Source organism: Haloarcula laminariae (assembly GCF_025457605.1).
GTDB lineage: Archaea > Halobacteriota > Halobacteria > Halobacteriales > Haloarculaceae > Haloarcula > Haloarcula laminariae.
On the sequence record NZ_JAMZFY010000001.1, the window covers coordinates 775,659 to 991,853 of the forward strand.

Annotated in this window: 238 protein-coding genes, 1 tRNA gene and 1 pseudogene (2 of these 240 running past the window's edge); 126 read left to right on the forward strand and 114 right to left on the reverse strand. The window is 67.9% G+C overall.

The features are described 5' to 3' along the window. Both NJQ98_RS04015 and NJQ98_RS04020 read left to right on the forward strand, forming a co-directional pair. On the forward strand, window positions 1–617 hold the 3' portion of the coding sequence (locus NJQ98_RS04015; RefSeq protein ID WP_262175922.1) for a diphthine--ammonia ligase. Its footprint begins 97 nt before the window's first position; only the last 617 of its 714 coding nucleotides appear in the window; the start codon falls outside the window, past its left edge; the stop codon is at window positions 615–617. 44 nt (window positions 618–661) lie between these two features. Then, on the forward strand, window positions 662–808 hold the full coding sequence (locus NJQ98_RS04020; RefSeq protein WP_262175925.1) for a hypothetical protein: 147 nt from the start codon (window positions 662–664) through the stop codon (window positions 806–808). 183 nt (window positions 809–991) lie between these two features. Here the strand turns inward: NJQ98_RS04020 and NJQ98_RS04025 are convergent, their stop codons facing one another. The 3 genes from NJQ98_RS04025 to NJQ98_RS04035 form a co-directional block, all read right to left on the reverse strand. Then, on the reverse strand, window positions 992–1,951 hold the full coding sequence (locus NJQ98_RS04025; RefSeq protein WP_262175926.1) for a nucleotidyltransferase family protein: 960 nt from the start codon (window positions 1,949–1,951) through the stop codon (window positions 992–994). Between the two features lie 207 nt (window positions 1,952–2,158). Further along, a complete protein-coding gene (mce, locus tag NJQ98_RS04030) occupies window positions 2,159–2,548 on the reverse strand; it encodes a methylmalonyl-CoA epimerase (RefSeq protein ID WP_262175928.1) in 390 nt (129 codons plus the stop codon). A 29-nt stretch (window positions 2,549–2,577) separates the two neighbouring features. Continuing rightward, window positions 2,578–4,260: an acyl-CoA mutase large subunit family protein gene (locus NJQ98_RS04035; RefSeq protein ID WP_262175931.1), complete on the reverse strand. Its 1,683-nt coding sequence runs from the start codon at window positions 4,258–4,260 to the stop codon at window positions 2,578–2,580. A gap of 156 nt (window positions 4,261–4,416) precedes the next feature. On the opposite strand from NJQ98_RS04035, the gene NJQ98_RS04040 reads away from it, so the two are divergent. Beyond that, entirely contained in the window at window positions 4,417–4,890 is a 474-nt protein-coding gene (locus NJQ98_RS04040) for an FKBP-type peptidyl-prolyl cis-trans isomerase (protein WP_262175933.1), read from the forward strand. Window positions 4,891–4,993: 103 nt separating this feature from the next. On the opposite strand, the gene NJQ98_RS04045 is transcribed toward NJQ98_RS04040, so the two are convergent. From NJQ98_RS04045 to NJQ98_RS04060, 4 genes are all read right to left on the reverse strand, one after another. Next, window positions 4,994–5,578 carry a GNAT family N-acetyltransferase gene (locus NJQ98_RS04045; protein ID WP_262175935.1) on the reverse strand — a complete coding sequence of 195 codons (585 nt, stop codon included), beginning with the start codon at window positions 5,576–5,578 and terminating at the stop codon, window positions 4,994–4,996. A gap of 153 nt (window positions 5,579–5,731) precedes the next feature. Continuing rightward, window positions 5,732–6,325, reverse strand: a complete 594-nt coding sequence (locus NJQ98_RS04050; RefSeq protein WP_262175937.1) for a PH domain-containing protein — start codon at window positions 6,323–6,325, stop codon at window positions 5,732–5,734. Continuing rightward, the gene (locus tag NJQ98_RS04055) at window positions 6,322–6,891 is read right to left on the reverse strand and encodes a PH domain-containing protein (RefSeq protein WP_262175942.1); all 570 of its coding nucleotides are present in this window, start codon (window positions 6,889–6,891) and stop codon (window positions 6,322–6,324) included. Before NJQ98_RS04055 ends, NJQ98_RS04050 begins: the two co-directional genes overlap by 4 nt. A gap of 89 nt (window positions 6,892–6,980) precedes the next feature. After that, window positions 6,981–8,171: an MFS transporter gene (locus NJQ98_RS04060; RefSeq protein ID WP_262175945.1), complete on the reverse strand. Its 1,191-nt coding sequence runs from the start codon at window positions 8,169–8,171 to the stop codon at window positions 6,981–6,983. Window positions 8,172–8,253: 82 nt separating this feature from the next. Here NJQ98_RS04060 and NJQ98_RS04065 point away from each other — a divergent pair, with 82 nt between their 5' ends. Together NJQ98_RS04065 and NJQ98_RS04070 are read left to right on the forward strand one after the other, a co-directional pair. After that, window positions 8,254–8,454, forward strand: coding sequence for a hypothetical protein (locus NJQ98_RS04065; protein WP_262175946.1), 201 nt, complete (start codon window positions 8,254–8,256; stop codon window positions 8,452–8,454). A gap of 61 nt (window positions 8,455–8,515) precedes the next feature. Next, complete coding sequence (locus NJQ98_RS04070) at window positions 8,516–8,908, forward strand: pyridoxamine 5'-phosphate oxidase family protein (protein ID WP_262175949.1); 393 nt, start codon at window positions 8,516–8,518, stop codon at window positions 8,906–8,908. 64 nt (window positions 8,909–8,972) lie between these two features. Here the strand turns inward: NJQ98_RS04070 and NJQ98_RS04075 are convergent, their stop codons facing one another. After that, entirely contained in the window at window positions 8,973–9,950 is a 978-nt protein-coding gene (locus NJQ98_RS04075; RefSeq protein ID WP_262175951.1) for a phosphoadenosine phosphosulfate reductase family protein, read from the reverse strand. A gap of 124 nt (window positions 9,951–10,074) precedes the next feature. Here NJQ98_RS04075 and NJQ98_RS04080 point away from each other — a divergent pair, with 124 nt between their 5' ends. After that, a complete protein-coding gene (locus tag NJQ98_RS04080; RefSeq protein ID WP_262175953.1) occupies window positions 10,075–10,677 on the forward strand; it encodes a stage II sporulation protein M in 603 nt (200 codons plus the stop codon). A 14-nt stretch (window positions 10,678–10,691) separates the two neighbouring features. Here NJQ98_RS04080 and NJQ98_RS04085 read toward each other — a convergent pair whose 3' ends face one another. Both NJQ98_RS04085 and NJQ98_RS04090 read right to left on the reverse strand, forming a co-directional pair. Continuing rightward, on the reverse strand, window positions 10,692–11,294 hold the full coding sequence (locus NJQ98_RS04085; RefSeq protein WP_262175956.1) for a DUF7110 family protein: 603 nt from the start codon (window positions 11,292–11,294) through the stop codon (window positions 10,692–10,694). A gap of 160 nt (window positions 11,295–11,454) precedes the next feature. Continuing rightward, entirely contained in the window at window positions 11,455–11,778 is a 324-nt protein-coding gene (locus NJQ98_RS04090) for a 2Fe-2S iron-sulfur cluster-binding protein (protein ID WP_262175960.1), read from the reverse strand. Between the two features lie 103 nt (window positions 11,779–11,881). Here NJQ98_RS04090 and NJQ98_RS04095 point away from each other — a divergent pair, with 103 nt between their 5' ends. Continuing rightward, window positions 11,882–13,255, forward strand: coding sequence for a geranylgeranyl reductase family protein (locus NJQ98_RS04095; RefSeq protein ID WP_262175963.1), 1,374 nt, complete (start codon window positions 11,882–11,884; stop codon window positions 13,253–13,255). 17 nt (window positions 13,256–13,272) lie between these two features. Here the strand turns inward: NJQ98_RS04095 and NJQ98_RS04100 are convergent, their stop codons facing one another. Together NJQ98_RS04100 and NJQ98_RS04105 are read right to left on the reverse strand one after the other, a co-directional pair. After that, window positions 13,273–14,532, reverse strand: a complete 1,260-nt coding sequence (locus NJQ98_RS04100; RefSeq protein WP_262175966.1) for an amidohydrolase — start codon at window positions 14,530–14,532, stop codon at window positions 13,273–13,275. A 27-nt stretch (window positions 14,533–14,559) separates the two neighbouring features. Next, window positions 14,560–14,889, reverse strand: a complete 330-nt coding sequence (locus NJQ98_RS04105) for an uS10/mL48 family ribosomal protein (RefSeq protein ID WP_262175968.1) — start codon at window positions 14,887–14,889, stop codon at window positions 14,560–14,562. 97 nt (window positions 14,890–14,986) lie between these two features. On the opposite strand from NJQ98_RS04105, the gene NJQ98_RS04110 reads away from it, so the two are divergent. Next, window positions 14,987–15,427, forward strand: a complete 441-nt coding sequence (locus NJQ98_RS04110; RefSeq protein WP_262175972.1) for a bis(5'-nucleosyl)-tetraphosphatase — start codon at window positions 14,987–14,989, stop codon at window positions 15,425–15,427. Window positions 15,428–15,539: 112 nt separating this feature from the next. Here NJQ98_RS04110 and NJQ98_RS04115 read toward each other — a convergent pair whose 3' ends face one another. Next, window positions 15,540–15,959, reverse strand: a complete 420-nt coding sequence (locus tag NJQ98_RS04115) for a DUF5684 domain-containing protein (RefSeq protein WP_262175975.1) — start codon at window positions 15,957–15,959, stop codon at window positions 15,540–15,542. A 143-nt stretch (window positions 15,960–16,102) separates the two neighbouring features. Here NJQ98_RS04115 and NJQ98_RS04120 point away from each other — a divergent pair, with 143 nt between their 5' ends. Further along, window positions 16,103–17,131, forward strand: coding sequence for a DUF5787 family protein (locus NJQ98_RS04120; RefSeq protein WP_262175978.1), 1,029 nt, complete (start codon window positions 16,103–16,105; stop codon window positions 17,129–17,131). Here NJQ98_RS04120 and NJQ98_RS04125 read toward each other — a convergent pair whose 3' ends face one another. The 6 genes from NJQ98_RS04125 to NJQ98_RS04150 all read right to left on the reverse strand — a co-directional run bounded on the left by NJQ98_RS04125 (window position 17,132) and on the right by NJQ98_RS04150 (window position 21,322). Continuing rightward, window positions 17,132–17,611 (reverse strand): DUF5797 family protein, encoded by a 480-nt coding sequence (locus NJQ98_RS04125; protein WP_262175981.1) that lies wholly within the window; start codon window positions 17,609–17,611, stop codon window positions 17,132–17,134. It lies immediately after the preceding gene. A gap of 179 nt (window positions 17,612–17,790) precedes the next feature. Beyond that, window positions 17,791–18,276, reverse strand: a complete 486-nt coding sequence (locus tag NJQ98_RS04130; RefSeq protein WP_262175984.1) for an acyltransferase — start codon at window positions 18,274–18,276, stop codon at window positions 17,791–17,793. A gap of 97 nt (window positions 18,277–18,373) precedes the next feature. Next, complete coding sequence (locus tag NJQ98_RS04135; RefSeq protein WP_262175986.1) at window positions 18,374–18,619, reverse strand: DUF8593 domain-containing protein; 246 nt, start codon at window positions 18,617–18,619, stop codon at window positions 18,374–18,376. A gap of 52 nt (window positions 18,620–18,671) precedes the next feature. Then, window positions 18,672–19,133 carry a Mut7-C RNAse domain-containing protein gene (locus NJQ98_RS04140; protein ID WP_262175988.1) on the reverse strand — a complete coding sequence of 154 codons (462 nt, stop codon included), beginning with the start codon at window positions 19,131–19,133 and terminating at the stop codon, window positions 18,672–18,674. Beyond that, window positions 19,126–20,868 carry a DNA polymerase/3'-5' exonuclease PolX gene (gene polX, locus NJQ98_RS04145; protein ID WP_262175989.1) on the reverse strand — a complete coding sequence of 581 codons (1,743 nt, stop codon included), beginning with the start codon at window positions 20,866–20,868 and terminating at the stop codon, window positions 19,126–19,128. Before polX ends, NJQ98_RS04140 begins: the two co-directional genes overlap by 8 nt. 1 nt (window position 20,869) lies before the next feature. After that, window positions 20,870–21,322, reverse strand: coding sequence for a DUF5788 family protein (locus tag NJQ98_RS04150; RefSeq protein ID WP_262175991.1), 453 nt, complete (start codon window positions 21,320–21,322; stop codon window positions 20,870–20,872). 130 nt (window positions 21,323–21,452) lie between these two features. Between NJQ98_RS04150 and NJQ98_RS04155 the strand changes: the two genes are divergently transcribed. The 3 genes from NJQ98_RS04155 to NJQ98_RS04165 are packed head-to-tail and all read left to right on the forward strand — an operon-like array spanning window position 21,453 to window position 24,085. After that, window positions 21,453–22,397 carry a rhomboid family intramembrane serine protease gene (locus tag NJQ98_RS04155; protein ID WP_262175993.1) on the forward strand — a complete coding sequence of 315 codons (945 nt, stop codon included), beginning with the start codon at window positions 21,453–21,455 and terminating at the stop codon, window positions 22,395–22,397. Continuing rightward, window positions 22,397–23,200: an endonuclease V gene (locus tag NJQ98_RS04160; RefSeq protein ID WP_262175996.1), complete on the forward strand. Its 804-nt coding sequence runs from the start codon at window positions 22,397–22,399 to the stop codon at window positions 23,198–23,200. The genes NJQ98_RS04155 and NJQ98_RS04160 overlap by 1 nt, the downstream gene beginning before the upstream one ends. A gap of 60 nt (window positions 23,201–23,260) precedes the next feature. After that, window positions 23,261–24,085: an SDR family oxidoreductase gene (locus tag NJQ98_RS04165; protein ID WP_262175999.1), complete on the forward strand. Its 825-nt coding sequence runs from the start codon at window positions 23,261–23,263 to the stop codon at window positions 24,083–24,085. Window positions 24,086–24,089: 4 nt separating this feature from the next. Here the strand turns inward: NJQ98_RS04165 and NJQ98_RS04170 are convergent, their stop codons facing one another. From NJQ98_RS04170 to mct, 6 genes are all read right to left on the reverse strand, one after another. After that, a complete protein-coding gene (locus NJQ98_RS04170; protein WP_262176002.1) occupies window positions 24,090–25,151 on the reverse strand; it encodes an ArsA family ATPase in 1,062 nt (353 codons plus the stop codon). A 96-nt stretch (window positions 25,152–25,247) separates the two neighbouring features. After that, entirely contained in the window at window positions 25,248–25,409 is a 162-nt protein-coding gene (locus tag NJQ98_RS04175; RefSeq protein WP_262176004.1) for a DUF7563 family protein, read from the reverse strand. A gap of 94 nt (window positions 25,410–25,503) precedes the next feature. After that, the gene (locus tag NJQ98_RS04180; protein WP_262176006.1) at window positions 25,504–27,942 is read right to left on the reverse strand and encodes an ATP-dependent DNA helicase; all 2,439 of its coding nucleotides are present in this window, start codon (window positions 27,940–27,942) and stop codon (window positions 25,504–25,506) included. A gap of 208 nt (window positions 27,943–28,150) precedes the next feature. Beyond that, window positions 28,151–29,482: a hemolysin family protein gene (locus NJQ98_RS04185; protein WP_262176009.1), complete on the reverse strand. Its 1,332-nt coding sequence runs from the start codon at window positions 29,480–29,482 to the stop codon at window positions 28,151–28,153. 154 nt (window positions 29,483–29,636) lie between these two features. Beyond that, window positions 29,637–31,040 (reverse strand): ATP-binding protein, encoded by a 1,404-nt coding sequence (locus tag NJQ98_RS04190; RefSeq protein WP_262176011.1) that lies wholly within the window; start codon window positions 31,038–31,040, stop codon window positions 29,637–29,639. A gap of 232 nt (window positions 31,041–31,272) precedes the next feature. Then, window positions 31,273–32,463 carry a succinyl-CoA:mesaconate CoA-transferase gene (gene mct / locus NJQ98_RS04195; RefSeq protein ID WP_262176014.1) on the reverse strand — a complete coding sequence of 397 codons (1,191 nt, stop codon included), beginning with the start codon at window positions 32,461–32,463 and terminating at the stop codon, window positions 31,273–31,275. Window positions 32,464–32,584: 121 nt separating this feature from the next. Between mct and glmS the strand changes: the two genes are divergently transcribed. The 6 genes from glmS to NJQ98_RS04225 all read left to right on the forward strand — a co-directional run bounded on the left by glmS (window position 32,585) and on the right by NJQ98_RS04225 (window position 38,753). Then, on the forward strand, window positions 32,585–33,025 hold the full coding sequence (glmS, locus tag NJQ98_RS04200) for a methylaspartate mutase subunit S (RefSeq protein ID WP_262176017.1): 441 nt from the start codon (window positions 32,585–32,587) through the stop codon (window positions 33,023–33,025). A 2-nt stretch (window positions 33,026–33,027) separates the two neighbouring features. Continuing rightward, complete coding sequence (locus tag NJQ98_RS04205; RefSeq protein ID WP_262176019.1) at window positions 33,028–34,482, forward strand: methylaspartate mutase subunit E; 1,455 nt, start codon at window positions 33,028–33,030, stop codon at window positions 34,480–34,482. After that, window positions 34,472–35,785: a methylaspartate ammonia-lyase gene (locus NJQ98_RS04210; RefSeq protein ID WP_262176023.1), complete on the forward strand. Its 1,314-nt coding sequence runs from the start codon at window positions 34,472–34,474 to the stop codon at window positions 35,783–35,785. Before NJQ98_RS04205 ends, NJQ98_RS04210 begins: the two co-directional genes overlap by 11 nt. After that, window positions 35,778–36,860: a 2-methylfumaryl-CoA hydratase gene (gene mch, locus NJQ98_RS04215; protein ID WP_262176026.1), complete on the forward strand. Its 1,083-nt coding sequence runs from the start codon at window positions 35,778–35,780 to the stop codon at window positions 36,858–36,860. Before NJQ98_RS04210 ends, mch begins: the two co-directional genes overlap by 8 nt. Beyond that, window positions 36,857–37,897, forward strand: a complete 1,041-nt coding sequence (gene citE / locus NJQ98_RS04220; protein WP_277540575.1) for an L-malyl-CoA/beta-methylmalyl-CoA lyase — start codon at window positions 36,857–36,859, stop codon at window positions 37,895–37,897. Before mch ends, citE begins: the two co-directional genes overlap by 4 nt. 406 nt (window positions 37,898–38,303) lie before the next feature. Then, window positions 38,304–38,753 carry a hypothetical protein gene (locus tag NJQ98_RS04225; RefSeq protein WP_262176031.1) on the forward strand — a complete coding sequence of 150 codons (450 nt, stop codon included), beginning with the start codon at window positions 38,304–38,306 and terminating at the stop codon, window positions 38,751–38,753. 20 nt (window positions 38,754–38,773) lie between these two features. Here NJQ98_RS04225 and NJQ98_RS04230 read toward each other — a convergent pair whose 3' ends face one another. The 3 genes from NJQ98_RS04230 to NJQ98_RS04240 form a co-directional block, all read right to left on the reverse strand. Further along, the gene (locus NJQ98_RS04230; protein WP_262176033.1) at window positions 38,774–39,892 is read right to left on the reverse strand and encodes a pyridoxal phosphate-dependent aminotransferase; all 1,119 of its coding nucleotides are present in this window, start codon (window positions 39,890–39,892) and stop codon (window positions 38,774–38,776) included. Window positions 39,893–39,929: 37 nt separating this feature from the next. Further along, window positions 39,930–40,073 (reverse strand): hypothetical protein, encoded by a 144-nt coding sequence (locus tag NJQ98_RS04235; RefSeq protein ID WP_262176034.1) that lies wholly within the window; start codon window positions 40,071–40,073, stop codon window positions 39,930–39,932. A gap of 159 nt (window positions 40,074–40,232) precedes the next feature. Then, window positions 40,233–41,105, reverse strand: coding sequence for a mechanosensitive ion channel family protein (locus tag NJQ98_RS04240; protein ID WP_262176037.1), 873 nt, complete (start codon window positions 41,103–41,105; stop codon window positions 40,233–40,235). Window positions 41,106–41,258: 153 nt separating this feature from the next. Here NJQ98_RS04240 and NJQ98_RS04245 point away from each other — a divergent pair, with 153 nt between their 5' ends. Together NJQ98_RS04245 and NJQ98_RS04250 are read left to right on the forward strand one after the other, a co-directional pair. Continuing rightward, entirely contained in the window at window positions 41,259–41,765 is a 507-nt protein-coding gene (locus NJQ98_RS04245) for a CinA family protein (RefSeq protein WP_262176039.1), read from the forward strand. A 37-nt stretch (window positions 41,766–41,802) separates the two neighbouring features. Beyond that, complete coding sequence (locus tag NJQ98_RS04250; protein WP_262176043.1) at window positions 41,803–42,309, forward strand: metal-dependent hydrolase; 507 nt, start codon at window positions 41,803–41,805, stop codon at window positions 42,307–42,309. Here the strand turns inward: NJQ98_RS04250 and NJQ98_RS04255 are convergent. Continuing rightward, window positions 42,306–43,067, reverse strand: a complete 762-nt coding sequence (locus NJQ98_RS04255) for a PHP domain-containing protein (RefSeq protein WP_262176045.1) — start codon at window positions 43,065–43,067, stop codon at window positions 42,306–42,308. The two genes, NJQ98_RS04250 and NJQ98_RS04255, sit on opposite strands and share 4 nt — an antisense overlap. A gap of 101 nt (window positions 43,068–43,168) precedes the next feature. Here NJQ98_RS04255 and NJQ98_RS04260 point away from each other — a divergent pair, with 101 nt between their 5' ends. After that, window positions 43,169–43,459, forward strand: a complete 291-nt coding sequence (locus NJQ98_RS04260; protein WP_262176048.1) for a DUF7565 family protein — start codon at window positions 43,169–43,171, stop codon at window positions 43,457–43,459. Between the two features lie 29 nt (window positions 43,460–43,488). On the opposite strand, the gene NJQ98_RS04265 is transcribed toward NJQ98_RS04260, so the two are convergent. From NJQ98_RS04265 to NJQ98_RS04310, 10 genes are all read right to left on the reverse strand, one after another. Then, window positions 43,489–44,157: a hypothetical protein gene (locus NJQ98_RS04265; RefSeq protein ID WP_262176049.1), complete on the reverse strand. Its 669-nt coding sequence runs from the start codon at window positions 44,155–44,157 to the stop codon at window positions 43,489–43,491. After that, window positions 44,157–45,005 carry an ABC transporter permease gene (locus tag NJQ98_RS04270; RefSeq protein ID WP_262176051.1) on the reverse strand — a complete coding sequence of 283 codons (849 nt, stop codon included), beginning with the start codon at window positions 45,003–45,005 and terminating at the stop codon, window positions 44,157–44,159. The genes NJQ98_RS04265 and NJQ98_RS04270 overlap by 1 nt, the downstream gene beginning before the upstream one ends. Next, on the reverse strand, window positions 45,002–45,937 hold the full coding sequence (locus NJQ98_RS04275) for an ABC transporter ATP-binding protein (protein ID WP_262176053.1): 936 nt from the start codon (window positions 45,935–45,937) through the stop codon (window positions 45,002–45,004). Before NJQ98_RS04275 ends, NJQ98_RS04270 begins: the two co-directional genes overlap by 4 nt. 402 nt (window positions 45,938–46,339) lie before the next feature. Next, window positions 46,340–46,777: a transcription elongation factor Spt5 gene (locus NJQ98_RS04280; RefSeq protein ID WP_262176054.1), complete on the reverse strand. Its 438-nt coding sequence runs from the start codon at window positions 46,775–46,777 to the stop codon at window positions 46,340–46,342. 4 nt (window positions 46,778–46,781) lie between these two features. Then, entirely contained in the window at window positions 46,782–46,961 is a 180-nt protein-coding gene (locus NJQ98_RS04285) for a protein translocase SEC61 complex subunit gamma (RefSeq protein WP_262176056.1), read from the reverse strand. A 64-nt stretch (window positions 46,962–47,025) separates the two neighbouring features. Next, window positions 47,026–47,292 (reverse strand): hypothetical protein, encoded by a 267-nt coding sequence (locus NJQ98_RS04290; RefSeq protein WP_262176058.1) that lies wholly within the window; start codon window positions 47,290–47,292, stop codon window positions 47,026–47,028. Window positions 47,293–47,344: 52 nt separating this feature from the next. Further along, entirely contained in the window at window positions 47,345–48,877 is a 1,533-nt protein-coding gene (locus tag NJQ98_RS04295; RefSeq protein WP_262176060.1) for a methyl-accepting chemotaxis protein, read from the reverse strand. 175 nt (window positions 48,878–49,052) lie between these two features. Continuing rightward, window positions 49,053–50,219: a cell division protein FtsZ gene (gene ftsZ / locus NJQ98_RS04300; protein ID WP_262176062.1), complete on the reverse strand. Its 1,167-nt coding sequence runs from the start codon at window positions 50,217–50,219 to the stop codon at window positions 49,053–49,055. A gap of 93 nt (window positions 50,220–50,312) precedes the next feature. Next, window positions 50,313–51,695: a D-aminoacyl-tRNA deacylase gene (locus tag NJQ98_RS04305; protein WP_262176065.1), complete on the reverse strand. Its 1,383-nt coding sequence runs from the start codon at window positions 51,693–51,695 to the stop codon at window positions 50,313–50,315. Continuing rightward, a complete protein-coding gene (locus NJQ98_RS04310) occupies window positions 51,695–53,056 on the reverse strand; it encodes a sodium:calcium antiporter (RefSeq protein WP_262178731.1) in 1,362 nt (453 codons plus the stop codon). The genes NJQ98_RS04305 and NJQ98_RS04310 overlap by 1 nt, the downstream gene beginning before the upstream one ends. Window positions 53,057–53,245: 189 nt before the next feature. Between NJQ98_RS04310 and NJQ98_RS04315 the strand changes: the two genes are divergently transcribed. The 7 genes from NJQ98_RS04315 to NJQ98_RS04345 all read left to right on the forward strand — a co-directional run bounded on the left by NJQ98_RS04315 (window position 53,246) and on the right by NJQ98_RS04345 (window position 58,688). Next, complete coding sequence (locus NJQ98_RS04315) at window positions 53,246–54,043, forward strand: shikimate dehydrogenase (RefSeq protein ID WP_262176067.1); 798 nt, start codon at window positions 53,246–53,248, stop codon at window positions 54,041–54,043. A gap of 117 nt (window positions 54,044–54,160) precedes the next feature. Beyond that, the gene (locus NJQ98_RS04320; protein WP_262176069.1) at window positions 54,161–54,817 is read left to right on the forward strand and encodes a helix-hairpin-helix domain-containing protein; all 657 of its coding nucleotides are present in this window, start codon (window positions 54,161–54,163) and stop codon (window positions 54,815–54,817) included. Between the two features lie 91 nt (window positions 54,818–54,908). After that, window positions 54,909–56,381 carry an aminodeoxychorismate synthase, component I gene (gene pabB / locus NJQ98_RS04325; protein WP_262176072.1) on the forward strand — a complete coding sequence of 491 codons (1,473 nt, stop codon included), beginning with the start codon at window positions 54,909–54,911 and terminating at the stop codon, window positions 56,379–56,381. Beyond that, window positions 56,378–57,001: an anthranilate synthase component II gene (locus NJQ98_RS04330; RefSeq protein ID WP_262176075.1), complete on the forward strand. Its 624-nt coding sequence runs from the start codon at window positions 56,378–56,380 to the stop codon at window positions 56,999–57,001. The genes pabB and NJQ98_RS04330 overlap by 4 nt, the downstream gene beginning before the upstream one ends. Then, window positions 56,986–57,858 carry an aminotransferase class IV gene (locus tag NJQ98_RS04335; protein ID WP_262176077.1) on the forward strand — a complete coding sequence of 291 codons (873 nt, stop codon included), beginning with the start codon at window positions 56,986–56,988 and terminating at the stop codon, window positions 57,856–57,858. Before NJQ98_RS04330 ends, NJQ98_RS04335 begins: the two co-directional genes overlap by 16 nt. A 196-nt stretch (window positions 57,859–58,054) precedes the next feature. Further along, entirely contained in the window at window positions 58,055–58,471 is a 417-nt protein-coding gene (locus NJQ98_RS04340) for a Rieske (2Fe-2S) protein (protein WP_262176079.1), read from the forward strand. 73 nt (window positions 58,472–58,544) lie between these two features. Continuing rightward, the gene (locus NJQ98_RS04345) at window positions 58,545–58,688 is read left to right on the forward strand and encodes a DpnI domain-containing protein (protein ID WP_262176082.1); all 144 of its coding nucleotides are present in this window, start codon (window positions 58,545–58,547) and stop codon (window positions 58,686–58,688) included. Window positions 58,689–58,743: 55 nt separating this feature from the next. Here NJQ98_RS04345 and NJQ98_RS04350 read toward each other — a convergent pair whose 3' ends face one another. The 3 genes from NJQ98_RS04350 to NJQ98_RS04360 form a co-directional block, all read right to left on the reverse strand. Continuing rightward, on the reverse strand, window positions 58,744–59,034 hold the full coding sequence (locus NJQ98_RS04350) for a transcriptional regulator (RefSeq protein WP_262176086.1): 291 nt from the start codon (window positions 59,032–59,034) through the stop codon (window positions 58,744–58,746). Window positions 59,035–59,164: 130 nt separating this feature from the next. After that, window positions 59,165–61,108 carry a methyl-accepting chemotaxis protein gene (locus NJQ98_RS04355; RefSeq protein WP_262176088.1) on the reverse strand — a complete coding sequence of 648 codons (1,944 nt, stop codon included), beginning with the start codon at window positions 61,106–61,108 and terminating at the stop codon, window positions 59,165–59,167. Window positions 61,109–61,206: 98 nt separating this feature from the next. Further along, a complete protein-coding gene (locus NJQ98_RS04360) occupies window positions 61,207–61,401 on the reverse strand; it encodes a hypothetical protein (RefSeq protein WP_262176090.1) in 195 nt (64 codons plus the stop codon). A 29-nt stretch (window positions 61,402–61,430) separates the two neighbouring features. Here NJQ98_RS04360 and NJQ98_RS04365 point away from each other — a divergent pair, with 29 nt between their 5' ends. Further along, on the forward strand, window positions 61,431–62,450 hold the full coding sequence (locus tag NJQ98_RS04365) for a DUF7972 family membrane protein (protein WP_262176092.1): 1,020 nt from the start codon (window positions 61,431–61,433) through the stop codon (window positions 62,448–62,450). A 12-nt stretch (window positions 62,451–62,462) separates the two neighbouring features. On the opposite strand, the gene NJQ98_RS04370 is transcribed toward NJQ98_RS04365, so the two are convergent. Beyond that, the gene (locus NJQ98_RS04370; RefSeq protein WP_262176093.1) at window positions 62,463–63,536 is read right to left on the reverse strand and encodes an NAD(P)/FAD-dependent oxidoreductase; all 1,074 of its coding nucleotides are present in this window, start codon (window positions 63,534–63,536) and stop codon (window positions 62,463–62,465) included. Between the two features lie 180 nt (window positions 63,537–63,716). Here NJQ98_RS04370 and NJQ98_RS04375 point away from each other — a divergent pair, with 180 nt between their 5' ends. Together NJQ98_RS04375 and NJQ98_RS04380 are read left to right on the forward strand one after the other, a co-directional pair. Next, the gene (locus tag NJQ98_RS04375) at window positions 63,717–65,036 is read left to right on the forward strand and encodes a hemolysin family protein (RefSeq protein WP_262176095.1); all 1,320 of its coding nucleotides are present in this window, start codon (window positions 63,717–63,719) and stop codon (window positions 65,034–65,036) included. A 77-nt stretch (window positions 65,037–65,113) separates the two neighbouring features. Continuing rightward, window positions 65,114–66,922, forward strand: coding sequence for a formate/nitrite transporter family protein (locus NJQ98_RS04380; protein ID WP_262176096.1), 1,809 nt, complete (start codon window positions 65,114–65,116; stop codon window positions 66,920–66,922). 58 nt (window positions 66,923–66,980) lie between these two features. On the opposite strand, the gene NJQ98_RS04385 is transcribed toward NJQ98_RS04380, so the two are convergent. After that, window positions 66,981–67,616, reverse strand: coding sequence for an FAD-dependent oxidoreductase (locus NJQ98_RS04385; RefSeq protein ID WP_262176097.1), 636 nt, complete (start codon window positions 67,614–67,616; stop codon window positions 66,981–66,983). Between the two features lie 119 nt (window positions 67,617–67,735). Between NJQ98_RS04385 and NJQ98_RS04390 the strand changes: the two genes are divergently transcribed. The 6 genes from NJQ98_RS04390 (at window position 67,736) to NJQ98_RS04415 (ending at window position 74,886) form a co-directional block, all read left to right on the forward strand. Beyond that, entirely contained in the window at window positions 67,736–69,508 is a 1,773-nt protein-coding gene (locus NJQ98_RS04390) for a 2-oxoacid:acceptor oxidoreductase subunit alpha (RefSeq protein ID WP_262176099.1), read from the forward strand. Then, a complete protein-coding gene (locus tag NJQ98_RS04395) occupies window positions 69,505–70,368 on the forward strand; it encodes a 2-oxoacid:ferredoxin oxidoreductase subunit beta (RefSeq protein WP_262176101.1) in 864 nt (287 codons plus the stop codon). The genes NJQ98_RS04390 and NJQ98_RS04395 overlap by 4 nt, the downstream gene beginning before the upstream one ends. A 277-nt stretch (window positions 70,369–70,645) precedes the next feature. Beyond that, window positions 70,646–70,795, forward strand: a complete 150-nt coding sequence (locus NJQ98_RS04400; protein WP_262176104.1) for a hypothetical protein — start codon at window positions 70,646–70,648, stop codon at window positions 70,793–70,795. Between the two features lie 149 nt (window positions 70,796–70,944). Continuing rightward, window positions 70,945–72,315, forward strand: a complete 1,371-nt coding sequence (locus NJQ98_RS04405) for a cryptochrome/photolyase family protein (RefSeq protein ID WP_262176106.1) — start codon at window positions 70,945–70,947, stop codon at window positions 72,313–72,315. 108 nt (window positions 72,316–72,423) lie between these two features. Continuing rightward, window positions 72,424–73,770 carry a metallophosphoesterase gene (locus NJQ98_RS04410; protein WP_262176108.1) on the forward strand — a complete coding sequence of 449 codons (1,347 nt, stop codon included), beginning with the start codon at window positions 72,424–72,426 and terminating at the stop codon, window positions 73,768–73,770. 81 nt (window positions 73,771–73,851) lie between these two features. After that, window positions 73,852–74,886: a DUF4352 domain-containing protein gene (locus NJQ98_RS04415; protein WP_262176110.1), complete on the forward strand. Its 1,035-nt coding sequence runs from the start codon at window positions 73,852–73,854 to the stop codon at window positions 74,884–74,886. Between the two features lie 33 nt (window positions 74,887–74,919). On the opposite strand, the gene NJQ98_RS04420 is transcribed toward NJQ98_RS04415, so the two are convergent. Next, the gene (locus NJQ98_RS04420; RefSeq protein ID WP_262176113.1) at window positions 74,920–76,083 is read right to left on the reverse strand and encodes a hypothetical protein; all 1,164 of its coding nucleotides are present in this window, start codon (window positions 76,081–76,083) and stop codon (window positions 74,920–74,922) included. Window positions 76,084–76,198: 115 nt separating this feature from the next. Here NJQ98_RS04420 and NJQ98_RS04425 point away from each other — a divergent pair, with 115 nt between their 5' ends. The 3 genes from NJQ98_RS04425 (at window position 76,199) to NJQ98_RS04435 (ending at window position 78,857) form a co-directional block, all read left to right on the forward strand. Further along, window positions 76,199–77,434, forward strand: coding sequence for a digeranylgeranylglycerophospholipid reductase (locus tag NJQ98_RS04425; protein WP_262176115.1), 1,236 nt, complete (start codon window positions 76,199–76,201; stop codon window positions 77,432–77,434). A gap of 192 nt (window positions 77,435–77,626) precedes the next feature. After that, on the forward strand, window positions 77,627–78,346 hold the full coding sequence (locus NJQ98_RS04430; RefSeq protein WP_262176116.1) for a diacylglycerol kinase catalytic domain-containing protein: 720 nt from the start codon (window positions 77,627–77,629) through the stop codon (window positions 78,344–78,346). Between the two features lie 49 nt (window positions 78,347–78,395). Beyond that, the gene (locus tag NJQ98_RS04435) at window positions 78,396–78,857 is read left to right on the forward strand and encodes a DUF7313 family protein (protein WP_262176119.1); all 462 of its coding nucleotides are present in this window, start codon (window positions 78,396–78,398) and stop codon (window positions 78,855–78,857) included. A gap of 258 nt (window positions 78,858–79,115) precedes the next feature. Here NJQ98_RS04435 and NJQ98_RS04440 read toward each other — a convergent pair whose 3' ends face one another. From NJQ98_RS04440 to NJQ98_RS04480, 9 genes are all read right to left on the reverse strand, one after another. Further along, window positions 79,116–79,388: a DUF7314 family protein gene (locus NJQ98_RS04440; RefSeq protein WP_262176120.1), complete on the reverse strand. Its 273-nt coding sequence runs from the start codon at window positions 79,386–79,388 to the stop codon at window positions 79,116–79,118. After that, window positions 79,381–79,719, reverse strand: a complete 339-nt coding sequence (locus NJQ98_RS04445) for a DUF7315 family membrane protein (RefSeq protein WP_262176123.1) — start codon at window positions 79,717–79,719, stop codon at window positions 79,381–79,383. Before NJQ98_RS04445 ends, NJQ98_RS04440 begins: the two co-directional genes overlap by 8 nt. 240 nt (window positions 79,720–79,959) lie before the next feature. Continuing rightward, window positions 79,960–80,730 (reverse strand): cytochrome b family protein, encoded by a 771-nt coding sequence (locus tag NJQ98_RS04450; RefSeq protein ID WP_262176124.1) that lies wholly within the window; start codon window positions 80,728–80,730, stop codon window positions 79,960–79,962. Window positions 80,731–80,734: 4 nt separating this feature from the next. Next, a complete protein-coding gene (locus NJQ98_RS04455) occupies window positions 80,735–81,538 on the reverse strand; it encodes a cytochrome b (protein ID WP_262176125.1) in 804 nt (267 codons plus the stop codon). 6 nt (window positions 81,539–81,544) lie between these two features. Then, window positions 81,545–82,408, reverse strand: a complete 864-nt coding sequence (locus tag NJQ98_RS04460; protein ID WP_262176128.1) for a Rieske 2Fe-2S domain-containing protein — start codon at window positions 82,406–82,408, stop codon at window positions 81,545–81,547. A gap of 1 nt (window position 82,409) precedes the next feature. Beyond that, window positions 82,410–82,829 (reverse strand): DUF7318 family protein, encoded by a 420-nt coding sequence (locus NJQ98_RS04465; RefSeq protein WP_262176130.1) that lies wholly within the window; start codon window positions 82,827–82,829, stop codon window positions 82,410–82,412. Next, window positions 82,829–83,497 (reverse strand): halocyanin domain-containing protein, encoded by a 669-nt coding sequence (locus tag NJQ98_RS04470; RefSeq protein WP_262176132.1) that lies wholly within the window; start codon window positions 83,495–83,497, stop codon window positions 82,829–82,831. The genes NJQ98_RS04465 and NJQ98_RS04470 overlap by 1 nt, the downstream gene beginning before the upstream one ends. Before the next feature lie 152 nt (window positions 83,498–83,649). After that, complete coding sequence (locus tag NJQ98_RS04475) at window positions 83,650–84,453, reverse strand: DUF7319 domain-containing protein (RefSeq protein ID WP_262176133.1); 804 nt, start codon at window positions 84,451–84,453, stop codon at window positions 83,650–83,652. A gap of 61 nt (window positions 84,454–84,514) precedes the next feature. Continuing rightward, window positions 84,515–84,721: a hypothetical protein gene (locus tag NJQ98_RS04480; RefSeq protein ID WP_262176134.1), complete on the reverse strand. Its 207-nt coding sequence runs from the start codon at window positions 84,719–84,721 to the stop codon at window positions 84,515–84,517. Between the two features lie 209 nt (window positions 84,722–84,930). Here NJQ98_RS04480 and NJQ98_RS04485 point away from each other — a divergent pair, with 209 nt between their 5' ends. After that, entirely contained in the window at window positions 84,931–85,413 is a 483-nt protein-coding gene (locus NJQ98_RS04485; protein ID WP_262176137.1) for a DUF7321 family protein, read from the forward strand. Between the two features lie 4 nt (window positions 85,414–85,417). Here the strand turns inward: NJQ98_RS04485 and nth are convergent, their stop codons facing one another. From nth to NJQ98_RS04500, 3 genes are all read right to left on the reverse strand, one after another. After that, complete coding sequence (gene nth / locus NJQ98_RS04490) at window positions 85,418–86,101, reverse strand: endonuclease III (protein WP_262176140.1); 684 nt, start codon at window positions 86,099–86,101, stop codon at window positions 85,418–85,420. Window positions 86,102–86,151: 50 nt separating this feature from the next. Further along, entirely contained in the window at window positions 86,152–87,831 is a 1,680-nt protein-coding gene (locus NJQ98_RS04495) for a sensor histidine kinase (RefSeq protein ID WP_262176143.1), read from the reverse strand. Window positions 87,832–88,093: 262 nt separating this feature from the next. Beyond that, entirely contained in the window at window positions 88,094–89,134 is a 1,041-nt protein-coding gene (locus NJQ98_RS04500) for a tyrosine--tRNA ligase (protein WP_262176146.1), read from the reverse strand. A gap of 82 nt (window positions 89,135–89,216) precedes the next feature. Between NJQ98_RS04500 and NJQ98_RS04505 the strand changes: the two genes are divergently transcribed. Continuing rightward, complete coding sequence (locus NJQ98_RS04505) at window positions 89,217–89,654, forward strand: DUF7960 family protein (RefSeq protein ID WP_262176148.1); 438 nt, start codon at window positions 89,217–89,219, stop codon at window positions 89,652–89,654. Between the two features lie 48 nt (window positions 89,655–89,702). Here the strand turns inward: NJQ98_RS04505 and NJQ98_RS04510 are convergent, their stop codons facing one another. After that, the gene (locus NJQ98_RS04510; protein ID WP_262176151.1) at window positions 89,703–91,127 is read right to left on the reverse strand and encodes a PAS domain-containing sensor histidine kinase; all 1,425 of its coding nucleotides are present in this window, start codon (window positions 91,125–91,127) and stop codon (window positions 89,703–89,705) included. Between the two features lie 145 nt (window positions 91,128–91,272). Here NJQ98_RS04510 and asd point away from each other — a divergent pair, with 145 nt between their 5' ends. After that, window positions 91,273–92,310 carry an aspartate-semialdehyde dehydrogenase gene (gene asd / locus NJQ98_RS04515; protein ID WP_262176154.1) on the forward strand — a complete coding sequence of 346 codons (1,038 nt, stop codon included), beginning with the start codon at window positions 91,273–91,275 and terminating at the stop codon, window positions 92,308–92,310. 39 nt (window positions 92,311–92,349) lie between these two features. Next, complete coding sequence (locus NJQ98_RS04520) at window positions 92,350–92,733, forward strand: hypothetical protein (RefSeq protein WP_262176156.1); 384 nt, start codon at window positions 92,350–92,352, stop codon at window positions 92,731–92,733. Here the strand turns inward: NJQ98_RS04520 and NJQ98_RS04525 are convergent, their stop codons facing one another. After that, a complete protein-coding gene (locus NJQ98_RS04525) occupies window positions 92,734–93,687 on the reverse strand; it encodes a D-2-hydroxyacid dehydrogenase (protein ID WP_262176157.1) in 954 nt (317 codons plus the stop codon). 152 nt (window positions 93,688–93,839) lie between these two features. On the opposite strand from NJQ98_RS04525, the gene NJQ98_RS04530 reads away from it, so the two are divergent. The 3 genes from NJQ98_RS04530 (at window position 93,840) to ddfA (ending at window position 96,701) form a co-directional block, all read left to right on the forward strand. Continuing rightward, the gene (locus tag NJQ98_RS04530) at window positions 93,840–94,427 is read left to right on the forward strand and encodes a response regulator transcription factor (RefSeq protein WP_262176159.1); all 588 of its coding nucleotides are present in this window, start codon (window positions 93,840–93,842) and stop codon (window positions 94,425–94,427) included. A 48-nt stretch (window positions 94,428–94,475) separates the two neighbouring features. After that, a complete protein-coding gene (locus NJQ98_RS04535; RefSeq protein WP_262176161.1) occupies window positions 94,476–95,831 on the forward strand; it encodes an NAD(P)/FAD-dependent oxidoreductase in 1,356 nt (451 codons plus the stop codon). A gap of 543 nt (window positions 95,832–96,374) precedes the next feature. Then, window positions 96,375–96,701: a DdfA family disk-determining factor gene (gene ddfA / locus NJQ98_RS04540; protein ID WP_262176163.1), complete on the forward strand. Its 327-nt coding sequence runs from the start codon at window positions 96,375–96,377 to the stop codon at window positions 96,699–96,701. A gap of 10 nt (window positions 96,702–96,711) precedes the next feature. Here ddfA and NJQ98_RS04545 read toward each other — a convergent pair whose 3' ends face one another. From NJQ98_RS04545 to NJQ98_RS04555, 3 genes are all read right to left on the reverse strand, one after another. Beyond that, window positions 96,712–97,425 carry a helix-turn-helix domain-containing protein gene (locus tag NJQ98_RS04545; RefSeq protein ID WP_262176165.1) on the reverse strand — a complete coding sequence of 238 codons (714 nt, stop codon included), beginning with the start codon at window positions 97,423–97,425 and terminating at the stop codon, window positions 96,712–96,714. A gap of 198 nt (window positions 97,426–97,623) precedes the next feature. Then, window positions 97,624–98,793, reverse strand: coding sequence for a zinc-dependent alcohol dehydrogenase (locus tag NJQ98_RS04550; RefSeq protein WP_262176166.1), 1,170 nt, complete (start codon window positions 98,791–98,793; stop codon window positions 97,624–97,626). Then, on the reverse strand, window positions 98,790–99,554 hold the full coding sequence (locus tag NJQ98_RS04555) for an SRPBCC family protein (protein WP_262176168.1): 765 nt from the start codon (window positions 99,552–99,554) through the stop codon (window positions 98,790–98,792). The genes NJQ98_RS04550 and NJQ98_RS04555 overlap by 4 nt, the downstream gene beginning before the upstream one ends. Window positions 99,555–99,744: 190 nt before the next feature. Between NJQ98_RS04555 and NJQ98_RS04560 the strand changes: the two genes are divergently transcribed. Continuing rightward, window positions 99,745–100,035, forward strand: coding sequence for a hypothetical protein (locus NJQ98_RS04560; RefSeq protein ID WP_262176171.1), 291 nt, complete (start codon window positions 99,745–99,747; stop codon window positions 100,033–100,035). Between the two features lie 6 nt (window positions 100,036–100,041). On the opposite strand, the gene NJQ98_RS04565 is transcribed toward NJQ98_RS04560, so the two are convergent. From NJQ98_RS04565 to NJQ98_RS04580, 4 genes are all read right to left on the reverse strand, one after another. Continuing rightward, entirely contained in the window at window positions 100,042–100,896 is an 855-nt protein-coding gene (locus NJQ98_RS04565; RefSeq protein ID WP_262176173.1) for a CPBP family intramembrane glutamic endopeptidase, read from the reverse strand. Between the two features lie 52 nt (window positions 100,897–100,948). Beyond that, window positions 100,949–101,488: a DUF1684 domain-containing protein gene (locus tag NJQ98_RS04570; RefSeq protein ID WP_262176175.1), complete on the reverse strand. Its 540-nt coding sequence runs from the start codon at window positions 101,486–101,488 to the stop codon at window positions 100,949–100,951. A gap of 103 nt (window positions 101,489–101,591) precedes the next feature. After that, the gene (locus NJQ98_RS04575) at window positions 101,592–103,550 is read right to left on the reverse strand and encodes an AMP-dependent synthetase/ligase (RefSeq protein WP_262176176.1); all 1,959 of its coding nucleotides are present in this window, start codon (window positions 103,548–103,550) and stop codon (window positions 101,592–101,594) included. 113 nt (window positions 103,551–103,663) lie between these two features. Beyond that, complete coding sequence (locus NJQ98_RS04580; RefSeq protein WP_262176178.1) at window positions 103,664–104,113, reverse strand: Hsp20/alpha crystallin family protein; 450 nt, start codon at window positions 104,111–104,113, stop codon at window positions 103,664–103,666. Between the two features lie 130 nt (window positions 104,114–104,243). Here NJQ98_RS04580 and NJQ98_RS04585 point away from each other — a divergent pair, with 130 nt between their 5' ends. The 5 genes from NJQ98_RS04585 (at window position 104,244) to NJQ98_RS04605 (ending at window position 108,531) form a co-directional block, all read left to right on the forward strand. Then, window positions 104,244–105,089: an NOP5/NOP56 family protein gene (locus NJQ98_RS04585; RefSeq protein WP_262176181.1), complete on the forward strand. Its 846-nt coding sequence runs from the start codon at window positions 104,244–104,246 to the stop codon at window positions 105,087–105,089. Continuing rightward, window positions 105,086–105,721 (forward strand): fibrillarin-like rRNA/tRNA 2'-O-methyltransferase, encoded by a 636-nt coding sequence (locus tag NJQ98_RS04590; RefSeq protein WP_262176183.1) that lies wholly within the window; start codon window positions 105,086–105,088, stop codon window positions 105,719–105,721. Before NJQ98_RS04585 ends, NJQ98_RS04590 begins: the two co-directional genes overlap by 4 nt. 195 nt (window positions 105,722–105,916) lie before the next feature. Further along, window positions 105,917–106,999: a glutamate--cysteine ligase gene (locus NJQ98_RS04595; protein WP_262176184.1), complete on the forward strand. Its 1,083-nt coding sequence runs from the start codon at window positions 105,917–105,919 to the stop codon at window positions 106,997–106,999. A gap of 385 nt (window positions 107,000–107,384) precedes the next feature. Then, window positions 107,385–107,879, forward strand: a complete 495-nt coding sequence (locus NJQ98_RS04600) for a winged helix-turn-helix domain-containing protein (protein WP_262176185.1) — start codon at window positions 107,385–107,387, stop codon at window positions 107,877–107,879. A 163-nt stretch (window positions 107,880–108,042) separates the two neighbouring features. Beyond that, entirely contained in the window at window positions 108,043–108,531 is a 489-nt protein-coding gene (locus NJQ98_RS04605) for a phosphopantetheine adenylyltransferase (protein WP_262176187.1), read from the forward strand. Here NJQ98_RS04605 and NJQ98_RS04610 read toward each other — a convergent pair whose 3' ends face one another. Then, window positions 108,532–108,840: a transcription initiation factor IIB family protein gene (locus NJQ98_RS04610; protein WP_262176190.1), complete on the reverse strand. Its 309-nt coding sequence runs from the start codon at window positions 108,838–108,840 to the stop codon at window positions 108,532–108,534. An 82-nt stretch (window positions 108,841–108,922) separates the two neighbouring features. Here NJQ98_RS04610 and NJQ98_RS04615 point away from each other — a divergent pair. Then, window positions 108,923–109,007: transfer RNA gene (locus tag NJQ98_RS04615), tRNA-Leu, on the forward strand. 216 nt (window positions 109,008–109,223) lie between these two features. Here the strand turns inward: NJQ98_RS04615 and NJQ98_RS04620 are convergent. Beyond that, window positions 109,224–109,448 (reverse strand): DUF7385 family protein, encoded by a 225-nt coding sequence (locus tag NJQ98_RS04620; protein ID WP_262176191.1) that lies wholly within the window; start codon window positions 109,446–109,448, stop codon window positions 109,224–109,226. Between the two features lie 119 nt (window positions 109,449–109,567). Here NJQ98_RS04620 and NJQ98_RS04625 point away from each other — a divergent pair, with 119 nt between their 5' ends. The 4 genes from NJQ98_RS04625 to NJQ98_RS04640 all read left to right on the forward strand — a co-directional run bounded on the left by NJQ98_RS04625 (window position 109,568) and on the right by NJQ98_RS04640 (window position 113,595). Further along, window positions 109,568–110,623 (forward strand): nicotinate-nucleotide--dimethylbenzimidazole phosphoribosyltransferase, encoded by a 1,056-nt coding sequence (locus tag NJQ98_RS04625; RefSeq protein ID WP_262176193.1) that lies wholly within the window; start codon window positions 109,568–109,570, stop codon window positions 110,621–110,623. Beyond that, window positions 110,620–111,906 (forward strand): cobyrinic acid a,c-diamide synthase, encoded by a 1,287-nt coding sequence (locus NJQ98_RS04630; RefSeq protein WP_262176194.1) that lies wholly within the window; start codon window positions 110,620–110,622, stop codon window positions 111,904–111,906. Before NJQ98_RS04625 ends, NJQ98_RS04630 begins: the two co-directional genes overlap by 4 nt. A gap of 82 nt (window positions 111,907–111,988) precedes the next feature. Continuing rightward, window positions 111,989–112,798 (forward strand): diadenylate cyclase DacZ, encoded by an 810-nt coding sequence (gene dacZ / locus NJQ98_RS04635; protein ID WP_262176197.1) that lies wholly within the window; start codon window positions 111,989–111,991, stop codon window positions 112,796–112,798. Between the two features lie 2 nt (window positions 112,799–112,800). Next, window positions 112,801–113,595, forward strand: coding sequence for a mechanosensitive ion channel family protein (locus tag NJQ98_RS04640; RefSeq protein WP_262176198.1), 795 nt, complete (start codon window positions 112,801–112,803; stop codon window positions 113,593–113,595). Here NJQ98_RS04640 and NJQ98_RS04645 read toward each other — a convergent pair. Then, window positions 113,592–114,134, reverse strand: a complete 543-nt coding sequence (locus NJQ98_RS04645) for an acyltransferase (RefSeq protein ID WP_262176200.1) — start codon at window positions 114,132–114,134, stop codon at window positions 113,592–113,594. The genes NJQ98_RS04640 and NJQ98_RS04645 overlap by 4 nt on opposite strands. Window positions 114,135–114,241: 107 nt before the next feature. Between NJQ98_RS04645 and NJQ98_RS04650 the strand changes: the two genes are divergently transcribed. After that, a complete protein-coding gene (locus NJQ98_RS04650; protein WP_262176202.1) occupies window positions 114,242–114,598 on the forward strand; it encodes a four-helix bundle copper-binding protein in 357 nt (118 codons plus the stop codon). Between the two features lie 32 nt (window positions 114,599–114,630). Here NJQ98_RS04650 and purD read toward each other — a convergent pair whose 3' ends face one another. Next, window positions 114,631–115,923, reverse strand: coding sequence for a phosphoribosylamine--glycine ligase (gene purD, locus NJQ98_RS04655; protein ID WP_262176204.1), 1,293 nt, complete (start codon window positions 115,921–115,923; stop codon window positions 114,631–114,633). Between the two features lie 68 nt (window positions 115,924–115,991). Then, the gene (locus NJQ98_RS04660; RefSeq protein ID WP_262176206.1) at window positions 115,992–117,125 is read right to left on the reverse strand and encodes a serine hydrolase domain-containing protein; all 1,134 of its coding nucleotides are present in this window, start codon (window positions 117,123–117,125) and stop codon (window positions 115,992–115,994) included. Between the two features lie 175 nt (window positions 117,126–117,300). On the opposite strand from NJQ98_RS04660, the gene NJQ98_RS04665 reads away from it, so the two are divergent. Further along, window positions 117,301–119,442: a thioredoxin domain-containing protein gene (locus NJQ98_RS04665; protein WP_262176208.1), complete on the forward strand. Its 2,142-nt coding sequence runs from the start codon at window positions 117,301–117,303 to the stop codon at window positions 119,440–119,442. Between the two features lie 59 nt (window positions 119,443–119,501). On the opposite strand, the gene NJQ98_RS04670 is transcribed toward NJQ98_RS04665, so the two are convergent. The 4 genes from NJQ98_RS04670 to NJQ98_RS04685 all read right to left on the reverse strand — a co-directional run bounded on the left by NJQ98_RS04670 (window position 119,502) and on the right by NJQ98_RS04685 (window position 123,146). Further along, complete coding sequence (locus tag NJQ98_RS04670; protein ID WP_262176211.1) at window positions 119,502–120,230, reverse strand: hypothetical protein; 729 nt, start codon at window positions 120,228–120,230, stop codon at window positions 119,502–119,504. Window positions 120,231–120,319: 89 nt separating this feature from the next. After that, complete coding sequence (locus NJQ98_RS04675; protein WP_262176213.1) at window positions 120,320–122,152, reverse strand: response regulator; 1,833 nt, start codon at window positions 122,150–122,152, stop codon at window positions 120,320–120,322. 126 nt (window positions 122,153–122,278) lie between these two features. Continuing rightward, the gene (locus tag NJQ98_RS04680) at window positions 122,279–122,671 is read right to left on the reverse strand and encodes a thioredoxin family protein (protein ID WP_262176215.1); all 393 of its coding nucleotides are present in this window, start codon (window positions 122,669–122,671) and stop codon (window positions 122,279–122,281) included. Window positions 122,672–122,711: 40 nt separating this feature from the next. Further along, window positions 122,712–123,146, reverse strand: coding sequence for a DUF488 domain-containing protein (locus tag NJQ98_RS04685; RefSeq protein ID WP_262176218.1), 435 nt, complete (start codon window positions 123,144–123,146; stop codon window positions 122,712–122,714). Window positions 123,147–123,254: 108 nt separating this feature from the next. Here NJQ98_RS04685 and NJQ98_RS04690 point away from each other — a divergent pair, with 108 nt between their 5' ends. Next, entirely contained in the window at window positions 123,255–124,178 is a 924-nt protein-coding gene (locus tag NJQ98_RS04690; RefSeq protein WP_262176220.1) for a PLP-dependent cysteine synthase family protein, read from the forward strand. On the opposite strand, the gene NJQ98_RS04695 is transcribed toward NJQ98_RS04690, so the two are convergent. From NJQ98_RS04695 to cyaB, 5 genes are all read right to left on the reverse strand, one after another. Further along, on the reverse strand, window positions 124,175–124,936 hold the full coding sequence (locus tag NJQ98_RS04695; RefSeq protein ID WP_262176223.1) for a helix-turn-helix transcriptional regulator: 762 nt from the start codon (window positions 124,934–124,936) through the stop codon (window positions 124,175–124,177). The genes NJQ98_RS04690 and NJQ98_RS04695 overlap by 4 nt on opposite strands. A gap of 290 nt (window positions 124,937–125,226) precedes the next feature. Beyond that, window positions 125,227–125,724 carry a DUF5804 family protein gene (locus tag NJQ98_RS04700; protein WP_262176234.1) on the reverse strand — a complete coding sequence of 166 codons (498 nt, stop codon included), beginning with the start codon at window positions 125,722–125,724 and terminating at the stop codon, window positions 125,227–125,229. A gap of 27 nt (window positions 125,725–125,751) precedes the next feature. Continuing rightward, window positions 125,752–126,939 (reverse strand): tRNA sulfurtransferase, encoded by a 1,188-nt coding sequence (locus tag NJQ98_RS04705; RefSeq protein WP_262176237.1) that lies wholly within the window; start codon window positions 126,937–126,939, stop codon window positions 125,752–125,754. A 103-nt stretch (window positions 126,940–127,042) separates the two neighbouring features. Beyond that, window positions 127,043–128,245: a methionine adenosyltransferase gene (locus NJQ98_RS04710; RefSeq protein ID WP_262176241.1), complete on the reverse strand. Its 1,203-nt coding sequence runs from the start codon at window positions 128,243–128,245 to the stop codon at window positions 127,043–127,045. 59 nt (window positions 128,246–128,304) lie between these two features. After that, on the reverse strand, window positions 128,305–128,850 hold the full coding sequence (cyaB, locus tag NJQ98_RS04715) for a class IV adenylate cyclase (RefSeq protein ID WP_262176244.1): 546 nt from the start codon (window positions 128,848–128,850) through the stop codon (window positions 128,305–128,307). A gap of 268 nt (window positions 128,851–129,118) precedes the next feature. Here cyaB and NJQ98_RS04720 point away from each other — a divergent pair, with 268 nt between their 5' ends. Continuing rightward, the gene (locus tag NJQ98_RS04720; protein WP_262176247.1) at window positions 129,119–130,150 is read left to right on the forward strand and encodes a threonine ammonia-lyase; all 1,032 of its coding nucleotides are present in this window, start codon (window positions 129,119–129,121) and stop codon (window positions 130,148–130,150) included. A 59-nt stretch (window positions 130,151–130,209) separates the two neighbouring features. Beyond that, window positions 130,210–131,145 (forward strand): FKBP-type peptidyl-prolyl cis-trans isomerase, encoded by a 936-nt coding sequence (locus NJQ98_RS04725; RefSeq protein WP_262176250.1) that lies wholly within the window; start codon window positions 130,210–130,212, stop codon window positions 131,143–131,145. 245 nt (window positions 131,146–131,390) lie between these two features. On the opposite strand, the gene NJQ98_RS04730 is transcribed toward NJQ98_RS04725, so the two are convergent. Further along, window positions 131,391–132,020 (reverse strand): RAD55 family ATPase, encoded by a 630-nt coding sequence (locus NJQ98_RS04730; RefSeq protein ID WP_262176252.1) that lies wholly within the window; start codon window positions 132,018–132,020, stop codon window positions 131,391–131,393. 29 nt (window positions 132,021–132,049) lie between these two features. Continuing rightward, on the reverse strand, window positions 132,050–132,682 hold the full coding sequence (locus NJQ98_RS04735; RefSeq protein WP_262176255.1) for a MinD/ParA family ATP-binding protein: 633 nt from the start codon (window positions 132,680–132,682) through the stop codon (window positions 132,050–132,052). Between the two features lie 350 nt (window positions 132,683–133,032). Between NJQ98_RS04735 and pyrB the strand changes: the two genes are divergently transcribed. From pyrB to moaC, 4 genes are all read left to right on the forward strand, one after another. Next, entirely contained in the window at window positions 133,033–133,947 is a 915-nt protein-coding gene (gene pyrB / locus NJQ98_RS04740; protein WP_262176258.1) for an aspartate carbamoyltransferase, read from the forward strand. After that, window positions 133,944–134,411, forward strand: a complete 468-nt coding sequence (gene pyrI, locus NJQ98_RS04745; RefSeq protein ID WP_262176261.1) for an aspartate carbamoyltransferase regulatory subunit — start codon at window positions 133,944–133,946, stop codon at window positions 134,409–134,411. The genes pyrB and pyrI overlap by 4 nt, the downstream gene beginning before the upstream one ends. 69 nt (window positions 134,412–134,480) lie before the next feature. After that, complete coding sequence (locus tag NJQ98_RS04750) at window positions 134,481–134,987, forward strand: MogA/MoaB family molybdenum cofactor biosynthesis protein (protein WP_262176264.1); 507 nt, start codon at window positions 134,481–134,483, stop codon at window positions 134,985–134,987. Between the two features lie 41 nt (window positions 134,988–135,028). Continuing rightward, window positions 135,029–135,511, forward strand: a complete 483-nt coding sequence (gene moaC / locus NJQ98_RS04755; RefSeq protein WP_262176268.1) for a cyclic pyranopterin monophosphate synthase MoaC — start codon at window positions 135,029–135,031, stop codon at window positions 135,509–135,511. Window positions 135,512–135,532: 21 nt separating this feature from the next. On the opposite strand, the gene NJQ98_RS04760 is transcribed toward moaC, so the two are convergent. Next, window positions 135,533–136,240, reverse strand: a complete 708-nt coding sequence (locus tag NJQ98_RS04760; protein ID WP_262176270.1) for a DUF4382 domain-containing protein — start codon at window positions 136,238–136,240, stop codon at window positions 135,533–135,535. A gap of 86 nt (window positions 136,241–136,326) precedes the next feature. On the opposite strand from NJQ98_RS04760, the gene NJQ98_RS04765 reads away from it, so the two are divergent. From NJQ98_RS04765 to NJQ98_RS04775, 3 genes are all read left to right on the forward strand, one after another. Beyond that, window positions 136,327–137,160 carry a molybdopterin synthase gene (locus NJQ98_RS04765; protein ID WP_262176272.1) on the forward strand — a complete coding sequence of 278 codons (834 nt, stop codon included), beginning with the start codon at window positions 136,327–136,329 and terminating at the stop codon, window positions 137,158–137,160. Between the two features lie 241 nt (window positions 137,161–137,401). Then, window positions 137,402–138,226 (forward strand): glycoside hydrolase family protein, encoded by an 825-nt coding sequence (locus NJQ98_RS04770; protein ID WP_262176274.1) that lies wholly within the window; start codon window positions 137,402–137,404, stop codon window positions 138,224–138,226. A 52-nt stretch (window positions 138,227–138,278) separates the two neighbouring features. Next, a complete protein-coding gene (locus NJQ98_RS04775; protein WP_262176278.1) occupies window positions 138,279–138,515 on the forward strand; it encodes a glycine zipper 2TM domain-containing protein in 237 nt (78 codons plus the stop codon). Window positions 138,516–138,523: 8 nt separating this feature from the next. On the opposite strand, the gene NJQ98_RS04780 is transcribed toward NJQ98_RS04775, so the two are convergent. Further along, entirely contained in the window at window positions 138,524–139,090 is a 567-nt protein-coding gene (locus NJQ98_RS04780; RefSeq protein ID WP_262176280.1) for an NUDIX hydrolase, read from the reverse strand. 206 nt (window positions 139,091–139,296) lie between these two features. Here NJQ98_RS04780 and NJQ98_RS04785 point away from each other — a divergent pair, with 206 nt between their 5' ends. The 7 genes from NJQ98_RS04785 to NJQ98_RS04815 all read left to right on the forward strand — a co-directional run bounded on the left by NJQ98_RS04785 (window position 139,297) and on the right by NJQ98_RS04815 (window position 142,864). Continuing rightward, window positions 139,297–139,476: a DUF1918 domain-containing protein gene (locus NJQ98_RS04785; RefSeq protein ID WP_262176282.1), complete on the forward strand. Its 180-nt coding sequence runs from the start codon at window positions 139,297–139,299 to the stop codon at window positions 139,474–139,476. 3 nt (window positions 139,477–139,479) lie between these two features. After that, window positions 139,480–139,905 carry an RNA-binding protein gene (locus NJQ98_RS04790; RefSeq protein WP_262176284.1) on the forward strand — a complete coding sequence of 142 codons (426 nt, stop codon included), beginning with the start codon at window positions 139,480–139,482 and terminating at the stop codon, window positions 139,903–139,905. After that, entirely contained in the window at window positions 139,905–140,597 is a 693-nt protein-coding gene (locus NJQ98_RS04795) for an RNase P subunit p30 family protein (protein WP_262176286.1), read from the forward strand. The genes NJQ98_RS04790 and NJQ98_RS04795 overlap by 1 nt, the downstream gene beginning before the upstream one ends. Before the next feature lie 54 nt (window positions 140,598–140,651). Continuing rightward, window positions 140,652–141,071: a hypothetical protein gene (locus tag NJQ98_RS04800; protein WP_262176289.1), complete on the forward strand. Its 420-nt coding sequence runs from the start codon at window positions 140,652–140,654 to the stop codon at window positions 141,069–141,071. A gap of 76 nt (window positions 141,072–141,147) precedes the next feature. Then, window positions 141,148–141,624 carry an Rpp14/Pop5 family protein gene (locus tag NJQ98_RS04805; RefSeq protein WP_262176291.1) on the forward strand — a complete coding sequence of 159 codons (477 nt, stop codon included), beginning with the start codon at window positions 141,148–141,150 and terminating at the stop codon, window positions 141,622–141,624. A gap of 4 nt (window positions 141,625–141,628) precedes the next feature. Further along, entirely contained in the window at window positions 141,629–142,408 is a 780-nt protein-coding gene (gene psmA, locus NJQ98_RS04810; protein WP_262176294.1) for an archaeal proteasome endopeptidase complex subunit alpha, read from the forward strand. Between the two features lie 60 nt (window positions 142,409–142,468). Beyond that, on the forward strand, window positions 142,469–142,864 hold the full coding sequence (locus NJQ98_RS04815; protein WP_262176296.1) for a hypothetical protein: 396 nt from the start codon (window positions 142,469–142,471) through the stop codon (window positions 142,862–142,864). 31 nt (window positions 142,865–142,895) lie between these two features. Here the strand turns inward: NJQ98_RS04815 and NJQ98_RS04820 are convergent, their stop codons facing one another. Together NJQ98_RS04820 and NJQ98_RS04825 are read right to left on the reverse strand one after the other, a co-directional pair. Continuing rightward, window positions 142,896–143,924 (reverse strand): disk-shape morphogenesis protein volactin, encoded by a 1,029-nt coding sequence (locus NJQ98_RS04820; protein WP_262176299.1) that lies wholly within the window; start codon window positions 143,922–143,924, stop codon window positions 142,896–142,898. A gap of 157 nt (window positions 143,925–144,081) precedes the next feature. Beyond that, complete coding sequence (locus tag NJQ98_RS04825) at window positions 144,082–144,987, reverse strand: cell division protein CdpA domain-containing protein (RefSeq protein WP_262176301.1); 906 nt, start codon at window positions 144,985–144,987, stop codon at window positions 144,082–144,084. A gap of 105 nt (window positions 144,988–145,092) precedes the next feature. On the opposite strand from NJQ98_RS04825, the gene NJQ98_RS04830 reads away from it, so the two are divergent. Then, on the forward strand, window positions 145,093–145,818 hold the full coding sequence (locus NJQ98_RS04830) for a ribosome assembly factor SBDS (RefSeq protein WP_262176303.1): 726 nt from the start codon (window positions 145,093–145,095) through the stop codon (window positions 145,816–145,818). Here the strand turns inward: NJQ98_RS04830 and NJQ98_RS04835 are convergent, their stop codons facing one another. Continuing rightward, on the reverse strand, window positions 145,819–146,160 hold the full coding sequence (locus NJQ98_RS04835; RefSeq protein ID WP_262176304.1) for an FUN14 domain-containing protein: 342 nt from the start codon (window positions 146,158–146,160) through the stop codon (window positions 145,819–145,821). Between the two features lie 107 nt (window positions 146,161–146,267). On the opposite strand from NJQ98_RS04835, the gene hflX reads away from it, so the two are divergent. After that, window positions 146,268–147,578, forward strand: coding sequence for a GTPase HflX (gene hflX / locus NJQ98_RS04840; protein ID WP_262176307.1), 1,311 nt, complete (start codon window positions 146,268–146,270; stop codon window positions 147,576–147,578). 135 nt (window positions 147,579–147,713) lie between these two features. Here hflX and NJQ98_RS04845 read toward each other — a convergent pair whose 3' ends face one another. Further along, window positions 147,714–148,478, reverse strand: a complete 765-nt coding sequence (locus NJQ98_RS04845; RefSeq protein ID WP_262176310.1) for an IclR family transcriptional regulator — start codon at window positions 148,476–148,478, stop codon at window positions 147,714–147,716. A 277-nt stretch (window positions 148,479–148,755) separates the two neighbouring features. Between NJQ98_RS04845 and NJQ98_RS04850 the strand changes: the two genes are divergently transcribed. The 6 genes from NJQ98_RS04850 (at window position 148,756) to dgoD (ending at window position 155,530) form a co-directional block, all read left to right on the forward strand. Next, window positions 148,756–149,781, forward strand: a complete 1,026-nt coding sequence (locus NJQ98_RS04850) for a zinc-dependent alcohol dehydrogenase family protein (RefSeq protein ID WP_262176312.1) — start codon at window positions 148,756–148,758, stop codon at window positions 149,779–149,781. Window positions 149,782–149,817: 36 nt separating this feature from the next. Continuing rightward, window positions 149,818–151,206 carry an extracellular solute-binding protein gene (locus NJQ98_RS04855; protein ID WP_262176315.1) on the forward strand — a complete coding sequence of 463 codons (1,389 nt, stop codon included), beginning with the start codon at window positions 149,818–149,820 and terminating at the stop codon, window positions 151,204–151,206. A 31-nt stretch (window positions 151,207–151,237) separates the two neighbouring features. Next, window positions 151,238–152,173, forward strand: a complete 936-nt coding sequence (locus tag NJQ98_RS04860; RefSeq protein WP_262176317.1) for a carbohydrate ABC transporter permease — start codon at window positions 151,238–151,240, stop codon at window positions 152,171–152,173. Next, entirely contained in the window at window positions 152,173–153,048 is an 876-nt protein-coding gene (locus NJQ98_RS04865) for a carbohydrate ABC transporter permease (RefSeq protein WP_262176320.1), read from the forward strand. Before NJQ98_RS04860 ends, NJQ98_RS04865 begins: the two co-directional genes overlap by 1 nt. Before the next feature lie 85 nt (window positions 153,049–153,133). Beyond that, window positions 153,134–154,306: an ABC transporter ATP-binding protein gene (locus NJQ98_RS04870; protein ID WP_262176323.1), complete on the forward strand. Its 1,173-nt coding sequence runs from the start codon at window positions 153,134–153,136 to the stop codon at window positions 154,304–154,306. A 72-nt stretch (window positions 154,307–154,378) separates the two neighbouring features. Further along, complete coding sequence (gene dgoD / locus NJQ98_RS04875) at window positions 154,379–155,530, forward strand: galactonate dehydratase (protein WP_262176326.1); 1,152 nt, start codon at window positions 154,379–154,381, stop codon at window positions 155,528–155,530. 70 nt (window positions 155,531–155,600) lie between these two features. Here the strand turns inward: dgoD and NJQ98_RS04880 are convergent, their stop codons facing one another. From NJQ98_RS04880 to NJQ98_RS04910, 7 genes are all read right to left on the reverse strand, one after another. Continuing rightward, entirely contained in the window at window positions 155,601–157,031 is a 1,431-nt protein-coding gene (locus NJQ98_RS04880; protein ID WP_262176328.1) for an NAD(P)H-hydrate dehydratase, read from the reverse strand. Window positions 157,032–157,084: 53 nt separating this feature from the next. Then, complete coding sequence (locus NJQ98_RS04885; protein WP_262176331.1) at window positions 157,085–157,360, reverse strand: acylphosphatase; 276 nt, start codon at window positions 157,358–157,360, stop codon at window positions 157,085–157,087. Between the two features lie 92 nt (window positions 157,361–157,452). Next, window positions 157,453–158,361, reverse strand: a complete 909-nt coding sequence (locus NJQ98_RS04890; protein WP_262176334.1) for a DNA-3-methyladenine glycosylase family protein — start codon at window positions 158,359–158,361, stop codon at window positions 157,453–157,455. A 46-nt stretch (window positions 158,362–158,407) separates the two neighbouring features. Continuing rightward, window positions 158,408–159,805 carry a sodium-dependent transporter gene (locus NJQ98_RS04895; RefSeq protein ID WP_262176336.1) on the reverse strand — a complete coding sequence of 466 codons (1,398 nt, stop codon included), beginning with the start codon at window positions 159,803–159,805 and terminating at the stop codon, window positions 158,408–158,410. A 47-nt stretch (window positions 159,806–159,852) separates the two neighbouring features. Next, the gene (locus NJQ98_RS04900) at window positions 159,853–161,196 is read right to left on the reverse strand and encodes a sodium-dependent transporter (RefSeq protein WP_262176339.1); all 1,344 of its coding nucleotides are present in this window, start codon (window positions 161,194–161,196) and stop codon (window positions 159,853–159,855) included. A 76-nt stretch (window positions 161,197–161,272) separates the two neighbouring features. Beyond that, window positions 161,273–161,998 carry a hypothetical protein gene (locus tag NJQ98_RS04905; protein WP_262176341.1) on the reverse strand — a complete coding sequence of 242 codons (726 nt, stop codon included), beginning with the start codon at window positions 161,996–161,998 and terminating at the stop codon, window positions 161,273–161,275. Next, complete coding sequence (locus NJQ98_RS04910) at window positions 161,991–163,340, reverse strand: protein kinase domain-containing protein (RefSeq protein ID WP_262176344.1); 1,350 nt, start codon at window positions 163,338–163,340, stop codon at window positions 161,991–161,993. The genes NJQ98_RS04905 and NJQ98_RS04910 overlap by 8 nt, the downstream gene beginning before the upstream one ends. 134 nt (window positions 163,341–163,474) lie before the next feature. Between NJQ98_RS04910 and NJQ98_RS04915 the strand changes: the two genes are divergently transcribed. Together NJQ98_RS04915 and NJQ98_RS04920 are read left to right on the forward strand one after the other, a co-directional pair. Then, window positions 163,475–165,796 carry a methyl-accepting chemotaxis protein gene (locus tag NJQ98_RS04915; RefSeq protein WP_262176346.1) on the forward strand — a complete coding sequence of 774 codons (2,322 nt, stop codon included), beginning with the start codon at window positions 163,475–163,477 and terminating at the stop codon, window positions 165,794–165,796. Window position 165,797: 1 nt separating this feature from the next. After that, a complete protein-coding gene (locus tag NJQ98_RS04920; protein WP_262176349.1) occupies window positions 165,798–166,502 on the forward strand; it encodes a bacteriorhodopsin in 705 nt (234 codons plus the stop codon). Window positions 166,503–166,593: 91 nt separating this feature from the next. On the opposite strand, the gene NJQ98_RS04925 is transcribed toward NJQ98_RS04920, so the two are convergent. Beyond that, window positions 166,594–167,553 (reverse strand): transcription initiation factor IIB, encoded by a 960-nt coding sequence (locus NJQ98_RS04925; protein WP_220586998.1) that lies wholly within the window; start codon window positions 167,551–167,553, stop codon window positions 166,594–166,596. A gap of 141 nt (window positions 167,554–167,694) precedes the next feature. Between NJQ98_RS04925 and NJQ98_RS04930 the strand changes: the two genes are divergently transcribed. From NJQ98_RS04930 to NJQ98_RS04985, 12 genes are all read left to right on the forward strand, one after another. Beyond that, window positions 167,695–167,844: a hypothetical protein gene (locus NJQ98_RS04930; protein ID WP_262176352.1), complete on the forward strand. Its 150-nt coding sequence runs from the start codon at window positions 167,695–167,697 to the stop codon at window positions 167,842–167,844. Further along, a complete protein-coding gene (locus NJQ98_RS04935; RefSeq protein WP_262176354.1) occupies window positions 167,841–168,422 on the forward strand; it encodes a DUF2391 domain-containing protein in 582 nt (193 codons plus the stop codon). Before NJQ98_RS04930 ends, NJQ98_RS04935 begins: the two co-directional genes overlap by 4 nt. 77 nt (window positions 168,423–168,499) lie before the next feature. Continuing rightward, window positions 168,500–168,679 carry an HVO_2753 family zinc finger protein gene (locus NJQ98_RS04940; RefSeq protein ID WP_220587000.1) on the forward strand — a complete coding sequence of 60 codons (180 nt, stop codon included), beginning with the start codon at window positions 168,500–168,502 and terminating at the stop codon, window positions 168,677–168,679. Between the two features lie 2 nt (window positions 168,680–168,681). Continuing rightward, a complete protein-coding gene (locus tag NJQ98_RS04945) occupies window positions 168,682–168,948 on the forward strand; it encodes an elongation factor 1-beta (protein ID WP_262176357.1) in 267 nt (88 codons plus the stop codon). A gap of 117 nt (window positions 168,949–169,065) precedes the next feature. Next, a complete protein-coding gene (locus NJQ98_RS04950; protein ID WP_262176360.1) occupies window positions 169,066–169,356 on the forward strand; it encodes a 50S ribosomal protein L21e in 291 nt (96 codons plus the stop codon). Further along, window positions 169,353–169,709 (forward strand): RNA polymerase Rpb4 family protein, encoded by a 357-nt coding sequence (locus NJQ98_RS04955; protein ID WP_262176363.1) that lies wholly within the window; start codon window positions 169,353–169,355, stop codon window positions 169,707–169,709. Before NJQ98_RS04950 ends, NJQ98_RS04955 begins: the two co-directional genes overlap by 4 nt. Before the next feature lie 212 nt (window positions 169,710–169,921). Beyond that, on the forward strand, window positions 169,922–170,497 hold the full coding sequence (locus NJQ98_RS04960; protein WP_262176367.1) for a DUF655 domain-containing protein: 576 nt from the start codon (window positions 169,922–169,924) through the stop codon (window positions 170,495–170,497). Window positions 170,498–170,588: 91 nt separating this feature from the next. Beyond that, window positions 170,589–171,443, forward strand: a complete 855-nt coding sequence (locus NJQ98_RS04965) for a 16S ribosomal RNA methyltransferase A (protein ID WP_262176372.1) — start codon at window positions 170,589–170,591, stop codon at window positions 171,441–171,443. Beyond that, window positions 171,436–172,044 (forward strand): HemK2/MTQ2 family protein methyltransferase, encoded by a 609-nt coding sequence (locus NJQ98_RS04970; RefSeq protein WP_262176376.1) that lies wholly within the window; start codon window positions 171,436–171,438, stop codon window positions 172,042–172,044. Before NJQ98_RS04965 ends, NJQ98_RS04970 begins: the two co-directional genes overlap by 8 nt. Before the next feature lie 62 nt (window positions 172,045–172,106). Next, entirely contained in the window at window positions 172,107–173,108 is a 1,002-nt protein-coding gene (locus NJQ98_RS04975) for a 5-methyltetrahydropteroyltriglutamate--homocysteine methyltransferase (protein WP_262176378.1), read from the forward strand. Then, window positions 173,105–174,181, forward strand: coding sequence for a methionine synthase (locus tag NJQ98_RS04980; RefSeq protein ID WP_262176382.1), 1,077 nt, complete (start codon window positions 173,105–173,107; stop codon window positions 174,179–174,181). The genes NJQ98_RS04975 and NJQ98_RS04980 overlap by 4 nt, the downstream gene beginning before the upstream one ends. Window positions 174,182–174,645: 464 nt before the next feature. After that, window positions 174,646–175,158, forward strand: a complete 513-nt coding sequence (locus NJQ98_RS04985) for an HTH domain-containing protein (RefSeq protein WP_262176385.1) — start codon at window positions 174,646–174,648, stop codon at window positions 175,156–175,158. A gap of 39 nt (window positions 175,159–175,197) precedes the next feature. On the opposite strand, the gene NJQ98_RS04990 is transcribed toward NJQ98_RS04985, so the two are convergent. The 5 genes from NJQ98_RS04990 to NJQ98_RS05010 all read right to left on the reverse strand — a co-directional run bounded on the left by NJQ98_RS04990 (window position 175,198) and on the right by NJQ98_RS05010 (window position 181,463). After that, window positions 175,198–176,343 (reverse strand): ABC transporter permease, encoded by a 1,146-nt coding sequence (locus NJQ98_RS04990; RefSeq protein WP_262176389.1) that lies wholly within the window; start codon window positions 176,341–176,343, stop codon window positions 175,198–175,200. Then, window positions 176,336–177,016 (reverse strand): ABC transporter ATP-binding protein, encoded by a 681-nt coding sequence (locus tag NJQ98_RS04995; RefSeq protein WP_262176392.1) that lies wholly within the window; start codon window positions 177,014–177,016, stop codon window positions 176,336–176,338. The genes NJQ98_RS04990 and NJQ98_RS04995 overlap by 8 nt, the downstream gene beginning before the upstream one ends. After that, window positions 177,013–178,491: a COG1361 family protein gene (locus NJQ98_RS05000; protein ID WP_262176396.1), complete on the reverse strand. Its 1,479-nt coding sequence runs from the start codon at window positions 178,489–178,491 to the stop codon at window positions 177,013–177,015. The genes NJQ98_RS04995 and NJQ98_RS05000 overlap by 4 nt, the downstream gene beginning before the upstream one ends. A 199-nt stretch (window positions 178,492–178,690) precedes the next feature. Next, window positions 178,691–179,704: a phosphotransferase family protein gene (locus tag NJQ98_RS05005; protein WP_262176399.1), complete on the reverse strand. Its 1,014-nt coding sequence runs from the start codon at window positions 179,702–179,704 to the stop codon at window positions 178,691–178,693. A gap of 64 nt (window positions 179,705–179,768) precedes the next feature. Continuing rightward, a complete protein-coding gene (locus tag NJQ98_RS05010; RefSeq protein ID WP_262176404.1) occupies window positions 179,769–181,463 on the reverse strand; it encodes a sensor histidine kinase in 1,695 nt (564 codons plus the stop codon). Between the two features lie 195 nt (window positions 181,464–181,658). On the opposite strand from NJQ98_RS05010, the gene NJQ98_RS05015 reads away from it, so the two are divergent. The 4 genes and pseudogenes from NJQ98_RS05015 to NJQ98_RS05030 all read left to right on the forward strand — a co-directional run bounded on the left by NJQ98_RS05015 (window position 181,659) and on the right by NJQ98_RS05030 (window position 185,696). Then, window positions 181,659–182,156 carry a dihydrofolate reductase gene (locus NJQ98_RS05015; RefSeq protein ID WP_262176407.1) on the forward strand — a complete coding sequence of 166 codons (498 nt, stop codon included), beginning with the start codon at window positions 181,659–181,661 and terminating at the stop codon, window positions 182,154–182,156. 82 nt (window positions 182,157–182,238) lie between these two features. Then, window positions 182,239–183,420, forward strand: coding sequence for a dihydropteroate synthase (gene folP, locus NJQ98_RS05020; RefSeq protein WP_262176410.1), 1,182 nt, complete (start codon window positions 182,239–182,241; stop codon window positions 183,418–183,420). A gap of 3 nt (window positions 183,421–183,423) precedes the next feature. Next, complete coding sequence (locus tag NJQ98_RS05025) at window positions 183,424–184,533, forward strand: glycosyltransferase family protein (protein ID WP_262176414.1); 1,110 nt, start codon at window positions 183,424–183,426, stop codon at window positions 184,531–184,533. Between the two features lie 164 nt (window positions 184,534–184,697). After that, window positions 184,698–185,696, forward strand: a pseudogene (locus NJQ98_RS05030) (TIGR04024 family LLM class F420-dependent oxidoreductase). On the opposite strand, the gene NJQ98_RS05035 reads toward NJQ98_RS05030, so the two are convergent. Beyond that, window positions 185,693–186,388 carry a 6-hydroxymethylpterin diphosphokinase MptE-like protein gene (locus NJQ98_RS05035; RefSeq protein WP_262176418.1) on the reverse strand — a complete coding sequence of 232 codons (696 nt, stop codon included), beginning with the start codon at window positions 186,386–186,388 and terminating at the stop codon, window positions 185,693–185,695. The pseudogene NJQ98_RS05030 and the gene NJQ98_RS05035 sit on opposite strands and share 4 nt — an antisense overlap. Window positions 186,389–186,608: 220 nt before the next feature. Between NJQ98_RS05035 and NJQ98_RS05040 the strand changes: the two genes are divergently transcribed. Together NJQ98_RS05040 and NJQ98_RS05045 are read left to right on the forward strand one after the other, a co-directional pair. Then, window positions 186,609–187,133, forward strand: a complete 525-nt coding sequence (locus NJQ98_RS05040) for a DUF8114 family protein (RefSeq protein ID WP_262176421.1) — start codon at window positions 186,609–186,611, stop codon at window positions 187,131–187,133. Then, a complete protein-coding gene (locus NJQ98_RS05045; RefSeq protein ID WP_262176425.1) occupies window positions 187,130–187,852 on the forward strand; it encodes an RNA methyltransferase in 723 nt (240 codons plus the stop codon). Before NJQ98_RS05040 ends, NJQ98_RS05045 begins: the two co-directional genes overlap by 4 nt. Window positions 187,853–187,921: 69 nt before the next feature. Here NJQ98_RS05045 and gatE read toward each other — a convergent pair whose 3' ends face one another. The 3 genes from gatE to NJQ98_RS05060 all read right to left on the reverse strand — a co-directional run bounded on the left by gatE (window position 187,922) and on the right by NJQ98_RS05060 (window position 191,858). Continuing rightward, window positions 187,922–189,796 carry a Glu-tRNA(Gln) amidotransferase subunit GatE gene (gene gatE, locus NJQ98_RS05050; protein ID WP_262176429.1) on the reverse strand — a complete coding sequence of 625 codons (1,875 nt, stop codon included), beginning with the start codon at window positions 189,794–189,796 and terminating at the stop codon, window positions 187,922–187,924. 187 nt (window positions 189,797–189,983) lie between these two features. After that, window positions 189,984–190,286, reverse strand: a complete 303-nt coding sequence (locus tag NJQ98_RS05055; RefSeq protein ID WP_262176432.1) for a HalOD1 output domain-containing protein — start codon at window positions 190,284–190,286, stop codon at window positions 189,984–189,986. A gap of 165 nt (window positions 190,287–190,451) precedes the next feature. Next, window positions 190,452–191,858, reverse strand: coding sequence for a class II fumarate hydratase (locus NJQ98_RS05060; RefSeq protein ID WP_262176435.1), 1,407 nt, complete (start codon window positions 191,856–191,858; stop codon window positions 190,452–190,454). 185 nt (window positions 191,859–192,043) lie between these two features. On the opposite strand from NJQ98_RS05060, the gene NJQ98_RS05065 reads away from it, so the two are divergent. After that, on the forward strand, window positions 192,044–193,009 hold the full coding sequence (locus NJQ98_RS05065) for a twin-arginine translocation signal domain-containing protein (protein ID WP_262176438.1): 966 nt from the start codon (window positions 192,044–192,046) through the stop codon (window positions 193,007–193,009). Here NJQ98_RS05065 and fen read toward each other — a convergent pair. Continuing rightward, window positions 193,006–193,986 carry a flap endonuclease-1 gene (fen, locus tag NJQ98_RS05070; RefSeq protein ID WP_262176442.1) on the reverse strand — a complete coding sequence of 327 codons (981 nt, stop codon included), beginning with the start codon at window positions 193,984–193,986 and terminating at the stop codon, window positions 193,006–193,008. The two genes, NJQ98_RS05065 and fen, sit on opposite strands and share 4 nt — an antisense overlap. 45 nt (window positions 193,987–194,031) lie before the next feature. Continuing rightward, complete coding sequence (locus tag NJQ98_RS05075) at window positions 194,032–194,556, reverse strand: GNAT family N-acetyltransferase (RefSeq protein ID WP_262178733.1); 525 nt, start codon at window positions 194,554–194,556, stop codon at window positions 194,032–194,034. A 113-nt stretch (window positions 194,557–194,669) separates the two neighbouring features. Between NJQ98_RS05075 and NJQ98_RS05080 the strand changes: the two genes are divergently transcribed. Further along, window positions 194,670–195,089: a DUF3054 domain-containing protein gene (locus tag NJQ98_RS05080; RefSeq protein WP_262176446.1), complete on the forward strand. Its 420-nt coding sequence runs from the start codon at window positions 194,670–194,672 to the stop codon at window positions 195,087–195,089. 48 nt (window positions 195,090–195,137) lie between these two features. On the opposite strand, the gene NJQ98_RS05085 is transcribed toward NJQ98_RS05080, so the two are convergent. Further along, the gene (locus NJQ98_RS05085; RefSeq protein ID WP_262176449.1) at window positions 195,138–195,305 is read right to left on the reverse strand and encodes a DUF7331 family protein; all 168 of its coding nucleotides are present in this window, start codon (window positions 195,303–195,305) and stop codon (window positions 195,138–195,140) included. A 430-nt stretch (window positions 195,306–195,735) separates the two neighbouring features. Between NJQ98_RS05085 and NJQ98_RS05090 the strand changes: the two genes are divergently transcribed. Together NJQ98_RS05090 and NJQ98_RS05095 are read left to right on the forward strand one after the other, a co-directional pair. Continuing rightward, window positions 195,736–195,954 (forward strand): DUF8015 family protein, encoded by a 219-nt coding sequence (locus NJQ98_RS05090; protein ID WP_262176452.1) that lies wholly within the window; start codon window positions 195,736–195,738, stop codon window positions 195,952–195,954. A 77-nt stretch (window positions 195,955–196,031) separates the two neighbouring features. Further along, window positions 196,032–197,027 carry an ornithine cyclodeaminase family protein gene (locus NJQ98_RS05095; protein WP_262176454.1) on the forward strand — a complete coding sequence of 332 codons (996 nt, stop codon included), beginning with the start codon at window positions 196,032–196,034 and terminating at the stop codon, window positions 197,025–197,027. Here NJQ98_RS05095 and NJQ98_RS05100 read toward each other — a convergent pair. From NJQ98_RS05100 to srp19, 3 genes are read right to left on the reverse strand one after another with little or no spacing between them, the layout of a single operon-like run. Continuing rightward, window positions 197,024–198,049 carry a presenilin family intramembrane aspartyl protease PSH gene (locus NJQ98_RS05100; RefSeq protein WP_262176457.1) on the reverse strand — a complete coding sequence of 342 codons (1,026 nt, stop codon included), beginning with the start codon at window positions 198,047–198,049 and terminating at the stop codon, window positions 197,024–197,026. The genes NJQ98_RS05095 and NJQ98_RS05100 overlap by 4 nt on opposite strands. A gap of 51 nt (window positions 198,050–198,100) precedes the next feature. Further along, entirely contained in the window at window positions 198,101–198,328 is a 228-nt protein-coding gene (locus NJQ98_RS05105) for an H/ACA ribonucleoprotein complex subunit GAR1 (RefSeq protein WP_262176461.1), read from the reverse strand. Next, window positions 198,325–198,603: a signal recognition particle subunit SRP19 gene (srp19, locus tag NJQ98_RS05110; RefSeq protein WP_262176464.1), complete on the reverse strand. Its 279-nt coding sequence runs from the start codon at window positions 198,601–198,603 to the stop codon at window positions 198,325–198,327. The genes NJQ98_RS05105 and srp19 overlap by 4 nt, the downstream gene beginning before the upstream one ends. Window positions 198,604–198,695: 92 nt before the next feature. Between srp19 and NJQ98_RS05115 the strand changes: the two genes are divergently transcribed. Then, the gene (locus NJQ98_RS05115) at window positions 198,696–199,424 is read left to right on the forward strand and encodes a CAP domain-containing protein (RefSeq protein WP_262176466.1); all 729 of its coding nucleotides are present in this window, start codon (window positions 198,696–198,698) and stop codon (window positions 199,422–199,424) included. A 472-nt stretch (window positions 199,425–199,896) separates the two neighbouring features. Here the strand turns inward: NJQ98_RS05115 and coxB are convergent, their stop codons facing one another. After that, window positions 199,897–200,739: a cytochrome c oxidase subunit II gene (coxB, locus tag NJQ98_RS05120; protein WP_262176470.1), complete on the reverse strand. Its 843-nt coding sequence runs from the start codon at window positions 200,737–200,739 to the stop codon at window positions 199,897–199,899. A 152-nt stretch (window positions 200,740–200,891) separates the two neighbouring features. Here coxB and NJQ98_RS05125 point away from each other — a divergent pair, with 152 nt between their 5' ends. From NJQ98_RS05125 to NJQ98_RS05145, 5 genes are all read left to right on the forward strand, one after another. Then, on the forward strand, window positions 200,892–202,295 hold the full coding sequence (locus NJQ98_RS05125; protein WP_262176473.1) for a heme o synthase: 1,404 nt from the start codon (window positions 200,892–200,894) through the stop codon (window positions 202,293–202,295). After that, entirely contained in the window at window positions 202,292–202,990 is a 699-nt protein-coding gene (locus NJQ98_RS05130) for a DUF7546 family protein (protein WP_262176477.1), read from the forward strand. Before NJQ98_RS05125 ends, NJQ98_RS05130 begins: the two co-directional genes overlap by 4 nt. A gap of 118 nt (window positions 202,991–203,108) precedes the next feature. Then, window positions 203,109–203,339, forward strand: coding sequence for an Rdx family protein (locus NJQ98_RS05135; RefSeq protein WP_262176480.1), 231 nt, complete (start codon window positions 203,109–203,111; stop codon window positions 203,337–203,339). A gap of 49 nt (window positions 203,340–203,388) precedes the next feature. Further along, window positions 203,389–204,327, forward strand: coding sequence for an ABC transporter ATP-binding protein (locus NJQ98_RS05140; RefSeq protein ID WP_262176483.1), 939 nt, complete (start codon window positions 203,389–203,391; stop codon window positions 204,325–204,327). After that, entirely contained in the window at window positions 204,324–205,064 is a 741-nt protein-coding gene (locus tag NJQ98_RS05145) for an ABC transporter permease (protein WP_262176488.1), read from the forward strand. The genes NJQ98_RS05140 and NJQ98_RS05145 overlap by 4 nt, the downstream gene beginning before the upstream one ends. An 8-nt stretch (window positions 205,065–205,072) precedes the next feature. Here NJQ98_RS05145 and NJQ98_RS05150 read toward each other — a convergent pair whose 3' ends face one another. Both NJQ98_RS05150 and pan1 read right to left on the reverse strand, forming a co-directional pair. After that, a complete protein-coding gene (locus NJQ98_RS05150) occupies window positions 205,073–205,702 on the reverse strand; it encodes a DUF420 domain-containing protein (protein ID WP_262176491.1) in 630 nt (209 codons plus the stop codon). A gap of 57 nt (window positions 205,703–205,759) precedes the next feature. Beyond that, complete coding sequence (pan1, locus tag NJQ98_RS05155; protein WP_262176495.1) at window positions 205,760–206,974, reverse strand: proteasome-activating nucleotidase Pan1; 1,215 nt, start codon at window positions 206,972–206,974, stop codon at window positions 205,760–205,762. 154 nt (window positions 206,975–207,128) lie between these two features. Here pan1 and NJQ98_RS05160 point away from each other — a divergent pair, with 154 nt between their 5' ends. The 11 genes from NJQ98_RS05160 to NJQ98_RS05210 form a co-directional block, all read left to right on the forward strand. Then, window positions 207,129–207,860 (forward strand): NAD(P)/FAD-dependent oxidoreductase, encoded by a 732-nt coding sequence (locus NJQ98_RS05160; protein WP_262176499.1) that lies wholly within the window; start codon window positions 207,129–207,131, stop codon window positions 207,858–207,860. A gap of 228 nt (window positions 207,861–208,088) precedes the next feature. Continuing rightward, on the forward strand, window positions 208,089–209,267 hold the full coding sequence (gene coaBC / locus NJQ98_RS05165) for a bifunctional phosphopantothenoylcysteine decarboxylase/phosphopantothenate--cysteine ligase CoaBC (RefSeq protein ID WP_262176502.1): 1,179 nt from the start codon (window positions 208,089–208,091) through the stop codon (window positions 209,265–209,267). Window positions 209,268–209,407: 140 nt separating this feature from the next. Continuing rightward, window positions 209,408–210,406, forward strand: coding sequence for a monovalent cation/H+ antiporter subunit E (locus NJQ98_RS05170; protein WP_407045720.1), 999 nt, complete (start codon window positions 209,408–209,410; stop codon window positions 210,404–210,406). Next, window positions 210,399–210,674, forward strand: a complete 276-nt coding sequence (locus NJQ98_RS05175) for a cation:proton antiporter (protein WP_262176509.1) — start codon at window positions 210,399–210,401, stop codon at window positions 210,672–210,674. Before NJQ98_RS05170 ends, NJQ98_RS05175 begins: the two co-directional genes overlap by 8 nt. Next, the gene (mnhG, locus tag NJQ98_RS05180) at window positions 210,671–210,988 is read left to right on the forward strand and encodes a monovalent cation/H(+) antiporter subunit G (RefSeq protein WP_262176513.1); all 318 of its coding nucleotides are present in this window, start codon (window positions 210,671–210,673) and stop codon (window positions 210,986–210,988) included. Before NJQ98_RS05175 ends, mnhG begins: the two co-directional genes overlap by 4 nt. Continuing rightward, a complete protein-coding gene (locus NJQ98_RS05185) occupies window positions 210,985–211,524 on the forward strand; it encodes a DUF4040 domain-containing protein (RefSeq protein ID WP_262176516.1) in 540 nt (179 codons plus the stop codon). Before mnhG ends, NJQ98_RS05185 begins: the two co-directional genes overlap by 4 nt. Beyond that, entirely contained in the window at window positions 211,521–211,991 is a 471-nt protein-coding gene (locus tag NJQ98_RS05190) for a Na(+)/H(+) antiporter subunit B (RefSeq protein WP_262176519.1), read from the forward strand. The genes NJQ98_RS05185 and NJQ98_RS05190 overlap by 4 nt, the downstream gene beginning before the upstream one ends. Continuing rightward, on the forward strand, window positions 211,988–212,362 hold the full coding sequence (locus NJQ98_RS05195; RefSeq protein ID WP_262176522.1) for a cation:proton antiporter subunit C: 375 nt from the start codon (window positions 211,988–211,990) through the stop codon (window positions 212,360–212,362). The genes NJQ98_RS05190 and NJQ98_RS05195 overlap by 4 nt, the downstream gene beginning before the upstream one ends. Beyond that, window positions 212,355–213,860 carry a monovalent cation/H+ antiporter subunit D family protein gene (locus NJQ98_RS05200; RefSeq protein WP_262176524.1) on the forward strand — a complete coding sequence of 502 codons (1,506 nt, stop codon included), beginning with the start codon at window positions 212,355–212,357 and terminating at the stop codon, window positions 213,858–213,860. The genes NJQ98_RS05195 and NJQ98_RS05200 overlap by 8 nt, the downstream gene beginning before the upstream one ends. Further along, window positions 213,857–215,566: a cation:proton antiporter gene (locus NJQ98_RS05205; protein ID WP_262176527.1), complete on the forward strand. Its 1,710-nt coding sequence runs from the start codon at window positions 213,857–213,859 to the stop codon at window positions 215,564–215,566. The genes NJQ98_RS05200 and NJQ98_RS05205 overlap by 4 nt, the downstream gene beginning before the upstream one ends. Beyond that, window positions 215,566–216,195, forward strand: partial view of a Na(+)/H(+) antiporter subunit D gene (locus NJQ98_RS05210; protein ID WP_262176530.1) — the 5' portion only. It continues 1,152 nt past the right edge of the window; the window shows 630 of its 1,782 coding nt (coding positions 1–630); it begins with the start codon at window positions 215,566–215,568; its stop codon lies off the right edge, out of view. Before NJQ98_RS05205 ends, NJQ98_RS05210 begins: the two co-directional genes overlap by 1 nt.

Here is a 216,195-nt window from a genome sequence, read left to right on the forward strand (position 1 = left end):
TGGTGACGGTCCACCCGGAGGGCGACTCGTACATGTACCACGTCCCGGCGACGCGGCTCGCGTCGCTGGCCGCCGAGAGCATCGGCATCGACCTCGTGGAGGTCGAGCCCGACGACTTCGGCGCCGACGACGTCCCCGACTCGGGCCAGCAGGGCGACGAAGAACTCGAACCGCTGGAGGCCGCGCTGCGCGAGATAGACGCCGAAGTCGGCGTCGCCGGCGTCACCGCCGGCGCCGTCGAGAGCGAGTACCAGACCAGCCGCATCGAGGCGATGGCCGAGCGCCTCGAAGCGAACCTCTTCGCCCCGCTGTGGCAGGAGAACCCGCGGGACCTCGCCGACGCGATGCTCGACGCCGGCTTCGAGATTCGAATCATCCGCGTGGCCGCCTACGGCCTCGACGAGTCCTGGCTCGGGCGCACGCTCGATTCCGATGCGCTGGACGAACTTGAGGCCCTCAACGAGGAGTACGGCGTCCACATCCTCGGGGAGGGCGGGGAGTTCGAGACGCTGGTGACCGACGGCCCCCACATGGACCGGCGCATCGAACTGGAGTACTCGACGGAGTGGGATGGAACGCGGGGGACCATCGTGGTCGAGGACGCCTGGCTGGAGTAGCTCGACCGTCGCTCCTGTACCGCCATCGGGGCCCACGAGCAGGTGTGTCCCACAGCCACGTCTTCGAGGACGGAGCGGAGTACGAATCGCCGGCGGCGACCACCGACGTGGCGACGACGAGCGTCCCCGTCGGGACCGGCGTCGCACTCGCCGGTACACTCGCTGAGAGTCTGTTCGGCCCGGCCAGCTAACGGGCCGAGCGCGGCCTCCGGGCCGCGCTGACGGGGAAGGGCAGGCCGTCGCGGTGAAACATACCGCTCGCCAGCGGCGAGCGGTTTCCCCGGAACCGAACACAGTGAGATTCCAGCCTTTTTAGCGTAGATCTTTGCTGCGAGAGGTTCGCGCGGAGCGCGAACCCGAGCGGGAAAAAGGTACTACTGCACGCGGGTGTGCTGGCCCAGCAGCGCGCCGTCGAGGTCCTTGTCGTCGACGCTGGCTTTCACGTCGATGACCGAGTCGCTCACGTCGGCGTCGGTGACGGATGCGTCCTGGAAGACGACGGTGTTGTCGATGGCGGCGTTCTTTATCGTCGCGCCGGGGAGCACGTGGACGTTCTCCCCGAGCTTGGAGTTCTCGATGGTGGCGTCGTCGGCGACCAGTTGGCCCCCTTCGAGGGCGAACTCGACGGCGTCGAGGTAGCTGTCGGCGGTGCCGATGTCGTACCAGACGTCGTCGAAGCTGAAGGGTCGCACGGAGCCCTGGTCGACGAGCCACTGGATGAACCAGCCGGGCTCGTCGGGGTTGTTGTCGCCGGCGAGGTACTCCTCGAAGCGGATGGCGTCGGCCGGGAAGGCGTAGCAGGCGATGGAGACGAGCGTGCTCTTGGGGTTGTCGGGCTTCTCCTGGAAGTCGACGATTTCGTCGCCCTCGACCTGGATGAGGCCGTAGGACTTGGCCTTCTCCAGGTCGCCGACGTCGTAGGCGGCCAGCGTCGGGTCGTCGTACTCCTGGAAGTGGTCGATGAACTCGCTGATGTCGAACCCGAAGAGGTTGTCGCCGGCGATGACCAGCAGGTCCTCGTCGCCCAGCCCCTCGCGTTCGACGAGCTGTGCCAGCGCGCCGACGACGCCGAACTTCTCGTCCTCGTCGCTGGTGTCCTCGACGGACATGGATATCTTGTCGGTGCCACGCTCCTCGAAGTGCGTCTCGAACTCACCGGCGAAGGCCTCGTTCGTAGAGATAAATATCTCGCTGACGCGCTCGTCGCTCTCCAGTTCGTCGACGATACCGTCTATCACCGTCGACTCGCCGACCGGCAGCAGCATCTTGGGCCGGTGTCGCGTAATCGGCCACATTCGGGTCGCATATCCCCCAGCCAGGACAATTGCCTTCATACGTCGATTCACAGTTGCATCTGACAAGTTCTTTTCCCTCCGCTGGCAGACCCGATTGTTCGGGCGTTCGTGTCGCTCAGCCCGGCGCTTTCCGACCCGAGAGTGGAGCGGCCGCGGGACGTGCGGGCGGGGCGGCCGCAGGACACAAACCGCGGGAGGAGTCCGGCGGGGGTCGGCGATCTCGGTGGCGAACTACACCGTCTCCTCTCAGTGTTCGACGAACTCCACGAGGACTCCGCCGGTCGATTTCGGGTGGCAGAAGGCCACGTCGTGGCCCCAGGCGCCGGTGCGTGGCGTCTCGTCGATGAGGTCGACGCCAGCGGCTCGGGCGTCTTCGAGCGCCCCCGCGATGTCGTCGGTCGCCAGCGCCACGTGGTGGAGCCCCGGGCCCTGTCGGTCGAGATAGCTCGGGATGGCCCCGTCGGCGTCGGGCAGCGGTTCGAGGAGTTCGAAGTAGCCGTTGCCAAGGTCCAGAAACCGGACGCGGAGCCCGTCGAACGTCTCCTCGTGGGCGACCGGCGCGTCGAAGACCGTCCCGTACAGTTCCGCGAGCCCGTCGGCGTCGTCTGTCGCGACGCCGGCGTGGTCGAAGTGCACAGCCGGCCTTGACCCGCAGGGGACTTAGTTCACATCGACGAGCCGGGCTGGTACTCCCCGAAGATGTCCCGGAGCACGTCACACACCTCGCCGGTGGTGGCGTAGGCTTTCACCGCGTCGACGATGTAGGGCATCAGGTTGTCCTCGCCCTCGGCGGCGTCGCGCAACGCCGCCAGCGCCTCCTCGACGGCCGCGTCGTCGCGCTCCTCGCGCACCTCGGCGACGTTCGCCTGCTGAGCGGCCTCGACGGCCTCGTCGACCTCCTCTATGTCCTGTTCGCCCTCCTCCTCGACCTCGAACTCGTTGACGCCGACGATAATGCGCTCGCCGTCCTCCTGCTCGCGCTGGCGCTCGAAGGCCACGTCCTGAATCTGGCGTTGGACCCACTGGTTCTCGATGGCGCGGGCCATGCCGCCGCGCTCGTCGACCTCCTCGATGAGCTCGCGGGCCTCCTGTTCCAGTTCGTCGGTCAGGGACTCGACGTAGTAACTGCCCGCCAGCGGGTCGATAGTGTCGGCCGCGCCCGACTCGTGAGCGAGAATCTGCTGGGTCCGCAGGGCGGTCCTGACCGACTCCTCGGTCGGCAGACCGATGGCCTCGTCCTTCCCGTTGGTGTGGAGGCTCTGGGTCCCGCCCAGGACCGCCGCGAGGGCCTGGTAGGCCACTCTGACGACGTTGTTCTCTATCTGCTGGGCGGTCAGCGTCGAGCCGGCGGTCTGGGTGTGGAACTTGAGCTGCTTTGATTTCGGGTCGTCGGCGTCGAACCGTTCGTCCATGAGCTTCGCCCACAGCCTGCGGGCGGCCCGGAACTTCGCGACCTCTTCGAGGATGTTGTTGTACGACGCGAAGAAGAAGGAGAGCTGCGGGGCGAAGTCGTCGACGTCCAGCCCGGCGTCGATTGCGGCCTCGACGTACTCCAGGCCGTCACCGAGCGTGAACGCGATCTCCTGGGCGGCGGTCGAGCCGGCCTCGCGGATGTGGTACCCCGAGATGGAGATGGTGTTGAAGCTCGGCGTCTCCGCGGCACAGAACTCGAAGATGTCCGTGATGAGGCGCATCGACGGCTCGGGCGGGTAGATGAACGTGTTGCGGGCGATGTACTCCTTGAGCACGTCGTTCTGGATGGTGCCCCGGAGCTCCTCGCGGTCGACGCCCTGCTGGTCGCCGACCGCGATGTACATCGCCAGCAACACCGCAGCGGGAGCGTTGATGGTCATCGAGGTCGAGACCTCGTCCAGCGGGATGCCCTCGAAGACGGTCTCCATGTCCGCAAGCGAGTCGATGGCGACGCCGGTCTTGCCGACCTCGCCGGCGGCCATGGCGTCGTCCGAGTCGTACCCCATCTGGGTCGGCAGGTCGAAGGCCATCGAGAGGCCGGTCTGGCCCTCGTCGAGCAGGTAGTGGAACCGTTCGTTGGTCTCCCTGGCGGTCCCCATTCCGGCGTACTGGCGCATCGTCCAGAGCCGGCCGCGGTACCCCGTCGAGTAGACGCCGCGGGTGTACGGTTCCCGGCCCGGGAAGCCGAGGTCCTCCTCGTAGTCGAGGTCGGCCACGTCCTCTGGCGTGTACAGCCGCTTTACCTCCTGCCCCTCCGTGTCCGTCGTGAATCGCTCCTCGCGCTCGCCGAACCGGTCGACGGTCGGCTGGACGTCCTCCGTCTCCCACTCGGCTTTCGCCTCGCGGATCTCGTCCAGTTCCTCGGGGTCGAACATGACAAACCCGTGGACCGGCGCCGGCTTAATAGTTCCCGACACGGCCGCCGTAGCACGGTCCGCTGGTGGCGCTCGTCGTCGGGCGCGGCGCTCGGGGAACCGGGAGCCCAGCCGGCAAAAGCTGGGTTTAAATCGCTCCTGTCCCGAACACGCCGTATGCCAATCGAACGCGGGGACGGCGTAACCATCCACTACGTCGGACGGTTCGAGGACGGGAGCCTCTTCGACACGTCGCGCCAGGAGGTCGCCAGACACGAGGACCTCATCACAGCTCAGGGGAACCAGCCGGCGGATTACGCGCCGCTTTCGTTCACTGTCGGCCGCGGGGACATCATCGAGGGCATCGAGGAGGCCCTCGTCGGCATGGAGGAGGGCGAGGAGCGGACCATCGAAGTGCCACCCGAGAAGGCCTACGGCGAGTTCGAGGCCGAAAAAGTCCGCGAGTACGACCCCGAGGCCTTCGAGGAGATGGTCGGGCAGGAGCCCGAAGTCGGCGTCCACGTCGAGGCGAAAAACGAGCTCCACGGCGACGTGACCGCCGTCCGCGACGACGTCGTCGAGGTCGACTTCAACCACGAACTCGCCGGCCGGACCCTCGTCTTCGACATCGAAGTCATCGACGTCCGCTGAGCGAACAGCCTGTTTTTCCCTCGGAAGAAGCTCTTTTTTCGCCAGCCACAGGACTCAGCCACGGGGACAGATGCTGTCCCGAACCCACCGAGGCGGGAGATACCTACTGCCCGGTGTCGTACTTGTAGGTCGCTTCGTCGGGGTCGATACCGAAGTCCTCGGCGGTGTCTTCGGGCTCGGGCTCGGCCTCCTGGGCCGAGGCGTTCTTGAACCGCTCGCGGAAGCGCGGCGGGACCGAGAAGTCGCTCCGGTCCAGGCGCATCGGCACCGCGTCGGGCTGGATGTTCTCGCGTTTCTCTTCGAGCCGTTCCTGCAGGCGCGGGGGCAGCTTCTCGGCGGCGATGCGCTCGAAGCCGAACTGCGTGAGATAGCGGTCGGCGCCGGTCAGCGAGTACACCGCGTCGAACCCCTCGTCGGAGGCGTACTCGACGAGGCGCTCGACGACGTGGGCGCCGACGCCCTGGCCGCGCCACTCCGGGAGGACGCCGATGCTCGTGAGCTCACAGATGGGCTCGCCGTCGTCGGGCTTGTGGATTCGGATGCGTCCGAAGCCGGCCTTGTGACCGCCGTCTTCGTCGATTGCGATGACGTAGTCGCGGGAACGGAAGTTCGTCTCGTCCAGCCCCATCTCCTCGATGTGGTCCAGCAGCCAGACCTCCTCTCGGTTTTTCGCATCCCGGACGTACATGCCCCGACCTTGGCCGTCCCCGTGCAAAAGGGTTTCCGGGGGCCGATAGCTGTATGCTCGACCCGCCAAGCCGGGGAGCAGTGGACGACGCTTCCAGCGCGCTCGAACCGTCGGATGCCGCCGGTGTCGCCCCCAGTGGCCGGCGACGCGCCGCTAGCGGTCACCGGCGACCGCTGCCCGAATCTCCCGGAGCTCCGTGCGGACACCGCGCCACTGGTCGAGCGAGCCGGGGATGTCGTCGTCCCGGTCGCCGGACGCTTGGCCGGCGCTCTCGGCGATGCGCTGGTGGACCGCCGCCGGGCCGTCGAGCTGGCGCAGGGTCAGCTCCGCGCCCTGGCTCCCGGCGGTGTCGACGGTGACCGTTCCGTGGCCGAAAGCGGCCCCGAAGACGCCCTGGTCGTAGCTGGTGTTCTGTATCTTGGCCAGCCGTAGCTCGGTCACCGTCAGTGAGAGCACGCCCGTCCGGTGGTAGAGCGCGGCATCGGTCAGGACATAGCGGGTCGACCACCGCCAGAGCCACGCCCCGCCCGCCGGCACCGCGAAGGCAAGCACCGCGAGCGCCACGCCGACGGCCGCCGCCAGCATCGCCGGGGCCCCGCTGGACACGGCCAGGGCGACCCCGCCGCCGACGACGAGTGCGGCGGCGATACCGGCCGCCACTCCCAGGTGGACGACTCGCCGGCGGGGCTGGCCCTGCCAGCGGACCGTCTCGCCGTCCCCGGCCGGCGCCCAGTCGGGGACGCTCATGGCTCCTCGGCGTCCCGGCGGGCGGCGTCCGTCCCGCCGGCGCCGTCGCGTTCGACCGCGGTTCGAATCGCCCGGAGCTCCGTCAGTATCTCGTCAAGCACGTCGGATTTCGTCTCGCCGTCGGTCGCGGTACTGCCCTGAATCTCCTTGACACGGCGGCTCAGTCGTTTCTGGACCTCCTGTGGCGACTTGACCCCGCGGAGGGTCATCTCGACGCCGGAGCCGCCGGCGGTGCTGATGTCGACGTTGCCGTAGTCGAAGTACCGGCCGACCACGCCGACCGAGAAGGAGGTGTTCTGGACCTTCTCGTACTCGACTTCGGAGACCGAGCGGCTGAGGATACCCGTCTTCTTGTAGACGCTCTTGTTCGTCACGACGTAGTCGGTGTTCTGCCGGTTCAGATACGCCCCGCCGATTATCACCAATCCGAGTCCGACGAGGAGGATGAGCGGGATACCTGTCAGATACGCCCCGTACATCGTCTCGGGGGCCGGTTTGCCCGACCAGAGAATCTCCTCGTCGGCGTCCAGCGTCAGCCAGTCGTACGTCATCTCGCCGTCGCTCATACGCTCCCGTCGCCCGGCGGTCTGTTGAGTGTTTTCCCGGTGCGTGCCCCGTTCACACGGCCGGCCGATGGCACCCTCTCGGGCGGACACTATCCGGCCGCCCGCTCCTGGGCGGGCGGCTCCAGCGCCAGCAGCCGCGGGAGCGCGAGCAGCGCCAGCGCCAACTCGCCGCCGCCGGCGACGAGGAAGGCCGCGAGGTAGCCGAACTCGCCCGCGACGAACCCGCCGACCAGGATGCCGGCTAAAAACCCGAGGCTCCCGGCGGCGTTGAACCCGGCCATCGCCGTCGCCCGGCCCCGCTCGCCGACGATGTCGGTGACCAGCGCCATCGTCGCCGGGGCCATCAGTGCGCCGATGACGCCCACGACGACCATGCCGGCGCCGGCCAGCTCGACCGTCGGCGCCAGCCCCACGCCGACGACTGCCAGCCCGTAGAGGGCCGACCCGGCGACGATTGGCGCGGTCCGCCCCACGGCATCGGAGAGGACGCCGAAGGGGTACTGAAGCACGGCGAAAGGTGCGAAAAAGAGCGCGAGGACGACCCCGGTCTCGCCCGGTGTCAGCCCGAAGGCCGCCCGGAAGTAGAGCGTCCCCACGAGCGCGAAAAAGCCCGCGGTCAGCCGGTCGATGAAGCCGAACGCGTAGGGAATGCCCAGTTCGGGCGTCTCGCCCAGCCGGCGGGCGGCCCGGCGCAGGCGGCCGCCGTCGCCCGCGGGGGCCCGGTCGGGCACCAGCGCCGCCAGGGGGGCCACCGCGAGGAGGAGCCCGGCCGCGACGTACAGCGGCAGCGTCGGCGAGATACCGTAGAGCTGGCCGCCCAGTGGCGCCCCCAGCGCCGTCCCCGAGCCGATGGCGATGCCGGCCGCGCCCATGTTCCTGCCGTGGCCCCCGGGGAGGTCCATCAGCATCGTCATCGACAGCGAGAACGCGGCGATGGTCGCCGCGCCCTGCAGCGCCCGTACCGCGAGGACCAGTTCGAAGGACAGCCCGGTCACGTTCGGGAGCCACGCCAGCGCCGCGTATAGCGCGCTGCCGGCGAGGGCGCCGCCGACGATGTACGGGACCCGTCGGCCTGTCCGGTCGCTTACGGCGCCCCACACCCCGGCGAAGGCGACGAAGGCCGCGAACTCCGCCGCGAGGAACCACATGCTCGCGTCGAGCGCCGTCCGCGCGCCCAGCGCCGCGACGAGCGTGTCGACGCCGGGGTAGAGCAACACCTGCGCAAGCAGGACGACGAAAATCACGGCCGCGAGGACGGCCCGCGCTCGGCGTTCGGTCACGTACGGAGGGTGGGCCGGCACGGGAAAATAGATGTCGCCGCCCCGCCCGGGGACCCAAGTGTTCGGCGCTCACAGTACCGGTATGCCGAGCGATATCGCCGACCGCGTCGTCGAGACGGTCCGGGACGCCGCCGGGGCAGACGGCTGGTGTTCGCGCGCCCAGGTCGACTCGCTGATGGGGGCGACGACCATCGACAAGCGTGAGGTCGACCGCGCGCTGACGGTCGCCGTCGCCAACGGCCGACTGGAGCGCGACGGGGAACAGTACCGGGCCGTCGAGTGAGCGACGCAGGGACCGGTCGCACAGGTGACATACTCTTGAGTCGGGGAGCCGTAGCGTCGGTATGCCGAACGCGATTCCCGAGGACGCCGTCGAAGCGCTCACCGGCGACGCCCGCGTCGGCCACCTGGCGACCAGCCACGAGGACCGGCCCCACGTCGCGCCCGTCTGGTACGACTACCGCGACGGCGCCGTCGAACTCGTCACCACCGGGAAGAAGTTGGAGAACATCCGCCGGAACCCCCGCGTCGCTCTGTCGGTCCAGGACACCGACGACGGCGACCCGAAGTGGGGCCTGACACTGCGCGGGACGGCGACTGTCGTCGAGGACGACGCCGAGGGCCGCGAGATACTGCGGCGCATCAACCGCCGCTACGGCGCCGACGAGGGCGACTGGGCGGAGAACACGGCGGTCCGCATCGAGGTGGGGTCGACGAACTACTGGACGTACGACTGACCGGTGGGGAACTGAACGGTCGAAAGAACGGAAAGTCGAGCTTCGGGTGGCTATCGGGCCGGCTCTACATGTAGCCGAGGTCGCGCAGGCGCTCCATCAGGTCCTCTTTGTCCTGGGCGCGGCCGGCGCGTTCGGTCGTGTTCGCCATGTCCTGGAGCCAGGCGGGCTCGTCGGCGGACTTGTCGGTGCTGACCTCGCTACCCAGCGAGCGGAAGCCGGCGAAGTACTTCGGCGAGACGGGGACGTCCTCCTTCTCGATGCCCTCGGGGAGGTCGTCCTGACCCTGCGGGACGTAGCCTTCCTCGGGGTAGCCCTCGACCGTGTCCGGCACGACGAAGTTCCAGAAGGCCTCCCAGACGTCGGGCTCGGCGAACTGGAGTATCGGCTGGATGCGGTCGTGGGGCGGGTAGATGTCGGGGTCGTGACGCGGCGAGAAGAACGTCTCGTCGGCGCGGGACTCCTGCTCGTCCCAGCGGATACCCGAGAGGATGCCGTCGACGTCGTGCTCCTCGATGGCGTCGTTCAGCGCCACCGTCTTCAGCAGGTGGTTGCCGACGTAGGTGTCCAGCAGGAACGGGAACGTGTCCTCCTCGTATTCGAGGATGTTCCGGACGTGGTGCTGGTTGTGCTCGGAGAGCTCCGAGATGGGGATGTCGTCGCCGGGGGTGAGCCCGTTCTCCTCGACGTAGTTACCGACGTCCTCGTTGCGGGCCCAGATGACGTCCAGGTCCCACTCCTCGGCCCAGTGCTCGACGTAGTCGATGAGCTCGTCGAAGTGCTGGTAGTGGTCGATGAAGACGACCGGCGGCACTTCGAGGTCGAAGCGGTCGGCGACCTCCTTGACGAAGTACAGCGTCAGCGTGGAGTCTTTCCCGCCGGTCCACATGACGACCGGGTTCTCGTACTGTTCGAGGCCCTGTTTCGTGACCTCGATCGCCTTCTCTATCTTGTGGTTGACCGTCGGGTATTCTTCGGGTTCCTCGCCCTCGCCGTCGGTGTAGTCGACGTCGAGATAGTCGGGGAACTCGGCTGTTTCGGACATCGTGTAATGACATATAATTACTGGCTGTAAGAACTTTTTGGATGCACAGACGGCGTGTGTCTCACTCTCACGCCCGTTGTGGACCGGTCCCACGGTTTTTCCCGACGACGCCCCTGGGTCCGGTATGAGCTCCCGCCTGGCTGCCACGCGGGCCATCTACCGCCGCTGGCTCCGCCGCTACGTGCCCGTCGCGGCGCTGATTCTGGGCGCGAGCACCGTCGCCGGCTTCCTGCTCGGGAGCGTGGTCCCGATAGGGGCGCTCCCGACGCCCGAGAGCGGGGCTCCCTCCCCGTTCCCCGCGTTGACGACAGTCGACCTCGCGGCCAATAACCTCCTCGCGATGCTCGCGCTGGCGCTTGGCGCCGTCTCGCTCGGTTTCGTCACCGCCGTCGGACTCGTCCTCAACGGGCTGGTCATCGGCGCCGTCGTCGGCATCGCCGTCCAGGGGACCGACCCGCTCGTCGTCGCGGCGCTCATCGTCCCCCACGGCGTCCTGGAGATTCCGGCCCTGCTCGTCGCCTCGGCCGTCGGCCTGCGGTTTGGCTGGCTCACGGTCCGATACATCCGCGGGCTGGAGGACCGGCTCGTCACACGGCGGGACCTGCGCGAGGCGGGGTGGCTCCTCGCGGTCTCGTCGCTGTTCATCGTCGTCGCTGCCTACATCGAAGCCAACGTCACAATAGCGCTGGCCGAAGCGGTCGCCGGCGGAGCGCTCGGAAACGTCTGAACCGCACCGGAGAACTAGCTGATGAACTCGTTGTCGCGCCAGTTGACGCCCTCTTCCTCGTCCTCGTCAGCGGGGTCCTCGACCACGTTAATCGACGCGGGATGTTCCTCGCCGTCAACGATGCGGATGGCTTCCAGTTCCCCGTCGACGGCGGCGATAGCGGTCAGTGTGCCCTTCTCCGCGACCTTCGCAACCTCACAGAGCACTTCGAACATCTCGTACTGCAGGGCCGTGTTCTGCAGGACGGTCTCGCGGTCGCCCTTGAAGCAGGCGTACTCGACGAGTTCCGACTCGATTTCCTCTTCCTCCTCTTCGAGCGCGCCCCACTGGGGGCCGCCGCCGGCCGACCCGGTCGAGGCGGCGCCGGTGGGCCCCATCTCGTCGGGGTCCTCCTCGTAGACGCGGTTCTCGGTAACGCTGGCTTTCAGCTGTGCCGTCGGCGTGTACTTGCTCATGCTGTCGTCCTTCGCGACGGCACTGACGATGAGCGTGTTGTTCCGACGGGTGATGTCTACGTCAGCGATCTCCGGCGGGAGGTCGGGCTCCTCGAAGAAATCGTACGCGTCTTCCAGTGGCAGTTCGAGCGTCGAATGGAGTCTGTATACACGGCTGGTCATGGTTGGGAGAGTGTGTCAAGTCGTCGACGGCCGTCCGCTGACGCTGGTGTCAACCTAATGTAGGACCCACGTGCTTATATGACCTGCCCTTCTATTCTATCAGTTGACTGTAGTGTGCGGGTTACTCACTCACAGGCGTGGCCTACGACATGGGGTCCCGTCAGTCGTCGTCGGCCGTCGCCGCGTCGGCCGCGTCGCCCTCGATGCTCGGGGGGTATTTCCCGCGGTCCAGTTCGAGGTCCGACGCGGGCCGGGCCATGCAGGTCAGCGCGTAGTTCTCCCGCTCCTCTTCGGTGAGCCCGCGCGCCGCCGGCTGGACGACCTCCCCGGAGAGAATCTCGGCCGAACAGGCCAGACACATCCCCACGCGACAGGAGTACTCCTGGGCGATGCCCTCCTCGATGCAGCGCGAGAGGATGGTCTCCTTCTCCGAGACCGTTATCTCCTCGCCGGTCCCGACGAAGGAGACGGTGTAGTCAGTCATACCCTCGGGTTTGCCGGCCCCCGTCTAAACTCTTTATTCCCGACGCTGTGCCGACAGACCCATAGTCGGAACGATTTTTGCGCTCCGGGGTGGACGGGAGTGCATGACCACACACCAGTACGACGTGGCCGTCGTCGGGGCGGGGACGTCGGGCTGTTACGCCGCCGCGACCATCGCCGACGCGGGCTACGACGTCGTCGTCGTCGAGCGCAAAGACGCCGAGGAGGCGGGCCACATCGCCTGCGGAGACGCGCTGAAGGGGGCCAGCGACTTCCCCGACGCCATCCCGAAGTCACAGCTCGAACCGGCCTTTACCAACACGGACGTCGACCACGGGCGCTTCGAGATTCCCCAGGAGGACACGGTGCTGGAGATTCCCGTCCCGGGCGAGCTGGCCGTCATCGACCGCTGGGAGTACGGCCGCTGTCTCATCGAGGGGGCCGACGAGTCCGGCGTCGAGTTCCACTACGACACCGTCGTCCAGGACGTTCGGCAGACCGACGGCGGGACCGTCACCGGGTTCGAAGCGATTCGCAAGGGCGACCCGGTCACCTACGACGCCGAGATAGTCATCGACGCCGCCGGCGCGCTCTCCCTGCTGCAGGACAAGGCCGACTTCGAGGACGCCACGTTCGACACGAACGTCCGCTACTCGCAGTTCTGCTCGGCCTACCGGGAGATCGTCGAGGTCGAGGAACCCGTCGAGTGGGACGACGCCCTCGTCTTCAAGCCCACCGAGCGGTCCGCGGGCTACCTCTGGTACTTCCCGCGCACGGACACCGAGATAAACGCCGGCCTCGGGTTCCAGATGAACGAGGAACCGATGGAACTGGTCGACGACCTCAAGCGCGACCTCCGGGGCCGCCCCGAGTTCGAGGGCGCCGAGGTCACGGACAAACTCGGCGCCGCCCTGCCGACGCGGCGGCCCTACGACTCGGCGGTCGCGCCGGGCTACATGGCCGTCGGCGACGCCGCGGGCCACGTCAACCCCACCACCGGCGGCGGCATCGCCGGCGCGGCCTACGCCGGCACGTACGCCGCCGAGCAGGCCATCGACGCCATCGCGGACGGCCGCACCGACGACGAGGACGCCCTCTGGGAGTACAACGTCAACGTGATGGACCACTTCGGGGCGCGCTACGCCGCCCTGGACGTGTACAACATCTTCACCACGGCCTACGACATCGACGACCTGATGGCCCTGCTCGCGGCCATCCCGGGCGAGAAGCTGGCGGAGGCCCTCTACGGCGGGTCGACCAGCCTCGGCCTCGGCCTCAAGCTCAAGATGGCCGTCAAGAGCGTCGGCCACTGGGGGACGATTCGGGACCTCTACCAGACGAAGAAGGCTGCCGACCGGCTGCTCGACCACTACGAGTCCTACCCGAGCGACCGGTCGGGCTTCGAGGCCTGGCAACAGGAACGGGACGCCATCATGGACGACATCTACGCCGTCACCGGCGCCGAGCCGAAGTACTGACCGGTCCCCGTCGCTCGCTACCCTAACTGTTCGATAGCGCCCGCCAGTACGTCCACGCCGATGGCCAGCGAGCGCTCGTCCACGTCGAAGGTCGGCGTGTGGTGGCCCCCGGGGTGGTCGGTGCCGACGCCGACGAAGCTCGCCCGGCCGCCCCGCTCTTGGACCCGCTCCATCAGATACGTCGCGTCCTCGCTGCCCCCCAGCGGCGCGCTGTGGACCACGCTGTCGACGCCCTCCACGCCCTCGGCTACCGCGTACACCACGTCGGCCAGGGCGGCGTCGCTCTCGGCGCTGGGGGCCTCCGCGAGCGTCGCCACCTCCGACTCACAGCCGTGCATCCCGGCGGCGTGTGTCACCACCGACTCGGCCCGGTCGCTCATGTACTCCATCAGCTCGGTCGTCTCACCCCGGACTTCGCCTTCGAGCGTCGCCGATTCGGGCACGATATTCGATGCGGTCCCGCCCGAGACCACGCCGGCGTTGACCCGTGTCGCGCCGTCCTCGTGGCGGCGGATGGCGTGGAGGTTCTGGACCGCCGTCGCGAGCGCCTGAACGGCGTCCCGACCGGCCGCCGGGTGGCCGCCGGCGTGGGCCGACTCGCCCCGGAAATTCGCCTCGAACTGCCGCACCGCCAGGAAGCCGTTCACGCCGGCGACCACCTCGCCCGTGGGGTGGTCCAGCCCGATGTGGAGCGCGAGCAGGTGGTCGACGTCGTCCAGCACACCGCTTTCCGCGACCGCGCGGCCGCCGCCGATGACCTCCTCAGCGGGCTGGAACAGCAGCTTGAACGTGCCAGCGAAGTCGCTCTCGACGACGGCTTCGAGGACGCCGATGCCGATGGCGGCGTGAGCGTCGTGGCCGCAGGCGTGCATGTACCCCTCGGTGCCGGAGCGAAAGCCCGCCCGGGCCGGCGCGTGTGTCCGGTCGTCCGCTTCGGTAATCGGCAGCGCGTCGATGTCCACCCGCAGCGCGACCGTCGGGCCGTCACCGCCGTCGACGGTCGCCAGCGCGCCGGTGAAGCCGCCGGCACACTGGTCGAGTACGTCCTCGCGGGCGCCCGCCTCGCGAGCCCGCTCGCGCCACTGCCCGAGCGTCTCCCCGTCGGGGACCGCCATCCGGGTGTCGCCGTCGAGTAGCTCCGGGCCGACACGCAACTCGTCGACGCCGATGCGCTCTACTTCCTCGACGATGCGACTCGTCGTCCGGTACTCACACCAGGCCGGTTCGGGGTGGCGGTGCAGGTCCCGTCGGAGGGCCGCCAACTGCTCGTGGTCCATACCGGGTCGAGGGGACGAGAGACCTTATCACCCGCTCCCGGGTGGGGTCTGTTGCTCGACGTCGACCTCGACGTGGACCGTCGCCGGGAAGGCCTCGGCGGTCACCTCGCGGGCGAACCCCTCGTAGCCGACGATGTCGATGGTCCGCTCGTAGACCGTGTAGCTCCACGGGTCGAAGCGGCCGCCGTCTGGGCCCAGCGTCTTCGACCGGGGGACGCGGAGCTTGCGGGGCTGTTTCGGACGCGGCCCTTTCAGCTCCACGCCCTTGCGCTCGGCGCGGGCCTTGATGTCCGCCACGACGTCGTCGAGGCGGTGGCGGTCCCCACTCGTGAGGGTCAGAGTCGTGACGTACGGCATTGACGGGGAGAAGACCGGCGACCACCAAAAGCCCAGCCTTTCGCACCTGCGCCCGTCTCCGATATTCTCTTAAGTACCCGTGATGTAAAATCAGGTAATGATAGAGGCCACGAGCGCGGGAGCCATCCTCTTTCGCGATACGCGTGGCCGGCGGGAGTACCTCCTGCTCAAGAGCCGACCCGGGGACTGGGAGTTTCCCAAGGGCGGCGTCGAGGGCGAGGAAGAGCTCCAGCAGACCGCCATACGCGAAGTGAAAGAGGAGGCCGGAATCGGTGATTTCCGGCTTTTAGACGGGTTCCGCGAGGACTACGACTACGTGTTCGAGGCGAACGGCAACACCATCCACAAGACGGTGCACCTGTTCGTCGCGAAATCGTTCGAAGCGTCGGCAGAGCTGTCGACCGAGCACCGAGACCTGCAGTGGCGCGACTACGAGCAGGCCATCAACACCGTCACGCAGGACGGCCCCCGCGAGATACTGGAACAGGCCCACGAGTTCCTCGACGAGCGAGAGGACGAGGACGAGACTGAGGAGTGAGCCAGTGGGGTTCCGGGACTACCGGTTCCAGCGGTAACTACGTCCGTTTGAGGCGTCGACGGCCGGTGTCCGCTCCCCGGCCACCAACCGAAACTGCCGACAGCGTGCCGCGTCAGAACCCGCCGGTACTACTGCCCTTGTAGGTGGCGTCGCCGAAGCCAAGCAGCGGGTAGAACAGGAACGGGAGGAAGGCGATGCCGATGCCGTAGCCGACGCCCTTGCCGAAGTTGTCGGCGATGTCGATGCTGACGAGAATGACGATGATGAAGTTGATAACCGGAATCAGATACAGCACGAGCCACCAACCCGGACGGCCGGCGATTTTGAGCAGTAGGTAGGTGTTGTATATCGGGATGAGTGCGCCCCAGCCCGGCTCTCCCGCTTTCGCGAACGTCTTCCACATCCCGCCGATGATGGCGACGATAACTAGCGCGTACAGCCCGAAGAAGATGAGCCCGAAGATGGCTCCGGCCATGTCGTTCTGGAGTGGAATCGCGCTCGCACTGAGCAATGATAACAGTCCTGTGACCATATTCCGACTGTACCGACTTTATATAAAATTCTTTCTGTCAAACAGCAATTCGAACGGTGGGTCACGTGCGATGTGACAGCGGCGGACCCGTCCCGCCGACCGTGACGGATAGATTCACAAGCGCAAACCGCGAACCATCGCTCGTGTCGTCCGACTCCGAGTTCGCGTTCGAACTGCGCGTCTGCCAGTGGGCCGAACGCGAGTGGGTACCCGCACGCGACGACGCGGCGGTTCTGGTCGCCCGCCAGCTCGGCACCCGCTACCGCCGCTGGGACACCCTGGTCCTGGAGTGTGACCCGGACGCGCTCGCCCAGCGGGGCGCGTTCGGGCCCGGCGCGTTCGACTCGGACCAGCTCCACGTCCTCCGACACGCGCCGGCCGACTGGACCTACTACCGGGACGCGCTCCCCGACCCCGGCTACCCGTGGCGTTACGTCCGGGAGTCGATTCACGAACTGGCCGACCGGGACGCCGTCGACACCCGGAAACGGGGCAACCGCATCGAGATTCGGCGCAAGCGCGCGTATCCCGACTGGGTTCGACGCGTCGTCGCCATCGAGAACAAACCCGACCTCACCGCCAGCGCGGCCCGCGACCTGGCGGGCCAGCTACAGCGGGACGTGGCGCTGGGGCTGGCCGACGAGGTGTGGGTCGCGACCGAGGCCACCGGCGAGCGCGTCGAGCCGATACTGCTCGCTGACTTCCCGCCCGAGGCCGGCGTGCTGACCGTCGACACGGACGCCGGCACCGCCGAGAGCGCCTGGGAGCCCCGCTCGCTGGACGCCGACGGGTACGGCACCCGCATCACCGAGCGGCCGGCCGACGACTACAGCGCCGCCCGTTTCGAGTACGTCGACCCCGCGTGGAAGGCCGAGAAGCGCCGGGCCATCGCGGAGCGGGCCTACGAGCGGGGGTGGCGAAGCTACGCCGACACGATGCGCCCGGACTGTCGACACTTCGAGCTCCGGGCCGACGTGACCGGCGTCGTCCCCTACTGTGGGGCGAAAGAACGGACGCCCACCCAGGGGGAGTGCCGGGGCGGCTGCGGGTCGTTCGAGCCCGAACCGCCGGCCTGGCGCTCGAAGGGGTGGCCGATAGAGGGCGGTCCCGGCGCGGCGACGAAGCGACTGCTGGCTCGGCGGCGACGCGAGCGCCGGCCCGGAACGGAGTGACTACTCGTCGCGGACCTCGACGTCCACGTCGCCGCGCGCGACGGCCAGCCGGAAGGTCGGCACCGTCTTCTGGACCGTCTCGACGATGCCCATGTCGGCGAGGCTCCGCAGCGCCGACCGCACGTCGTCGACCTCGGGGTCCTCGCCGGCCGCCCGCACCGCCTGCAGGGTCGCGACGACGCTCTGGGGCTCCTCGTCGGGCCCGGCGAGCACCTCGACGATGGTCCCCTGGAGCGGGGAGACGGTCATCGTCTGGACCCGGTCGGAGTCCTCGCCGTCTATGAGCGCCGTCGCCTCCGGGGTGGCACAGATGAGGCTGTTCTCGTTGCGGTAGTAGTACTCCTTGAGCTCCGATTCGAGGTACTGGTGGACCTCGCTCCCGCTGTCCATACCCCATAGCTCCTGTAACTCGCCGTTCTTTGTCGGCTGGTTGGCGACGATATCGGCGAGCCGCTCGTGGGCCTCCTCCGAGAGGGTCATCGGTCGCTCCTAGCAGTACGGGTGTAACAAGCGTTCTGGAGTCGGCCGGGGACGTCCCGCCCTTGGAGGCGATCGATTGAACTCACTGCCTGGGCTCGCGGGGTTGGAGCGCCGACAACCGTTGGCTGTCACCGCGATAGAGACGGCGGTCCAGGCGTCGGTGTTCCGGAGACCCCCGTTCAGCCATCCGATAGCGTCTCGACCGGGACCCCGCCGACCGTCTCACCGGGTTCGACATCGCGGTTGACAAACGAGTGGGCCGCGACCGTCGCCCCGTCCCCGATGGTCACGCCGGGACGCAGCGAGCAGCTGTGGCCCACGGTCACGTCGTCGCCGATGCGCACCGGGCCGACGCGCCACTCGTCCACGTCCGCCTCGTGGGTGAGTAGCTTCGTCCCCCAGCCGATGATACAGTCCTCGCCGATGCTGACCTTGCCGGGGAAGAACGGGTCCACGACCACGTGTGGCGCCACCGTCGTCCGGTCGCCGATGTCCGCCCCGAAAACGCGGTACAGCGGCGCCTTGACCCGCGGCGGTAGATACTTGAGCGCTTCGAACAGCAGAAACGTCACCGCGAACCGGACCGGATTCACCAGGCGGTACCACTCGTACGGCGGCAGGGCTACCGTTTCGACCGCCTCACTGCCAGGGGACTGTTCGTCCATCGTTCACAGTTACACAGCCACTAGCAAAAGGGGTTCGCCCCCGCGGGGCGGCGGGGCGACAATCAGGGCGTGATTCGGCTCCGACGCAACCGCCGCCCTAGAGGTCCTTCGCGACCCGAAGCTCGGTGTCGGTTATCGTCTCGACGGACTCGGCTGGGACCTCGATGTCGTCCTCGTCGGCGTCACCGAAGCCGAACCCCTGGATGACGGCTTCGCCGATTCCCGGGTCGGGTTCGACGTAGGCGACCTGCGCGTCGGTGTCGACTTCGGTGACGATACCGATCTGTTCGGCCTCGATGTCCATGAGGTACTTCCCCTCGTCTTCGGTGGATAGGACTGCCATACAAGTCGCCTCTCTCGGCGGTGAAATAAATACCCACGACATATCTACCGAGCTACAGCTCCGCGAGCGTCTCGGCCACGTCGTTCCAGTGGCTCCCCCGCCAGAAGTGCTGTCCGCAGTCACGGCAGCGCCAGATGTCGGTCTCGCTCGGGTCGGGCGCGTATTCGGGCGTCGGCTCGGTGCGGTCGACGAGTTCGACGGGGGCGTTACAGGTGCCACAGTGGACGGGTTCGGACGACAGCTCCAGGTCGAACCCGGCCGCCGCGAGCTCCCGGAGCTGGTCGGTCACGTCCCGCTTCGTGAGCAGGACGGCGTCGGGCACCTGCCGGGCCAGCCCCTCGTCGCGGGTCACCAGCCGCCGGTCCTCCGTTTCGACCAGCGCGAGTAGGTCCTCGTCGGCCTCAGCGTCGCGGTCCAGCGCGTACGCGGTGTCGTAGCCACACATCCGCAGATACGTCGCGAGCTTCCCCAGCATCGAGTCCAGGACGAGGGGGTCGCGCTCGCGCTCAGTCATCGAGGAACTCCCGGAGCTCCGCCGCCGAGCGGGCGTTGAGCACGTCGCCGGCCTCGGCCCACCCGCGCCGGGCGGTGTGGACCCCGTACGTGACCTGCGGGAAGCTCCCCGGACTGTGCGCGTCGGTGTTGATGGCGACGGTCGCGCCGGCCTCGATGGCCGCCTTGACCGCGTAGCCGTCCAGGTCTAGCCTGGCGGGGCTGGCGTTGATTTCAAGCGCCGTGCCGGCCTCGGCGGCCGCCGTCGCCAGCCGCTCGACGTCGACGTCGAGCCCGGGGCGGCGGTTCAGGTAACGTCCCGTCGGGTGGCCGATAATGTCGACCTCGGGGTGTTCGGCCGCGGCGACGAGACGGTCGGTGCCGTCGCCGTCCAGCGCCGCGTGGGGAGAGGCGACGACGACGTCGAGGTCGGCCAGCACGTCGTCGGCCACCGAAACCTCCCCGTCCGCGGCGATGTTGGCCTCGACGCCGCTGAACACGTCGATGTCGGCCTCCCCGGCGACCGCTTCCACCTCGGCAATCTGCTCGCGCAGGTCCGCGTCGTCGACGCCGACGCCGCCGACCATCCCCGGGCCGGTGGCGTGGTCCGTTATCGCGATGTAGTCGTGGCCGAAGTCGGCCGCGCCGGCCGCCATCTCGGCGACGGTGTTGCCGCCGTCGGACCACTCGCTGTGGGTGTGGAGGTCGCCCCGGACGTCGCCCTCGACGAGCAGGTCGGGCAGGTCGCCGTCGGCGGCCGCCTCGACTTCGCCGCGGTTCTCGCGCAGTTCCGGCGGGACCCACTCCATATCCAGCGCCTCGTAGACACCTTCCTCCGTCTCGCCGGCGACGCGCTCGCCGGCCCGCTGGTGGTCCTCGCTGTCCGCCACGTCCGAGACGTCGAACACGCCGTACTCGTTGACCTTCAGGTCCCGCTCGATGGCGCGGTTGCGGACGACGACGTTGTGGTCCTTGCTCCCCGTGAAATACTGCAGGGCGGCGCCGAACTCCTCGGGGACCACGACGCGCAGGTCGACCCGGAGGCCGCCGGCCCGAACGCTCGCCTTCGTCTCGCCGGCCTCGATGACGCCCTCCACCTCCGGCCAGTCGGTGAAGGCGTCGACGACGGCCTCGCCGTCCTCGCTCCCGACCAGCACGTCCACGTCGCCGATGGTGGGCCGCCAGCGCCGCAGCGAGCCGCCCAGCGCACACGTTTCGACGGCGTCGATGTCGGCGACGTAGCGCTTGGCCTGCTCGCCGTAGGGGTGGGCCGTCCCGAGCAGCGTGCGAGCGTTGGCCTCGCGGGCGAAGTCGATGTTCTCCAGGATGTTCTGCTCGGTCTTTGCGCCAAAGCCCTTTATCTCCTGAATCTCGCCGGCCTCGGCGGCCGCTTCGAGCTCGTCGAGCGTCGTGATACCGAGCGCCTCGTACAGCGAGCCCACGGTCTTCGGTCCGACCCCCTCGACGGCGGTCAGCGCGGCCATGTCGACGGGCAACTCCTCGCGTAGCTCGCCCAGCTCCGCTATCTCGCCGGTCTCGAAGTACTCGACGACCTTCGATGAGATGGCGTCGCCGACGCCGTCTATCTCGCCCACCGCGTCCTCGCCCTCGGCGGCCAGCCCCTCGACGTCGCCGGGGTAGTCGCGGACGTTCTCGGCGGCCCGGCGGTAGGCGCGGGGCTTGTACTCCACGCCTTTCGCCTCGAGCAGGTCGGCAAAGACCTCCAGCCGGTCCGCGATTTCGTCGTTCCGGGACACGCTAGCGCCCCCTGCTTGCACGCCCGGTGCCGGAGTCGGCGTCCTCGTGGCCCAGCGCCTTCCGAAGGAAGGACATCCAGCGCTTCTTGTCGGCGGCCTCCTGTGCCCGCTCCTCGGCTTCCAGGTTCGCCGGCCCCAGCTCTTCGAGGGCGTTCAGCGCCCGGTCGATACCGATGATGGCATCGACGAGCTCCTCGCCCTCGGCGTAGCTCACGTCGCCGTCCTCCAGCCGTTGCTTGCGCTGGAGCCGCTCCCGACGGAGGTTCTTCTTGGCACGGGTGACCCGCTCGCGCTCCCCTCGCGGCACCGTCTCCCTGCGCTTGATCTCGAAGACGAACGACTGCAAATCGATGCGCTCGTCCTGGACGGTGATTTCGTCGGGAATCTCGGCACCGACGGTCGCACCCTCCCGTTCGATGCGCTCCAGCAGTTGCTTGCGCTCGAACTCTTGCACTACCACGTTCTTTGGCCCGGGGGGCCTTATACTGTCGGCTGCGGGTGCCAAGCCCTGTCAGTCCCGCCGGCTCGGGCCGCTAGGCCGTACAAACACAACCCCTTTGCACCGCCCACCCCAAACTCCGCCAATGTCGGAGTGTGACGTCTGTGGGAAGCAAGAGAACATGCCCTACCAGTGCGGGCACTGCGGAGGGACCTACTGCGCCGAGCACCGGCTGCCCGAGGCCCACGACTGCCCGGGGCTGGACAACTGGAACGACCCCCAGGGGGTGTTCGACAGCGGCTTCGACGACTCCGTAGACGGCGGGTCGTCGGGCGGGTCGACCGGCTTCGGTGACCGGTTCGGCGTCAACACCGGTCCCGGCGGGTTCTTCGGCTACTTCCGCGGGAACATGACTTACGTGTTCCTCGCCGTCATGGCCATCGTCTTCGTCGCACAGCGCATCACCATCGCGCTCGTCGCCACCGGCTCGCTCCCGCCCGCCGCCTACCGGTCCCTCTTTGTCCTCCACCCGGACAACCTCTTCTTCGTCTGGACGTGGGTCACGTCTATCTTCTCACACGGCGGACTGTTCCACATCCTCGGGAACGCCATCGTCATCTACTTCTTCGGCCGGCTGGCCGAACAGCAGATGGGGTCGAAGAAGTTCACGCTCTTCTTCCTCGGCTCGGGGATGCTCGCCGGGCTCGGCCAGGTCGGCCTCCAGCTCGTCCAGGGCGGGCAGGCCTACGGCGTGCTGGGTGCAAGCGGCGCGGCCCTGGCCATCCTCGGTTTCGTCACCGTCCTGAACCCCGACCTCACCGTCTATCTGTACTTCCTGATTCCGGTGCCGATCTGGGCCATCACCGGCTTCTACGCCATCATCAGCATCGCCGGCACGCTGTCGCCCCAGGGCGCGGGGCTGCTGGGCGGGAACATCGCCCACACGGCCCACCTCGTCGGCCTCGTCGTCGGGCTCTGGTACGGCCGCCGGGTCAAGGACAGGGCGCGCATCCCCGGACAGATACAGTTCGGCGGCCGCCGCGGCGGTCCCGGCGGACCGGGCGGTCCGGGCGGTCGCGGCCCGTTCTGATGGAGGTCGTCCGCCCGGCGTTCGTCCCGGACCCCACGCTGTCGACCGCCGAGATGGAGGCCCTACAGCGTGACATCGCCGACGCGGCCGTTTTCACCGACGAGTTCGCGTTCGACCCCGCGACGATATCGCTCGACGGCCCGGCCGGACAGGCGACGCTCGGCGAGACAGCCGTCGAGGCCGGGGCGGACGCCGCGCCCCTCGTCGCCGGCGTCGACCAGGCCTTCGTCGGCGACCGGGCCGTCTCCGCTATCGTCGTCCTCCGCGGCCGCGAGGTCGTCGAGCGGGTCTGGGCCGTCGAGGAGGCCGAAATCCCGTACGTCCCCGGCCTGCTCTCCTTCCGCGAGGGCGGCGCCGTCCTCTCGGCCTTCGCCGAACTCGACTGCGAACCCGACGTCGTCTTCGTCGACGGCAGCGGTCGCATCCACTACCGCGAGGCCGGGCTGGCGACTCACGTCGGCGTCACGCTCGACGTACCGACAATCGGGGTGGCGAAGAACCTGCTCTGTGGCCGGCCCCGGGAGTCGCTGGACCGAAAACTCCCCGAGGGCGCCCGCGTCGCCATCGAGGCCGACGCCGAGGTCGAAACGGCCGCGGCCGGGACGGTCATCGGCTACGCCGTCCAGAGCCGGCAGTACGACTCCGACAGCCAGTACATCAACCCGCTGGTCGTCAGCCCCGGCCACCGGGTGAGCGCCGAGACGGCCGCCGACCTCGTGCTGGCGACGGCGGCTGGGTACAAACTGCCGGAGCCGACGCGGCTCGCGGATTCGTACGCGGACTCGGTGAAGCGCGAACTCTGAGCCGCTCGGTGCGCCCCCGAACGGGGCAATCTTAATTGTCCGGGGCGTGACGCCCTTCGTATGGCCAAGACGGTGCTGATAACCGGTGCCTCCTCGGGCATCGGCCGCGCGACAGCCGAGGTGTTTCTGGACGATGACTGGCAGGTCTGGGCGACGGCCCGCGACGAGGACGACGTCGCGGACCTCGCCGAGGCCGGCTGCGAGACGGCCGAACTCGACGTGACGAACGCCCGCGAGTGCGAGCGCGTCGTCGAGGACGTGGTCGAGTCGGCCGGGCGCATCGACTGCCTGGTGAACAACGCCGGCTACGCCCAGTTCGGCGCCGTCGAGGACGTCCCGACCGAGGACCTCGAACGGCAGTTGGACGTGAACCTCTACGGCCCCCACCGGCTCGTCCGGGAAGTCCTGCCCCACATGCGCGCCCGGGAATCGGGAACTGTCGTCAACGTCTCCAGCGTCGCGGGCCGGCTCGCCCTGCCCGGACAGGGCAGCTACGCGGCCTCGAAGTTCGCCCTGGAGGGGTTGAGCGACGCGCTCCGCGTGGAGGCCGGCGAGTACGACATCGACGTGGTGCTCGTCCAGCCAGGCCCCGTCGAGACCAACTTCTACGACCGCGCACAGGACGAGCACGACGACCTGGAGCCGACAGGGGCCTACGACTGGCTCGATATCGCCCGCGAGGACTCCCGTCTGGCCGGCGTCCAGGACGCCCTCTCGGTCACGCCCGGCACGGTCGCGCTGACGGTTCGGGACGCCGCGAACGCGAGCGACCCCGACCCGCGCTACCCCGTCGGCGAGGCCGCGAAGCTCATCCTCATGGCGCGGCACCTGCCGGCCCGGTGGCGGGACGCCGCCTTCGGCGTCCTCCGGAAGCTGACGAACTGACGCTTCAGTCCAGACAGGCCGCGACCACCGACAGCAGCGTCTCGCCGTGGACCTCGTCGGCAAAGAGCGGCACGCGCTTGACCTCGTGGCCCCGGAAGAGGTCCTGGGCGCTGGCGATGGCGTCCTGCTGGACCTCCCACCGCCGGGCGCAGAACTCACAGCCGTCGGTGTTCGGGCCGGGGATATCGACCTCGCGACCCAGCACCTCGCTGGGGTCCTGCATCACGCGGTTGACCACGATTGTGCTGACGGGAATCTCGAAGTCGGTGAGCTGGGCGAGCAGGCGCTCGGACTCCATCACCGACAGCGTCTCGGGCACCATCACGATGCGGAAGTCGGTGCGGGAGGGGTCCCGCAGGATGGCCCGCAGGCGCTCGATACGGGCCGACAGCTCCTCTAAGTCCTGGATACCGGCCTCGGCGTCCACGTCCTCGTCACCGCCGAACATCCCCTTGACCGAGTCCATCATCCCCGAGAACCGCTCGCGGAGCTTCAGTATCGTCCCGACCATCGAGTCCATCGTCTCCGGGAGCTCCAGCAGCCGGAGGGTGTGGCCGGTCGGCGCGGTGTCGATGACCACGCGGTCGAAGCGGTCGTCGTCGGTGTAGTCGAGCAACAGGCGCATCGCCGCGGCCTCGTCGGCGCCCGGCATCGACCCGCCGAGGATGCCGTCCTCGCCGCCGATGGGGTCCTCGCTCTCCCCGCCCATCGGCCCGCCGCCACCGAGCATCCCGCCGAGACCGCCCAGCGCGTCGTCCTCCATGCCCAGCGGCCCCTCGCCCATCGCGGCTTCGGGGTCGATTTCCGCCGCAAACAGCGGGACGTCCTCGCGGATGCGCGTCGGTTCAGCGGGGATATCCGTCTCCAGCGTGTCCGACAGCGAGTGAGCGGGGTCGGTCGAGACCACAAGCGTCGCGGTGTCGTCGCGGGCCGACGCCAGCGCGGTCGCGGCGGCACAGGTGGTCTTCCCCACGCCGCCTTTCCCCCCGTACAGCACGTACTCGGGCGCGTCGACGCCGGTCGGTGCGTCGATGTCGTCGACTGGTTCGACGTCTACGTTGCTCATACCTCAGGCTACGCTTCCGGCCTTGAGTAGTTCCCGGAAAAGGGCGCGACAGTGACCCGTCGCTGTCGCGACTCGCGGGGGACCGTTCGGGTGGGCCTACTGCCGCGAGGAGCGGGCCTCGCGGACCTCGGCGCCGTCACGGAGCTTGTCTTCGCAGTTCGGACAGACTCTCGGTCCGTGTGCTTCGGAGGCTTCCGGTGTGAACACCCGCACATACTGCTCAGTTACGAATTCGCCGCAGTTCTGGCACTCGGGCATCCCTTGTAACACTCTAATAATGATGTATATGCTTTTTGTTTACGTCAAAGGGGGAAGGGTTACAAACCCCGTTCAGGCGACCAACCGCCCGGTATCAGTGTTTTCGCCAGAACGCGTCGAGCTGACTCGACAGAAAGTCGGGGGTCATCCGGGTGAACTCTTCGCGCTCGTTTTCGGGGAGAAAGCCGTAGACGGAGTGGCGCCCGTCGGGGGTGTAGCGCCGGCCGACGAACGCCCGCACGCCAACCTCGTCTGCCCCGCGGATGACCCGGCCGATGGCCTGGCGCGCCCGCCGCACGGCGGGGACGGTCAGGGCGTACTCGAAGGCGTTCTCGTCGCCGAACGTATCGCCGTAGGCCCGCTGTACCGCCCTGATTCGCGGTGAGCCGATGTTGACGAGCGGGACGCCGACGACGGCACAGGTCGACAGCTTCGCGCCGTCGTAGTCGACGCCCTCCGTGAGCGTGCCCCGCGTCGACGTGACCAGCACCTTCCCCTCGCCGGCGAAGAACGACTGTTTGGTCCGGTCGGTCTCCTCGTTGCTGGAAGACTCGTCGACCAGCACGTCCTTCTCGACGGCCTCCTGGAGGTAGGCCCCCGCCCACCTCGCTTCGCGGTAGTTCGGCATGGCTATCATGACGTTGCCCGGCGAGCGGGCGAGCGCCCGCAACGCCTGGGCGTACTCGTCGCGGGTCGGGTTCCAGTTCTCGCCGAGCGGCTTCATCTCCCCGGGGTTCCCTCGGTTCCTGGCGGTAAAGGGCCGCGCGTCGACGAGATATGAGGCGCGGTTCTCCGGCGGGAACGGGAGGTCGTAGGTCACCGACCGGACGGGCCGGGTCGGCGCGTCGTCCGCGTCGCCGAGCGACTGCTCGGCCAGCCCGTCAAGCCCGGCGACCTCGGTGAACACGTCCAGCGGCTCAAGCGTCGCGCTCATCACGACCCCGCCGCCGAGCTCGTCGAAGGCATCCCGGAGCGCCATCGCCGGCATGCAGTTGTAACACAGCAGCCCGGGCGTGTAGACGGCCTCGTAGTCGGCGTCGGTCGCGCGGCGCTCGTCCGGCGAGTGTTCCAGCTCGATTTCCCGCAGGAACGTCGAGTGGTCCCGCTCCCACCACTGGCCCGCGACGGCGCCGACGGCGGCACAGACCGGCTGGCGGTTCAGCCCGAGCTGGTCGATGGCGTCCTCGACGGCGGCGCCGACTTTCGCGAGCGAGCGCCACAGCCCCCCGTCGTACCCCTTCTCCTCGGCCCACTCGGTGAGTTCGTCTTGTTCGACGGTGTCGGGGTCCCGTAGGGGTATCTCCCGGTCGTGTTCTGGCAACATCGCGGGGTCCGCGCGCCACCCCTCGTGTTCGCCGTCGAGAAAGGCCTCGACCCGGTCGTCGACCCAGCGTTCGAGGTCGGCGTAGAACTTGCGGGCGCGGTCGACCGCTTCGAGGGGGACCTCCCGGGCCGACAGCACCTCCCGGACCTGCGCCTTGTGGTCGGCGGTCTGCTGGGCGCGCTGGACCAGCAGGTCGCAGTCGTTTCGCGCCTGCGTGATGGTCTGTTTGCCCAGCCGGTCCGACAGCAGGTCCCGGACCCGCTCCTCCAGACGGTGGGCCTCGTCGACGACGACGAACGTCCGCTCGTCGAGAACCGAGTCGAGCAGCGGCCGGGAGTTCGGGTCGAAGAGGTGGTTGTAGTTGCCGACCACCACGTCGGCCTCCTCCAGCATGACGCTCATCACCCGATGGGGGCAGGTGCCCCGCTCGACGGCCGCCGGCAGGTAGTCGTCGATGGTGACGACGTTGTTCGGCCCCGCCGAGAAGTCCACGGGCGAGCCCTTGTTCCGGGCGTACCAGTCGGCCTCGAACGGGCAGTAAAGCGGCGGGTCGTCGCCCTCGGCCATCGACTCCGGCGCGGTGGGCTGGCTCGGGCGATAGGGCGAGGCCGCGCCCGCGGTGGCGAGGGTGTCCTCCCCCAGCGTCGTCTGCGAGACGGCGTCGGGGCGGGCGGCCGCGGCGAGGTCCTGTCCAAGCCGCGGGTCCCACCACTGCTCGTCGTCGTCGACCTCGTTCTCGATGGCGGTGTCCGCGACGGCCGCTCCGTCCCCGCGCCCGTCGTCCTCGACGAGCCGGGCGGTCGCCTCGCGCAGGTCCTCACACCGCTCGTGGGTGCTCGCGTCGTCGGGGAACTTCCCCTCCCGGCCGTACGGACAGAGGTCCCGCTTGCCCACGAGCGAGATACCGTCGAGGGGCTCCTCGACGCCGGCGTTGAGCGTCCGCAGGTCGTCGACGAACTGCTGGAGCTGTTGCTTGACCGGCGTCACGACGACGATGCGGTCGTAGAGCTCGGTGTCCCGGACGAGATGGGCGCCGGCGGTCAGGGCGGCCATCGTCTTCCCGGTGCCACAGGGCCCTTCCATCGCGAGAAAGCCCCGCGACTTCCCGGCCTCGATGACCCGCTCGATGGCGTCGGCCTGGTTATCGTATGGCGCCTCGAACCCGAAGTAGGTGCGCCACGCCTCGCTCTCTGGAGCCGGTTCCCGCATTGTGGCGGGGTTGGGCGTCACCGTATTTGAACCGCCGGGTTCGGGACGGCGCCGAGCCGACCGACGCCTTCCAGGGTTAGACTACCGACGGCGACCGCTGATTCACGGCGATGGTGAGCGCCGTCGCACGCGGCGAGAGCGTGACGGTCGTCTTTCCCCACAGCGTCCTGAACGTCGCGTGTCGCTCCGGTAGCCGCTGTTCTGTCCGTTACTCTCCGGACGGTCGCTCTACGGGTTCGGAGAGGTCGATGCGGACCTCCAGCACGCGGTTGTTCTCGGCGGTCTCGACGGTGAGGGTCGCGCCGTCGTGGGCGACGGTCTCGCCCTCGTCGACGAGGCGGCCGGTCCGGCTCATCAGGAAGCCGGCGACCGTCTCGAACTCCTCGGCTTCGGGGAACTCGGTGCCCAGCGCCTCGTTTGCCTCGTGGACGTTGAGTTCGCCGCGGACGATAGCCGAGTCGTCGTCGAGCCACCGAATCGGCGGGGCTTCCGTCGCGGTGAGCACCTCGCCGATTATCTCCTCGACGATGTCCTCGATGGTCACGACCCCCGACGTGGTGCCGAACTCGTCGACGACGACGGCCATCCGCCGGCGCTGTTCGCGTAGCTCCGTCAGCAGGTCGTCGACCTCCTTGGTCTCCGGGACGACGTAGGGCTCCCGCGTCACGGAGCGCAGTGAGTCGCCCCGGTGCTGGGCTTCGAGCAGGTCCCGGATGTGGACGACGCCGACGACGCTGTCGAGCACGTCCTCGTAGACGGGTAGCTGGCTGAACTCGCTGTCGAGACACGTCTCGATGGCCGTTTCGAGGTCCGCGTCGGCCTCGACGCCGACCACGTCGAGCCGGGGGACCATCGTCTCCTTGACGATGCGGTTCCGGAACCGGAGCAGCCGCTGGAGCATCCGGTGTTCCTCCTCGGTGAAGACGCCGGCGCGCTGGCCGGCCTCGATGACCTCCCGGACCTCCGCCCGCGTGACGTAGGCGTTCTCCAGGTCCCCCTCGCTCCCGGTGAGCCCGTTTATCAGACTGGTGAGCGCGTCGAACAGCGCCACGAGCGGATACAGGCCCCGCTGGACGAGGCGGAGCGGCCGGGCGATGCGCAGCGCCCACGGCTCGCTGTGCTCGACCGCGTACGACTTGGGCGCGGTCTCGCCGAACAGCAACACCAGCGACGTGACCCCGAAGGTGGCGACGAGGACCGACTCGCCCGGAGTGAAATAGAAGCCGAGCAGCCCCGTCGTGATGGCCGACATGCCGATGTTGGCGATGTTGTTCCCGACGAGTATCGTCACGAGCAGCCGTCGGGGGTCGTCTTTCAGCAGCGAGAGCGTCTCGGCGCCGGGCGTTCCCGCCTCGACGAGCGAGGCGATGCGGTGGTCCGCGAGCGAGAAGATGGCTATCTCGGCGGAGGCGAAGAAGGCCGAAAACAGGATGAGGGCCACCACCGCGACGACCCCCAGGGCCGTAATCGCTTCCTCGGAGACCGCAGGGAGCGCGCCGAACTGTCCGACGGGCACCGACGACGGGGTAGGCGAGTACACACGTAGTGACAGGCGGAACTGCGGGGTAAATTCACGGGTCTGCCGTCCCGCACGAATCGGACGGGCGGGCTGGTCGGCCCGTCGCGACGGGCCGAAGGCTGGCCGCTTCGGGACCCCTCGGCGGCGAACGCCCGCCGCGATACTGGCCCCGGACTCACAGCGAGTCCGTGTTGGCCTGTTCGCTCCCCTGGGCGTCGTCGAGGCCGGTGGCCAGGGGCAGCCTGAGCGTGATCGTCGTCCACCCGTCTTCGCGGCTGTAGGAGACCGCCCCGTCGGCCGACTCGACTATCCACCGGACGACCCACAGGCCGAGGCCGCTCCCGTGTTTGAGCTGGGTGATATTCGCCCCCTCGAAGATGACGGCCTGCTCGTGGTCGGGAATCCCGGGCCCGTCGTCCTCGACGGTGATAGTGACGTTCTGGCCGGTCTCTCTGGTGCTCGCGTGAATCGGCGTCTCGGCCCGGGCGGTCACCCGCACCGTCGGTGCGCCCGTGTTGTGCGTTATCGCGTTCTCCACGAGGTTCTCCAGCGCGTCCCTGATTTCGAGCCCGGTCGAGACGGGCAGCGGCGTTTCGATGTCCGTCTCTATCGACGCCTCCGGCCACCTCGCTCGCGCGTCAGCGACCACGTCAGTCGTCGCGCTTCCGACCTCGACTATCGTATCCGACGGCGGGTCCCCGAGTATGTCTTCCGCCATCCGCGCCTTCTCGCTGACGCTCGCGAGCCCCTCGGCGCTGTCGAGTATCCGGGCCGCGGCCTCCCGTATCTCCTCGGAGGCGCCGTCGTCGAGTATCCGCTCGGCCATCCCGAAGATGACGGTCAGCTCGTTGCGGACGTTGTGACGCAGGACGCGGTGGAGGACCTGGAGGTGCTGTCTGGCCTGCTGGTTCTCCGTCATATCGGCGTATATCGCCAGCCCGTAGCGGCGGCCGTCCTCGTGCTCTATCGGGAGTCCGCGGTAGGCGAACTGCTGGACGCCGTTTGCCGTCTTGCGCCTGACGAGTTCCGTCGTCACGTTCCCCTCGTCGACCCGTTCGTCGAACCGTGTCGCCTCCTCCGTGTGCGCCGCCGGGACGATGTAGTCGTTCAGCGATTGCCCGACGACGTAGCGGGCCTGAAACCCGAACGTCTCCTCGAAGGCCGCGTTGACGCTCCGGACGACCGGGTCGCCGTCGGAAAGCTCGTAGACGACCGCGGCGTCGTCCAACAGCTCGATGAAGTTACGCAACTGGACCAGCTGTGACGGCGGCCGGTCGCCCGCTACCGTCTCCCGGAAGACCGTCCCGACTATCGTCCCGAGCGACGCCTCCGACGCCACGGGCGAGAGCTCGATGTCCACCGGGAGCCGGTCCCCGGACACGACGAAGTGACTGGCTATCGTCTGGCTCGTCTGGCTCTCGGCGACCCGTGCGAGCGCGGTCCGCAGGGCGCCGACGTCCGACGGGGCGACGATGGTCGTCACCGGCTCCCCGACCAGCGTCTCCGGGTCGCGGTCCAGCCAGTCGGCCAGCGAGCCGGCGATTCGAGTGAACCGAAAGTCCTCATCCAGAAAGAACATACGTGCTATCTATCCCGTGGTCCGTGACGCCGCGCGTGGGCCCGGCCGGCACACTCGTCAGTCTCGGACGCTCGACTGCCCCAACGACCGGTCCCCGTAAACATATTCCGGCTGTTTCGAACGGTGTGCCAGCGACTAGCTGGTAGTGCCGTGCCGAGCGTACTGTGATAGTCAGCTGCTAGCATCCCACTAGACCGCCGGTCCACCGATGGGGCGGGGCGAGAACGCCCTCTCAGTCGTCGCTCTTGGCGACTCCCCGCCCGCTGTCAGCGCGTTCCTCGTCCAGCAGTTCCTCGCGGTGCTCGTCCAGCAGGGGCGCCCGCCCCCGCGGCCGGGGCATCGTCTCCGTCATCTTGATTGGGCTCCCAGCGACGGTCATCTCCCCGTCGGCGCCGGGCTGGGCCACGTCGGCGAGCATCTCCCGGTCGTGGACGTGCGAGTCGGCGAAGATATCCGCGGTGTCCTGCACCGGCGCGGACGGCACCCGGCCGCCGAGCAGGTCCAGAATCGTCTCGGACTCGTGTCTGCGCGTCCAGTCAGCGATTTCCCCGCGCAACTGCTCGCGATTCGCTAGCCGGCTCGGGGCGTCGGGGTAATCGGCCGCCAGGTCGGGCCGGTCCATCGCCTCACAGAGCTCCTCCCAGTGGCCGTCCGAGAAGGCGGCGATGACGACGTAGCCGTCGACGGCCTCGAAGGCGTCGTAGGGAAACAGCGTCGGGTGGGAGTTGCCCTGCCGCGTCGGCGAGTCCCCCTCACAGGAGTACTGGTAGACGGCGCGTTCGGTCAGCGAGACCATGCAGTCGTACATCGCGGTGTCGACGTACTGGCCCTCGCCGGTGCGCTCGCGATGGTGGACCGCCGCGAGGATGCCGACTGCGTTGAGCGCCGCGGTGAAGAGGTCGCCCACGCCCGGGCCGACTTTCGTCGGCGGCCCGTCTTCCTGCCCGGTTATCTCCATTACGCCGCCCAGCGCCTGCGCGATGAGGTCGAACGATGGCTGGCCCTGGCGCTCGGTCTCGCCCGTGCGCGGGTCGCCAAAGCCGCGGATGGAGGAGTAGACGAGCTCCGGATTACGCTCTTTCAGTGTCTCGTAGCCGCAGTCGTACTTCTCCATCGTCCCGGCCTTGAAGTTCTCCACGACCACGTCGGCCCGCTCGACCAGCGAGAGAAACGCCTCGCGGTCGGCGTCGGCACCGAGGTCGAGCTCCAGCGAGCGCTTGCCGCGGTTGACGCTCTGGAAGTAGCCGCCGTAGGCCTCCGCGTCGGCGTCGTCGACGTACGGGGGGTTCTCCCGGATGAGGTCGCCGCCCGGCCGCTCTATCTTTACCACGTCCGCGCCCATGTCGGCGAGCAACATCGTGCAGTACGGCCCGGCGAGGACCTGTGTGAGGTCGAGCACCCGCAGGTCGGCAAGCGCGCTCATAGCGAAACCGATAGCGGGCACCGGTATAAATCCTGGTGATAAATCATTATAAATTCCTTTAGGACGTATTATCATGAAAGACCATTAGGTTTATATCCGACCCGAAACCAGGACAGAGCACATGCCCCGTACCGTCATCCTCGGCGTGATCGGTTCCGACGCACACGTCGTCGGTATCACGATTCTCGAGCAGGCGCTGTCGGCCGCTGGCTTCGAGGTTGTCAACCTCGGCGTCCAGACCTCACAAGAGGAGTTCGTCAGCGCAGCCAAGTCCCACGACGCCGAGGCGGTATTGGTATCCTCCCTGTACGGGCACGCCCGTCAGGACTGCGAGGGGTTCCACGACCGGCTCGCCGAAGCCGGCATCGACGTGCCCACGTACGTCGGCGGGAACCTCGCCGTCGGGCAGGACGACTTCGAGGACACGCGCGAGCAGTTCACGGAGATGGGTTTCGACCGGGTCTTCGACGCGGAGACCGACCCGGAGGAGGCCATCGCCGCGCTGCGCCGCGACCTCAAGCTCACGACCACAGAGGGCGAGCCGGTCAGGGTCGACGGCTGACCATGCTCACGGACAGCAAGCTCCCCGCCGACGAGCTACAGCGCATCGCAAACGACCTGCGCGACGACTGGCACACCGGCCGGACCGTCGACTTCGAGGAGGCCGTCGCCTTCCACGAGTCCCTGCCCGAGGGCAAGCAGTTCGCCCCCGTGCTGGAGTCGGCCGACCGGCCGCTGTTGCAGCCGCGCGCCGGCGTCCCCTGTCTGGAGGACCAGATAGACCTGCTGCGGTATCTCCAGGACCAGGGCGGCGCGGACCTGCTGCCGACGACCATCGACTCGTACACGCGGGACAACCAGTACGAGAAAGCGGAGGAGGGGCTGGCCGCGTCCAGAAACGAAGACACGGACGAGCTCAACGGCTTCCCCGCCGTCAACCACGGCGTCGAGGACTGCCGGCGGCTCATCCGGGCGCTGGACGCCCCCATCGAGGTGCGCCACGGCACCCCCGACGCCCGCCTGCTGGCGATGGTCACCCTCGCCGGCGGCTTCCAGTCCTTCGAGGGCGGCCCCATCTCGTACAACATCCCCTACACCAAGCGCCACGACCTCGCGACGACCATCGAACACTGGCAGTTCGTCGACCGGCTCTGTGGCGCCTACACCGAGCGCGGCGTCACTATCAACCGCGAGCCGTTCGGCCCGCTGACCGGCACGCTGGTCCCGCCCTGCATCGCCATCGCGGTGATGCTCATCGAGGGGAAGCTCGCGGCCACGCAGGGCGTGCGCTCGGTGACGCTGGGCTACGGGCAGGTCGGCAACCTCGTCCAGGATGTGGCCGCCCTGCGTGCCCTGCGGAAACTGGGCGAGGAGTACCTCCCCGACGCGGTGACCGTCACGACCGTCTTCCACGAGTGGATGGGCGGGTTCCCGCCCGACGAGGCCCGCGCCAACGGCGTCATCAGCCTCGGCGGGGCGACGGCGGCGGTCGCGAGGCCGGACAAGGTCATCACCAAGTCCCCGGAGGAGTTCCAGGGGGTGCCCACGAAGGAAGCAAACGCCGCCGGCCTGCGCACCACGCGACAGCTAATCGATATGATGATAGAGCAAGACATCGACCTCGGCGGTATCGACGACGAACAGCGACTCATCGAGCGGGCCACGAAGGCCCTCATCGACGCCATCGAGCGGGCCGGCGACGGCGACGTGGCCCGGGGCGTCATCGCCGCCTTCGACAGCGGCGCGATGGACGTGCCCTTTGCCCCCTCGGACGCGGCGGCCGGGGCGGTGTTGCCCGCCCGCGACGACGACGGCCGCGTGCGCATCTTCGAGTTCGCCGACCTCGCCCTGCCCGCCGACATCAAGGAGACGCACAAGGCGAAACTCGGCGAGCGCGCCCGCACCGAGGGCCGGGACCAGTCGTTCCGGATGGTCGCCGACGACGTGGACGCCATCAGCGACGGGAAGCTCATCGGTCGCCCCGCCGGCCACCGGGGAGGTGCCAGCGATGCGGATTGAGTCGGTCCGGGCGATTCCGGGGGTCTCCGGCTTCTTCTTCGACGACCAGCGGGCCATCAAAGCGGGCGCCACCCAGCGGGGGTTCGCCTACGACGGCCCGCCGAAGACGGCGGGGTTCGAGCGGGTCCGCGAGGCCGGCGAGTCGCTCATCGTCGAACTCCAACTCGCCGACGGGACCGTCGTCACCGGCGACTGCGCCGCGGTGCAGTACTCGGGCGCCGGCGGCCGGGACCCCCTCTTCCGCGCGAGCGAGTACCGACCCGTCGTGGAGGGCACCGTCGCCGACGCGCTCCGGGGCCGTGACGCCACGCTGTTCCGGGACAACGCCGAGACGCTCGAAGCCATGGACGCCCAGCGCTCCGGCGGCGACCGCCTGCACACCGCCGTTCGCTACGGGGTCTCACAGGCCCTGCTGAACGCGGCAGCGAAGGCGCGGGGCGTGACGCCGACCGACGTGCTCGCCGCGGCCTATGACACCGAGCCCGCGACCGAGCCGGTGCCGGTGTTCGGTCAGTCCGGCGACGAGCGCTGGACCAACGCCGAGAAGATGCTGCTGAAGGGCGTCCCGGTGCTCCCCCACGGCCTGTTCAACAGCGTCGAGAAGGTGGGCCGGGAGGGCGAGACGCTGCGCGAGTACCTCTCCGGGCTCTCCGAGCTGGCCGACACGCTCGGCTCCGAGGGGTACGACCCGCGCTTCCACGTCGACGTCTACGGCATCCTCGGGGAGGTGTTCGGCCCGCCCTACGACCGCCCCGAGGTCACGGACTACTTCGAGTCCCTGCGGGCGGCCGCCGCGCCCTACCCGCTGCAGGTCGAGGGCCCGATGGACGCCGGCAGCCGCGAGGCCCAGATCGAACGGATGGCCGAACTCCGCGGGGCGCTCGACTCGGCGGGCGTCGATGTCGACATCGTCGCCGACGAGTGGTGCAACACCTTCGACGACGTGCGGGCGTTCGTCGACGAGGGCGCGGCCGACGTGGTCCAGATAAAGACGCCCGACCTGGGCGGCATCCAGCGCTCCGCGGAGGCGGTGCTGTACTGCGACGGCACCGACACCCGCGCGTATCTCGGCGGCACCTGCAACGAGACGGTCACCTCCGCGCGGGCCTGTGCCCACGTGGCGCTGGCGACCGATGCCGCACAGGTGCTGGCAAAGCCCGGGATGGGCTTCGACGAGGGGTTCATGGTCGTCACCAACGAGATGCGGCGGGCGACCCGCGTGACCGCCACAACCGGAGGGTGCGCGGTCGCCGGCGAGCCGAGTAGCGAGGCGCGACCGACGGGAGGTGGCGACGATGACTGACTGGACGGCCCCCGACGCCATCGACTGCTCGGACGAGCGGCTCTTCGGGACGCTGCTCGACCGCGCCGAGACGCGCGAGAAGGGCCACTACTTCGAGTTCTTCGACGAGGGCGACGAGATACACCACGACCCCGGACTGCGGCTCAGCCAGCACGGCAACGAGGAGTGGATGGGCCAGACGCTGAACCACGACCCGGCCTACTGGCGGCCCGACGACGCCCGGGAGCGGGGGTTCGACGAGCCGCCGGCCCACCCGGACTACCTGCTGGCCTGCGTGATGGGCGTCACCGTCGAGGACCTCTCGGAGAAGGGCGGCTACTTCCTCGGCCGGACGAACGTCGCGTTCCAGCGGACCGCGTATCCGGGGACCGAACTGGACGTGACCTCCACCGTCGTCGACACCCGGACCTCCTCGTCGCGTCCGAACTACGGCATCGTGACCTGGGAGTCCGTGGGCCGGGACCGCGAGACCGGCGAGGAGCTGGTCTCCTACGAGCGGACGAACATGATACCGCGGCGCGAGCCGATGGCGGCCGACGGGAGCGGCACGGTGGCGGACGACAGCTCCCCCGCCGACGGCCCCGAGCTGCCCCCGACACTCGTCACCCCGGATGGCGGCACCTTCGAGGCGTTCCGCACGGCGCTCGACCGCGCTCGGGACGCCGACGCCGCCGTCGCCTACCGCCACGAGCGGGGCCGGACGATGGACGAGCGCCTCGTCGCCGGCCTCCCGCTGGCGACGCTCAACACGGCCCGCCAGCACCACAACCGCGACGCGATGGCGGACTCGCCGTCCGGCGACATCGTCGCCTACGGCGACGTGACCCGCTCCATCGCGCTGGCACACGCCCGCTCGGACGAGGCGACCTACCGCGAGCGGCGCTTCGAGAACGAGCGGTTCCACGACTTCGTCACGCTGGGTGACACCATCTACGGCTTCACCCGCGTGCTGGACTGCGATAGCGAGGCCGGCCCCCCGACCGCGGGGGCCGTGACCTTCGAACACGTCGCGTTCAACCAGGAACACAGCCCGGTCTACAGCGGCCGGCGAACCGCACTCATCACCCGACAATGACACGACTCTGCCGAACTTTCCAGACCGCACCAGCCGCCGTGCCGAAAGACAACAGCGCGAAGTTCCTCGACTCGGGACTCACCAGCGAGGGGTTCTCGACGCCCGATTGGCTCGTCCCCGACATCGAGGACGGGACCGCTCCCTCGATGAAAGCCGAGGCCGTCGACAACATCGTCGACCGGTTGCCCGACCACGCCCCCGACTTCGCGGGCGAGATACTCCCCCGCGTGGAGTGGGCCTACGACGACCCACAGTTCCGCGAGCGCGGCACCGAGCAGGTCCGCCGGCTCGCGGACGAGGTCGGCGACCACCTCGACGGGTTCGTCTTCCCGAAGGTGGGCCGCGTCGACGACGTGCGCGAGGCGGCCGGGATGCTGGCCGAGGCCGAGCGCGAGGCGGGCCTCGACGACGGCGCGCTCGATATGGCTATCATCCTCGAGACCGCGCCCGCACGCTCGGACCTGCGGGAGATATGCCAGTTCGCGGCCGACTCGCGCCTCTCCGGGCTGGTCTTCGGCCCCGTCGATTACACCGCGGAACTGGGCGGGCGCGCGCTCGGCGGCGAGCGCCCGCGGTGGGACGGGCTGCTGGAGGCGCTCTCGAACGAGACCAGCGCCGCGGGCGTCGTCTCCATCGGCGGCCCCTTCGACCAGCTCTTTCACGAGCGGGCGGGCGTCACCTACTACAACGCCGAGGGGTACGCCGACCAGGTCGAACACGAGGCGACCATCGGTATCGACGGCTCCTGGTCCCTCCACCCCAAACAGACCGCCCAGGCCAACCGCATCCACATGCCGAGTCCCGAGGAGCTGGACCGGGACCTGACCAAGATTGAGGCGTTCAACGACGCCAAGCGCGAGGGGACCGGCGCCGTCGTCGTCGACGGCCAGATGGTCGACGAGGCCACGTACAAGAACTTCGCCAACACCGTCCTGCAGGTGCGGGCCATCGACGAGACCCACCCCGGACAGACCGGCGAGTTCTACGACGCCGGGCTGCTGGAGCGGACGCTGGACGTCGACCTGATATTCAACTGAGCGTCCCGGCTTCGCGGTGTCGTTACTGGCTTGGTCGTGTTTACTTTAGCAGAAACCGACTCAGAGAGCCAGAAAGCCCCCGCGTTCTCAGCTCCCGCGGCTCGCTGCGCCCTTCACTCGCTTCGCTCGTTCCAGTGCTTGCATCGCCGGGGTTCGCTGAGAACGCGGCCCCTTTCAGCCCCACCCATGACGGTTGGTCAACCGGCTTCGGGTGGGGCTGAAAGGGGCGGCTGGCTCCAGGAAGGCGGCCGACGCAAGGACCGCAACGCAGTGAGGACCACAGCGAGGCCCCTGACTGGAGCCAGCTGGGGCTTTCTGGCTGTTTGCCGACGGTACCGCTTAACTACACACTGCTCTGTGTTTCGACCGAGTATGTAAGTGTCAGTAGTGTCAATTAGACAACCGTATGGACGAAATCGAACTCGGACAGGCGACGATAGTCTACGAGGACCCGGAGGAGGGCGTCATCCAGGACACCGTCGACAACGAGGAGATAGTGTACGCCCGCGACCACTGGATGGTCCGGACCGGCACCGACGAGGACGGCAACGACCTGATGAAACAGATTCCCAAGGAGCGCGTCCACCGCGTCGACCGCACCGTCGAGAAGTTCGAGGACCAGGCCGGGACCGTCCGGCGGCGGGTCGAGTCGCTGGCCAGCGACCTCCGCGAGCGGATTCCGGTCGACGTCGGCGACGGCGGGCGCCGCGAGACGATGCAGTCCGAGCCCGAACAGCAGGAGGAGGCCCGGACGATACCGGTCGATGACAGCGGTGTTCACGAGCAAGGCGCCTCGGAGGCACAGTCGGAAAGCGAACCCGGCGGCGGCGTCGAAGACGACTCCGACGTCCGGTAGCGCGAGCCGCCGCGTTCGGCCTACCCGAAGTAGTCGACCAGCCGCTCGGCCGCCGTCTCGACCCGGGGTGTCGTCAGCGAGAAGCGCAGCGAGTCGGTACGGGCCTCGCCGAAGGCCGCGCCGGGCATCCCCGCGACGCCGGCCTCGTCGACCAGCCGCTCGGCGTTGTCGAACGTGCCCGGGAAGTCGGGGAACCGGGCCAGCACGTAGAAGCCGCCGTCGGGGTGGGTGTAGACCGCGCCCGCTTCGTCGAGCGCCGCACAAAATCGGTCGATGCGCCCTCGGAGCCGGTCGCGGGCGGCCTCGTAGTAGGCGGCGTCGGTCGTCTCCATCGCCCGCTGGACGGCGTACTGGGCCGGGCGGGAGCCGCTGACGTTGGTCAACATGTGCCGCGTCGTCGCCCGCTCGACGAGGCCGCCGGTCGGCCCGTCGGCCGGTGGGAAGACGGCATAGCCCACGCGGAAGCCGGTGATGGCCATCGACTTCGAGAAGGCGTTCGTCGCGACGACGTTGGGCGACGCGCAGTCGAGCGCGGAACTGAACCGCCCCGAGTAGTCGAAGTGGTCGTACACCTCGTCGGAGACGAGCAGGGCGTCACACTCCTCGGCGACGGCGGCGAAGGCGGCCATCGCGTCGGCGTCGTACACCGCGCCGGTCGGGTTGTTCGGCGAGTTGACGACGATGACCGCCGTCTCCGAACTCGCCGTCGCCCGCACCGCCTCGGGGTCGAGCCGACCGTCGGCGCCGACCGGGACAAACGTCGTCTCGGCGTCGAGGAAGTTCGCCCGCCCGGCGTAGTAGGGGTAGACCGGGTCCGCGAGCAGTATCTCGTCGCCGGAAAAGCGGTCGAGCCCGCCGGTCATCGCGAGGTGGTTGGCCTCCCCGGCGCCGTTCGTGACGACGACCCGGTCCTCGGTGACGCCGTGGCGGGCGGCGATTTGTTCCCGGAGCCCGCGGAGCCCCCTGCTCGGGGCGTACTGGAACGCCGCGGCGTCGCCGTCGGCGTACTCGCGCAGTCCGGCTCGGACGCCGGCCGGCGGGTCCCAGTCCGGGCTGCCCGAGACCATGTCGACCACGTCGCGGTCGGCGCGAGCGGCGTACTGCATGACCCGGTAGAACTGCGGGGTCTCGTAGTCCATACCGTCCCTGGACGGGCCGACGGACTTTGCTCTTCCGTCACTGCCTGACGTACAGCGTCACCCCTCCGACGACCACGAGGAGTATCCCCCAGAAGAGGTCCGTGCCCGGCAGAAAGCCGAGCAGGAGCGTCACGATGCCCGAAGAGAGGAGCGACCAGCCGACCGTTGTCCGATAGGCCATATGACACGTCCGGGGCCGGAACTGAAAGCTTCAGGGGCGGTTCGTCGGCGCGTCGCCGAAAAGAAGGCCACGGGCCGAACCGCGTCGAGCGGTCAGTTGGAGCCCGTCCCCGTGATTTGCCGGAGCCGTCCCGGCAAACCGCCGGTTCGACCGACCGTCTCAGTCGTCCGCGACGGCGCCGGCGTCGCGCTGGTTGACGTCCAGCTCGCCGACGACCTGGGTGTGGGGGTACGGGAACCCGATGTCCGCCTCGTCGAAGCGGTCCATCACCGACTCGGTCAGCTTGTGCTTGACGCCGCCGGCGCCGGTCTCCTGTGGGTTGATCCACATCCGGGCGTTGAACACGATGGCGGAGTCACCGAGGGTGGTGAGGGGGGCCGACGGCGCCGGGTCCGCCAGGACGCCGTCGATGGCCTCGATTTCTTCGATGATTATCTCCCGCGCCTCGTCCACGTCGGAGCCGTAGTCGACGCCGAAGTCGACCGTGACCCGACGGGTCTCGTGGGCCTGCGTGTTCTTCACGACGGCGTTTGCCAGCTCGCCGTTCGGAACCGTCAGCTGCTCGTTGTCCCACGTGTCGAGCTTCGAGACGCGGAGGTTTATCTCGCGGACGATGCCGCCGTTGCCGTCCCACTCGATGTAGTCGCCGACCTCGAAGGGCTTGTCCTTGAGGATGAAGATGCCGGCGACGAAGTTCTCGATGATATCGCCCGCGGCGAAGGCGACACCCAGCGCGAGCGCGCCGGTGATGGTCGCGAAGGCGGCCAGAATCGTCGGGAAGCCGGCGACGGTCGCGGCGACCGCCACGGCGCCAAACAGCGCGACGGCGCCGGCGATACTGGAGCCGAGACTCACAATCGCGGGCGAGAACTCGCGGGCGTTGAGCGTCCGTTTGGTCATCCTGACGAGGACGGACTTCCCCACCAGATACAGGACGACGAACGCGACGACGAACGTCACGACGGTCAGCAGGAACGATACCACCGCTGGCACGAGCCCGGCGGGCGCTTCCAACTGTAACAGTGTGGGCATCACACCCTTACCAGCACGTTTAGCAGTATATAACTAATTGTTATCACTAGCACGGCGGCCACAACATATTTATTCACCTTCGCTCGGCGGTTCAACTAACGGGCCCGCGCCACGGCTGAACGCTTATTCGGCCGCCGGCCGAACCACCGAGACATGACAGAGGACGACCCAATCGAACAGCGCGTCGGCGCGGCGCTACGCGAGCGCGACGAGAACGTCGCGGTCGCCGAGTCCTGCACCGGCGGGCTGGTCGGCTCGCTGGTGACCGACGTGTCCGGTTCTTCGGCCTACTTCGACCGCTCGCTGGTGACCTACTCCTACGAGGCCAAACAGGAGCTGCTCGCCGTCTCCCGGGAGGCCCTGGACGACCACGGCGCGGTCTCGGAGCCGGTCGCGGCCGAGATGGCCCGCGGCGTCAGGGACACCGCGGGGACCGACTGGGGCGTGGCGACGACGGGCGTGGCCGGGCCGACCGGCGGCAGCCCGGAGACCCCTGTCGGGACCGTCTACATCGCCGTCGCCTGCGCGGCCCCCTGGGAGACGGGCGAGTCGGGCTGTACGGTCTCACACTACGAGTTCGAGGGGTCCCGGACCGAGGTGAAAGCGAAGATCGCTCGTCGGGCGCTGGCGGAACTATTGGAAAAAGTACAGAATCAGTAGCAAGAGCTTTCGGTCGGGGTGTCGTCGAGCCGGCTGAATGAACAAACGTGGCCACGTTCTGAACGCGGTCCTGTTGAGTATCGGGTTAGGATACGTCCTCGACCCGTCCGGGGACGTTTCGACGTTCGCGACTATTGCCGAAGTGTTCCTTCCGGTGGTCCTGGGGGCCCTGTTCCCGGACGTCGACACCGCCTTCGGCAAGCACCGCAAGACCCTCCACAACCTGCCGGTGCTCCTGCTGTTTTTCGCCCACCCGGTGTACCACGGCGGGAACCTCCAGTGGGTGTGGCTCGGCGTCCTGACACACTACGTGCTCGACATGGTCGGGTCGCGGCGGGGCATCGCCCTCTTTTACCCCATCTCGGACACGGAGTACGGCTTCCCGACCGGCGTGACCACGTCGAGCGACCACGCCGAGGTCGTCACCGTCGCTATCACGATACTCGAACTGGCCGCCGTCGGCGCGCTGGTGTACGTCCTCCCGACGTATCTCCCGCCGGAAGCGACCGAGGTGCTGACCAACGCGCTCGGGTCGGTCGCCTAGTACACTTTCACGTCGTCGAACGCCCCGCCGTAGGCCACGTGGTCGGGGTGGGTCGGTGCCGTACCCTGCAGCATGACGCGGTCGAACTTCTCCCAGCTGTTCTCGTAGCCCAGATGCGCGAACTCGACGCCGCGGCGGAGCGTGTGAGAAACCCCCTTGCGGTGGCGGATGTCGCGGCTGACGCCCGCCCGTAGGGCGGCTGCGAAGGACGACTCGTCGGCGAAGGGCTCGTCGAAGGCGACCCACGCCTCCCCGATGGTCCCCGGGAGATGCGCGTACGACGACGTGAACGTCGGCAGCCCCGTCCGGTCGGCGAGGCGGCTGGCGCGCCGGCTGTGGTGGGGCAGGAACTTGGGGTTGTACACCTCGATGGCGTCGATGGTCTCCCGGTAGGTCTCAAGCTCCTCGGGGCCGAGACTCACCGAGAGGAAGCCGGGGTGGGGGACCAGCACCGCCGCCCCTTGTCGCTGCAGTTCGGCCATGGTCCCGTCGAGCGTCAGGAAGTCGGGCACCATCTCCTCCAGGCCCACGGCAAGTATGTGGCGCCGTCGCTGCCAGGTCCCGGTGAACAGCTCGCGGCCGGGGTAGACGGTGAGTTCCTCGTCGGAGAACGACCGCGCCTTGGCCCGGATGTCGGGCAGGCGGGTGAAGTGGGGTGCATACACCAGCGCGTCGAGCCCGCGCGCTTTCGCTCGTTCGACGACCTGGTCGTCGAGAACCTTCACGTGCAGGTCGACGGTGAACCCCTCGCTCGTCACGGGTCGGGTTACCCCGGTCGCCCCATTATGGGTTTCTATTTCGGGAAGTGTCGCTGTGCCGTGGCGAACGCTTTTACCATCGGGGTGCCTGCCTCACAGCAATGCCACGCTGGGAGTGTGCCATCGAGGGCGACGACAGCCAGTTCGACCGCGTCGAGGAGCTCATCGTCCACCAGTCGAAAGAGCACGACCGCATCACCTGCAAGGTCTGTGGGACCGTCGTCCCCGACGGCTACTTCGCCATCAAGCACGCCTTCGACGAACACTCCCGCGCCGAGTACGTCCGCGCCTACGACGCCTCCGCCGCGGAGGTCCGCCGGCGCGAGAACATCAAGGAGTCCATCGAGTCCGAGGCGGACATGAACGAAGTCATCGAGCGCCTGGAAGGGTGAGGCCGCCAGCCACCCCGAACTGACGGCGGTCAGGGCCGCGACCGGAGATAGCCCCCGACCCCGATGGCGACCGCCCCGAACAGCACCGACCCCAGCCGCAGGAGGGTCCCCCTGTGGGTCGCCGGCGGCGTCCCCTGCCGGACCGTCAGCATGTCGTACGTCGCAATCACCTGTCGCCGCTGTTCGACCCGCTGCTCTCTCGACTGCTCGGGCGACGTCTCCGTGGTCTCACCGCCCGACGCCGTCCGACCGTCCGCCGCTTCCTCGGAATTCGGCGACTCAACCCTGATACGGTCGACCGGCTCGTCGGGCGGCGGGAGGTCGGCGTTGTCGGGCCGCTCGATGACGACGCTGGTGCGTCGCTGGCGCTCCTCGTACTCCTCCGAGGTAGTCACCTCGCCGACGTTGTTCGCCTCGTCGTACGGGAACTCGGGTGCCCCCTCGCCGACCGGCACGGTGTACTCGTGGTTCGGGGAGCGCAGCGAGGACACGTATATCTCCTGACCCCGCTCGGAGAGGTTTTCGTACGCGATGACGGTGTAGCCCTCGGCTTCGAGTTGCGAGCGGTTCTCCATCGTCCCGTCGCCGGTGTCGTGGTAGAGCACCTGCTGGACCGGGAACAGGGCCGGAACGAGCAGCGCGGCGACACCGACCACGAGCAGGACCATCGCCGCGGTCCGGGCCGTGTCGTCGACCATCAGAGGTCCGCCCCCTGGAACCGCCAGTAGCCAAGCGCCAGTGGCACCGCCAGCCAGACGGCGAAGACCAGCAGCGACATCTCGTCACCGAGATACGCCGGCAGCGTATCGCCCTCCCCGGCCCGCTGGAGGACCTCCCGCTCGAACTCAGAGGGAACCACGAGGTTCATCGCCTTCCGGTAGGCGATAAGCGGGCTGGTGTAGAGGATGGCGTTGTAGAGGTCGACGTTCGCCTCGAACCCCAGCAGCGTCTGGTGGACGTACCGGACGAGCAAGGCGACGCTGACCCCCGGGATGACATACAGCAACACCAGCCCGAAGTACGACCCCACCGCGGCGGCGATGGCCCGGCTCCGCTCGGCGACGGCGGCCGACAGCGACACGGCGACGGCAACGAAGACGGCCGCGTAGAGCCACGAGACGACGAACATCCCGACGATGACGCCCAGCGGGAGGGCGCCGTTGCGGGCCACGGCCATCGCGGTGGCAGTGGCGAACATGAACGCGACCCCGGCCGTGACGACGCCGAGCCGGCTCGCCAGCTTCCCGAGGAACACGTCGCGGCGGCTGTTTGGCAGCCCCAGCAGGAACTTCACGCCGCCGCTCTCCCGTTCCCCGGCGATGGCCATGTAGCTGGCCACCAGCGCGACGATGGGGAGGAGGAGTCCGAAGACCCCGCCCATGGTCCGGAACAGCTGTATCACGGTCTCCCGCGGGGTGAGCCGATAGCCCGAGACGCCGAAGGCGATGACCGCCGTCATCAGGCCCAGAAACGTCGCCACGGCCCACAGCGCCCGGGACCGCCGCGCCGCCGTGAAGTCCTTCCGGGTGACATCGCGCAGCGTCACTGCGGGACCTCCTCGGCGGCGCGAGCGTCGTCGCGGCCGCCGCCGGTCAGGTCGTTGAACAGCGTCTCCAGGGAGACCGTCTCGGAGCGGATGTCCTCGACGGTCGCGCGCTCGGCGACGTGGGTGACCACGTCGACCTTCGCGGCCGGGTCGGTGCAGTCGACCACCAGCGTCCGGTCCTCGACGGTCGCCCGCGCGACCCCGGACAGGGCGTCGACGCCGAGTCCCGTCGGCGGCGTCGTACAGTCCAGATGCAGGGTGGCGTGTCCGCCCGCGTTCTCGCGCAGCCCTTCGATGCTGTCGACGGCGACCAGTTCGCCCTCGTTCATCACGCCCACCCGGTCGCTGACCGCCTCGACCTCCGAGAGGATGTGACTGGAGAAGAAGACGGTCGTCCCCTGGTCGGCCCGCTCGCGGACCACGTCGCGCAGCTGCTGGATGCCGTTGGGGTCCAGCCCCGTCGAGGGCTCGTCCAGAATCAGGAGGTCGGGGTCGTCCACCAGCGCGATGGCGAACGCCAGGCGCTGTTGCATCCCCTTGGAGTAGTCACCGGCCATGCGGCCGCCGTCGCCGGCCAGCCCCACGAGGTCGAGGAGTTCGTCGGGGTCGTCGTCGGCCCGCTTCGTCCGGATAGCCCACGAGAGATACTCCCGCCCCGTCAGGGGGTCGTCGAAGCCGTACCCCTCCGGGAGCACCCCGACCCGCTCGCGTATCGCCTCGGGGTCGGTCTGTGCGTCCTGTCCGAGCACCTCGACGCTCCCCGCCGTCGGGCGGATGAAATCCAGCAGGAGGTTGATGGTCGTCGACTTCCCCGCGCCGTTGGGCCCGAGAAAGCCAAAGACCTCCCCCTCGTCGATTGTGAGGTCGAGGTCGTCGACCGCGACCACGTCACCGAAGCGCTTCGTCAGCCCGTCCGTTCGAATAGCTGCCATCTTATAACCGAACCGTCATCACATGGGAGTGTAAAACTTCCCGACGGTTCGACCGGATTTTGACCGACGGCTCGGGGACGACGTTGTACAATCAGGCCTGTATCGGGGGCCAGTACATGTTACATGTCCGAAAACGGACGCGGAGGGAGACCGCTCGTAACTCGGTGGTTGCGGAGAGAGCTATCTCCACCTGGGGCTCATCGGCGGCCGAAACGTGAGCGAAAATGCGGGACCTCATGGTTCGTAGGACCCCCGGTCCCACGCTCATCACGAAAAGCGCGTCGCGTCTTTCGGACGACTCAGTTCGGTCCCGCGAACCGGCGGCTTCACCGCCGGGGAGAGACCGCCCTTCGGCGCCTCACGGGTCGCTGCGCTCCCCGCTCGACCTGTCCGAAGAGCGCTTCAGCGCTCTTCGCTATCCAGCACGCGAATCTGGTCCCCGCGCACGGTGACCGGAATCGGGACCGTCGCCTCGTACAGTTCGACGGTGACCTGGTCCTTGCCCTCGTCGATGCGCTGGACCTGGGCCTTCTCGCCCTTGAACGGGCCGGCGATGAGTTCGACGATGTCGCCCTCGGCGATGCCCTCCACGTCGGGTTTCGGCGAGAGGAAGTGTTCGACCTCCGCCATCGAGGACTCGCCCTGGACGACGCCGTTGGCGTGGGGAATCTCGTCGAGGATGCGGTCGAAGACGTTGTGGTCGTCGGCCTCGACCATGACGTAGCTCGTCAGCGAATCGGGCGCCAGCGCCGCGTGGATGTCGGGCTCCTCGCGGTTGATTATCATGTCCGCGACGGTCCGCTCCTGGCTCGCCGTGGTTTTGACTGCGTAGATACCCATCTGCTTACACCGGCTTGCTGCCCGGGACGAACGTCATCAGGGCGAAGATGATGAAGCCGATGAGTCCCACCAGGACGATACCGGCACCGGCAATCTTTGCAATCTGTGAGAACTCCTCCCAGTCGGGCGTACTCGCCAGTTTGAGTACGCGAACGTAGGAGGTGAGGTCGTACGGAACGTTCATGCGTGGCCCTATCCGCCGGTGGCTTTTCTATATTGTGGTCGGCGTCGGTGGCGGCTAACCCCGCTCAGTCATCGGCGACGGCGCTCGGGCCCGCACTGGCGGGCGTCGCCGTCGGGGCCGCTCCCGAGTCCCGGTCGAGTGCCTGCACCGTCTTCGACATCTGTTCGGAGACCACAGTCTGTTGCTCGCACAGCCGCTGGGTGGCGGCCCGCAACTGCTCTACGGCGTCGCCGAGACCGGTCGTGTTGGTGTTGAGTTCCGCCATCGAGTCCCCGAGGTCCGAGAGCGCGCTGCCCACGTCGGTGTCGTCAGCCGCTGCGTCTGTGGCCATACAACGAACGAAGCACCAGGCGCGGGTGTGGGTACCCCCTAACTAGTTAGCATCAGTCGCGCCCGGCGCCGTCCCCGGACAGGCGGCTGACGGTGGCGTTTATCTCGTCGACCTGTCGGGCCTGTTCCTGGGTGCTCTCGGCGGTCGCCTGCATCTCGGCGGAGATGTCTTCGGCCCGCTCGACCACCTGGTCGAGCATACTCGCTATCTCTTCGGTGCTTGCGGCCTGGTCGTTCGTCGCCGCGGACACCTGTTCGATGCCCTCGGCCGTCTCCTCGATGGCGGTGACGATGTCGGTCAGCGCCTCGGTGGCCGACTCGACCTGTTCGATACCGCGCTCGACCTGCTCGGTCGTCTCCTCCAGGTTCTCGACGGTCTCCTGGGTGTCGGCCTTGATGCGCCCGACCATCTTCTCTATCTGCGAGGCCCGTTCCTGGGACTCCTCGGCGAGGTTCTTGACCTCGTCGGCGACGACGGCGAAGCCCTCGCCGGCCTCGCCGGCTCTGGCGGCCTCGATAGAGGCGTTCAGCGCCAGCATGTTCGTCTCGTCGGCTATCTCGTCGATGACGTCGACGATTTCGTCTATCTCGTCCATCCGGTCCCGCAGCGAGGTCACGTCGTCGGTGACTTCCGCGGCCGACTCGCCGACCTTCTGCATCACGCGCTCGGTCTCCTCGGCGGTCTCCTGGACCTCCGAGGCGGCCTCGTCGGCGTTTCGGGCCGTCGAGGCCACCTGGTCGCTCGTCGAGGCTATCTCCTCGACGGTCGCCGAGAGGTTCGACACCTCTTGGCTGACGCTCGCGAGGGCCTCCGACTGCTCGTCGGAGATGTCGGACACGCGCTGGCTGCTGTCCGCGACCGACTCGACGGAGTCGTGGAGGTCGTCGGTCCGGCCGGCGACGTCCGAAACGATGTCGTCGAGCCGCGCCGCCATCTGGTTGAGCGAGTCGACGACGTCGAGCAGCTCGTCGTCGACGTACCCGGTCTCGTCGACGGACGCGCGTGACTGGAGGTGCCCGGCCTCGATGTCGGCCATCGTCGACTGCAGCTCGGCGACTATCCCCCGGAGCTGCTCCTGCCGTTTGGCGTCCTCGGTCCGGTCCTGTATCATCTCGACGACGCCGGTCAGTTCGCCGTCGTCGTCGTATATGGGCGCGGCGCTGAACCGGATGTGTCGGTCCTCGCCGCGGGCGTCTTTCATCACGCTCTCGTCGGCGTACAGCGCGTAGTCGACGTCGTCGACGCGGGGCACGTCGTACTCCTCGTCGCAGTCTTCCGGGGCCTCTATCACCTTCTCTGCGAGGGTCATCGACCGCCGCCCGTCGTGGTAGAACGCCGGCCCGACGACGCCGTGTTCCTCCGTGAGTTCGACCGCTCCGGCCTGGGACTCCCCCGTCAGGGCCGCGAGCGAACTGTTCCAGTGCAGAATGTCGCCGTCGGCGTCGAGAACGAAGATAGGCGTGTCGATGCGGTCGAGAATCATCCGGTAGTGGAGTTCGTCGGGAGCCCGGGTAGGGTCGGTCACCACGCCACCGTCCGGCGTCGCCTCTCTGTCCGCATCTGTCGGTCGGTCCTCTCTTCGCATATGGAACAACAACTCTTGGACGGTGGTATAATATTTATCATAATAGAACAATATGAATTCGGATTACGTTCGGCAGACGCCGAAGCGCTCCGTACTGCGCCTCGCTGCTGCCCGACTATCGAGGACGCCACAGGTGACCGCTCCGCCTAGATACAGAGCCTCGAACGGAGACCGGTCAGTCCACGTAGTCGATTTCTTCGCTGGCCTGCTGGCCCGCTCGCGCCTGCTGACCCTCGCTTTGCCCGTAAATCTGTGGGCTCTCGACGCCGGTGACCACTATCATCGTCTCCATTTTCCCCTCGAAGTCGTTGTTGACGGAGGCGCCCCAGATGATGCGGGCGTCGGGGTCGATGCGGTCGTATATCTCCTCGACGACGCCCTCGGCCTCCTCGATGGACATGTCGGGACCGCCGACGACGTTGACCAGGGCGGAGTTGGCGCCGTCGAACTCCACGTCCAAGAGCGGCGAGCGAAGCGCCGACCGGATGGAGTCTTGGGCCTTGTTCTCAGAGTCGCTCTCGCCCAGCCCTATCATGGCGACGCCGCCGTTCTCCATGATAGTCCGGACGTCGGCGAAGTCCACGTTGACCAGGCCGGGCTTGGTAATCAGTTCGGTCATCCCCTTGACCGAGCGCATCAGCACGCGGTCACAGATTTTGAAGGCGTCCTGCAGGGGCATGCTGGGGGCGTAGTCCAGCAGGCGGTCGTTCGGAACGACGATGACGGTGTCGGAAACGGAGCGCAGGCGTTCGAGGCCGGCGTCGGCGTTGGCCCGTCGGCGTTCGCCCTCCGCGGTGAAGGGGATGGTGACGATGGAGATAGTGAGCGCCCCCTCCTCCTGTGCGGCCTGGGCGACGACGGGGGCGGACCCGGTTCCCGTTCCGCCGCCGAGCCCGGCCGTGACGAAGACCATGTCAGACCCCGAGATAGACTGCTGGATGTCCTCGATATCCTCCTGGGCGGCTTCTTCGCCTATCTTCGGGACCGAGCCGGCACCGCGACCGCCGGTGCGCTCGCGGCCCATCAGAATCTTCGTGTCGGCCTCCACCTCGTCGGCGAGGTGCTGGGCGTCCGTGTTCGCGGCGACCAGCTTCGCGCCGTGGATGCCCTCCTCCATCATCCGCGTGACCGTGTTGCCGCCGGCGCCGCCACAGCCGACGACGGTTATCTTGGTTTCGAGGTCCTTGACGACGCTCGCGAGCTCGTCGTCGGTCATCGTCCCGGACGTGGAGGGGTCCTCCCGCTCCGGGGTCGGTTCGTGCTGGCTGTTGGCCTCGGGGTCAGCGCTCTCCTCGCGCTCCCCTTCGGCCTCGTCGATGGCGTCGTCGATAATCGAGTCCATATTTAAATCCCCGTTGCAGACGAACACTCATTAGTTTTCCCCCTGTGTCAGACGGATGACTGACAGCTCTGCGGCCACTCTCGGGCCGATTTCTTACAACGTAAAGCGACGTATACGCTCGCTGTGGACCGTCTCCGGCTCTATCTCCCGCCCGTCGACCTCGACGGACCGGCCGGCGGACAGCTTCCCGTACTTCGGCCCTTCGGGGATGCCGAGCGTCTCGGCGAGCTCCGGGTCGAACCGCTGCTCGCGGGCGCGCAGCCCGTCGCCGTCGCGCTCGACGCTGTCGTAGCGCTCCCGGAGGACATCGGCCAGCGCGTCGACGACGGCCGAGCGCTCGGCCCCCGCGGCCAGGACGGCCGGCCCGGTGACGACGGTGCCCTGCTGTGTCGTCCCGAACGCGAGCGTGTTCGCCGCGAACCAGTCGCGGACGCGCTCGGCGTCGATACCGGTCGCCTCCGAGACGAGCTCCTCGGGCAGGGTCACGACGTCCCAGTCGTCCGGCGGGTCCGTCGCCGCCTCGCCGAAGCGGAGGCCGTCGTCGACGGGGCCGACCGCTGCCTCCACCGACTCGACGAACCCGAGCGGGACGCCGGTCGTCTCGCGGACGAACCGCTCGCCCACGACGCGGTAGCCCAGCGACTCGACCGTCTCGGCGAGGTCGGGGTGGCCGCCGGTGACGAGCGCGTACTCCGCGCCGCTGGCCGCGACAGCGCGCCCGAGGACGGTCTCGTACTGGTCGTCGATGTCGCCTGCCGACGTATCGTCCGCGAGCCGCACCCATTCGCTCAGGTCCGACAGACACCAGTCGGCCCCGATGTGACCGACCGCCCAGTCGGTCTCCCGGGCGACCCGCTCGAACTGGGGGACGTAGTGGCCCCCGCCGAAGCCGACGAGCTGGCGGCGGCGTCCCCCCTCGTCGGGCGCGTCGGCCGGGACGCCCCGCAAGTCCAGAATCGCCCTGGCGGCTGCCCGCGCCGCCCCGGGGTCGCGCCACTGTGGCTCGGCGCTGCCGACCTCCACGAACATCGACGGGACGCCCACCTCGGTCGGGCCGTGGTGGGTACACTCCATCCCCACGTCGTACCCGTCGGGGGCGTGGTCCGCCAGCGCGTCGAGGACGGCGCGGTGGGCGTTCGGGGCGGCGCGTGCGAAGCGGCCGCTCTCGCCGCCGTACTCGGCCTCGCCGAAGTTCCCGGTGTGATGGGCTGTCAGCAACTGTCCGGTCTCGCCGGCGTGTTTGGAGGCGAAGACCAGCAGTTCGGGGTCGTCGAACGCCGTCGCCGCGTGTTCGAGTTCCAGGTGGGGCCCGTCGAACTCCCGGAGTTCGGCCCCGTCGGTCCGGTAGACGGTCCCGCCGCCGTCGGCGTCGGAGCGGTCGTCGTCGACCGTCTCGGTCCAGTCGGCCGCGTCGAGCAGTTGCTCGCCGATGTGCGTACTGGCCTCGTCGGCCCGCGAAACGACGATAGCGAGCATCAGTCCGCCAGCTCCTCGTGGACCGGCTCACGGCCTATCGCGGTCCGGAAGGCGTCCCCGGCCAGCCCGAACAGCTCCGCGAGGGCCCGCCGCCGTAGCGCAAACAGCGCCGTCCCGATGACGAGGTACAGCACGGCGTAGCCGACGAGTAGCTCGTAGCTGTCGAACGGCAGCCCCACGAGGTCCCGGATGAGGGCGAATTCGAGTATGACCTGGGAGATGAACAGCCCGAAGAGGACGACGGCCTCGCGGATGGATATCTCGAAGTTACAGAGGATGGCCAGCGCGAAGTACGACTGGGCGGCGGTAATCCAGATTTCGGCGGCCTGCTTCTGGTCGAACGGCAAGGTCCCGAGGCCGCCCAGCGCGATGGAGTAGACGACGGCGATGGTCCCGATGAGCAGCGTCCACTGGTTGAGCTTCGAGGAGATGAGCGCGTTGAACCCGGCCGTCGACCGGGCCTTGTTGACCAACACCGCGACGACGATGAGTTCGGGCGACTCGCTGGCCAGCGGTGCGACCCACTGAATCATGAAGAACTCGGGGATGCCGTTCTGGAGGCCGATTTCCTCCAGACCGTGGGCAAAGGGCTCGACGGCGGTGAAGATGAGCAGCCCGGAGTACGCAAACAGCGTGAGGACGACGAGCGGGCGCCACGGCAGCGACCAGCCCTGGAAGTACTTGGGGACGCCGACGGTGTGGTCGGAGGTCTCCACGTCGGACTTCAGGACGAGCCCGATGTAAGTGACGTACAGCCCGACCAGGAACAGCGTATCGAGCAGCCCGATGCCGCCCCCCAGCGGGACGAGGAAGGCCCACCCGGTCGCCAGAAAGAGGAAGGTTATCTCGGTCGCGATGTCGCGGTCCAGCGCGACCGCGTCGTTGAGGAGCCCGTCGCGGTTCTTGACTGCCGGGTCCCGGGTCTTGGCCGCCCGCCAGACGGTGAAGACGGCGATACCGGCCCAGCCGATGCCGATGAGGATGCGGTTCGCGCCGGTCATGTTCGCGATGGCCAGGTTCGCGTCGTGACAGCCCCGGGCCAGCGTCGTCCCGCTTGCCTCTATCTCTGCGGCGGTCAGCTGGCTACATGCCTCTGCCGTCGCGCCGCCCGCCCCGGCGTTCCAGGCGTACAGCGCGTCGACGGCGTACTCGGGCGCGACCGCGAGCACCGCGAGGACGGCGATAGCGAAGGCCCTGGGTACGTCCTTCTCCGCGGTCTCGGCGCCCCACGCCAGCAGAAACGACGCGCCGAGAACGGCCAGTCCGCTCACCCCGACGGTCGCCACGTTGTCGAGTTCGATACCGAGGAGCAACACGGCGACCCAGCCGACGGTCAACAGCGCTGCGGCCCCGACCTGCACGAGTGGATGACGGAGGCGACTCACTAGGCGTTCACAGCGGCGGTCAGGTGGAAAAGGTTGCGAAACGTCCGCTAGTAGGGGGGAACTACGCCGCCGTTTCCGTCTCCCCTGCCTGTGGTACGTCCCGCCGACGCCCCCGCCCGCGACCGGAGCGTGGCGTTCAATAGCGGGGGCCACGCCCACGGAGGTATGGAAGTCTACGGACTCATCGGGAACCCGGTCGGGCACTCGCTGTCGCCGCCGATGCACGAGGCGGGCTACGACGCCCTGGGCATCGACGCGAAGTACGTCACGTTCGAGCCGCCGGCCGACGAGGGGGCGGCGGCCGTCGAAGCGGCCGACAGGCTCGGTGTCGCGGGGCTGAACGTCACTCTCCCGTTCAAGCAGGACGTACTCGAGGCCGTCGAGACCGACGACCTCGCCGCGCGTATCGGCGCGGTCAACACTATCGACCTGACTGGTGAGACGCCGCGAGGGTACAACACGGACGCCGTCGGCGCGGTCCGCGCGCTCGACCACCACGACGTGGCCCTCGATGGGACGGCGGTCGTCGTCGGCGCTGGCGGGGCCGGCCGCGCCGTCGCCTTCGGGCTGGCCGACGAGGGGATGACCGTCGAGATAGCCAACCGGACGGCCTCGAAGGCCGACGACCTGGCCGCCGAGGTGCCCGGCGCGGGCGGGCACTCGCTCGACGGGCTCGACGACCTGCTGTCCGGCGCCGACGTGCTGGTCAACTGCACCAGCGTCGGGATGGACGAGGACGCGACGCCGGTCCCCGCCGACGCGCTGCACGGCGACCTCGCGGTCCTCGATGCGGTGTACTCCCCAATCGAGACGCGGTTGCTCCGGGACGCCGCGGCGGCCGGGGCGACGACCGTCGACGGCGCGTGGATGCTGCTGTACCAGGGCGTCGAGGCGTTCGAGCGCTGGACCGGCGAGACGGCGCCGGTCGACCCGATGAACGCGGCGCTTCGGGACGGCCTCTGAGACGGGCTGTCGCGGACGCGGACCCGGTGGCGGCGCGGCTCCGGACAGGGAGACGCGGTCCGCCTGAGGAGTACTCTACCAGCAAGAGATTAGTGTCGGGGCACAGAACAGGAGCGTATGGGTTTGCTTCAGAAGCTGAAATCAGCACTCGGGCTCGACGAAACGGGGTCGTCGGAGTCGGGTCGCTCCGGCGACGTGGACGTCACCGTCGAGCGTGAGCCCTCGACGGAGGACGAGGACGCGGTCAAGGGAACCGAGACGGCCAGTAGTGGGGAGTCGACGGGCGAACCGGATGGCCCGGGGACCAACGGCGCCGAGAGCGGGGACTCGTCGGTCGAGGAGGCCGAGGTATCGGCCGGCGAGCCCGACACGGCCGCTGCGAGCGCGAGTGACGCAGCCGACGACGCCAACGCGGACACTGTCGACGACACTGAAGCTGACACTGTCGACGACACCGACGCGGATACCGAAGCCGACGACGCCGATGCGGACACCGAACCTGACGACACTGCTGCGGACACAGCTGACGACGACACTGACACGGACACTGCAGCAGACGACTCCGACGCGGACGCGCCCGCCGACACGGCGGGCAGCACCGACCCCGTCACGGAGCTGAACGGCATCGGTCCGGCCTACGGGGACCGACTCGCCGGTGCGGGCATCGACACTGTCGGCGAGCTGGCCGACGCCGACGCCGCCGACCTGGCGGACCGCATCGAACTCGGCGAGAGCCGCGTCGCCGGCTGGATAGAGCAGGCCAACAGCTACTGATTCTGCGACGGTATCGGCTGTCCGGCCGGCGCGGCGCCGGGATACTGCCCGAACCGCAAACGAGTTACCCGCCGGGCTGTTGCTACCGGTAATGCCACGGGTCGAGACGAGCCGCGACGCCTACGAGGCTCTCGCTGCCGACGCGCCGCCGTCGGCCCGGATTCCCGTCGTCGTCTCGGTCACCGTCGACGACCCCTTCGCGGCGTACCGCCGGGCTCGCGACCCGACCGGCGGCGTCTATCTCGGGACGACCGGCGGGCAGTCGGGCTGGGGCTACTTCGCGACTGCGCCCGCCGAGTTCGTCGAGGTCGGGCCCGACGACAGCCCGGCGCTCGCCGCACTGGCCGACGCGCTGGCCGGCGACACCCTCGTCCGGGGCGACTGTGAGGTCCCCTACCCGTGCGGCGCTATCGGCTGGCTCTCCTACGATGTCGTCCGCGAACTGGAGTCCCTCCCGTCGAGCGCCGTCGACGACCGCGCCCTGCCACGCCTGCAGCTCGCCACTTACGACCGCGTCGCCGCCTGGCCGGAGCCCCGCGGCGACGGGCCGGTCGAACTCACGATTACGGCGTGTCCGCGCCTGCGCGACCACGAGTCCGCCGGCGCGGCCTACGAGTTCGCCCGCCAGCACGCCCTGGAGCTGGCTCGCACGGTCGGCGAGGGCGACCCCTCCGTGGGCGACCCGCCGGCGTCGACCGACAGCGCCGCCTTCGAGAGCGACTGCACGCGCGAGGCCTTCGCCGAGCGCGTCCGGACCGTCAAGCAGTACGTCCGCGACGGCGACACCTTCCAGGCCAACGTCTCACAGCGCCTCTCGGCGCCCGCCGCCGTCCACCCGGTCGAGGCGTTCGACGCCCTCCGTCGGGTGAACCCGGCGCCGTACTCGGCGCTGGTGGAGTTCCCCGGCGTCGACCTCGTCAGCGCGAGCCCCGAACTCCTCCTGCAGCGGGACGGCGACGACCTGGTGACCGAACCCATCGCCGGGACCCGCCCGCGGGGGCCGACCGAAGCGGAGGACGAGCGCCTTGCCGAGGAGCTGCTGGGGGACGAGAAAGAGCGAGCCGAACACGCGATGCTGGTCGACTTAGAGCGCAACGACCTCGGGAAGGTGAGCCGCTTCGGCAGCGTCGAGGTCACTGATTACCGCCGGGTCGACCGCTACTCCGAGGTGATGCATCTCGTCTCGGAGGTCCGGGGGACACTCCGCGAGCGTGCCACGCTCGAGGACGCAATCGCCGCGGTGTTCCCCGGCGGCACGATTACGGGGGCCCCGAAACCGCGGACGATGGAGATAATCGACGAGGTCGAGCGGACCCGTCGGGGCCCATACACCGGCTCAATCGGCATCTTCGGATTCGACGGCCGGGCGACGCTCAACATCGTCATCAGGACCCTGGTCGGGTACGGCGACGAGTACCACCTCCGGGTCGGCGCGGGCATCGTCCACGACTCAGAACCGGACCGGGAGTACGCGGAGACCTTAGACAAGGGCCGAGCGCTGATTACGGCGGTCGACGAGGCGCTGGGCGAGCGCGCCGACCTCTCCGTGGGGGGGTCGACGTGACCGAGACGCTGGCGCCCACCGTTCTCGTCGTCGACAACTACGACTCCTTCGCCTACAACCTCGTCCAGTACGTCGGCGAGGTGGTCCTGCGGCTGGGCGGGAGCGAGGACGACGTGGTCGTCCGGCGCAACGACGCCGTCACCGTCGACGCTGTCCACGACCTCGACCCCGACGGCATCGTCGTCTCGCCGGGGCCCGGCACGCCACAAGACGCGGGCATCTCGATGGCGACTTTCGCCGAACTCGACTATCCCACGCTGGGGGTTTGCCTGGGTCACCAGGCGCTGTGTGCCGCCAACGGCGGCGATGTCGGCCACGCCGACGCCGTCGTCCACGGGAAGTCCTCGGTGGTGACACACGACGGCGAGGGCCTCTTCGAGGGCGTCCCGGACCCCGTCGAGGTGGGCCGGTACCACTCGCTCGCGGTCGACCGCGACGACCTGCCCGATGCGCTCGAAGAGACCGCTCACACCGTCGACGACGCGGAGGCCGACATCGTGATGGCGGTCCGCCACCGCGAGGCCCCCCACGTCGGCGTCCAGTTCCACCCGGAGAGCATCCTCACCGACCACGGGAAGACCATGGTCGAAAACTTCTGTCTGTCATGCAATACCACGTAAACGGCGAGCTCGTTCCCGAGAGCGAGGCCACGGTGTCGGTGTTGGACAGGGGGTTCATGTACGGCGACGCGGCCTTCGAAACGCTGCGAGTGTACGGCGGCGACCCCTTCGAGTGGGCGGCCCACCGCGACCGACTCGGGCGCACGGCCGAGGCGCTGGGCTTTGCCGACGCTCTCCCCGACGACCTGCGCGAGCGGGTCGACGAGACGCTCGCCGCCAACGACCTGACCGAGGCGTACTGCAAGGTCTCGGTCTCTCGCGGGGTCCAGCCCGGAAAACTCACGCCGGGCCCCGAGGTCGACCCGACCGTCGTGGTCATCGTCAAGCCGCTCCCCAGGGGCGGCCGCGACGGCGAGCGGCCCTGGGACGGCCCCGCGACGGTCCAGACCGTCCGCACGCGCCGGGTGCCCGACGAGGCGGTCCCCGCGGACACCAAGAGCCACAACTACCTGAACGGGATTCTCGGCCGGCTGGAGCTCCGCCGGTCGGCCGGCGACGGCACCCCCGCCGACGAGTGTCTCCTGCGCGATACCGACGGGAACCTCGCCGAGGGCGCGACGAGCAACCTCTTTTTCGTGACCGAGAACGGCCTCCGGACGCCCAGCGCGGAGCTGGACCTGCTACCCGGCGTCACCCGGGATATCGTCATGGACCTCGCCCGGGACGAGGGGTTCCCCGTCGAGACGGGCGCGTACTCGCTGGACGCGCTGCGAAACGCCGACGAGGCGTTTCTCACGAACTCCACGTGGGAGATTCGACCCATCGAGACGGTCGACGGCATGGGCGTGGGCGCCGGCCCGATGACGAAGCTCCTGCAGCGGCTCTACGACGAGCGCGTCGAGGCCCGTCACTACTGAGTACACCGGTCTGCTGGCCCCCTCACACGTTCGACTGACCGGCCCATGTCGGCTGTCCGGGAGTCGCGCCCGGCGCGTGTCGGAGGGTTTCTCGCGGCTGCTACAGCGATGACAGCGCCCGTCCAGCGGCCGGAGGTGGCCCTGTGAGTGTTACGTGGACCGAGTGATTGAAACGGGCGACCCGCCTACCCCGCCCATGGACGCGGACAGTCGCATCGCGGCGGTCGAGGAGGTACCCGAGGACGGCAGCCTCCTCTTTACCGTCCGCGAGGGATTCGATACGTCGGAAGCGATTCTCGTGGCGCTCGCGGACGGCGTCGTCGCCTTCGAGAACTACTGCCCCCACTGGACCGATGTCCGCCTGGACAAGGGCAGCGGCGCGACGGTACGGGAGGACGAACTGGTGTGTGAGAAACACGGTGCGACGTTCGAGCGCGACTCCGGGAGCTGTACCTTCGGCCCCTGTGAGGGCGCGGTTCTGGAGACGGTCGATATCACCGTCGCGGACGGCGATATCTACCTGACCGACGACCGGTACGAGTTCGAGAACAAGGGGCCCTCGGGCGACCACGACCTGTCTTCCGGCGGCCGAATCGGCTTTTCAGGCCAGTAGGCCCGGCTGTTTACTACCGAGTGGCCGGCCCGGGTAAAGTTGCAGTGGAACTATAAATTGGTGTGTGGTACCAATGACCATGACGCGCGAAAACCGCACGGAGGCCGAGGTGTGCCCGGAGTGTGACAACAACCCCGTTGTTCTGGAGAGCGGCGGCTACTTCTGTGACTGCTGTAACGAGGAGTTCACCCGCGCGGACCTCGTGACGCTCACGTAAGCTCCGCAGGGGGTATCGTCGCGCGGTATCGGCCGTCCAATCTGCACCTCTCCCGTCAGCCGATTCGGTAGGCCGGCTCGGCGACGCTCTCGGCCTTGCACTCGGGACAGCGACTCGGCCGGTTCGTCAGGTCGTCGAAGTCGGTGAAGCCACACTGGTTGCACTCGGGGGGCGCGACGAGCAGTTGCTCGTCCGTCGCGTCGAGGGACTTCGCGATGTGTTCGACGTGTGTGAGCGCGGTGCTGGTCGGAATCTCGAAGTCGTTGGCTATACTGCCCGCGGCCATGGGCTCATCGCGCAAGCGGTCCGCGATGCGCTGGCGCGTCGTACGACTTGCCTCGCGCATGCCTGGGCTACGGCGTCACGGCTAATAGAAGTTAGTGGCCGACAGCGTCGTACGGTTTCTTATAGATTATTTCCGGATACCGCCGACCCCGCAGTCGGCAGCTGTCGGTGAATCGTGACAGTAACCGGTATCAGTCGGTCTGTACCGACCGCGGACCGGTCCCGGGTGCGTCGTCCGAGAACACCTCCGTCTCGGCCGCGCCGACGGTAAAGGACGACAGGAGGTCCTTGAGCTGGTCGGCCCGTTCGTTCAGCGCCAGCACGCTCTCGCTCACTTCGCTCATCGAGGCGGCCTGTTCCTCGGCCGCCGCGGAGACGTTCGTCGCCTCCGCGGAGTTCTCGTCGCTTATCTCGGAGACTTCGCCCGCCATCGAGACGACTTCTTCGGCCGTGGCCGCCTGGTCGTCCGTCGCGTCGCGTATCTCCCGGATACCGGCGTCGGTCGCCCGGGCGTTCTCCCGGACCGTCGCGAACGCGTCCGCGACTTCCTCGACCGCCTCGACCCCTTCGGTCATGCTCCGGTTGGCCGCCTCGCCCTTCTCGACCGTCGCCGCCACCTGTTCCTGCGTCGCTTCGATGAGCCGCTCTATCCGGGTCGCCGACTCCTGGGTCTCCTCGGCGAGCTGTTTGACCTCCCCCGCGACGACTGCGAAGCCGTCGCCGCTGCCGTCGCCGCTGCCCGCTCGGGCGGCCTCGATGTTGGCGTTCAGCGCCAGCATGTTCGTCTGTTCGGCGATGTCGCCGATGAGCTCGACGATGTCGCCGATCTCGTCCATCCGGTCGTCCAGCTCCCGGATACCGGTCACCGTCTCGTCGAGGGACGCTTTGACCTCGCGGACGTCCTCGGCGGTCTGCTGTGCCGTCTGTTCGCTGTCGGCCGCGACGTCGGCGGACTCTGACGCCGTCTCCGCGACGGTGTCGGCGGACGCGGCGACCTCCTCGACCGTCGCGGAGAGGTCCGTCATCTCGTCGGTCACGGTTTCGAGCATCTCCCGCTGTTCGTCGGTGCCGTCGGCTATCTGCTGGATGGACTCGCTCACGTCCGCGCTCGTCCGCGAGACCTCGCTCACGCTGCCGTCGGCCTCCTCGCTCCCGGCCGCCACCTCGTCCGCGAACGACTGTATCTCCCGCATCGTCGCCTCCGTCTCGGCGACCATCTCGTTGAACGCCTCGGCGATTTCCCGCATGGCCTCGCTGTCGGTCGTCGTCTCCAGTCGGACCGTCAGGTCGCCGTTTGCCGCCCGCGCCATCGCGTCGCTGTAGTCGCTGGCGGTTTGCTCCAGTTGCTCGTTCAGGCGCTCGACCTCGCGTTGCTTCTGCTGGGCCGTCTCCTCGGCTTCCTCGGCCGCCGCTCTGGCCGCCTCGACCTCGGCTTTCTTGGCTTCGAGGTCGTCTATCTCGTTGCGCTTTTGCTCGACCTCCTTGAGTTGCTCCTGGACCCGCTCGCGGGACTTCTCCGTCGAGTACCACTGCGCCATCAGCCCGACGGCCGCCGCGCCGACGAAGGCCGCGTGAATCGCTCCCCACACCATCGGGTGTTCCATGGCCGCGATGTGGTTGTACACCCGGCTCGCGTCGATGACACCGAAGACGACGTGGGAGACTCCCACGCCGACGAAACCGACCGCGAAGGGGAGCCAGTCCTCGTACAGCGCCAGGATGATGAGTGCGACGAAGAAGTGGAAGTGCGCTTCGATGAAGCCGCCGGAAAAGAAGACCAGCGTCGTCGAGGAGACCACGGTCCCCAGCGACGCGAGTGCGGTCCGGCTCCGACGGCTGAACCGCGGCCACAGCGCGAGCGCTCCCAGCCCGCCGATGACCGCGAGATTCAACGCTACCCGCCAGAGCGGCACCGCGGGAATCGTCGCCCCGGTGAGGACCGCTTCGGTCCCCTCGTAGAGGCCCAACGCGAGCAGGAAGGGGATATGTGCAAACAGCACCAGCAGAATCCGCCGGTGGCGGTTCCGCCACGTCGATTCCGGAATCGTGTCACCGCTCGGGATGTATCTGAGAAACTCGCGGACCGACCCGACCGGGCCCGTCGTATCGTTATCCCCGATACCTATACCTACCATACGTCCCTAGACGGCATACCGACTTATACCCGTTTCCGGCGGATTTCATCTCGTGATAATTCTGGCAAGAGACGAGTGATAACTAGGTACATGGGGCTTCACACGGCGATGGCGACGGCCCGGCCCGCCGCGCGGGCGTCGAGCCCGTTCCCCGCTCGCGCCGTGCCCTCGACCGGCGGTTCGTGGCCGCTCGTTTCGGACGTGGGAGAAATGAAATCGAACCAACCATTTAATTGCGGCGCCAGCGTACCGTCTACGCAGTGATTTTCTCTGTTCACGGCATCCGAGTGCATCGATGTGGCCCACCAGTCCGAGGGAGACGATGAGTTTCGCGGATGATATCGACGGACTCCGGAGCTGGGCCCCCATCCCGACGGGGGACGGCGGTATCAGCCTCGGCCGGTGGCTGTTGCTCGAAGGCAACCGGTACGCGGTCACCGGAGCGCTCCTGACGGTGACGTTCGTCTCGATTCTGACTATCGGTTCGGTGTGGACCTTCGAGATGCACCGGCTGCTCGTGGAGACCCAGGCCGTCCAGACCCTCCTCACCACTTTCCTGAGCGGCATCATCCTGCTCGTGTCCATCGTCGTCTCGATAAACTCCATCATCCTCTCGTACGACATCACCCACGTCAGCGACCAGCAGGACCGCATCGAGGGAATGATGAGCTTCTGGCGTACCCTCAGCAAGATCTCCGACGCCGACGAGAGCCCCACGGACCCGAACACCTTCCTCCAGGTGATGGCCGACGTTATTCGCCGGAAGGCGAGGGAGCTGGAGGAGTCAACTCGAGGCAGTGAGGAAACTTTCACCAGGGAGATACAGGAGTATCTCGACCAGATTGTCGGCACCGCCGAACACATCGAGAACTCGCTTACGAACGTCCGCGGCGGCAAGTTCGGTGTGCTGTGGATCGGGCTGGAGATGGACTACGGCCCGCTGATGAGCCGGTCGCGCCGGCTCAAGGCGACGGACGAAGACGTCCTCTCCGACAGCGGAGACGACAACGTCGAGGAACTGCTCCAGGCCCTGGAGCTGTTCGCGACGGGGCGCGAGTACTTCAAGACGCTCTACTACAACCAGGAGATATCCGAGCTCTCCCGGACGCTACTGGTCGTTTCGCTGCCGGCCATCGTTGTGACGGCGTCGACGATTCTCGCCATCAACGCCCAGCTCCTGCCGGAGATGTGGATGTTCGGCATGCCGCCGCTGCTTACGTTCGTGAGCATCAGCTTCGCCGTCGCGCTGTCCCCGTTTATCGTGCTCACCGCCTACATGCTCCGGGTCGCGACCGTCGCCCAGCGGACCAACGGCGCGGGGCCGTTCGTTCTCCGGTCCTGAGACGACGGGGTGTTAGTCGTCGTCCGCGGCGGCTTCCGGCTCGTCCTCGTCGACCGGCCGCGGCCCGGCGGCGTGGCCCTCGTGGCCGAGCGCCGTGGCGAAGAGTTCGGGCGAGACTGCGGGCACGTCAACGTCTTCGACCGGCCCCTCGCTTTCGATGTCCTCGACCGAACGCGGGTATTTCCGGAGGTCCTTGTGGATAGCGATGCCGGCGTCGGCGCCCTCGCCCATCGCCACCGGAATCTGGTTGTGGCCCGGCGTCAGGTCGCCGACGGCGTACACCCCGGGAACGCTCGTCTCGCCGTGGTCGCCGACGGCGACGGTGCCGTCGTCGTTGCGCTCGACGCCCAGCCCGTCGGCGATTTCGGCGTGGTAGTCCGACCCCAGCATCGGGAAGCCGCCCTTGTACTCCCGGACGCTCCCGTCCTCGAACTCGTAGGCTTCCAGCCAGCCGTCGTCGTCGGTGCGTTTGCCCGAGAGCTCGGTCTCGACGACCTCGACGGGGTGGTTGTCGAGCATTTTCTGTGTGTCCTCGCTCCACTCGGGCTCCTCGCCGCGGGTCAGGATGTCCACGTCGTCGGTGTAGTTCAGCATAATCATCGCGACGTAGGCCGCCGACTCCCCTGTGCCCATCACGAAGACGGGCTCGCCGACGAACATGAACGCGTCACAGTGGAGACACCAGTGGAGCCCCTTCCCGGTGCGGGGCAGGGGCGGGTCGGGCCGCTCGTCGGAGAAGCCGGTGGCCAACACGACGCGCTTGACCGTGAGGTCGCCGTCGGCCGTCGTCACGTCGAAGCCGTCCGTGTCGTCGAGCGGTTCGACCGACTCCACGAAGCCACGCCGGTAGGTCCCGCCGTAGTCCTCGACCTGCTCCCGGGCCGTCTGGAGGAACTCGTTGCCGCTCACGTCCTCGGTGACGCCGATGACGTTGTGGGTATCGGTCATCATCGCGGCCCGGCCGCCGCCGCGGTTGACGACGACGGTGTCCATCCCCAGGCGGGTCGTGTACAGCGCGCTCGTCAGTCCGGCGGGTCCCCCGCCGACCACGGCCACGTCGTAGTCGAACTGCTCGTCGGTATACATTGAAAGCCTCTAGGGGTTCGACCGATAAAAACGGCCGACATCCGGGAAGACGCGGGCGGCCAGCCCCGCTCGCGCCCGTCCGACGCCCCGGCGCCCATCCGCCACCGTTTAAGTCTCCAGGTCGACACGTCCCGATATGACCCGACTGCGTCTTCACCCCGCAGGCGCGCGGAGGGCCCGATGGTAGACCTCGTTTTCTCGCTCGGTCAGCTCCTCATCGCGCTCGTACTCGTGGTACTGAACGGCTTTTTCGTCGCGACGGAGTTCGCGTTCGTCCGGGTGCGCTCGACCTCCGTCGAACAGCTGGCCGAGGAGGGCCGAGCCGGCTCGGAGACGCTCCAGGACGTGATGGCTAACCTCGACGACTACCTCGCGGTCACCCAGCTCGGCATCACGCTGGCCTCGCTGGGGCTGGGGTGGGCCGGCGAGCCGGCGGTCGCGTCGCTCATCGAGCCGGTCCTGGGGCCGCTCCTTCCGGCGGACCTGCTTCACCTGGTCGCCTTTGCCATCGCGTTCAGTTTCATCACCTTCCTCCACGTGGTCTTCGGCGAACTCGCGCCCAAGACCATCGCCATCGCCGAGGCCGAACGGATTTCCCTGCTGGTCGCGGCCCCGATGAAGCTGTGTTACTACCTGTTTTACCCGGGGCTGGTCGTGTTCAACGGGACCGCCAACGCCTTCACGCGTCTCATCGGCGTCCCGCCGGCCTCCGAGACCGAGGAGTCACTCGAAGAGCGTGAGATTCGGCGCGTGCTGGCCCGCTCCAGCGAGCAGGGCCACGTCGACACGGCCGAAGTCGAGATGATAGAGCGCGTCTTCGACCTCGACGACACCACGGTCCGGACCGTGATGGTCCCGCGGCCCGACGTGGTGACCATCCCGGCCGACGCCTCGCTGACCGAGATTCGGGAAACCGTCCTGTCGGCCGGCCACACCCGCTACCCGGTCGTCGACAGCGACGACCAGGACGAGGTGGTCGGCTTCCTCGACGTCAAGGACGTGTTGCGCGCCGTCGAGGAGGACGGCGAGACGACGGCGGCCGAACTGGCTCGCGGCCTCCTCATGGTCCCCGAGACGGCCACCGCCGACGACCTCCTGTTGCAGTTCCGCGAGGAGCGCCAGCAGATGGCCGCGGTCGTCGACGAGTGGGGCGCCTTCGAGGGTATCGTCACCATCGAGGACGTCGTCGAGGCCGTCGTCGGCGACCTCAGGGACGGGTTCGACGTCGACGAGCGCGAGCCGGCCGTCCGGGAAGTCGGCTCGGATCGGTACGACATCGACGGGAGCGTCCCGCTGGCGCTGGTCAACGACGAGCTGGGGTCGACCTTCGAGAGCGACGGCGTCGAGACAATCGGCGGACTGGTGCTCGCGCGGCTGGGCGAGATTCCGGAGCCGGGCGACAGCGTCGAGGCCGCCGGCTACCGCATCGAGGTCGCCACCGTCGACGGCGCCCGAATCTCGACCGTACTGGTCGAGCCCCTCGATACGACTGCCGAGTAACCGCCCGCTACGGGCTGTCCCGGCGGTATCGGCTGCAAAAACAAGTTTCTTTGACCCGCTGGCTGATGGGCCTTGCAATGGCCGACTCACACGGCCCCACCGGGCCGGCGGATGACGATGACGGGGCCGAGGAAGTCCCCGTCACGGGCGAAGTCGTACCCGACAAGTTCTCCTCCGACGAGGTGTTCCAGCGCATCGTCGCCGACGCCGACCACGAGATAACCTCCGGGGTGCGAGAGCTGTTCTTCAGCGCGCTCGCCGGCGGCTTCGCTATCACCATCACGCTGCTCGTCTACGCATCGATGTATCCGAAGACGGACAGCTCCATCGCGGCGGCGCTCCTGTATCCCATCGGCTTCATCTACATCATCATCGGGGGATACCAGCTCTACACCGAGAACACGCTCCCGCCGGTGGCGCTGACGCTGGAGCGTCTGGCGTCGATTCCGGCGCTGCTTCGCCACTGGGGCATCGTCGCGGCGGGCAACTTCGTCGGCGGGGCTATCGGCGCGGTCGTGCTCGCCTACGGCGGCGTGTTCAGCCCCGAGGCGGCGACCGTCGCGGCGAATCTGGCCGCCGAGGGCGTCTACGAGACCTCCAACGTGGAGCTGTTCTTCAAGGGGGCCTACGCGGGGCTCATCGTCGCCGGCGTCGTCTGGATGAACTTCGCCGCCCGGGACACGGTCACGCGGCTGCTTGTGGTCTACATCGCCTTCCTCACGATTCCGCTCGCGAACCTCTTTCACGTGGTCGTCTCCTTCACCGAGGCGACGTTCCTGATGCTCACCGGTGACCTGCCGCTGCTGCTGGCGATGACTGACTTCATCGTCCCCGTGATGCTTGGCAACACCATCGGCGGCGTCGTGTTGGTCACCATCGTCAACTACTACCAGACGACGGAGGACCGACTGGAGACGGCCCGGTTCGAACACGTCCGGCGGCTCAGCGTCCGGGAGTGGCTGCTTGGCAACCTCGCCGGTCGGTCGTACGTCCCGCTTGTCGACACCGTCGAGGACTTCGTCCGAGACCCTCAGTCCTACCGCGTTCTGGTTCCGATCGCGAACCCGCGGACCGAGTCGACGCTGGTCGAGCTCGCCTGTGCGCTGGCGAGCACCCGAGAGAAGGGGACGGTCCACGTCGCACACGTCGTTCAGGCGCCCCAACAGAGCAGCGCCATGGCCGACCGGGAACAGCGGGACCGAATCGTCGAGGAATCGTCGGGTCAGCTCGACGACCTCGACCGCCTGGCCGAGCAGTACGACGTGAAACTCGAGACGTCGACCATCGTCTCCCATCGCTCGTTCGAGGTGGTGTTCGACCGCGCGACGCGGACCCGCCCCGACCTCGTGTTGATGAACTGGGAGGAGGACGGGCTGTGGGCCAGCGCCCGCGCCGAGCGGCCCCTGGCCGAGCTCACGAACCAGCTCCCCACCGACTTCCTCGTCGTGAAGAACCGCGGCGGGGACGCCTCACGCATCCTCGTCCCGACTGCGGGTGGGCCGGCCTCGGACCTGAGTGCGGACGTCGCTCGCGGGCTCCGCAGCGCCGTCGGCTCGGAGATAACCCTCCTCCACGTCGCCGAAAGCGGCGAGCGCGAGGCGGGCGAGGCATTCCTCGCCGAGTGGGCCGAGAGTCACGACCTCGGGGACGCCGCTCGTATCGTCGACGATTCGGGCGATGTCGAGAGGGCCATCGAACGGGAAGCGGCCGACCACACGATGGTGATGCTCGGCGCGACCGAGCAGGGTATCCTCTCCCGGTTGGTCACCGACTCCCTCCACTTGAACGTCGTCGACGAGGTCGAGGGGACGGTGTTGCTCGCCGAACGCGCGACCGACCGGTCGCTCCTACAGCGGCTTATCGGGGCCGGACGGCGGGAGAAGTAGCCCGGATTCGATGCGCGGGCCGGCACTGAGATACAAACGACGACCGAGACGATAGCGCCTAGCCGAAGTTCTCGACTTTCGCGTCATCGGCGTCGACGCCCGCCGCTTCCAGCGCCGCGGTCGCGTCGTCGAGGAAGTCGGCGAAGCCGTAGATGAACACCTGGCCGCCCTCGCCGGTCGCCTCGGCCACCGCGTCGGTCAGGTCGGCGTCGCCGTCGAGCAGATGGACCAGCACGCCCCGCTCCCGCAGCGCGTCCAGGCGGCCCTCGTGAATCGGCGCGTCGTCCCGGTAGACGAGGGCGGCGTCGTTGCCGTCCGCGAGCGCGCGCTCCGCGATACCGATGGCCGGGCCGATGCCGGGGCCGCCGGACAGCAGGACCGCCCGCGACTCCCCCTCGTAGTAGTCCGAGCCGAACGGGCCCGCGATGCGGAGCGAATCGCCGGCTTCGAGCGCGGCCAGGTGGGGCGCGACGTCGCCGTCGGGGTCGATACCGACCGTCATCTCGAACTCGCCGTCGACGTCGGGCGAGGAGATAGTGTAGAAGCGCGATTCGTCCTCGCCGTCGACCGAGAGTGTGAGCTTGACGAACTGGCCGGGCTGGGCCGAGAAATCGTCGGGGGTCTCGACGTCGATAGCGATGGCGTCGGGGCCAACGTCGCGGACGGCGGCGACTGTGAGTGAACGTTCGTCCATATCGGCGACGTAGCGGTACGGAGACAAGGGAATTTCGGTCGTTGGTGGCCGCAGGACAACACACGCGTGCACCCGCACACAGAAGCCTTTTTACCCGCCACAGGCTATCAGTTGGCAGTATGCCAGACGACCTCAACTGGGCCATCGGCGGGGAAGCCGGCGATGGAATCGACTCGACCGGGAAGATATTTGCACAGGCGCTTTCCCGGGCCGGTCGACACGTCTTCACTTCCAAGGACTTCGCCTCACGGATCCGTGGCGGCTACACCGCCTCCAAAATCCGGACGTCGGTCGACCGCGTCGAGAGCGTCGTCGACCGGCTGGACATCCTCATCGCGTTGACCGAACGGACGGTCCACGAGAACGAGGAGGAGCTCCACGAGGACAGCGTGGTCATCTACGACGGCGAGCGCTCGACGATGCAGGACGTCGAGGTCCCCCACGGCGCGACCGCTCTGGAGGTCCCGCTCAAGCGGCTGGCCGAGGAGGCCGGCGGGGCCATCATGCTCAACGTCGTCGCCCTGGGCGCGGCGTGTGAGGTGACGAACTTCCCCATCGAGAACCTGGACGAGAGCCTCCAGAAACGCTTCGGCGACAAGGGCGAGGCCATCGTCGAGAACAACAAAAAGGCCGCCCGCAAGGGCCAGGAGTACGTCCGCGAGGAGTTCGACTACGACTTCGGCTACGACGTCGAGACCACCGACGAGGACTACGTCCTGCTCAACGGCGACGAGGCCATCGGCATGGGCGCCATCGCCGCCGGCTGCCGGTTCTACGCCGGCTATCCCATCACACCGGCCACAGACGTGATGGAGTACCTGACAGGCCGCATCGACCAGTTCGGCGGCAAGGTCGTCCAGGCCGAAGACGAGCTGTCGGCGATTAACATGGCTCTGGGCGCGGCGCGGGCCGGCGCGCGCTCGATGACCGCCACGTCGGGCCCGGGCATCGACCTGATGACCGAGACGTTCGGCCTGGTCGCGACCAGCGAGACGCCGCTGGTCATCTGTGACGTGATGCGGAGCGGCCCCTCGACGGGGATGCCGACGAAACAGGAACAGGGCGACCTCAACATGACGCTGTACGGCGGTCACGGCGAGATTCCGCGCTTCGTCCTCGCGCCGACGACGATTTCGGAGTGTTTCTGGAAGACCGTCGAGGCGTTCAACCTCGCCGAGAAGTACCAGACGCCGGTCTTCCTCGTCTCGGACCTCGCGATGGCCGTCACCGAGCAGACGTTCTCGCCCGACACCTTCGACATGGACGAGGTAGAGGTCGACCGCGGCAAGGTTGTCGACGAGAACGACATCGACGCGTGGCTCGACGAGAAGGGGCGCTTCCAGGCCCACTTCGCCGCCGCCGACGGCATCTCCCCGCGCGCGTTCCCGGGCACGACCGACGGCGCACACATGACGACCGGGCTCGAACACGACGAACTCGGCCGCCGGACAGAGGACACCGAGGTCCGCGTCGAGCAGGTCGACAAGCGAAACCGCAAGGTCGAGACCGCCAAAGAGGAGGAGGAGTTCGACTACCGAGAGTTCGGCGACCCCGAGGCCGACACGCTCGTCATCTCGTGGGGGTCGAACGAGGGCGCGATGCGCGAGGGCATGGAGCTGCTCGCCGCGGAGGGCATCGACGTGCGGTTCATCTCGGTCCCCTACATCTTCCCGCGGCCGGACCTGTCCGAGGAAGTCGAGGCGGCCGAGACGACCATCGTCGTGGAGTGTAACGCCACCGGCCAGTTCGCCGACGTCATCGAACACGACGTCCTCGAACGGGTCGAACGCATCAACAAGTACACCGGCGTCCGCTTCGACGCCGACGAACTGGCCGAAGAAGTGAAAGCGACCCTTGAGGGGTCGACGACAGCGGAGGTGGAAGCAGAATGAGCTCTGACATCCGATTCACGGACTTCAAGTCCGACAAGCAACCGACGTGGTGTCCCGGCTGCGGCGACTTCGGGACGATGAACGGCATGATGAAAGCGCTGGCCGAGACCGGCAACGACCCCGACAACACCTTCATCGTCGCGGGTATCGGCTGCTCGGGCAAAATCGGGACGTACATGCACAGCTACGCGCTGCACGGTGTCCACGGCCGCGCGCTGCCGGTCGGCATCGGCGTCAAGATGGCCAACCCCGACCTCGAAGTGATGGTCTCGGGGGGCGACGGTGACGGCTACTCCATCGGCGCGGGCCACTTCATCCACGCGGTGCGGCGCAACGTCGACATGAGCTACGTCGTCATGGACAACCGCATCTACGGGCTCACCAAGGGCCAGGCCTCGCCGACCTCGCGGGAGGACTTCGAGACCTCGACGAGCCCCGACGGGCCGAACCAGCCCCCGGTCAACCCCAAGGCGCTGGCCCTGGCCGCCGGCGCGACGTTTATCGCGCAGTCCTTTTCCTCGAACTCCCAGCGACACGCCGAACTCGTCCAGGAGGCCATCGAACACGACGGCTTCGGCTTCGTCAACGTCTACAGCCCGTGTGTCACGTTCAACGACGTCGACACCTACGACTACTTCCGGGACACCATCGAGGACCTGGGGGAGACGGACCACGACCGACACGACCGCGAGCAGGCCAAAGAGAAGATTCTGGAGGGCGACAAGGAGTACATGGGTGTCCTCTACCAGGACGAGGACTCGGTGCCCTTCGAGGAGCGCGAAGGCGTCGAGGGCTCCATGGCTGAGATTCCCGACGGCGCGCCCGAGGGCGCGATGGACCTCGTGAGAGAGTTCTACTAAAGAACCTTTTTCATCGTCGCCTTTCCTCGGCCGCCGAAGGCGGCCTGCGGGAAGGCTCCTCGAAAAACGTCCTCAGAAATCGAAGATTTCTGATGGGCTGCGGTAGAGCTTCGCTCTACCGAACGTTCATGAAAAAGGCGCGATTCGCGGCCACGGCCGCGAATCGCGTGAACCGGCGGCTTCGCCGCCGGATGCTCACGCTCGACAGCCTACCTTCCCCGACGCACGGCACAAAGGCCGCGCCCGGCCGTGTTTACTGGGACTCCGGTGGCTGCAGTTGCTCCTCTTCTTCCGCTTCGCCGCCCCCGTCTCCTTCCTCGCCCCCGCCGCCGTCCTCTTCGTCTTCTCCGCCACCGGGATTGCCACAACCAGCGAGGCCAGCCGTTCCGATAGCTACACCGGTACCGAGCAGGAAGCGACGTCGTGACGGACCGTCATCTCTTTTCATATTCAATGAGTCCCTTCGCTGTCATCTAAAACTATGGCCGGCGTCCGCAGGCGCGGCTTGTCGGGTTCGACCGGCGTACACAACTGGGTTGGGGGCGAGCCCTTATGCCGGGGCCCGCTACCTGTGCTATGCACGTCTTCTGGCACCAGCGGGACCTCCGTCTGCGCGACAACCGCGGGCTCGCGGCCGCGGCGGCCGAGGACACCGTCGTCCCGGTGTTCGTCGTCGACCCCGAGCTCCGCCGTGTCGTCGGCGACCGCCAGTGGGCCTTCTGGCTGGCGGGCGTCCGGGAACTGCGAGCGCAGTACCGCGAGCGGGGCAGCGACCTGCTCGTCCGTGTCGGCGACCCGGCGATGGTCCTCTCCGCCGTGGCCGACGAACACGACGCCGACCGGGTCTACTACAACGAGCACTACCGGCCCGTCCGTCGGAAGCGCCAGCGGGCCGTCGAAAACGCGATTCCGACCACCGCCGTCACCGACCTCACGCTCGTCGACCCGGCCGCCCTCGACTCGCGCTACGAGAACCACAGCCGCTTTCACGAGGACTGGCAGGCCCGCGAGAAGCCCAGTCCGGCTCCGGAACCCGATGCCGGTTCGCTGGCCGATATCTCGGCCGGTCAGACCGTCCCCGAGTCGGATGCCGACATCGAACTGCCGCCTTCGGGCTACGAGGCCGCACGCGACCGCTGGGAGCGGTTTCTCGCCGACGGTATCGACTCGTACAGCGACACGCGCGACGACATGCGGGCGGCCGTGGCCCGTCCCGTCGGCGCGGTGTCGCGTCTCTCACCGTACCTCGCGGCGGGGATGATAGGAGTTCGTGAGCTGTGGGCCGACGCCACCGAGCGCTACGAGGCCGTCGACGGCGACACGCGGCGCAACGTCGAGAAGTACCGCTACGAGCTCTCCTGGCGCGAGCAGAACTACAATCTACTCGCCCACCACCCGTCGCTGCCCGCCGAGAACTACAAATCGTTCCCGACAGCCATCGCCTGGGAGAACGACCCCGAGAAGCTCGCGGCCTGGAAACGCGGCGAGACGGGCTACCCGCTCGTCGACGCCGGGATGCGGCAGCTGAACGAGGAGGGGTACGTCCACAACCGCCCGCGCCAGAACGTCGCCTCCTTCCTGACGAAACACCTGCTGGTCGACTGGCGCGAGGGGCTGGCCTACTTCGAGGCGCAGCTGCTCGACCACGACCCGGCGAACAACGCCGCGAACTGGCAGTGGACCGCCTCCACCGGCACCGACTCGGTCGATGTGCGTATCTTCGACCCGGTGGCCCAGATGAGCAAATACGACGACGGCGCGGACTACGTCACCGAGTACGTCCCCGAGCTCCGGGGTCTGGACCCGGCGACAATCGTCGACTGGCCGACCCTGCCGCCGGCAGAACGCGAGCGGCTCGCGCCGGAGTACGCAGACCCTATCGTCCACCGGGACGAGGCCTACGAGCGCGCCCAGCGGGTGTTCGAGACGGCGCTTGGCAAGCGCTAACCGGCCAACGGCGAACTCGAAGGGGCCGCCTGAACCGACAGACGAGAGGGGAGCGCCGCCGGTACGCTCCCCCAAAGACCATAACCGTTGACCGACCACTCCACTGCAATGGGTGAGGCGAGCGACGACCGAGTCTGCTATGTCATCAGCGACCTCCACATCGGCGGCGACGAGCAGCTGGAGGAAGTGGCGTTTCTCGACGAGTTACTCGAATTCCTCTCCCGGCTCGAAGCCACGGACGAGGACGCCGAACTCGTCATCAACGGCGACGCGTTCGGGCTGTGGGAGTTCACGCAGGTCGAGGGACTCCGGAAGTTCGACGCCCTCGTCGACACCTACCCGGAGCTGTTCGAACAGCTCCGGGCGACCGGGGAGAACGTCGACATCACGCTGTTGCCGGGCAACCACGACCACGAACTGGCGGCCTACGAGGAGTACGTCGAGCGGTTCGCGGCGTACAACGTCGACCTGGTCCAGGCCGAGTCGCTGCGGCGGGCGGTCGGTGACCACGCGGTCCACTTCGAACACGGTCACCAACAGGACCCCAACAACCGCATCGAGGCCTGGGGCGACCCTAACGCGACGCCGCTTGGCTACTACTACAACACGCTCGTCACGAGCCGTGCGGGCCAGCTCTCGGACCGCGGCCGGTACAACTGGCTCAAGGACGTCCAGGCGGTGACGCCTACCGAGCGGATGCCGGTGTGGCTGTTCTCGAAGTACTTCTACCGGGAGATGAACCCGGTGCTTCGGTACGCGCTGGTGCCGTTCCTGTTGCTGTTCAACGTCAGCGCCGTCCTCGCCGTGGTCGCTGGGCTCGACCTGCTGGGCGTCTGGACGACGCCGGTCGACGCGACCACCGCATTCCTCGGGCAGTTCGGGGCCGCGGGCACCGCGGTCTGGTTCCTGCTCGCGGTCAACGTCGCCGTCACCGGGCTCCTGTTGCTGGTAGGCATTCCGCTCTACCTGCTCAGACGGGACATCAGACAGACGATAAACCGCTTTGGGGTCTTTGAGACCGACCTGACCGTCGACGCCGAAGCGCCCTACGCGGACGCCGCCGAGGAGATATTCGACGACGAGCCGCGAACGTCCGTCTACTGCTACGGCCACACCCACCGCCCGACGATGCAGGAAGTCGACGGCGGCCTGCTGGTCAACACCGGGACGTGGCTCAAGCGGCTCCACCGCCGCGACGGCGTCATCGGCGTCCTCCCGCCGGTGTTCTACCCCTCCTACCAGCTCTGTGCCGTCCGAATCGCCGCGGAGGCCGAGGGCCTGGCCGTCGAGTACGAGCCCATCCAGAAACCGAGCCCGAGCCCCGAGGAGCTGACTCTCACCGAACGGCTGCTCACGCTGGGGCGGAGGCCCGACACCGAACTGCCCGACCGCAGGGTCGTCGCGGACGAACCGGGCGACGAGCCGGCGGCCACCGAGCCGGGACAGCTACAGTAGCTCCGGGTCAGCGGAACGGCAGTCGGCGAAACGGGGGAGGTGTCCGATAATTTTATCGACCCACTGACTGTATTCGGCCCGATGACCGACCGGTCCCGCTGTACCGACGACACTCACACGTTCGGCGGGAGCCGCCGCCGGTATCTGGCGGCGCTCCTCGCACTCGCCGGCGGCGCCCCGCTCGCCGGCTGTGCCTCGGAGAGTGGCAGTTCCCCCGCGTCGGAAACGCCCGCTGCCACGGACGCCGCGACGGCGCCGACTGGGACTCGGTCGACGGGTGGTACCGACGGCCCAGCGCTTGGCGACGTCGTCGAAGACGACCGACTGGCCGTAGTCGCCTACAGTGTCGGTCGCTCGGCGGACTTCGAGAGCCTGGAGGTGTTGAACGGCGACGGACACGTCGTCGTCGAGATGGGCGTCAAGAACACTCACGGGAGCGAGTACGTCGGCGTCTCGTCCCGCGGGGGCTTCACGCTCCGAGACGCCGACGGCACCGAGTACCACCCGACGGTGGCCGGGCCCGAACCCCGGCTAGACGCCGGCGCGCTCGCCCCGGGGGAGGCCGCCCGCGGGTTCGTCACGTTCGACAGGGTCCCAGCGGACGCGACGGGGTTCTCAGTCGACGTCGCCCCCACGGCCGGACCCGGCGACCTCGGGCGGGCCACGATAGACCTCGAATCGGACGGCGAGGGCCGGACACTCACCCACGACTTCGCGGTTCCGGTACACGACCTGGGCGACACCACCGAGTACCGGGACACGCGCTTCACCGCGGACGCGGTCCGCACCTCGACGGGCGACGGGGCTGTCACGCCGCGACCGGGACACGAGTTCGTCGTCGTCGATATCACCGTCGAGAACACGGCCGACGACGAGCTGTTCGTCAACACACCGGTTCAGGCCGACCTGAAAGACACGGCGGGCCGGACCTACGACCTCTCCACGGACGCGATACTGGCCTTCGAGGACGTGGCCGCGTCCGTCACTGTCGACCCGGAAAGCAGTGTCCACACGGCGCTCGGGTTCGAAGTCGAGGCGGGCCTCGAACCCCTGTATCTGGTCGTGGACCTCGACAGCATCTGGGTCGGCGGGCGGACGTTCTACCGGCTCCGGTGAGGGGGGCGGGGCCGCTCTCGACGGCCGCAGTTCTCAGCGGTGGCCGGGCAACACGTCGGGCTCGCCCGAGCGGTAGATGTACTCCACGGCGACGCCGGTCAGCGGCGAGTCCGCGGCCGTGGCGTACTCCTTTGCCAGGTCGAGATACCGCTCGGTGATGTCGACGACGTGGGTGTAGGCCGCCCGGTCGTCCGGCCGGAGGAGGTACTCCGCCGTCACGGGGGTTAGCTGCCCCTCGGCGCGGTCGTCGGCGTAGTCGTCCACGTCGTCCAGCCACACCTGCGCGCCGATGATGGCCAGCACGATGGCCTTCGCGAAGTCGTCGTCGATGTCCAGCCCCGCCAGCCGGTAGAGGTCGAGCATCCCGTCGTAGATGACGCCGACGCGGGCGTACTGGGTCTTGCTGTAGGGCAGGCCCTGTTCTTCGGCCGACAGGGCGGCCGGGGGCTCGTCGTAGTCGGCGAACTTGTACCCCTCGCGGATGGCGTCGACGGCGTCCCCGTCGCCGGCCTCCGCGTCCGCCATCAGCCCGCGGAAGTAGTCGTCGCGGTCCTGGTGGGCCTCGCTGTAGTCGACGGCCCACTGGTAGGCCTCGCCGACTCGGTCGGGCAGGTCGGCGAGCAGCCCGTCCAGATGGGACTGCAAGGTCGCCTGTGCGACTTCGGCGACCCGGCGGCGGTCGGCTTCGCTCGCGTCGAAATCGACCTCGAAGTCCTCGAACTCGGCGTCGTTGATGGCGTCGCGCATGTCGCCGTCGACCAGGGCCTCGATGGAGAGGCGGGTCATCTGCTCGGCGCGGACGACCCGCTCGCGCGGCGTGAGCGTCGGAGCGTCGCCGTCGAGTGCCGTGTCCTCGACCGGCGGAACGCCGGCGGCGATGTCGTCGCCGACGGGGTCGGTGTCGGCGTCCTGCCGGGCCGCCCGGTAGACGTACCCCAGCGTCAGTCGCGCGGGCAGGATGAGCTTCGTGTCGTAGCTGAAGTCGACGGGGCGGCCGAACTCCTCGGCCAGGGCGGCCTCGATACGGTCGTAGACGTCGTCGAGCATCCGCTCGGTCCGGTCGTCTATCTCGGATTTCAGCGAGAGGCTGCCGTAGTCGAACACGCCCGTGTCGGCGTAGTAGCCAAGCACCGAGCGGAGCGCCGTCGGCAGCCGCCGCCTCCCCGCGAGCGCGGCCGCGCCTGTTTTGAGAACCATCTGTCGTGTCCCGGTATGGACACTGCTGTGACTGGCGGCTTCTTTACCCTTTCGAGAGGCGGAGCCGGGAGCCGATAAAGCAAGACTGATTACGTACACGGCAAACCCATGAGTAATGCGTGACCGCTTTGACGTGGTAATCGCCGGGGCTGGTCCCGCCGGCGGCCAGTGTGCCCGCGACCTGGCCGAGCGGAACTACGACGTGCTGGTCCTCGAAACCGAGCCCGAAGACGAGTTCCCCCGTCAGAGCAACAAATCGACGGCCGGTACCTTCCCGTCGGCGATGACCGCCTTCGCCATCCCCGACGAGGTCGTGATGCAGTACACCGACGAGGTCGTCCTCGAATCCCCGAACGACCACTACACCCGCACCCAGACCGGCGCCGTCCTGGAGTTCGCCGAGTTCAAGCGCTTCCTCGTCGAGGACAGCCGCGAGAAGGGCGCGACCTACCGCTTCGACTCCCGCGTGTCGGCCCCCATCATGGAGGACGGCGAGATTGCCGGGGTGCGGTACGACGGCGACAAGGAGGTGTACGCCGACATCGTCATCGACGCCACCGGCCCCGCCGCGCCGCTGGCGAAGAAACTCGACGTCTGTAACCTGGAACGGGAACACCAGGCCATCGGCATCGAGTACGAGTTCGAGAACGTCGCGGTGAACCACGACGACTACGCCGACCTCCGGGACGCGATGATGCTCCGCCTGGACCACGACCTCGCCCCGGGCGGCTACTCCTGGATATTCCACACCGGCGAGGACACGGCGAAGGTCGGCCTCTGTTACATCCAGAACGGCTCCCACCACAAGTACGCCAAGGAGGGGATGGGTATCGACGACTATCTGGAGTACTGGCTCGATACGGACCCCCGCTTCGACGACGCCGAGCGGATAGAGGGGACCCAGGCCCACCGGGGGTCGGCCCACATCCAGCCGCCAAAGTCGATGAGCACGGACAGCTTCATGGCCATCGGCGACACCGTCCCCACCATCGACCCGCTGTGGGGCGAGGGCATCCACAAGGGGATGAAGTCGGCCCGCGCCGCCGCCGCCACCGTCGACGCGGCGCTGACCCCCGACGAGCCACAGACGGACGCCGACACCCTCTCCGTGTACGACCAGCTCTGGCACCGCGACGTGGCTCCGAAACACAACGCCCGGCTGATGATGACCGAGCTACTGTATCTCGCCCCCAACGAGCGATACGACGAACTGATGGACGACCTCCGGCGGACCGACAGCAACACGCTCGAACAGATAAACCGCGGTGACCGCCGCGCCATCGCCGAGCTCGCTCACATCTCGGACCTCTCGCTGCTGGCGAAGTACGCCAAACGGCGGCTGTCCCGCTAGCCGGAGAGTGTGTCGGAAGGTTGCGGTTGAAACGAACCATCGCAGCGACAGCGCGGTCCCGTCGCCACGGTAAACGGCGAGTGGGATATCCGCTCTGCCACTTTGATGTCCGGTCGGCCCACTGGTATCGTCGCTGTCGGCGCCGGCCCGAGTGCGGCAACTTTTTCTCCGACCGGCGGGGACCCTGAGCCAATGAGTGACAGCCCCGTGGGCGTGGTCGGCGACACGACGGTGGCCGACCGGCTCCGCGAGGCGGGCGTCGCCGTGGAACCGGGCACCGCCGACAGCGTCCCGACGACGGAGCGGGTCGTCGCCGTCGGCCGGCCGGCGCTGCGGGCCGTCGCGGTCGCCGACACCGACCCGCTGGTGCTTCCGGTCGACGCCGGCCGGGGCGTCCGCTCCGTGGCCCGCGAGGCCGTCCCGGCCGCCGTCGCGGGGCTGGACGGGGCAGACGCGGAGCGCCACCCGATTTTCGACGTGTCGGCGGCCGGCGTCGACGCCGGAACCGCGGTCTTCGACGTGACGGCCGTCACCATGGAGGCCGCCCGCATCTCGGAGTACGCCGTCGAGACGGCGAGCGACGTGGTGGGACAGTTCCGCGCCGACGGGGTGACCCTGGCGACGCCGGCGGGTTCGACGGGCTACGCGCGCCGCGTCGGCGGGCCGGTGGTTGCGCCGGCCGAGTCGGCCGGCGTGGTCGCGCCCATCGCCCCGTTCCAGACGAACCCGGACCACTGGGTGGTCTCGCTCGATGGGCTCTCGGTATCGATAAAGCGCGACGAGGCGACCGTCGCGCTGTATGTCGACGGCACCGAGACGACGACCGTGTCACGAGGGGAGTCGGTCCGCTTGCGCCGGGGGCAGTCGCTGCGGGTCGCTGTCCTCGGGGAAAGCCGTTCCCGGTTCCGCTGACCTCCGGAAATTGGAAAGACACTAATGGCCGTCGTACACAGAGTCAGGTATGCAGCCAGACGTCATCCTCTTCGGGCCGCTGGACACCGTCCTCGGGAGCGAGGGACCCGGCGGCGTGCTCGTCATCGAGTACGTCCTGTTGGCGCTCGTCCTCGCTAACTTCGGGACGCGACTGCTTGCCCACCGACGCCACGAGTCCCAGTACGAGGAGGGCGGTGCGGAGGAAATCACCCGCCATCCGGCACACATCGCGAGCAACGTCCTGTTGATTCTCACGTCGTTCCTCTACATGACCATCGCCCACCACGGCGGGATGGTCATGTCGGTGCTCGTCCTCGGGGCAGTCATCACTGACTTCTTCGAGTTCGAGTCCCGCAAGGTCGAAGCGCGACGCGACATCCCGCTCGAACGGCCCAAGGGCGCCATCGTCGCCGTTCTGGTCCTCGCGATGTACGCCAGCTACCAGGCGCTGTTCTGGCTCATCAAGGACCCCTGGTCCGCGGTCATCTGACGGCGGCCGCTTCTCGCAGTCCGTCGCTTCCTTCTCGCGTTTCGCGGCGCCACCTGTGCCCGGCGGTTTCGGAAACCATCAGTCGTGACTCGGCGCACACGTATCGGTTCAACTACTCTGTGAAGCGGACCGTCACCCATCCTGTCCCGGTCCTCCCGCTACTGCCCGCTCGCTGTATTCACCACGGCCTGCGGTCGGCCGGCGTTCAGTTGCGACTCGGCTCCCGTCTCGCTACTCCAAAAGACGACCTGTCGGCGTTCAGGCCGAGCGCTCGTCGAGGTACTCGCGCAGTTCGCTGGCCAGGGGGATGAGGACCCAGAACGTCAGCGCGCCGAAGACGGCAAACCAGAAGAACGCGTCCATCAACAGCAGCGCTGCGGAGTCGAACACCGTCAGGGACTCCGCCGGCGGTAGCTCACCGATGAGCTGTGCCCCTTCGAAGCTCGGCGTCCGGTACCAGCCCGCGATGGTCATCCAGCCCAGGCCGCCAACCATGAGGGCGGCGAACCCTTTCATGAACTCGTCAGCCATTACTAGAGGGTTCGTCAGCGTCGTCTTTAGACTTTCCCATCTCTTCGGTGCGAAAGCGCGTCGAAAACGCATAGACCACGGTCCCAGCGAGGATGAGCCCGATGCCCAGAACGGCGATTGGGACGTCTATCTCCGAGGCCGGGGCCGACGCTCTCTCGGTCGCCACGTCGACGAGTATGAACCCGCCGACGACGCTCAGTATCGCAAACAGCGTCGAGAACACCGTCACAGTCTTGTAGAGGCGAAGCGGCACCACGACTTCCCGCTGTTTGCCCTCGCCGCTGCTGGTTATCTGGGGCGGGTCCTCGGCGCTCGACTCGTCCTCGCTCATTGGCGTCCCTAGGTGCGGCAGCTACTTCACTGCGGCGAGACGGGGTGGGAATCGCCGTCTGTTTTCACAGCGACGGTGGTACCGTGGCGGCGGGCAGCCAGAAAGTCCCTGGGAATCGAACGGGTCGTGGCCTTCTGGCTGTTTGCCGGGATGACAGCAGGAACTGCTATGGGTTTCTACGTATGGACAGTCTCGACTCAGCGTTCACAGCGACCCAGGAAAACGGCGAAAACGAGTTCGTTATTTCGGCGGCCGCAGCCGGTAGTACCGGCGGTTGAGCGTGAACATGTACCCCTCACGCATGGTCTTCAGCACCGCGTAGGTGATCGTCGCGCTGATGATGGGCACCAGGAACGTCAGGTCGAAGAGGAGGTGCGAATCCATCGGGACGAGGTTCTTGATCGACAGGGCGGCGATGGTCAGGCTGAAGACGACGCCGGACATGCCGACGGCGGCCCAGAACGGCTGCTCGACGGGGCGTCGCGCCGACCCCTTGTTGAGGAAGGGGACGATGGCGACGAAGCCGACGACCACGACGTTTGCAAGCACACCGTAGGTTCGGTCGGCCATGATCTTCTGGCCGCCGAGAATCGACAGGTCGGGGTTCAGCGGGCCGAGTTTCAGCAGGCCAAAGGACCAGTAGAGATACCAGTCGGGCAGGATGATGGCGGGCGTGACCTGGGAGTTCGCGGGGTTTGGCATCTCCGGCGGGAGCGCCGCCGCCACGAACAGTATCATCCCGACGAAGAAGCTCGTCAGGGCGAGGTTGCGCATCATCTCGTGGGGCCAGGCCGGGAACGCCAGCACGTCCCGTTCCACGTAGTCGGACTGCTGGCGCAGGTCCTGGTCCTCGCGGCGGCCGCGTTCGAAGTACTCGTAGGTGAGCCGGGACAGGCCCTGCGTGCGCTGCTTGCGCTCGGACCACGAGGGGGTCTCGTCGTCCGGGGCGACGATACCCGAGCCCGAGCCGTCCGTGCGAACGTCGTCGGTGTCTGAGTCGTTGTCGCTCATTGTCTTAGTGTGGTTCCGCGATGCCCTGCATCCAGACGATGCCGATGTGGAGGGCGATGACGGCGGTCGTGATGAACGGCAGGAAGAACACGTGCAGGATGTACATCCGTTGCAGCGTGGACTGTGAGAGGGTGAACCCGCCGAACATCAGCTGTGCGACCCACTCGCCGATGAGCGGGATCGAGAGTGACATCTCGACGCCGATCTGGCCCGCCCAGTAGGAGAGCTGGCTCCACGGGAGCAGGTAGCCGGTGTACCCGAAGACCAGCGTCAGCGAGATGAGGATGATGCCGATGAGCCAGTTGAGCTCGCGCGGTTCCTTGTACGCGCCCGTGAAGTAGACGCGGAGCATGTGGAGGAACACGGCGGCGACCATGATCTGGGCGGCCCAGCGGTGGACCGAACGCAGGAAGTACCCCAGGTTGAGCTGGCCCATGATGAGCATCACCGAGTCGTACGCCACCGTCGCCGACCCGTCGGCGGCCGCCGCGGCGGGGGCGTAGTAGAACCCGAGCAGGGCGCCCGAGATGGCGGCGACGATGTACGCGACGGTCGAGAACGAACCGAGCGCGTACAGCGGATACCAGTACCAGAACTTGTTGTCGAGGTTGTACTGCTCGGTGTGGCTCTTCGGCATCTGCATGTTGACCTTGTAGTAGAGATCTTCGAGTATCTCCAGGTAGTCAACGACGCGCAGGCGCTTGTCGAGCCAGATGAGTGCCGTCAGGTAGACGGTTTCCAGCGGTGACAGCTCGCGGGATTTCATCCACCCTTTGTGGTCGTGGTCGTCTTTGCGTTCTAAGCTCATGGTTGGTTATCCCTCGGTCTGTGGCGGGCGCGGCAGCGCCACGAACTGTTTCTGGACGGGGCTGAACGGGTCGTACACCGACTGGTGACACTGACAGTAGATGGCGTTCTCGGCACCGAAGTTCGCGCTCCCCTCCTGGGTCTTGAAGCCGGGGACACAGCAGAAGTGCGTACACTTGTTGAGCCAGGCGATAAAGCCCTGGTCGGTGGCTTCCGAGATGAAGTCCTGGATGCTACTGGAGAGGCTACTGTACTTCCCTTCGCCGTTGGCCATCTTCTCGACCTCGACGGAGCGGATTATCTGGGCCGAGACGCCGCCCTCGTCCGTCGAGCGCCAGTTGGCGCTGGCGGGCTTGCCGATTCCGGCGTTGCCGATGCCGTTGCCCCACTCCTGGTAATCGTCGAACATGTCGACGGTCAGCGTGGCGCCCTTCTCGTATTCTCCCTGCCATTCGAAGTCCCCTTGAGTGTTGAGCAAAGCGTTTTCGGCTTCGGCCTGGGGGTAAATCCCGGGCGACGTCTGGACACCGCAGTACTGGAACCAGGCTGAGGAGTAGTCGATGCCGCTTCCGCCGTAGTCCCTGTCGATAGCGACGCCGGCCTCTTCGTCGTACTCCGGCCAGTGTCCCTTCAGTTCCCCGCCGTCTATCTCGATGGGGATGATGGGCATCCCGCGCGGTGCGGGACCGTCCGTGTTCTCGACGGCGACGAAAGTGGTCGTCCCGCCACCTTCGCCGGAGGAACTGGTCAGCGAGTCGGCCGCCGCGGCGCCGCCGACGCCGACCGCCGAAAGCGCCGCGCTACCGACGACACCCGATACGAATCGTCGTCTTCCGGTCTCAGCCGGATACTTGTCTTCGTCTAGTGGCATGTTATTTCTTGTAGTAGGGGTAGACAGCGCGTTTGACAGTCTCAACGAGTTGGTCCTTGTCGGCCATACTGGCCCCGTCGACGTCGTCCTGCCGGATGTAGAGGTCCTCCCACTTGCGCCGGCGCTTCTTGACGATCATCACGTCGGGGAGGAACTCCTTGCGGTACAGCAGCATGATGAAGGCCAGGTCGATGAAGATGGCCGTCAGGACGCCACCGAGGAACATGTTGGCCTCGATGAGGCTGACAGTCAGCGTCGCTCCGATACCGGACGCCCAGCCGGCTATCATACCGTAGGTGAAGAGGCCGACGAGGCCGACCTGGATGACGGTCAGGAGGACGATGCCGACCGCCGCGGCCGTGCTCTCACGCGGGGGCTCGTAGCGGTGGATATCGCCGTAGGTGGAGCCTTCCGACGCCATCAGTTGTTCCCTCCGCTGGTGTGGGGCGACTCACCGTACTTCAGCTGGAAGAAGGTGAAGATGAGCGGGATGATGACAGCAAGCCCCGCCCCGAAGCCGACGTAGTGGGGCTGGATGGGGACGCCGGCTTCGTGGGGGTCGACCTCAACGGGGCCGCCGCCGCCGAGCGACTGTGTCGGGTAGTCCTCCCCGACGACGATGCTGCCCTTCATCTGGAGCCCTTCGTGGGGGACACAGACGTAGTTGTAGATGCCGTCCTCTTCGAACGTGTGTTCGTAGTTGACGCCGGAACTGGAGACGGCCTCGCCCGAATCGAGCGGGCCGTCGCCGTTCGAAACCACGTTGTGACTCCCGTCGCCGGTCCAGTCCCACTCTACGGTCGCGCCGTTGTCGACGTGGACGGCCGGCGGGCCGAAGCCGTAGGCGCCGCCGTTGGCCTGTACACCGACTTCGACCGTTACCGTGTCCTGGCCCGTCGCGTCGACGGTGCTACCGGGGCCGGAGAAGTTCCCGACGTCGTCGAGGTAGCCGCCGAAGTCCGGGGCTGTGTCGCCGCCGCCGCCGGACTCGGTGCCCTCCTCCTGGGCTGCGGCCGGGCCGGCAGCGCCGAGGGCCGCCGCACCGGCCGTGGCACCCCCCGCCGTCTGGACGAATTCCCGCCTGTTCATGTTCATCCGGATTTCAGGACTGTGTTTGTATAAACCCACCGGATACCGCCCGCAGGGACCGTTACGCACCGACTTCGTCGGCGACTTCGCGCTCCCCGTCGCTTCACTCGCGGCGTCGCCGCTCGGGTCTGCTGTGGCCGCCTTGGTCGGCCTCACTCCCCCCGTCCGTCCTCGTCCGTGAGTTCGGGGACGAAGTCGGGGCGCTCGCCGTCCTCCAGGCCGATGGCGCGCAGCCGGTCGCGGTACTCCTCGGCCCGGAACTTATCGGAGAGGCGCGCGTTGGCGACGGTGAAAAACAGCACAAGCGAGACGCCGATGAAGGCGAGCCCGCCCACGACCAGGAACTCGATGTTCGTCCCCGGGCCGCCCAGCCCGAACGCCCCGAGCAGCGCGAACACCGCCCCCGCGAGCATCGCCAGGCCGGCGAGTAGCTGTACGCCGGCGATGACCTGTAACATGCGGTTGCCGAGCTCGCCCCCGCCCTGTGGGACCGCCTCGGGCTCCGGCAGCGGGTTCTCCGGCACCGTCTCCGGCACCTCGTAGCTCTCCATCGAGCACAGCGCGACGGTCGGTTTCACGTCCCGGAGGACGGTCCCTTCGCCCTCGACCGAGCCGTCGGGGTAGACGATAGCGTACCCCTCGTCGGAGTAGGCCAGCACGCGCGGGGGGTTCTCGCTTCGCTCGATGCGGGCGAACACGTCCCGGTTGGCCACCCGGCTCCGGAGGTCGCGTTCGACGCGTGACAGCAGTTCCCCGCCGGTTATCCAGGAGTCCTCGTCGAAGGCGGCGTCCCACTCCTCGGCGGTCATCTCCGCCATGTCGGCCGGGCCGAAGTCGTCGAAGTCGTACTTCTCTTCGACCTGCTCACGGAGCGCCTCGACGTCCTCGGAATCGGTTTCCGTGGGACTTCCATCGTCCTGTCCCGCTCGCACCTGCTCGTCCGAGGAATCGCTCATCGCGTCGACCTACGTGGGGCGTGCCCGTTAGCGTGACGATTGTGGCTCCCCGGCGACGCGCCTATCCGAAGTAGAGGACGCCGCCGCCGGAGGGCAGGTACTCGGCCTGACACGCCCGACAGGTCACCATCCCGAAGCGGTCGAAGCACTGCTGTTCGACCTCACAGATTTCGCAGGTCGCGCGCTCACCGTAGTAGTATTCGCTTCGTTTCGCCGGGGAGCTCATGCCGCCCGCGCCAGCATCACGACGGTTCGCCGAACCAATCATTGTCTGGCCATACGTACCGGTTCTATCGACATAAGTCTATATCTGAACGATTTTTTGGCCGATATGGTGTAGATGTAGTAAATAAAGATGGGGAAGTGGACGCGACTGGCCAGCAACTGAACCGTGCGTGACCGATGGCACGACGCGGCGGGTCCGGCGGCAGGCCGTCGTTCCGGCACGTTTTACCGGCCCCTGTCCTAACGCCGAGCATGGTGTCGGACGCGCTTATCGCATCCGTCGTGTTCGTGTCGGTGACCCTCAGCTTCCCGTGTTTCCTGTACGGCGCGTACTACATCATCGAGACCGAGCCGGTCACGTGGGGCGTGCTCGTCCACCACCTGAAGTTCGTCGGGACCGGGCTGGTGCTGACGACGGTCCCGATGTTGCTCTGGATGGCTCCCCGGCTGCCCAACCAGCTCGGCGGGCTCTCGGCCGTCCACGCCTACCTCGGCCTGCAGGCGTACGCCCTGCTGCTGTTCGGCGGGACTGGCATCGTCCGCATCTTCCGAGCGAAGCGCCGCCACGACCTCTACAACGACTACGACCAGGACCTGCTCATGGACGAGATCGGGGGCGAGCAGATGGACCACTGGCGCTCCCGGCTCCGAATCGGCGTCTTCGGCTACGTCATCTTCTGGATACTCGCCTATATCGTCGGCACGGTCCGGTTCGTCCTCCGCTACGCCGTCTGAGCGCTCACCACGCCTCGCCCGACGCGAGGTCGATATCGCTGTCGCCCTTCTCGGAGGGACAGATGTCGGCCAGCACGCACTCACCGCACTCGGCCGAGCGGGCGCCACACACCGCCCGCCCGTGGTCGATGAGCAGATGCGTGAACTGTTGCCACTCGCTCTCGGGGACGATGTCGAGCAGGTCCTGCTCGATGGCCTCGGGCCGTTCTTCCTCGGTCAGGCCGAGCCGCCGGGAGATTCGCTGGACGTGGGTGTCGACGACGATGCCCTCGACGATGTCGTGGCCGTGCTGGAGGACGACGTTAGCAGTCTTGCGGCCGACGCCCGGCAGGTCGGTCAGGTCGGTCATGGTGTCGGGCACCTCGCCGTCGTGTTCCGCGACGATTTTCTCGCCAATGCCTTTCAGGTAGCCGCCCTTGTTGTTGTGGAAGGTGATTCCGTAGATGTCCTCCGCGAGCTGCTCCTCGCTCGCTTCGGCGTAGTCCTCCGGGGACTCGTACTTCTCGAAGAGCGCCTGCGTGACCTCGTTGACGCGCTCGTCGGTACACTGGGCCGAGAGGACGACGGCGACGAGCAGCTCCAGCCGGTTCGCGTAGTTCAGCGAGATGGTCGAGTCCGGATACGCCTCGTGGAGCCGGTCGACGACTTCCTCGGCCTGTGCCTCGTGACTCGAAAGCGGTGTTCCCATACCGCTTCCTGTGTGCCGGGCGACTTTGGGGTGTCGCTCTCGCCGCCGACTCACTCCCGTGGCAGGACCAGCGTGAACGCGTTCCCGTCGTCGTAGCGGTACTCGATGTCACCGTTGACCGCGGTGAGACACCAGTTCACGACCCACAGACCGATACCCTGTCCGTGCTGGAGTGGGGTCTCGTCCCCCTCGCGCAACACCGCGGTCTCGCTGTCGGGAATCCGCTCGTTGTCGTCCCGGACTTCGAGCCGGACCACCGAGTCGTCCCCCGGCGGTGACCCGATGGTTATCCCCACCCTGGGCCCGTCCGCCGACGCGTGTTTCAGGGCGTTCTCGGTCAGGTTCGACAGCGCCAGCTCCAGCACCTCGGGCTGGGCGTGGACCGTCGGGTCCGCGACCTCGATGTCGGTCGTTATCGTCGCGTCCGGATACTGCATCAGGAATTCCTCGCGGACCGCCGCGACCACCTCGTCAAGCGCGACCGGGCGGGCGTGTAACACCTGCTCCTGCAGGCGGTCGAACTCGCGGACCTTCTCGCCGATAGAGAGCAACCGGTCGCCGGCGCGGACGATTGTCCCGGCCTGTCTCTGCAGCTCCGGGTCCCCGACGCTATCTTCCAGGGACGAGGCGAACCCCTGGATGACCGTCATCTCGTTGCGGAGGTTGTGTCTGAGCACGCGGTTGAGCACCGACAGCTGCTGCTTGCGACGCCGCTCCTCCTGGAGGTCGTACAGGACGACCATCCCGCCGACCCGGCCGCCAGTCGGGTCCGAGAGCGGGGTGTAGGAGACGGCGAACGTTCCGCCGTGTGCCCCCTCGATGTCCACCTCGCCGGTCTCTTTGAGCGTCGACAGCGTGACGCCGGTCAGCCGCTCCAGCGGCACCGGGAGGGCGGCCGTCTCGCCGAACAGCTCCTCGGCGCTGTCGTTCAGCTTGACGACCTCGTCCTGCGTGTCGATGACCACGACCGGCTCGGTCAACGAGTCCAGCCCGGTCTGCTCGGCGACCCGCTGTGTGGCCGGGTTCGTATCGAACATGTGTGTCCCGACGAAGGCGTAGAGGTCGAGCGAGACGTGGACGACCATCAGCGGCGCCGTGAGATGCAACTGTGGCGCAGGTCCCAGTTCGAACAGCCACAGCAACACCCCGACGGTGGGCGGGGCCGTGCTCAGGATGACCGCGGTCACCTCCCGGCGATACAGCGGCCCGTAGCTGATGATCGCGCCGACGAGCAACAGCGACCCGACGGCGGCGGTCCCGACACAGAACAGGATGGCGAACACGCCCCAGGGCCGGATGGCGTACTCGACCGTGGCCAGGCCGAAGACCGGGTCGAGGCGGAACTGGCTCCACACCAGCCCGTGTGTGGCGTTCGTCACGGTCAGCCCGACAGTCAGGAGCGGCACGAACATCACGACCGCAAACAGCGGGCTCCGGATGAGGTCCGCGCGGCCGGTGTAATCGAGGCCGAAGGCCAGAAAGAACGGCCCCATGAAACACATACTGATGAACGACAGCGTCTCGAAGGCGACCCGGAGCGCGGGGTCGAAGACGAGCAGCGAGAGGCCGTAGGTGACACAGAACACCGCCACGTTGGCGATGTTCCCCATGAACCACGCCGCGCCCGGCTTGTCGCGGTAGCCGTAGAGATACTGGAGCAGGTACACCGCGCCGACGCCGGCGACTAAGGAGGCGGCGATAACCCCGACGCCGAACAGGTCGGGTCTCATCCGGCCCCGCGCGGGGCCGCGGCCGTGACAGTCACGCCCGCGGCTCCCAGTCGCGGGCCGGTCCCTGGCTCGACCCCGAGCCGACCCGGCGACACAGCTACTCGTAGCATCTTCGCACCTTCAATATCCTCACCGAGAGATAAAATACTACTCCAACACGACGCGCCGGGTCGATACCACTCGGTTACGCGCACGGCCGGCCGGCCCGCCGCTCAGCGGGGCCGCGTGATTGCGGACGGCGCCGGGATGCCGACGAAACCGACTACTCGTCGCCGTAGGCCTCGGGGTAGGCCTCGGCGAGCAGCTCGGGCTCGTCGGTCAGTCGCTCGCGCACCGGGTCGATGACGTCGGAGATGGCCGCGCCCGCGGCGGGCTTGAGGTCAGCGGGGTGGAGCTCCCCCGAGAGGAAGTCGTCCTCGACCTCGTCGTAGCTGTCGTAGGTCAGGTCGCCGCCGTACTCCTCGGGCCGCTCGACGACGAAGGGCTCGTCGTCGACGGCCAGTATCGGGAAGACCAGGTGGTCGAGGTATTCGAGGACGCCGTTGTCCTCGACCTCGCCCGCGGGACAGTACGCCTGTCCGATTTTCTCCTCGACGGTCTCGGGCGAGTCGGTCAGGTTCACCTTCGAGGCCGCGTCGGAGGCGCTCATCTTCCCGCCCGACAGGCCCGACAGCAGCGGCGCGAAGACACAGACCGGCGAGTCGCCGCCGTGGTCGGGGAGGACCTCCCGAGAGAGCATGTAGATGCCCCGCTGGTCGACCCCGCCGTAGGCGATGTCGGCGTCGAGGGCCTTCACGTCGAGGGTCTGCATCAGCGGGTAGATGAGCCCGCCGAGGTTGGGGCTCTCGGACTCGCGGACGACCTCGCTCGCGGCCCGCTGACTGCGCGCGATGGTCGTTTCGGCGGCCATCCGGTACATCTCCAGGGTGTACTCCTCGTCCAGCTGGAAGTCGGTGCCGCGGACGAACTCGACGTCCTCGGGGTCGGCGCCGGCCGCCTCTATCATCCCCTCGATGGCCGTCTCGTAGTAGGCCGAACGCGCGTCGAGCAGGTCGAACGGGCTCTTGTTGTCGTCCAGGTGGGCGTGGAGGTCGGCGATGAGGACGGTCACTTCGACGCCCGCCCGCAGGAAGTCCGCGAGCTTGCGCATCGTCGTGAAGTGCCCGATGTGCATCTCGCCGGTCGGCGCGTAGCCGATGTACGCTGTCGGGTCGCCGTCCTCGAACAAGTCCCGTAGCTCCTCTTCCTTGACGACCTCCTGTGTGTGTCTGCTCACGAGGTCGATTCGTTCGGCGGTGTTCATACACTCCGGTCCCCGCTCGGGCGAGTAAAACGTTCCCCTGTCGGGTCGGTGTGCCCAAGTCCGTCCAGCCCGTGGGTAGACCATGTACACCGGCAAGACGGAGAAGGCGTGTTGCCTCTGTGGGAACCCCGACACCGACAGCCGGCTGGACCTGCCCCCGCGGGCGGTCCCGCTGCTGAAACACTCCTCGGCCATCGCCTGGCGGGACATCGTCGGGGAGGTGTCCATCTATTTCTGTGACTCGGACTGGGAGGCGGTCCGGGACCTCGTCCTCGAAACCGGGATGAGCCCCCTCCCACGGTGTAACGTCGCCCGCGCCTCCTTCGACCTCCGCTCGGACTTCGAGGCGCTGCTCAACGATATCCGCGACGAGCCCGACCACTCCGAACTGGAGGCCGAGATGCGGGCCGAGGCCGAGCGACTGCTCGAAAACCGGGACGACCCCTACGTCGAGGAGCGCGACATCGTCGAGGCCCGCGTGATTCAGTGGGTCTTCGAGGACACCGAGGCGTCGGCCTGACCGGTCGGTCGCGTCCTGCGACGCCAGACAGGAGCCATCCCGGCGTGTCTACCCGCCTGACCCCGCCGACTCGACGGGCGTCGACCGGGGCTGGTCCGCGAACCGGAGCCGTATCCGGTTGCCGGCGGGTTCGCGGTCGACGGTTATCCGCCCGTCCATCAGGTTCAGGACCCAGTAGGCCAGCCAGAGCCCCAGCCCGGTGCTGTGGTAGATGTCGCTCATCTCGTACTCGCCCGTCAACACCTGCGCCTCGTTCGCCGGTATCGGCGGCGCGTCGTCCCGTATCTCGATTACGACGTGTCTGTCTTCGGCGCGGACGGTCACGTCTATCTGTGGCGCCGACCGGTCGCTGTGGCGGACGGCGTTCTCGACGAGCTCCGTAACGGCCAGGTGGAGCTGGGGTAACACGGACGCGTGGACCGACGAGAGCCCGTTGACGTCGATATGCGCCGAGTCGAACCGGTCCGCGACGACCTCGACGCCCCGCTCGACGACCGCTCTGACGTCCCGGCGCTCGAAGCGGACGTCCGTCGTCAGGATGTCGATGATGTCGCGCTGTTTCTCCGCGCTGTCCATCAGCTCCTCGCCCGTCCGCCGAATCACGGCCACGCGCTCGCTCGTCTCCGGCGCCTGCTCCTCGATGAGTTCGGCCTGTCCGAGGATGGTCGTCAGGTCGTTGCGGAGGTTGTGGCGCAGGAGCTTGTCCATCACACAGAGCTGGCGCTGTCGCCGCTTGCGGTCGGTGACGTCCCTGCTGAACCCCGTGATACGGACGACGGACCCCTCCTCGACGATGGGTTCGGCCTGCACCCACACCGACACTTCGTAGCCGTATTCGGGGTTGACCCGGTACTCCATCTCGGCGGGGATTCCCTCGGAGAGACGCTCCATGGCTTCCTTGACCCGGGGTCTGTCGTCGGGGTGGACGGTCTCGATGAACGACGCCGGGTCCTCGCGGAGTTGCTCGACCGGTTTCCCGTACATGTCCTCGTAGGCGGGGTTCACGAACAGGAGCTCGGACCAGTCGCCGGAGAACATCCAGAGGACGTCGCCGGCGACGGCCGACAGCTCCTGTAGCCGGGTCGCCGTCTCGGCCTGTTCGCGTTCGGCCGCGACCCGGTCGGTGATGTCCCGCGAGCTGACCACGTAGCCGTCGAGGGCCGCGTCGGTGAGATTCGACACTCGGCTCTCCAGCCACACCCACGAGCCGTCGCTGGCGCGGAACCGATACTCCACCGTGTTCTCGGTGAATTCGTCGGCGGCAATCGTTCGCTCGAACGTGTCCCTGGCCTCGGCGACGTCGTCCGGATGGATGTAGTCGAAGGTGTTCTCCCCGACGATGTCGTCGGGCTCGTACCCGAGCGTCTGTTCGACGGCATCGTTGGCGTAGGTCATTTTGCCCCGCTCGTCGAGCAGGACGATTTTGTCCTGGACGTGGTCCAGCAGGACGCCCAGCGACGCCGATTCGACCATTACACGCCGTTAGTTCGCCGCCAATGTAAATGGGGAGTATAATACTTGTTACACGTGTGATACGGCGACGGTTGGCTCTCACCGGGCCGTGTGACCCCAGGGCAATACCCAAACGGTTTTGAGTACCCAAAGCAGACGCCAAGCTATGTCTGTACGCGTAGGCGTTCTCGGCGCCACAGGGGCAGTCGGACAGCGACTCATCCAGCTACTCGACCCGCACCCGGAGTTCGAAATCGCCGCACTCACGGCGAGCGAAGCCAGCGCCGGAAAGACGTATCGGGAGGCCGCGAAGTGGCGCGTCGACGCGCCCATCCCGCAGGACGTGGCCGGAATCGAGGTCGGCGAGACGACCCCCGCGGCCGTCCCCGACGACGTGGACCTCATCTTCTCCTCGCTTCCCTCCAGCGTCGGCGAGCAGGTCGAACCAGAGTTCTGTGAGGCCGGCTACGTCGTCTCCTCGAACTCCTCGAACGGCCGGATGGACGACGACGTCCCCCTCACCATCCCCGAGGTCAACGCCGACCACGTCGACCTCATCGAGGTCCAGCGCGACGAACGCGGCTGGGACGGCGCGCTCCTGAAGAACCCCAACTGCTCGACGATTACGATGGTCCCCGCACTGGAGGCCCTCGACCGCGCCTTCGAGCTCACCGACGTCCGCGTCTCCACGCTGCAGGCCGTCTCGGGCGCGGGCTATTCGGGCGTCTCCTCGATGGAGATAATCGACAACGCCATCCCGCACATCGGCGGCGAGGAACAGAAGATGGAGACCGAGTCCCGCAAGCTGCTGGGCGAGTTCGACGGCGCCGACGTGCAGCTGCACGACATGGACGTGGCCGCCTCCTGTAACCGCATCCCCACCCTCGACGGCCACCTGGAGAACGTCTGGGCGGACACGGCCGAGGACGTCACCGCCGAGGAGGCCGCCGAGGCGATGGAGGCCGTCACCGGCGTCGACCTCCACTCCTCGCCGGCCCAGCTCATCAAGGTGTTCGAGGAGCCCGACCGACCACAGCCCCGCCTCGACCGCAACACCGAGGGCGGGATGGGCGTCGCAGTCGGCGGGTTCCGCGAGACGACCGACGGCGTGCAGTTCAACTGCCTCGCCCACAACACGATGCGCGGCGCCGCGGGCGCGTCCATCCTCAACGGCGAACTGCTGCACAAGCGCGGCTACCTGTAAGCCGGCACACTCTTTTCGCCGGCGCGAAAAGGGCGGCGTATGGTCTCCCGCGATAGCAAGGTCCAAGTCGGCGTCGTCGTCGCCACGATGGCGCTCGCGACGCTCTGGGTACGCTTCGGAACGACGGGCACAGTCACGTCGGGGCTCTTCGTCGCCGCCTGCTACGTCTTCCTCTTTGCCGGCTCCCACGCGTATCTGGCCACGCGAGGCGACGGCGAGGACGTCCCAGTCGCCGCCCGGTGGCGGTTCGTCGCGGTAGTCAGTTTCGCCGTCGCTGCCGTAGTGGTCGGCAACAGTTACAGCGGCGTCGAGCTGGGCAACTGGCAATTCTCGACAGCCGTCTGGGCGCTCGTAGCGGTCGTCTTCGGCGCCTACGTCGCCTACGAGGCCCGCGACGGCTATCGGGCGAGCCGCGGGCCGTAGCTACAGGTCGACCTGATTCCGCAGCCCGTCCCACGACCCCGTCTCCTCGGCCCGGCGGACGTTCTCCGCGACGATGTCGGCCAGTCGCTCGTAGTACTCCGGGGTGTGGCCGGCGTTGTGTGGCGTGAGCAGGACGTTCTCGAAGTCCCACAGCGGGTGCTCGCCCGGGAGCGGTTCGGGGTCGGTCACGTCCAGGACGGCGCCGCCGACGTGGTTCCGGCGGAGAGCGCCGACCAGCGCGTCGGTGTCGACGACCGGGCCGCGGGCGACGTTCACGAGGACCGCGTCGGGATGCATCGTCCGGAGCAGCGACCCGTCGACGAGCCCGCGGGTCTCGTCCGTGAGTGGGCAGGCCAGCGCGACGTACCGCGCGTCGGCGACCGCCTCGTGGATGTCATCGTAGCCGTACACCTCGTCCGCGGTCGTCTCCTTCTCCGGGGAGTGGCGCACGGCGACTGTCTCCACGCCGAAGCCGTCCAGTCGGTCGAGGACGGCCGCCCCAATCGCGCCAATCCCGACGACACAGACGCGGCTGCCGGCGAAGTCGCTGGCCCGGAAGGCCTGCCAGACCCGGTCGCGCTGCTGGCGCCGAGCCCGCAGGAACCCCCGGGCCATCGACAGCCACGCGCCGACGACGTACTCCGCGATGTTCGGGCCGTGAACGCCCGAGGCGGTCGTCAGCGCGACGCCGCGCTCGGCCAGCGCGGAGAGGGGCAGGTGGTCGTAGCCGGCGTAGGTGCTGGCGAACAGCCGCAACTCCTCGGCCCGCTCCAGCAGCGACTCGTCGATTGCACCGCCCGTGACGACCGTCGCGTCGGCCACCAGGTCGCGCTCGGCGGCCGGCGTCCGCGCGACCGTGACCTCGCGGTCGGGGAGCCGCTCGCGCAGGGCCGACGCGTACTCCGCGGGGGCCATTCCGTGGACGCTGTGACGGCGGACGACGATATCGGGCATGGCAGTGACGTGGGCCGGCAGCGCAAAAAACGGTGGCGGCGGTCTCGGGCTTGTGCGCTCCCGCTCAAGACCCGCCCGGTGGCCGATTGAACGGTCGTGAACGGTCTAAACGGTAGCCGGTGTATATGAGACAGTCGGCCGAGGACTCCGGTATGACAGAGACCGCCGGGACGGTGCTGGTCGCCGACGACGACAGCGACATGCGCTCGCTGTACCGTTGCTGGCTGGCCCCGTCCTACGAGGTGCGGGTCGCGCCGGACGGCGACGAAGCGCTCGCCGCAGTCGACGACACAGTCGACATCGTCGTGCTCGACCGGGAGATGCCCGGGCGGGACGGCGTGGCCGTCGCACACGAACTGGCGCGGCGGGACGTCGACCCCGCGGTCCTGATGATAAGCGCCGTGACGCCGGACGTCGACCTCCTCGACATCCCGGTCGACGACTACCTCCAGAAACCGGCAGCCCACGAGACGGTCCGCGAGCGAATCGACCGCGCCGCCGCCGTCGCGGAGTGTTCGGACCGGGAGCGCCGCCTCATCGCGCTCGACAGGCGCCGGCGGATAGTCGAGACCCTCGTGGCCCCGTCCCGGCTCGCCGAGGACCCGCGGTACCGGCGCACTGCCGACTTGCTCGACGGTGACGGTCCGGAACTCGAACGGGCCCGGGACGCGGTCCCGACCGCTGTGAACGCGGAGCGGTCGTCGGCGGCGGTCGGCACCACGTCGCGGGAGTCGCCATAGCGCGACCGAGACAATAGGTTTTAGCCGCCGGGGGGCACCGTAGCGCGTATGGAAGACGCAGACGTGGCCATCGTCGGCGGCGGTCCGGCGGGCTCGTCGGCCGCCGAAGCGGCCGCCGCCCGTGGCGCCGATACTGTCGTTCTGGAGAAGGGCGTCCCCCGGGCCGACCGCGCGGGCCGCGGACCGGACTCGACGGACGCCGCCGGGTTGCTCGACTACTGGCTCGACATCATGGGCTATGCGCCCGACGAGATTCCCGACGACATCGTCCTCAGCGAACTGGAGGGCGCGAAGTTCTACGGCCCCGACTCGGAACTGGCGCTGACCGAGACCGGCATCGACGCCGAGTACGACGGCTTCGGCTTCACGTTCCACCGCGCGAAGTTCGACGACTGGCTCCGGGGCCGGGCCGAAGACGCCGGCGCCGACTACCGGGTCGGCGTCTCGGTCACGGGCGTCGACACGGACCTCGCCGCCTCGCCCCGGCACACCGTTGAACTGGCCGACGGCGAGGACATCCGGACCGACTACGTCGTCCTGGCCGACGGCCCACAGCGGACGATAACCGGCCCCACCCTGGACCAGTTCCTGCTCGACCGGACGATGGGCGAGATAATGCCCTCGAACGAGGCCAACCACATCGCCTACCAGGAACACCGCCGGATGCCGGAGGAGCTGTTCGACCCCGACTTCATCGAGTTCTGGTGGGGGATGATGCCCGGCCACACCGCCTACCCGTGGATATTCCCGAACGACGACCACGTGGCCCGAATCGGCCTGACGATGCCGATCGGCCTGGACATCGACGACTACGAGAAAGGCGAGTGGGCGCTCCTGCGCGAGGACGACGAGGGGATTCCCCGCGGCGCCCAGTACATCGAGCGCCTGCTCGAACAGCAGTTCCCGGGCTACGACCTCGCGGACTTCCCAATCGTCGAGGAGCGGGGGAAGGCAAAGGGGACCGAGACCTACCCCATCTCCTCGACGCGGCCCATCGAGTCGCCCGCCGGAGCCGGCATCGCCGTCGTCGGCGGGGCGATGGGCTCGACCTCCGCGTTCCACGAGGGCGGCGACCACGTCGCGGTCCGCACCGGCACGATAGCCGGCCGACTCGCCGCCGAGGAGTCCCTGGAGCGGTACAACCGCGAGTGGCACGCCGCCATCGGCGACGAGGTGCTCAGAAACGTCACCTTCGCCGACCTGGTCCGTGACTGGCGGCCACGCGACTGGGACCGCGCGTTCAGGACCGCCAACGACCTGATGGACGCCCGCGGCATCAAGGCCGACGCGGCGCTTCGCGGCGGCCTGCACGGGCTCCAGCTCGTCGCCCAGTACAAGTGGGGGAAGTTCGGCTACCGCGACGGCCGCTACGTCCAGCTCCGGGAAGCCGACTACGCCATCTGAACCCCCCGCACCGGCCGAGCGCCACCCTTAGATACCGGCGGCGTCTAGCGCCGGTGCGTGCCTTTAATCCCCGGCCGAGGCCCCCCTCGGGGGACGATGAGAGACCGGAGAACCCGGGCGCGGTACATCCGGTGGCTTCGCCACCGTGGAGTGGCGGCCACAAACCGCCCGAGTAGCGGCCGAACCCCGCTCGTCTGACGCCCGATACGCGTCGCCCGCCGCGGCGGCTGACGCCGTCCCGGCACCGAACCGGTTGCTGCCGGTTCGGCAGCTAGCGACGACTGCATCGTCGCTCGCCCGGCACGAGGGTTTGCCGGCTGACGTGGCACACCGCCGAGGATGATGCCGGACGTTAGTGTTCCGGGCGACATTTCACTCACAGCAGTGGAACAGCGGTGCATCCGGCCGAGTTCCACCGACGACTCCCGCCCCTGGCGCTTCGAAAACACGCGCCGATTTCACCATCCCTTGAGTAGTAGGGACGCGGCTGAAGGGCGTGGATATCAGTTACTGGGTAGCGACTGTCCCCAGGTCGCAGGTTCCATGACACAAGGTAATCCTCCGCAGTCCGAGACCGAGCCACAGTCCGGGCACGACCGACAGACCCGTGCGGCCGCCCAGCCCACCGCAGACGGCGAGTCTATCTGCTATCGCGTGCTCACGGCCGTCGCCGAGGCGACCGGAACCGCGCCGACAGACCTGGCCCCGCTTTCCGAGACGGTCGAGCCGGATGCGCTCGAACAACTGTTCACACCGACCGGCACGGAGACCTCTCAGTCTGCAGCGGGGTCCGTGGTGTTCCGGTACGAAGGCTGTATCGTAACAGTGTACGCGGACGGCCGCGTCACCGTCGAACACGCCGAGTCGTAGCGTCTCCCGTTCACACGTCGCCCGGCTCCCGCAGCTGCCTGTTGAACAGCGCACCGAAGAGGTTCCGCTCGGCGGCCTTGATGTGTTCCGAGAACGTCGCCGACGTGATGCCGAGTTCCACGGCGACGTCCGAGCCCGTGCATTCCCGGGGCCACTCGTAGTACCCCATCTCGAAGGCGGTTTGCAGCACTTCCCGCTGTCGTTCGGTCAGGTGCCGGTGGAGCAGCTGCCGGAACGCCGACTGCGGAAAGCGCGGGTCGAGGGCCTCTTTCTCCCGTTTGGTGACGAGGTCGGCATCCGGATACTCGTCGGAGAACACCTCGATGATCGCCGATGCGTCCCGCTGGGGCGGAATCTCGGCGACGATACGACCGGTGCCGTCTTTCCCGATCACTGAGCGGGTGAGTGCGCCGAGTTCGGCGAGCTTGACGGCCGGACACCTATCAGAGACGAGAAACTCGAAGAAGCCACTGCGTTCGCCTTCCCTGAGGAGCGTTACGTCCAGGGACTCGTGCTCGCTGGCGCGGGCGGCGACCCGTATCGGATCGGCGTCCGTGACGGTGAAGAACTCGGCGTGTCCGTCCGGCCGCGGGAACATCTCCGCGAGTTTGAGCAGACACTGTTCGTCCTCGGACACCCTGACGAACGGATACCGTGAATCCTGCACGCTGAACTCGACCTCGCACACGGAACGGGGGCGCTCACGCTCGGGGGTGTCGGACATGCCGATTCGCTTCAAGTACTCCCGGATGAGATATGAACCTTCTGGCGACGGAAAAGCCCCGCGGCAGAGGGGTATCGTTTCTGTGAGCGGACAGCGTGACAATCGGTCAGCGTGTGGCGCGGGTGGGTTCTCGCCCGCCCCGTCCCGGGCGACGTGTCCCGACTGAGCGCCGACCACTGCGCCCGGCCAGGACCATTCTCAAGGCCGCAGGACCACCTTGATACAGTCGTCCTCCTTGTCGTTGAACGTCTCGTAGAGCTCCGGTCCCCGCTCTAGGGGTTCGTCGTGGGTGACGACGAACGACGGGTCGATGTTGCCCGACTCTATCTGGTCCAGCAGCGGCCCGAGATACCGCTGGACGTGGGTCTGTCCGGTCTTGACCGTGATGCCCTTGTTCATCAGCGGCCCCACCGGGAAGTTGTCCGCGCGGCCGACGTAGACCCCGGGGACCGAGAGCGTCCCGCCCTTGCGACAGCACCGAATCGCCTCGCGCAGCACGGTCGGGCGGTCGTCCTCCAGGAGCAACCGCTGTTTCACCCGGTCGGAGGTCGCCACGACCCCGGTCCCGTGGGCGTCCGTCCCGACGGCGTCGATGCAGCTGTCCGGACCGCGCCCCCCGGTCAGGTCCATCAGTCGGTCGTAGACGTCCTCGTCCTCGTAGTCGATGGTCACCGCGTCGCCGTGTTCGCGGGCCATCTCCAGCCGCTCGGGGACCCGGTCGATGGCGACGACGCGGTCGGCGCCGAGCAGGTCGGCGCTCTGGATGGCGAACTGGCCGACCGGGCCACACCCCCAGACGGCGACGGTGTCGTTCTCGTCGATGTCGGCGTTCTCGGCGGCCATGTGGCCCGTCGGGAAGATGTCCGAGAGGAACAGGACCTGCTCGTCGGTGAGGTCCGACTCGATTTTCACCGGCCCCACGTCGGCGTAGGGCACCCGGAGGTACTCGGCCTGCCCGCCGGCGTAGCCCCCCAGCATGTGGGAGTAGCCAAAGAGGCCGGCCGGCGAGTGGCCCATCGTCTCGCGTGCGAGCTCGGCGTTCGGGTTCGAGTTGTCACAGAGCGAGTACAGGTCGTGTTCGCAGAACCAGCAGGCGCCACAGCTGATGGTGAAGGGGACGACGACCCGGTCCCCCTCTTCGAGGGTCTCGACGTCTTCGCCGACCTCGACGACCCGGCCCATCGGTTCGTGGCCCAGCACGTCGCCCTCACGCATCGACGGCACTCTGCCGTGGTAAAGGTGGAGGTCGGAGCCACAGATGGCGGTGGCCGTCACCTCGATGACGGCGTCGGTCGGGTTGACGACCTCCGGGCGGGGGACCTCCTCGACGCGGACGTCCTGTTTCCCGTGCCACGTGAGCGCTCTCATACGGTATCACCCGACCCGCGGCCCGAGGGGTTCCGGTCCAGCGTCGGGACCTCGCCGCTCTCGACGAGGCTCTTGAAGCGGTCCAAGGCGACGCCCACGAGCTTCTTCGGCACGATGTCGAACTGCTCCAGGGCGGCGCTGCCGAGCGTCCCTCCCGGGGGCTCGAAGGCGACAGAGAGCGTGACGACCGTCCCCCGGTCCCCGGGGGCCTCCTCGAAACGGACCGCCCCCTCGTTGGGTAACACGGCGTCCGTCGGCGTCTCCCAGCGGCATATCTCGCCGGGCTCGTCGACCACGACGCTGGTCTCCCAGCCGATGTCCCGGCCGTACGGCCCGTGTACCGTCCACCGGAATCGGCCCTCGTCGACCGGCGTTACCTCGGCGAAGTGGCCCATTATCTCCGCGAAGGTCTCGGGGTCCCGCCACTGCTCGTACAGTGACTCGGGCGTCCCGTCGACCGTTATCGAGCGGCGGACCGCCGTCTCGCGGCGTTCCGGCTCCGTCGCTCGCTCGCTGTCGGTTCGGTCGGTGAGCGCACGCTTGACCCGGGACATCCCGCCCAGGGCGCTGAAGATGAGGGCACCGCCGCCGACCGTCGCGGCCGTCCCGCGGCTGGACCGCTGTCTGCGGCCGTAGTCGACCAGCGCGGTCCCGACTACCAGTTGCCCGCCCCGTATCAGTGTCCCCGGGAGCCGTCCCGTTTCCGAACTCGTCCCGTCTCGATGTCGCTCCGCCTCGTTCTGTGGTTCTAGTGTCGCCATTGGTGAGTCTCCCGTCGACTGTCGGCGATTGACGGTCCGCCGACCGCCGGCACTGTTCGGACGGCCACACGCGTGGCCCCGGAGTGGGAAAGGGCGGAGTCGGGATTAGCGGTGGTGCCGGCGAATCAAGGCCGTTTATACGCGCCGCGCGGACACCGCTTTTTTGCCCGTCTCACGCGACTCTCTCCGCATGACCGACGACCCCGAATCGAACCTCGAACAGTGGAAGGAGACGATGCAGGCCGAACACGACGAGGCGATTCACAACCCCGACCCCGACGAGGACCACCGCATCGAAGGCGTCGCGCAGGTCAGCTACCGCGTCTCCTTCGAGTACAACCCCGACACCGGGTCGCTGGAGCGGGCCGACCGGGAGCAGGTCGACGAACTCGCGGACCCCGAGCTGCTCTCCTGTGCCTGTGGCGTCCGCGGGATGACCCCCGAGGAGGCGACGGCTCACGTGGCGGCCGTCCGCGAGTAGCCTCGGTCACCCGGCCAGCCCGAGCAGGGCCTGGCCCTGCTGGAGCTCCTCGCCCAGCGTCAGGCTGACATAGAGGATGGTAAACAGCGTCGCGTTGTACAGCCCGTGTATCAGCGACGGGACGACGATGTTGTCGGCGAACTCGTAGGCGACGCCGAACACCGTGGCGGTGCCAAAGAGGATGCTCACGACGACCAGATTGCCCAGCAGCGAGCCGCCGACGAGGGCGAGGATGTGCAGCGCCGCGAAGAAGAGCGAAGCGATAGCGATGCCCGGCACGCGACCGAACCGCTCCCGGATGCGCCCCTGGACGACGCCGCGGAACAGCAGCTCCTCGCCCGGGCCGATGAGCAGGACCGACGCCGGAATCAACAGCAAGAGCAGCTCCGGGTTCGTCTGACCGAGCTCAGCGGCGGCGTTGTTCCCGGTCTGTATCGACTCGCCCCGGACGTTCTGGATGACCGTCAGCACGACGCCCGAGACCATTACCCAGACCATGGCCCCCGCGTAGCCGGCGAGAACTATCCCGACCTGGCGCAGCGACGGGACCGCGACGGGAATCCTGAACGCCGCGCCGTCCCCGCCAATGTTCAGGGCGTCCCGCACGCGCGGGGCGACGACCGGTCTGAGCTTGTAGTAGCTCAGGGCGACGCCGCCACAGCCGATGCCCTGGACGAAGACGAGGCTGAGGACGAGGAAGGCAAAGCCGGACAGCTCCGCCCCGGTGACGAGCCCGATACCGACGACCGTCAGGACGAGCAGTGCGAACCCGAGCGCGAGCCCACCGGCCCCGAGACTCAACGCGGAGACCAGCGCGATAGCCGATTGGAGGCGCGGACGCTCGCGCGACGCGGTTGACATACCTATCCGTAGCAACGACGGCCCCAAAAGCCGTTCCCTCCGTCACCCGTTTTCACGCCGTCCGCTCGCCGGCCTCGACCGCCACGTCCAGCCAGTTCGCCTCGGGCGGGAGTGGACAGGAGAACGTGTCGCTGTAGGCGCAAAACGGCGCGTACGCGAGATTGAAGTCCAGTGTCACGGTGTCGCCGTCCGCGATCTCCCCCTCGTGTTCCAGCTCCATGTACCGCCCCTTCCCGTAGGTTTGCTGGCCCGTGGTCTTGTCCCGGAACGGGACGAACAGCTGTCCGGGGTCGTCGCCGGCCTGGCGATACCCCTGGAGCGTCGCGGCCTCGCCGCCGATATCGAACTCGAAGGTGACGACGTGGAGGTAGCGGACGACGCGCCCGTCGGTCGTCTCCATCTCAACGGGGTCGGGGTCGTCGTGGCGGGTCACCGACGCCTCGACGCGGTAGGCCGGGTCGGGGTCGAAGTACGACAGCCCGTCGAAGTCGCCCCGCTCCTCGGGCGGTATCGGGGACTGCGGGTGGTCGGCAAAGAAGTCGTCCTTCTCGACGCGGTTCCGGCGGAGCCGCTCGGCGTAGTCGTCGGTCATGCTCGCCCTATCCGGCCGAGCCGTTTCAGTGCGGCGGTGCTGTGTCCCGCTCGGGCCAACTGCCCGTTCGGCGCCCGGTCCCGGCCGGCGGGCGCCCCTGCCCTTACTCCTCGTAGATGGCGTCGACTGCGGCCTCGAACTCCCGGTGGATGTTGCGTCGCTTCTTCTTCATCGAGGGGGTCAGCAGGTCGTTGCGCGTGGTCCACTCCTCGGGGACCAGCTCGAAGGCCTTGATGCGTTCGGTGCGTTCGAGGTCGGCGTTGACCTCGTCGACGGCCGCCTGCACCCACCCGCGGACGGCTTCGTGGTCACACTGTGTGGCCGGGTCGGCGGGCAGGTCGACTCCCTCTTTGGCTGCGAGGCGTTCTATCTCCTCGAAGTCGGGAACGACCAGCGCCCCGACGAACTTCCGGTCGTCGCCGACGACCAGTATCTGGTCGACCACGTCGACCGTCGCGAACCGGTCCTCGATGGGCTGGGGCGCGACGTTCTTCCCGGTCGAGAGGACGAGCAGCTGTTTGATGCGGTCGTGATACACCAGGAAGCCGTCCCCGGTCCGCTCGACGACGTCGCCGGTCCGGAACCAGCGCCGGCCGTCCCGTTCGGTGAAGCCGCGGGTCGTCCCGCCGGCGTCGTTCCAGTACCCGTCGGTGACGTTCGGGCCGTCGACGAGCAGTTCGCCCAGGCGACCGCTGACCTCGTCGAACTCTGCGGCGTCGACGACGCCCTCGTCCAGCCGGACGTCCAGTTCGGTGACGGGGTAGCCAAGCGTTCCCGGACGGAGGTCCTCCGGCGGGTTGATGGCGACGACCGGCGCCGTCTCGGTGAGGCCGTACCCCTCGACGATGTCGACGCCCATCCCGATGAACGTCTCACACAGCGACTTCGAGAGGCTCCCGCCGCCGCTGACCATGAACTCCACCTCCCCGCCCAGCCCCTCGCGGACGGTGCTGTAGACGAGACGGTCGGCCAGGTGGTGCTGGAGCGACAGCGCGGCGCCGGGCTCGTCGGTCCGGGCGTACGCCCGCGCGACGCCGACCGCCCACTCGAAGATGCGCTCCTTGACCGGCGACGCGCTGGCCTGCGTGCGCATCCGCCGGAAGATGCGCTCGTAGACGCGGGGGACGCTGGCGCCCATGTGCGGGCGCACCTGCCGGAGGTCGTCGGCCAGCGTGTCCGGGCTCTCCGCGTAGCAGACCGTGACGCCCGAGGCGTACATGAAGAAGTGGCCCGCCAGCCGCTCGAAGACGTGGGCCAGCGGGAGGAAGGCGATAGAGCGCTTTCCGGCCGCCACCGTCGGGAGGTCGGGGTCCTTGTCCGGACGGGGCCCCAGCCGCCGCCTGGTCTGGTTGACGTTCGCTCGGAAGTTCCGGTGGGTCAGCCGCACCCCTTTCGGCCGCCCGGTGGTCCCGGAGGTGTAGATGATGCTCGCGAGGTCGTCGACCGACCGGTCGGCGAGCCACGACTCGTAGGCGCTCGCCTCGAAGGTCGCTTCGCCCCGGTCGTAGACCTCCCCGAGCGTCAGCACGTCCTCGCGGTCGGGCGCACAGTCGTCCATCGTGACGACGGCGTCGAGGTCGAGGTCGTCCTCGACAGCCAACACGCGCTCCAACTGGTCTTCGGTGCCCACGACCGCCACTTCGGCGTCCGGATCGTCGAGCAGATACTGCACCTGCTGTTCGGAGGAGTCGGTGTACACCGTCGTCACGACACCGCCGGCCGAAAGCACCGCGAAGTCAGAGAGCGCCCACTCCATTCGCGTCGACGCGAACAGACCCACGCGGGTGTCCGCGGTCACGCCCAGGTCTCGGAAGCCGGCGGCGAGATATCGCACCAGCTCGCTCATCCGCTCGTAGCTGACGGCGCCGTACTCGCCGTCGGGCGGTCCCGGCAGGACCTCGCCGGTCAGCGAGCGGTCGTACACGCCGCCCTTGTACCGCTGGGCGTCCCGGTCGGCGTTGCGGGCCGCCGTCGCCGCCAGCAGTTCGCCGAGCGTATCCATCCGGGTCACCTCATCGTCGTAGGCGGCTTCCGCCTCATACCAGCCGGGTGTGGCGCCCATTTCGTCGTAGTTCGCCGAGGACGGACAAGTATGTAATGGATGTTAACATACTACACGTTGGAAACCGTTTCAAAACCGGCTAGCAACCGTCGGGCCCGATAGCAGCCCGGCGCTCACTCGATGTGGATGTCCGTGCCCGCGTCTTCGGGCGGTGCCAGTACGCACTGGACCTCCAATACCCCATTGTGGTAGCTCGCGGTCACGTCCGCCGCGTCGACGTGGCCCGGGAGCGAGATACGCTCGTCGACCCGCCGGCTTCGGTAGCTCATCCCGTCCCCGACCTCGTGTTCGCCGTGGAGGTGGAGGTAGTCGTCGTGGAGGCGAATCGAGAGTTCGTCCCGGTCGAAGCCCGGGAGGTCGGCGAGGACCACGAAGCCGTCGTCGGTCTCCTCGACGGAGACGCCGGCGTCCCAGCCGCCCGCGTCGGCACTGTCGATAGCCCGACCCTCGCTCCGGCCGTCACCGAGCTGTCGGTCCCGGGGACCCAGGCCGCCGAACATCTCGCGGCGCATCTGGTCGAAGAGTCGGTCCATGCCGTCGAAGGGGGTTCGTTGTTCTCTCATAACGACCTTATATTGGTGGGCAGTGGATATAAAGAGATATGGACGCGTGATAGCAGGGCGCCGTCCGGCGTTTCCCGCCCGCGGCTCACCAACCGCGGGGCTTTTTCGCGTCGGGGACACACCGGGGAGTATGACAGACGGGTGGTTCGCCGGGCTGGACCCCGACGACACGACAGCGGCGGCCGAGCGCATCGCGGGCGGGCGGGCCGAGTCCCCGGAGGACTGGCCCGCCGAGGCCGTCGACGCGGGGTTCGCCGAAGACGCCGACGACTACTACGACCGGCTCCACGCGGCGACGACGGCGGCCACCGAGGCGGCCGTCACCGAGCGCGAGCGGGCCGACGACCAGCAGCTCGTCCACGCGGTGCGGGCGATGGCCGACTGCGAGCGGACCGGAAACGAGCTGGCCGAGCGGGTCGCCGAGTGGGGCTCCAGCCGCTACGGCGAGGCCGGCAGCGGGGTGGGCTACGCCCGACGCATCGCCGACGGCGAGGTCGGAGCGGACGACGACCACAGCGACCGGGCGCTCCGCTCGCTGGCCGAGCAGGTCGTCGACGTGGCCGAGGAGACCGATGACCTCCGGGCCTACATCGAGCGCACCGCGCCCGCCGTCGCGCCGAACCTCTCGGCGCTGGCCGGGCCGGTGCTTGCGGCCCGTCTCATCTCCCTGGCGGGCGGGCTCGAATCGCTCGCGAAACAGCCAAGCGGGACCGTGCAGGTCCTGGGCGCCGAGGACGCCCTCTTCGCGCACCTCCGCGGCGGGGCGCCCTCCCCGAAGCACGGCATCATCTTCACCCACGAGTACGTCAGCGGCACCCGCCGCGAGGAGCGCGGGTCGGCCGCCCGCGCGCTGGCGGGCAAGCTCTCCATCGCCGCCCGCATCGACCACTACAGCGGCGACCGCCGGCCCGACCTGGAGCGGGAGCTGGACGAGCGCATCGAGCGCATCCGCTCGCGCGGGGGTGACGACGCGTGACGCCGTCGCTGCCGGAGGGCGTTTCCCGCCGCGACTTCGACGGGACCACCGGCCTCGCCACGCGGGGTCACCCGGAGTACGGCGAGGCGACCGACGGCGAGTACCGGCGCTGGGACCCCCACCGCTCGAAGCTCGGTGCGATGCTGTCTCTGGGAATGGAGACTGGACTCGAAGCCGACCAGAAGACGCTGTATCTCGGCGCCGCCGCCGGGACGACGGTGAGCCACGTCGCGGACTTCGGCGGGCCGACCTACGCGGTCGAGTTCGCCCCCCGGCCCGTCCGGGAACTGTTGGAGGTGGCCGACCACCGGCCGAACCTCTTTCCGCTGCTCAAGGACGCCCGCAAGCCCGAAACGTACGCCCACGTCGTCGAGCCCGTCGACGTCATCGTCCAGGACGTGGCCACCCGCGGCCAGGCCCGCGTCGCGGCGCTGAACCGCCGGTTTCTCGACGGCGACGGCCGCCTGCTCGCCGCGGTCAAGGCCCGAAGCGAGGACGTGACCGCCGAGCCGGAAGACGTTTTCCGGAACGTGGTGGCCGAACTGGAGGAACGCTACGAGATACTCGAAACCCGGCCCCTCGACCCCTACCACGAGGACCACCTCGGCGTCGTGGCGCGGCCGCTGGAGTAGCGCAACCGGCGGTCCGGGGGGCGTGTAGCCGGGTAGCCAACCGCCATCGGCGGGGCTGAACGGGCGGGGGACTCCCGGTCGTGCCGGGCTCGACAAGGGAGTCACAGGTCCCGGAACACAACGGTTTCAGATTTTCCGACGTTTCCTGGCCTGGGGACGCAAGGCTTTAGCGGGTCGATTGCGACGTTTTGGTCAATGGACGAGACGGGGTCTCCCGAGAACTTCACCCGGATGGGTACACTCGGTATCGAAGAGGAGTTCTACGTCGTCGACGAGTACGGTCGCCCCACGTCGGGGACGGACGAACTCGTCTACGAGGGCGAACCGCCGGCGCTACTCGAGGAGCGGCTCGACCACGAGCTGTTCAAGTGCGTCATCGAGACGCAGACGCCGCTCATCGAGACGCCGGGCGACGCCCGCGAGCAGCTCCTCTCCGTTCGGGAGGCGCTGGTCGAGTACGCCGACAGCGAGGGCTTTGGCATCGCCGCGGCCGGGCTCCACCCGCTGGCGAAGTGGCGGGAGCTCGAACACGCCGAGAAGCCACGGTATCGGGCACAGCTGGACCGGATTCAGTACCCCCAGCACCGCAACACGACGGCGGGACTGCACGTCCACGTCGGCGTGGACGACCCCGACAAGGCGGTGTGGGTGGCCAACGAGATGCGCTGGCACGTCCCGGTCATGCTGGCGCTGTCGGCGAACTCGCCGTACTGGAACGGCTTCGACACCGGGCTCCAGTCAGCCCGGGCGAAGATATTCGAGGGGCTGCCAAACACCGGTATTCCGACGGTCTTCGATGACTACGCGGCCTTCGAGGCCTACGAGCGCCGGATGGTCGAACACGGGAGCATCGACGACCGCGGCGAGCTGTGGTTCGACGTGCGGCCCCACTCGGGCCACGGCACCGTCGAGGTTCGGGCTCCGGACGGCCAGGCCGACCCCGACCGCGTACTCGCCTTCGTGGAGTACGTCCACGCGCTCGTCGAGGACCTCGCGGCCCGCTACGAGGACGGCGAGTCGGGGACGGACCTTCGCCGAGAGCTACTCGACGAGAACAAGTGGCGCGCGATTCGAAACGGCCAGTCCGCGTCGCTGCTGACCAGGGACGGCGACGGGACGCTGTCGCTGGGGGAGATAGTCGAGGCCGAGTGCGACCGCCTGGGTATCGACGGCATCGCGCGGCTGTTCGAGGCCGAGAGCGGCGCGGACAAACAGCGGCGGCTCCGGGCCGACGCGGGCGCACCGGCGCTCGCGGCGGCGCTCGAACTCCAGTACTGACGGGCCGCCGCGCCGACTGCGGTGACGAAAGCTCTGGGTACCACTACCGCCCCTCCCATTGTGCGGTGTCCCCGTTCGTCTGTCGCGGACCGACACGGCACCGTCCCCAAGCGGTAGCCACGTCGGATAGCACGCGGGCAGCACACAGTTGCGCCAGACGACGGTTACCGGTAGTTCGCGTGTCAATAAAATACCAGAGGGTCGCTCTCACAGCCGATAGCAGTCCCCGGATTTCGGCCTAATTTAAATATATCGTCGCGGAGTCGAGCCGGACGCGTGTTCGGTGGGCCCGGCTGACAGCCGTCGACGGCCCACCAGTGTCCCCGCTGCCGCTTGAGCCAAGTTTTTTATCCGACTATCGCTTTCGTCCCCACAGAGACAACACATGTCTGGAGACGAGCCGGAGGACGAGGCTGACTCCCTCGAGGACGCCGAGGACGTACGGAACCGCCTGGAACAGGAGGCCGACCGCGCCGTCGACCAGTTCGACGAGGGCATCGTGGACATGCTCGCGTGGGTGCTCGACACGGAGACGCGCGCGCGAATCTACGTGGCCCTCCGACAGCATCCGGGGAGCACGAGCGACGAACTCGCCGACCTGACAGGGCTGTACCCCAGCACGGTCCGGGAGGCCCTGGCCGAACTGCACGAGGAACGCAAGGTGACCCGGGAGAAACGCGAGAGCGACGGCGCCGGCAACAACCCCTACGAGTACAGCGCCATCGCGCCGAGCGAACTCGTCGAGACCATCGTCGGCGACGTGCAGGCGGAGCTAAACACCGTGTTCAACCTCGACGCACACCTCGGCGGCGTCGGGCCGACCGACGACGCGGAGGACCCGGTCACTATCTCGGTCGAAGACGCCACCGACGAGGAGTGACGCGGCCGGCGGACTCCCACCGTGAGACGCGTTCGCGGCGGTTGTTGCGGACGGCGCCAGTAATCCGTCCCCGTCTGCCCGGCACCGTCGGCGACTCGTTGCGACAGCGGGAGTCGTACCCTGCACCGCAGAAGCTAAACCGGGGCCCGCCATTAGCGCGGGTATGAATGTGGCGCTGGGGGGGACTTTCGACCCCGTCCACGACGGACACCGGGCGCTGTTCGAGCGCGCGTTCGAACTCGGCGACGTGACCGTGGGGCTCACCAGCGACGACCTCGCACCGAACACCCGACAGGACGAGCGCCATATCCGCTCGTTCGACGAGCGCCACGCCGACCTCGCGGCCGAGCTAGAGCACCTGGCCAAGACACACGGCCGCGAGTGGACCGTCCGGGAGCTGTCAGAACCGACCGGCATCGCGACCGAACCGCAGTTCGACGTGCTCGTCGTCTCCCCCGAGACCGAGACCGGCGGCAAGCGCATCAACGAGATGCGCCGCGAGCGCGGGCTCGACCCGCTGGAGCTGGAGGTCGTCCCGCACGTCCGGGCCGACGACGGCGGCATCATCTCCTCGACGCGCATCGTCAACGGGGAGATAGACGAACACGGCAACCTCACCCCCGAGCGCGACGGGCGCGAGCAGCCGACGTAGCTACCAGTCCGGCGCGTCCAGGCCGACCCGCTCGATGAGTTCCTTCCACCGCTGCTGGATGGTCAGCCGAGAGACGTCGGCGGCGTCGGCGACCGCGGTCTGTGAGCGTTCCTCGCCCGCCACCAGCGCGCCGACGTAGATGCTCGCCGCCATCGAGGCCCGCTTCGAGCGCTGTTCGTCGGGGAGCGTCGAGAGGAACAGGTCGACCGCGTGCGAGCGAGCCTCCGTACCGAGGTCCAGCGCCTCTGCCGTAGCCTCTATCTCGCCCAGCCACTCGTCGTTCTCGATTCGGTCGCTCGCGCGGTACATACCCGTCGATGGGGCCCGGGGACCGTAAACACTCGCCCGCAAGCGACGGGTTTTTAGACGACTCCCCGATACGGTGGAGTGCGCGCGGGTTGCCGAGCCAGGCCAAAGGCGTAGCGCTTAGGACGCTATCCCGTAGGGGTCCGCCGGTTCGAATCCGGTCCCGCGCATTGCTGCTGCGAGCAACCCCGCGAGCAGCAGCAATCGAACGGAGCAGATTCTGAACCCTGGAAGTCGCAGCGGCCGAGCGGTGCGAGGCGCGACGACAGGCGCGCCTCGAAAGCGAGCGGTGGAACCGCGAGCAGCGGGGCCGACCGTCTCCCTCCGGTTCGAATCCGGTCCCGCGCACTGATCGAGTTTTTCGAGCGAAGCGACTGGTTAGAGACCTATCGGTGCGTGAAGATGACGACGCGGTCGTCGTGGATGGCCGTACACAGGTCCATCTCGAAGTCCAGATTCAGCGACGTCGGCGGGTCCTTGCAGACGACCATGTCGTCGAACGGCTGCTCACAGGCCGGGCAGGCGACGGCCGTCGTGTTCTGGTAGGACTTGATGGCCTCGTTGTCCTCGCGGGGGGTCAGCGAGGAGACTATCTCGTCGAAGTCTTCCATACCGACTCTCCTTGTCGGCGTCGCTTAAACTCTGGGTCCCAGCCGCGTTCGACGCGACCGGAACGACCGAACACGGCCGACCGGAGCGTTAAAGTCCGGTTGCAGTAACCCAAGCTAGTATGACACGGTCCCCGGAGGCGACACGATTCGTTCTGGTCGCGGGCACGACGGAGACGGCGCGGCGGGAGGGCATAAGCGCCGCCGGCGCGGACCCGGACCTGCTCTCGACGACGCCCGCCGCCGACGCGGAGCTACTCACCTACGGCCGTCCGGTCCGGACCGGGACGGTGCCGGTGAGCCCGAGCGGGTGTCCGACGCCGGCGCTGGTGACCCGGGCGGTGCGGGAACTGCTCGGCTTCGAGCTGACCGTCGTCGACGGGGGGCTGGCCGAACCCACGGCCGCGCCGACGGTGTCGGTCGGCGCCGGCGTGGGCCGGGACATCGGCGAGCAGGACCCGGTGCCGACGGCCTACGGCGCCTTCGAGGCGGCCCGGCAGTTCGGCCACAAGCTGCCGACCGACGAGCTGTGGCTGGCAGAGACCGTCCCCGGCGGGACGACGACGGCGCTTGGCGTGTTGCGGGCGCTGGGCGAGGACGGGATGGTCTCCTCGTCGCTGCCGGAGAACCCAGTCGAGCAGAAGGAGCGGGCCGTCAGCGAGGGGCTCTCGGCGAGTTCGATGAGCGCGGGCGACGCGGCCGGCGAGCCAAAGCGGGCGGTCCGGCGGCTGGGCGACCCCGTCCTCGCGACGCTCGCCGGGCTCACCGCCGGCGCCGTCGAGACCGACACCGCGGTGACGCTGGCGGGCGGGACACAGGGGCTCGCTGTCGCGGCGCTCGTGCGCCACGGCGGGTACGAGGGGCGACTCGGGCTGGCCACGACCAGCTACGTCGCCGACGACGACAGCGCAGACCTCCGGGCCGGCGCCGCCGCCCTCGACCTGGACCTCACCGTCACCGACCCGGGCTTCGACGCGAGCGACCACGTCGGGATGGAACGGTTCGTCGCCGGCGAGGCCAAGGAGGGAGTCGGGATGGGCGGGGCCCTGGCGATGGCAGACCGGGCCGGCGTCGGGATGGATGCTGTCCGCGAGCGGGTCGGTGCGGTGTACGACGACCTGCTCGGCGACCGCACGAGCGACGGTACGGCGCCCGACTCCGGCGCCGGGTCGCGATGAAGGGCGTCGTCCTCGGGGGAACGGCCTCGGGCGTCGGCAAGACCGTGGCGGCGCTGGCGACCATGCGGGCGCTCGACGCGGCGGGCTACGAGCCCCAGCCGGCCAAGGCCGGCCCGGACTTCATCGACCCGAGCCACCACGAGGCCGTCGTCGGCAAGCCCTCGCGGTCGCTGGACCCGTGGCTCGCCGGCGAGGAGGGCACCCTGCGGACCTACCACCGCGGCGAGGGCGACGTCTGCGTCGTCGAGGGGATGATGGGACTCTACGACGGGACGAAGGTCTCGACCGCCCGCGTGGCCGAGGTGCTCGACCTCCCCGTGGTCCTCGTCGTCGACGCCAAAGCCGGGATGCAAAGCGTCGGCGCGACGGCGCTGGGGTTCAAGCAGTACGCCGACCACGTCGGCGTCGACATCGACGTCGCCGGCGTCCTCGCCCAGCGGGCCCACGGCGGGCGCCACGCCGACGGCATCCGCGAGGCGCTGCCCGACGACATCGCCTATCTCGGACGGGTCCCGCCGACGCCGGACCTGGAGATTCCCGACCGGCATCTGGGACTGGAGATGGGGACCGAGTCGCCCGTCGACGCCGACGCGCTCGACGCGGCCGCCGAAGCTATCGACGCCGAGGCCATCGCCGACATCGCCCGCGAGCCGCCGGCGGCCACGCCCGAACGACCGCCGGAGTCCGACCGGACGCTCGCCGTCGCCAGCGACGCGGCCTTCTGCTTTCGCTACCCGAGCCTCCGCGACCGGTTCGCGGACCGCATCGCGCCGTTCTCGCCGCTCGCCGGGGACCCGGTGCCCGACGCCGACGCCGTCTACCTCCCCGGCGGCTACCCGGAACTGCACGCCGAGACGCTCGCCGGCTCCGCGACGCTCGACGACATCGCGGCCAGGGCGGCCGACGGCCTGCCCGTCTACGGCGAGTGCGGGGGGCTGATGGCCCTCTCGGAGTCGCTGACCACCGCCGAGGGCGACCGCTACGAGATGGCCGGCGTCCTCCCGGCGGCCGTCGAGATGCAGGACCGATACCAGGCGCTGGACCACGTGGAACTGACCGCCAGCCGGGACTCGTCGGTCGCGACCGCGGGGAGTCGACGACGGGGCCACGAGTTCCACTACTCCTCGGCGACCGTCGACGGGGACGCGACCTTCGCCTTCGACGTCGAGCGGGGCGACGGTATCGACGGCGACCACGACGGGCTGACCGAGTACGCCACCGTGGGCACGTACTGTCACGTCCACCCGGCGAGTGGCGCCTTCGATTATCTGCTGTCCGGCTGAACGGCCGTCAGACGGCGACGGCGTCAGACGAGCGGCTGACTGCCCAGAAGGTTTTTTCCTGTCTGCCGTCGTGATACGAACAATGAACGAGTTGCGCGACCTGTTCGAGGGGCTGGTCGCAGATGTCGATGCCGTCTTCCTCTTCTCGCCGAGCATGAGCGACTTCGAGGCGCTCGACGAGGCCGACGGCACCGTGGTCGTGGTCGGGCCGGAGAACACCGTCGACGCCGACGACTTCGTCCAGTTACCCATCGACTTCACCGACCTGGAGGGGCGCATCCGCTTTGGCATCGAGGGCGCGCTGGAACAGGAACTCGTCGAGGAGGGCGACGAGGTGGCCTGCGTGAGCGACTTCATGACCGGAACGGCCAACGCGGTGGCCCGCATCCAGACCAACGAGTTCTCCCCCTCGGGCGTCTACGACCTCTTTGTCAACTCCCGGGCCGAACCCGGCGTCGTCCGGGACGTCTTCGAGGTGGCCATCGAACTGGGCAAGAAGGGCCAGAAGGGCAAGCCCGTCGGCGCCCTCTTCGTCGTGGGCGACGCCGGCAAGGTGATGAACAAGTCCCGGCCCCTGTCGTACAACCCCTTCGAAAAGTCCCACGTCCACGTCGGCGACCCCATCGTCAACGTGATGCTGAAGGAGTTCTCGCGGCTCGACGGCGCCTTCGTCATCTCCGACGCCGGGAAAATCGTCTCCGCGTACCGCTATCTCGAACCCTCCGCCGAGGGCGTGGACATCCCGAAGGGGCTGGGCGCCCGCCACATGGCCGGCGGAGCGATCACGCGGGACACGAACGCGACGACTATCGTCCTCTCCGAGAGCGACGGGCTGGTCCGCGCCTTCAAGGGCGGGGAACTCGTCCTCGAAATCGACCCCGAGGAGTACTAACGATGCAGTCCGTATCCGACTGGCCCGACGCCGTCCGGACGCTGTTCTCGCCCCAGGGGACGTTCGTCGTCTCGCTCGTGGTCCTGGGCATCGGCCTGCTCGCGGGCTTTCTCGTCTGGCGGGCCGCCCGGAAGTTCATGCAGGAGATGGGCGTCCCCGAGACCGTCGAGGGCACGCCCTTCGAGCGGACCGCCCGCAGCCTGGGGACCTCGACGGTCGGTATCGTCTCGAACCTGGCCGCGCTGTTCGTCTACGTCATCGCCATCACCGTCGCGCTCAACATCGCCCAGCTCGTCCAGCCCGAGGCGTACTGGACCCGGTTTACCGCCTTCCTCCCGAACCTCTTCATCGCCGTCTTCGCCATCATCATCGGGCTCATCGCCGGCGACAAGGCAAAGCTGGTCGTCTCCGAACGGCTGCGAAGCGTCAAGCTGCCCGAGGCGACGATTGTGCCCGAGGTAGTCAAGTACAGCATCTTCTATCTCGCGGTCCTCATCGCGCTGGGCCAGCTCGGCGTCGCGACGCTGGCCCTGCTCATCCTGCTTGCGGCGTATGCCTTCGGTCTCGTCTTCCTCACCGGCCTGGCGCTGAAAGACCTGCTCGCGGCCGCCGCCGCCGGGCTCTACCTGTTGCTCACCGAGCCCTACAGCATCGGTGACGAGGTCGTCATCGGCGACCAGCGGGGCATCGTCCAGGAAGTGGACATGTTCGTCACCCACGTCGAGAGCGACGGGCGAGAGCACATCATCCCGAACCAGCAGGTGATGCAATGCGGTATCGTCCGCGTGCGGGACTAGTCCGCGCCGCCGACCGGTTCCGCCGGCACCCCGGCGACCGTGGTCCCGGGCGGGACGTCCTCGACGACCAGCGAGTTCGCCGCGACCTGGGCGTCAGCGCCGATTTCGACGCCGGGCAGGACGATAGCGCCCGCGCCGACCATCGCCCGCTCGCCGACCACCACCTCGCCGGTGCGGTACTCGTCCTGGAGGAACTCGTGACAGAGCAGCGTCGCGTCGTAGCCGACGATGGCGTCGGCCTCGACCGTGATGTGTTCGGGCCAGAACACGTCCGGCGTCGATTCGAGCCCCCAGGCGACGCCCTCGCCGACGGTGACGCCGAGGCGGCGCAGGAGCCAGTTCTTGAGCCGGAGGCTCGGCGAGATACGGCAGACGAGGATGACGACGTAGTTCACCATCACGCGCAGCCGCCCTTTCCCCGCCGGCCACGGGAACAGCGAGTTGCGCGGGCCGGGCGTCGCGGTACGCTCCAGCCGGTCGTGTCGCCGCTCCGCGTCCGTCGGGGCCGACTCGCCGTCCGGCTCTGTCGCGTCGCTCACGCCGGGCGCTACGACGGCGACTGTCTTGAACGCCCCGCTCGTGTTGGACGCGCCCTGCAAAGGCAGGCGTGGTATTTACCCTCACTACATGCGGACCCCTAGACGTAATGTCACTTGGAGAGACAGTCGAGAAAATCGAGAGCCTGAGCGACGAGCAACGCGAGTGCATCGAGAACTGCAACGAAGCCACAGAGGTGTGTGAGTGGTGTGCCGACGAGTGTCTCGGCGATTCCGACATGGAAGAGTGCGCCCGCCTCTGTCGGGACGTCGCCGACCTCGCGTCGCTGCACGCCCGGTTCATGGCCCGCGGTTCGGCGTACAGCGCCACCCTCGCAGATGCCTGTGCGGAGGCCTGCGAGGCCTGCGCTGACGAGTGTCGCGACCACGACGCCGACCACTGTCAGGTCTGTGCCGACGTGCTACAGGAGTGTGCGGAAAGCTGCCGGCAGATGGCGAACGCGTAGACGACAGCGGACCGGAGCGCACCGTCGTCGGCTTACGACTCTCGGATCTCGTTCATGTGGTCGATGCGCTGCTGGACGAGGTCCGGCTTGCCGATGTCGTGGCGCACGCGCAGGCCCTCGGTCCCGGCCCGCTCCAGGGCGCCCTCGGCGATAGCCTCGGCCTCGGTGATGGTGTCGGCGATGCCGACCACGGCGTACGAGCGGGAGGTCGTGGTGTAGACGCCGTCCTCGCGGTCGTCGACGGAGGCGTAGAACAGCAGGGCGTCGCCGGCGTTGGTGGCGTCGATGGTGACCTCGGCGCCGGCCTCGGGGTCGGTCGGGTAGCCGTCGGGGACGGCGTACTTACAGACTGTCGCCTTGGGCTGGAAGGAGAGCTGCGGAATCGAGCGCTCCTCCCGGGCGGCGACAAGCACGTCGAGGAGGTCCGTGTTGAGCACCGGGAGGGTGTTCATCGCCTCGGGGTCGCCAAAGCGGGCGTTGAACTCCACGACACGGGGGCCAGTCTCGGTCAGCATGAACTGGCCGTACAGCACGCCCTTGTAGCCCTCGAGGGCGTCGACGGTCGCGCGGAGCACGTCGACGGCGGCGTCGTAGTCGTCCTCGGTCATGAACGGGAGTTCGAGGCTGGCGTCGGAGTAGCTCCCCATCCCGCCGGTGTTGGGCCCCTCGTCGCCCTCGTAGGCGCGCTTGTGGTCCTGCACCGCGGGGGTGACCCGGAGCTGGCCGTTGGCGACGAGGGCCTGGACGGTGAACTCCTCGCCGACGAGGCGCTCTTCGAGGACGACGCGGTCGTAGTCCGAATCGCGGAGGTACTCCTTTGCCTCCTCGGCAGTGCACTGGTCGCCGATGACCCGGACGCCCTTGCCGCCGGTGAGCCCGGCGGGCTTGACGGCCAGGTCGCCGTCGTACTCGTCGATGTAGTCGCAGGCGGCCTCCATGTCGTCGAACGTCTCGAAGTCCGGACACCCCGGAATGTCGTGTTCGGCCATGAACCGCCGCTGGAACGCCTTGTCCGTCTCGATGCGGGCCTCCGATTCCTGCGGCCCGAAGGCGTAGATACCGGCCTCGTCGAGCGCGTCGGCGACGCCGGCCGCGAGCGGGGCCTCCGGGCCGACGACGGCGAGCGTGGCCTCGACATCCTCAGCGTACTCGGTGACGGCCTGGGGGTTGGTCGTCTCTAGCGTCTCGAACCCCTCGGCGAGGTCGACGATGCCCGGATTGCGGTTGCCGGCACAGGCGTAGAGGTCGGCGTCCGAATCGGCGAGCGCACGCGCGACGGCGTGTTCGCGGCCGCCGCCGCCCACGAGCAGCACTGTCTCTGTCATACCTCAAGGCCTGATTGGCTCGGACGTAAGTATTGTCTTTCCGTGGCTCAGTGACTGTCGTCGGACGGCTACTCCAGCAGCGCCAGCCGGACGGCGTCGGACAGGCCGGCGACCCGGGCCGCGTGCTCCCACGACTCCTCCCGGATGCCGTTGGTAACGTATGCGAACCCGACGTTCAGTTCCGGGTCGCCCCAGCCGAAGATGCTGCCGAGGCCGGCGTGGCCGAACATCCGCTCGCGGCTGAGCGAGCCGAACATGTCGTTGGCAAGCCCGCCGGTCCAGAAGCCCAGCCCGTAGCGGGCCGGTCGGGAGAGGGCCCCGTCCGACTCCGTCTCGGCGTGGGTCGTCGTCGCCAGGTCGACCGTCGCTTCGTCGAGGAGTCTCGTCCCGTCGAGCTCGCCGCCGTTTGCCATACAGGCGTAGAACCGCGCCATGTCGCCGGCGGTCCCGATGCCGTTGGCGGCCGGGATGACGGCCCGGCGGATGGCCTCGTTGTTGAACGCCGCCGCGGATTCCGACGCGGGGTCCCCGAGCCCCTCGCCCGGGTCGCGACAGCGGTCGAACACCTCGAACCCGGAGAGGGTGGCCACGTCGTCGTCCTCGTCGGGCCCGAGCCCGATAGACGTCCGGTCCATCCCCAGGGGCTCGAAGACGTTCTCGGCGACGTACTCGTCGACGTGCTGGCCGCTCAGTCGACGGACGAGCTCGCCGACGAGCCAGCCGTAGTTGACCGAGTGATACGCCGGCTGCTCGCCGGGCTCGAAGACCGGCTCGATGTCTTCCATCGCCCGGACCACGGCGTCCCAGTCGCCCCACTGCTCGGCCTGGTCGTCGAACTCGCCGTAGGGGATGCCGGCGGTGTGGCTGAGTACGTGTCGGATGGTGATGTCGGCCTTCTGTGTGCCCTCCTCGGCGAACTCGGGCCAGTGGTCGACGACCGGGTCGTCGTAGTCGGCCTCGCCGTCCTCGATGAGCTGGTGGAGCCCGACGCCGGCGTACGGTTTCGTACACGAGAAGACGACGTGACGCGTGTCCGTTGTGGTCTCGCCGCCGTCCGGGCCGGTCGTGCCGCCCGCGAAGTCGACGACGGGGTCGCCGTCGACGTAGACGGCCAGCTGGGCGCCGTGGTGGAGACCGGCGTCCAGCTGCCGGTCGAACGCCTCACGGAGCCGCTGTCGGTCGCTGTCGGTGATTCGTGGCATACGTCGGAGACGAACGAACGTTCGTCGTATATAATTTATCATGCACCATTTAAACATAGCTCCGGCCCCGTGCGCCGCGTTCCGCGCGGCGGACCCGCCGCGGCTCGACCGGCGCTGTCGGCGCGTCCGACGGTTCGTCCGGGGCCTTTTCAGGCCGGCCCACCGAGAGGCCGGTATGAGCGACCCTACCGCCCGGAACCGACTCGACGAGGCCGAGAGCCCCTATCTCCGCCAGCACGCGGACAACCCCGTCAACTGGCAACCGTGGGACGAGCGGGCCCTCGAAGCCGCGAAGGAGCGGGACGTGCCCATCTTTCTCTCTATCGGCTACGCCGCCTGTCACTGGTGTCACGTCATGGAGGAGGAGAGCTTCCAGGACGAGGCCGTCGCCGAGCAACTGAACGAGAACTTCGTCCCCATCAAGGTCGACCGGGAGGAACGGCCTGACCTCGACAGCATCTACATGAGCATCTGCCAGCAGGTGACCGGCGGCGGCGGGTGGCCCCTCTCGGCGTGGCTCACGCCCGAGGGGGAGCCCTTCTACGTCGGGACGTACTTCCCGCCCGAGGAGAAGCGCGGCCAGCCCGGCTTTTCGGAACTGCTCGACCGCCTCTCTCACTCCTGGTCGGACCCCGAGCAACGCGAGGAGATGGAGAACCGCGCCCGGCAGTGGACCGACGCCATCGAGAGCGACCTCGAAGACGTTGGCGAACCCGGCGACCCCGCCGAGGACCTCATACAGACGGCGGCGACCGTCGCCCACCGGGGCGCCGACCGGGACCACGGCGGCTGGGGGTCGGGCGGGCCGAAGTTCCCACAGACCGGGCGGATTCACGCGCTCCTCCGGGCGCACGGGGACGGCGGGGCTCCCAGCGGCGGACCCGACGACGACTACCTGGCCGTCGTCGAGGAGACGCTGAACGCGATGGCCGACCGCGGGCTCTACGACCACGTCGGCGGCGGCTTCCACCGCTACTCGACGGACATGCAGTGGGCGGTACCCCACTTCGAGAAGATGCTGTACGACAACGCCGAGATACCCCGCGCCTTCCTCGCCGGCTACCAGGCCACCGGCAACGAACGCTACGCAGCGGTCGTCCGCGAGACGTTCGACTTCGTCCAGCGGGAGCTCCAGCACGACGAGGGGGGCTTTTTCAGCACGCTGGACGCCGTCAGCCGACCGCCCGGGAGCGACGAAAGCGCCGACACCGAGGAGGGCGCCTTCTACGTCTGGACGCCCGAACAGGTCCACGACGCCGTGGACGACGAAACGGCGGCAGACATCGTCTGTGAGTACTTCGGCGTCACCGGGAGCGGGAACTTCGAGGGGGCGACGGTGCTCGGCGTCCGCAAGCCCGTCGGGGTACTCGCCGAGGAGTACGACCTGAGCGAGACGGCGCTGACCGAAAAGCTACAGACGGCCCTGAACGAGGCCTTCGAGGCCCGCGAGTCCCGACCGCGCCCCGCCCGCGACGAGAAGATTCTGGCCGGCTGGAACGGGCTGATGATATCGGCCCTCGCGGAGGGCGCTCTCGTCCTCGACGACGGCTACGCCGACGTGGCCGCCGACGCGCTCTCGTTCGTCCGCGAGCACCTCTGGGACGAGTCCGAAAACCGCCTCTCGCGTCGCTTCAAGGACGGCGACGTGGCTATCGACGGCTACCTGGAGGACTACGCCTTCCTCGGGCGGGGCGCGTTCGACCTCTATCAGGCCACCGGCGACGTCGAGTACCTGGACTTCGCGCTGGACCTGGCTGACGCCGTCGTCGAGGCCTTCTGGGACAGCGAGGCGGAGACGCTGTATTTCACCCCGACCGGCGGCGAGTCGCTGGTCGCCCGGCCACAGGAGCTTGGCGACCAGTCCACTCCCTCCAGTACGGGCGTCGCGGTGTCGCTGTTGCTGGAACTGGCCCACTTCAGCGACGGCGACCGGTTCGCCGACGTGGCCGAGCGGGTCGTCCGGAGCCACGCCGACCGCGTCTCCGCGAACCCGCTGCAACACGCCTCGCTCACGCTCGCGACGGACACCTACGAGCAGGGGTCGCTCGAACTCACGCTCGTCTGTGACCCGACCGACCCGCCGGCCGAGTGGACCGAGACTCTCGCCGACCGCTACGTCCCCCGGCGCCTGCTGGCCTGGCGGCCCGACGAGGGCCTGGAATCGTGGCTCGATACGCTCGACCTGGCCGAGACCCCGCCCATCTGGGCCGGGCGCGACCGCGTCGACGGCGAGCCGACGGTGTACGCCTGTCGGAACTTCGCCTGCTCGCCGCCCCGACACGACCTCCGCGAGGCCCTCGACTGGGGACAGGATTGACCGCTGGGGTCGCTCCCACCGCCGTGGTCCATCGACACGGTCCCTTCCAGACTGCGGTGTCAGTAGTGTTTGAACAGCAACCCTCTGACGTCGTCCTTGGTCCGGACGGTCTCCGTCGTCCCGTCAGGTAAGTCGACCTCGTAGGGCTCGTCTCCCCCGCCCTCCCGCCACTTGTCGTCGTGGTCGGTGAGCAGCTGGTTGGCCGCCGAGAGAATCGCGCCCGGCCCGTCGGTGCTCGGTGTCGGCCCGGAGCCGCTCTCGTCGCTCGCGGTCTCGTCGTCGCCAGCCGCGTCGTCGGCCGACAGCCCATCAGTGTCCTCCGCCGCGTCGTCGCCTTCGCCGTCGGTAGCGCTGCTCTGTTCGCCCTCGGTGTCGCCGTCGGCAGCGCCGCTCTGTGCGTCGTCGACCTCGTCGTCCCCAGCGCTGGCCTCCGAACCGCCGGCATTGCTCTCCGTGTCCGCGCCGTCGACGGCCGCGAGGCGGGCCGCGAACTCCTCGACGCCCAGCGTCGAGAGGAGCTTTCCCCGCATGGTCTCCGCGTCAATTCCGCTGCCGGGGACTCCTTCCACGCCGGTCGCGACCGCCTGGAGGTCCTGGAACTCGGCCGTGGCGATTCGCTCGTGGCTGACGTCGCCCCGCTGCTCGGGGGGCGTGTACGTATCGAGGAGATACTGCACCACGTCTGTCGTCCGTATGTGGCCGTAGGTGTCGATGTACGCCGCCGACAGCTCGTCCTGGATGGTCGCCAGCCGCTCACGCTGTGAGTCGCTGACCGTGATTTCGGGCATTAGTAGCCAAGATTCTATTCCCCAGCATGGTGTACTTTACCCCCGGCTGTGAACCGACGCGCCGTCTCGGCTGTGTGGTCCACGGGCTCTCAGCCGTCGGCGAACTCGACACCGGTAATCTCGAACCGGGCGCCCCCCTCGGCGCTCTCGGTCACGTCGACGTCCCAGCCGTGCGTCTCGGCGGCCTCTTTGACGATGTTCAACCCGAACCCGGTGCCTCGGTCACTCGTCGAATAGCCGACCCGGAAGACGCGCTCGCGCTCGCTCTCGGGGATGCCCGGCCCGTCGTCTGCGACATAGAAGCCGCCGTCAAGGGGCCCGACGGTGAGCGAGACCCCGTCGCCGTCGCTGATGGCGCCCGCGGACTGCGATTGCCGGTCCGTCGAGCTGTGTTCGACAGCGTTCGAAAAGAGATTCTCGAGCAGGTGTCTGAGCTGCGATTCGTCGGCGGCGATGGTCGCGTCCGTCGTCACCGAGAGAGCCCCCTCCGAGAGGCCGGTCGTCCGGGCACACGCCGTCGCGAGCCCGGCGAGTTCGACCGGCACCGGCTCCGACTCCGTCTCGCCGTGCCGGGCCAGGTCGACCAGGTCGTCTATCAGTTGCTCCATCCGCTCGACGGTACGGTGACACCGTTCGAGGGACTCCTCGTCGTCGGTCTCGATGAGGGCGAGCGACGCGGAGAGCGTCCGCAGCGGGTTCCGGAGGTCGTGACTGACCACCGTGACGAACTCGTCGAGGCGCTCGTTCTGGCGCTTGAGTTCCCGCTCGCGCTCCTTGCGGGCCGTGATGTCGCGGAAGTACCCCTGGTTGTAGTGCTGTCCGCCGATTTCGACGGTCTGGGAGCTGATCTCCACGGGGATTCGCTCGCCCGCCGAATCGACGACGTAGAGCTCCTCGTGCCCGTCGAGCGAGTCGGCCCGGCCGCCGCCGGCGCCGACGTGCCGGTCGAACAGCGACGCGTACGCTTCCCCCTCCTCGGGCGGGTGCAGCGCCGTCTGGTCGAGTCCGACTATCTCATCGCGGGGCCGGTCGAGCAGTTGGGCCCCCGCCCGGTTCGTCTCGCATATCTCGCCCGACTCGGTGTCGGCGACGAAGGCCGCGTCCGGGGCGCCGTCGAGCAGGGTCTGGTACCACTGCTTGGTCTCGACGAGACGCTCCTCCCGTTCCCGGCGGTCCGTGATGTCCCGAACCGTCCCGCGGACGTGCTGACAGGCACCGTCCTCGAACTGGGGGTCGGCCCGCGTCCGAACCCATTTGTCGGTGCCGTCGGCGGCGGTGACCCGGACCTCGATATCGTACGGCTCGCCGTCCGCCAGGGCCCCCTCGACGGCGTCCCGGACCGTATCGCAGTCCTCGGGGTGGTAGAACCGCTGGATGTCACCCATCGGCGACAGGTCGCGGTCCCGGTCGACCTCGTATATCTCGTACACCTGGTCGGTGACGTACGCCTCCCCCTGTTCCGGGTCGTACTCCCAGGCCCCGGCGTCGGCGATGTCCTGGGTCTTCTCCAGCAGCTCGGTTTTCCGCTCCAGTTCCCGCTCCGCGCGGAACTGCCCCACCGCCCGGCTGACCCGGTTCGCGAGCAGTTCGTACTGGTCGGTGCCGGACGCTTTCTGGAGATAGTCCGTCGCGCCGAGCGTCAGGGCCTCGCTGGCGACCGCTTCGCTCCCCTTCCCGGTAAAGAGGATAAACGGGAGGTCGGGGTAGGACTCGCGGACGGCTTCGAGGAACTCCAGGCCGTTCATCCCGGGCATGTCGTAGTCGGAGACGACACAGTCGACCGCCGACGTGAGCTGTTCCAGCCCGTCGGCCCCGCCGGGCGCGGTCTCGACTGTGAAACGGCCGTCGCGTTCGAGGAACTGGGCCGTTACCTCGGCGAAATCCGGCTCGTCGTCGACGTGAAGAACGCGGATGTCGTCCATATGACCGGTATTGACCCACCCTCGTATAATAGCGTTCGTACCGGCGCGCGTGTCTACCGGCCGCTGTGCGGCACCAGCCGCCGCTTCGGGGAGATACTACCCGGCGGACAGTCCGTCGCTCCGGAATCAGAGCGCCGACTCTATCTCGTCGGCGAGACAGACGGCGATGGGGACCCGTTCCTCCTCGACGAAGCGGGCGATCTCCTCGCCGTCGTGTTCGACGACGACCGTCGGGATGTACTCGATGTCGTACTCCTCGACGCCGGGGCCGGTCTTCGAGCCGTCCTCCTCCTTCTCGGTCGGGTAGTGGTGAATCCGCGAGGCGGGGACCTCCGCGGCTTTCAGCGCCGCGCCGAAGTCGGGAAGCTGTGCGCGACAGTCCTTGCACCAGTCGCCGCCCCAGACGTGGTAGTGCAGTTCGGTCCGGTGGCTGGCGAGGAGATCGACCGTGTCGGCGTAGGCGTCCTCGACCCAGACCGGGTTCGGCTCCATCGTTTCGAGGCGTCCGGTTTCGCTCATGGGTACCAGTAGCGGTGCAACTGGCTTCAACCCTCGCCTCTCACACCGCGTCGGTCCGCTCGCGGAGTCGGTCCCGGAGGAGGTGGCGATGACACCGTTTGTTGTCGTCCTCGAAGCAGACGAGAACGACCGTCTCGCCGTTCCGGACCCGCGACGCCAGCCCGTCGAGCGCCCGCCGAGCACCGTCGTCATCGTCGAGATGTGAGCGGTACCGGGACTCGAAGTCAGTCTCGTCCCAGGCGGCGTTGTGCGCGCCCGTCTCACAGAGCCCCTGCATCCGCAGGTCCTCGGCGCGCTGTTTGGTCTCCCCGAGCAGCTCCGACGGCGGCCCCAGTTCCGGGCGGTTCTCGTCGACCGCGGCGTGGAACCAGCCCGTCGGCTCGCGGACCACACCGACGAGCGTCTCGTCCCCAGTGAGGTCGGCCAAGTCGTGCTGTACCGCCGCCACGTACGTCTCCCGTACCGCTCCGCTCATACCGGAACGTGGCCCTCGCGGCGGAAAGAACTGCCGGCACCCGCGACTCCCCCTCGGCCTTGGCGGTTCCACGGGGGGTTTTAACCGGCGACGGCGTACCCCCGGCCAATGCACGAGTCACTCAACGACTCCATCGTCGAGACCATCGGCTCGCCGCTGGTGTCGGTCGCCGCCCCGGAGGGGACGACCGTGGCCGCGAAGGTCGAGTCGTTCAACCCGGGCGGCTCCGCGAAGGACCGCCCGGCGCGGTTCATGATAGAACGGGCCGAGCGCGAGGGGGTCATCACCCCCGGCGACACGCTGGTCGAACCGACCAGCGGCAACACCGGTATCGGGATGGCGATGGTCGGCGCCGCGAAGGGGTACGACGTGGTGCTGGTGATGCCCGGCTCGAAGTCGCCCGAGCGCCGCCAGGTAATGGGTGCCTACGGCGCCGAAATCGAACGGGTCGACGGCGACATCTCGGCCGCCAAGGAGCGGGCCGACGAACTCACCGACCGCGACGGCTACATCCAGCTGCGGCAGTTCGAGAACCCGGCGAACCCGGAGGCTCACTACGAGACCACGGGCCCCGAGATACTCGAACAGGTCGGCGACCGGACCGTCGACGCCCTGGTCGCGGGCGTCGGGACCGGCGGCACCATCACGGGCATCGGCCGCCGCCTCCGGGAGGCGTTCCCCGACGTGGACATCGTCGCCGTCGAGCCGGCCGACAACGCCGTCCTCTCGGGGATGGAGCCCGGTACCGGCGAGGACAGCTTCCAGGGGATGGGGCCCGGGTTCGTCAGCGACAACCTCGACGTGGACCTGCTGGACGACGTCAAGACCGTCGAACTCGACGACGCCGAGGCCGAATGTCGCCGCCTCGCCCGCGAGGAGGGCATCCTCGTCGGGCAGTCCTCGGGCGCGTCGAATCTCGCGGCCCGGGAGGTGGCCGAGGAACTGAGAGCGGAGGGGGTCACGGACCCGTTCGTCGTCACGGTCTACTGGGACAGCGGCGAGCGGTACATGTCGACCGGGATGTTCGACTAGTCGACCCGGTCGGCGTCCCGTTTGAACGCCTCGTATTTCGCCCGCGTCCACTCGTTCATGGCTTCGGTGTCGCTGTGGACGGCGCCGCGGACGCCCTCGTCCGTGTGGACGATGAAGCCGCTGACGGTTCCCCCGGGTTTCTCGGCTATCCAGACCGCGTACGGCATCGTCTCGTCGGTCACGTAGAGCGCCACGTTGTCGGCCGACGAGAAGCGCGCGAACGCGTCCTCGTACGCCGAGGACAGCGCGTCGAACACGTCCGCAGTCAACACCAGTTCCGTGTCGTCGCCGTCGTCGACGAGTTCGGCGACTTCGCCGATGTACGTTGGCGTCACCGATGGTCCGGTGGCCCGCAGTTTCGTCGCGCCGTCGCCCAGCGCAGTCGCCGCCTCGATGGGGGCCTGTGGCGTCGCTATCGTCGACTCCACGACGGTCGCGTCGCGGAGAACGGCGGGGTCGATATCGACGTCGGGGGGCAGCGCGTCGAGGACCGGCTGGGCGCGTGTGAGCGCGTCGAGCCGGTCGAGAAAACCCTCGTAGGCCGAGAGCGCCTGTCGGCCGGCGTAGGTCGCCTCGTAGCTGCTGCCCTCCCTGGCGACCAGTGACGCCGAGCGCAGCTCCTCGATGGCTCTGTCGACCGTCGAGCGGGAGATAGAGAGCCGCTGTACCAGTTCGGGCTTGGTCAGTGGCTCCGACAGCGCCTGCAACACCTCACGCCGCCGGGCGACGACGTCCGCAGTGTCTACCACCGGGGGCATATACTCTCACACAGTGACGCGGGGATATAAGTCGTTCTCAGGGCGCGTCAGTTGTCGGGAGAACGTTCACCAGGTGGGAACTTTCCCGCCCGTTCGGTATATGTCACTCACCGCTCAATTGAAAGTGCAGGCTCGCTGTAGCGAGGTGGGAGATTCACGGTGGCACCCATCGGCCGCGACGGCCACGCCTCTGACAGCCGGCCGTCGCGGCCGTTACTGCCTCACGATTCCTCGGCGAGTCTCTCCTGTGGCTACCGACTGTCCGGCACACGCCGTCTCGGTGTCGCCGTTCAGGCTCCGAACTCCGATTCGGTGACGCGCACGACCAGCGTGTCGTCGACCTCGCGGAGGTCGTAGTCGGGAATCGTCTCGCCGGTCCGAGTGAGCAACATCGGCTCGACGAGCGCCGGCGGCCGGTCCTGTGACGCCGACTCCTCGCCCTCGGCCGGCGGCTCCTCGACGATACCGTACACCGTCAGGAACCGCCCCGTCTCCTCGGGCGCTATCTCGTCGTCCCTGATAGCGGTCGCCAGTTCCCGCGAGAGCCACTCGCTCTCGCTGATGGAGGGGACCTTCACGAACGCGGCGTCGGTAAAGCGGACGAGATACCAGTTCAGGTCGTTGAGCAGGGCGACCGCCGCGCCCAGGCTCACCGTCTCGACCTGGAGGGTGTTCTCGAAGGGCTCCCGCAGGTCGTAGGTGACCAGGGCGTTCCGGGCGGTCTCACGGGAGAGCAGTTCGTACCGGAGGTTCACGTCCTCGCTCCCGACGAGACACACCTGGGCCATACGCCGACTCACTGGCGCCCCGGAGATTTACCTTTCGATGGGGACGACCGTACGGGCCGTCGCACAGGCCCGCGCCCGCTCGAACAGGTCGTCGGGCTCGGCCGCCCGGACGGCGTCGAGGTCGGCGTTCGTCTCGGGCAGTTCCGGGGCGACCCGGTTGCAGCCGGTGTCGACCGTGGCGTCCTCGAAGGTGCCGATATCGCGGGCGCGCTGGGTTATCTCCGACTTGTCCGTCGCCACCAGCGGGCGGTGGACCGGCAGGTCCGTGGCCGCGTCGGTCACCGCGACGTTCGCGCTGGTCTGGCTCGACTTCTGGCCGATGGCCTCCCCCGTCACGACGCCGACGGCCCCCTCGGACTCGGCGACGGCCTCGGCCGCCGCGAGCATGAACCGCCGCACGGAGAGCATCCGCAGCGCGTCCATCTCGCTCTCCAGGTCGGCCACGACGGCGCCGGCGTCGACGACGTGCATCGCCATCGCCTCCCCGGGCGCGTAGTCGGCCAATTGCTCGACGGTCGCCCGGGCCCGCGCCCGGTGGTCCGGGCCGCCGTAGTCGCCCAGGTCGACGTACACCGGTATCACCGGACAGCCGCGGGCCATCAGCTTCCAGGCGGCGACCGGCGAGTCGATGCCGCCGCTGACGAGGGCGACGACCGGCCGCTGGGTCCCAAGCGGGAGCCCGCCCGGCCCCGCTCGCTTCTCCAGAAAGACGTACGCCTCCTCGCGGCGACACTCGACAAAGAGGGTGAAATCGGGGTCGTCGAGGTCGACCACGGGCTCGACGCCCTGTGATTCGATAGCCGACCACACCGCCGCGCCGCCCTCCGATTCGATGTCGGTGCTGGCGAAGGGGTGGGCGTCGCCGGGGCCGGCGCGGGTCGCGTCGACGGCGAAACTCCCCCCGGCGTAGTTCGCGTCGGTCGCCGCCGCCAGCGCCGCCTCGATGGCTTCTAGGGTCGGCTCGACGGTGCGGGCCGGCGAGGCCGAGACGACGCCGAACGTGTCGGCGGCCGCGTCGGCGACGGCGTCCGGCTCGTCGGTGTGGACGAACAGGCGGTTGCGACGGCGCTCGATGTCGCCCGCGAGCCCGCGGGCGTCGAGCATCGCCCGCAGGTTCTCGGCCAGCCGGCCCTCCATCTTCCGGCGGACCTGCTCGCTCTTGACGCCGAGCTCGCCGTGGCGGACGAGGACGACGTCGGCCTCGGGCGGGTGCATACCAGCAGTTACCCGAAAGCGAATAAAGGGGTGTCGTTCGCCGGCACACTGCGGCTGTCCGCACGCGCGGGTCTCGCACCGCACGGCGGGACGGCCAGCGGTGTCAGAACGTCGTGAGCTCGCCCGCGATGACCTTGCGGGTAATCTCGGTCACGTCGGCCAGCTCCGCGTCGATAGTGGCCTCGACCTCGTCCTCGATGTCCCCGATCGCGACGCCGTCCTCGGTGACGACCATGGCGTCGGCGACGTGTGGCTGGTCGATGGGCGAGCCGATCTGTGAGAGCAGCCGAATCTGCACCTGACGGATGCCCGAGACCTCGGCGGCGACGGACTGGGCGATTTCCGTCGAGAGGAGGTTGTAAATCTTCCCGATGTGGTTGACGGGGTTCTTCCCGGAGGTGGCCTCCATACTCATCGGCCGGTTCGGCGTGATGAGGCCGTTGGCGCGGTTGCCACGGCCGACGGAGCCGTCGTCGCCCTGCTCGGCGCTGGTCCCGGTGACGGTGAGGTAGATTGACTCCTCGTCGTAGTCGTCGGCGGTGTTGACGTGGACGGTCACCTCGCGGTCCGTCTTCTCGACGGCGAGTTCCTCCACGTACGAGCGGACGTTCTCGACGGCGTCCTTGTAGTCCTCCAGGTCGGCGACGTATTCGTCGACCATCGCGACCGCGACGGTCACGTCGATGTGGTCGCCCTCGCGCTTGCCCATCACCTTCACGTCCTGGCCGACGACGGGGTTGTCGGCGGCGTACTCGCCGGTGAGCTTGCGTTCGGTGTCGGCGACGATGCGTTCGACCTCGGAGAAGGGCGCGTGGCCGACCCCGTAGCTCGTGTCGTTGGCGTTCGGGACGACCTCCTCCTCGCCGAAAACGGTCTGGAGGTCGCCTGACCCCTCGCCGAACTCCACGTCGACGACGATGTCGGTGCCCAGGTCAAGATGCGGGAAGTTCTCGCCCAGGTACTCGCGGGCGGCCCGCAGCGCGATGGTCTCGGCGGGGATGCGCTCGCCGTCGTAGGTCTTGGTCGCGCGGCCGACCACGAGCAGGTAGATGGGTTCGAGCACCTCGCCGCCCCCGTAGGCCGGCGCCGCTGTGCCGGCCACCAGCTGCGTCTCGTCGGTGTTGTAGTGCAGCACTTTGCCGAAGCGGTCGATGTAGGTCTGTGCGAGCGCGCGGGAGACGCTCTCGGCGACCCCGTCACAGATGGAGTCGGGGTGGCCGATGCCCTTCCGCTCGACGATTTCGACGTTCTGTTCCTCGATCGGGAGTCCGCTCTCGGGGGCGACGTGGATGTTCCGCTCGGTCATTGGTCGCCCTAAACTGCGGCCGCTTCTATAACTTACGGGAACCGCTCGGCGCACAAAGATTACTGCGAGGTATTTTCGAGGAGCATACCGAGGTACGACGTTCGGGTCTGCTCGTCGGGGTCCAGTCCCAGGTCACGCAGGACCTCGTAGGCTCCGTCTCGGGCGGCCTCGACCCCGTCCTCCTCGGTCTCGGTCTCGACCTCGACGAACTCGCCGACGCCCTCGACCGCGTCCAGCGTCACGGTGTAGCCGTCGTAACGGTAGAACCGCCTGTCCTTCTCGACGGTGGCGGCCGCATCGAACCCCAGTTGCTCGAAGATGGCGTCGGCGGTCCCGCCGTCGTTGACGCCGGTCTCGAACTCCTCGCGGGTCTTGGATTCCGCTTCGACCAGCGGCCCCTTGTAGGTGATGCGGGCCTCGGTGTCGCCCTCGCGGCTCTCCCGTCGCACCCGCAGGGCCTCGTCCGTCTCGGCGAAGTCCCGGTGGGGCGCGTCGTAGTAGGTGTCCACCTGAACGACGTCGCCCGTCCGTGTGGCCCCCAGTTCGTCGAGGCGCTCGGCGACCGCGGTCAGGTCGGCGGCGACTTTCACTTCGACTTCGTACATGCCTCCGGCCTGGAGTCGAACGGTAAAAAACGGTGGTATCGCGGGGCGGACCGTTCGATTTGCGACAGCCGCTGGCGACGTTCTCGGTACAGCGTGCCCCGTGTCCTCCGGTCCCATGTGGCCGGGCCGACAGAGCCGGCCTCGGAGGCCTTCACAGAGACTGCAGGCGACAGGTCCGCTGACCTGTGTCTGCGCTCTCACGGCGACCCGAGCGAGCGACCGCGGGGAGACCGCGAGTTTTACTGTCCGTGCCCACCGGGGTTGGGGTATGGACGGTCGCTACGAACCGGTCGAGTCGCCAGACGAGACGACCGTCTTTCCGTATCACGACCTGACGCCGCCGACGACGGCCGACGCCGCTCGCGCCCGGAAAACCGTCTCCCGGCATCTCCCCGAGACGCCGCTGGTCCGCAGCGAACACCTCTCGGCGGTCACCGGCGCCGACGTCTATCTCAAGCGCGAGGACACGCTGCCGACGGGCGCGTTCAAGGTCCGGGGCGGGGTCAATCTGCTCGCCACGCTCGACGAGGAGTTCCGCGAGCGGGGCGTCCTCGCGGCCAGCTCCGGGAACCACGGCCTCTCCATCGCGTGGGCGGGCCGGGAGTTCGGCGTGCCCGTCACCATCGGCGTGCCCGCGCACGCCAACGCCGGGAAGGTCGCGGCCATGGAGCGACTGGGCGCCGAGGTCATCAGACACGGCCCGGACTTCGACGCCGCCCGCGAGCACGTCGAGGAGCTCGCCGTCGAGACAGGCAAGCGCTACGTCCACTCGGGCAACGAACCGAAGCTGCTCGCGGGCGTCGCCACCGCCGGGTTGGAGGTCGTCGAGGAACTTCCCGAGGTCGACCGGCTCTACTGTCCCGTCGGTGGGGGCACTGCCGCCGTCGGCTACTGCCTCACCGTCGGCGCCGTGACCGACGCCGACGTCGTGGGGGTCCAGTCGGCCGCCGCGCCGGCGATGTACCGGGCCTACCACGAGGACACGCTCGCGCCCCACGACCGGATGGAGACGGGCGCCGAGGGCGTCGCCACGCGGGTCCCGTTCGCGCTCCCGATGGGCGTCCTCCGGGACGGGCTGGCCGATTTCACGCTCGTCCCCGAGGACGCCATCGGCGACGCCGTCGCCCGGCTGTTCGCCGAGGAGCGAATCGTCATGGAAGGGGCCTGCGGAACCGGCGTCGCGGCCGCGCTCGGCGCGGACGACATCGCCGGCGAGACCGTCGTCGTCCCGGTCTCTGGCCGGAACATCGACCGCGCGAAGCTCGACGCCGCCCTCGCCGAGTACGACGGCGAGGGGTGAGTGCGTGAGCGCCGACCCGAAACGTTGTTCTTAAGAGTGCCACGGCAGTCCTTCGGGGTATGAGCAACGACTCCGAGGCCGAGGAGACAGAGCCAGTCGAGGAAGACGCGGCCGACGAAGAGCCCGAGAGCGGATTCCAGTCCGGCGACGTCGTCAAACTCGCCTACACGGCGCGAACTGTCGACGAAGGACAGCTCGTCGATACGACCGACGAGGACGTCGCCGACGAGGAAGGCATCGACACCGACCAGCAGGACTGGGGCCCGCGCACCATCGTGCTGGGGGAAGGCCACATCTTCCCGGACGTCGAGGAGGACATCTACGGCAAGGAAGTCGGTGACGAGGGGACCGTCACCGTCTCCGCCGAGGACGCCTTCGGCGAGTACGACGAGACCGAGGTCCGCACGGTCTCGAAGGACAAGATCGAGGAGGACGACCGCTACCCCGGCGCCCAGGTCCAGATCGACGGCGAGCAGGGCCGCCTCGAAACCATCATCGGCGGCCGCGCCCGAGTCGACTTCAACCACCCGCTCGCCGGCGAGGCCGTCGAGTACGAGTACGAAATCGTCGCCGAGGTCACCGACCGCGAGGAGAAGGCCCAGGGCATCCTCTCGCTGATGCTCGACATGGAGCTCGACGTCTGGTTCGAGGACGAGACCGTCGAGGAAGAGCAGCTCGTCGAGTCCGACGACGAGGACGAGGAGAGCGAGCCCGAGTACGAGACCGTCGAGGTCGAGAAGGACACCCTCTACATCGAGGCCACCCCGCAGCTGACGATGAACCAGCAGTGGATGATGGGCAAACAGCAGATCGCCCAGCAGCTGACCCAGCTGCTCGGCGTCGACCGCATCATCGTCCAGGAGGAAATCGGCGGTGGCGGCATGGGCATGCCCGGCATGATGGGCGGCGGCATGGGCGGCCTCGAAGAGCAGCTCGAGGACGCCGACGTCGACGCCGAGGAAATCGCCGAAGAACTCGAAAACGCCGGCGAGTAACGACGAACTCGCTCTTTTTCGCTGTTCGGAGACCCCGAGCGGCCGCGCCGCGTTCCGTTCGTCTACCGCGATTGCACTCGGCGGCCGGGAGCGCGCTCTGTCGCGCGACCCGGGCAACGGCAGGCCCACGAGGGAGCTACTGCAAGCGACGCTCGCTCGAACCACGAAGATTCGGGCGGTTCCCCTTACAGGAGTCCGCAGCGAGCGCCAGCTCGTGAGGACCCTGCGCTGTGAGAAACCGGGGGTTACGCGATATCCCGGCTCGTGTCGATGCTGACCTGTTCGACCAGGTCGAGCTTGATGATGTCGTTGGGCGCGCGGCCGCCCCGGAACTTCGGAATCGCCAGGCGGTTCTCCACCTCGTCGCCCCGCGTGTGTGTCTTGAGCTGGAAGACCACGTCGGCGAAGTGTTCGGTGGTGTCCCGAAGCGGCGGGACCGAGCGGCCGTCGAGGCAGTGCAGGATGGCCATACTCCCCGTGTTGACGATGTGGTTCTGGAGGTCGTTCATGAACGCCCGGAACCGGGAGTGGGGCTCCTGGGCCTCCAGCACGTCAAGCGGATCGACGATGAGGTTCGAGGTCTCGGGCAGCGCCGAGACGAGTTTGCCCGCGTTGTCCAGCGGGGCCTCCCCGGAGATGTGTCGGACCGTCGGGTCGCCGGTGTTGGCCGGGGTCTGTTCGATGCTGGCGACGACCGACTCCGCGGTGCGGTCGAGCGAGAGCCACAGCGTCCCGCGTGTCGCCGTCAGTTCGTAGAGAAACAGCTCCGCCTGGCTCGCCGGCTGGGCCGTCAGCGCGACGATGCTCCCCGCTGGGATGCCGCCGTCGAGCTTCCGGTCGAGGACGTCGATGCCCGTACGGAGCCGGTTGACCATACTATACCGAACCTACCCGGCCCACCTGATTAAATATTCCGCTTGGGTAGCGATTTGGCACACTGACGGTGTCTCGCGGCCGATTCCTCCGTTTCGAGTGGAGGTTCCGATAGCTCCGGGACGTGGACGACGGCGTCACAGCCCAGCAACTCGCCGGGGTCGACCCGTCCGTCGCTGCGGACCAGTACCACCGCGGCCGGCGGCGCGCCGAGTTCGCGGGCCATCGCCGCCGTCTTGGCCGCGTCGCGCAGACTCCGCTCCCGGGGCGTCGAGACAAGCACGGTTCGGTCGGCCGCCCGTAGCGGCGCCGCGGCGTCGGGGCTCGCGCCGGCCGGACAGTCCAGCAGGACGGGACCCTCGTCGCCGTCCGCGAGGCGCTCGAACAGCGCCGCGGCGGTCGCCGTGTCCGCTCCGTCACACGGCAACACGTCTATCCCCGGGAAGCGACGGGCCGGCTGCGCCACGACGCGTGGGTCCCCACGCGCTACGGCCTCGTCGATACCCGGCTGCCGGTCGACATCGGTCCGGTGGTGGAGGTCCGGCATGTCGAGGTCAGCGTCGACCACCAGCGGCCGCGTTCCCGGCGTGGCGAGGGCACGCGCGAGACCCACTGCCGTCGTCGTCTTCCCGCACCCTCCCTTCCCCCCGGCGATTGCGAGCATAGGGTGGGTGTGTTCGGTATGTGATTTGAATGCTTGGCTAGCGATCACAGGCGTAGCTGTGTCCGTGGAACTGAACACGAACAGCCAGAAAGCCCACCCAGCACAGACTGGTCAACCGGCTACGGGCGGGACTGAAAGGGGCCGACTGCTCGGGGAAGCACGACGACGTAAGCACGTGAGCGTAGCGAACGCGCGCAGCGAGGCGCACGACCCGAGCGGGAGGGGGCTTTCTGGCGGTCTGTATTCTCGTCGTCTAGCGTCCATCGTACACCCAGCACCCAACAGTCCATCAACCGTAACTAGGGCGTGTCGGGAGATTCAAGAGCGTCGGGGGCGGGAGTGGGAGTAAGATGCGGCACGATCACATTATCAGCGCCAAACAGCTGTCGCGGGCCGACATCGAGGCGGTACTCGACCACGCGGCCGACATCGCGGCGGACCCGTCGGCCTACGCCGACCGGCACGCAGACACGCTGTTGGGCTTGCTCTTTTTCGAACCCAGTACGCGAACCAAGATGAGCTTCACGGCGGCGATGAAGCGCCTGGGTGGGGACATCGTCGACATGGGGTCGGTGGAGTCGTCCAGCGTCAAGAAGGGGGAGTCCCTGGCCGATACGGTCCGGGTCGTCGAGGGGTACGCCGACGCCCTGGTGCTTCGCCACCCCATGGAGGGGTCGGCGAAGATGGCCAGCGAGTTCGTCGACGTGCCGCTGGTCAACGCCGGCGACGGCGCCGGCCAACACCCCACCCAGACCCTGCTCGACCTCTACACCATCCGCGAGAACGCCGGCTTCGACGACCTGACCATCGGTATCATGGGCGACCTGAAGTACGGTCGCACCGTCCACTCGCTGGCCCACGCGCTCACGAACGTCGACGCCCGCCAGCACTTCATCAGCCCCGAGTCCCTCCAACTGCCCCGCTCGGTGCGGTACGACCTCCATCAGGAGGGCGCCGAGGTCCGGGAACACACTGAACTGGAGACGGTGCTTCCCGAACTCGACGTGCTCTATGTCACCCGCATCCAGCGTGAGCGGTTCCCCGACGAGAGCGAGTACCGCGAGGTCGCCGGTCAGTACCAGATAGACAGCGAAACGCTCGACGCGGCGAAGGACGACCTCACCGTGATGCACCCGCTCCCTCGGGTCGACGAAATCGCCCACGACGTCGACGACACCGAGTACGCGACCTACTTCGAACAGGCCCACAACGGCGTTCCGGTCAGGATGGCGCTGCTCGACCTGCTTCTGGAGGCAAACCGATGAGCGACGACGACCAGCAACTCCGCGTCGCGAAGATTCGAAACGGCACCGTCATCGACCACATCACCGGCGGCCAGGCGCTGAACGTGCTGGCCATCCTGGGCATCGACGGCACCGGCGGCGACTCCGTCTCGGTCGCGATGAACATGCCCTCCGACCGGCTGGGCAAGAAAGACATCGTGAAAGTCGAGGGCAAGGAGCTCTCGCAGAACGAGGTCGACGTGCTGTCGCTTATCGCCCCCGCCGCGACCATCAACATCGTCCGGGACTTCGAGGTCATCGAGAAGGCCCGCGTCGAGCGGCCGTCGGCGGTGGAGGGCATCCTGGAGTGTCCGAACCACAACTGCATCTCGACCGTCGACGAACCGGTCGAGTCCCGCTTCGCCGTCGTCGACGACGGCGTCCGCTGTGAGTACTGTGACACCATCATCCGGGACGACTTGCCGGCCCACATCCTCGCGGACTAGGCCCGCCGGCGCAGCCCCGCTGGGCCCTTGACCCCCGTGCTTTAGGACGGTCACGTCGCTACGACCCGTATGAGCGACAGCCACGACCGCCATCACAGCCACGATGCGGACGCGGTCTCGATTGCCGTCATCACGGTCTCGTCCTCCCGGTCACTCGATGACGACCCCGCCGGCGACGCCGCCGAAGCGGCGCTCGTCGACGCCGGCCACGAGGTGGTCGACCGCACTCTCGTCACCGACGACCCGGTCGCCATCGCCGACGCGGTGACGGGCGCTCTCGAAGCGGGCGCAGACGTGGTGGTGACGACCGGCGGCACCGGCCTGACGCCCGACGACGTGACAGTCGACGCCCTCCGCCCGCTGTTCGACCGCGAGATTCCGGGCTTCGGCGAGCTGTTCCGGTACGTCTCCTTCGAGGCTGTCGGGCCGATGGCGATGGCGTCCAGAGCCACCGCGGGCGTCGTCGCCGACCGGCTGGTCTTCTGTCTGCCCGGCAGCGAAGACGCCGCGCGGACCGGCAGCGAGGAACTCGTCGCGCCGGCCCTAGGTCACCTGCTCGGGCTGGTCCGTCACTGAACATCCCCATCGTTTTCCCTCCGGTCGCGGTAATGCGGCCCATGACAGAGGAGTTCACACACGTCGACGCCGAGGGCGACGCGCAGATGGTCGACGTCGGGGGGAAAGCCGACAGCCGGCGCCGGGCGGTCGCTCGCGGGGAGATTCGGCTTTCGGCGGCCACACTCGACGCTGTCGCCGCCGACGACATCGGTAAGGGCGACGTGCTGACCACGGCCCGCATCGGCGCCGTCCAGGCCGTCAAGCACACCTGGGAGACCATCCCGATGTGCCACCAGATTCCCATCACGAACGTCGACGTCGACTTCGAACTCGGCGGGGACGCAATCGAGTGTACCGTCGCTGTCGAGACGGTCGGCAAGACGGGCTGTGAGATGGAAGCTCTGGAGGGGGTGACGACCGGACTCAACGTCGTCTGGGACATGGTGAAAGCAAGCGAGAAAGACGACGACGGAGGGTACCCGACCGCGGCTATCGATGACGTGCGCGTCGTCGAGAAATCGAAAACGGTGCCCGATTCGTAACCCGCCGGTCCGGGCCGCGGATTAGTTCTGCTCGGCCGACACCGAAGCGTTGACCGAGGCACCGGCTTCGACGCTGTCGGTCTCGGTTTCGCTCGCGTCCTCGGCGGTGTACTCCGCGTCGCCGTACAGCACTGTCGTCCCGGACGCCACCGGCTGGATGATGTAGCCGTTGGGGCCGCGCTTGACCGGCGTGAAGTCGGCGACGAAGTGGGTCCGTTCCTCGGCCCGAATCTCGAACTCGGCGTTGAACTTCAGTGGTGCGTTGCCGGGCGTGTCCACCGAAGCCTCGCCCCCGCCGTCGAGGGTCCCCTCGACGCCGGTGACGTCGAGCTGGAGGTACTGGTAGGTGCCCGTTTCGAGTTCCGTCTCCCCGAGCGACTGGGTGTTGCTCCCCTGTAGTTGGACGAGGTCGGCCGTCTGTGGCTCCTCGAACTCGATGTAGCGACGGCCGCCGTCTTCGGTGCCGGTTTCGGCTTCGGACGCTTCCTCCGTCTCGGTTTCTGTCCCGCCGCTTTCGGTCCCGTCGCTCTCGGCCGGCTTGACCCAGAGGCCCGCCATCGTCACGACACAGCTCTCGAAGTCGCTGATGTCGCCCGGCATGTCGGTGACGCTCGTCGCGAGCGTGCCGTACGTCGGTGTTCCGTCCCCGTCGGTCGAGCCGCTACAGCCGGCGACCAGTCCGGCGGCGGCTGCGACCCCGGTCGTCTTGAGATACGTTCGTCGGTTCACATCCGATACATCGGGGACGGTGGCAAGTGCTTGGTGGCCGATTCAGCCGGGAAACACTGACGTACCGGCCGCCAGAAGGCCGTGATATGCAGGTCCTGGGTATCGCGGGCGCGCCCGACAGCGGGCAGACGAGGCTGGCCGAGCGGCTGATAGAACGCTGCGGGGCCGACGCTCGCATCGCCACGGTCACGCACGGCCCCCGCTCGTCCGACGTGACCGAACCGGGGGACGATATCGCTCGCCATCGGGCCGCGGGCGCGGCCGAGACCGTCTCCCTGACCGACGACGGCGAGTGGGTCGCCGCCGGTTCCTCCCGGACTCTCACCGACACGCTCGACGCGCTGGCGCCCGACTACGACTACGCCTTCGTCGAGGGACACGGCGACGCGGCGATTCCGAAAGTCGTCCTGGGTGACCGCGAGGCCGCCGACCCCGTCCTCGCCCGATTCGACGACGGCGAGAACGCGGACCTCGACGCTATTCTGGCGGCCCTCGACGAGCGGGACCCCTACGTCACCCTCGAAACGCTCGTCGAGGCGGTCAAACGCGACCCCGACGAGCACCGCGCCGGCGCTATCGCCACGTTCACCGGTCGCGTCCGGGCGAAGGACGGGCCGGAGGACCCGCGGACCGAGTTCCTGGAGTTCGAGCGCTACGACGGCGTCGCACAGGAGCGGATGGCGGACCTGCGGGCGACCCTCGAAGCCCGCGACGGCGTCCACGCGGTCCGGCTCCACCACAAGACCGGGGTCGTCGAGGCCGGCGAGGACATCGTCTTCGTGGTGGTCCTGGCGGGCCATCGCACGGAGGCGTTCAGCGCGGTGGAGGACGGTATCGACCGCCTGAAAGCGGAGGTCCCGCTGTTCAAGAAGGAGGTCACCGTCGACGGGGAGTTCTGGGCCCACGAGCGGGACGGCTAAACCGGAGAACGCGGCACGAATCGCCGCTAGAGGCGACCGGGCAGTTTGCTCGCGCCGATAGTTCTTTAAGAATAGCTGTCATACCTCGAAACGATGTCAAAGAAGGTACTCCTCCTGTTCGCTGTCGTCGCTGCGGTCGGCGCGGCGTACGTCGTCAAGAAATAACCCGGTCCCCGCTGTCGTATCGTTTCCGACCACCCTTTTCAGAACGCTTACCCGCCGTACCCTCCTAGCCGGCCCCATGTACGGCGTCGTCACGCGAAACGAGGAGGAGACCGACTGGTCGGAGTTCGACCGGGCGTTCTACGAGGTCAAGGACGTCACGGGCCGGGCGACCGAGCCGGTCGAGGGGGCGGTGAACATGGTGTCGTGCTTCGGGGACAACGCCGTCGAAGGCGAGGAGGACCTCCTCTGTTTCGACGACGAGGGGACCGCGGCGACCCGGAACGAACCATACTTCGACTGGACGTACGTCTGTCCGACCCACGACCGCTACCGGGAGGGGCTGCTCGACATCATCGAGGAGGCCGCCGAGGTAAACGGCGACGTGCGCCTGGACGACGTGGGCTTTCCGCGTGAGGGGTACTGCCACTGCGACCGCTGTGAGCGCCGCTTCGCGGACAGCGACTTCGACGACTGGGAGCGGTGGCGCGCGAGCGTCATCACCGACTTCGTCGCGGCGGCCCGCGAGCGCGTCCCCGGCGACCTCTATCTGACGCTGTACCCCGACCCCTACCCGGGCCACCTCGAAGCCCGGTCCGGCGTCGCCGTCGACGACATCGAGACGTACGTCGACGAGTTCGTCGTCCCCATCTACGACATGGCCTACTCGACGACCTACTGGCTGGAGATACTCGCGAAGGGCTTCGTCGACAGGCTCTCGACGCCGTTCAGCATCGAGCTGTACGCCGTCGACGTCGACATCGACGACCTCGCGGACGCCGCCGAGGTGGCCGCCGAGTACAGCCGCTCGGTCCTCTTCGGGTACGACGCCAGCAACGCCCGGGCGACGGTCCGGCGGATGGGCGCGGACGCCCGCGAGGGCCAGTCCTTCGGCCCCGAGTGACGGCCCGGCAGCCGCCGCGTTCTTTTTAGGTCTGTACGCCGAAAGTAATGGCATGCGAAAACGCATCAACCGCGCACTCAGTCGTGCCAAATACGCAGCCACCGGCGGCGCCGTCGGCGGGGCCATCGGCGGGCTGCTCAGTCCGAAAGCCGCCAGTACGGCCGCCGGTATCGGGGCACTGGTCGGCGCGATGGTCGGCGAGAAGTGGGCCGACGCCGAGCCGGTGGTCGAGCGGGCAAAGGAGTCCGCGAAGGCCACGGCCGGCGACCGGCTGGGTTCGGCCGAGTAACGCCCGCTCTACTCGGGGCCGAAGCGGCGCTCTCGCCAGCACAGTATCTCGTCGCGGTCCCGGGTGTCCGCCGGCAGCTCCTCGAACCAGCGGGCCTCGCTTATCTCGCCGTCCGGGTCCTGAACGTCGATGTCGGTGGTCTCGGCGCGGGCCTCGAAGACGGGGAGTATCCCCCAGGTGTTGTTGTCCTCGCAGTAGAACTCCACCCGGCCGAGCATCCCCAGCCCCTCGATTCGGGCCTCGATGCCGCTCTCCTCGCGGAGTTCCCGCAGGGCCGCGTCCCTGAACGACTCCTCGCCGTCGAGTTCGCCGCCCGGCAGGACCCACCGACCGACGCCGTCGTGGCGCACCAGCAGGAGCTCGCCGGAGGGCCGGTAGGGGAGCGTGTGGGCGCCGAAGGGGGCGCCGTGGTCGCGGGCGTCCTCGGCGACGGTCCGAAAGCGGCGGCGCTTGACCCGCCGGTGGCGAGTGAACTCGACGAACTCGTCGTGGTCGTCGGCGAGTTCGTGGTAGGTCTGTTCGGCCTGCTGACTGGCCACGTCGGCGAGATACCACAGGTCGTCGACGGTGGTCATCTGTCTCCGGGAGCTGTGACGTAGCTAGCGCGCGCGGACGGCGAGAGGCGAGACGGACCAATCATGCAGCGGAGTACGCAGGAGAATCACTATAAGCCTTCGACACACCCGAGACCGTTCGAGAGACCGGGACCGCCGCGACCGCGGCGCTCCGGCCGTCCCGCTGAATCAGTCCCTTTTTGAGCAGCCACCGAGTACCGGTGGGTATGGCATTCGACGAAGACGACGAGGTTATTCTCCACGACGAGCACAGCGACTACGACGGCGAGACCGGGACCGTCACCCAGGTCGTCGAGACGATGTTCGGCGACGCGAACTACACGGTCTCCTTCGAGGACGGCCAGGAGCAGGGCGTCCCCGAGGACAACCTCGAAGCCAGCGAGTAAGACGTGCCGTCGGTTCCGTTCCACTACGTCGACCTCCGCGCGTTCTGTTATGCCACCGAGGACGAGAAACGCGTCGAGAGCGCACTTCGGACCTACCTCCCCGAGGAGTACCCAATCGAGCGAGCCGAGAGCGAGGGCCACTACGGCGACCGCATCGTCGTTCTCTCGGCTCGCGTCGAGAACGCCGACGAGGTCCGCCACGTCCTCTCGCAGGTGGCGACCCTCTCGGACATCGACGACGTGCGGGCGGAGCTGGACGACCGCGTCGACGACAACTGCTCGTTTTTCCTCACGCTCGATAAGCAGGCCGCCGTCAGCGGGGCCGTCGAACGCGGTGACGGCATCACGCTCCGTGCGAAGGTCGAGGCCTACCCGGCCAAGCGCGAGAACGCCGTCGAGAACGCCCGGGACCTGCTGGCCGAGCTGTGATGTACGAGGCCGTCCACGCCCGGCCCGACGGGCCAAGCACCGTCGCCAGACAGGCCCGAACCGCCGCCGACTACGGCTTCGACGGCGTGGTCGTCCGGAACCACGGTGACGAGGGGACTCCAGACCGCATCGCCGGGCTCGCGGACGACCTCGACGTCGACGTCGTCGACGGCATCGAGGTCCGGGCCGCGGACCCGTCACAGGCCAGCGGCCTCGTGGGTAACTACCGCTCGAAGCGGACCGTGGTCGTCGTCCACGGCGGGGACAGCGAGATAAACCGCTTCGCCGTCGAGAACCCGGCCGTCGACGTACTCGCTCACCCGATGGCGGGCGACGGGGACTTCAACCACGTGCTGGCGAAGGCGGCCGCCGACAACGGCGTCCGCGTCGAGTTCTCCTTCCACCCGGTCATCCACGGGGAGGGAGGCAGCCGCGTCCGTCGCCTGCGCGGCCTCCGGAAGCTCCGGGAGCTGGTGGACGACGCCGACGCGCCCTACGTCGTCAGCGCCGACCCGCGGAGCCACCTGGAGCTGCGGGCGCCCCGGGAGCTGGTGGCGCTGGGCGAGACCGTCGGCTTCGACGCCGACGCGATTCGGAACGGGCTGGCCGAGTGGGGCCGCCTGGCCGCGCGGAACCGCGACCGACAGGGCGACGCCTTCGTCGAACCCGGCGTTCGACGCGAGGATTCGTGACAGCTCCCGGACGTGTGGTACCTTTATTTGCGATGACGGCCACGAGAGTATTATATGGCAGACACGAGCCCGAGGTTCGGTGGTCTCGTGGTCGCCTCGCTCGCGGGCGTGGTGGGTGCGAAGTACCTCCTGGGGGGAGCGCTGGCCGCGGTGGGTGCGTCGGTGGTGGATTCGGTCCTGGTGACAGACCGCATCGCCGTGACGCTCGCGGTGGGAGTGGTGCTGGCGCTGGTCGCCGGCGCGCTGGCCGGGGCGTTCGTCCTCGCCCGGGCCATGGCTATCGCCGCGTTCCTGGCGGTCATCGCGCTCAGCTACCCGGCGCTGCGCGCGTTCGACCCCGTCACCGTCGTCGAGAGCGTCGGCATGGCGCTGTCGGTGCTCTACCTGTCGGTTCGGAGCCCGATAGTGCGGACGGAGCCGTCCCACATCGACGAGTCCGACAGCGCGACCCGCCACGGCTCGACGCTCCGGTGACGGCGTCGATGGCATCCGTTTTCACGCCGGCCCGTCAACGGAGCCGTATGAACGCAGCTAGCGGGGGTCGGCCCCGGTGAAACACCTGCCCAAACACCTCCAGCCGCGCTGGCGGTATCTCGCCGTGGCCATCGAGACGTGGCCCGACGCCGAGTTGGACCGGCGGTCGCTCCAGCGCGAGGTGTGGTACGCCACGCAGAACTTGCTCGGCGACACCGGCAGCGCCGAGGCCGACATGACGGTCCTCCGGTTCGAACACGGCGACGGCGTCGGGCACGCTATCGTCCGCGTGCGCCGGGGCCAGACCGACGCCGCACGGGCGGCGCTCGCCTGTCTCGACAGCGTTGACGGCGCCCCCGTGGGCCTGCGGGTCACCGGCACCAGCGGCACCGTTCGCGCGTGTGAGGAAAAATATATACGCGGCCCGGCAAAAGGCCCGGAACAGAGACAGGTCGTGTTCGAGACCCGGGACCGGCGTGCGCTCGCCCGCGACGGGCGGGTGGACGTACGGACCGACGACGGGTTCGCCGGCGCGACAGACCTCGACATCTAACACTATGCAGGGACAAAACCAACAGCAGGCGTACGACCGCGGAATCACTATCTTCTCCCCGGACGGGCGACTCTACCAGGTCGAATACGCCCGTGAGGCGGTCAAGCGCGGCACGGCCAGTATCGGTATCCGGACCAGCGACGGCGTCGTGCTGGCGGTCGACAAGCGCATCCGCTCGCCGCTGATGGAGCGGTCCTCCGTCGAGAAGATACACAAGGCCGACGACCACATCGGTATCGCGAGCGCCGGCCACGTCGCCGACGCCCGCCAGCTCATCGACTTTGCCCGGCGACAGGCACAGGTCAACCACCTGCGCTACGGCGAACCGGTCGGCGTCGAGACGCTCACCAAGGAGATAACCGACTACATCCAGCAGTACACGCAGGTCGGCGGCGCACGGCCGTTCGGCGTCGCGCTCATCATCGCCGGCATCGCCAACGGCGAGCCCCGCCTCTACGAGACGGACCCCTCGGGGACGCCCTACGAGTGGAAGGCCCTCGCCGTCGGCGCGGACCGGAGCGACATCCGGGACTACCTCGAAGCGAACTACGACGAGTCGATGGCGCTCGACGAGGGCGTCGACCTCGCGCTCGAAGCGCTCGCGTCGGTCACCGAGGGCGGCCTCTCCCCGGAGGGAATCGGCATCGCGACCATCGACGTCGAGACGGAGACGTTCGGCGAGCTCTCCGACGACGAGAAACGGGAGCATCTGGCGGCCGCCGACCTGCTGGCGGACCCCGACGCCGAGGAGTCCGACGCCGACGACGAAGACGACGAGGAGTAGGCGGTTTCGTTTTCGCGAGCCGACCATAGAATTAAGCCCTGGAGCGGCAAAGCCCCATGTATGGAGTGTCCACGGTGTGGGGGGACGGTCACGCGCTACCGGCTCGGCGAGCGGGAGGCGATCGGCTGCCAGGAGTGTGCCTACGTCGGGGTGTCGGTCGACCACACGGCAAAGCGCGGGCCCCCAGAGTCGTGGGACGACGCCATCGACCGGTTTCAGGACCGGGGACAGACGGTCACGGTCGTGACCCGGGACGACCTCTCCGCAGCGGTCCCCGACGGGGAGTTACCGGCCGAGGAGGAACTGGTCAACGGGGTCGGTAGCGAGGAGAGAGACGACGGGGACCTGGTGGTACCCGTTTTCGACGCTGTGGACGATGGGACAGCGGACCGCCGCGATGACGGTGAATCGGCCGACGAGACCCGACGAACGGAGTCGGCCGACGCGGGCGACTGACCAGGTCACCCGGCAGTTCGGGCCGGAAAACTCAGTCGTCGGCTTCGACTTCCTCTTCCTCGTCGCCGCCGTGACCCCGCTCTTCCTCTTCGGAGCGAGCGGCGACGAGCGCACCGCGCGCGACGCTGTACATCGGCTCGTCGGCGTGTTGCACGTCGCTGATGGAGAACGGGATCGACGCGTCTTCGAGGTGTTGCTCGAACAGCTTCTTGAACCCTTTCGGCGAGGAGGTGCCGCCGGTGACGACGACCGGGACGTCGAGCCCCTCCTCGATGTCCTCCTCGTCGACCTCCTCCTGGATTTTGCCGATGACGTAGTCGAGCAGGTTCTCGTAGTAGATGGAGAGGGCTCCCTCGACGCCGCCGACGTCGGTCTCGAAGTCGAGCTCGAAGTCGTCCTCCTTGATGGACGTGATCTTGTCGACCGGCTTGCCGGTCGCCTGGGAGGCCTGCTCGTCGATCCAGTCCCCCCCGCGGGCGACGGAGAACTTCATCACCGGCACCGCGTAGTAGGACAGACAGACGTTGGTCATCCCGGCGCCGAAGCTGATGCCCAGGCCGGTGAAGTCCCTGTCGGCGAGGTCGGAGTAGATGACGGCCATCCCCTCGTTGATGGGCTCGGCGTCATACCCCATGTCGTTGAGGAACGACTGGATGGTCTTCTGGTGATACAGCGTGGAGAGGTCCGAATCGATGGGGTCTGCCGGCGAGGAGAAGTACAGCTTCTCGTTCGGGTGGTCCGGGGAGCCGACGACCTGCTCGATGATGAGTTTCATCATCGGAATCGCGGACTGCTCGTCCGAGGAGAGAATCCCCTGGGACATCGGCCGCCGTGTCTCCTGATTGAAGATGTTCGCGAAGTTTAGGGCGTCGTCACCCAGCACGTACACGTCGTCGTCCTTCCGGATGTGGAGTACGTCCGACCGGGACAGCATCCGCTCGGCCATGTCGCTGTACTCTATCTCTACGAAGGAGTTCCGCTGCTGAACGAACACGGTGTCCGACCCGTCCTGCTGTGCCGAGATGAGGTTCATCGTCCCAACGTCGAGTCCTTTTGCCATGAGTAGCTCACTAATATTTCCCGGATAGACCACATAAATGTACGTATCTGACCGATTCGTTATTGTTTTTAGCTGATGCTTCGAGGGCGAAGAGAACCCTGATTGGTCAGGCGTCAGATGGCGCGAATCAGCCGAAAAGCGCCGCTATCGCGCGTTTTCACTTCCGACCGAGCAACGCCGCCACGCGGTCGAGCAGACTGCCCAGAACCGTCTCCTCCTCCTTGCTCGCTTCTTCCTCGCGCTTGCGCTCGCGGAGCTCCGCCAGCTTGTTCGTCTGGTCGTCGACCGTCGACTCCGACCGGTCGGTCGTCTTCTGGCCGCCCTTGACCATCGCCAGCCCCTGGACCTGTTCGTCGACGCCGCTGCGGGTGACCCGCTCGGCCTCGACGTCCATCCCCTGTACGTCCATGTCGAGCTCGCTCTCGCTGGGAGTGATTTTCAGGTCGCTCCCCTCGTCGCGCTCGACGCCGCCCCAGGTGAGGTCGACGCCCTCCATCGCCGACTCGATGTCTTCCTCGATCTGTTCGTCGGTGATCTCGTCGCCCGCGTCATCGTCCACAGCGGCGACGTCGCCGGGCCGCGGCCCCGTGCGGTCGATGTGGTAGGCGACCAGGGCCCCGCCGGTCGCCGCCAGCAAGGCGGCCAGACCGACGCCGTAGACGAACAGGACCTGGACGCTGTAGGTCGGGCCGGGCCCGACCGCCCAGTTGTAGGGGTACGCCCAGACGAAAAGCCCCAGCCCGACGAGCGACACCGCCGAGCCGGCGGCCGCGCCGTACACCGCACGCCTGCTCACCGGCAGGAGCACGACGACGCTCGACAGCGTCGCCGGCAGCGCGAGCATCCCCACCGCGATGGCCGCCTCGCGGTAGACGAAGTCCGCCGACTGGCCGCCGGCCCCGGTCAGCTGACCGATGGCGCCGATGACGAACGCGGCGATACCGAACCCGATTCCGGCAAAGAACAGCGCGAACCCGAGATAGACATCGACCTCCCGGTCCGGCTCGCCAATGTACGTCCGATACCACTCGAAGAGTCGTCCGTCATCGGTCCCGTCTGTCATAGTTTTCTCTCGGCCACGTTAGTAGGTTCATTATCCGACGGCTGTGTAATCAGTCTTTCCCGAACCGCAGTAAGGACTTTACCTGCCCCACCGTTACCGGCTGGTATGATATCGCTCGACGAGGCGGTCACGGCGCGCCTCGAATCCCACGGACAGCGGTTCGAGGTACTGGTCGACCCCGACGCGGCACTATCCATCAAACGCGGGGAGTTCGACGGCGAGCTGGAGGACGTTATCGCCGCCGAGGACATCTTCGAGAACGCCGACCGCGGCGACCGACCGCCCGAGAACATGCTCGAGGAGGTGTTCGAGACGACGGACCCGATGGAGATAATCCCGGAGGTCATCACACGCGGGGAGATACAGATTACGGCCGACCAGCGCCGCGAGATGCAGGAACAGAAGCACAAACAGCTGGTCCAGCGCATCACGCGCAACGCGGTCAACCCCCAGATGGACGACGCGCCCCACCCGCCCGAGCGCATCGAGTCGGCCCTGGAGGAGACGGACTTCCGCATCGACCCGATGGAGCCCGTCGAGACGCAGGTCGACGACGCCCTCGACGCCCTGCGGCCCGTGATTCCGATTCGCTTCGACGAGATAACCGTCGCCGTCCAGGTCCCAGCCGACTACGCGGGCAGCGCACAGGCCAAGATTCGGACCTTCGGCGAACTCGAACGCGAGGAGTGGCAGGCCGACGGCTCCTGGGTCGGCGTGCTCACCTTCCCCGCTGGGATGCAAAACGACTTCTACGACGTGGTCAACGAACACACGAGCGGCGAGGCCGAGACTCGCATCATCAAAGACGAAGACGAGATCGGCACCCGCTAGTTACCCCTGCTTGAAGCCGACCAGGAACCCGCCCGAGAAGCCGGCGCTGACCGGCAGGGCCGAGAGCAGCGACATGATCCAGCCCGGGGGCTGATTGGCGGCCGCCCCGGCGCTGCTGGTGGTGTTCTGTGCGGCCCCGCTGATGGCGTCCCAGTTCACTTGGAGGATGCCCCGCGTCTCCAGGAACTTGAAGAGCGCAAGCTCGAGGCCGACGATGACGGCGATGAGCTTCGCGATTTTCTTCGCTGCGAAGCCGATGATGCCGCCGATGACGGCACCGGTGCCCAGTTCGAGACCGATCTGCTGGAGGCTGAAGTCCATCTGTAACGCTAGCCCTGCCATACTGGATACCAACTCGTGACAGTGTATATCCTTTGTGGGCTGGCGCGGTCCGGGGGTTTCGGCCCGACCCCGTAGATTAAATAACCGGACGGCCTACGTTCGTGCGAGTGACGGCGACACACACCACAGACCGGGCGGTCCTAGTCAAACGCGTCGATAGGGGCGAGGCCGACACGGAGGAGATACGCGACCTCGCGCGGGCGGCCGGGTACGACGTGGTCGGCGAGATAACGCAGACCCGCACCGAGGACCCGGCCTACCATCTGGGAGAGGGGAAGGTGACGCGGCTCGCCAACACGGTCGCCCGCGAGGGTGCGACGACGGTCATCTTCGACAACCAACTGGGGCCGTACCAGACCTACAACATCGGCAACGAGCTCCCGAAGGGCGTGACCGTGCTCGACCGGTTCCGCCTCATCCTCGAAATCTTCGGCCAGCGGGCCCGGACGCGGAAGGCCCAGCTGCAGGTCGAACTCGCCCAGTTGCGCTACGAGCTCCCTCGGGCCGAGGCCAAGGCCAGCCTCGCGAAACGCGACGAGCGCCCCGGCTTCATGGGGCTCGGTGAGTACGACGAGTCCCGCGAAGAGGACATCAAAAAGCAGATCGCCAACATCCGCGACGAGCTGGAATCCATCGAGGAGACCGAGCAACACCGCCGCAACCAGCGCCGGGAGTCGGGCTTCGACCTCGTGGCGCTTGCGGGCTACACCAACGCCGGGAAGTCGACCCTCCTGCGACAGCTGGCCGAGGACCTTGACGTGGACCAGAACGAGGACCTCCATCCGGACCTCGACACCACGGCCGAGAGCGAGGACCGGCTGTTCACGACCCTCGGGACGACCACCCGTCGCGCGTCGGTGGGCAAGCGGGATGTACTCGTCACCGACACGGTGGGGTTCATCCAGGACCTCCCCCACTGGCTCGTCGAGTCCTTCAAGTCCACGCTCGACTCGGTGTACCGGGCCGACCTCGTCCTGCTGGTCGTCGACATCTCCGAGTCGGTCGAGGAGATACGCGAGAAGCTGGTGACGAGCCACGACACCCTCTACGAGCGCAACGAGGCCCCCATCGTGACGGTGCTGAACAAGACCGACAAGGTCGACGACGCGGAGATTCAGCGCAAGCGCGAGGCCCTGTCGGCGCTTGCCCCCAACCCCGTCGCCGTGAGCGCCGCCGAGGGGCTGAACATCGATACGTTGGCCGAGCGCATCGACGCGGACCTCCCGGACTACGAGCGCGAGCGGCTCGTCCTCCCGATGACCGACGAGACGATGAGCGTCGTCTCCTGGATTCACGACCACGCCCACGTGGAGACGGTCGACTACGGCGACGAGGTCGTAATCGAGTTCGAGGCCCGCCCCGCCATCGTCGAGCAGTCCCGGTCGAAGGCGGGGGACCTCGTGGGCGCGTCGGCCTGAGATTGTCTCTCCTGTCTGCTCGTAGCCGCTCCCCGACTTCTCGAACGTCGCCGGACGCTACCCGCGGGACGGGGACAGATGCTGTCCGGTGTACGGCTCCCGTCCCTCGACTGTGCGAACCCATACGCAGTGATATCACTTCGTCAGGTCGACCTGTATCGATTTCGCTGTGCTGATAACCTGGCCAGTGATGTCCTCCTTGAGGTAGCGGCCGGACAGCCTATCCTGTGGGCCACAGACACCGATTGCGGCGGCTGGGCCGCGCTCATCGAGGCCGAACGACGTCGCGACGCCGACGATACCGTCGAACTGTTCTTCTCTGGAAAACGCGACGCCGTTGTCCTGAACCGTTTGCAGTTCGGTGTGGAGGGTCTGTTTGTCCGTGATGCTCTGGTCCGTGGCGGCGGAGAGCCCGTGTTCCGCGACGATTTCATCGACTCGTTCCGCCGGAAGCGTCGCGAGAATCGCCTTTCCGGCGGCGGTGACGTGCAGCGGGACCCGCCCGCCACAGATGTAGTCGGGCGACCAGGAGTCGGGGTCTGCGGCCATATACGCACAGATTCCGAGCCCGTCCTCCTCGATGAACAGCGTCGTGACCTCGCCGGTCGTCTGGGCGAGATTGTCGACGTGATTCCGTGCGGCGCGGTACATCTCGTCCCTGTTGCGCGTCCGCGCGCCCAGCGAGAGCAACTGGAGCGACGGGCGGTACTTCCCGTCCGATTTTTGCACGTAGCCGAGTTCCGAGAGCGTCCCGAGGTGGTTGTAGACGACGCCCTTCGAGAGGCCGACCGAGTCGGCCAGTTCCGTGACGCCGAGGGGGTCCGTGGCGGCCACGAGCGTTTCCAGAATCTCGAAGGAGTTCGCTGTGGCTTCGACTGTTTTTGGGCCTCGTGGAGACATCGCTGTGTCACTGGATACCCGCCCGGAGGGATAACTCTGTTTGTCAGAGAAAAACGACGGTGGCCGCCGCTAGTTATTGTCTTTGTTTTACCGTGCACATTTCCGCGCACAATGTATATTATTTTAATAATGTATTATAGCGGATTATATTACGTTTTTCTCTGCCGAACGAGAGTGAAGTGCCTGAATCGCCATCATCAGGCCGTCATTAGTGAATTTTCATATCCTCCCGGAACGTTTATGTACAACTTTTCGATTCTGCCCAAACGGTTACACGATGAAGTCAGCTACACTGCACGGCCCGAACTCGGTCGAGGTCAGCGAACGGGAACGACCGGAGCCGTCGAGTGACGAACTGCTCGTCGAGATAAACGCCTGTGGCGTCTGTACGACGGACCTGCACATGTACAGCGGCGGGCTCACCGTCGACTACCCGATGACTCCCGGTCACGAGAGCGCCGGCGAGGTCGTCGCAGTCGGGAGCGACGTAGGCGGCTACGAGGCGGGTGACCGGGTCGCCATCAACCCCTCGATTCCGTGCTACGAGTGTCCGGCCTGTAAGTCGGGTCGGGAGAACCTCTGTACGGACCTCACCTCGCTTGGCGGCGCGGCCACCCACATCATCGAGGGCGCGTTCGCGGAGTACGTCACCGTCCCCGCCGGCAACGTCGAAGACATCGGCGACCTCGACTACAGCACGGCCGCCTTCGCGGAGCCGCTCGGGTGCTGTATCAACGGCGTCGACCAGGTCGACCTCACCAGCGGCGAGACGGTTGTCGTCATCGGCGCCGGTGCCATCGGGCTCCTGCTCACGCAGCTCCTCGAAACCAGCGGTGCGGGGACCGTGGTCGTCTCCGAACCCGTCGACGAACGCCGCGAGATGGCCCTCGAAGTCGGGGCGGACCACGTCGTCGACCCCATCGAGGACGACGTGGCGACGGCCATCCCCGACTCGGCGGGGGACGTCGACGTGGCCATCGAGGCCGTCGGACTGCCCGACACCATCGAGCAGGCTCACGAGCTCACCGGGCCCGGCGGTCGAACCCTCGTGTTCGGCGTCCCGCCGGAGGACGCCACCATCGAGATTTCGCCGTTCGACGTGTTCTACGAGCAGCGCGAACTCCTCGGGACCTACTCTCTGACGCCAGATACGTTCGCCCGAGCGGTGACGCTCCTCCAGAACGGCCGCATAGACACGGAGACGCTCATCACCGACGAGTTCGGGATAGAGGGGCTGGAGCAGGCCTTCGAGCAGATGGAGGCCCGCGACGGGCTGAAGAAGATGGTCTATCCGAACCAGTAGACTCCGCGGAAAACACACACCATACAATTCAAAAAAATGACACCGAATACCGAGACATACGACCGACGAACGGTTCTGAAAGCTACCAGTGCCGGCCTGCTCGCCGGCCTCGCAGGCTGTACGCGCGGCGGGGACGAAGCGAGCGAGAGCACCCCGGCCGAAATCGACCTCAGTAAGTACGAAGACGCCGACATCGACTGGTCCCAGTTCGATGGCGCGTCTATCAACATCGGTGCCGTCCAACATCCCTGGGTCGACGCCATCAAGCCGGCCGTGCCGGTGTTCGAGGAACTGACCGGTATCTCCGTGAACTGGAACGTGCTCCCGGAAAACCAGTTCCGGACCAGGCGACAGACCGACGTGAGCACCGGTGCCGGGCAGTTCGACGTGTTCTTCATGGACCAGGTCGTCAACCAGTACAACCACGAGGGGTGGCTGCAACCGCTCGACCCGTACTTCGACGACGGCAGCCTGTACGACGAGAACTGGTACCAGCCGGACGACCTTTTCGAAGCGTCCCGATGGCAGGCCCAGGGCGGTCCCTACGCCGACGGGTGGACCGGGCTCCCGATAACCGTCGAGGTCCAGACCCAGTTCTACCGGACCGACCTCTACGAGAAGCACGGACTGGAGGTCGCCGAGACCCTAGAACAGTTCCGTGAGAACGCCCGAACGATACACGAGAACGAATCCGATATCGTCGGGACGGTCGGTCGCGGCCAGAAGGGCTACGGCATGAATATCTTCGTTCTGAACGCGTTCCTCCGACAGAACGGGGAGTCGCTGTGGACCAGCTTCTCGGACGACTCCGGGCTCGACACGCAGGGGACGATCAACGCTGTAGAGTGGTACGCCAGCCTGCTACAGGACTACGGTCCCCAGGGCGCGTCCTCGCAGAGCTGGTCCGACGCGCTCACCACGATGCAGGAGGGGCGGGCCGGCCACATCGTCTCGGACGCCAACCTGTTCTGGCCCGGGTTGACCGGCGAGGATTCCTCGATAGCCGACAACGTCGGTATCGCGAAGATACCGCGACCGGCTGACGGCGAGTTCGCGCCCAACGCGTACAACTGGCAGCTCTCGACGTCCAAGAACGCGTCCAACTCCAAGGCGGGCTTCCTGTTCATGCTGTTTGCGACGTCGGAGCCCACCAACACCTGGATGCATCTCAACAGCGACGCGGCGTTCTCCGTCCGCCAGTCCGTCTGGGAGAACGACGAGTTCCGCTCGCGCGTCGGCGAGGAGTTCGCGCAGGTCTCGCTCGAATCCCTCCAGGCGGCAAAGCCCGACCCGTTCGACCGGAAGTACCCCGAGTGGGGCCAGCGGTACTCTGAGGAACTCCAGCGGGCTATCGCCGGCCAGAAATCCGCCGAGGACGCGATGAACCAGGCCGCGGCTACCGCTGAGGACGCGTACAGCCAATGAACGCGCAGTTCGGTGACCTCTCCGAAGAGACATGAGCACTCCATCCCAAACGAAGTCGGAAACCGCAGACAGCGGGCTCGCCAGAGTCCGGGACCTGTGGAACGACTATCTCCCGTACTGGTTCATGGCACCGATGGTGCTGGTGATGATGACGATCACCTTCTTCCCCGGCGCCTACGACCTCTATCTCAGTCTGATATCGGAGCCGACGATGAACGTGTTCGCGGCCGACTTCGTCGGGCTACAACACTACGAGACGGCGTTCACCAGCGGTGGCGCGGCGCATTCGTTCGTCATCACGATAACCGTCGTCGCCAGTGCGCTGCTCCTAGAGACTGTCCTCGGGTTCGGTCTGGCGGCGCTGGTGGCCGGCGTCGACGCCGGTCGGATGAAGTCGTTCTACCGGGTCCTGTTCATCCTCCCGATGGCCGTCGCGCCGGTCTCGCTCGCGACGATCGGACGGATCATGCTGAACAGCCAGATCGGCGTCATCCCGTACGTGATAGAGACCTGGACGCCGCTCGCGTCCCCGGGGTTCCTCTCGGAGGTGCCGTTGCTGACGGTCATCCTCCTGGACACGTGGAACTGGACCCCGTTCATGTTCATCATCTTCTACGCGGGCCTGTCGTCGGTTCCCGACACGCTGGTTGAAGCGTCCCGCGTCGACGGCGCGCCGCTGTGGCGACGCTACGTCCACGTCATCATCCCGTACATGAAACCGGTGGTGTTCGTCGCGACGCTCATCCGGCTCATCGACCTGTTCCGGACGTTCGGGGTCGTCTACGGGCTGACCCAGGGCGGGCCCGGAACGGCCACCCAGCTGGTGAGTATCAACATCTACGAGCAGATGTTCATCAACAACCAGACCGGCGTCGCCGCTGCCATCGCCATCGTCTACCTCGTCATGGTCATCGCGCTGGCGAACATCGTCATCGCGAAAGTCGGCTTCGAGGGGGTGTGGGACTGATGGCGACGCCCGACGTCGAGCCTGGTGCGTCCCAGCGCCTCGACAAGGAGACGCGCGAACGGCTCGTCACAGTGGTCCGACACACTATCCTGCTGGCGTGGTCGTTCGTCGTACTCTTCCCCCTGTACTGGCTGGCCTCGATGTCGCTGAAACCGCCCGGGACAGCGAACTCGCTCCCGCCGGACTGGGTCTTCCTGCCGACGTTCTACAACTACATCCAGCTCGTCCAGAGCTCGGAGTTCGTCACGGCCTTCGCCAACAGCTTGCTGATGGTCGGCGTCTCGGTCGTGCTCGTCTTGCTCATCGGCGTGCCGGCGGCGTACGTCCTCTCGCGGTACGACATCCCCATGGAGCGGGACGTACTGGTGTGGATTCTCTCCTCGCGGATGCTCCCGCCGATAGCCGTCGTGCTCCCGTTTTTCCTCATCTTCCGGGCGCTCAACCTCTTCGACAGCCGGATCGGGATGGTGCTGATGTACGTCAGCATCAACCTCTCACTTGTGGTGTGGGTGATGAAGGCGTTCTTCGACGGCATCCCGGAGACGCTGGAGGAGGCGGCGCGCGTCGACGGCGCGACCCGATTCCAGGGTTTCCGGAAGGTCGTCTTGCCGGCGGCCAAGCCCGGCATCTTCTCGGTCGCGATTATCAGCTTCATCTTCGCGTGGATCGAACTGCTGTTCGGGCTCGTGTTGACGAGCTTCAAGGCGGTGCCCGTGACGCTGTTCGTCTACTCGTTCATCGGCTCGCGGTCGATAGAGTGGGGGATGCTCGCGGCCGCCTCGACGGCGATGATTCTCCCTATCGCGATATTCCTGATTGCTGTCAACAAGTACCTCGCGGCCGGACTCAGCTTCGGCGTGGTGATCAAAGAATGAACGCGACTTCCCACGGACGACAGGCATCGATAGCAACCGACCCCTGCGCAGCGGGGACAGACAGCTGCACGACGGAGGACGACTAATGGCGGAGATAACGATAAACGACGTTACGAAGGAGTTCGGCGACGGAACAGAGTCAGTCACCGCGGTCGACGACGTCTCCCTCGACATCGCGGACGGGGAGTTCGTCGTCTTCGTCGGCCCGTCCGGGAGCGGGAAGTCCACCCTTATGCGAATCGTCGCGGGGCTCGAGACACAGACCGAGGGCGACATCGAAATCGGCGACACCGTCGTCAACCAGCTCGGGCCGCGTGCACGGGACATCGCGATGGTGTTCCAGAACTACGCGCTGTACCCGAACATGACCGTCGAGGAGAACATGAGCTTCGGGCTCAAGATGTCGACGGACATGTCCGCGGACGATATCGAAACCAGCGTCACGTCCACGGCCGAGATGATGGGTATCGAGAGCTTACTCGACAACAAGCCGGGTGAGCTCTCCGGCGGGCAACAACAGCGCGTCGCGCTCGGCCGGGCCATCGTCCGGGACCCGAACGTCTTCCTGATGGACGAGCCGCTGAGCAATCTGGACGCCAAGCTCCGGGCGGAGATGCGGACCGAGATAAACCGCCTCCAGAACGACCTCGGCGTCACCACGCTCTATGTCACCCACGACCAGACCGAAGCGATGACGATGGGCGATAGACTGGTCGTCCTCGACCACGGGGAACTCCAGCAGGTCGGGACGCCGCTGGAGTGTTTCTACCGGCCCGCGAACCGGTTCGTCGCCAGCTTCATCGGGTCGCCGTCGATGAACTTCTTCGACGGCACTGCCAGAGGCGGCAGTCTCCAGTGTGGCGGCTTCGAGTACACCCTCTCGGACCGGATGCAGGGGAACGTCGGGAGCCACGGCGACCTGGCCCTCGGTATACGCCCCGAAGACGTGGAACTGCACAAGGAGGCCGTCGATGCGAACAGCTTCGAGGTTACCGTCGACGTGGTCGAACCCATGGGGAGCATCTCCTACGTCTACTGTAAGGTCGTGGGCCAGGAGAGCGACGAGACGTTCGTCGTCGAGGTCGACGGCCAGCAGCCGGTCACCGAGGGCGACGAACGCTACGCACACGTGCCCGTCACGGAGGCCCACCTCTTCGACGGTGCTACCGGTGAGACGCTCCACCAGCGGAAACTCGACGGCGACACCCTCGACTCGCTCACCCAACAGTCCCAGGACACGAGTGCGAGCGCGGACTAGCTGTGCCTCGATACGGCCGCCGGAACAGCGCGTGGCCCGGCTATTCAAGTAGTCGTTGGGGCCATATAGTCCATGCGCGTCACTGACTACGAACTGTTTGCCGTCCCGCCGCGGTGGCTCCTGCTCAAACTGGAGACGAGCGACGGTCTCGTCGGGTGGGGCGAACCCATCGTCCAGGGGCGCCTCCAGACCGTCAAGGCCGCCGTCGACGAGCTCGTCGGGGGATATCTCCTCGGCAAAGACCCGCTGGCCATCGACCGTCACTGGCGGACGATGTACCAGGGCGGCTACTACCGCGGCGGGCCGATTCTCATGAGTGCGTTGGCCGGTATCGACCACGCCCTCTGGGATATCAAGGGGAAACACTACGGGGCGCCGGTCCACGAACTGCTGGGCAGTCACGTCCGCGACAAAGTGCTCGTCCACCAGTGGGTCGGCGGCGAGGACAGAGAGGAGATAGCGAAGGAGGCCATCGACCGCCGCAACCAGGGGTACAAGGCCATCAAGCTGAACGCGACGGTCGAGTTCCGGGCCCTGGAACCGCCGGACGCGGTCGAACGGGCGCGCCGTCGGGTCGCCACTGTCCGGGACGCCATCGGCGACGAGCTCTACCTCGGCGTCGACTTCCACGGTCGCGTTTCGCGACCGATGACCCGCCGTCTCGTCGAGGCCATCGAACCGTACGACCTGATGTTCGTCGACCAGCCGCTACTGCCGGAACACTCCGAGTTCCTCTCGACGCTCACCGCACAGACGACGGTTCCCATCGCGACCGGCGAGCGGTTCTACTCGCGGTACGACTTCAAACGGCTCCTCGCCGACGGTGCGGTGACGGTCATCCAGCCCGACGTGACACACGTCGGTGGGATAACGGAACTGCGGAAGATAGCGACCATGGCCGAGGCGTTCGACGTGACGATGATACCCCACTGCCCGCTGAGCCCCGTCGCCTTCGCGGCGAACCTGCAGGTCGTCTTCTGTTCGCACAACGCTCTGATGCAGGAACAGGACCTGTCGCTCCACGACCCGGACGAGAGCGTCGGCCTCCAGTATCTCGAAGACCCTTCCACGTTCGAGTTCGACGACGGCTACGTCCGGCGCCCGACTGAGCCGGGACTGGGCATCGACGTCGACGAGGAGTACGTTCGCAAGCAGTCACGCGCAGACGTCGGGTGGTACAATCCGGTCTGGCACCACGAAGACGGTGGCATCGCGGAGTGGTGAGTCCCGGAGGAACAATCGAGCACCTGTCTCGGGCGCGCACGGAAGCCCCCTGTAGCGCTCCCGACACTCATCATCGGTCCCACAGCACGCCCGGAACCGCCTCCAGCAAATCGGTCGCGACCAGCCCGGACCCGTACTCCTCGACGACGGCGTCGCCAGCGGCGCCGTTGGCGTAGGCCCCGAGAGCGGCGGCGTGACGGGGGTCGAGCACGCAGGCCAGCGCCCCGGTGACGCCGGCGAGCACGTCGCCGGTCCCGCCGACTGTCATCCCAGCGTTGCCCGTCCGGCTGATTCTGGTCCGCTCGCCGTCGGATATCACGTCGTCGGCGCCCTTGACCAGGAGCGTGTGGCCGATGTCGGCCGCGAACTCCGCTACGAGTTCGGCCCGCTCGCGCCAGTCGTCGCTGGTCTCCCCGCCCATCCCGACGAGTTCGCCCTGGTGGGGCGTACAGACCAGCTCTGCGTCGGTCTCGATGCCGGGGACGACCTGGAGGGCGTCGGCGTCGACCACGGCGGCCCCCTCGAACCCAGAGAGCAGGGACTCGACGGCCGAGAGCGTCCGGTCGGCGCTCCCCAGCCCCGGCCCCAGAACGACGGTGTCGTGGTCCGCGGCGAGGTCGGCCACCCAGTCGACGTGGCTCGGCCCGAGCCGGTCGCCGTCGTACCCGCGGACGATGAGGTTCTCGCTGTACCCCTGTATCTCCCGGGCGACGGATTCGGGAGCGGCAACCCGGACGAGGTCGGCGCCCGCTCGCAGTGCGGCCTGTCCGGCCAGGGCCGGCGCGCCGGTGTAGGGGCCCCCGCCGACGACCAGCACCTCGCCGTTGTCGCCCTTGTGGCTCGCGGGGTCCCGCGAGAGCCGCTGGAGGTCGCCCCGCTCGACGAACCGCTCGGCAGCATCGGGGATGCCGATGTCGGCGACGGTGACCGAGGCCGTGAGCTCGTCTAACCCCGGCTTCGTGTCGTGGAACGTGACGACGTGGTCGGCCGCGACGGCGTTGTCGGCGAGGTCGCCGGTCTCGCAGTCGAGCCCTGAGGGGACGTCCACGGAGAGGACCGTCGCCGCCGACTCGTTCATGGACTCGGCGGCCGTCGCCGCCGGCTCCCGGAGCGCGCCGCTGATGCCGGTCCCGAGCATCGCGTCGACCGCGAGGTCCGGCTCGCCGAGGTCAAACCCGGCGCTGTCGCGGACCTGTTCGGTGGGGTAGTCGGCCGACTGCAGGGCGTCCCAGTTCGACCGCGAGATGTCGGTGGTGATGGTCTCCGGGCGGCCCAGCAGGCAGACCCGCAGGTCGTAGTCGTCGAGAAAGCGGGCGGCCACGAGCGCGTCGCCGCCGTTGTTCCCACGGCCGGCGACGATGGTCACTGTCGCGCCCGGGTCGACGTGGTCCCGTACCGCCCGCGCGAGGGCGTGGCCTGACGATTCCATCAGCTGCTTTCGCGGGACGCCGAGCGCCTCGGCGTTCGCGTCGACGACGGCCATCTCGGAGCCGGTGAGCATACCGGCGCTTGGCCCGCCACGCTCCTAACGGTGGGGGACGACGCCCGACCGGGTCAGTACTCTATCTCGAACCCGTCTATGCCTTCGGGCTCCTCCTCGCTGACCTCGACCGTGCTGACGCTTGCCATCTCGCTGCCCTCGTAGCAGAAATCCACCATCGCGTCAACGGCCTCGGGGTCGCCCTCGAACACCGCTTCGACGCGCCCGTCGTCGAGGTTCTTCACCCAGCCGTCGACGCCCCGTTCCTGTGCGGTGTCCCGCGTCGTCGCCCGGAAGAAGACGCCCTGTACCCGGCCCGTGACGTAGACGTGGGCTCGCTTTCGTGACATAGATCGGCCTTCGGCGGGGTGGTAGTTATGTCCGGGGGTCGAGACACTGTGTGTGGTGTCTTGCCGACCTATCGCGCCCCGGTACGTCCGGCCTACAGGTCCCGCCCGCCCGAACGCAGGTAGTGAAACAGATACGTCTGCGTGTAGCCGGCGTACTCGCCGCCGAGCGTCTCCCGGATGGCGCGTGAGGTGTCGGCGTAGTTCCCGCGGTCGCAGTCCGGGTAGAACTCGGCGATTGTCGTCTGAATCCACGTGTCCAGCGGGACCGCTTCCAGATAGCCCAGCGAGAACAGGAGGATGCAGTCGGCCACCTTGTCGCCGACCCCGACGAACTGGGTGAGGTGCTCGCGGGCGTCCTCGTAGTCCAGCCCGCGGGCGTCCTCGGGGTCGGCCTCGCCGCTCGCGACCAGCTCGGCCGAGCGCTTGACGTAGGGGGCGCGGTAGCCCAGGCTCAGCTCCCGGAGGGCGGCCTCGCTGGCGTCTGCGAGGGCCTCGGGCGTCGGGAAGGCGTGATACGTCTCGCCGTCGAATTCGACGGTTTCCCCGAACTCCCGCCGGAGCGCCTGTTGCATCCCGTGGATGCGGCCGACGCGCATCTGCGCCGAGCAGATGAAGGAAATCAGCGTGGGGAAAGCAGGGTCCCGGACGATTCGCATCCCCCAGTAGGCGTCGTAGGCCTCCTCGACGACGGCGTCGGGCGGTGCGGTCTCGCGGATGGCTGGCAGGTCGTCGCCGAGCCCCAACAGCGTGTGGAGGGCGTCCGCGGCGTCGAACGACGCCGCCCACTCCAGCCGTCCGTCGGTCTGGCGCACCCGGACGACCTCCGGCCGGCCGTCGACCCGCAGCGTCGTCCAGTACCACGCCGACCCGCCGCTGGCGGCGGTGCGCTCGTACATCCGTCCGTCCTCGCGGTCCCAGAGATACGACTGGCCGCTCTCGACGGTCGCCTGCAGGTCGATACCGCCGGGCAGCGACGCCGCGTCTATCGAGCCCCGTTCCATTGGGCGATAGTTAGCGCCGACGCGTATCGGGGTTTCTATCCGCGCCTCAGGCCGGCTCGGCCCGGTAGCGGGCGGCGACCGCCGTCCCGCCGACGACCGCGACGGCGACGACCGCGGCCTGCGGGGCCGAGACGGGGACGCCGACCAGCGTCCCGAGGCCGGTCACGAGCGTGAACGCGAGGAACAGCGGGACGACGACGGCGACGGCGTAGTACCACGGGCGGCTGGTCAGTCGCGCGATACGACCGGCGCCGAGTTCGTACTCCGCTATCGCGTCCCGACCGAGCACCCAGCCACAGAACAGCAGGAAGCCGAGCAGGGTGACGGTGAGCGCGAGGTTCGCCAGCGTGTCCGCGAGCAGCGAGAACAGCGACGGCGACATCGCCGCAGCACTGCCCGTGACGAGGAACAGGCCGCCGACGCCGGCGACCGCCCGCGAGCGAACGAACCCGTGTTCGTCGACGAGGTAGGCGACGAGCACCTCGAAGATACTGATGGCCGAGGACAGCGCGGCCAGCAGGACGACGCCGAAGAAGACGACGCCGACGAGTCGGCTGAACGGGAGGTCGGCGAACCCGCCGGCGAGGCCGACAAACAGCGCGCCGGGACCGCCCGACCCCGGCGGCAGGTCGAGCGAGTACAGCAGCGGGAAGATGACGAGCCCAGCGAGGACGCCGATAGCGGTGTTCAACACGGCGATGAGCGTGCCGTCGGCGACCAGCGAGCGGTCCTCGTCGATGTAGGAGGCGTACGTGAGCATCGCGCCGGCCCCGACCGAGAGCGTAAAGAGGGCCTGTCCGGCCGCGGCGACGAGCACGTCGAAGAAGTTCGCCCGGAGATACCCCACGTCCAGCGAGAGGTAGAACTCGTAGCCGCCGGCGCTGCCCGGCAGCGTCGCCACCCAGACCGCGAGTCCGCCGAACAGAAGCACGATGCCGGGCACCATCACCGTCGTCGCTAGCTCGATGCCGCGGTCGACCCCGGCGTAGACGACGGCGACCGTCGCCAGCAGGAAGAGTACGTGAAAGCCCACCGCGGCGGGCCCGAAGTCGATGGCGGCGAAGTACGCCTGCGGGGCCCCGAAGTACGCGCCGGTCGCGCTGGCGGCCGTGTATCGGAGAATCCAGCCGCCGACCACGCTGTAAAACGAGAGGACGACGACCGACGCGAATAGGGCCAGCCCGCCCAGGACGCGCCACTGACGCGCGCCCAGCGCGTCGAACGCGCCAATGGGGTTGCGCCGGCTCCGGCGGCCGATGACCATCTCGCCGAGCAGGCCCGGGACGCCCACGAGCAGTACCACTACAACGTACAACAGGAGAAACGCCGACCCGCCGTTGGTCGCGGTCAGCCACGGGAACCGCCAGATGTTCCCGAGCCCGACGGCGCTCCCGACCGCCGCGAGCACGAATCCGAGTCGTGTCCTCCACGTCGCTCTCGTCATCGTGCCTCCGGTCCGTGTGAACGGGGAAAAGCCCGTCGAGTGCCGCCTCAGAGCGGCGCGAAGAAGGCGGCGTCCTCGACGAGGAACAGCTCGTTGATTCCCAGCCCGAGCGTCGCTATGACGGCGACGACGACGACCACCCGAACCGTCCAGAGCCACACGTCACCGCCGGCGCCCAGCCCGTCGGTCCCAGCGCGCAGCTCGTCGACCGCGTCGGTCCCGAGCACCCAGCCGACGAAAATCGTCGTGGCGAGCACCGACAGCGGAAGGAACAGCTGGTAAGCGACGCTGTCGAACCAGGTCAGCCACGCGGTGTCCCAGGCCGAGGGCAGGCCGAGCACGAAGAGCCCGGCGCCGACCGCGGGCGCGAGGACCGTCCGGGGCACGTCGTAGTTGTCGTTGGCGTAAGCGACCGTTACCTCCAGCAGGCTGATGGCCGAGGACAGCGCCGCGATGAGGACGACGCCGAAGAAGACGACGCCGAACAGCCGGCCGAAGGGGACCGAGCCGAAGCCGGCGGCCGTCGCGACGAACAGGGCGCCGGCGCCGCCGGTCTGGGTCGTGATGTCCGCGCCGATGGTCAGCAGGATGGGGAAGACGACCAGCCCGGCCAGGACGCCCACGAGCGTGTTCGTCACGACGATGGCGCCGCCGTCGACGATGAGGTTGTCGTCGTCACCCACGTAGGAGGAGTAGGTCACCATGATGGCCATCCCCAGCGAGAGCGTGAAGAAGGCCTGTCCGACCGCGAAGGGGATGATGCTCCCGGCGTTTGCCGTCATCGTGCTCAGGTCCGGCGAGAGGAAGAACTCGTAGCCCGCTCCCGCGCCGGGGAGGGTCGTCACCCACACCGCGAGTGCGATCATAAGCAGGAGGATGCTCGGCACCATGAGCTTCGTCGCCGCCTCGATGCCGTCCTCGATGCCGAGCGAGACGATACCGACCACCAGCGCCAGGAACAGCGCCTGGGCGAGGACGGCTTCGGGACCGGCCGACACCGCGCCGAAGTACCCCGCCGGGTCCGCGAAGTACGCGCCGCGGACGCTCCCGAGGATGTAGCGCAACACCCACCCGCCGACGACGTTGTAGTACGAGAGTATCCAGAACCCGGTGACAACGGCCAGTCCGCCGACCGCCCGCCAGGGCCCGTGGCCGAGCCGCTCGAAGGCGTCGACGGCGTTGACGTTGGTTCGTCGCCCCAGCACGAACTCGGCGAGCATCGCCGGGAACCCGATGACGGCGACGGCGATGAGGTAGAAGGCGACGAACGCGGCGCCGCCGTTAGTCGCGGTCTTGAACGGGAACTGCCAGAGGTTCCCGAGACCGACTGCGCTCCCGATCGCTGCGATGATGAACCCGGGCCGTGTGGCCCAGGTCTCCCGGTCGGACATAGTACCCAAATCATGCGCCTGCCCCTTTTTAAACGCATATGTTTCTTTTCGGGCCGGAGGAACACTGCCGGCAGCGTCAGAGGCTCGCGAGGTTCTGCCGGAGCTTGATGGTCGCCGTCATCAGCGTGGTCGCGGTCATGATGACGAAGACGACCTGGATGTGCAGGACGACGATGCGGTCGAGGCCGACGAGCACGGCCAGGTCGAGCGCGGGGACCAGCGCCGCAAACAGCAACACCGGGAGCAGATGCCGCAACAGCGTGTCGACGACGGTGCCCTGAACGCGCGCCTCGGCCGCGCCGCGCCGGCCGTAGAGCCCGCCCGCCAGCGCGAACCCGAGGGCGCTCAGCCCGGAGGCCGCGAGCAAGAGCGGGCGGCGCCCGACCAGCGCGAGCCCGGCGAAGACGACCGCGACACCGACGATGGCCGCCCGCGTCAGGCGGCGCTCCGAGCCGCCACCGTCGCCGGTCGTCGCCGGAACGACGCTGCGATACAGCACCCGGAGCGCGACGGCCAGCACGAACACCGCCCCGAGCAACAGCCCCATCTTGAACGGGAGGACGTAGACGGTCAGCAGTTCGACCAGCCCGAGCAGGGCGAACCCGACGGCGAGCAGCCCGGCGAGGACGAGGAAGTCCCACAGCCCGTCCCCGGTTCCGAGCTCGCTCGTCAGCCGGTTCTGGTAGGCGTAGTAGCTAAAGCGGACCCCGAGCACCGCGAGCAGCGTCAGCGCGATGAAGAAGATGAAGGTCAGGTTGGGGTTGTTCGGCGCGTACGGCAGGCCGACGGCAACGCTATTCATCGTCACCCCGCAGGCTCCGGAGCTCCTGTCGGAGATGGGCCGCCGTCTCGTAACGGGCCAGCTTCCGCCGCGCCATCGCCTTGCCGACGATGTCGTCGACGGCGGGCGGGACGTCCGCGACGGCCGAGGGCTCGGGCGGGTCCGTCGACAGAACCGCCTCCCGGACCGCGTCGAACGTTCCGGTGTAGGGCGGCTGTCCGGTGAACAGCCGGTAGCAGACCGCGCCGAGCCCGTAGATGTCGGTCGCGTGGTCGATACGCCCGAACCGCCGCTGGTAGTACTCCGGGGCGGCGTAGTGGGGGTCGAGATACTGCGAGGGGTCGAAGCGGTGGCGGTACACCGACAACAGCCCGGGGTTGTCGAGCAGCGGCGGCTGTCTGTCGCTCTCCGCGATGACGTTCCCGTAGTAGGCGACCGATTCGGCGTCGATACCGGCGTGGACGACCCCGCGCTCGTGGAGCGTCGCGACCGCCTCGGCCAGCTGTTCGGCGTGCCAGGCGGCCTCGGTCGGCGGGACCCGCTCGCGGTCGGCCAGCGTCTCCGCCGTGTACTCCGTCGCCAGCCACAGCCGGGGCTCGTCCTGCCAGTCGTACAGCGTCAGCACGTTCTCGACGTCGGAGACAGTTTGCCACTCGTCCAGCCGCGTTGAGAGCGCCGTCCGGAAGGCGTCGTCGGTCCCCTCAACCCCGTCGAGCAGGCGCAGCGCGACGGCGTGTTCGGTCTCGTCGACGACGCCGAGCGTGCGGTAGGTGTCGCCGTAGCGCCGGCGCTCCCGCGGCGCCAGCACCGCGAGACTGTCGAACCGACTCTCGTACTCGACGAGCGAACGCCACTCCGCGTCGGCCGCCCGCGGCCGCTGGCCGATGGTGTTGCCGTCCTCGTCGTCGGCGGCGCGGCGCTGGTCGTCCTCGTCCTCGTCGTCCGTGTACACCTGCCGCCCGTCGCCGTCGGTCCCGGAGCCGGCGACCCTGGTCCGCCCCCGCTCGCGGTTGTCGGTCCCGCCCGTCGGCGTCGAGCGCTCGACCTCGTGTCTGGCCCCCAGGCTCGTCTCCCACCGGTCGAGCCGGTCCTCGACGACCGCGGGGTACCGGTCAGCGACGTATTCGAGCGCGAGTTCGGCTGCCAGGCTCTCGTCAGTGCGGTCCGCGAGGCGGCCCACGAGCGAGGCCACGACGCCGGGATGGGCGTCGGCGACGACACACAGCGCCGTCGCCGCCCCCAGGCGGACCTGCCGGTCGCCGTCGTCGAGGAGGTCGAGCAGCCGCGGGACCCGGTCCCGGTCCACGTCCGTCGCGGTGAGGACCTCGGCGACGAGCGCTCGGGGGTCTCTCTCCGAGGTCATTGGTCGATAGAACAACAATCCCCGCCCTAAACGCATCACTGTTTTGGTGGGTAGTGGCGCGTCTCTCCCCCCAGTTTTCAACGGTGAGAATAGCGGAGGAACGCTTTATAACGTCATTCCCTGAGAGGAAAAGGATGCCAACAGACCGGGATTCGCCCTTGCCGAGTTTCGTCGGCGACAGCTACGCCGCACGGCTCGGTGTCGCGCTCGCGTTCGCTATCGTCGTCATCGTCGCCTTCGGCACTGTCATCAGTGCCCAGGCGTCGTCGACGCTCGCCGAGGACGTCGAGGGCGACACGACAGCGCTGTCCGACACGCAGGCGGCACAGCTCGACGGCTGGCTGACCACGGCCAGGCGGGACGTCCGGACGACCTCCCGCCTGCCCGTGTTCGCGGACGGGTCACAGTCGGCCGTCCAGAACAGGCTCGCGGGCCTCGTCGAGAACGACGAAGTACCGCCCGACGTCGTGGCGGTCCACTACGTCAACACGGCGAACGGGACCATCACCGCCAGCTCGAACGAGCAGTTCGTCGGCGTCAACGCCACCGAGCAGGGCGCGCCCTTCGCCACTGACCCGCCCGAGTTCGGCGGACCCGACGACACTCACGTCACCGACCCGTTCTCGGTCTCCGTCGTCGACCACCCGATCATCGCCGTCGTCTCGCCGGTGGCCGGGGCGGAGAACCGCGCTATCGTCTACATGACCGACCTCGAAGCGCGGACCGAGTCGATATCGAACCAGCGCGAGGGGTCCTACACGACCGTCGTCAACGGGGACGGGGAGTTCATCGCCCATCCGAACGTCTCGACTATCGGCTCGACCGCACCGGTCGCCTCGGGCGAGGACGACCCGATTAGCTCGCTCGACAGCGGCCAGAGCACGTTCGTCGAGACCGACGAGATGCTGATGGGCATCTCACGGCTCGAAGGCCACGACTGGTCGGTGATGGTCCACGCCGACCGGACCCAGGCCTACGCCCTCGCGGACCAGATAAACTCGGACCTCGTTGGGCTCATCCTGCTTGCGGTCATCAACCTCGGACTCGTCGGTGTAACCATCGGCGGCAGCACTATCGCCTCGCTGCGCCGGCTCTCCTCGCAGGCCGAAGCGATGGCCGACGGCGACCTCGACGTCGACCTCGAAACCACTCGCGGCGACGAGTTCGGCACGCTGTACGGGGCCTTTGACAACATGCGGTCGAACCTACGGGCCAAGATTTCCGACGCCGAAGCCGCCCGCGAGGAGGCGGAGTCGGCCAAACGTGAGGCCGAGGAGGCCCGGACCGAGGTCGAGGCCGAGCGCAACGAGATGCAGGCCCTCTCGAGCCACCTCGAACTGAAGGCCGAGGAGTACTCCGGCACGCTGGAGTCGGCCGCCGACGGCGACCTCACCGCCCGCGTCGACACCGAGAGCATGAGCGACGCGATGGCCGACGTCGGCCGCGAGATAAACGCGACGCTGGACGCCCTGGAGGCGACTATCGCGGACATGCAGGCGTTCGCCGACAACGTGATGGGGGCCAGCGACCGGGTCGAGACCAACGCCGAGCGTGTCGGGATGGCCAGCCAGCAGGTCTCCCAGTCCATCGAGGAGATATTCGACGGGGCAACCGAACAGAGCGAGCGCTTACAGGAGGGGTCGGCCGAGATGGACAACCTCTCGGCGACGGCCCAGCAGGTCGCCGCCTCGGCCCAGGAGGTCGCGAACACCTCCGAGGCCGCCGCCGAGGTCGGCGAGGACGGCCGCGAGGCCGCACAGGAGGCCATCGCGGAGATGAGCGCCATCGACGACGAGACCGCGGAGACGGTCCGCGAGATAAACGCTCTCGAAGGTGACCTGGAGGAGATCGGCGACATCGTGAGCGTCATCACGAACATCGTCGAGCAGACGAACATGCTGGCGCTGAACGCCTCCATCGAGGCCGCACACGCCGACAAGGACGGGGACGGCTTCGCCGTCGTCGCCGACGAGATAAAGGGCCTCGCCGAGGAGACCAAAGAGGCCGCCGCGGACATCGAGGACCGCATCGAGCGCATCCAGTCCCAAGCTGGCGACACGGTCGAGACCATCGAGTCGACGAGCGAGCGCATCTCCGAGGGGGTCGACACCGTCGAGGAGGCCGTCGACGCCCTGGAGACCATCGTCGAGTACACCGAGGAGGTCGACACCGGTATCCAGGAGATAGACCACGCGACGGAGGAGCAGGCCCGGACCGCACAGGACGTACAGGCGACCATCGACGAACTGAGCAGCATCTCCCAGCAGACGGCGGCCGAGGCCGACACCGTCGCCGGCGCGGCCGACGACCAGGCGGCCTCCATCGAGACGGTGACCGACTCCGCCAGGGAGCTGCGCGACCGGGCCGAGGACCTCGAATCCGTTCTCGGCCAGTTCGAGGTCGACGGGGACGGGACGGACGACACGACCGAGGCGGCCGCCGCGGGGGACGACTGAGATGACAACGATAACGACCTGGTTCACGCTGGGACTGCTCGGCGAACTGCTCGGGACCGCGCTGCTGGCGTACGGGTACACGCTGGTCCCCGAAGCGACGCGCAAGCGGTATCTGCTGCTGGTGGCCATCCCCGGCATCGCTATCGTCGCCTATCTCCTGCTCGTGCTGGGTATCGGCGCCCTCGACGGCGGCGGCCACACCGTCTACGTGGTCCGGTACGTCGACTGGCTGCTGACGACGCCGATAAACGTCCTCTATCTCGGACTGCTCGCCCAGGCCGACCGCGGGACTATCGGCAAGCTGGTCGGGCTCCAGGCGCTGACCATCGTCTTCGGCTTCGCCGGTGCGATGGCGAGTGGCGCGCTCAGCTACGCGCTCTTTGCGGTGGGCGCGGTCGCCTTCGCCGGCGTCGTCTACCTGCTGTACGGCGACGTGGCCGACTCGGCCGTTGCCGCCCTCTCGGACGTCGAGGGCAGCCTCTACCGGACGCTGCGGAACTTCGTCGTCGTCCTCTGGTCGGTCTACCCCGTCGTCTGGCTGCTCGGCGCGGCCGGCATCGGCCTGATGGACGTCGAGACGGCGTCGCTGGTCATCGTCTACCTGGACGTGGTGACGAAGGTCGGCTTCGGGACCATCGCGCTCCACGCCTGGATGACGATGGACGCCGACACCGTCACAGAGGGGACTGCCGTAACGGCCGACTGAGCGGAAAAGGACGGCTGGCGCACGGAACGGCGTAGTCGTTTTCGGGTGGCGCCGGTCGCCACCTATCGATGCATCACCGCAGCGGTATCCGTCAGTGGATACCCATCGCTTCGATCTGTTCCTGGTACCGGTTTCGGATGGTGACCTCCGTCACCTGTGCCACGTCGGCGACCTCGCGCTGGGTCTTCTTCTCGTTACAGAGCAACGAGGCCGCATAGATTGCGGCGGCGGCGTAGCCGGTCGGGGACTTGCCCGAGAGCAGCCCCTGCTCGGCGGTGGTGTCGATTATCTCGTTTGCCTTCGACTGGACCTCCTCCGAGAGGTCCAGTTCGGAGGCGAAGCGGGGGACGTACTGCTTGGGGTCGACCGGCTCCATCTTCAGTTCGAGCTCCTGGGCGACGTAGCGGTAGGTGCGGCCGATCTCCTTCTGTTCGACGCGGGAGACGTCCGACACCTCCTCCAGGCTTCGGGGGATGCCCTCCTGTCGGCAGGCGGCGTACAGGCAGGCGGTCGCGACGCCCTCGATGGAACGTCCGCGGATGAGGTCTTCGTTGAGGGCGCGCCGATAGATGACCGAGGCGACCTCGCGCACCGAGCGCGGGACACCCAGCGCGGAGGCCATGCGGTCTATCTCCGACAGCGCGAACTGCAGGTTGCGCTCGCCCGCGTCCTTCGTGCGGATGCGCTCCTGCCACTTGCGCAGTCGGTGCATCTGCGAGCGCTTCTCCGAGGAGAGCGAGCGGCCGTAGGCGTCCTTGTCCTTCCAGTCGATCTGTGTCGTCAGCCCCTTGTCGTGCATCGTCTGTGTGGTGGGGGCACCGACGCGGGACTTGGACTGGCGTTCGGAGTGGTTGAACGCGCGCCACTCCGGTCCGCGGTCGATGTTCTCGTCCTCGATGACCAGTCCGCAGTCCTCACAGACGAGCTCACCCCCGCCGTCGCTGGTGATAGACTCCGACTCACACTCGGGGCAGGTCTGCTGGCCCGTGCTTTCGGACGACTGCTCAGCCTCCTCCTGTTCCGTGTCCCGCTGGCGCGTCGGCCGTTCCATGTGTTCTTTTACGGAGAACAGCTAATTACGTATAAATGTTTGGGGGAATCGGGTGGTCACTGTGTGTAGGCCCCGCCTACATCCCGCTCACAGGGGGGCGAGTAAAGCCTTAACCCCGGGCGTGCGGTGCTACGTACACACATGCAACCGTTCACGGGGCCGATTGCTGCCGTCGAGCGAACGCGCGACAGCGCGCGCGACATCGTCCCGGACCTCGATTGCCGGTCGTCGGGGACAGCAAGTGAGGTCTCCCCATCGAGGCAGACTCCCCTCGGGGAGAGCGACCGATGAGTGACGGCCGACAGCCCGACAGGGAGGGCATCGCCGACCTGTTCGACGAGCTCCAGGAACTGGAGGATATCGTCGACAGCGAAGAGGAGCGGCGACAGGTCCGCGAGGCGATGCGGGCCGCGACAGACGCCCAGGACGACGACCCCGCCGTGTTCGGCCGCGTCATCTGGGGGTTCGACCGAGAGGACTTCGCCGAGGCGGTGCTCGGCTCGCTGCTTTTCGGCATCCCGATGGCCGTGGAGGGCGGCACCGTCGACGCCGGGCGCCACATCGCCCGGCACCCGCTGTATCTCCTCGGGACGCTGGTGACCGCGGTGGCGATGGTCGTCGGCATCCTCTATGTCGCCGATTTCCAGGACGTGCGCGTCGCCCACCGCATCTTCGGGGTCATCCCCCGGCGCCTGGCCGGCGTGACGCTGACGCCCCTCGCTACCTCGGTCGCCTTACTGACCGCCTGGGGGCTGGTCGATTGGTCGAGCGACCCCGCAATCGTCTGGGAATCGCTGTGTATCTGTGCCGTCGCGTTCGTCCCGATGGCCATCGGGGCGGCGCTCGGGGATATCCTCCCCGGCAGCTGAGTTGCGCTTGCCACACTGTGGCATGCTCCCGACGGCGTTTGACAACCGTTAAAAGCGCCGGTCGGGTACGAGGTGGTATGAGCGAGAGCCAGCAAAAACGAGCGCAGAAATGCGTCTCGTGTGGCATCAACATCGCCACGACGAACGCGGCCGCGTTCAAGTGCCCGGACTGCGGACAGCAGATATACCGCTGTTCGAAGTGCCGCAAGCAGAGCAACCTCTACAAGTGCCCCGACTGCGGATTCACAGGACCATAACAATGGGGAAAGTAGCAGCCAAGATCAAGATCATGCCGCAGAGCCCGGAAGTCGACCTCGACGAGCTCCAGGACCGTCTCGAGGGGTCACTTCCCGAAGGAGCGAAAATCAAAGGGTTCGAGCGTGACGACGTGGCCTTCGGCCTGGTCGCGCTGTTCCCGACCGTCATCATCCCGGACGAAGCCGGCGGTACGGACGCCGTCGAGGAGGCCTTCGCCGACGTCGAGGGCGTCGAATCGGTGGACGTCGACACTGTCGGCCGTCTGTAACGCGCCGCTCGTTTTCCGTTTCGCCGCGTAGTCAGCGACGGCGCCGGCGGCCGGCCCGGCGTCGCCGACCGCGGAACGCACGTTTTATATGGGCGAGTAGACAAGCGATGAGCAAGAATGCCTAGTTCGAACGGCCCCCTCGAAGGAACACGGAACAAGCTGAAGAACAAGCCACGCGACCGCGGTACCTCCCCGCCCCAGCGCGCTGTCGAGCAGTACGAGGTCGACGAGAAGGTCCACCTGAAGATCGACCCCTCCGTCCCCGAAGGTCGCTTCCACCCGCGCTTCGACGGCCAGACCGGCACGGTCATCGGCGAGCAGGGCACGGCCTACAAGGTCGAAATCGTCGACGGCGGCAAGACCAAGACCATCATCGTCAAGCCCGCCCACCTCCGCCGGCAAGAATGACGATATTCAAGGAGAAGGTCTCCGAGGAGTATCTCACCACCGCCGAAACCAAGGAGATACTGGCGGACCTGGAGATGGAGCGGGCGGCCGACGAGGACCGCGAGATGCGCTACGAGCTCAAACGCTCCATCGAACACGTCAACCACTTCGCGATGCTCGACGTCGAGGAGTCCCTGGAGTTCGTCGAACAGCTCCGCGAACTGGAGAAAGTCGACGAGGCGACCGCCTACAAGATCGCCAACCTGCGCCCGCTCGACCGCGACGAGCTACGGGCCATCTACGCCCAGGAGCGGTACTCCCTGTCGGGCGAGGAACTCGACGACATCCTCGCCGTCGTCAAGCAGTACGCCTGAGCGCGGTTCGTCGTTCCTTCTCTCCGCGTTTTCTTTTTCCACAGTAGCGCCGGATAGAGCGGTGCGGTCGAGTGGACACGGACCCGCTGTGCCCGTCGGGACAGTCGTGTTGGCCACGCGACGAACGCCCCGGGAGAGGGCGAACTCCGGGACGGCGTGGTCCGGCAGTTCCCATCCAATGCATTAAGTGTACTCTGGTCATACAGTTCCGCATGAGCAGCACCGAGAGCGGTGGCGAGGATTTGGTCGCGGCGGTGCTCGACGTCCTCCCGCACGGCCGGAGCGACGACGACCGCCCACAGCACCAGAAAGAGCCGCTCGCGTACGCACTCGGGGTGGACGAGTTCCACATCTACGAGCTCTCGCTCGACGAGGACGACGACATCGCCTTCGGGGACCGCATCGACCTGACGGCGTTCGGTCGGCTGACGGAGGTCGACTTCGAGGAGCTGCCAAGCGGCGCCAGGCAGGAACTGGAGTACGCCGTCGAGGAGATAGTCGACGCCGACGAGCGCCGGTTCGTGGACTTCTACAACGACGCCCAGCCGATAACGCTGCGGCTCCACCAGCTGAACCTGTTACCGGGTATCGGGAAGAAGCTCCGTAACACGATTCTCGACGAGCGAAAGCGAAAGCCCTTCGAGAGCTTCGAGGACCTCGAAGAGCGGGTCAGCGGGCTCCACAATCCCCGTGAGGTCCTCGTCGAACGCATCCAGGAGGAGCTGCGCGACGACGACCTGAAGTATCGGATTTTCGTGCGGCGCAGCGAGCAGGGCGAGGGTGAGTGAGCGAAGCGAACGAACCATCGAGGCGGAGCGGCTCGCTCGCTCCCGACCCGAGTAGCGGCCTTTTTCACCGCCGGACCGTCTACGGAGGGTAATGACCGAGTACGGGAACCGCGACCCCGACGCGCTGGTCCGGCGGGCGGGCAAGCGGGCCGACACGAGACAGGACCAGCACTTCCTGGTCGACGACCGCGTGCTGGACCGGATTCCGACTTACGCCGAGGAGATGGACCTCACGCACGTCCTCGAAATCGGCGGCGGGCCGGGGGCGCTCACCGACCGACTGCTGGCCGTGGCCGACCGGGTGACGGTGGTCGAGCGCGACCCCGAGTTCGCGGCCCATCTGCGGACGGAGTTCGCCGACGCCGTCGCGGCGGACCGACTGACAGTCATCGAGGGGGACGCGCTGGCTGTCGACCTCCCCGAGTTCACCGCGAGCGTCTCGAACCTCCCCTACGGCGCGTCCTCGGAAATCGCGTTTCGGCTGCTCCCGGCGGGCAAGCCCATGGTCCTGATGTTCCAACAGGAGTTCGCCGAGCGGATGACCGCCGACCCCGCGACCGACGACTACGGGCGGCTGTCGGTGACGGCGGGTCACTACGCCGACGCCGAACTCGTCGAGACCGTGCCGAAGGGGGCCTTCGACCCCCAGCCCCGCGTGACGAGCGCGCTGGTGCGGACGACGCCCCGCGAGCCGGACTACGCGGTCCCGAGCGACGCGTTCTTCATGGACTTCCTGAAGGCTGTGTTCACCCAGCGCCGGAAGACGATGCGCAACGCCGTCCGCAACACGGCCCACATCTCCGGGCTGGGCGACCCCGACGCGGTCGTCGAGGCCGCCGACGAAGACCTGATGAGCGCCCGCGCCGGCAAACTCGCGCCGGCCGATTTCGCCGACCTGGCGACGCTGGCCTACGAGGTCGGCGAGCCCGAGCACGGCGATGACTGAGGAGGGCGAGGCGTCGGACGGTGGGGACCGGCCTTCTCTGGCTGACCAGCGCGGGGTCGAGACGGTGTACCAGCCCGCCGAGGACTCCGACCTGCTCGCCCGCACGGCCGTCGAGCGCGTCACGCCGGGGGACCGCGCCCTCGACGTGGGGACGGGGTCCGGCTACGTCGCGGCGAAACTGGCCGAGGCGGGTGCCGACGCGACGGGGGTCGACCTCAGCCCGTTGGCCTGCCGCGAGGCCGTCGACAACGGCGTTCCGGTCGTCCGCGGCGACCTGGTGGCGCCGTTCCGGGACGACGCGTTCGACCTCGTGACGTTCAATCCTCCGTACCTGCCGACGCCCGCCGAGGCCGAGTGGGACGACTGGATGGAGGCGGCGCTGTCGGGCGGCGAGGACGGCCGCCGGCTCGTCGACCCGTTTCTGGAGTCCGTGGGCCGTGTCCTGGCCGGTGGCGGCGAAGCTCTGCTGCTGGTGAGCAGTCTGACCGACCCCGATGCCGTCCGCGCGTACGCTCGCGAACAGGGCTTCGAAAGTGAGATGCTTGCTACCGAGAAGCATCCATACGAAGCGCTCGTCGTCCTTCGGTTTTCGAAGTCGTAATTACTACCAAGCATTTTTTAGAATAGGAAATATTAAAGCTCGTCATTTCATAGGACCGGCTAATGCCAGAGATTGTTGCGACGACACCTGGCCTGTTCCCCTTACCGGACTGGGCCAAGGACGAGCTGTCCGACCTGAAAGGACACCAGAAGACGGACCTCATTAGCGGCGACGAGGGCGGGGCCATCTCCGACGCCTACGACCGCGCCCGCAGCGAGGTCGTCTCCCTCCAGACCGACGCCGGCCTCGACCGGGTCAGCGAGGGGCAGTTGCGCTGGGACGACATGCTCGCGCACCCGCTGGCGGTCCACGAGAACGTCGAGACCCGCGGCATCGTCCGCTACTACGACAACAACAACTTCTACCGGGAGCCCGTCGTCACCGACGACCTGACCACCGGTGGCGACGTCGCCGCCGAGCTCGACGCCGCCGCCGAACTGGTCGATTCGGGGCTGCAGGCTGTGCTGCCAGGCCCCTACTCGCTGGCGGACCTCGCGACGGACGAACACTACGGCGACGAGGCGGAGTTCGTCGGCGCAATCGCCGACTTCCTCGTCCGCGAGGTCGAGCAGTTCCCCGACGTTGAGACGCTGTTCCTCCTGGAGCCGTCCCTCGCCGAGAACCCGCCCGAGGACGGCGAGGACGAGCGCGCCAGCGAGGCCGTCGACGCCGTCGCCTCGGCCATCGACGCCGAGGTCGTGGTCCACACCTACTGGGGGCCCATCGAGGAGAAGACCTACGCGCACCTGATGGACGCCGCCGTCGACGCCATCGGTTTCGACCTCGTGGCCGACCACGACAAGAACGTCTACAACGTCCAGGAGTACGGCACGAAAGATTCCGTCGCGCTGGGCGTCGCCGACGGACAGAACACCCGCATCGAGTCGCCCGAAACCATCCGGGACCGCATCGACTGGTTCGAACAGCAGACGAACACGGCCTACGACACCGTCTACGCGACCACGAACACCGAGACGTTCTACCTGCCCGTCAACAAGTTCGAGGACAAGATTCGGTCGCTCGCCAACGCCGCGGCCCTCGACACCCCGGAGGCAGACCAATGACAGGACCACGAGAGCAGTTCCGACCGGAGGACCACCCGAACGACCATTTCCTGCTGACGACCGTCGTCGGCTCCTACCCCAAGCCGAAGTGGCACGACCGCGCCCGCGAGATGTTCGAGAACGAGGAGCGCGACTTCGGCGAGGACGAGTGGGAGGAGTCGAAAGACGACGCCTCGCGGCTCATCACCCACGAACACGAGCGTGCGGGTCTCGACGTCATCTGTGACGGCGAGATGCGCCGCAACGAGATGGTCGAGTACTTCGCCCACCGCATCGACGGCTACGAGTTCAACGGCCGCGTGAAGGTGTGGGGCCACAACTACTTCGACAAGCCCAGCGTCGCCGACGAGGTCGAGTACGGCGAGCAGTGGCTCGTCGAGGAGTTCGAGTTCACCGACGAGGTCGCCGAACGGCCGGTCAAGGTCCCCATCACCGGCCCGTACACGCTGGCGAACTGGTCGTTCAACGAGGTCTACGACAGCGAGGAGGAACTGGCCTACGAGCTGGCCGACCTGGTCAACGAGGAGATAGAGGCGCTCGTCGAGGCCGGCGCTCGCTACATCCAGATAGACGAGCCCGCGCTGGCGACGACGCCCGACGACCACGCCATCGTCGGCGAGTGCCTGGAGCGAATCGTCGACGAGATTCCCGAGGACGTGCGGCTCGGCCTGCACGTCTGTTACGGCGACTACTCCCGCATCTACCCGGAGATTCTGGACTACCCGGTCCACGAGTACGACCTCGAACTCGCCAACGGCAACTACGACCAGCTCGACGTGTTCAAGGAACACGAGTTCACCAAGGACTTCGCGATGGGCGTCCTCGACGCTCACACGGCCGAGGTCGAGTCCGTCGAGGAGATAAAGGAGAACATCAAGAAGGGCCTGGAAGTCGTGCCCCCGGAGCGCCTGACGGTCTCGCCCGACTGCGGCGTGAAGCTCCTGCCCCGCGAGGTCGCTCGCGGCAAGATGGAGAACATGGTCACGGCGGCCCGCGAGATAGAACAGGAACTCGACGCCGGCGAGATAGAAGTCGTCGCCGGCGGCGGCGCGGAAGCGAGCGCGGACGACTGACGGAGCGGCCCTGCTGAGCGTCGGTCAGCCGGATAGCGGACGACTAGCGTGGTTCGAGCGGCCTACGAACCACGGTATTCGAGCAGTTTCTCTCCGGGTAGCGTGACGCGGCCAGCGCGCGCCCCGATATCGCGGACTCTACGACGATACCTGCCGGTCACGAGCGGCGTCTACCGCCCCGTTTCCCACGTATGAACGCCGAGTCCGCCCCAATTGAGTTCAGATAGCTGACTGGTATGGTGCGGGTTCTTCGACGATAGACGAATATTGAATCGACCAGCGCAGAAATAGATAAGTCTATCAGATATCAAATCTGGATTTCACTTCTTTCGATAGATGAGTTTTTGAGGGCTTGAAAGGCCACTTTAGTCGAATATCCTTTGAGGGCATGTATACGGACGCTAACTATTGTCACTGGGAAAGAGTTTAGTTGTACTCGGGAGATGTTCCAGATGAGATAATCGATGACCGACGACACACACCTCCGAGCGGAACTGTATCTTCGCGGTGACACGTACGGTACATTCGATGCCCAACAGCAGGTGCTGAATCGGGTCAACCGGCTGGAAGCGAACGGTGTCTTCACCGAGTCGATGGTGGCCGGCGAGTGGCAGCGCATCCGGACGATGGCCGAGGACACCCGTTCGGGGGCGCTCGCGACTTACGAGGAGTTCGACGACTGGGCCGACCGCAACGACTCGTCGCTCGAACCGGCGTTCGAACACCGCACGCGCACCTACGTCGGGATGGACCAGGTCGACGAGGTCGTCGTCTTCCCCGTCGTCTCGCTGGCGATATACGACGAGAAACGGCTGCAGTCGGTGTTCCCCTGCAGCGACGGCGAACACGTCTACACCGTCGGGGACGCGCTGGACGCCTTCGAGCGCGGCGACGAGGCGTGGCTGGCGCAGTTCGACGCCGTCACCGTCGACCGCACCGAGCCGTGGCTCGAAGCCGGCGTCGAAGCGTTGCCGTAGGCCCGCCGGTCGCCGACCGCTCAGAGGTGTCGGACCCCGCTATCCCCGCAGGGCCTCGACCGGTTCTTCACTCGCGGCCTTCCAGGCCGGATACAGTCCGCTGAGGACGCTGACGACGACGGCGAAGGCGAACGCGGCGATGAGATACCAGAGGTTCGCCAGCCGGAACAACGCCATCGCGTTGTCGACCGTGTAGTAGTTGATGGCGAGACCGACGAGCGTGCTGACTACCACTCCGACGACTCCGCCGAAGACGCCCAGGAGCGTCGCCTCCATGAGCATCACCTTCAGCACGTCCCGCTTCTGGTAGCCAACCGCGCGGAGGACGCCGATCTCCTCGCGGCGTTCGACGGTCGACATCAGCATGACGTTGAGGATGGAGATGCCGGCCACGAACAGGGATATCCCGGCGATGCCGACGAGAACGGTGTTGATGACCTGGAAGGTCTGGTTCACCTGGTCGACGATGGAGCCGAGTTCCTGTACCGTCACCCGCTGCTCGCGCCCGTTGAGCGCGTCCCGAATCGCCATCGCCGATTCGTTGGCGGCCGTGCCCGACTCGGTGGTGACGTACACCTGCGCGTAGTTGCGGTCATCGAACGAGCCCGCCGGCACGATGACGCGGTTGTCGGGATTGAGCTGTGAAAACGAGCCGGTCGACTCCAGGACCGCCCGGATTCTGACCGACGTACCGTTGATTGTGATGGTGTTGCCGGGCTGGAGGTCGTACTCGTCGGCGATGCTCTGCCCGATGAGGGCCCCGCTCTGGAACGGTTCGGGTATCCGCCCGTCCGAGGCGTTGTACACCTGGGTCGGACGCTGGATACCGTACACCAGCTGTGTGGTGTTTTCCCCCCGTGCGAACGCTATCGGCTCGACCCGTTGTTTCACCGGCGAGACGGTCGCGTCCGGGCCCGCCGCGCGCCGTATCTCCCGCACGTCGCGCTCGGTGAGGTTCTGGACGCCCGCTTCCCCGTTGGGCGAGACCGTCACCTGGTTCCCCAGCCCGCCGAGGTTATCGGAAATCGAATACTGGAGCGCGACACCGAACATCCCGAGGGAAGCGATGGCGATGACGCCGATGACGATGCCGAGCGAGGCGAGCACTGAGCGTATCTTGGTCCGTGTCAGGTTCCGCTGGGCCATCAGCACCGACGGGAACCGGCGGTAGAGGGGCTCAAGCATCGAGCGTCTCCTCTCCGAGCGCGCCGTCGACCAGGTGGACCGTCCGGTCGACGTACTCGTTGACCAGTTCGTCGTGGGTGACGGCGATGATACCCACGTCCTCCTCGTCGGCGATGCGGCGGAACTCGTCGAGAATCTGTCGCCCGGTCTCGCGGTCCAGGCTCCCCGTCGGCTCGTCGGCGAGGACGATTTTCGGGTCGTTGATGAGCGAGCGCGCGATGGCCACGCGCTGTTTCTGGCCCCCCGAGAGCTGGTCGGGCCGATGGTCGAGTCGGTCACCGAGGCCGACCCGCGTCAGGAGGTCCTCGGCGCGCTCGGTCCGGTTCGGGTCCCGGTCGAACAGCCGCGGGACCTCGACGTTCTCGACGGCGGTCAGCGTCGGCAGCAGGTAGAAGTGCTGGAAGACGAAGCCGATGGTCCGCTTCCTGAGCAGGGTCCGTTTCCGGTCGCCCAGGTCGGTCACGTCGCGGCCCTCTAACAGGAGCCGTCCCTCTGTCGGCGTCGATAACAGGCCGATGATGTTCAGGAGGGTCGTCTTCCCGCTGCCGCTTGGCCCCATGATGGAGACGAACTCCCCGGGTTCGAGCGAGAAATCGACCCCCTTCAGCGCTTCGAGGGTCTGGCCGCCGGTCTGATAGCGCTTGACCAGCCCGCGAGCGTCGATGACGGTCATATGTCCAGGTCGTCATCGTCGCCGCGCCGGTAGCGGCGCACCAGAAGCCCGGCGACGACGAGCGCGACGACGACGCCGAGTCCGAGGACCGCAAAGAGACCCGCGCCGGGGCCGCCGCCGGTCTGCTGTTCCTGCTGTCCGGTAAGTCCCGTATCGACGGGCGCGGAGAAGGTCTCCCTGGTCCGCTCGCCGTCGACGAGGTAGCTCACTTCGAGCGGAATCGAGGAGACGTTACCGGTTGCCCGTGCCGTCAGGTCGAAGGAGCTGAAGTCGCTCCCCGGCACTTCACCGACGAAGAAGTCCCTGTTGGGGGCCGCCGGTTCGACGTTCTCCGACGGGACCACGCGGACGATGACGCTCCGCGCCGTCGTCGTCCCGACGTTGCTGGTGCTTCCCGTGATCTGGAACACCCCGTCCTCCCGGGTCACGTCCAGCCCGGTCAGTTCGATAGCGGCGGGCGTCGCCCGGAGCGTGGTGCTCGTGTTGACCGAGCGCTGGACGGTGCCGCTCTCGTACTCGGCCGTGACGACCACGTCGGCGCGTGGCTCGGAGAGCGTCGTGTTGAGCCGGACCTGCTTCGTCGAGCGCGCGGGGACCGAATCGACTATCGTCTGGCTGACAGTCGCGTTCTCGGAGACGCCGGAGACCACAACCTCATCCGCCGGCGTGTTCCCCTGATTGACGATGTCCACGGTGAGGGTCTGTTCGGTACCGCTGCCCGACCGCGACGTTTCGAGGACGACCCCGCGGCGAGCGGGGTCGGTCTCTATCGTCTGGTTCTGTGTCACCGTCCGCTCGGTGCCGCCGGGGAGCGTGTAGGTGACGGTCGAGGTCAGTTCGTTGTTGCCGGCGCGCTGGGGACGGAAGCGGAAGTCGGCGGTGGCCGTCCCGCCCTGTTCGAGCGAGGCGAACACCGAGCGGTCGTCGAACACGGTGACGCCGTCGCCCGAGACGCTCACCTCGACGTTCGAGACGCTCGTGTCGAGCCCGTTGGCGACCCGCACCGACCCGTTCGACGCCACGCCGGCGACCGAGTCGTTGGTCTGGACGTCTATCTGTGGATGGCGCTCCTGTACGGAGAGCGAGACGGGGTATCGGAGCTGTATCGACTCGCCGGTGTTCGCGTTCCGGGCGTCGACGTGAATCCGCAGGTCGCGGGTGCCCGGCTCCTCGAACGCGTGGGTCAGCGGGACCGTGATTTCAGCACCGGGCGAGAGGGTCCCGAGGTTCTGGGCTCGTGTGTAGACGGGGAGTCCCTGTCCCTTACTGGGGCGCAGTTCGACTCGCTCGATTACCATCGCGTCGCCGCTGCCCTGGAGATTCCGGACCGTCGGCGTGAACGTGACCGACTCGTTGGGGGCGGGGCTCTGCGGTGAGACCGTGACACCGGTGATAGAGGCGTTCACCTGTGCACCGGCGGCCATTGCCGGCAGGGCCGCCAGGACAATCAGCGCGGCGACTACCAGTCGACGCACAGCATCCCTCCGTCGGCTCGAACACTGTGCTGTCGGCGGAGACGGGTGGAGGACGCCTCTGCGGGGGCAATTCGCATACCTTGGCTTGACAAGGTGATATAATAAATCCGACGGACCGTGTAAGCGAGCGCCGCAATGGGGTGGCGCCTGTGCCGTCTGTCCGACTCCGAGTGCGGCTACGACGCGCCGAACCGGTCTCTCATTGCGGAATCGCTTCGACGAGCCGTTCGAACTGCTGGCGGTACTGGGCCTCGGCGCGGGCCCTGACCAGCCCGGAGTCGTCGTCGAAGACGGACTCGAAGCCGGCCATCCGCCAGAGCAGGGTCGAGAGCTGATACAGCGGCCGCCGGTCGGCGTAGCCTTCGTCGAACGCCATCGGCCGGTGTTCGGTGTACCCCTCGTGGAACTCCGAGCGCAGTCCCTCCCGTACCTCGGGGTCGGTAACCGAGGAGTCGATAAAGAGGAACTCCGTCTGGGCGAGGTTGTACTCCGGCAGGGCCGCGAGCACGTCCTGCCAGTCCAGCACGGCCGTAATCGGCCGCTCGGTGCCGGCCTCGAACAGCAGGTTCGCCGGCCGGAAGTCGTCGTGGACCAGCCGGGGGACGCCGTCCTCGGGGACGTACTCCAGGGCCGGCTCTATCGTCTCCAGCGCACGACCCTTGACGTCCGCGAAGGGCGTCTCGTCCAGCCGGGAGAGGTGGGCCCGCGTGAGCCGCTCGAAGTACTCCCGCCAGCTTCCCATCCAGTCCCGGACGATGAGCCGGCCGTCGTGGAGGTCGAGGCGGCCGAAGGCCTCGAAGCCGATTTCCGAGTGGAGGTCGCCCAGGATGTGACCGGCCTGGCGCATGACCCGGCGGCGGTCCTCCGGCGAGAGCGTCGCGAACTCCGTCGCGAGGTTCTCTCCGTGGACCCGCTCGGTGACGAAGTAAGGGGGCACGTCGACCGCGGGCTCCCGCTTGAACACGAGAATGCGAGGGACGGGCACGTCCGTGCGGTTGGCGACGTACTCGTGGAGTTTCGGCTCGATGTCGAAGGGGATGTCACCGGCCGGTTTGAACTTCACTACCACCTCGTACTGCTCGCCGCCGTGGTCGAGTGTCACCATGTAGACGTCGCTCTGGTGACCGCCTCCGGGGGTCTCGAACGTGAACCCGTCGTAGTCCGGCCCCGACTCCTCGAGGACAGCGCGGATATCGGCTTCCGGCGTCGACACTGTCGGCGGCTACGCGGGTTGGTTAGATAAAACTGTCAGTGTCGCCGCCGTCGGGTCCCGCGACTCACGTCTCGACTTCGACACCGGTAATCTCGAAGTGCGCGCCGCCCGCGTCGCTGCTGGTCACGCGTATCTCCCAGCCGTGGGCCGCGACGATTTCGGTCACGATAGACAGCCCAAGCCCCGTCCCGTCGCTCGACGTGGAGAAGCCCGATTCGAGGACGGCTTCGCGGTCCGCCACGGGGATGCCGATGCCGTCGTCGGCGACGAAGAACCCGGCGTCCCCGTCGAGGACGCCGAGGCGGATTTCGACGCCGTCGCCGCCGTGTTCCACGGCGTCCTGACGGGCTTGTGAGTCAGGGCTCGCGGAACCGTGTTCCACGGCGTTCCGGAAGAGGTTCTCCAGCAGTTGCTGGAACCGCGTGCCGTCGGCCAGGACGGTCCCGTCGCTCTCGACGGTGAGCGTCGACGGGCCCGAGTCGACGACGTCCCAGGCGTCCGCCGCGGCCGCGGAGAGCGTGACGCGTTCCCGCTCGGCTATCGACTGGCCTTGCCGGGCGAGCGCGAGGACGTCCTCGATGAGCACCTCCATCCGGTCGAGGGCGCGGGCCGTCGCGGCGAGATGTTCGTCGTCCCCTTGCTCGCGGAGGAAGGCGATGCGTCCCTGCGCGACGTTCAGCGGGTTCCGAAGGTCGTGTGAGACCATCCCCGCGAACTGCTCCAGGCGCTCGTTCTGTCGCTCCAGTTCCCGGCGGTACTCCTCGCGTTCGGTCACGTCGGTGAGCGTCACCGAGCGCCCGAGGCGGCTCCCGTCGGTCGTGAACGACCTGACGCCGAGGCGGTAGTACCGGCGGCCCGCCTCGGTGTCGAGTTCCAGGACGTCGTCGTTTTCGGCCCCGTCGAGGAACGAACCGAGCCCGGGGTCCGCCGACTCGACGGTGTCGCCCGCTTCGAGCGCCGGGAACAGCTCGCCGGCGTTCACGTTGAAGTCGCGCACCCGCCCGTCGTCGCCGAGCACGATGACCGGGTCGTCCTGTTCGCCGGTCAACTGCACGGTCTGGAAGTCCTCGACGAAGACGAACAACACGCCGACGGCGAAGGCGGCCACGCCGAGCGGCTCGTACGTGATGTTGAGTACCGTCGGGCTCACGATGGCGAGCGCATCGAGGACTATCGGGAGTCCGGTGAGACCGACCAGCCCCAGCAGCGGCGTGGTGTCGTGGCCCACCTGACGGAACAGCTCGAACAGCATGAAATAGCCGACAATCGAGAGGGAATAGGCCAGCCCCATCGCGAGCCAGTGCAGTTCTTGTGAGACGATAGAGAGGTGGGGGAACGGCGTGAGCAACACCTCCGCGCGGTAGTATCGGTGGTGCAGCGGGTTCGTGAGCTTCACGAGCGAGATAGCAATGAACACGCCGACTGCGGCCCGGCGTATCGGGACGGACTTGTGGAGACTGCGGCCGGTGTAGGCCGAACAGAAGTACAGCCACGGTCCCACAGTACTGAGTCCGACCAACAGCCCGACGTGATAGAACACGAGTTTGAGCGTCACTGTCGGTGCGAGGAGGAAGCCGAGGTGGGCGACCGACCAGCACCCGCTCGTCAACAGGAGAGCGACGAGCCCCTTTCGCGTCCCCTCGTGCCCGATAGCGCGAGCCCGCGGGACGCTCGCGAAGCAGGCGGCCGCCGCGGCGCCGAAGAGGAGTACGTAGCCCAGAAGATACGCGTTGGCGGCAGTGGGACTGTCTAGTATCAAAACAACGGCTAGCCGTACGGTTCGTGACGATAAAATCGTTGCTACTGTGCACCCAAGTCGGTGCAAGTCGCTCGCTCCGGGACGAGCGCAGAATCGGGGCCGCTGGTCGAGCGCGGACACTGTGGCGAGCGCCGCACCGACCGACTGCGACGCCGGCGGCGACACTCGCTTAGGGGCCGCCCCCGAAGGCCGGACATGGTCGAACTCAGACTCATCGCGGGCGTGGCTCGCACCGGCGCCATCGGCGACGGCGAGACTATCCCGTGGCACTACGACGAGGACGAACGGCAGTACAAGGACCGCGTCGCGGGCCACCCCGTCGTCGTCGGCCGCAAGACCCACCAGGGGATGAGCCGGGTCCGGGGAACCCACCCCGTCGTCGTCACTGGGAGCCCCGACGAGTACGCGGAAGCCGACGCCACGTTCGTCTCGACCGTCCGGGACGCCGTCGACGCCGTCGCGGCCGAGGGCGAGGTGGGTTACGTCATCGGTGGCCAGTCTGTCTACGCGATGTTTCTCCCCTACGCCGAGCGAGCCTACGTCTCGGAACTGCCGGAGCGACAGGTCGCGAGCCGGGTGTTCCCCTACCTCGGGACGAACTGGTCGGTGACCGGCCGCCGCGAGTACGACCAGTTCGCCGTCGTCGAGTACGAAAACGAGGCCCCGCTCGCCCCCTCCGAGGCGCCCGCCTGAGCGCCGGCAGGGTCGGCCCGTCCCGACCGTCACCGGTGCCGGAAGCGCCAACGCTTACCGTCCCGAGTCCCAGGAACCGCTCATGCAAACGGTCGACGCGGCAGGGCTGCCGATTGGTGACGACCATCCCCCGCGGATTATGGGCGTCCTGAACGTCAGCAAGGAGTCGCCGTACTCCCCCTCCGTCTACGACGACCCGGCCGAGGCCGCCGCCTACGTCGACGAGGAACTCGTCGGCGAGGGCGCTGACATCGTCGACGTGGGCCTCGAATCGGCCAACAAGCGACTCGACGTGCTCTCGGCCGAGGCGGAGCTCGACCGCCTGGACACCGCCATCGAGACCATCCAGTCGGTCAGCGGCGACGCCGTCTTCTCCATCGAGACCCGCTACGCCGAGGTCGCCGAGGCCGCCATCGAGGGCGGCTTCGACATGGTCAACGACATCTGTGGCTTCGCCGACCCCGAGATGCCAGCCGTCTGTCGGGAGTACGACGTGGCCGTCGCCAAGATGGCCAGCCCGCCGGACCTCGAACGCCCGGGCGCCGTCGAGGAGACCGACTGGGCCGCCCGCAAGTCCGCGGCGTGGGCCGAGTCGGCCGACTACGTCGACCAGGTGTACGAGGCGCTGAAACAGAACGGGCTCACCGAGAAGACCATCGTCGACCCGGCCTTCGGCGGCTGGAGCGAGGCCAAAACAATCGCCGACGACCACGCCACCTTCGAGCGGCTACGGGAGTTCCGCGGGTTCGGTCGCCCCATCCTGGTCTCTATCAACCGGAAGAACTTCCTGCGGACCATCGCCGACCGCTCGACCGAGGAGGCCCTGCCCGTCTCGCTGGCGGCGACGGCGATGGCCGTCGAGCGGGGCGCCCACATCGTCCGGACCCACGACGTGGCGGAGACCGTCGACGCGGCGAAAATCGGCTCGGCGTTCACCGAGCGGGCCGCCGTCGCCGGCGGCGGCGTCTCGGTCACCGAACTCGACGCCCGGCGGGCCACCGAGGTCGCCCGACACCTCGAAACGCTCGGCGCCCCGACCGACGCCAGTGACGCCTACGTCAGCCGGGTCTTCGAGGTCTCCGGGCTCCCCCCCGAGGCCGCCTCGGAGCTGGCCGCCGTCGCCGAGTCGGTCGGGCTCACCGTCACTACCGGCGACGGCGGCGTCCTCGTCGGCGGCCGGCCCGATGCGCTTCGGGAAGCGGCCGACGAGCTGGCCGGACGCCCCACATTCGAACCGCTCGTCGAGGCCGTTCGGACCAGCTAACGCATGGACTACCGACAGGAGCGCATCACGACGCTGCACGACCTGACCGACGCGGTGCCGGCGATGCCGGGGGGTGAGAGCGCGGTCGTCGTCCCCATCGCCGGGGAGAGCGAGGCGGCCGTGACGCCGGCACACGTCTTCGAGGCGCTCGAAACCGTCGGTCCCGGTTCGGTCGTCGTCCCGCTCCGCGCGCCGCGGGCGGTCGCGGCCGCGTTCGACCGCTGGGCCGGCGACTTCGACCTCGACGTGACGACGCTGTGGTGTAACGCGCCCACCGTGGCCCCGCTGCTCGAGGACCACGGCCTCGACGGGGCGATGGGGAAAGGGCGCGACGTCTGGCTCGGGCTGGGGCTGGCCGCGGGCCGGGCCGACTACGTGGCCGTCCACGACGCCGACGCCTCCACGTACTCGCCGAAACACGTCCCGCGCCTGCTCGCGGGGCTGGAGATGGGCTACGAGTTCGTCAAGGGGTACTACGCCCGCGTCGAGGACGGACAGCTCTACGGCCGGCTCGCCCGGCTGTTCGTCGCGCCGCTGCTCCGGGCGCTGTCGCGCGCCCACGACGACCCGCTGCTCGACTACCTCGCGGCGTTTCGCTACCCGCTGGCCGGCGAGTTCGCCGTCACCGCCGAGACGGCCCGCTCGATTCGCGCACAGCGTGCCTGGGGGCTCGAAGTCGGGATGCTCGGCGAGGCCTACAGCGTGGTCGGGGCGACCGCCACCGCGCAGGTCGACCTGGGGATACACCGCCACGACCACCGCCCCGTCGGCGGCCGCGGCGGGCTCTCGACGATGGCGGGCGAGGTCGGCGAGGCGCTGTTTCAGGCCCTCGAAGACCACGGGCTGGCGCCCGACTACGAGCGCCTGCCCGACGCCTACCGCGACGCGGCCGACACGCTCATCCGCCAGTACGGCGCCGACGCCACGGTCAACGGGCTCGACTACGACGCCGAGTCCGAGCGCTCACAGGCGCAGTCCTACGCCGAGAGCATCCGGGCGCCGGGGCCGGACGACCGGCTCCCCGCGTGGACGGAGACGACGCTGTCGCCCTCGGCAGTGCGAGCGGCCTCGCGGGAGGCGCTCGACGGACCCGGCGGTTCGCGGCCGGACTGAGCCGGCAACGAGCTGTCCGTTGGAACCCGTTTGAACCGCCCGGCTCCCGGCCGCCTGTCATTTTATACCACACGGGGCCCAGGTAGAGGTATGCCGCCGATACGTCCCAGCGCCCCGTCACGAGCCGTCTCCACCGTCCGACAGCCGCGACCGCGGCCCGACCGATGACCGACAGAGACATCTACCTCCCCGTCGCCGCACAGCCGTCGGTCTCGACGCTGGTCGGGCTGAGCCAGCTCGCCGAGGTCGAGGGGTACGAACGGGTCTGGCTCCCCGAAACGTGGGGGCGGGACGCCGTGACCACGCTGACGAGCATCGCCAGCAGCACCGACAGGGTGGGTGTCGGCACCTCGCTGTTGAACGTCTACTCGCGCTCGCCGGCCCTCATCGGCCAGACCGCGGCCACGCTGTAGGAAGCGTCCGACGGCCGCCTGCGCGTCGGGGTGGGCCCCTCCGGCCCGCGCGTCATCGAGGGGTGGCACGGGGCGTCGTTCGAACGGCCGCTCCGGCGGACCCGCGAGACCATCGATATCGTCAAGCGGGTGCTGTCGGGCGACAGCGTCGAGTACGACGGCGACATCTTCGAGCTCTCGGGGTTCCGGCTGCGCTCGGAGCCGCCGGACCCGGCGCCGCCGATAGACGCCGGCGGCCTCGGCCCGAAGGCCGTCGAACTGGCCGGCCGTTTCGCCGACGGCTGGCACGCGCTGCTGTGTACCGCCGAGGGGATGGAAGACCGGCTGGCGGACTTCGACCGAGGGGCCGAGCTGGGCGACCGCGACCGGGCCGGCCAGCGGGTCACCTTCTCGGTCCCCTGCTGTGCGCTGGAGGACCGCGAGCGCGCCCGCGACCTGACCCGCCAACATCTCGCCTTCTACGTCGGCGGCATGGGCACGTACTACCGGGACGCGCTGGCCAGACAGGGGTACGAGGAGACGGCCACCGAGGTGTTCGAACAGTGGAACGGCGGCGACCGCGAGACCGCGATAGCCGCCGTCGACGACGACCTGCTGGACGCGCTGGCCGTGGCCGGCACGCCCGAGGAGTGTCGTGACCGCATCGAGCGTTTCGAGAGTATCGACGGTGTCGACGCGCTCAACGTCTCCTTCCCGCGGGGGGCCGAGCGGGCCGACATCGAGGCGACGATGGACACCCTGGCGCCCTAGTCGGCCCCGTCCGGCAGGCTGATGTCGTCCCGTCGCCCGTCCAGCACGCCGAACCGCTCGCCGCGCCGGCGTTCCAGCCAGTACAGCAACCGCTCGGCCCAACGGAGCTTTTCGAGCTTCTCGGGGCTCACTGTCGGGTCGTCGAAGTCCCAGCCGACGAACCGGAGCTCGTCGGCGCCGAAGTGGTCCGCAGTGAACGCCGCCCGGTCGCCGTCGGTGAACCCCCCGAAGTTGTACACTCGGTCGGTCGGGGCGGCCTGTGTCGTCGGCACCACGAACGCGGGGTCGTAGTCCGGGACGTGCGTTTCGACGGCGGGGACGTTGTCGCCGTGCGCGTGGACGAACACCGGCGTCCCCGACTCGGTCAGCGCTCGGCCCGTCTCGGGGTTTTTGTCGAGGTCGGTCACCATCGCGTCGACGGTGACGCCCCGTTCCCGCAGCCGGTCGACGGCGGTCGAGGCGGCCAGCACCGCGTCGGCGTCGGCCGCCCGGTGGGCGTCGTCCTCCAGGGACGGTCCGGCCCCGGCGACGGCGACCGTCGCGCCGTCGAGCGCGAGGTCGGCGGGGCTGTACGTCGTCTCCCCGGAGACCAGTTCGCCGAGCCGGTCCCGCGCCTGCTCGTCCCCCTCGCGGGGGTAGCCAAACGCCGCCAGCAGCCCGTCGTAGACCGGTTCCCACGTCTGAAAGTCCATAGCTGTCACTGTCGAACTGGTACCAGATAAAGCGGGTTGAGCCGAAATGGCACGTCCGTGTACCCCTACCCGGGTGCCCTTCCGGCTTTCACGCCAGTGTTTTGACGCCTCCGGTATAAGCTTTCTCTTACTCACACCTGCAGTCTACCTGGTGGTCACCTGTTCACCACCGCCCGGAACATCGCGCCCTTTTAATCTCGCAGTCACCCAACCGTGGCGTATGGGCAAGGTAAACATCGGGTTGCGCGGCTGGCGGTTCGACGAGGACGTACTGGGTGAGGACGGCCGAGTGCGCCCGCTTGCGACGATGGAACCGGAGGACCGACAGCGCATCCTCGTGCTCGCCGACCGCGTCGTCGACCCCTGTGACGCCTGCTGGCTGGAGTACGGCGAGGACAAGATAGAGGAGTGCAACGTCGCCGAGGTCATCTACGGCGAGCCACGCGGCGAGGTGGTGCTGTGTTCGGCCCACGAGCCGGACTTCCTCTACTGGTTCCGCGAGGAGGGCGGCGACGAGTTCGCCGGCGACCTCGAACTCCAGGAGGCGTTCCACCAGTGGATTCTCGACGGGAACCGCGCGCCCGACGGCTACGAGGGGCTCGAACACGTCGACGAGGACCCCACGTCGCTCCCGGACGCCCCCGGCCGGAACGAGGCCATCCCCGGCTTCGAGGAGGAAATCGAGGGGATGGACGAGGACGACCTCGACGCGATGGACATCAACCTCGACGACCTCGACGTATGATATCCGTCGCCGTCGTCGACGCCGAGACGCCGGGCAACGTCGGCACCATCGCCCGGTCGATGAAGAACTTCGGCCTGTCGGAGCTGTTGCTCGTGAACCCGCCGGACCTCGACCCCGACGGGGAGGCCTACGGCTTCGCCGGACAGGCTCGGGAAGACATCCTGCCCGAGGCCCGCGAGGTGAGCTTCGACTATCTCGTCGAGAACTACCACACCGTCGCCTGCACCGCGACGACGAACGAGGACGACTCCAGCCACGTCCGCTACCCGGCGAAGACGCCGGCCGAACTGGCCGACTCCCTCGCCGGCGTCGAGGCCGACACCGTCATCGTCTTCGGCCGCGAGCGGGTCGGACTGACCAACGACGAGCTCGAACGCCTGGACGAGATCTGCTCGATTCCGGCCAGCGCCGACTATCCCGTCCTGAACCTCGGGCAGGCCGCGACCATCGTTCTCTACGAACTCCGCGAACTGACCGTCGCGCGCGACCAGCACCCCGAGGAGCTCCACGCCCGCGCCGACGAAGCGGCCGTCGAGGGGCTGTACGAGGAGTTCGGGAGCTTCCTCGACAGCATCGACCACCCCGAGGAGAAACGCCATCGCGTCCGCCGGCTCTTCCGTCGGCTGGTCGGTCGCGCCCATCCCACGGGTCGGGAGGCAAAGACCCTCCGGGGCGTGTTCCGGCGGGCCAGACAGAGAACCGAGCGCACCGAGGAGTGATACCGTCGGCTGTACGTGGGGATGTTAGCCAGGAGCGGCGCCAGCTTCCGCGATGTGACGGCCGCAGAATCAGGCCCGTTTCTGTATCTCCTCGCGCAGGACGGAACTGACCGTGTCGCCGTCGGCCTTCCCGCGGAGCGCCCCCATACACTCGCCCATCAGGCCCGAGAAGGCGCCCATCCCCTCCGCTTCGACCTGGTCGGCGTTGCGCTCGACGACCTCGGCGACGGCCTCCCGGACCTCGGACTCGTCGACGCCGCCCAGCCCCTCCTGTTCGACCGCCTGCTCGGCGGTGAGTTCGGGGTTCTCGGCCAGCGCCGACAGCAGGTCCTCGATGCCCTCGCGGGGCACGTCGCCGCCGTCGACGAGTTCGAGCGTCGCCCGCAGGTGGGCGTCGGTGAGGGCGTCGACGGGCACGTCGTCCCGGCGGAGCTCGGTCAGCGTCGACTCCAGCGTCCCGGCCGCGAGCGTCGCGTCGATTCCGTCCTCGACGACTGACTCGAACAGCGGCCACCGCTGGCCGTAGGCGACCTGCTCGGCCAGCCCCGAATCGAGGCCGTAGTCGGCCTCGTAGCGGTCGACTTTCTCGGTGAGTAGCTCCGGCATCTCGACCTCGCTGGCGTCGGGCTCGACCGGGGGAACGTCCGTCTCCGGGTACATCCGCGCCGCACCGGGGAGCGGCCGGAGATACCGGGACGTACCGTCCTGCAGGGCGTCGCGGGTCTCCTCGGGCACCCCCTCCATGGCCGTCTCGGCCCGCTCGACGACCGCCTCGATGGCCAGCTCCGCGGTGTGGGGGTCGTCCGCGACGAGGGCGACGGCGTCGTCGGGGTCGGCGCCGACCGCTTCCCGCAGCGCCTCGACCTCGCTCTCGGTGACGCCGTAGGCCGGCAGCTCGTCGGTGTGGAAGATGCCGCCGGCGCCGTGGCGCTTGGCGTGGTCGGAGAACTCGGTGCCCAGGCGACGGTCGGGCTGTATCTCCCGGCCGACCAGGCCGTCGAACCCTTCGAGCAGCACTGCCTGGACCGCCCCGCCGTCCGAGAGCGCGCCGCCGATGACGCCCGAGTCAGTCCCCTCGAACACGTCGGTCACGTCCCGGGGCTCGCCGACGGCGGCGTCGCGGTCGCCCAACTCCTCGGCGATGTCGACCAGTTCGACCTGCCGGCGGACCTCGTTGCGGACGAGGTCGTCGATGTCATCGAGGCTCTGGACGCCCTTCAGCTCGATACGGGCGCCCTCGGCGATGGAGACGTTGACGTCCTGGCGAATCGTCCCGAGGCCGCGCTTTACCTTCCCGGTCGAGCGCAGCAACATCCCGATGCGCTGGGCGGCCTCGCGGGCCTGTGCCGGCGAGCTGATGTCCGGCTTGGTGCCGATTTCGACCAGCGGGATGCCCAGCCGGTCGAGCGAGAACCGGACCCCCGAATCGGTCTCCTCGACGCGCTGGCAGGACTCCTCCTCCAGCAGCATGTCCTCGATGCCGACCGGCCCCTCGCTCGTGCTGATTTCGCCGTCGTTGGCGACCAGCATCGAGCGCTGGAACCCGGTGGTGTTGGAGCCGTCGACGACTATCTTCCGCATCACGTTCACCTGGTCGACGACGTTCATATCCATCAGCTGGCCGATCTCCATGGCCGTCTCCATGGCCTCGCGGTCGACCCGACCCGGCGGCTCGTCGTCCTCCTCGACGAGACAGGTGGTGTCGTAGGCGAGGTACTCGAACTCGCGGTCGACCATGCTCTCCTCCAGGGCGGCGTCGTCTATCTCGCCCAGCTCGCTCTTGGTCGGATGGAGGTATCTGGTGAAGGTGTGGTCGGCGGCCTCGGGTTCCCGCAGCTCGGTCGGACACGAACAGAACAGCTTGGTGGCCGTATCGAGCTGTTGGTGGATTTCCAGACCGGCTACGAGGCCAAGGTCCTCGTAGTCGAAATCGGCGTCAGTCATTATCGTCGTCTGCGGGACCGGGGGCCAAAAAACGCACCCTTCGGCGGCCGGTAGGGCCCGTCGGCGGCGTGTGTCTCGCCGACCGAGGGCGCGGCCGGCTAGCGAGCCGACCCGCACACACCGGCTGGCGGCGTTCTGGCCCTGTTGTGCTATATCGAACGCAGGCGATACGGCCGTTTGCCCCTACCTACTCGGAGGTATTCCGGCCCATGATGACGGCGTGTCCGTCCTGGTAGAGGGTGATGCGGAACCCCTCGTAACTGAACTCGACCACGCCCTGGGCTTCGGCGGGTGGGGGCGTGGAGTAGAGGTGCTCGATGAGGTGGTCAGCCCAGTTGTACAGCGGATTGAGTGTGTCCTGTTCGACGCCCTTGAGCTCGGCGACGGCGGTCACCAGTTCCGTCGTTGGGTCTTTCGTATCGTCCTCGAAAATGCTCCGGTGGTATACCTCCGCTTCGGACTCGCTGACATCGCCATGGCTGTGGGACATGTGATTTCACGATTGGGTGGACACAGAAAAACATCTATTATGTGTCACTTACTGACTCCGAACCGACTCGTTACCACTCACTCCACAGCGGGTAGGTAAGACGATGTTTCCGACGTAGTCTCTGCCGACGCTCCGCCGGACCGCGCTCTCGCGGACTCGGTTCGGCTACTCGTCGCCGAGTATGCCTCGCTCGGTCATCTTCGCCGGGTCAAGCACCTCGTCGACCTCGTCCTCGTCGAGGTACCCCTCTTCTAGGACGACCTCCCGGATGGTCTTGTCCTCGGCGAGGGCCTTCTTCGCCACCTTGCTCGCCTTGTCGTAGCCGATGGCCGGGTTCAGCGCCGTCGCCAGGGCCATCGACTGTTCGACACGCTCGGCGCAGTGGTCGGCGTCGGCTGCGAGCTTGGCAACGAACTTCTCGGCGAACACCTCCGACCCGTTGGCGATGAGCCGCGCCGACTGGAGGAAGTTCGAGGCCAGCACGGGCTTGTAGAGGTTGAGGTCGATCTGGCCCTCCGCGGCGCCGGCGGCGACGGCGGCGTCGTTGCCGACGACCTGCTTGTGGAGCTGGTTGACCGACTCGGCGACGACGGGGTTTATCTTCCCGGGCATGATGGAGGAGCCGGGCTGGTTCTCGGGCTGGTCGATTTCGCCCAGCCCGTTGCGCGGGCCGGAGGCCAGCAGGCGGAGGTCGTTGGCTATCTTGTTCAGCGAGCCCGCGACGGTGCGGAGCGCGCCGTGGGCCTCGTTCATCGCGTCGTGGGCTGCCTGGGCCTCGAAGTGGTTGTCCGCCTCGCGGAAGTTCAGGTCCGTCTCCTGACTGATGTACTCGGCGGCTTTCGCGGGGAAGTCGGGGTGGGTGTTCAGCCCCGTTCCGACGGCGGTCCCGCCCAGCGCGAGTTCGGCCAGGCGGCTGTGGGTGTCCTCGACGCGGGAGATGCCCTTCTCGACCTGCGTCCGATAGCCGGAGAACTCCTGGCCCAGCGTGATGGGCGTGGCGTCCTGGAGGTGGGTGCGGCCGGTCTTGACGACGGTGTCGAACTCGTCTTCCTTCTCGGCCAGCGCGTCCCGCAGCGTCTTCAGCGCGGGAACGACGTCCTTCTCGACGGCCTCCAGGCTGGCGACGTGCATCGCGGTCGGGATGACGTCGTTGCTGGACTGGCCGAAGTTGACGTGGTCGTTGGGGTGAATCTCGCGGGTCCCGATTTCCCCGCCGTAGATCTCGGTGGCGCGGTTGCTGATGACCTCGTTCGCGTTCATGTTCGAGGAGGTGCCCGACCCGGTCTGGAACACGTCGACCGGGAACTGGTCGTCGTGGTCGCCGGCGATGACCTCGTCGGCGGCTTCGACGATGCAGTCGGCCTTGTCCTCGGGAATCAGTTCGAGGTCCCGGTTCGCCTGCGCGGCGGCCTTCTTGACGATGCCGAGCGCGCGGACGAAGCGCCGCCCGAAGGTCACGTCGCTGATGGGGAAGTTCTCGATGGCCCGCTGTGTCTGGGCCCCCCAGTAGGCGTCAGCCGGCACCTGCATCTCCCCGAGACTGTCCTGTTCGGTTCTGAACTCGTCGCTCATGAGCGGGCGGTCGAACGCCTCGGCGTAAAAGCCACCGGTACGTACTGAGGGCCGACCGGAAGGGCGTCAACTACAGGCGGGACGGGTTGACGGGAAAACGCAGACCTCCCCGGCGAGGTCTCCGGCCGGACAAAATGTTGGTCTCTCCAGCAGTTTTATCGGCACAAGTGTCGACTCTGACCGTAATGAATCAGTACATTTCTCGGCGGGACGTGCTCCGAGCCGGAGCCGCGACTGTCGGGACCGGTGTCGCTGGGGGTCTCGCGGGCTGTGAACAGGCCGAACAGTTCACTGGCGGCGAAGATGACGCGGACGCTGAGCCGGCTGACGAGACCGAAACCGAGTCCGGAACTGACAGCGACACTGGTGGGACGGTCGCCCAATACTGGACGTGGCTTCCCCAACCGGACGCGTTCGACACTGGGCACTACTCTTTCGAATCTATCGACTACGGAGTAGTGCGGGACCACGAGTCGGAGTTTAATCCGGAAGTGTACGACAGCTACGCCGACAAGGCCCTGTTCAGCGAGCTCGAACTCGCTTTCGCCGACCTCGACCACGGCATCGAGATCGGCCCCGCCAGCGAAACCTCCCCCGCTATCGTCACCGGGAGCTTCTCCGCGGACGATATCGCCGACCGGCTTACCGAGCTGGGATACGCGGAGGGACCAACAGTCGGCGAGTACAGCGTTTACGGCGGCGACGCGGAGATCGGCGTCACGGACGGGACGCTGGTCTATGCGGAGAACGCCGCCGCGGACTACGTCCGGACACTCATCCGGACTAGAAACGGCGAACTGACCCGCTACACGGCGACGAGCGCTGACATGACATCGCTCGTCGAGCGATTCGGCTCAGAGACATTCGTCTACGGGAGCACGAACGATGCCTACACCGAAGCGGAGCACGATCCGGAGGGCGGCCAGTTCGCCGGACAGGTGGGGATCGGCTGGGGGGATACGGTGCGCGGAGAGACGACGAGCGTCGAGATAGCTATCCTGTTCGAAACAGTGGCCGATGTCGATATGGACGCTATCTCGCAGTACACCGACAGTGATCTGTTCGCGGCGTACGACAGCGTCTCCTCAGCACAGGACGGTCGCACGGCCGTCGTATCCGGCATCGTGCCGACTGATGAACTCTACAGTTAGACCCAGCGGTCCAGGCCGGTCTGGACCACGGACTCGTCGATGCGCTCGAAGCCCCGCCGGACCTCCTCGGGGTCGACCTCCCACTCGTCGGTGACGTACTCGCGGGCGGCGTCGAGGTCCGGGTCGATGTCGTCGGGAATCGCGTAGTTGTCGGTGACGGCCGGGTCGAGAAACAGCGACCGGATGCGGTCGGCGTGGTCGACGTGTTCCCCCCGCGCTTCCAGCACCGCAAAGAGGTCGCCGTGTTCGCGCAACAGCTTGATGGCGGTCTTGGGGCCGATACCCGAGATACCCTCGTTGAAGTCCGTCCCCATCAGGATGGCGGCGTCGACCAGCTGCTCCCAGGTGAGTCCGGTCGATTCGAGCGTGGCCTCGAAGTCCATGAGCTCGGGGTCACCGCTCGACGTGAGCTGGCGCAGAGTGTAGGGCGCGCCAAAGAGCAGGGCGTCGTAGTCCTCGGTCCCGACGTAGTCCACGTCGCCCTGTCGGGCCATGTAGGAGGCCTGCCCCTCGCCCTCCGCTGGGGCGTCCACGACGGGCACGTCCAGCCGCTCGAGCAGGCCGCGAGTCGTCTCGACAATCGTGTCCGTGAGCCGCTGTGTCCGGGAGTCGAGCTTGGCGACGCGGGTCGAATCGCCCGCTTCGCGGGCTTTCTCCAGTTCGTCCTCGTACTTCTCGCGCTGTTCGCGCCGCTTGGCGACCTCGTCGTCCTTGAGTTCGGTCACCGCGCCGTCGAAGACGAAGACGGGGGTGAGGTCGTGTTCGAAGAACTTCGGGAGCCCCTGGACGACGCCGATGAGGTTCGCCACCTCCTCGCCGTCGGCGGTGGTGTACTTGTGGTCGCTCGTGAACTTGACCGTCGTCGTGAGATACCGGTAGAGCCAGTTGTGCGCGTCGACGGCGACGACGCGCCCGTCTAACTCCTCAAAGGCCACGTCCTCGATGGCCGCAAGCGAGCGGAGGTCAGCGTTTCCCATTGTCGGCCGTAATGGGGACAGGCGCTTGAATCTCCCGGGACGGCCTCAGTCCGGCGCGTCGATCACGTCCGGCGGCTCGCTGTCCAGCTTCTCCGCCAGAAACGCTTCCTCGTCCCCGGAGAGGTCCCGCTGGCGGAACACCGCGAGCCCGTTTCGGTAGCGCTCGACGCTCCGGTCGCCCGGCCATTCGAGGGTGAGTTCGGCCAGCCCGGTCTCCTCCCCGGTGAAGGCGAAGCCGGCACGATAGGCCGCCTGGTACGAGAAGGGGTTGTTCACCCCGATAGTCAGCCGCTCGTAGCCGCGCTGGGCGGCCCGCTCGCGGACGAACCCCAGGAGCCGTGGGCCGAGCCCTTCCCCCTGCCGGTCCCGCCGGACGGTGATGTAGCGGACACACAGCGTGTCCGGGTCGGTCCGGTCGGCGTCGAAGGCCGCGGCGGCCACGACGCCGTCGTCGCCGACGACGGCCTTCCCCGTCGAGGTCATGACGAACTTGCCGGCGTAGGCGAACTCCCGGTAGTCCAGCCGGAGAGGGTGGTCGTCGTCGGGCCAGCCCAGCAGCGCGAACTCCATATCCCCCGTAGCGCCACCGGCCATGTAGTTCCCGCCCACTCGGGGCGACTCGTCCGGTCGCGAGCGCGGCGGAAAACGGGGCACCGAAGTACGAGGAGCGCTAACCCGGTGATATGAGCGTTGCGACGGCCGACCGGAGCCGCATCGACCTCTCCTCGAAGACGGCCCTCCTCGTGGCCGGTGACCTGGCTGCCATCTTCCTCTTCGTCGCCATCGGGGAGTACACCCACGGCTACAACCCGATCGTCGACTTCGGGCGCGTCGCCGGGACGTTCGCCCCGTTTCTCATCGGCTGGCTGCTTGTCGCCGGCGCCGCTGGGCTGTACGCCACGGACGCGCCGGGGACGCTGGCGAACGCGACGCTCGTGACGCTGCTCTGTTGGGTCGCTGCCGTCGCCGTCGCGCAGGGGCTCCGGGCCACGAGCGTCTTCCACGGCGGGGCCGCACTGACGTTCGCCGTAGTCTCGGTACTCGTCGGCGGCCTGCTCCTCACGCTGTGGCGTGTCGGCGTGACCCTGACGATAGGGCGGTAGTCGGCCGCAGAAACCGTCGCTTTCAGTCCGGTGGCCGGCCCGCGACGGCTACCGGAGGTCGGCTACGTCGAGGGACATCGACGACTGGATCCACGCCTGGTGGTTCTCCCGGTCGTAGATGACGAACTCCTCGTCACCGATGTTCAACTCGGCGTACCGGCGTGCCGGTTCCTCGCTTCGGGCGTCGTTCGTATCGTCCGTGGCGTTCGTACTCATTGGTGGCGCCGGGACAGACCCGGCTCACTCCCTCCGATGTCTGCTACCTTGTTACCGATTATAAGCACTCGGACCCAGTTATCATTCCATAAAATGACAGTGGCCGCTAGTAAACGGACAGCAGCGCGCAATTTCACTTTCTGAAAACGGGTGATAACGCGGAGACTGGGCCCGGTCACCTGTGTGTTCGGGGGGACAGTCCCCGTCCCGGTACGGTGTGACGACTGCGTCCCCCGTAGCGCCCGTCATGAGGCCAATAGCGTACGTTCGGACAGGGGACGACCGCTCTCAGGCCGCTCAACGTATTCTCATAACTTATGAAAATGCTGTACCGATTAGACAGAGGTAGTATCTAATGCCTATATAAAATCCTATGCAGTAATTACGCGAAACGCTTATGTACCCCTCTGCCATAGTATAATTCACACTTATGACGGGTTATTACGACATCGTTCTTGGACTTATCCCGCTCGCTATGGCCGGAATCACTGGTGTTCTCGTCTTCGCTGGCTTCGCACTGACGACCGCGATTCCGCTGGCGTCGGTCGTCGCCGTCGGTCTCATCGGCCACGCGATGTTCGTCAACGCCCCGGTCGACCCCGTCCCGACCGAGGCCGTCAAGTCGGACCCGACACAGACCGCAGACTGACCCGTCCCCCCGAACGCCGACGCGCTGTTCTCCGTTCGCCCATCGCCATTAAGGAGTAGTCCCGCCTACGGTCGGGCATGTCGACCGCCCTGTTTCTTTCGAGCGCCGAGATATCCGAGCTAGCTCACCCAACGGAGTACGTCGACCCGGTCCGTGCGGGCTACCGTGAACGCGGCCACGGCGCCCCCGCGGAACCCCGGACGACGCTGTTCAACGACGCGCCGGCCGGAATGCTGACCGGTTACCTCGCCGTCCTCCCGGAGACGGGCGCTATGGGCGGGTACACCTACGCCGCCGGCTTCGGCGAGCGGGACGCACATTTCGCCCTGCCGCTCTTCGACGCCGATTCGGGCGCCCCGCTGGCGCTGCTCGACGGCGCGAGCATGAACCCCCACAAGACGGGCGCGGCCGGCGCCGTCGGCGTGGACGCACTGGCGCCGGTCGACGCCTCGGACCTCGCCATAATCGGCAGCGGCACCCAGGCCCGCGGCCAGCTCCGGGCGACCGCGACGGTGCGGGACTTCGACCGCGTCGAGGTGTACTCGCCCACACAGTCCAACCGCCAGGAGTTCGCCGCCGAGATGAACGAGACCCTCGACGCCACGGTCGCCGCGGTCGCCTCCTCGGCCGCCGCGGTCGAGGGCGCCGACGTGGTCATCACGGCGACCAACGCCGCCGACCCCGTCTTCGACGGCGAGATGCTCGACCCGGGGACCCACGTCACCGCGATGGGACAGTACCACCCGGAGAAGCGCGAACTCGACGCCGCGACCATTGAGCGCGCGAAGTACGTCCCCGACCTCCGGGCCCGCGTCACACAGGACGCCGGGTCGTTCATCCACGCCATGGACGAGGGCGTCGTCGACGAGGACCACATCCACGGCGAGCTCGGCGAGGTGCTCGTCGGCGACGCCCCGGGACGGGAGTCGCCGGAAGACATCACGGTATTCGACTCGGGGGGCACCGCCATCGAGACCGTGGCTGCCGCGAAGATGCTGTACGACCGTGCCGTCGAGGAGGACGTGGGCGAGGAGATAGACTTCGCGCCCGCCAGCGAAGCGATGGACCGCTAGACGTACGGCGCCAGGCCGAGCGCCTCGACGAGGCCGATACCGGCCACTACCGCGCCCAGCAGGTAGCCCGCGATGGACCCGCCGTTCAACAGCGGCAGCCCCGCGTGGGCCCGCCCCTTGAGGACCAGCCAGAGCAACACCGCGAGGCCGAGGAAGGTCCCGACCATGGCCGTCACCGCCGGGAGCGGGATTCCCAGTACCGTCCGGACGCCCGCGGGCGCGAAGAAGGCGGCGCTGGCGACCAGGATGGCCGGGATGATGGCGTCGCCCAGGCCGATGAACAGCGCGTCCCGCTCCAGGGGCCCCTGGTCAATCTCGTCGTCGCCCTCCCGCTCCGTCTCGCTGTCGTCGACAGCCTCTGCTGCCACCGCGTCGTCGTTCGTCTCCGCCTCCTCGGCGGCCGGGTCCGGCGTCGTCGCGTCGAGAAACGAGTACGACAGCGACAGCGGAATCACGAGCACCACGGGGACCCTGAGGTCCATGACTCCCGAGGCGAGGGTCAGCATGTGTTCGGTGCCGTAGACGCTGATGGCGTCGTAGACGGCCAGCACCGAAAGCAACAGCAGCGCGGGGAGCACCCCGAAGCTGATACCGAAGAGGCCGGCCGCGGCAGCCCCCATCATCGCCCCGGCGGTGTCGATGACGTACCACTCGGGGTAGACGAGCAGCCCGACGCCAAGCAGTGTCGCCAGAGCGAGCGCGACGACGTTGAACCCGCCGACCACGAGCAGCGGCGGCACGACCAGGCGGAAGATGTACAGCGAGAGCCACGCGCTCGAAAAGACGATGACGCCCCGAATCAGCTGCTCGGCGTCGTATCTGAAGGCGAGCAACATCCCGGCCGTGGCCAGGAGGATGGCCCCGACGTAGACGACGCTGTTCGTCGGGTCCGACGGGTCCTCGACGGCCTGGTAGCCGGCGCTTTTGAACGGCTCGACCAGCGCGAGCGCGCCGACCTGGACGAACAGGAAGATGAGACCGATGAGCGTACACCCGGCGACGGCACGCCAGCGACTGTCCATGTCTTCCGTCACACAGGACCGGGTTTCAGCGTTACGGAGTCACGCGGCGGCTCACCGGGCGTACAGCGGCGCCCCCAGCAGCGCCGGGAGGTGGACGCCGCTCGCCGGCGAGACGGCCATGTACGGCCGCTCGACGGGTCCGAACACGTCGACGACCTCACCGACCGACGTGAGCTCGTCGTCGACCAGCGACGCGCCGATGTCCGCGTAGGTCCCGTCGGCCGCCCGGACCACGGCCAACCCCTGTGCGAGGCGTTCGACGGACCCGACGCGTCTCATTCGCGCAGCACCTGCATGTAGGCGGCGACGGCGCCCAGCAAATCCGTCTTCGTGGCGTCGTCGGCGTCCTTGACGACGACGCGCCCGCGCTGTTCGCGCTCGCGGGGATACGTCTTGTCCCGCTCGATGACGGCGTCGTAGCCCACCTGCTGGACCGCTTTCGCTATCTCGTCGACCGTCGGCTCTGTCACCGCCAGGTCTGTCGGGACGCGGCGCCCCTCGCTGCGCGAGCGGTCCGCGTCGAACGCGACCGGCCAGATGACGTTCTCAACCATGTCGGACAGTCGCCACCCCTGACTTATGTGCTTTTCCGACGGTTCCCGCGAGGATACACACTTACATGATTGTGCATACTACTGCCGGCTATATGGTCAACAAAGCCGTCCTCAGTCTCGCCGCAATCGTGCTGTTTGCCGTGTTCGGCACCGGCGTCTTGGTCGGTACGCAGATTGGGGGCCTCGGCGGGGGCGGGCCCGCCGAAACGGCCACCGAGTCGGGGCCACAGGCCACCGCCACGCCGGCGGAGGGCGACGCGCCGGCCACCGCGACTCCGACGGCGACGCCGACGGAGCCGTCGGACGACGGGCCAGAGCCGATTCCGGCACGCGAGTTCAACGAGCGAAACATCAGCGTCGCTATCATCGAGAACATCAACGACGCCCGCGAAGCCGAGGGGTTAGAACCGCTATCCACGACAGGCACAACGGCCGAGAACGTCCGGGCGATGGCGAGCGGTCATAGCGCCGCCATGGCGGAGGCCGGCGTAGCCAGACACACTATCGACGGGACCACCAGCGCCGACCGGTACAGACAAAACAACCTCTACGAGACCTGTCAGTTCCAGGTAGCAAGCTATATCCAAGATGCCGATAACAACGCTCTGGAGGTCGTCGGGCAGACCTACGCCGGCCAGGAGTACCCCGATAACGGGACCCAGAAGTTCAACGAAAACGACACGGCCGTCGCCAACGCACTGACCGAGGAGTGGCTCTCGACCCAACGCCAGCGGCTGTTCTACGAGAACGCCGAACGAATCGGTGCCGGAGTCAGCATCACCCGAACCGGGACCGTCTACGCGACCGTCAACGTCTGTTAGGTAGCGCTATCGCCGTTTTCGACGGACCTGTGAGACGACATCGCCCAGTCAGTTGGTCGTCGACAGTTCGATTGCCACCCGGAGCGGTCGCCATCGCAGGGCGCTTTCTCACCACTAATCGGGTGCCTGTCACAGGGAGACTGGCTCGGGACACCGGAGCGCGTCGACGCCCCGAGCGCTCGGGAACCGGCCAGCGGCCGTCGGCCTGGTCCTACACGTCACCGTCGCGTGTGCCGACTGTTGGGGTCGCCCCGCCGAATCTCCGTCGTCGGCTGTGGGTCGTATGTCCAGCGAACGCCGTCACCTTCTCGCGGCTGACCCCGTCCTCGCCGAACGTGCTGCCGTCTCCGACGGTGAGTTAGGGCGTCCATACCGGCGGTAGAGCCGTTACCGACAGTGTGCCCATCCCCACAACGGTCGCACTGCTGGTCACACTGACGCACAGACTCGTAGCGAAAAATACTGACGACAATCAGGCCGAGGTCGCGGTCGCGCTGGGCGTCGGGGTACCGGCGGGCGTCGCCGTCGCGTTGCCCGACGTGCTGTTGTCGGCGGCGTTGCTCGTTTCGTTTCCGCTGCTGTCACTCGACTGCTGGTCCTGGAGCCACTGGTTGTACTCGTCCTGTGGCATCACCTGGACGGTACCAAGCATCTGGGAGTGGCCCGAACCGCAGTACTCAGCACAGTATAGCTGGTAGGTCCCCGTCTCGGTCGGCACGGTCCGGAGGCGGTTGTACTGGCCCGGGAAGGCGTCGGCTTTCAGGCCGAGGCTGGGCACGTGGAACGCGTGGAGCCAGTCGTTCGAGGTGACCCGCAAGTTCACTTCCTGTTCGGCCGGCAATCGGAGCGTTCCGGTCGAGGACACGTCGGCCCCCTGGTCGAAGCTCGACCCGTTGTAGTAGAACGTCCAGCCGTAGCGGTACGCCTCGACCTGGATGTGTTCGACTTCCTCAGTCTGCAGCTGTGCCTGGTTGGTCGATTCGGCCGTCACGAACGGGCTGGCCATCACCTGGTAGGACGCGATGCCGACGAAAAGCAGGATGACGGCCGTCGCAATCGTCCATGTTATCTCGAGGCGTCGGTTCTCCATCGTCGGCAGCGCCTCCTCCTTGTTTCGGAACCGCCAGACGGTGTAGACGAGGATTCCCTCGACCAGCAGGGTGATTGGGATGGCCACGGCGAGCAGGTTCATGTTGAGGTCCCATATCTGCTCGACCGTCGTGGAGGCCGATGGCTGTGCGGCGACGGGTTCGGCGACGAACGCGAGCAACGCGGCGCCGAACAGCGCGACCAGACCGGCGCGTCTCCGAGTCATGTGCGCGGCTTAGGATTTCGGGGATAAATAACTGCTGTCTCGCTCTGGGGTCCGAGCGGTCCGGTCGCACCTACCGGACGATACGGGACCGCCGTTCCCGGGGAACGGGAAAAAGCGGGGAGTCTAAGTGTCCGTACCCAAAGGATGGGACAATGGCAGAGAGCCGGACATTCACCGGGCTGCTGGCCGCGACGGCGGTGGGCGTCTATCTGCTGGTCATCGCGGGTGCGACGGCGGCCATCACCGACGCCGTCGCCGCCTGTAGCACCTGGCCCCTGTGCCAGGGACCAGTGACGCTCGCCGACCCCGACCTGCTGATAGCGCGCGGGCACCGACTGACCGCGGCGCTCGTCGGGCTGCTCGCGCTGGGGACGGTCGTACTGGGGCTGCGGACGGCGACGCGCCGGCGGGTCAAGGCCGCCCTGCTCGTCGGTATCGCGCTGTACCCGGTCCAGATAGCGCTGGGCGCGTTCGTCGCTACCGCCAGCGTGGCCGCCCTCCCCGGCGCGCATCTCGGCGTCGGGATGGCTATCTTCGCCTCGTTCGTGGTCGCGCTCGCGTGGCACCTGGAGTTCGAGACGGGGAGCGACGACGAAGACCCGGTCGACGACCCCTCGCCGGCGCCGATTCCCGACGAGGACGGGACGGACTCGCCGCCGCCCCACGCATCGCTCTCGACGAAACAGCGCGTCCTCGGCACCCTCGGGGCGTACTTCCGGCTGATGAAACCGCGGCTGATGTGGCTGCTGTGTCTGGTCGCCGCCGCCGGGATGGCGCTTGCGGCCGCGGCCGGTCCCGACCTCACCACCCGGACCGTCCTGCTGACACTGGGCGGCGGTGTCCTCTCCATCGGCGCCTCCGGCACGTTCAACCATGTCCTGGAGCGCGACATCGACAAGCGGATGGACCGGACCTCGGACCGACCCATCGCCACCCACCAGATTCCGGTGGCCAACGCGATGGCCTTCGGCGTCGCCCTCGCGGCTGCCGCTCTGGTGCTGTTCTGGCAGGTCAACGCCCTCGCGGCCGCGCTGGGGCTGGCGGCCATCCTCTTCTACAGCGTCATCTACACGCTCGTGTTGAAACCCAACACCGTCCAGAACACCGTCATCGGCGGGGTCGCAGGCTCGCTGCCGGCGCTCATCGGCTGGGCCGCAGTCGAGGGGAGCATCGGCCTTCCGGGGCTGGCGCTTGCCGGCGTCATCTTCCTGTGGACGCCCGCGCACTTCTACAACCTCGCCCTGGCGTACAAGGACGACTACGAGGCAGGCGGGTTCCCGATGATGCCCGTGGTTCGGGGCGAGACCGAGACCCGCAAGCACATCGTCTACTACCTCGGTGCGACGCTCGTGAGTTCGGGCGTGCTCGCGGCGCTGACCTCGCTGGGGTGGCTGTACGCGCTCACCTCCGCCGTGGTCGGCGGGGTATTCCTCTGGACGGTCGTCCGGCTGCACCACGAGCAGACCGAGGCGTCGGCGTTCCGGGCCTTCCACGCCTCGAACGCCTACCTGGGGCTCCTGCTGGTGGCAGTCGTCGTCGACTCGCTCGCCCTATGAGCGCGCTCGAATCGGACCGGCGCGGGCTGGTCCCGGAGGGGCGCTCTCTCGCGCTGTGGGCCGTCATCCTGAACACGGAGCTCCTGTTGGTGTTGCTGTATCTCTTCTTGCTCCCCGGCGCCGCGACGGACCCGTTCCTGCTTTCGTTCCCGTTCGTCTGGCTCAACGTCGCCGGCTTGGTGTTCCTATACGTCCGACCGACGCCCGCGTCCTCCCGCCGGCGGGCCGTAGCCGGGGCCGTCGCGCTGGGCTACGCCCTCCTGCTTGGCTACGTCGGCGGCGTCTTCGGACTCGGCGGAGCGGGAACGGGGCTCCGCGTCGTCCTCGCCGCCCCGCCGGGCTTTGCGCCCTCGGTCGTCTACAGCGGGGCGGTCCTCGGCGTCGTGGTCACCCCCTGGAAGGTGGCGGGCTACCTCGCGCTCTCGTATCTGGTCTACGTCACCGTCGTCGACGCCAGCGGCGGGCTCGCGGGCGGCGTGGTCGGGCTGTTCTCCTGTGTCAGTTGCGTGCTGCCCATCGTCGCCTCCGTGGTCGGCGGGGCCATCGGCGCCGGCGGGACGCTGTACCAGGCCGCTATCGCCCAGTCCTACGGCCTCTCGACGGTCGTCTTCCTGGCGTCCGTGGGGCTACTGTACGCCGTCCACCGGTTCGATATCACCGCTGTCGGCTGGCTACGCCGTACGATGGCGCGGTGACTACCGCCGGTCCAGGCGGCGTCGCCTGCAGTCCACCACCTGCGGGAGCGGACGACCACCGCCCGTCGGACTGGGGTACGTCGATGGGTTTGTCACCCCCGGCGGCCTACCGGTGGCCATGACCACCGTCGAAATCGAGTACTGCGTTCCGTGCGGGTTCCGCGAGCGGGCGCTGGACGTGGAACGGGCTATCCTGACGGCCCTGGAGAGTGACCTCGACCGAGTGAGTCTCGTGATGGGCGACCACGGCGTCTTCCGCGTGACCGTCGACGGCGACCCGGTCTACGAGAAGAGCGAGGACGAGTACGACGTCGACGCTATCGTTCGGGCGGTCCGCAAGCGGCTGTAGCCGCCCGGAGAACGGAACGGCTTTCGGGGCCCGATTCCCAGCCACCAGTATGACAGAAGTACTCCTCGCCGAGGAGGTCCACCGCAGCTACGGCGACACCGTCGCGCTGGACGGCGTGTCGCTGTCGGCGACGGCGGGCGAGGTGCTCGCGCTGGTCGGCCCGAACGGGGCCGGCAAGACGACGCTCGTCCGGGCGCTGACCGGCACCACCGAGGCGGAGGGGCGCGTCGAGCTGTTCGGCCGGTCGCCGACGACGGTCGACCGTGACCGAATCGGCCTGCTCCCCCAGTCGTTTACCCCACACGAGCGACTGACCGCCCGCGAACTGGTCGCCTACTACGCCGGGCTCTACGACGAAACCCGCCCCGTCGAGGACGTGCTCGCCGACGTGGGCCTCTCCGACACCGCCGACACCCACTACGAGAACCTCTCGGGGGGCCAGCAGCGCCGGACCTGCGTGGCGACGGCGCTCATCAACGACCCGGACCTGCTCGTCCTCGACGAGCCGACGACCGGTATCGACCCCGCCGGCCGACAGGCGCTGTGGGAGCTGCTGGAAGGGCTGGCCGACCGCGGCGTCACCATCGTCGTGACGACCCACTACATGGAGGAGGCCCAGCGGCTCGCCGACCGCGTCGGGCTGTTGGCCGACGGGCGGCTCGTCGCGCTCGACGCCCCCGAGGCGCTGGTGGCCGACCACGGCGGTGACAGCCAGCTACTCGTCGACGGGGAGTTCGAGGCCAACGCCGTCGACGCCGTCGACTATCCGGCCCGGATGACCGTCCGCAACGGGCGCCTCGTCGTCTACGGCGTCCGTCCCGAGTCCATCGGGGGCGTCGTCGACGCGCTCGACGCGGCCGGGCTGCCCTACGACAGCCTGACCTGGAAACAGCCGGACCTCGAAGACGTCTACCTCGAACTCACGGGGACCGGGGTCGGCCGCTCCGGCGAGCCGACGGGGACCGTCCCGGCGGGGGGTGCCCGATGAGCCGCCTCGGCCGGCTCCGCTCGGAGTCGCGGGCCGCGAGCCGCGCGTTCCTGCGCCGCCGGACCGCCGTCTTCTTCACGTTCTTCTTCCCGCTCATCATCGTCGTCATCTTCGGCGTGCTGGTCCAGACCAGGCCCGGCGGCGGCGGGCTGTTCACCCGCGAGCCGGCCTACTACGTGCCGGGCTATCTGGCGGTGGTCGTCCTCTTTACGCCGCTCTCGCGAGTGGGCAGCGAGGTCGCCCGCCACCGCGACGGCAACCGCTTCGAGAAGCTGGCGACCACGCCGCTGACCCGGCCCGAGTGGCTGCTGGCCCAGACGCTCGTCAACACCGTCGTCATCGGGCTGGCCGGACTGTTCCTGCTCGGCCTGATGGTCGTCCTGACCGGGGCCGACATCGCCGTCTCGCCGCTCTTGCTCCCCTTCGTCGTGCTTGGGGTCGCGCTGTTCTGTGGCGTCGGCGCGATGCTGGGTAGCCTCGCGAGCTCCCAGGACGGCGTCATCTCCGCGAGCAACGGTATCGCGCTCCCGCTTCTCTTCCTCTCGGAGACGTTCGTCCCGCCGGAACTGCTCCCGGCGTGGTTCCCCACGTGGCTCTCGCCGCTGACCTACTTCTCACGGGGCGTGCGGGCTATCAGCACCGGGGGCGGCGAAGCCGTCGTGCCGCTGGCGGTGCTTTCAGTCTGTGCCGTCGTCGGATTCGTCGTCGGCGCGGCGCTGTTGCCCCGGACGGACTGAGCCGTCGACTACCGCTTCAGCTTCGGCCCGACGAGCGCCAGGAGCAGCGCCGCCTCGCCGCGTGGCTCCCACATGTAGATGTGGTTCAGCATCACGTAGGTGACGATGCCGAGAAAGAGCGAGAGCCCCCACGCGGCGACGGCGATGCGGCCGACTCTCGCGTGGGCCGTCTCCCTGAGTTCGCTGGGCGTGTGTGACAGGCCCAGGACGACGGCGTGGACGACGACCGGGACGGAGACGGCCGACAGCAGGATGTGGACCGCGAGCATCACGAGGTAGGCGTAGTAGACGGCCCCCTCGACCAGAATCGACTTCTCGAACCCCCCGCCCACTTTCAGGAGGTACAACACGAGAAAGAGGACGATGAGGGCAAACGCCGAAAGCATCGCGGCGCGGTGTCTGCGGACCTGGTCGGTCTTGATGAAGTAGACGCCGGCGAGTATACAGCCAAGCGCCAGCGTGTTGACCACGGCGATGGCGTCGGACAGCAGGATGACGGTCTCGTTGCTTATCGACGGGAACGGGAAGGCGCCCCCGAAGGTCCCGAAGACGAGGACGTAACCGACGAGCGATAACACGGCGGTGACACGGCGCGGGGAGGCTCTCGCGTGTGACTGGAGTCTGTCTGCGACGGCCATACCTGACCTGAGAATTCGAGGGGTTTCCGTGTTCTGGAACGGGAGTCGAAACCGGGCCTAGGCGAACGTCTTCGAGACGTCCTCGTCTTCGGTCTCGTCCTGCTGAATCTTCTCCCAGGCGTCGTGGAAGTCCGACATCCGGACCTCCGTCCGGTCGTCGCGGATGGCGAACATCCCGGCCTCGGTACAGATGGCCTTGATGTCCGCGCCGGAGGCGTCCTCGATTTCGGCGGCGAGGTCGGCGAACTCGACGTCGTCGGCGACGTTCATGCTGCGGGTGTGAATCTGGAATATCTGCTCGCGGCCCTCGGCGTTGGGGTTGGGCACCTCGATGAGGCGGTCGAACCGGCCCGGGCGCAGGATGGCGCGGTCGAGCATGTCGAAGCGGTTCGTGGCCGCGATGATTCGGATGTCGCCGCGGTCGTCGAAGCCGTCCATCTCCGAGAGCAGCTGCATCATCGTCCGCTGGACCTCCGCGTCGCCGGAGGTCTTGGAGTCCGTTCGCTTGGCGGCGATGGCGTCTATCTCGTCGATGAAGACGACTGCGGGCTCCTCCTGGCGGGCCAGTTCGAAGAGGTCGCGAACGAGCTTGGCGCCCTCGCCGATGAACTTGTGGACCAGCTCGGAGCCGGCCATCTTGATGAAGGTGGCGTCGGTCTCGTTGGCGACGGCCTTCGCGAGCATCGTCTTGCCGGTGCCGGGCGGGCCGTGCAGCAGGACGCCGCTGGGCGGCTCGATGCCCACGTCCTCGAACATCCCCGGGCTGGTGAGGGGCATCTCGACGGTCTCGCGGACCTCCTCCATCTGCTCTTGGATGCCGCCGATGTCGGCGAAGGTGACGTCGGGGGACTTGTCGACCTGCATCACGCGTGCGCGAACGTCCGTCTCGTCGTCGAGCTGTTTGACGATGGACAGCGAGTTGTTGACGGCGACGCGGTCGTCGGGCGCGAGGTCCTCGCGCATCTCGTCGGTGACCTCCGTCAGGGCCTCCTGGTTGTTGCCGTGTTGCTTGATGATGGCACCGTCGTCGTTGAGCTCCTGGACCGTGGCCACGAACAGCGGCGACTGCTTGAGCTTCTTGTTCTCGTGGGTCAGCCGTTCGAGCTTCTGTTGGTACTTGTTGTTCTCGGCGTTGGCGTCGAGCAGCTTGTCACGCATCTCCTCGTTCTGCGATTCGAGCACCTCCAGCCGTTCCTGTAACGACTCTATCTTCTGTTGCATGGAGGCGCCCTCGTCGTACGGCAGGTCCACCTCGTCGACGGTGTCGGTCATTATGCCCCTATTAGTGGGTGAATCATTAAGAGGCTTCGGGTCGTGCCACATACCGAAATCGGACGTAGCGGGCCGGAAACAGTCGAACACGGCAACTCAAGCTGAGCCGTGATGAATCGGCAGCCTTCTGTCGGGGCGTGCGCTACGGCCCCTCATGGCATCACAGACCTCGGTGGTTGTCGTCGGGGGCGGCGTCGCGGGGCTCTCGGCGGCGCTGTTCACCGCCCGGGCCGGCCTCGAAACGACCGTCGTCTCTGCCGGCGAGTCGATACTCCGGCGCAACGCGCACCTGGAGAACTACCCCGGCTTCCCGGCCGGCGTCAACCCCCGGCTCCTCCTCGACCTGCTCGAAGAACAGGCCGGCGAGGCCGGCGTCGAGGTCGCCGACGGGCGAATCCAGCGCGTCACCCGCGACGGGGACGGCTTCGAACTGCTGGCCGCCGACGGCGACAGCTACGAGGCGGACTACGTCGTCGCAGCCTCGTGGTCCGACGCGACGTATCTCGAGGGGCTGGACGTGGACTTTCTCGACCGCGGCTCCAAGACCTTCGTCGGCGTCGACGAGTTCGGCTCGACCTCGGTCGACGGGCTGTACGCGGCGGGCCGCCTGGCCGAAAAGCACCACCAGACCGTCGTCGCCGCCGGCCACGGGTCCCAGGTCGGTCTCGCCGTCGTCGAGGACAGCGACGCGAAGTTCTACCACGACTGGACGGTCCCCGAGGGCTACTTTACCGAGCGGGGCCGCGAGGTGCCGCCGGGCTGTGAGGAAATCGACGACGCCGAACGCGAGCGGCGGGAGTCCGAGTCCCTCGAACGGATGCGCGAGGCGTTTGCCGAACCACACCCGGCCGAACCGACGATGCATCCCAGCGTCGACGAGGAGTAGCGAGGCGCTACGCGCCTCGAAGCGAACCGGCGACCGCGAGGTGCTACGCGCCTCGGATGAAACGGCGAGCGTAGTGAGCCGTAGAGGCACGACGGGAGCCGGAGGGCAGAGCGTGATACCGGAACGAAGTGAGCCGCCTCGAAGCGAACCGGGACCCGTCACGGACTGGCGACCGGGACCGTCGCCGAGACGGTCGGACTTTTAGGCCGTGACGGTCAAGTGAGGGGCATGCTGGAGGGAGTCAACGTCGTTCTCGGGGTCTCGGGCTCCATCGCGGCGGTCAAGACGGTGGAACTGGCCCACGAGCTACGCCGCCAGGGGGCCGCGGTCCGGGCGGTCATGACCGACAGCGCGACGGGTATCGTCCACCCGTGGGCGGTCGAATTCGCTACCGACGCTGACGTGGTGACCGAGCTCACGGGCCGGGTCGAACACGTCGAGCTGTGTGGGGTCGACGGCTGGGGCGACGTGCTCTTGCTCGCGCCGGCGACCGCGAACACCGTCGGGAAAGTCGCCGCCGCCGTCGACGACACGCCGGTGACGACGGCGGCGACGACGGCGCTCGGAGCGGGCCTCCCGGTCGTGGTCGCGCCGGCGATGCACGAACCGATGTACGACCACCCCGGCGTCATCGACGCAATCGAACGGGTCGAGTCCTGGGGCGTCGACTTCGTGGACCCTCGCATCGAGGAGGGGAAAGCCAAGATAGCGACCGCGGACGCTATCGTGACGGCGGTCGCCCGGGCGGCGGGCGACCAGCCACTCGCGGGCCGTCACGTCGTCGTCACCGCCGGGGCGACCACGGAGTCGGTCGACCCGGTACGGACCCTCTCGAACCGCGCCTCGGGCCGGACCGGCCGGGCAGTCGCGCGGGCCTGCCACGTCCTCGGGGCCGAGGTGACCCTCGTCCACGACGGCGGGGACGTTCCCTACGCGACCGTCGAGGGCGTCGAGTCGGCCGCGGAGATGACCGCCGCCGTCGCCGAGGTCGCCGCCGAGGCGGACGCGCTCGTCTCCGCCGCCGCCATCTCCGATTACACCGTCGAGGCCGCCGACGAGAAGATACGCAGCGGCCAGGAGCGGCTGACCATCGAACTCGAACCGACGCCGAAGCTCATCGATACCGTCCGGGCCGACCATCCGGACCTGCCAATCGTCGGCTTCAAAGTGGAGTCGGCGGGCGGTGACGAGGGGCTGGTGGCCCGGGCCCGCAACCTCATCGAGCGCGTCGACCTCGCTTTCGTCGTCGCCAACGACGCCAGCGTGATGGGCGAGGCGGAGACGAGAGCGCTCCTCGTCGAGGGCGATGCCCACGACGAGTACACCGGCGACAAGGGCGGCCTCGGACTCGCCGTCGCCAAGAAACTGGCCGGGAAACTGGGCGAACACCCATCGGTCACCGAGTGATTGCGAAATAGTTTTGCGTATCCCGACGCTCGCTTCCGGTAACGACCGTAGCGCCTCTTAGACACACGGAGACAACACTCTCACAAACTATCGTGACTACTTCCGACGCCCTTCGTCTGCTGGTGCCCGTCGCCGACTCCGTGACGGTCCGTAACACCGTCGCGTACGCCGTCGACGTGGCTACCGACGCGGCCGCCGACCGGCCAGTCGAACTCCACGTCGTCGATGTCGCTTCCACCCGGGCGGTCGACCCCGACGCCCCGGAGGAACTGGCCGCCGCAAGCGAACTGCTCGACCGCGTCGAGGCCTGGGTCGACGAGGACACGGGCGGGGAACGGCCCGCGAACCTGACGCTCGTCACCGATGTCATCGGCGCCGACCAGTATCTGTTCAGTCCCGGCGACTACGCCGACGTGTTGCTGGAGTACGCCGACGAGCAAGGCATCGACCGAATCGTGTTGGACCCCGAGTACAGCCCGGCCGGCGCGGCGCCGATGCTCCGGCCGCTCACTATCGAACTCGCCCGCAGCGATATCGAGATAGAGGAGGCGCCCGTCGAACGGCCGACCGAGCGGACGGTCGTGGCCCGTGCGGCCTCGCTCCCGAAGTACCTCACCGTGTTCGGGGCCTCGTTTCTGTTCTATATGCTGCTTTCCTCGTGGAAACCGCTCGACTTCGCCACCGGTGCTCTCACGGCGACCCTGGTCGCCGTCCTGCTGGCCCCGGTTGCCTTCAGCGACCAACCGTCCTTCACACGAATCGGCAAACAGACCGTCAGAATGCTCATCTACGCGCCGTATCTCATGAAGGAAATCGCCGTGGCAAACCTCCAAATCGCCTACGTCGTGTTGCACCCGTCCCTCCCAATCGACCCGGAAGTGGTCGAGCTTCGACCGGCCGTCTGGGGCGACACCGCCGTCACGACGCTGGCAAACAGCATCACGCTCACGCCGGGGACGCTGACCGTCAGCGTCTCCGACCGCGCCTTCGCCATTCACTCGCTGACCGCAGGCGCACGCGAAGACCTCTTCGACGGCGGCCTGGAGCGGGCCGTGCGGTTCGTCTTCTACGGCCGCGATGCCGCGGCCATCGCCACGCCCCGCGAGCGCGGGGACGACGGGGGGCACAGCGATGGTTGAGTTCGCCACCGCCTTGCTCGCTGTCGCCGCGGCCTTCGTCAGTTTCGGCGTCGTCGCCCTCTACCGGGTGTTCGCCGGCCCGACAATCCACGACCGGGTCATCGCCGTCAACGTCGCCGGGACGAACACCGTGATAGCCATCGCGCTCGTGGCCGCCGCCTTCGAGGAGTCTACCTTCCTCGACGTGGCGCTCGTCTATGCCCTGTTGAACTTCCTGCTCTCGATAGCATTCTCGAAGTTCAACGTCGAACACGGGGGTGTGCTATGACGCCCGTCGAGTGGGCCATCGTCGCCCTCGCCGCGCTGGGGGCCTTCTTCGGCGCCGTCGCCGCCATCGGCATCGTCAGGATGCCGGATATCTACACGCGCGCCCACGCGGCATCGAAAAGCGACACGCTCGGGGCGGTGCTGACCATCGCGGCCGTCGCCCTGGCTCTGGAGAGCGGACTCTCGACCATCAAGGCCGTCCTCCTGGTCGTGTTCATGTTCCTCACGAACCCGACGGCGGCCCACGCCATCGCCCGGGCCGCGGAGGACCAGGGCATCGAACCGTGGACGACCGACGAGGAGGGCGAGCGATGAGTCTGACCGCCCTTCAGGGCGCTTTGCTCGTGTTCGTCGTCGGCTGTGCCCTCGGCGCGGCCCTGCTCAAGGACACGCTGGCGTCGGTCATCGCGTTCGCCGCCTACAGCCTGGGGATATCCATCATCTGGCTCGTCCTCCAGGCCCCCGACGTGGGGCTGACGGAGGCCGCCGTCGGCGCCGGTATCATGACCATCCTGTTCCTGCTGGCGCTCGCCAACACGGTCACGCCCGACGCCGATAGCCTCCTGGAGTCGGTCCGCTGGCGGACGGTGGCCCTCGTCGGCGCGTTCGTCCTCGTGATGGGGGCGACGGTGCCGTCGCTGCCGGCCATCGGCGACCCGACCGCGCCCGTCGTCGGCGGCGAGATAACCCAGTACTACCTGGCGAACGCCTACAAGGAGACCCAGGTCCACAACGCGGTGACGGCGGTGCTCGCGGCCTACCGGGGCTTCGACACGCTGGGCGAGGCCGTCGTCGTCTTCTCGGCCGGCGTCGTCGCTCTCTCCGTGCTGCGCCGGGAGGTGTTCGCATGAGCGCTGACGACCCGCCGGGGCTGTACGTCGAGTCGACCATCATCATGACGACGGTCCGGGTCGTCGCGCCCTTCGTCCTCACCTTCGCGCTGTTCATCATGTTCCACGGCGCGGACACGCCCGGCGGCGGGTTCCAGGGCGGCGTCATCGCCGGCTCCGTCGTGATGATGCTCGCGTTCGCCTTCGGCATCGACTCCACCCGCCAGTGGCTCGACATCCGTATCGTCGCGGCGCTCGCCTCGGGCGGCGTCCTCCTCTTCGCCGGTATCGGACTGGGCGCGATGGCACTGGGGGGGAACTTCCTCGAGTACCACCTCTACGAGCCTTATCTCCACCACGCCAGCAAGTACGGCATCGAACTGGTCGAACTCGGCATCGGCGGCATCGTGGCAAGCGTCGCCATCGGGCTCTTCTTCCTGCTGGCGGCCGGGTTCGGCCACGTCACGGACACGGAGGAGGAACGATGACGGCAGACCCACTGCAACTGGACCTGCTGACGAGCCGATACAACTACTACGCCGTCGTGCTGTTGCTGGGTATCGGGCTGTACACCCTCATCGAGTCGCCCAACCTCGTGAAGAAGGTCATCGGGATGAACATCTTCCAGACGGGCATCTTCCTGTTTTTCGTCACGCTGGCCTACCGCACCGGGGGGAACCCGCCGGTCGTGACCGACGGCGGCGGCCCCTACGTGAGCCCGCTGCCACACGTGCTCATCCTGACCGCCATCGTCGTCGGGGTGGCCCTCACCGCGGTGGCGCTCGCGCTCATCGTTCGCATCTACTCGGAGTACGGAACACTCGACGAAGAGACGCTGGAGGAGCTATACTATGATTGACCATCTCCCCGTCCTGCTGGTGGTCGTACCGATAGTCGGCGCCGCCGTCCCGCTCGTCGCGAGCCTCTACACCGACCGCGCCGGCTGGCCGATAGCCGCCGTCACGATGCTCGGCCACGCCGCGCTCGCGGGCCTGCTCGTTCGCGAGGTGTGGACCGGCGGCGTCGTCAGCTACGCCGTCGGCGGGTTCGCGCTGCCGTACGGCATCGAACTCGCCGTCGACGGCCTCTCCGTGGCCGTCGTCGCACTCGTCAGTGCCGTCTCGCTCGGCGTCCTCGCCTACGCCCGCCGCGCCGGGCCACACGAGAACACGTTCTACAGCCAGTTTCTCCTGCTGGTCACCGGCCTCACCGGGATGACGGTGACCGGCGACGTGTTCAACCTCTACGTGTTCCTGGAGATTACGGGCCTCGCGGCGTACGGGCTCGTCGCCAGCGGCCGCGAGGCCAGCGCGGCCGTCGCGGCCCTGAAGTACCTCATCCTCGGGACCGTCGGCGCGTCGCTGTACCTGCTGGGCGTCGGCTACGCGCTGGCGGCGACCGGGACGCTCAACATGGCGGACATGAGCGCGAAGCTGGCGGCCTACGGCTACGACTCGACGCTCGTCCTGACCGCCTTCGGGCTGATGGTCGGGGGGCTCGCGGTCAAGGTCGCGCTGTTCCCCCTCCACACGTGGCAGCCCGACGCGTACGCGAACTCCCCCGACAGCGTCAGCGCGTTCATCTCGGCACTCGTCTCGACGGTGTCGGCCTACGCGCTCGCTCGCCTGCTGTTCTCGGTCTTCACCGTCGAGTTCCTGACGGCGGTCCCCGCCGCGCGGTGGGCCCTCCTCGCCGTCGCGTCGGTCAGCATCGTCGCCGGCTCGGCGCTTGCGGTCTCCCAGTCCAGCGTCCAGCGGATGCTGGCGTACTCCTCGGTGTCGCAGTTCGGCCTCGTCATCGCCGGCTTCGCCGTCGGGACGCCCATCGCCGTCGTCGGCGCGACGGTCCACCTCGTGGGACACGCGGTGATGAAGGGCGGCCTCTTCGCCGCCAGCGGCATCATCGAACGCGAGACCGGCGCCACGACCATCGGCGGGTACGCCGGGATGGGCACCCGGACGCCGCTCGCCGCCGGCGCCTTCACCGTCCTCGCGCTGGGGATGGTCGGCGTCCCCCCGGCTATCGGGTTCGTCGGCAAGTGGTACATCCTCGTGGGCGCCGTCGAGGCCGAGCTGTGGCCGGTCGTCGCCGTCCTCCTGCTCAGTACGCTGCTGACACTCGCCTACTTCGCTCGCCTTGGCGAGCGGCTCTACTTCGCCGAGCCGACCATCCGCGAGGAGGGGGCCGTGGCCGACGGTGGTGCGGAATCCGCGCCGGACTCACAGCCCGACAGGGGCGTCTCGACCGGGATGCTCGCCGTGGTTGTCGTCGCGGCAGTCCTCGCGGTCGCGCTGACCGCCGCCGTCCCGGCGCTCGAACAGCTGCTAACTGAAACCCTGCCGCCACTCCTACAATGATAGAACCATCCATCCGACCACTGGCCGCCGTACTCGTGAGCGCGCTGGCTATCCCCGTCATCCTCTCGCTGAAATCCCGCCCCAACGTCCGCGAGGGCGTCACGCTCCTCGTGGCCGGGTCCAAGCTCGCCATCGTCGGTAGCATGGTGCCGGGCGTGCTGTCGGGGACCGTCTACGTCACCGAGATTGCCGACTTCGGCGCCGGGCTTTCGATCGGTTTGCGAGCCGACGCGCTCGGCGTCCTCTTTGGCCTGCTCGCGAGCCTGCTGTGGGTCGTCACCAGCTTCTACTCCATCGGCTACATGCGCGGGCTGAGCGAACACGCCCAGACCAGATATTTCGCCTCGTTCGCGGCGAGTGTCTCCACGGCCATCGGCGTGGCCTTCGGCGCCAATCTCCTCACGCTCTTCGTCTTCTACGAACTGCTGACGGTCTCGACGTACCCGCTCGTTACTCACGACGAGACCGACGAGGCCCGCGCCGCCGGCCGGAAGTACCTCACCTACACCTTCGGCGGCGGCGTCGCCGTCCTCGGCGGGACCCTGCTGGTCTACTTCCTGACCGGGACGACGGCCTTCACTCCGGGGGGTATCGCGGGCCTGGCGACGGCCGACCCGACGCTCGCGAAGGCCGCGTTCGCACTGCTGGCGGCCGGCTTCGGCGTGAAGGCTGCGCTGATGCCGGCCCACTCCTGGCTGCCCGACGCGATGGTCGCGCCGACGCCGGTGTCGGGGCTGCTACACGCCGTCGCGGTCGTCAAGAGCGGCGTGTTCGGTATCGCCCGTCTGGTGCTAGACGTCTTCGGGACCGACCTGATGCGCGAACTCGGCGTCGCCCTCCCATTGGCCGCCGTCGCCGCCTTCACGCTGCTCGCCGCCAGCGTCATCGCCCTGCGCCAGGACAACCTCAAGCGCCGGCTGGCCTACTCCACCATCAGCCAGCTCTCCTACATCGTGCTGGGGCTCGCACTCCTCGAGGGGAACGCCCTCATCGGCGGGCTCCTCCACATCCCCGCTCACGCGTTCATGAAGCTCACCCTGTTCTTCTGTGCTGGAGCCATCCACGTCGAGACGCACACCGACGACATCAGCGACATGGCCGGTATCGGGCGACGGATGCCGCTGACGATGGCCGCCTTCGCCGTCGCCGCGGCGGGGATGGCCGGCATCCCGCTCGTCGCCGGCTTCGTCAGCAAGTGGTATCTCGTCATCGGGGCGCTGGAGGGCGGACAGACGGTCTTCGCCGCCGCGCTGCTCGTCTCCGGCATCCTCAACATCGCCTACTTCTGGCCCATCGTCTACCAGGCGTACTTCGAGACACCGGACCACCACGACGAGAAGCCGCTCATCAGCGGCCTGCTGGGCGGGAGCGAAGCGGTGCGGCCCGACGGCGGTGAGGGCCGCGAGGACCCGGTTCCGGACGCCGATGGCGCGGTCGAAACTGACGACGCTGACGAGTCGGTGCCCGACCCCGCACACGTCGACCACCTCGGGAAGTTCGACGAGGACCACGAACACCACGGCGGACCGCCGGCGGGCGGCTGGGACCACCGTGGCTGGCGGGGCGGGGAGAGCACCTGGTTCATGCTCGGTCCCATCCTGACGGCGGCGACACTCTCGCTGGCGCTCGGTATCGCGCCGCGACTGGCGGTGTTCCTCCGCATCGTCGAGGCGGTCGTCGGCGGCCTGCCGGGGGTGATGGGCTGATGGCGGGACCCCTCACGACCGTGCCGCCCGTCGTCGTCCTGCTGGCCGTCGCCGTCCTCATCGGCGTCCTACCCCGAAAGGTCGGCCACGCGCTCGGCATCGTCGCTTCGGGGGCCGCGTTGGCTTGGGCGTGGGTCGTCCCCTCCGGGGCCTTCCTCCGGACGACGTTCCTGGGCTTCGACGCCGTCCTGTTGAACGTCGACGACTTCTCCCGGCTGATGGGCATCATCTTCGGGATTATCGGCGTGGCGGCAGTGCTGTACTCGTACGCAAGCGAGGCCGAGAGCGTCCAGACCGCCTTCGCCTACTCCTACGTCGCCACAAGCTTCGGCGCGGTCTTTGCCGGCGACTGGCTGACGCTGCTCTTCTTCTGGGAGCTGATGGCCGTCACGAGCACGCTGCTTGTCTGGCACTACCGCGGGGCGGCGATTCGGGCCGGCTTCCGCTACGCTATCTTCCACGGCATCGGCGGAACGCTTCTGATGGCCGCCATCCTCCAGAACTACGCTATCAAGGGCACCTTCCTGTTCGGGTCGGTCCCCGGCGGACCCGAGGCGGCGGGTATCGCCCCGGGGCTCCCGGCGGCGCTGGCCGCCGTCGGCATCGGCGTCAACGTCGGCTTCATCGGC

Bases quoted from the DNA above. Each gene is read 5' to 3' on its own strand.
- NJQ98_RS04025 (WP_262175926.1), bottom strand. From the start codon at position 1,951: ATGAAGGCAATTGTCCTGGCTGGGGGATATGCGACCCGAATGTGGCCG.
- NJQ98_RS04035 (WP_262175931.1), bottom strand. From the start codon at position 4,260: ATGTTCGACCCCGAGGAACTGGACGAGATCCGCGAGGCGAAAGCCGAG.
- NJQ98_RS04040 (WP_262175933.1), top strand. From the start codon at position 4,417: ATGCCAATCGAACGCGGGGACGGCGTAACCATCCACTACGTCGGACGG.
- NJQ98_RS04045 (WP_262175935.1), bottom strand. From the start codon at position 5,578: ATGTACGTCCGGGATGCGAAAAACCGAGAGGAGGTCTGGCTGCTGGAC.
- NJQ98_RS04050 (WP_262175937.1), bottom strand. From the start codon at position 6,325: ATGAGCGTCCCCGACTGGGCGCCGGCCGGGGACGGCGAGACGGTCCGC.
- NJQ98_RS04055 (WP_262175942.1), bottom strand. From the start codon at position 6,891: ATGAGCGACGGCGAGATGACGTACGACTGGCTGACGCTGGACGCCGAC.
- NJQ98_RS04065 (WP_262175946.1), top strand. From the start codon at position 8,254: ATGCCGAGCGATATCGCCGACCGCGTCGTCGAGACGGTCCGGGACGCC.
- NJQ98_RS04070 (WP_262175949.1), top strand. From the start codon at position 8,516: ATGCCGAACGCGATTCCCGAGGACGCCGTCGAAGCGCTCACCGGCGAC.
- NJQ98_RS04075 (WP_262175951.1), bottom strand. From the start codon at position 9,950: ATGTCCGAAACAGCCGAGTTCCCCGACTATCTCGACGTCGACTACACC.
- NJQ98_RS04080 (WP_262175953.1), top strand. From the start codon at position 10,075: ATGAGCTCCCGCCTGGCTGCCACGCGGGCCATCTACCGCCGCTGGCTC.
- NJQ98_RS04085 (WP_262175956.1), bottom strand. From the start codon at position 11,294: ATGACCAGCCGTGTATACAGACTCCATTCGACGCTCGAACTGCCACTG.
- NJQ98_RS04090 (WP_262175960.1), bottom strand. From the start codon at position 11,778: ATGACTGACTACACCGTCTCCTTCGTCGGGACCGGCGAGGAGATAACG.
- NJQ98_RS04095 (WP_262175963.1), top strand. From the start codon at position 11,882: ATGACCACACACCAGTACGACGTGGCCGTCGTCGGGGCGGGGACGTCG.
- NJQ98_RS04100 (WP_262175966.1), bottom strand. From the start codon at position 14,532: ATGGACCACGAGCAGTTGGCGGCCCTCCGACGGGACCTGCACCGCCAC.
- NJQ98_RS04105 (WP_262175968.1), bottom strand. From the start codon at position 14,889: ATGCCGTACGTCACGACTCTGACCCTCACGAGTGGGGACCGCCACCGC.
- NJQ98_RS04110 (WP_262175972.1), top strand. From the start codon at position 14,987: ATGATAGAGGCCACGAGCGCGGGAGCCATCCTCTTTCGCGATACGCGT.
- NJQ98_RS04115 (WP_262175975.1), bottom strand. From the start codon at position 15,959: ATGGTCACAGGACTGTTATCATTGCTCAGTGCGAGCGCGATTCCACTC.
- NJQ98_RS04125 (WP_262175981.1), bottom strand. From the start codon at position 17,611: ATGACCCTCTCGGAGGAGGCCCACGAGCGGCTCGCCGATATCGTCGCC.
- NJQ98_RS04130 (WP_262175984.1), bottom strand. From the start codon at position 18,276: ATGGACGAACAGTCCCCTGGCAGTGAGGCGGTCGAAACGGTAGCCCTG.
- NJQ98_RS04135 (WP_262175986.1), bottom strand. From the start codon at position 18,619: ATGGCAGTCCTATCCACCGAAGACGAGGGGAAGTACCTCATGGACATC.
- NJQ98_RS04140 (WP_262175988.1), bottom strand. From the start codon at position 19,133: ATGACTGAGCGCGAGCGCGACCCCCTCGTCCTGGACTCGATGCTGGGG.
- NJQ98_RS04155 (WP_262175993.1), top strand. From the start codon at position 21,453: ATGTCGGAGTGTGACGTCTGTGGGAAGCAAGAGAACATGCCCTACCAG.
- NJQ98_RS04160 (WP_262175996.1), top strand. From the start codon at position 22,397: ATGGAGGTCGTCCGCCCGGCGTTCGTCCCGGACCCCACGCTGTCGACC.
- NJQ98_RS04165 (WP_262175999.1), top strand. From the start codon at position 23,261: ATGGCCAAGACGGTGCTGATAACCGGTGCCTCCTCGGGCATCGGCCGC.
- NJQ98_RS04170 (WP_262176002.1), bottom strand. From the start codon at position 25,151: ATGAGCAACGTAGACGTCGAACCAGTCGACGACATCGACGCACCGACC.
- NJQ98_RS04175 (WP_262176004.1), bottom strand. From the start codon at position 25,409: ATGCCCGAGTGCCAGAACTGCGGCGAATTCGTAACTGAGCAGTATGTG.
- NJQ98_RS04180 (WP_262176006.1), bottom strand. From the start codon at position 27,942: ATGCGGGAACCGGCTCCAGAGAGCGAGGCGTGGCGCACCTACTTCGGG.
- NJQ98_RS04190 (WP_262176011.1), bottom strand. From the start codon at position 31,040: ATGTTCTTTCTGGATGAGGACTTTCGGTTCACTCGAATCGCCGGCTCG.
- mct (WP_262176014.1), bottom strand. From the start codon at position 32,463: ATGAGCGCGCTTGCCGACCTGCGGGTGCTCGACCTCACACAGGTCCTC.
- glmS (WP_262176017.1), top strand. From the start codon at position 32,585: ATGCCCCGTACCGTCATCCTCGGCGTGATCGGTTCCGACGCACACGTC.
- NJQ98_RS04205 (WP_262176019.1), top strand. From the start codon at position 33,028: ATGCTCACGGACAGCAAGCTCCCCGCCGACGAGCTACAGCGCATCGCA.
- NJQ98_RS04210 (WP_262176023.1), top strand. From the start codon at position 34,472: ATGCGGATTGAGTCGGTCCGGGCGATTCCGGGGGTCTCCGGCTTCTTC.
- mch (WP_262176026.1), top strand. From the start codon at position 35,778: ATGACTGACTGGACGGCCCCCGACGCCATCGACTGCTCGGACGAGCGG.
- citE (WP_277540575.1), top strand. From the start codon at position 36,857: ATGACACGACTCTGCCGAACTTTCCAGACCGCACCAGCCGCCGTGCCG.
- NJQ98_RS04225 (WP_262176031.1), top strand. From the start codon at position 38,304: ATGGACGAAATCGAACTCGGACAGGCGACGATAGTCTACGAGGACCCG.
- NJQ98_RS04230 (WP_262176033.1), bottom strand. From the start codon at position 39,892: ATGGACTACGAGACCCCGCAGTTCTACCGGGTCATGCAGTACGCCGCT.
- NJQ98_RS04235 (WP_262176034.1), bottom strand. From the start codon at position 40,073: ATGGCCTATCGGACAACGGTCGGCTGGTCGCTCCTCTCTTCGGGCATC.
- NJQ98_RS04240 (WP_262176037.1), bottom strand. From the start codon at position 41,105: ATGCCCACACTGTTACAGTTGGAAGCGCCCGCCGGGCTCGTGCCAGCG.
- NJQ98_RS04245 (WP_262176039.1), top strand. From the start codon at position 41,259: ATGACAGAGGACGACCCAATCGAACAGCGCGTCGGCGCGGCGCTACGC.
- NJQ98_RS04250 (WP_262176043.1), top strand. From the start codon at position 41,803: ATGAACAAACGTGGCCACGTTCTGAACGCGGTCCTGTTGAGTATCGGG.
- NJQ98_RS04260 (WP_262176048.1), top strand. From the start codon at position 43,169: ATGCCACGCTGGGAGTGTGCCATCGAGGGCGACGACAGCCAGTTCGAC.
- NJQ98_RS04265 (WP_262176049.1), bottom strand. From the start codon at position 44,157: ATGGTCGACGACACGGCCCGGACCGCGGCGATGGTCCTGCTCGTGGTC.
- NJQ98_RS04275 (WP_262176053.1), bottom strand. From the start codon at position 45,937: ATGGCAGCTATTCGAACGGACGGGCTGACGAAGCGCTTCGGTGACGTG.
- NJQ98_RS04280 (WP_262176054.1), bottom strand. From the start codon at position 46,777: ATGGGTATCTACGCAGTCAAAACCACGGCGAGCCAGGAGCGGACCGTC.
- NJQ98_RS04285 (WP_262176056.1), bottom strand. From the start codon at position 46,961: ATGAACGTTCCGTACGACCTCACCTCCTACGTTCGCGTACTCAAACTG.
- NJQ98_RS04290 (WP_262176058.1), bottom strand. From the start codon at position 47,292: ATGGCCACAGACGCAGCGGCTGACGACACCGACGTGGGCAGCGCGCTC.
- NJQ98_RS04295 (WP_262176060.1), bottom strand. From the start codon at position 48,877: ATGCGAAGAGAGGACCGACCGACAGATGCGGACAGAGAGGCGACGCCG.
- ftsZ (WP_262176062.1), bottom strand. From the start codon at position 50,219: ATGGACTCGATTATCGACGACGCCATCGACGAGGCCGAAGGGGAGCGC.
- NJQ98_RS04305 (WP_262176065.1), bottom strand. From the start codon at position 51,695: ATGCTCGCTATCGTCGTTTCGCGGGCCGACGAGGCCAGTACGCACATC.
- NJQ98_RS04315 (WP_262176067.1), top strand. From the start codon at position 53,246: ATGGAAGTCTACGGACTCATCGGGAACCCGGTCGGGCACTCGCTGTCG.
- NJQ98_RS04320 (WP_262176069.1), top strand. From the start codon at position 54,161: ATGGGTTTGCTTCAGAAGCTGAAATCAGCACTCGGGCTCGACGAAACG.
- pabB (WP_262176072.1), top strand. From the start codon at position 54,909: ATGCCACGGGTCGAGACGAGCCGCGACGCCTACGAGGCTCTCGCTGCC.
- NJQ98_RS04335 (WP_262176077.1), top strand. From the start codon at position 56,986: ATGCAATACCACGTAAACGGCGAGCTCGTTCCCGAGAGCGAGGCCACG.
- NJQ98_RS04340 (WP_262176079.1), top strand. From the start codon at position 58,055: ATGGACGCGGACAGTCGCATCGCGGCGGTCGAGGAGGTACCCGAGGAC.
- NJQ98_RS04345 (WP_262176082.1), top strand. From the start codon at position 58,545: ATGACCATGACGCGCGAAAACCGCACGGAGGCCGAGGTGTGCCCGGAG.
- NJQ98_RS04350 (WP_262176086.1), bottom strand. From the start codon at position 59,034: ATGCGCGAGGCAAGTCGTACGACGCGCCAGCGCATCGCGGACCGCTTG.
- NJQ98_RS04355 (WP_262176088.1), bottom strand. From the start codon at position 61,108: ATGGTAGGTATAGGTATCGGGGATAACGATACGACGGGCCCGGTCGGG.
- NJQ98_RS04360 (WP_262176090.1), bottom strand. From the start codon at position 61,401: ATGCACTCGGATGCCGTGAACAGAGAAAATCACTGCGTAGACGGTACG.
- NJQ98_RS04365 (WP_262176092.1), top strand. From the start codon at position 61,431: ATGAGTTTCGCGGATGATATCGACGGACTCCGGAGCTGGGCCCCCATC.
- NJQ98_RS04370 (WP_262176093.1), bottom strand. From the start codon at position 63,536: ATGTATACCGACGAGCAGTTCGACTACGACGTGGCCGTGGTCGGCGGG.
- NJQ98_RS04375 (WP_262176095.1), top strand. From the start codon at position 63,717: ATGGTAGACCTCGTTTTCTCGCTCGGTCAGCTCCTCATCGCGCTCGTA.
- NJQ98_RS04380 (WP_262176096.1), top strand. From the start codon at position 65,114: ATGGCCGACTCACACGGCCCCACCGGGCCGGCGGATGACGATGACGGG.
- NJQ98_RS04385 (WP_262176097.1), bottom strand. From the start codon at position 67,616: ATGGACGAACGTTCACTCACAGTCGCCGCCGTCCGCGACGTTGGCCCC.
- NJQ98_RS04390 (WP_262176099.1), top strand. From the start codon at position 67,736: ATGCCAGACGACCTCAACTGGGCCATCGGCGGGGAAGCCGGCGATGGA.
- NJQ98_RS04395 (WP_262176101.1), top strand. From the start codon at position 69,505: ATGAGCTCTGACATCCGATTCACGGACTTCAAGTCCGACAAGCAACCG.
- NJQ98_RS04405 (WP_262176106.1), top strand. From the start codon at position 70,945: ATGCACGTCTTCTGGCACCAGCGGGACCTCCGTCTGCGCGACAACCGC.
- NJQ98_RS04410 (WP_262176108.1), top strand. From the start codon at position 72,424: ATGGGTGAGGCGAGCGACGACCGAGTCTGCTATGTCATCAGCGACCTC.
- NJQ98_RS04415 (WP_262176110.1), top strand. From the start codon at position 73,852: ATGACCGACCGGTCCCGCTGTACCGACGACACTCACACGTTCGGCGGG.
- NJQ98_RS04420 (WP_262176113.1), bottom strand. From the start codon at position 76,083: ATGGTTCTCAAAACAGGCGCGGCCGCGCTCGCGGGGAGGCGGCGGCTG.
- NJQ98_RS04425 (WP_262176115.1), top strand. From the start codon at position 76,199: ATGCGTGACCGCTTTGACGTGGTAATCGCCGGGGCTGGTCCCGCCGGC.
- NJQ98_RS04430 (WP_262176116.1), top strand. From the start codon at position 77,627: ATGAGTGACAGCCCCGTGGGCGTGGTCGGCGACACGACGGTGGCCGAC.
- NJQ98_RS04435 (WP_262176119.1), top strand. From the start codon at position 78,396: ATGCAGCCAGACGTCATCCTCTTCGGGCCGCTGGACACCGTCCTCGGG.
- NJQ98_RS04440 (WP_262176120.1), bottom strand. From the start codon at position 79,388: ATGGCTGACGAGTTCATGAAAGGGTTCGCCGCCCTCATGGTTGGCGGC.
- NJQ98_RS04445 (WP_262176123.1), bottom strand. From the start codon at position 79,719: ATGAGCGAGGACGAGTCGAGCGCCGAGGACCCGCCCCAGATAACCAGC.
- NJQ98_RS04450 (WP_262176124.1), bottom strand. From the start codon at position 80,730: ATGAGCGACAACGACTCAGACACCGACGACGTTCGCACGGACGGCTCG.
- NJQ98_RS04455 (WP_262176125.1), bottom strand. From the start codon at position 81,538: ATGAGCTTAGAACGCAAAGACGACCACGACCACAAAGGGTGGATGAAA.
- NJQ98_RS04460 (WP_262176128.1), bottom strand. From the start codon at position 82,408: ATGCCACTAGACGAAGACAAGTATCCGGCTGAGACCGGAAGACGACGA.
- NJQ98_RS04465 (WP_262176130.1), bottom strand. From the start codon at position 82,829: ATGGCGTCGGAAGGCTCCACCTACGGCGATATCCACCGCTACGAGCCC.
- NJQ98_RS04470 (WP_262176132.1), bottom strand. From the start codon at position 83,497: ATGAACAGGCGGGAATTCGTCCAGACGGCGGGGGGTGCCACGGCCGGT.
- NJQ98_RS04475 (WP_262176133.1), bottom strand. From the start codon at position 84,453: ATGAGCGATTCCTCGGACGAGCAGGTGCGAGCGGGACAGGACGATGGA.
- NJQ98_RS04480 (WP_262176134.1), bottom strand. From the start codon at position 84,721: ATGATTGGTTCGGCGAACCGTCGTGATGCTGGCGCGGGCGGCATGAGC.
- NJQ98_RS04485 (WP_262176137.1), top strand. From the start codon at position 84,931: ATGGTGTCGGACGCGCTTATCGCATCCGTCGTGTTCGTGTCGGTGACC.
- nth (WP_262176140.1), bottom strand. From the start codon at position 86,101: ATGGGAACACCGCTTTCGAGTCACGAGGCACAGGCCGAGGAAGTCGTC.
- NJQ98_RS04495 (WP_262176143.1), bottom strand. From the start codon at position 87,831: ATGAGACCCGACCTGTTCGGCGTCGGGGTTATCGCCGCCTCCTTAGTC.
- NJQ98_RS04500 (WP_262176146.1), bottom strand. From the start codon at position 89,134: ATGAACACCGCCGAACGAATCGACCTCGTGAGCAGACACACACAGGAG.
- NJQ98_RS04505 (WP_262176148.1), top strand. From the start codon at position 89,217: ATGTACACCGGCAAGACGGAGAAGGCGTGTTGCCTCTGTGGGAACCCC.
- NJQ98_RS04510 (WP_262176151.1), bottom strand. From the start codon at position 91,127: ATGGTCGAATCGGCGTCGCTGGGCGTCCTGCTGGACCACGTCCAGGAC.
- asd (WP_262176154.1), top strand. From the start codon at position 91,273: ATGTCTGTACGCGTAGGCGTTCTCGGCGCCACAGGGGCAGTCGGACAG.
- NJQ98_RS04520 (WP_262176156.1), top strand. From the start codon at position 92,350: ATGGTCTCCCGCGATAGCAAGGTCCAAGTCGGCGTCGTCGTCGCCACG.
- NJQ98_RS04525 (WP_262176157.1), bottom strand. From the start codon at position 93,687: ATGCCCGATATCGTCGTCCGCCGTCACAGCGTCCACGGAATGGCCCCC.
- NJQ98_RS04530 (WP_262176159.1), top strand. From the start codon at position 93,840: ATGACAGAGACCGCCGGGACGGTGCTGGTCGCCGACGACGACAGCGAC.
- NJQ98_RS04535 (WP_262176161.1), top strand. From the start codon at position 94,476: ATGGAAGACGCAGACGTGGCCATCGTCGGCGGCGGTCCGGCGGGCTCG.
- ddfA (WP_262176163.1), top strand. From the start codon at position 96,375: ATGACACAAGGTAATCCTCCGCAGTCCGAGACCGAGCCACAGTCCGGG.
- NJQ98_RS04545 (WP_262176165.1), bottom strand. From the start codon at position 97,425: ATGTCCGACACCCCCGAGCGTGAGCGCCCCCGTTCCGTGTGCGAGGTC.
- NJQ98_RS04550 (WP_262176166.1), bottom strand. From the start codon at position 98,793: ATGAGAGCGCTCACGTGGCACGGGAAACAGGACGTCCGCGTCGAGGAG.
- NJQ98_RS04555 (WP_262176168.1), bottom strand. From the start codon at position 99,554: ATGGCGACACTAGAACCACAGAACGAGGCGGAGCGACATCGAGACGGG.
- NJQ98_RS04560 (WP_262176171.1), top strand. From the start codon at position 99,745: ATGACCGACGACCCCGAATCGAACCTCGAACAGTGGAAGGAGACGATG.
- NJQ98_RS04565 (WP_262176173.1), bottom strand. From the start codon at position 100,896: ATGTCAACCGCGTCGCGCGAGCGTCCGCGCCTCCAATCGGCTATCGCG.
- NJQ98_RS04570 (WP_262176175.1), bottom strand. From the start codon at position 101,488: ATGACCGACGACTACGCCGAGCGGCTCCGCCGGAACCGCGTCGAGAAG.
- NJQ98_RS04575 (WP_262176176.1), bottom strand. From the start codon at position 103,550: ATGGGCGCCACACCCGGCTGGTATGAGGCGGAAGCCGCCTACGACGAT.
- NJQ98_RS04580 (WP_262176178.1), bottom strand. From the start codon at position 104,113: ATGAGAGAACAACGAACCCCCTTCGACGGCATGGACCGACTCTTCGAC.
- NJQ98_RS04585 (WP_262176181.1), top strand. From the start codon at position 104,244: ATGACAGACGGGTGGTTCGCCGGGCTGGACCCCGACGACACGACAGCG.
- NJQ98_RS04595 (WP_262176184.1), top strand. From the start codon at position 105,917: ATGGACGAGACGGGGTCTCCCGAGAACTTCACCCGGATGGGTACACTC.
- NJQ98_RS04600 (WP_262176185.1), top strand. From the start codon at position 107,385: ATGTCTGGAGACGAGCCGGAGGACGAGGCTGACTCCCTCGAGGACGCC.
- NJQ98_RS04605 (WP_262176187.1), top strand. From the start codon at position 108,043: ATGAATGTGGCGCTGGGGGGGACTTTCGACCCCGTCCACGACGGACAC.
- NJQ98_RS04610 (WP_262176190.1), bottom strand. From the start codon at position 108,840: ATGTACCGCGCGAGCGACCGAATCGAGAACGACGAGTGGCTGGGCGAG.
- NJQ98_RS04620 (WP_262176191.1), bottom strand. From the start codon at position 109,448: ATGGAAGACTTCGACGAGATAGTCTCCTCGCTGACCCCCCGCGAGGAC.
- NJQ98_RS04625 (WP_262176193.1), top strand. From the start codon at position 109,568: ATGACACGGTCCCCGGAGGCGACACGATTCGTTCTGGTCGCGGGCACG.
- NJQ98_RS04630 (WP_262176194.1), top strand. From the start codon at position 110,620: ATGAAGGGCGTCGTCCTCGGGGGAACGGCCTCGGGCGTCGGCAAGACC.
- dacZ (WP_262176197.1), top strand. From the start codon at position 111,989: ATGAACGAGTTGCGCGACCTGTTCGAGGGGCTGGTCGCAGATGTCGAT.
- NJQ98_RS04640 (WP_262176198.1), top strand. From the start codon at position 112,801: ATGCAGTCCGTATCCGACTGGCCCGACGCCGTCCGGACGCTGTTCTCG.
- NJQ98_RS04650 (WP_262176202.1), top strand. From the start codon at position 114,242: ATGTCACTTGGAGAGACAGTCGAGAAAATCGAGAGCCTGAGCGACGAG.
- purD (WP_262176204.1), bottom strand. From the start codon at position 115,923: ATGACAGAGACAGTGCTGCTCGTGGGCGGCGGCGGCCGCGAACACGCC.
- NJQ98_RS04660 (WP_262176206.1), bottom strand. From the start codon at position 117,125: ATGCCACGAATCACCGACAGCGACCGACAGCGGCTCCGTGAGGCGTTC.
- NJQ98_RS04665 (WP_262176208.1), top strand. From the start codon at position 117,301: ATGAGCGACCCTACCGCCCGGAACCGACTCGACGAGGCCGAGAGCCCC.
- NJQ98_RS04670 (WP_262176211.1), bottom strand. From the start codon at position 120,230: ATGCCCGAAATCACGGTCAGCGACTCACAGCGTGAGCGGCTGGCGACC.
- NJQ98_RS04675 (WP_262176213.1), bottom strand. From the start codon at position 122,152: ATGGACGACATCCGCGTTCTTCACGTCGACGACGAGCCGGATTTCGCC.
- NJQ98_RS04680 (WP_262176215.1), bottom strand. From the start codon at position 122,671: ATGAGCGAAACCGGACGCCTCGAAACGATGGAGCCGAACCCGGTCTGG.
- NJQ98_RS04685 (WP_262176218.1), bottom strand. From the start codon at position 123,146: ATGAGCGGAGCGGTACGGGAGACGTACGTGGCGGCGGTACAGCACGAC.
- NJQ98_RS04690 (WP_262176220.1), top strand. From the start codon at position 123,255: ATGCACGAGTCACTCAACGACTCCATCGTCGAGACCATCGGCTCGCCG.
- NJQ98_RS04695 (WP_262176223.1), bottom strand. From the start codon at position 124,936: ATGCCCCCGGTGGTAGACACTGCGGACGTCGTCGCCCGGCGGCGTGAG.
- NJQ98_RS04700 (WP_262176234.1), bottom strand. From the start codon at position 125,724: ATGGCCCAGGTGTGTCTCGTCGGGAGCGAGGACGTGAACCTCCGGTAC.
- NJQ98_RS04705 (WP_262176237.1), bottom strand. From the start codon at position 126,939: ATGCACCCGCCCGAGGCCGACGTCGTCCTCGTCCGCCACGGCGAGCTC.
- NJQ98_RS04710 (WP_262176241.1), bottom strand. From the start codon at position 128,245: ATGACCGAGCGGAACATCCACGTCGCCCCCGAGAGCGGACTCCCGATC.
- cyaB (WP_262176244.1), bottom strand. From the start codon at position 128,850: ATGTACGAAGTCGAAGTGAAAGTCGCCGCCGACCTGACCGCGGTCGCC.
- NJQ98_RS04720 (WP_262176247.1), top strand. From the start codon at position 129,119: ATGGACGGTCGCTACGAACCGGTCGAGTCGCCAGACGAGACGACCGTC.
- NJQ98_RS04725 (WP_262176250.1), top strand. From the start codon at position 130,210: ATGAGCAACGACTCCGAGGCCGAGGAGACAGAGCCAGTCGAGGAAGAC.
- NJQ98_RS04730 (WP_262176252.1), bottom strand. From the start codon at position 132,020: ATGGTCAACCGGCTCCGTACGGGCATCGACGTCCTCGACCGGAAGCTC.
- NJQ98_RS04735 (WP_262176255.1), bottom strand. From the start codon at position 132,682: ATGCTCGCAATCGCCGGGGGGAAGGGAGGGTGCGGGAAGACGACGACG.
- pyrB (WP_262176258.1), top strand. From the start codon at position 133,033: ATGCGGCACGATCACATTATCAGCGCCAAACAGCTGTCGCGGGCCGAC.
- pyrI (WP_262176261.1), top strand. From the start codon at position 133,944: ATGAGCGACGACGACCAGCAACTCCGCGTCGCGAAGATTCGAAACGGC.
- NJQ98_RS04750 (WP_262176264.1), top strand. From the start codon at position 134,481: ATGAGCGACAGCCACGACCGCCATCACAGCCACGATGCGGACGCGGTC.
- moaC (WP_262176268.1), top strand. From the start codon at position 135,029: ATGACAGAGGAGTTCACACACGTCGACGCCGAGGGCGACGCGCAGATG.
- NJQ98_RS04765 (WP_262176272.1), top strand. From the start codon at position 136,327: ATGCAGGTCCTGGGTATCGCGGGCGCGCCCGACAGCGGGCAGACGAGG.
- NJQ98_RS04770 (WP_262176274.1), top strand. From the start codon at position 137,402: ATGTACGGCGTCGTCACGCGAAACGAGGAGGAGACCGACTGGTCGGAG.
- NJQ98_RS04775 (WP_262176278.1), top strand. From the start codon at position 138,279: ATGCGAAAACGCATCAACCGCGCACTCAGTCGTGCCAAATACGCAGCC.
- NJQ98_RS04780 (WP_262176280.1), bottom strand. From the start codon at position 139,090: ATGACCACCGTCGACGACCTGTGGTATCTCGCCGACGTGGCCAGTCAG.
- NJQ98_RS04785 (WP_262176282.1), top strand. From the start codon at position 139,297: ATGGCATTCGACGAAGACGACGAGGTTATTCTCCACGACGAGCACAGC.
- NJQ98_RS04795 (WP_262176286.1), top strand. From the start codon at position 139,905: ATGTACGAGGCCGTCCACGCCCGGCCCGACGGGCCAAGCACCGTCGCC.
- NJQ98_RS04800 (WP_262176289.1), top strand. From the start codon at position 140,652: ATGGCAGACACGAGCCCGAGGTTCGGTGGTCTCGTGGTCGCCTCGCTC.
- psmA (WP_262176294.1), top strand. From the start codon at position 141,629: ATGCAGGGACAAAACCAACAGCAGGCGTACGACCGCGGAATCACTATC.
- NJQ98_RS04815 (WP_262176296.1), top strand. From the start codon at position 142,469: ATGGAGTGTCCACGGTGTGGGGGGACGGTCACGCGCTACCGGCTCGGC.
- NJQ98_RS04820 (WP_262176299.1), bottom strand. From the start codon at position 143,924: ATGGCAAAAGGACTCGACGTTGGGACGATGAACCTCATCTCGGCACAG.
- NJQ98_RS04825 (WP_262176301.1), bottom strand. From the start codon at position 144,987: ATGACAGACGGGACCGATGACGGACGACTCTTCGAGTGGTATCGGACG.
- NJQ98_RS04830 (WP_262176303.1), top strand. From the start codon at position 145,093: ATGATATCGCTCGACGAGGCGGTCACGGCGCGCCTCGAATCCCACGGA.
- NJQ98_RS04835 (WP_262176304.1), bottom strand. From the start codon at position 146,160: ATGGCAGGGCTAGCGTTACAGATGGACTTCAGCCTCCAGCAGATCGGT.
- NJQ98_RS04845 (WP_262176310.1), bottom strand. From the start codon at position 148,478: ATGTCTCCACGAGGCCCAAAAACAGTCGAAGCCACAGCGAACTCCTTC.
- NJQ98_RS04850 (WP_262176312.1), top strand. From the start codon at position 148,756: ATGAAGTCAGCTACACTGCACGGCCCGAACTCGGTCGAGGTCAGCGAA.
- NJQ98_RS04855 (WP_262176315.1), top strand. From the start codon at position 149,818: ATGACACCGAATACCGAGACATACGACCGACGAACGGTTCTGAAAGCT.
- NJQ98_RS04860 (WP_262176317.1), top strand. From the start codon at position 151,238: ATGAGCACTCCATCCCAAACGAAGTCGGAAACCGCAGACAGCGGGCTC.
- NJQ98_RS04865 (WP_262176320.1), top strand. From the start codon at position 152,173: ATGGCGACGCCCGACGTCGAGCCTGGTGCGTCCCAGCGCCTCGACAAG.
- NJQ98_RS04870 (WP_262176323.1), top strand. From the start codon at position 153,134: ATGGCGGAGATAACGATAAACGACGTTACGAAGGAGTTCGGCGACGGA.
- dgoD (WP_262176326.1), top strand. From the start codon at position 154,379: ATGCGCGTCACTGACTACGAACTGTTTGCCGTCCCGCCGCGGTGGCTC.
- NJQ98_RS04880 (WP_262176328.1), bottom strand. From the start codon at position 157,031: ATGCTCACCGGCTCCGAGATGGCCGTCGTCGACGCGAACGCCGAGGCG.
- NJQ98_RS04885 (WP_262176331.1), bottom strand. From the start codon at position 157,360: ATGTCACGAAAGCGAGCCCACGTCTACGTCACGGGCCGGGTACAGGGC.
- NJQ98_RS04890 (WP_262176334.1), bottom strand. From the start codon at position 158,361: ATGGAACGGGGCTCGATAGACGCGGCGTCGCTGCCCGGCGGTATCGAC.
- NJQ98_RS04895 (WP_262176336.1), bottom strand. From the start codon at position 159,805: ATGACGAGAGCGACGTGGAGGACACGACTCGGATTCGTGCTCGCGGCG.
- NJQ98_RS04900 (WP_262176339.1), bottom strand. From the start codon at position 161,196: ATGTCCGACCGGGAGACCTGGGCCACACGGCCCGGGTTCATCATCGCA.
- NJQ98_RS04905 (WP_262176341.1), bottom strand. From the start codon at position 161,998: ATGAATAGCGTTGCCGTCGGCCTGCCGTACGCGCCGAACAACCCCAAC.
- NJQ98_RS04910 (WP_262176344.1), bottom strand. From the start codon at position 163,340: ATGACCTCGGAGAGAGACCCCCGAGCGCTCGTCGCCGAGGTCCTCACC.
- NJQ98_RS04915 (WP_262176346.1), top strand. From the start codon at position 163,475: ATGCCAACAGACCGGGATTCGCCCTTGCCGAGTTTCGTCGGCGACAGC.
- NJQ98_RS04920 (WP_262176349.1), top strand. From the start codon at position 165,798: ATGACAACGATAACGACCTGGTTCACGCTGGGACTGCTCGGCGAACTG.
- NJQ98_RS04925 (WP_220586998.1), bottom strand. From the start codon at position 167,553: ATGGAACGGCCGACGCGCCAGCGGGACACGGAACAGGAGGAGGCTGAG.
- NJQ98_RS04930 (WP_262176352.1), top strand. From the start codon at position 167,695: ATGCAACCGTTCACGGGGCCGATTGCTGCCGTCGAGCGAACGCGCGAC.
- NJQ98_RS04935 (WP_262176354.1), top strand. From the start codon at position 167,841: ATGAGTGACGGCCGACAGCCCGACAGGGAGGGCATCGCCGACCTGTTC.
- NJQ98_RS04940 (WP_220587000.1), top strand. From the start codon at position 168,500: ATGAGCGAGAGCCAGCAAAAACGAGCGCAGAAATGCGTCTCGTGTGGC.
- NJQ98_RS04945 (WP_262176357.1), top strand. From the start codon at position 168,682: ATGGGGAAAGTAGCAGCCAAGATCAAGATCATGCCGCAGAGCCCGGAA.
- NJQ98_RS04950 (WP_262176360.1), top strand. From the start codon at position 169,066: ATGCCTAGTTCGAACGGCCCCCTCGAAGGAACACGGAACAAGCTGAAG.
- NJQ98_RS04955 (WP_262176363.1), top strand. From the start codon at position 169,353: ATGACGATATTCAAGGAGAAGGTCTCCGAGGAGTATCTCACCACCGCC.
- NJQ98_RS04960 (WP_262176367.1), top strand. From the start codon at position 169,922: ATGAGCAGCACCGAGAGCGGTGGCGAGGATTTGGTCGCGGCGGTGCTC.
- NJQ98_RS04965 (WP_262176372.1), top strand. From the start codon at position 170,589: ATGACCGAGTACGGGAACCGCGACCCCGACGCGCTGGTCCGGCGGGCG.
- NJQ98_RS04970 (WP_262176376.1), top strand. From the start codon at position 171,436: ATGACTGAGGAGGGCGAGGCGTCGGACGGTGGGGACCGGCCTTCTCTG.
- NJQ98_RS04975 (WP_262176378.1), top strand. From the start codon at position 172,107: ATGCCAGAGATTGTTGCGACGACACCTGGCCTGTTCCCCTTACCGGAC.
- NJQ98_RS04980 (WP_262176382.1), top strand. From the start codon at position 173,105: ATGACAGGACCACGAGAGCAGTTCCGACCGGAGGACCACCCGAACGAC.
- NJQ98_RS04985 (WP_262176385.1), top strand. From the start codon at position 174,646: ATGACCGACGACACACACCTCCGAGCGGAACTGTATCTTCGCGGTGAC.
- NJQ98_RS04990 (WP_262176389.1), bottom strand. From the start codon at position 176,343: ATGCTTGAGCCCCTCTACCGCCGGTTCCCGTCGGTGCTGATGGCCCAG.
- NJQ98_RS04995 (WP_262176392.1), bottom strand. From the start codon at position 177,016: ATGACCGTCATCGACGCTCGCGGGCTGGTCAAGCGCTATCAGACCGGC.
- NJQ98_RS05015 (WP_262176407.1), top strand. From the start codon at position 181,659: ATGGTCGAACTCAGACTCATCGCGGGCGTGGCTCGCACCGGCGCCATC.
- folP (WP_262176410.1), top strand. From the start codon at position 182,239: ATGCAAACGGTCGACGCGGCAGGGCTGCCGATTGGTGACGACCATCCC.
- NJQ98_RS05025 (WP_262176414.1), top strand. From the start codon at position 183,424: ATGGACTACCGACAGGAGCGCATCACGACGCTGCACGACCTGACCGAC.
- NJQ98_RS05035 (WP_262176418.1), bottom strand. From the start codon at position 186,388: ATGGACTTTCAGACGTGGGAACCGGTCTACGACGGGCTGCTGGCGGCG.
- NJQ98_RS05040 (WP_262176421.1), top strand. From the start codon at position 186,609: ATGGGCAAGGTAAACATCGGGTTGCGCGGCTGGCGGTTCGACGAGGAC.
- NJQ98_RS05045 (WP_262176425.1), top strand. From the start codon at position 187,130: ATGATATCCGTCGCCGTCGTCGACGCCGAGACGCCGGGCAACGTCGGC.
- gatE (WP_262176429.1), bottom strand. From the start codon at position 189,796: ATGACTGACGCCGATTTCGACTACGAGGACCTTGGCCTCGTAGCCGGT.
- NJQ98_RS05055 (WP_262176432.1), bottom strand. From the start codon at position 190,286: ATGTCCCACAGCCATGGCGATGTCAGCGAGTCCGAAGCGGAGGTATAC.
- NJQ98_RS05060 (WP_262176435.1), bottom strand. From the start codon at position 191,858: ATGAGCGACGAGTTCAGAACCGAACAGGACAGTCTCGGGGAGATGCAG.
- NJQ98_RS05065 (WP_262176438.1), top strand. From the start codon at position 192,044: ATGAATCAGTACATTTCTCGGCGGGACGTGCTCCGAGCCGGAGCCGCG.
- fen (WP_262176442.1), bottom strand. From the start codon at position 193,986: ATGGGAAACGCTGACCTCCGCTCGCTTGCGGCCATCGAGGACGTGGCC.
- NJQ98_RS05075 (WP_262178733.1), bottom strand. From the start codon at position 194,556: ATGGAGTTCGCGCTGCTGGGCTGGCCCGACGACGACCACCCTCTCCGG.
- NJQ98_RS05080 (WP_262176446.1), top strand. From the start codon at position 194,670: ATGAGCGTTGCGACGGCCGACCGGAGCCGCATCGACCTCTCCTCGAAG.
- NJQ98_RS05085 (WP_262176449.1), bottom strand. From the start codon at position 195,305: ATGAGTACGAACGCCACGGACGATACGAACGACGCCCGAAGCGAGGAA.
- NJQ98_RS05090 (WP_262176452.1), top strand. From the start codon at position 195,736: ATGACGGGTTATTACGACATCGTTCTTGGACTTATCCCGCTCGCTATG.
- NJQ98_RS05095 (WP_262176454.1), top strand. From the start codon at position 196,032: ATGTCGACCGCCCTGTTTCTTTCGAGCGCCGAGATATCCGAGCTAGCT.
- NJQ98_RS05100 (WP_262176457.1), bottom strand. From the start codon at position 198,049: ATGGACAGTCGCTGGCGTGCCGTCGCCGGGTGTACGCTCATCGGTCTC.
- NJQ98_RS05105 (WP_262176461.1), bottom strand. From the start codon at position 198,328: ATGAGACGCGTCGGGTCCGTCGAACGCCTCGCACAGGGGTTGGCCGTG.
- srp19 (WP_262176464.1), bottom strand. From the start codon at position 198,603: ATGGTTGAGAACGTCATCTGGCCGGTCGCGTTCGACGCGGACCGCTCG.
- NJQ98_RS05115 (WP_262176466.1), top strand. From the start codon at position 198,696: ATGGTCAACAAAGCCGTCCTCAGTCTCGCCGCAATCGTGCTGTTTGCC.
- coxB (WP_262176470.1), bottom strand. From the start codon at position 200,739: ATGACTCGGAGACGCGCCGGTCTGGTCGCGCTGTTCGGCGCCGCGTTG.
- NJQ98_RS05125 (WP_262176473.1), top strand. From the start codon at position 200,892: ATGGCAGAGAGCCGGACATTCACCGGGCTGCTGGCCGCGACGGCGGTG.
- NJQ98_RS05130 (WP_262176477.1), top strand. From the start codon at position 202,292: ATGAGCGCGCTCGAATCGGACCGGCGCGGGCTGGTCCCGGAGGGGCGC.
- NJQ98_RS05135 (WP_262176480.1), top strand. From the start codon at position 203,109: ATGACCACCGTCGAAATCGAGTACTGCGTTCCGTGCGGGTTCCGCGAG.
- NJQ98_RS05140 (WP_262176483.1), top strand. From the start codon at position 203,389: ATGACAGAAGTACTCCTCGCCGAGGAGGTCCACCGCAGCTACGGCGAC.
- NJQ98_RS05145 (WP_262176488.1), top strand. From the start codon at position 204,324: ATGAGCCGCCTCGGCCGGCTCCGCTCGGAGTCGCGGGCCGCGAGCCGC.
- NJQ98_RS05150 (WP_262176491.1), bottom strand. From the start codon at position 205,702: ATGGCCGTCGCAGACAGACTCCAGTCACACGCGAGAGCCTCCCCGCGC.
- pan1 (WP_262176495.1), bottom strand. From the start codon at position 206,974: ATGACCGACACCGTCGACGAGGTGGACCTGCCGTACGACGAGGGCGCC.
- NJQ98_RS05160 (WP_262176499.1), top strand. From the start codon at position 207,129: ATGGCATCACAGACCTCGGTGGTTGTCGTCGGGGGCGGCGTCGCGGGG.
- coaBC (WP_262176502.1), top strand. From the start codon at position 208,089: ATGCTGGAGGGAGTCAACGTCGTTCTCGGGGTCTCGGGCTCCATCGCG.
- NJQ98_RS05175 (WP_262176509.1), top strand. From the start codon at position 210,399: ATGGTTGAGTTCGCCACCGCCTTGCTCGCTGTCGCCGCGGCCTTCGTC.
- mnhG (WP_262176513.1), top strand. From the start codon at position 210,671: ATGACGCCCGTCGAGTGGGCCATCGTCGCCCTCGCCGCGCTGGGGGCC.
- NJQ98_RS05185 (WP_262176516.1), top strand. From the start codon at position 210,985: ATGAGTCTGACCGCCCTTCAGGGCGCTTTGCTCGTGTTCGTCGTCGGC.
- NJQ98_RS05190 (WP_262176519.1), top strand. From the start codon at position 211,521: ATGAGCGCTGACGACCCGCCGGGGCTGTACGTCGAGTCGACCATCATC.
- NJQ98_RS05195 (WP_262176522.1), top strand. From the start codon at position 211,988: ATGACGGCAGACCCACTGCAACTGGACCTGCTGACGAGCCGATACAAC.
- NJQ98_RS05200 (WP_262176524.1), top strand. From the start codon at position 212,355: ATGATTGACCATCTCCCCGTCCTGCTGGTGGTCGTACCGATAGTCGGC.
- NJQ98_RS05205 (WP_262176527.1), top strand. From the start codon at position 213,857: ATGATAGAACCATCCATCCGACCACTGGCCGCCGTACTCGTGAGCGCG.